The organism is Mesorhizobium sp. NZP2234 (assembly GCF_013170765.1).
In the GTDB taxonomy this organism is placed as follows: domain Bacteria; phylum Pseudomonadota; class Alphaproteobacteria; order Rhizobiales; family Rhizobiaceae; genus Mesorhizobium; species Mesorhizobium loti_D.
Map to the genome: position 1 here is coordinate 6234232 of NZ_CP033364.1, position 230686 is coordinate 6464917.

The 230686-nt window shown below is 59.6% G+C and carries 175 protein-coding genes, 1 tRNA gene, 32 pseudogenes and 1 riboswitch (2 of these 209 running past the window's edge); of the genes and pseudogenes, 61 read left to right on the forward strand and 147 right to left on the reverse strand.

All coding sequences use genetic code 11. The features are described 5' to 3' along the window. From trbL to hemN, 10 genes are all read right to left on the reverse strand, one after another. Positions 1–710: the 5' portion of a P-type conjugative transfer protein TrbL gene (gene trbL / locus EB230_RS30140; protein WP_006329225.1), read on the reverse strand. Its footprint begins 613 nt before the window's first position; 710 of the gene's 1323 nt are visible here — the first part of the coding sequence; its start codon is at positions 708–710; the stop codon falls past the left edge of the window. A 30-nt stretch (positions 711–740) separates the two neighbouring features. Continuing rightward, a complete protein-coding gene (gene trbJ / locus EB230_RS30145) occupies positions 741–1466 on the reverse strand; it encodes a P-type conjugative transfer protein TrbJ (RefSeq protein WP_143977244.1) in 726 nt (241 codons plus the stop codon). After that, positions 1463–3913 (reverse strand): conjugal transfer protein TrbE, encoded by a 2451-nt coding sequence (trbE, locus tag EB230_RS30150; RefSeq protein WP_172374510.1) that lies wholly within the window; start codon positions 3911–3913, stop codon positions 1463–1465. Before trbE ends, trbJ begins: the two co-directional genes overlap by 4 nt. Further along, positions 3907–4179: a VirB3 family type IV secretion system protein gene (locus EB230_RS30155; protein WP_006329217.1), complete on the reverse strand. Its 273-nt coding sequence runs from the start codon at positions 4177–4179 to the stop codon at positions 3907–3909. The genes trbE and EB230_RS30155 overlap by 7 nt, the downstream gene beginning before the upstream one ends. Next, a complete protein-coding gene (locus EB230_RS30160) occupies positions 4179–4487 on the reverse strand; it encodes a TrbC/VirB2 family protein (RefSeq protein WP_010914020.1) in 309 nt (102 codons plus the stop codon). Before EB230_RS30160 ends, EB230_RS30155 begins: the two co-directional genes overlap by 1 nt. A gap of 11 nt (positions 4488–4498) precedes the next feature. After that, a complete protein-coding gene (gene trbB, locus EB230_RS30165; protein WP_069091251.1) occupies positions 4499–5467 on the reverse strand; it encodes a P-type conjugative transfer ATPase TrbB in 969 nt (322 codons plus the stop codon). After that, the gene (locus tag EB230_RS30170) at positions 5464–5877 is read right to left on the reverse strand and encodes a CopG family transcriptional regulator (protein WP_027033450.1); all 414 of its coding nucleotides are present in this window, start codon (positions 5875–5877) and stop codon (positions 5464–5466) included. Before EB230_RS30170 ends, trbB begins: the two co-directional genes overlap by 4 nt. A gap of 118 nt (positions 5878–5995) precedes the next feature. After that, positions 5996–8026 carry a conjugal transfer protein TraG gene (locus tag EB230_RS30175; RefSeq protein ID WP_097572446.1) on the reverse strand — a complete coding sequence of 677 codons (2031 nt, stop codon included), beginning with the start codon at positions 8024–8026 and terminating at the stop codon, positions 5996–5998. Between the two features lie 691 nt (positions 8027–8717). Next, the gene (locus tag EB230_RS30180) at positions 8718–9107 is read right to left on the reverse strand and encodes a hypothetical protein (protein ID WP_027056303.1); all 390 of its coding nucleotides are present in this window, start codon (positions 9105–9107) and stop codon (positions 8718–8720) included. Positions 9108–9329: 222 nt separating this feature from the next. Further along, on the reverse strand, positions 9330–10655 hold the full coding sequence (hemN, locus tag EB230_RS30185; RefSeq protein ID WP_172374512.1) for an oxygen-independent coproporphyrinogen III oxidase: 1326 nt from the start codon (positions 10653–10655) through the stop codon (positions 9330–9332). 1345 nt (positions 10656–12000) lie between these two features. Between hemN and EB230_RS30190 the strand changes: the two genes are divergently transcribed. Together EB230_RS30190 and EB230_RS32800 are read left to right on the forward strand one after the other, a co-directional pair. After that, positions 12001–13164: a porin gene (locus tag EB230_RS30190; RefSeq protein ID WP_167514784.1), complete on the forward strand. Its 1164-nt coding sequence runs from the start codon at positions 12001–12003 to the stop codon at positions 13162–13164. Positions 13165–13199: 35 nt separating this feature from the next. After that, positions 13200–13394, forward strand: a pseudogene (locus EB230_RS32800) (dihydrodipicolinate synthase family protein); the annotation flags it as partial. A 743-nt stretch (positions 13395–14137) separates the two neighbouring features. On the opposite strand, the gene glmS reads toward EB230_RS32800, so the two are convergent. Together glmS and EB230_RS30200 are read right to left on the reverse strand one after the other, a co-directional pair. Further along, positions 14138–15961, reverse strand: a complete 1824-nt coding sequence (glmS, locus tag EB230_RS30195; protein WP_143977247.1) for a glutamine--fructose-6-phosphate transaminase (isomerizing) — start codon at positions 15959–15961, stop codon at positions 14138–14140. Positions 15962–16417: 456 nt separating this feature from the next. Continuing rightward, complete coding sequence (locus EB230_RS30200; RefSeq protein ID WP_172374514.1) at positions 16418–17062, reverse strand: acyl-homoserine-lactone synthase; 645 nt, start codon at positions 17060–17062, stop codon at positions 16418–16420. A 681-nt stretch (positions 17063–17743) separates the two neighbouring features. On the opposite strand from EB230_RS30200, the gene EB230_RS30205 reads away from it, so the two are divergent. The 7 genes and pseudogenes from EB230_RS30205 (at position 17744) to EB230_RS30235 (ending at position 25600) form a co-directional block, all read left to right on the forward strand. Beyond that, the gene (locus EB230_RS30205; protein ID WP_172374516.1) at positions 17744–18496 is read left to right on the forward strand and encodes a carbonic anhydrase; all 753 of its coding nucleotides are present in this window, start codon (positions 17744–17746) and stop codon (positions 18494–18496) included. A gap of 397 nt (positions 18497–18893) precedes the next feature. After that, a complete protein-coding gene (locus tag EB230_RS30210; RefSeq protein WP_097572440.1) occupies positions 18894–19583 on the forward strand; it encodes a B3/4 domain-containing protein in 690 nt (229 codons plus the stop codon). Positions 19584–19667: 84 nt separating this feature from the next. After that, entirely contained in the window at positions 19668–20306 is a 639-nt protein-coding gene (locus EB230_RS30215; RefSeq protein WP_027056312.1) for a LysE family translocator, read from the forward strand. Between the two features lie 18 nt (positions 20307–20324). Further along, positions 20325–21212 carry a dihydrodipicolinate synthase family protein gene (locus EB230_RS30220; protein WP_027056313.1) on the forward strand — a complete coding sequence of 296 codons (888 nt, stop codon included), beginning with the start codon at positions 20325–20327 and terminating at the stop codon, positions 21210–21212. A 112-nt stretch (positions 21213–21324) separates the two neighbouring features. Beyond that, positions 21325–21452: pseudogene (locus EB230_RS30225) on the forward strand (IS630 family transposase); the annotation flags it as partial. Next, positions 21452–22078, forward strand: a pseudogene (locus tag EB230_RS30230) (ISKra4 family transposase); the annotation flags it as partial. The pseudogenes EB230_RS30225 and EB230_RS30230, both read left to right, overlap by 1 nt. Before the next feature lie 978 nt (positions 22079–23056). Next, entirely contained in the window at positions 23057–25600 is a 2544-nt protein-coding gene (locus EB230_RS30235; protein WP_172374517.1) for a two-component system VirA-like sensor kinase, read from the forward strand. 119 nt (positions 25601–25719) lie between these two features. Here EB230_RS30235 and virB11 read toward each other — a convergent pair whose 3' ends face one another. The 12 genes from virB11 to EB230_RS30295 all read right to left on the reverse strand — a co-directional run bounded on the left by virB11 (position 25720) and on the right by EB230_RS30295 (position 35466). Continuing rightward, on the reverse strand, positions 25720–26760 hold the full coding sequence (gene virB11 / locus EB230_RS30240; RefSeq protein ID WP_027056317.1) for a P-type DNA transfer ATPase VirB11: 1041 nt from the start codon (positions 26758–26760) through the stop codon (positions 25720–25722). Then, positions 26744–27883 carry a type IV secretion system protein VirB10 gene (gene virB10 / locus EB230_RS30245; RefSeq protein WP_027056318.1) on the reverse strand — a complete coding sequence of 380 codons (1140 nt, stop codon included), beginning with the start codon at positions 27881–27883 and terminating at the stop codon, positions 26744–26746. Before virB10 ends, virB11 begins: the two co-directional genes overlap by 17 nt. Further along, entirely contained in the window at positions 27880–28761 is an 882-nt protein-coding gene (locus tag EB230_RS30250; RefSeq protein WP_027056319.1) for a TrbG/VirB9 family P-type conjugative transfer protein, read from the reverse strand. The genes virB10 and EB230_RS30250 overlap by 4 nt, the downstream gene beginning before the upstream one ends. Next, positions 28758–29471: a type IV secretion system protein VirB8 gene (locus EB230_RS30255; RefSeq protein ID WP_027033433.1), complete on the reverse strand. Its 714-nt coding sequence runs from the start codon at positions 29469–29471 to the stop codon at positions 28758–28760. Before EB230_RS30255 ends, EB230_RS30250 begins: the two co-directional genes overlap by 4 nt. Next, the gene (locus tag EB230_RS30260) at positions 29468–29626 is read right to left on the reverse strand and encodes a type IV secretion system lipoprotein VirB7 (protein WP_080680416.1); all 159 of its coding nucleotides are present in this window, start codon (positions 29624–29626) and stop codon (positions 29468–29470) included. The genes EB230_RS30255 and EB230_RS30260 overlap by 4 nt, the downstream gene beginning before the upstream one ends. A 26-nt stretch (positions 29627–29652) precedes the next feature. Further along, positions 29653–30540 (reverse strand): type IV secretion system protein, encoded by an 888-nt coding sequence (locus EB230_RS30265; RefSeq protein WP_027056320.1) that lies wholly within the window; start codon positions 30538–30540, stop codon positions 29653–29655. A gap of 57 nt (positions 30541–30597) precedes the next feature. After that, positions 30598–31272 (reverse strand): type IV secretion system protein VirB5, encoded by a 675-nt coding sequence (locus EB230_RS30270; RefSeq protein WP_172374518.1) that lies wholly within the window; start codon positions 31270–31272, stop codon positions 30598–30600. A 13-nt stretch (positions 31273–31285) separates the two neighbouring features. Beyond that, positions 31286–33655 carry a VirB4 family type IV secretion/conjugal transfer ATPase gene (locus EB230_RS30275; protein WP_027056322.1) on the reverse strand — a complete coding sequence of 790 codons (2370 nt, stop codon included), beginning with the start codon at positions 33653–33655 and terminating at the stop codon, positions 31286–31288. Then, positions 33655–33981: a type IV secretion system protein VirB3 gene (locus EB230_RS30280; RefSeq protein ID WP_019856520.1), complete on the reverse strand. Its 327-nt coding sequence runs from the start codon at positions 33979–33981 to the stop codon at positions 33655–33657. The genes EB230_RS30275 and EB230_RS30280 overlap by 1 nt, the downstream gene beginning before the upstream one ends. Then, positions 33981–34286, reverse strand: a complete 306-nt coding sequence (virB2, locus tag EB230_RS30285) for a pilin major subunit VirB2 (protein WP_245436993.1) — start codon at positions 34284–34286, stop codon at positions 33981–33983. Before virB2 ends, EB230_RS30280 begins: the two co-directional genes overlap by 1 nt. Positions 34287–34360: 74 nt before the next feature. Continuing rightward, a complete protein-coding gene (locus tag EB230_RS30290; RefSeq protein ID WP_027056324.1) occupies positions 34361–35143 on the reverse strand; it encodes a type IV secretion system lytic transglycosylase VirB1 in 783 nt (260 codons plus the stop codon). A gap of 107 nt (positions 35144–35250) precedes the next feature. Next, positions 35251–35466, reverse strand: coding sequence for a hypothetical protein (locus tag EB230_RS30295; RefSeq protein WP_133117143.1), 216 nt, complete (start codon positions 35464–35466; stop codon positions 35251–35253). A gap of 978 nt (positions 35467–36444) precedes the next feature. Here EB230_RS30295 and EB230_RS30300 point away from each other — a divergent pair. Further along, entirely contained in the window at positions 36445–37170 is a 726-nt protein-coding gene (locus tag EB230_RS30300; protein WP_027033428.1) for a response regulator, read from the forward strand. Between the two features lie 80 nt (positions 37171–37250). Here EB230_RS30300 and EB230_RS30305 read toward each other — a convergent pair. The 16 genes and pseudogenes from EB230_RS30305 to EB230_RS30375 all read right to left on the reverse strand — a co-directional run. After that, positions 37251–37713: pseudogene (locus EB230_RS30305) on the reverse strand (transposase); the annotation flags it as partial. A 121-nt stretch (positions 37714–37834) separates the two neighbouring features. Further along, positions 37835–43027: a Ulp1 family isopeptidase gene (locus EB230_RS30310; RefSeq protein ID WP_246738873.1), complete on the reverse strand. Its 5193-nt coding sequence runs from the start codon at positions 43025–43027 to the stop codon at positions 37835–37837. Positions 43028–43190: 163 nt separating this feature from the next. Next, positions 43191–43409, reverse strand: a pseudogene (locus EB230_RS30315) (type IV secretory system conjugative DNA transfer family protein); the annotation flags it as partial. Between the two features lie 55 nt (positions 43410–43464). Continuing rightward, positions 43465–44505, reverse strand: coding sequence for a type III secretion protein (locus tag EB230_RS32495; protein ID WP_245440737.1), 1041 nt, complete (start codon positions 44503–44505; stop codon positions 43465–43467). Positions 44506–44858: 353 nt separating this feature from the next. Next, the gene (gene virD4 / locus EB230_RS30325; protein ID WP_027056329.1) at positions 44859–46550 is read right to left on the reverse strand and encodes a type IV secretion system ATPase VirD4; all 1692 of its coding nucleotides are present in this window, start codon (positions 46548–46550) and stop codon (positions 44859–44861) included. A gap of 1412 nt (positions 46551–47962) precedes the next feature. Next, a pseudogene (locus EB230_RS30330) lies at positions 47963–48173 on the reverse strand (cold-shock protein). Positions 48174–48529: 356 nt separating this feature from the next. After that, a complete protein-coding gene (locus EB230_RS30335) occupies positions 48530–50182 on the reverse strand; it encodes an MFS transporter (protein WP_027033423.1) in 1653 nt (550 codons plus the stop codon). Positions 50183–50587: 405 nt separating this feature from the next. After that, positions 50588–51643: a type 2 isopentenyl-diphosphate Delta-isomerase gene (gene fni / locus EB230_RS30340; RefSeq protein WP_006329110.1), complete on the reverse strand. Its 1056-nt coding sequence runs from the start codon at positions 51641–51643 to the stop codon at positions 50588–50590. A gap of 84 nt (positions 51644–51727) precedes the next feature. Beyond that, a complete protein-coding gene (locus tag EB230_RS30345; protein WP_097572436.1) occupies positions 51728–52630 on the reverse strand; it encodes a hypothetical protein in 903 nt (300 codons plus the stop codon). Further along, the gene (locus EB230_RS30350) at positions 52627–54177 is read right to left on the reverse strand and encodes a hypothetical protein (RefSeq protein ID WP_097572435.1); all 1551 of its coding nucleotides are present in this window, start codon (positions 54175–54177) and stop codon (positions 52627–52629) included. Before EB230_RS30350 ends, EB230_RS30345 begins: the two co-directional genes overlap by 4 nt. 309 nt (positions 54178–54486) lie before the next feature. Continuing rightward, on the reverse strand, positions 54487–55452 hold the full coding sequence (locus EB230_RS30355) for a polyprenyl synthetase family protein (protein WP_097572437.1): 966 nt from the start codon (positions 55450–55452) through the stop codon (positions 54487–54489). A gap of 150 nt (positions 55453–55602) precedes the next feature. After that, positions 55603–56946, reverse strand: coding sequence for a cytochrome P450 (locus EB230_RS30360; protein ID WP_097572434.1), 1344 nt, complete (start codon positions 56944–56946; stop codon positions 55603–55605). Next, entirely contained in the window at positions 56946–57791 is an 846-nt protein-coding gene (locus tag EB230_RS30365; protein ID WP_246707487.1) for an SDR family oxidoreductase, read from the reverse strand. Before EB230_RS30365 ends, EB230_RS30360 begins: the two co-directional genes overlap by 1 nt. A 6-nt stretch (positions 57792–57797) precedes the next feature. Next, positions 57798–58085, reverse strand: a pseudogene (locus EB230_RS32805) (ferredoxin); the annotation flags it as partial. A 1-nt stretch (position 58086) separates the two neighbouring features. Beyond that, on the reverse strand, positions 58087–59376 hold the full coding sequence (locus EB230_RS30370; RefSeq protein ID WP_097572432.1) for a cytochrome P450: 1290 nt from the start codon (positions 59374–59376) through the stop codon (positions 58087–58089). Between the two features lie 94 nt (positions 59377–59470). Beyond that, entirely contained in the window at positions 59471–60673 is a 1203-nt protein-coding gene (locus EB230_RS30375) for a cytochrome P450 (RefSeq protein WP_172234066.1), read from the reverse strand. Between the two features lie 693 nt (positions 60674–61366). On the opposite strand from EB230_RS30375, the pseudogene EB230_RS30380 reads away from it, so the two are divergent. Further along, positions 61367–61799: pseudogene (locus EB230_RS30380) on the forward strand (Tn3 family transposase); the annotation flags it as partial. Between the two features lie 277 nt (positions 61800–62076). Here the strand turns inward: EB230_RS30380 and EB230_RS30385 are convergent. The 4 genes from EB230_RS30385 to EB230_RS30395 all read right to left on the reverse strand — a co-directional run bounded on the left by EB230_RS30385 (position 62077) and on the right by EB230_RS30395 (position 64200). Then, on the reverse strand, positions 62077–62553 hold the full coding sequence (locus EB230_RS30385) for a ProQ/FinO family protein (RefSeq protein ID WP_172374520.1): 477 nt from the start codon (positions 62551–62553) through the stop codon (positions 62077–62079). Between the two features lie 394 nt (positions 62554–62947). Next, complete coding sequence (locus tag EB230_RS30390) at positions 62948–63100, reverse strand: hypothetical protein (protein WP_172374521.1); 153 nt, start codon at positions 63098–63100, stop codon at positions 62948–62950. A gap of 165 nt (positions 63101–63265) precedes the next feature. Then, positions 63266–63457, reverse strand: coding sequence for a hypothetical protein (locus tag EB230_RS32810; RefSeq protein WP_006329072.1), 192 nt, complete (start codon positions 63455–63457; stop codon positions 63266–63268). A 428-nt stretch (positions 63458–63885) separates the two neighbouring features. Then, positions 63886–64200, reverse strand: coding sequence for a hypothetical protein (locus EB230_RS30395; RefSeq protein ID WP_097572427.1), 315 nt, complete (start codon positions 64198–64200; stop codon positions 63886–63888). A 1477-nt stretch (positions 64201–65677) separates the two neighbouring features. Between EB230_RS30395 and EB230_RS30400 the strand changes: the two genes are divergently transcribed. Together EB230_RS30400 and EB230_RS30405 are read left to right on the forward strand one after the other, a co-directional pair. Further along, positions 65678–65932, forward strand: a complete 255-nt coding sequence (locus tag EB230_RS30400) for a hypothetical protein (protein ID WP_127214541.1) — start codon at positions 65678–65680, stop codon at positions 65930–65932. 21 nt (positions 65933–65953) lie between these two features. Next, positions 65954–67036, forward strand: coding sequence for a hypothetical protein (locus EB230_RS30405; protein ID WP_172374522.1), 1083 nt, complete (start codon positions 65954–65956; stop codon positions 67034–67036). 240 nt (positions 67037–67276) lie between these two features. Here the strand turns inward: EB230_RS30405 and EB230_RS30410 are convergent, their stop codons facing one another. The 6 genes from EB230_RS30410 to EB230_RS30435 all read right to left on the reverse strand — a co-directional run bounded on the left by EB230_RS30410 (position 67277) and on the right by EB230_RS30435 (position 79821). After that, positions 67277–72802: a DEAD/DEAH box helicase gene (locus EB230_RS30410; protein ID WP_172374523.1), complete on the reverse strand. Its 5526-nt coding sequence runs from the start codon at positions 72800–72802 to the stop codon at positions 67277–67279. Continuing rightward, positions 72799–73818 carry a hypothetical protein gene (locus EB230_RS30415; protein ID WP_172374525.1) on the reverse strand — a complete coding sequence of 340 codons (1020 nt, stop codon included), beginning with the start codon at positions 73816–73818 and terminating at the stop codon, positions 72799–72801. Before EB230_RS30415 ends, EB230_RS30410 begins: the two co-directional genes overlap by 4 nt. A 7-nt stretch (positions 73819–73825) precedes the next feature. Then, a complete protein-coding gene (locus EB230_RS30420) occupies positions 73826–75730 on the reverse strand; it encodes a hypothetical protein (RefSeq protein WP_172374527.1) in 1905 nt (634 codons plus the stop codon). Beyond that, positions 75727–77025, reverse strand: coding sequence for a hypothetical protein (locus tag EB230_RS30425; protein ID WP_172374529.1), 1299 nt, complete (start codon positions 77023–77025; stop codon positions 75727–75729). Before EB230_RS30425 ends, EB230_RS30420 begins: the two co-directional genes overlap by 4 nt. Positions 77026–77350: 325 nt before the next feature. Next, positions 77351–78574, reverse strand: a complete 1224-nt coding sequence (locus tag EB230_RS30430; RefSeq protein WP_172374531.1) for a Druantia anti-phage system protein DruA — start codon at positions 78572–78574, stop codon at positions 77351–77353. 344 nt (positions 78575–78918) lie between these two features. Then, positions 78919–79821: a WYL domain-containing protein gene (locus EB230_RS30435; RefSeq protein WP_172374533.1), complete on the reverse strand. Its 903-nt coding sequence runs from the start codon at positions 79819–79821 to the stop codon at positions 78919–78921. Positions 79822–79920: 99 nt separating this feature from the next. On the opposite strand from EB230_RS30435, the gene EB230_RS30440 reads away from it, so the two are divergent. From EB230_RS30440 to EB230_RS30460, 5 genes are all read left to right on the forward strand, one after another. Then, the gene (locus EB230_RS30440; protein ID WP_172374535.1) at positions 79921–80277 is read left to right on the forward strand and encodes a hypothetical protein; all 357 of its coding nucleotides are present in this window, start codon (positions 79921–79923) and stop codon (positions 80275–80277) included. Continuing rightward, positions 80274–80654 carry a hypothetical protein gene (locus EB230_RS30445; RefSeq protein ID WP_172374537.1) on the forward strand — a complete coding sequence of 127 codons (381 nt, stop codon included), beginning with the start codon at positions 80274–80276 and terminating at the stop codon, positions 80652–80654. The genes EB230_RS30440 and EB230_RS30445 overlap by 4 nt, the downstream gene beginning before the upstream one ends. A 2-nt stretch (positions 80655–80656) precedes the next feature. Beyond that, the gene (locus tag EB230_RS30450; protein WP_172374539.1) at positions 80657–81283 is read left to right on the forward strand and encodes a hypothetical protein; all 627 of its coding nucleotides are present in this window, start codon (positions 80657–80659) and stop codon (positions 81281–81283) included. Further along, positions 81280–82113, forward strand: coding sequence for a ThiF family adenylyltransferase (locus tag EB230_RS30455; RefSeq protein WP_172374541.1), 834 nt, complete (start codon positions 81280–81282; stop codon positions 82111–82113). Before EB230_RS30450 ends, EB230_RS30455 begins: the two co-directional genes overlap by 4 nt. Positions 82114–82345: 232 nt before the next feature. Next, complete coding sequence (locus tag EB230_RS30460) at positions 82346–82912, forward strand: hypothetical protein (protein WP_172374543.1); 567 nt, start codon at positions 82346–82348, stop codon at positions 82910–82912. A gap of 27 nt (positions 82913–82939) precedes the next feature. Here the strand turns inward: EB230_RS30460 and EB230_RS30465 are convergent, their stop codons facing one another. Further along, on the reverse strand, positions 82940–83122 hold the full coding sequence (locus EB230_RS30465) for a hypothetical protein (RefSeq protein ID WP_172374545.1): 183 nt from the start codon (positions 83120–83122) through the stop codon (positions 82940–82942). Positions 83123–83509: 387 nt separating this feature from the next. Between EB230_RS30465 and EB230_RS30470 the strand changes: the two genes are divergently transcribed. Both EB230_RS30470 and EB230_RS30475 read left to right on the forward strand, forming a co-directional pair. Next, positions 83510–83992 carry a helix-turn-helix domain-containing protein gene (locus EB230_RS30470; RefSeq protein ID WP_172374547.1) on the forward strand — a complete coding sequence of 161 codons (483 nt, stop codon included), beginning with the start codon at positions 83510–83512 and terminating at the stop codon, positions 83990–83992. Positions 83993–83998: 6 nt separating this feature from the next. After that, positions 83999–84105 (forward strand) — tRNA-OTHER (locus tag EB230_RS30475). A gap of 4 nt (positions 84106–84109) precedes the next feature. Here EB230_RS30475 and EB230_RS30480 read toward each other — a convergent pair. The 10 genes and pseudogenes from EB230_RS30480 to EB230_RS30525 form a co-directional block, all read right to left on the reverse strand. Continuing rightward, a complete protein-coding gene (locus tag EB230_RS30480; protein WP_172374549.1) occupies positions 84110–84811 on the reverse strand; it encodes a hypothetical protein in 702 nt (233 codons plus the stop codon). An 84-nt stretch (positions 84812–84895) separates the two neighbouring features. Then, on the reverse strand, positions 84896–85372 hold the full coding sequence (locus tag EB230_RS30485; RefSeq protein ID WP_172374551.1) for a hypothetical protein: 477 nt from the start codon (positions 85370–85372) through the stop codon (positions 84896–84898). 12 nt (positions 85373–85384) lie between these two features. After that, complete coding sequence (locus tag EB230_RS30490; protein WP_172374553.1) at positions 85385–86095, reverse strand: hypothetical protein; 711 nt, start codon at positions 86093–86095, stop codon at positions 85385–85387. 231 nt (positions 86096–86326) lie between these two features. Further along, on the reverse strand, positions 86327–87022 hold the full coding sequence (locus tag EB230_RS30495) for an SMC-Scp complex subunit ScpB (protein WP_172374555.1): 696 nt from the start codon (positions 87020–87022) through the stop codon (positions 86327–86329). A 2-nt stretch (positions 87023–87024) separates the two neighbouring features. Beyond that, positions 87025–87980 (reverse strand): annotated as a pseudogene (locus EB230_RS30500) (DUF1403 family protein). Positions 87981–88189: 209 nt separating this feature from the next. After that, positions 88190–90160, reverse strand: coding sequence for a relaxase/mobilization nuclease RlxS (gene rlxS / locus EB230_RS30505; RefSeq protein ID WP_172374557.1), 1971 nt, complete (start codon positions 90158–90160; stop codon positions 88190–88192). 190 nt (positions 90161–90350) lie between these two features. Next, a complete protein-coding gene (locus EB230_RS30510) occupies positions 90351–91034 on the reverse strand; it encodes a lytic transglycosylase domain-containing protein (protein ID WP_172374559.1) in 684 nt (227 codons plus the stop codon). Beyond that, positions 91022–91570 (reverse strand): S26 family signal peptidase, encoded by a 549-nt coding sequence (locus EB230_RS30515; RefSeq protein WP_006328934.1) that lies wholly within the window; start codon positions 91568–91570, stop codon positions 91022–91024. The genes EB230_RS30510 and EB230_RS30515 overlap by 13 nt, the downstream gene beginning before the upstream one ends. Further along, on the reverse strand, positions 91567–91836 hold the full coding sequence (locus tag EB230_RS30520; RefSeq protein WP_006328932.1) for a helix-turn-helix domain-containing protein: 270 nt from the start codon (positions 91834–91836) through the stop codon (positions 91567–91569). Before EB230_RS30520 ends, EB230_RS30515 begins: the two co-directional genes overlap by 4 nt. 163 nt (positions 91837–91999) lie before the next feature. Further along, positions 92000–92323 carry a DUF736 domain-containing protein gene (locus EB230_RS30525; RefSeq protein ID WP_006328923.1) on the reverse strand — a complete coding sequence of 108 codons (324 nt, stop codon included), beginning with the start codon at positions 92321–92323 and terminating at the stop codon, positions 92000–92002. A 1646-nt stretch (positions 92324–93969) separates the two neighbouring features. On the opposite strand from EB230_RS30525, the pseudogene EB230_RS32815 reads away from it, so the two are divergent. Continuing rightward, positions 93970–94155 (forward strand): annotated as a pseudogene (locus tag EB230_RS32815) (RNA polymerase sigma-54 factor); the annotation flags it as partial. A gap of 255 nt (positions 94156–94410) precedes the next feature. Beyond that, complete coding sequence (locus EB230_RS30535; protein WP_172374561.1) at positions 94411–95637, forward strand: MFS transporter; 1227 nt, start codon at positions 94411–94413, stop codon at positions 95635–95637. Between the two features lie 535 nt (positions 95638–96172). Here EB230_RS30535 and EB230_RS30540 read toward each other — a convergent pair. Next, positions 96173–96372 (reverse strand): annotated as a pseudogene (locus EB230_RS30540) (nitrogen fixation protein NifQ); the annotation flags it as partial. A gap of 110 nt (positions 96373–96482) precedes the next feature. After that, positions 96483–97388, reverse strand: a complete 906-nt coding sequence (locus EB230_RS30545; protein ID WP_107652890.1) for a LysR family transcriptional regulator — start codon at positions 97386–97388, stop codon at positions 96483–96485. 43 nt (positions 97389–97431) lie between these two features. Here EB230_RS30545 and EB230_RS32820 point away from each other — a divergent pair, with 43 nt between their 5' ends. Further along, positions 97432–97587 carry a hypothetical protein gene (locus EB230_RS32820; protein ID WP_281410926.1) on the forward strand — a complete coding sequence of 52 codons (156 nt, stop codon included), beginning with the start codon at positions 97432–97434 and terminating at the stop codon, positions 97585–97587. Positions 97588–97622: 35 nt separating this feature from the next. Here the strand turns inward: EB230_RS32820 and nolL are convergent, their stop codons facing one another. Next, entirely contained in the window at positions 97623–98744 is a 1122-nt protein-coding gene (gene nolL, locus EB230_RS30555; protein WP_172374565.1) for a nodulation factor fucose acetyltransferase NolL, read from the reverse strand. Between the two features lie 108 nt (positions 98745–98852). Here nolL and EB230_RS32825 point away from each other — a divergent pair, with 108 nt between their 5' ends. Beyond that, complete coding sequence (locus EB230_RS32825) at positions 98853–99251, forward strand: hypothetical protein (RefSeq protein WP_246738874.1); 399 nt, start codon at positions 98853–98855, stop codon at positions 99249–99251. Positions 99252–99454: 203 nt separating this feature from the next. Further along, positions 99455–100399 carry a LysR family transcriptional regulator gene (locus tag EB230_RS30570; protein ID WP_172374569.1) on the forward strand — a complete coding sequence of 315 codons (945 nt, stop codon included), beginning with the start codon at positions 99455–99457 and terminating at the stop codon, positions 100397–100399. Positions 100400–100413: 14 nt separating this feature from the next. On the opposite strand, the gene EB230_RS30575 is transcribed toward EB230_RS30570, so the two are convergent. The 4 genes from EB230_RS30575 to nodB form a co-directional block, all read right to left on the reverse strand. Beyond that, positions 100414–101226, reverse strand: a complete 813-nt coding sequence (locus EB230_RS30575; protein WP_161633554.1) for a TIM barrel protein — start codon at positions 101224–101226, stop codon at positions 100414–100416. A gap of 295 nt (positions 101227–101521) precedes the next feature. Then, on the reverse strand, positions 101522–102172 hold the full coding sequence (locus EB230_RS30580) for a LysE family translocator (protein ID WP_172374571.1): 651 nt from the start codon (positions 102170–102172) through the stop codon (positions 101522–101524). Positions 102173–102193: 21 nt separating this feature from the next. Continuing rightward, positions 102194–102817 (reverse strand): FMN-binding negative transcriptional regulator, encoded by a 624-nt coding sequence (locus EB230_RS30585; protein WP_006328898.1) that lies wholly within the window; start codon positions 102815–102817, stop codon positions 102194–102196. A gap of 487 nt (positions 102818–103304) precedes the next feature. Next, complete coding sequence (gene nodB, locus EB230_RS30590; RefSeq protein ID WP_107652895.1) at positions 103305–103964, reverse strand: chitooligosaccharide deacetylase NodB; 660 nt, start codon at positions 103962–103964, stop codon at positions 103305–103307. 379 nt (positions 103965–104343) lie between these two features. Between nodB and EB230_RS30595 the strand changes: the two are divergent. Then, a pseudogene (locus EB230_RS30595) lies at positions 104344–104450 on the forward strand (LysR family transcriptional regulator); the annotation flags it as partial. 22 nt (positions 104451–104472) lie between these two features. Here EB230_RS30595 and EB230_RS30600 read toward each other — a convergent pair. Further along, positions 104473–105942, reverse strand: a complete 1470-nt coding sequence (locus tag EB230_RS30600; protein ID WP_109672003.1) for a PLP-dependent aminotransferase family protein — start codon at positions 105940–105942, stop codon at positions 104473–104475. A 320-nt stretch (positions 105943–106262) separates the two neighbouring features. On the opposite strand from EB230_RS30600, the gene EB230_RS30605 reads away from it, so the two are divergent. Further along, the gene (locus EB230_RS30605; protein WP_244846079.1) at positions 106263–106415 is read left to right on the forward strand and encodes a PLP-dependent transferase; all 153 of its coding nucleotides are present in this window, start codon (positions 106263–106265) and stop codon (positions 106413–106415) included. Positions 106416–106645: 230 nt separating this feature from the next. Here EB230_RS30605 and EB230_RS30610 read toward each other — a convergent pair. The 6 genes and pseudogenes from EB230_RS30610 to EB230_RS30635 form a co-directional block, all read right to left on the reverse strand. Beyond that, positions 106646–106753, reverse strand: a pseudogene (locus EB230_RS30610) (nodulation protein NodZ); the annotation flags it as partial. A gap of 117 nt (positions 106754–106870) precedes the next feature. Next, a complete protein-coding gene (locus EB230_RS30615) occupies positions 106871–108892 on the reverse strand; it encodes a carbamoyltransferase (RefSeq protein ID WP_172374573.1) in 2022 nt (673 codons plus the stop codon). 301 nt (positions 108893–109193) lie between these two features. Next, complete coding sequence (locus EB230_RS30620; protein WP_109672010.1) at positions 109194–109982, reverse strand: ABC transporter permease; 789 nt, start codon at positions 109980–109982, stop codon at positions 109194–109196. Between the two features lie 3 nt (positions 109983–109985). Continuing rightward, entirely contained in the window at positions 109986–111008 is a 1023-nt protein-coding gene (gene nodI, locus EB230_RS30625; protein ID WP_172375208.1) for a nodulation factor ABC transporter ATP-binding protein NodI, read from the reverse strand. A gap of 49 nt (positions 111009–111057) precedes the next feature. Next, positions 111058–112332 carry a chitooligosaccharide synthase NodC gene (gene nodC / locus EB230_RS30630; RefSeq protein WP_172374575.1) on the reverse strand — a complete coding sequence of 425 codons (1275 nt, stop codon included), beginning with the start codon at positions 112330–112332 and terminating at the stop codon, positions 111058–111060. Positions 112333–112387: 55 nt separating this feature from the next. Beyond that, a complete protein-coding gene (locus EB230_RS30635; RefSeq protein ID WP_172374577.1) occupies positions 112388–112984 on the reverse strand; it encodes a NodA family N-acyltransferase in 597 nt (198 codons plus the stop codon). Positions 112985–114002: 1018 nt separating this feature from the next. Between EB230_RS30635 and EB230_RS32830 the strand changes: the two genes are divergently transcribed. Both EB230_RS32830 and EB230_RS30640 read left to right on the forward strand, forming a co-directional pair. Further along, positions 114003–114140, forward strand: coding sequence for a hypothetical protein (locus EB230_RS32830; RefSeq protein WP_246738875.1), 138 nt, complete (start codon positions 114003–114005; stop codon positions 114138–114140). Beyond that, positions 114137–114514 carry a Fic family protein gene (locus tag EB230_RS30640; protein WP_246738876.1) on the forward strand — a complete coding sequence of 126 codons (378 nt, stop codon included), beginning with the start codon at positions 114137–114139 and terminating at the stop codon, positions 114512–114514. The genes EB230_RS32830 and EB230_RS30640 overlap by 4 nt, the downstream gene beginning before the upstream one ends. On the opposite strand, the gene nodS is transcribed toward EB230_RS30640, so the two are convergent. From nodS to EB230_RS30670, 6 genes are all read right to left on the reverse strand, one after another. Continuing rightward, entirely contained in the window at positions 114462–115031 is a 570-nt protein-coding gene (gene nodS, locus EB230_RS30645; RefSeq protein WP_081709737.1) for a nodulation methyltransferase NodS, read from the reverse strand. The two genes, EB230_RS30640 and nodS, sit on opposite strands and share 53 nt — an antisense overlap. Before the next feature lie 386 nt (positions 115032–115417). Then, positions 115418–116599 carry a 5-demethoxyubiquinol-8 5-hydroxylase UbiM gene (ubiM, locus tag EB230_RS30650; protein ID WP_172374578.1) on the reverse strand — a complete coding sequence of 394 codons (1182 nt, stop codon included), beginning with the start codon at positions 116597–116599 and terminating at the stop codon, positions 115418–115420. A 419-nt stretch (positions 116600–117018) separates the two neighbouring features. Then, on the reverse strand, positions 117019–117993 hold the full coding sequence (locus EB230_RS30655; RefSeq protein WP_172374579.1) for a hypothetical protein: 975 nt from the start codon (positions 117991–117993) through the stop codon (positions 117019–117021). Positions 117994–118229: 236 nt separating this feature from the next. Next, positions 118230–119960 carry a ParB/RepB/Spo0J family partition protein gene (locus EB230_RS30660; protein WP_172374580.1) on the reverse strand — a complete coding sequence of 577 codons (1731 nt, stop codon included), beginning with the start codon at positions 119958–119960 and terminating at the stop codon, positions 118230–118232. Positions 119961–120039: 79 nt separating this feature from the next. Beyond that, positions 120040–120459 (reverse strand): DUF2958 domain-containing protein, encoded by a 420-nt coding sequence (locus EB230_RS30665; protein ID WP_172374581.1) that lies wholly within the window; start codon positions 120457–120459, stop codon positions 120040–120042. A gap of 211 nt (positions 120460–120670) precedes the next feature. Further along, complete coding sequence (locus EB230_RS30670) at positions 120671–121633, reverse strand: ArdC family protein (protein WP_172374582.1); 963 nt, start codon at positions 121631–121633, stop codon at positions 120671–120673. A 648-nt stretch (positions 121634–122281) separates the two neighbouring features. Here EB230_RS30670 and EB230_RS30675 point away from each other — a divergent pair. The 4 genes and pseudogenes from EB230_RS30675 to EB230_RS30690 form a co-directional block, all read left to right on the forward strand. Then, positions 122282–122957, forward strand: a pseudogene (locus tag EB230_RS30675) (aldehyde dehydrogenase family protein); the annotation flags it as partial. Positions 122958–123101: 144 nt separating this feature from the next. Continuing rightward, positions 123102–123429, forward strand: a pseudogene (locus EB230_RS30680) (transposase); the annotation flags it as partial. Positions 123430–123825: 396 nt separating this feature from the next. Next, a complete protein-coding gene (locus EB230_RS30685) occupies positions 123826–124782 on the forward strand; it encodes a glycosyltransferase family 10 (protein ID WP_143974873.1) in 957 nt (318 codons plus the stop codon). Between the two features lie 161 nt (positions 124783–124943). Beyond that, positions 124944–125845 (forward strand): annotated as a pseudogene (locus EB230_RS30690) (IS630 family transposase). A gap of 118 nt (positions 125846–125963) precedes the next feature. On the opposite strand, the gene EB230_RS30695 reads toward EB230_RS30690, so the two are convergent. The 3 genes and pseudogenes from EB230_RS30695 to EB230_RS30705 all read right to left on the reverse strand — a co-directional run. After that, positions 125964–126335, reverse strand: a complete 372-nt coding sequence (locus tag EB230_RS30695; protein ID WP_172374583.1) for a hypothetical protein — start codon at positions 126333–126335, stop codon at positions 125964–125966. 79 nt (positions 126336–126414) lie between these two features. Continuing rightward, positions 126415–127701 (reverse strand): acyltransferase, encoded by a 1287-nt coding sequence (locus EB230_RS30700; RefSeq protein ID WP_210261332.1) that lies wholly within the window; start codon positions 127699–127701, stop codon positions 126415–126417. A gap of 103 nt (positions 127702–127804) precedes the next feature. Next, a pseudogene (locus EB230_RS30705) lies at positions 127805–127918 on the reverse strand (transposase); the annotation flags it as partial. Positions 127919–128192: 274 nt separating this feature from the next. On the opposite strand from EB230_RS30705, the pseudogene EB230_RS30710 reads away from it, so the two are divergent. Beyond that, a pseudogene (locus tag EB230_RS30710) lies at positions 128193–128816 on the forward strand (aldehyde dehydrogenase family protein); the annotation flags it as partial. A 197-nt stretch (positions 128817–129013) separates the two neighbouring features. On the opposite strand, the gene EB230_RS30715 reads toward EB230_RS30710, so the two are convergent. The 5 genes from EB230_RS30715 to EB230_RS30735 all read right to left on the reverse strand — a co-directional run bounded on the left by EB230_RS30715 (position 129014) and on the right by EB230_RS30735 (position 135436). Further along, entirely contained in the window at positions 129014–130009 is a 996-nt protein-coding gene (locus tag EB230_RS30715; protein ID WP_172374586.1) for a class I SAM-dependent DNA methyltransferase, read from the reverse strand. Positions 130010–130819: 810 nt separating this feature from the next. Next, the gene (locus EB230_RS30720; protein WP_027056392.1) at positions 130820–131845 is read right to left on the reverse strand and encodes an OmpA family protein; all 1026 of its coding nucleotides are present in this window, start codon (positions 131843–131845) and stop codon (positions 130820–130822) included. Further along, positions 131833–133095, reverse strand: a complete 1263-nt coding sequence (locus EB230_RS30725; RefSeq protein ID WP_097574693.1) for a hypothetical protein — start codon at positions 133093–133095, stop codon at positions 131833–131835. The genes EB230_RS30720 and EB230_RS30725 overlap by 13 nt, the downstream gene beginning before the upstream one ends. A 3-nt stretch (positions 133096–133098) precedes the next feature. Then, positions 133099–133833 carry a hypothetical protein gene (locus EB230_RS30730; RefSeq protein ID WP_051355517.1) on the reverse strand — a complete coding sequence of 245 codons (735 nt, stop codon included), beginning with the start codon at positions 133831–133833 and terminating at the stop codon, positions 133099–133101. A gap of 85 nt (positions 133834–133918) precedes the next feature. Then, positions 133919–135436: a hypothetical protein gene (locus EB230_RS30735; RefSeq protein ID WP_245440837.1), complete on the reverse strand. Its 1518-nt coding sequence runs from the start codon at positions 135434–135436 to the stop codon at positions 133919–133921. A gap of 340 nt (positions 135437–135776) precedes the next feature. On the opposite strand from EB230_RS30735, the gene EB230_RS30740 reads away from it, so the two are divergent. Both EB230_RS30740 and EB230_RS30745 read left to right on the forward strand, forming a co-directional pair. Then, the gene (locus EB230_RS30740) at positions 135777–136604 is read left to right on the forward strand and encodes an excalibur calcium-binding domain-containing protein (protein WP_208866503.1); all 828 of its coding nucleotides are present in this window, start codon (positions 135777–135779) and stop codon (positions 136602–136604) included. A gap of 60 nt (positions 136605–136664) precedes the next feature. Next, positions 136665–136973: a hypothetical protein gene (locus EB230_RS30745; protein WP_172374588.1), complete on the forward strand. Its 309-nt coding sequence runs from the start codon at positions 136665–136667 to the stop codon at positions 136971–136973. A gap of 20 nt (positions 136974–136993) precedes the next feature. On the opposite strand, the gene EB230_RS30750 is transcribed toward EB230_RS30745, so the two are convergent. Both EB230_RS30750 and EB230_RS30755 read right to left on the reverse strand, forming a co-directional pair. Then, the gene (locus tag EB230_RS30750) at positions 136994–137644 is read right to left on the reverse strand and encodes a hypothetical protein (protein ID WP_172374590.1); all 651 of its coding nucleotides are present in this window, start codon (positions 137642–137644) and stop codon (positions 136994–136996) included. Between the two features lie 50 nt (positions 137645–137694). Continuing rightward, positions 137695–139362 carry a DUF4403 family protein gene (locus EB230_RS30755; protein ID WP_172374592.1) on the reverse strand — a complete coding sequence of 556 codons (1668 nt, stop codon included), beginning with the start codon at positions 139360–139362 and terminating at the stop codon, positions 137695–137697. Between the two features lie 436 nt (positions 139363–139798). Here EB230_RS30755 and EB230_RS30760 point away from each other — a divergent pair, with 436 nt between their 5' ends. After that, positions 139799–141883 carry a DNA/RNA non-specific endonuclease gene (locus EB230_RS30760; protein WP_172374594.1) on the forward strand — a complete coding sequence of 695 codons (2085 nt, stop codon included), beginning with the start codon at positions 139799–139801 and terminating at the stop codon, positions 141881–141883. Positions 141884–141954: 71 nt separating this feature from the next. On the opposite strand, the gene EB230_RS30765 is transcribed toward EB230_RS30760, so the two are convergent. Next, complete coding sequence (locus EB230_RS30765) at positions 141955–142095, reverse strand: hypothetical protein (protein WP_246738877.1); 141 nt, start codon at positions 142093–142095, stop codon at positions 141955–141957. On the opposite strand from EB230_RS30765, the pseudogene EB230_RS30770 reads away from it, so the two are divergent. Continuing rightward, positions 142061–142645 (forward strand): annotated as a pseudogene (locus EB230_RS30770) (hypothetical protein); the annotation flags it as partial. The gene EB230_RS30765 and the pseudogene EB230_RS30770 overlap by 35 nt on opposite strands. Here the strand turns inward: EB230_RS30770 and EB230_RS30775 are convergent. From EB230_RS30775 to EB230_RS30800, 6 genes are all read right to left on the reverse strand, one after another. After that, the gene (locus EB230_RS30775; protein WP_172374596.1) at positions 142642–143358 is read right to left on the reverse strand and encodes a hypothetical protein; all 717 of its coding nucleotides are present in this window, start codon (positions 143356–143358) and stop codon (positions 142642–142644) included. The pseudogene EB230_RS30770 and the gene EB230_RS30775 overlap by 4 nt on opposite strands. A 155-nt stretch (positions 143359–143513) precedes the next feature. Further along, positions 143514–144854 (reverse strand): Shedu immune nuclease family protein, encoded by a 1341-nt coding sequence (locus EB230_RS30780; RefSeq protein ID WP_246738878.1) that lies wholly within the window; start codon positions 144852–144854, stop codon positions 143514–143516. A 5-nt stretch (positions 144855–144859) separates the two neighbouring features. Further along, positions 144860–145558 (reverse strand): hypothetical protein, encoded by a 699-nt coding sequence (locus tag EB230_RS30785; protein WP_097574684.1) that lies wholly within the window; start codon positions 145556–145558, stop codon positions 144860–144862. Continuing rightward, a complete protein-coding gene (locus EB230_RS30790; protein ID WP_172375212.1) occupies positions 145555–146124 on the reverse strand; it encodes a hypothetical protein in 570 nt (189 codons plus the stop codon). The genes EB230_RS30785 and EB230_RS30790 overlap by 4 nt, the downstream gene beginning before the upstream one ends. A 452-nt stretch (positions 146125–146576) precedes the next feature. Beyond that, on the reverse strand, positions 146577–147545 hold the full coding sequence (locus EB230_RS30795; protein ID WP_027056402.1) for an omptin family outer membrane protease: 969 nt from the start codon (positions 147543–147545) through the stop codon (positions 146577–146579). A gap of 335 nt (positions 147546–147880) precedes the next feature. After that, positions 147881–148336 (reverse strand): GNAT family N-acetyltransferase, encoded by a 456-nt coding sequence (locus tag EB230_RS30800; RefSeq protein ID WP_172374598.1) that lies wholly within the window; start codon positions 148334–148336, stop codon positions 147881–147883. Between the two features lie 379 nt (positions 148337–148715). Between EB230_RS30800 and EB230_RS30805 the strand changes: the two are divergent. Then, positions 148716–149116 (forward strand): annotated as a pseudogene (locus EB230_RS30805) (transposase); the annotation flags it as partial. Positions 149117–149473: 357 nt separating this feature from the next. On the opposite strand, the gene EB230_RS30810 reads toward EB230_RS30805, so the two are convergent. Together EB230_RS30810 and EB230_RS30815 are read right to left on the reverse strand one after the other, a co-directional pair. Next, positions 149474–150637 (reverse strand): porin, encoded by a 1164-nt coding sequence (locus EB230_RS30810; protein ID WP_172374602.1) that lies wholly within the window; start codon positions 150635–150637, stop codon positions 149474–149476. 320 nt (positions 150638–150957) lie between these two features. Next, on the reverse strand, positions 150958–151614 hold the full coding sequence (locus EB230_RS30815; RefSeq protein ID WP_172374604.1) for a hypothetical protein: 657 nt from the start codon (positions 151612–151614) through the stop codon (positions 150958–150960). A gap of 1111 nt (positions 151615–152725) precedes the next feature. On the opposite strand from EB230_RS30815, the gene EB230_RS30820 reads away from it, so the two are divergent. From EB230_RS30820 to metE, 4 genes and pseudogenes are all read left to right on the forward strand, one after another. Further along, positions 152726–153418, forward strand: coding sequence for an OmpW family protein (locus EB230_RS30820; protein WP_172374606.1), 693 nt, complete (start codon positions 152726–152728; stop codon positions 153416–153418). Between the two features lie 97 nt (positions 153419–153515). Further along, complete coding sequence (locus EB230_RS30825; RefSeq protein ID WP_172374608.1) at positions 153516–154748, forward strand: cytochrome P450; 1233 nt, start codon at positions 153516–153518, stop codon at positions 154746–154748. 5 nt (positions 154749–154753) lie between these two features. Next, positions 154754–155008: pseudogene (locus tag EB230_RS30830) on the forward strand (cytochrome); the annotation flags it as partial. Positions 155009–155283: 275 nt separating this feature from the next. After that, positions 155284–155484, forward strand: a riboswitch (cobalamin riboswitch). A 91-nt stretch (positions 155485–155575) separates the two neighbouring features. Continuing rightward, positions 155576–157928 (forward strand): annotated as a pseudogene (metE, locus tag EB230_RS30835) (5-methyltetrahydropteroyltriglutamate--homocysteine S-methyltransferase). A 518-nt stretch (positions 157929–158446) separates the two neighbouring features. On the opposite strand, the gene EB230_RS30840 reads toward metE, so the two are convergent. The 3 genes from EB230_RS30840 to EB230_RS30850 form a co-directional block, all read right to left on the reverse strand. Further along, on the reverse strand, positions 158447–158641 hold the full coding sequence (locus EB230_RS30840; RefSeq protein WP_172374610.1) for a hypothetical protein: 195 nt from the start codon (positions 158639–158641) through the stop codon (positions 158447–158449). 8 nt (positions 158642–158649) lie between these two features. Then, the gene (locus EB230_RS30845) at positions 158650–158898 is read right to left on the reverse strand and encodes a DUF982 domain-containing protein (RefSeq protein WP_172374612.1); all 249 of its coding nucleotides are present in this window, start codon (positions 158896–158898) and stop codon (positions 158650–158652) included. A 274-nt stretch (positions 158899–159172) separates the two neighbouring features. Next, positions 159173–159475, reverse strand: a complete 303-nt coding sequence (locus EB230_RS30850) for a DUF982 domain-containing protein (RefSeq protein ID WP_172374614.1) — start codon at positions 159473–159475, stop codon at positions 159173–159175. A gap of 242 nt (positions 159476–159717) precedes the next feature. Here EB230_RS30850 and EB230_RS30855 point away from each other — a divergent pair, with 242 nt between their 5' ends. Beyond that, positions 159718–160182, forward strand: a complete 465-nt coding sequence (locus tag EB230_RS30855; protein WP_172374616.1) for a MucR family transcriptional regulator — start codon at positions 159718–159720, stop codon at positions 160180–160182. 450 nt (positions 160183–160632) lie between these two features. On the opposite strand, the pseudogene EB230_RS30860 reads toward EB230_RS30855, so the two are convergent. From EB230_RS30860 to EB230_RS30885, 5 genes and pseudogenes are all read right to left on the reverse strand, one after another. Further along, positions 160633–160830 (reverse strand): annotated as a pseudogene (locus EB230_RS30860) (S-adenosylmethionine synthetase N-terminal domain-containing protein); the annotation flags it as partial. Positions 160831–160888: 58 nt separating this feature from the next. Beyond that, positions 160889–162226, reverse strand: coding sequence for a serine hydroxymethyltransferase (glyA, locus tag EB230_RS30865; RefSeq protein ID WP_172374617.1), 1338 nt, complete (start codon positions 162224–162226; stop codon positions 160889–160891). Positions 162227–163231: 1005 nt separating this feature from the next. Beyond that, a pseudogene (locus EB230_RS30875) lies at positions 163232–163407 on the reverse strand (helix-turn-helix transcriptional regulator). A 137-nt stretch (positions 163408–163544) separates the two neighbouring features. Further along, entirely contained in the window at positions 163545–163790 is a 246-nt protein-coding gene (locus tag EB230_RS30880) for a helix-turn-helix transcriptional regulator (protein WP_080680407.1), read from the reverse strand. A gap of 214 nt (positions 163791–164004) precedes the next feature. After that, on the reverse strand, positions 164005–164217 hold the full coding sequence (locus EB230_RS30885; protein WP_097571932.1) for a helix-turn-helix transcriptional regulator: 213 nt from the start codon (positions 164215–164217) through the stop codon (positions 164005–164007). A 125-nt stretch (positions 164218–164342) separates the two neighbouring features. Here EB230_RS30885 and EB230_RS30890 point away from each other — a divergent pair, with 125 nt between their 5' ends. Beyond that, on the forward strand, positions 164343–164594 hold the full coding sequence (locus tag EB230_RS30890) for a DUF2285 domain-containing protein (RefSeq protein WP_027033327.1): 252 nt from the start codon (positions 164343–164345) through the stop codon (positions 164592–164594). 29 nt (positions 164595–164623) lie between these two features. Here the strand turns inward: EB230_RS30890 and EB230_RS30895 are convergent, their stop codons facing one another. From EB230_RS30895 to EB230_RS30915, 5 genes are all read right to left on the reverse strand, one after another. Continuing rightward, the gene (locus EB230_RS30895; RefSeq protein ID WP_246738880.1) at positions 164624–165052 is read right to left on the reverse strand and encodes a DUF2285 domain-containing protein; all 429 of its coding nucleotides are present in this window, start codon (positions 165050–165052) and stop codon (positions 164624–164626) included. Between the two features lie 121 nt (positions 165053–165173). Further along, entirely contained in the window at positions 165174–165425 is a 252-nt protein-coding gene (locus EB230_RS30900) for a DUF6499 domain-containing protein (protein WP_172374623.1), read from the reverse strand. A 1-nt stretch (position 165426) separates the two neighbouring features. Next, positions 165427–166059: an acyl-homoserine-lactone synthase gene (locus EB230_RS30905; RefSeq protein ID WP_172374625.1), complete on the reverse strand. Its 633-nt coding sequence runs from the start codon at positions 166057–166059 to the stop codon at positions 165427–165429. 100 nt (positions 166060–166159) lie between these two features. Continuing rightward, complete coding sequence (locus EB230_RS30910; protein ID WP_172374627.1) at positions 166160–166885, reverse strand: LuxR family transcriptional regulator; 726 nt, start codon at positions 166883–166885, stop codon at positions 166160–166162. A 662-nt stretch (positions 166886–167547) separates the two neighbouring features. Beyond that, positions 167548–168954: an aminotransferase gene (locus EB230_RS30915; protein ID WP_172374629.1), complete on the reverse strand. Its 1407-nt coding sequence runs from the start codon at positions 168952–168954 to the stop codon at positions 167548–167550. A gap of 187 nt (positions 168955–169141) precedes the next feature. Between EB230_RS30915 and EB230_RS30920 the strand changes: the two genes are divergently transcribed. Next, on the forward strand, positions 169142–169330 hold the full coding sequence (locus tag EB230_RS30920) for a hypothetical protein (RefSeq protein WP_172374630.1): 189 nt from the start codon (positions 169142–169144) through the stop codon (positions 169328–169330). A 596-nt stretch (positions 169331–169926) separates the two neighbouring features. Here EB230_RS30920 and EB230_RS32835 read toward each other — a convergent pair. The 10 genes and pseudogenes from EB230_RS32835 to EB230_RS30970 all read right to left on the reverse strand — a co-directional run bounded on the left by EB230_RS32835 (position 169927) and on the right by EB230_RS30970 (position 180047). Then, positions 169927–170247 carry a TIR domain-containing protein gene (locus tag EB230_RS32835; protein ID WP_246738881.1) on the reverse strand — a complete coding sequence of 107 codons (321 nt, stop codon included), beginning with the start codon at positions 170245–170247 and terminating at the stop codon, positions 169927–169929. 194 nt (positions 170248–170441) lie between these two features. Then, complete coding sequence (locus EB230_RS32500) at positions 170442–170828, reverse strand: SLATT domain-containing protein (protein ID WP_348646679.1); 387 nt, start codon at positions 170826–170828, stop codon at positions 170442–170444. Positions 170829–170874: 46 nt separating this feature from the next. After that, a pseudogene (locus EB230_RS32840) lies at positions 170875–171300 on the reverse strand (DUF4231 domain-containing protein); the annotation flags it as partial. A gap of 114 nt (positions 171301–171414) precedes the next feature. Beyond that, the gene (locus EB230_RS30940) at positions 171415–171912 is read right to left on the reverse strand and encodes an Lrp/AsnC family transcriptional regulator (RefSeq protein WP_172374633.1); all 498 of its coding nucleotides are present in this window, start codon (positions 171910–171912) and stop codon (positions 171415–171417) included. 464 nt (positions 171913–172376) lie between these two features. Then, entirely contained in the window at positions 172377–173930 is a 1554-nt protein-coding gene (locus tag EB230_RS30945; RefSeq protein ID WP_172374634.1) for a fumarate hydratase, read from the reverse strand. After that, the gene (locus EB230_RS30950; protein ID WP_172375216.1) at positions 173927–175360 is read right to left on the reverse strand and encodes an NAD-dependent succinate-semialdehyde dehydrogenase; all 1434 of its coding nucleotides are present in this window, start codon (positions 175358–175360) and stop codon (positions 173927–173929) included. Before EB230_RS30950 ends, EB230_RS30945 begins: the two co-directional genes overlap by 4 nt. A gap of 196 nt (positions 175361–175556) precedes the next feature. Continuing rightward, positions 175557–176483, reverse strand: a complete 927-nt coding sequence (locus EB230_RS30955; RefSeq protein ID WP_172374635.1) for a LysR family transcriptional regulator — start codon at positions 176481–176483, stop codon at positions 175557–175559. Positions 176484–176607: 124 nt separating this feature from the next. Continuing rightward, positions 176608–177522 carry a CoA ester lyase gene (locus EB230_RS30960; RefSeq protein ID WP_172374637.1) on the reverse strand — a complete coding sequence of 305 codons (915 nt, stop codon included), beginning with the start codon at positions 177520–177522 and terminating at the stop codon, positions 176608–176610. Positions 177523–177632: 110 nt separating this feature from the next. Then, positions 177633–178780 (reverse strand): annotated as a pseudogene (locus EB230_RS30965) (CaiB/BaiF CoA-transferase family protein). Then, a complete protein-coding gene (locus EB230_RS30970; RefSeq protein ID WP_172374639.1) occupies positions 178764–180047 on the reverse strand; it encodes a methylaspartate ammonia-lyase in 1284 nt (427 codons plus the stop codon). Before EB230_RS30970 ends, EB230_RS30965 begins: the two are co-directional and overlap by 17 nt. Positions 180048–181107: 1060 nt before the next feature. Between EB230_RS30970 and EB230_RS30975 the strand changes: the two genes are divergently transcribed. From EB230_RS30975 to EB230_RS31005, 7 genes and pseudogenes are all read left to right on the forward strand, one after another. After that, positions 181108–181908, forward strand: a complete 801-nt coding sequence (locus tag EB230_RS30975; RefSeq protein ID WP_172374641.1) for a formyltransferase family protein — start codon at positions 181108–181110, stop codon at positions 181906–181908. Between the two features lie 928 nt (positions 181909–182836). Beyond that, positions 182837–184063: an acetyl-CoA carboxylase biotin carboxylase subunit family protein gene (locus EB230_RS30980; protein WP_172375218.1), complete on the forward strand. Its 1227-nt coding sequence runs from the start codon at positions 182837–182839 to the stop codon at positions 184061–184063. 556 nt (positions 184064–184619) lie between these two features. Next, positions 184620–184781: pseudogene (locus tag EB230_RS30990) on the forward strand (transposase); the annotation flags it as partial. Positions 184782–185089: 308 nt separating this feature from the next. Beyond that, positions 185090–185275, forward strand: coding sequence for a hypothetical protein (locus tag EB230_RS30995; RefSeq protein WP_172370970.1), 186 nt, complete (start codon positions 185090–185092; stop codon positions 185273–185275). Between the two features lies 1 nt (position 185276). Then, positions 185277–185450: pseudogene (locus tag EB230_RS32845) on the forward strand (resolvase); the annotation flags it as partial. A gap of 56 nt (positions 185451–185506) precedes the next feature. Next, on the forward strand, positions 185507–185671 hold the full coding sequence (locus EB230_RS31000) for a hypothetical protein (RefSeq protein WP_246738882.1): 165 nt from the start codon (positions 185507–185509) through the stop codon (positions 185669–185671). A 529-nt stretch (positions 185672–186200) separates the two neighbouring features. Further along, a pseudogene (locus EB230_RS31005) lies at positions 186201–187035 on the forward strand (IS481 family transposase). A gap of 101 nt (positions 187036–187136) precedes the next feature. Here EB230_RS31005 and EB230_RS31010 read toward each other — a convergent pair. The 12 genes and pseudogenes from EB230_RS31010 to EB230_RS31065 all read right to left on the reverse strand — a co-directional run bounded on the left by EB230_RS31010 (position 187137) and on the right by EB230_RS31065 (position 204381). Continuing rightward, positions 187137–189347 carry a N,N-dimethylformamidase beta subunit family domain-containing protein gene (locus EB230_RS31010; RefSeq protein WP_172374643.1) on the reverse strand — a complete coding sequence of 737 codons (2211 nt, stop codon included), beginning with the start codon at positions 189345–189347 and terminating at the stop codon, positions 187137–187139. A 72-nt stretch (positions 189348–189419) separates the two neighbouring features. After that, a complete protein-coding gene (locus EB230_RS31015; protein ID WP_172374645.1) occupies positions 189420–190784 on the reverse strand; it encodes a CapA family protein in 1365 nt (454 codons plus the stop codon). Positions 190785–190884: 100 nt separating this feature from the next. Continuing rightward, positions 190885–191913 (reverse strand): dipeptide ABC transporter ATP-binding protein, encoded by a 1029-nt coding sequence (locus EB230_RS31020; RefSeq protein WP_172374647.1) that lies wholly within the window; start codon positions 191911–191913, stop codon positions 190885–190887. Beyond that, positions 191910–192917 (reverse strand): ABC transporter ATP-binding protein, encoded by a 1008-nt coding sequence (locus EB230_RS31025; protein ID WP_172374649.1) that lies wholly within the window; start codon positions 192915–192917, stop codon positions 191910–191912. The genes EB230_RS31020 and EB230_RS31025 overlap by 4 nt, the downstream gene beginning before the upstream one ends. 1 nt (position 192918) lies before the next feature. Then, on the reverse strand, positions 192919–193800 hold the full coding sequence (locus tag EB230_RS31030) for an ABC transporter permease (RefSeq protein ID WP_172374651.1): 882 nt from the start codon (positions 193798–193800) through the stop codon (positions 192919–192921). 1 nt (position 193801) lies between these two features. Further along, positions 193802–194743 carry an ABC transporter permease gene (locus EB230_RS31035; RefSeq protein ID WP_172374653.1) on the reverse strand — a complete coding sequence of 314 codons (942 nt, stop codon included), beginning with the start codon at positions 194741–194743 and terminating at the stop codon, positions 193802–193804. Beyond that, complete coding sequence (locus EB230_RS31040) at positions 194743–196323, reverse strand: ABC transporter substrate-binding protein (protein ID WP_172374655.1); 1581 nt, start codon at positions 196321–196323, stop codon at positions 194743–194745. Before EB230_RS31040 ends, EB230_RS31035 begins: the two co-directional genes overlap by 1 nt. A 797-nt stretch (positions 196324–197120) precedes the next feature. Beyond that, a complete protein-coding gene (locus EB230_RS31045; protein ID WP_172374657.1) occupies positions 197121–198569 on the reverse strand; it encodes an amidase in 1449 nt (482 codons plus the stop codon). Between the two features lie 405 nt (positions 198570–198974). After that, on the reverse strand, positions 198975–200714 hold the full coding sequence (locus tag EB230_RS31050) for a CocE/NonD family hydrolase (RefSeq protein WP_172374659.1): 1740 nt from the start codon (positions 200712–200714) through the stop codon (positions 198975–198977). An 83-nt stretch (positions 200715–200797) separates the two neighbouring features. After that, positions 200798–201427, reverse strand: a complete 630-nt coding sequence (locus EB230_RS32850; protein ID WP_246738883.1) for a hypothetical protein — start codon at positions 201425–201427, stop codon at positions 200798–200800. 317 nt (positions 201428–201744) lie between these two features. Then, complete coding sequence (locus tag EB230_RS31060; protein ID WP_172374661.1) at positions 201745–202743, reverse strand: succinylglutamate desuccinylase/aspartoacylase family protein; 999 nt, start codon at positions 202741–202743, stop codon at positions 201745–201747. 527 nt (positions 202744–203270) lie between these two features. Continuing rightward, positions 203271–204381: pseudogene (locus EB230_RS31065) on the reverse strand (IS110 family transposase). A 429-nt stretch (positions 204382–204810) separates the two neighbouring features. On the opposite strand from EB230_RS31065, the gene EB230_RS31070 reads away from it, so the two are divergent. From EB230_RS31070 to EB230_RS32855, 3 genes and pseudogenes are all read left to right on the forward strand, one after another. Continuing rightward, entirely contained in the window at positions 204811–206466 is a 1656-nt protein-coding gene (locus tag EB230_RS31070; protein ID WP_172374663.1) for an MFS transporter, read from the forward strand. Between the two features lie 259 nt (positions 206467–206725). After that, positions 206726–206890 (forward strand): annotated as a pseudogene (locus tag EB230_RS31075) (electron transfer flavoprotein subunit beta/FixA family protein); the annotation flags it as partial. An 83-nt stretch (positions 206891–206973) separates the two neighbouring features. Further along, positions 206974–207109, forward strand: a pseudogene (locus EB230_RS32855) (electron transfer flavoprotein subunit alpha/FixB family protein); the annotation flags it as partial. A gap of 451 nt (positions 207110–207560) precedes the next feature. Here EB230_RS32855 and EB230_RS31080 read toward each other — a convergent pair. The 4 genes from EB230_RS31080 to EB230_RS31090 form a co-directional block, all read right to left on the reverse strand. Beyond that, positions 207561–208448 (reverse strand): IS110 family transposase, encoded by an 888-nt coding sequence (locus tag EB230_RS31080; protein ID WP_172374667.1) that lies wholly within the window; start codon positions 208446–208448, stop codon positions 207561–207563. A gap of 463 nt (positions 208449–208911) precedes the next feature. Further along, positions 208912–209034, reverse strand: a complete 123-nt coding sequence (locus tag EB230_RS33040) for a hypothetical protein (RefSeq protein WP_281410917.1) — start codon at positions 209032–209034, stop codon at positions 208912–208914. Positions 209035–209513: 479 nt separating this feature from the next. After that, entirely contained in the window at positions 209514–210830 is a 1317-nt protein-coding gene (locus tag EB230_RS31085; protein ID WP_172374669.1) for a serine hydrolase, read from the reverse strand. Positions 210831–211172: 342 nt separating this feature from the next. Further along, positions 211173–212351 carry a Xaa-Pro peptidase family protein gene (locus tag EB230_RS31090; protein ID WP_172374671.1) on the reverse strand — a complete coding sequence of 393 codons (1179 nt, stop codon included), beginning with the start codon at positions 212349–212351 and terminating at the stop codon, positions 211173–211175. Positions 212352–213025: 674 nt separating this feature from the next. Here EB230_RS31090 and EB230_RS31095 point away from each other — a divergent pair. The 3 genes from EB230_RS31095 (at position 213026) to EB230_RS31105 (ending at position 216268) form a co-directional block, all read left to right on the forward strand. Continuing rightward, positions 213026–214216, forward strand: a complete 1191-nt coding sequence (locus tag EB230_RS31095; protein WP_246738884.1) for an aminotransferase class V-fold PLP-dependent enzyme — start codon at positions 213026–213028, stop codon at positions 214214–214216. Between the two features lie 33 nt (positions 214217–214249). After that, a complete protein-coding gene (locus tag EB230_RS31100; protein ID WP_172374673.1) occupies positions 214250–215392 on the forward strand; it encodes a M20 family metallopeptidase in 1143 nt (380 codons plus the stop codon). An 84-nt stretch (positions 215393–215476) separates the two neighbouring features. Next, positions 215477–216268: an SDR family oxidoreductase gene (locus EB230_RS31105; RefSeq protein ID WP_172374675.1), complete on the forward strand. Its 792-nt coding sequence runs from the start codon at positions 215477–215479 to the stop codon at positions 216266–216268. Positions 216269–216330: 62 nt separating this feature from the next. On the opposite strand, the gene EB230_RS31110 is transcribed toward EB230_RS31105, so the two are convergent. The 7 genes from EB230_RS31110 to EB230_RS31140 form a co-directional block, all read right to left on the reverse strand. Then, positions 216331–217998, reverse strand: a complete 1668-nt coding sequence (locus tag EB230_RS31110; RefSeq protein ID WP_172374677.1) for an ABC transporter ATP-binding protein — start codon at positions 217996–217998, stop codon at positions 216331–216333. Beyond that, complete coding sequence (locus tag EB230_RS31115; protein WP_172374679.1) at positions 217991–218845, reverse strand: ABC transporter permease; 855 nt, start codon at positions 218843–218845, stop codon at positions 217991–217993. Before EB230_RS31115 ends, EB230_RS31110 begins: the two co-directional genes overlap by 8 nt. After that, positions 218842–219798 (reverse strand): ABC transporter permease, encoded by a 957-nt coding sequence (locus tag EB230_RS31120; RefSeq protein WP_172374681.1) that lies wholly within the window; start codon positions 219796–219798, stop codon positions 218842–218844. The genes EB230_RS31115 and EB230_RS31120 overlap by 4 nt, the downstream gene beginning before the upstream one ends. A gap of 408 nt (positions 219799–220206) precedes the next feature. Further along, a complete protein-coding gene (locus EB230_RS31125) occupies positions 220207–221790 on the reverse strand; it encodes an ABC transporter substrate-binding protein (RefSeq protein ID WP_172374683.1) in 1584 nt (527 codons plus the stop codon). A gap of 690 nt (positions 221791–222480) precedes the next feature. Continuing rightward, entirely contained in the window at positions 222481–224070 is a 1590-nt protein-coding gene (locus EB230_RS31130) for an ABC transporter substrate-binding protein (protein ID WP_172374685.1), read from the reverse strand. A 582-nt stretch (positions 224071–224652) separates the two neighbouring features. Further along, positions 224653–226050 (reverse strand): MmgE/PrpD family protein, encoded by a 1398-nt coding sequence (locus EB230_RS31135; RefSeq protein WP_172374687.1) that lies wholly within the window; start codon positions 226048–226050, stop codon positions 224653–224655. Between the two features lie 209 nt (positions 226051–226259). After that, the gene (locus EB230_RS31140; RefSeq protein WP_172374689.1) at positions 226260–227132 is read right to left on the reverse strand and encodes an alpha/beta hydrolase; all 873 of its coding nucleotides are present in this window, start codon (positions 227130–227132) and stop codon (positions 226260–226262) included. Between the two features lie 734 nt (positions 227133–227866). Here EB230_RS31140 and EB230_RS31145 point away from each other — a divergent pair. Continuing rightward, positions 227867–228349: an Lrp/AsnC family transcriptional regulator gene (locus tag EB230_RS31145; RefSeq protein WP_095489421.1), complete on the forward strand. Its 483-nt coding sequence runs from the start codon at positions 227867–227869 to the stop codon at positions 228347–228349. 118 nt (positions 228350–228467) lie between these two features. Here the strand turns inward: EB230_RS31145 and EB230_RS31150 are convergent, their stop codons facing one another. After that, positions 228468–229667, reverse strand: coding sequence for a LysR family transcriptional regulator (locus tag EB230_RS31150; protein WP_281410918.1), 1200 nt, complete (start codon positions 229665–229667; stop codon positions 228468–228470). Between EB230_RS31150 and EB230_RS31155 the strand changes: the two genes are divergently transcribed. Next, positions 229648–230686: the 5' portion of an acetyl-CoA carboxylase biotin carboxylase subunit family protein gene (locus EB230_RS31155; RefSeq protein WP_172374693.1), read on the forward strand. It continues 209 nt past the right edge of the window; the window shows 1039 of its 1248 coding nt (coding positions 1–1039); it begins with the start codon at positions 229648–229650; the stop codon falls past the right edge of the window. The genes EB230_RS31150 and EB230_RS31155 overlap by 20 nt on opposite strands.

Here is a 230686-nt window from a genome sequence, read left to right on the forward strand (position 1 = left end):
GCGGCCAGATCCGGCTCCTTGCCTTGCAGCGCGGAAGCGAACTCGCCAAAGAGCGTGGAGCCGATGCCGATGATGACGGCCAACACCATCACCTTGATGCCCGACGAGATGACATTGCCGAGCACGCGCTCGGCGAGAAACGCGGACCGGTTCCAAAGCGCGAAGGGCACAAGAATGAATCCGGCCAGAGTGGTGAGTTTGAATTCGAGGATGGTGATGAAGAGTTGGATGGAGAGGATGAAGAAGGCGATGATGACCAGGAACCAGGCCACGAGCAGCACGAAGATGGTGAGCGCGTTGCCGAAGATTTCTGGGAAGCCGAGAAGCTGGCTTGCCTGATCGAGAAGCGGCCAGGCGCCCTCGAAACCGGTTGCGGCAATGCGGCCCGGATGCAGGAGATTGTCGGCAGATAGGTTGCCGGATGACGCATTGATGCCGAGACCGGCAAAGGACCGATAAATGATGTCGGCGAGGTTCTTGAAGTTATTCAAGATGAAGGCAAAGACGCCGACATAGAGCACTTTGCGGATGAGCCGGCCGAATATGTTGGGTTCGCCGCCGAATGCCCAGGCGAGGCCGGCAAGTGTGACGTCGATGCCGATCAGGGTCGTGGTAAGGAAGGCGACATCGCCCGAGAGCAGACCGAACCCGCTATCGATGTAGCGGATGAAGGTCTCCATGAAGCGATCAATGACCCCAAGGTCGTTCATGCCGCCTTCCTCGTCGTCAGAGATTGGTGATCAGTTGCCGGGATAGGCCCTGCCTGTGCCGAGGAAGCGCTTTGTTGTCTCGCGCGCGGCCTCCTCGGACTGCGCCTTGCGCGCCGCATCCTCGGCCTCAGCGCGGAACTGCGTTGCGAGCAGCGTCTGGATCTGCATCTGCTGCTTGGTCGAAAGCGCAAGGAGCTGGTTAGTGGCCTGACTTGCCTGAAGCGCACCGGCCGCGCCTTGGCTGCGGTTGACGAGATCGGCAAGCAGGTCACCATCACCGCGAACATTCTCGACGATCTGCGACTGGACACCCATGGTCTGACGGAATGCCTGCATTGCGCTTTGCCAGCGGTCACGTGCGGCGCTCGCCACATCGCTGACCTTGATCGTGGCGTCGTAGCTTTCCGGATATTGATTACGCCACTGGTCCTGAAGCTTGTTGAGATCAAAGCTCAGGCCACTCGCCTGGTCCATCAGACCGTCGATCCGTTGGAGCGAGCCGGTAAGCTGACCCACGGAAGAAAAATCCAGACTCTGAAGATTGCGTGCCATGTTCTGCAGCACGGTCGCCTGGTTCTGGAGCGACTGGATCTGGTTGTTGATCTGCTCCAGCGAGCGCGCCGCCGTGAGCACGTTCTGTGCGTAGTTCGACGGATCGAACACGATGAGCGCGTAGGCCGGCTGCACGTAGTCGGCCATCGGCTTGGCGATCAACGAAAGGGTGATCAGGCCCGAGAGAAAGCGGCGCCGCATCATGACGATTGCTCCTTGGTTGGTTGAGGGAATTGCTGGAGAAGCTCGGCCGCCCAATCCAGGCCGCGGGCGCCGAGGAAGCGAAAGACAAAGCTGTCCTGCCCGTGCTTGGACAGGACCCTGTCGATCAGGCTTTGCGCGGCTGGACCCGAGGCGCCGCAAAGTGCAAGCGCGATGGGGCCGAGCCCGAGCTCGAAGAGACGGTTGCCGCAGCGCGACTGCAAATAGTAGTGCCGCTTCGGCGTGGCCCGGGCGATCAGTTCAATCTGCCGGTCGTTGAGACCGAAGCGCTCATAGGCAGTCCGTGCCTGCGGTTCCACGGCACGATCATTGGGGAGAAAAATGCGCTGTGGGCAGCTCTCGATGATCGCCGGCGCTATTGCAGAGCCGGCGATGTCGGCAAGCGACTGCGTGGCGAAGATCACCGATACGTTCTTCTTTCGCAGCACCTTCAGCCATTCGCGGATGCGGGCAGCAAAAAGCGGATTGTCGAGATAGACCCAGGCCTCATCGAGCATGAGCAGCGTCGGTCGCCCGTCGAACCGCTCCTCAAGGCGATGGAAGAGATAGGTGAGCACAGGCAGCACAGCGCTTTGGCTATGCATCAGCTCCTCGGTCTCGAAGCACTGCACATCCGACAAGGCCAGCCGATCGTCGTCGGCATCGAGCAATCGGCCGAAGGGACCGTCGAGCGTGTAGGGCATTAAGGCGGACTTCAGTGCATTGGACTGAAGCAGGACCGACAGACCGGTCAGCGTGCGCTCCTGCGCCGGCGCGGTGGCGAGGCTGTTGAGCGCCGACCAGATCGCCTCCTTCACCTCCGGCGTGAGGGTGACGTTCTCATGGGCAATCAGGCCGGCGATCCATTCAGCTGCCCAGCTGCGCCTACCCTGATCACCGATATTGCGCAGTGGCTGGAAGGCAAGCGCACCGTCCGAACCCAATACATGATGCTCTCCACCCATGGCGAGCGTTGCCGCGCGCGCCGAATTGCCTTTGTCGAAGACATAGACCTGCGCGCCGGCATAGCGACGAAACTGCAGGGCGATCAGGGCAAGCAGCACCGATTTTCCGGCGCCGGTCGGTCCAACGATCAGCATGTGGCCGACATCTTCGACATGGGAAGAAAGCCGGAACGGAGTCGACCCGCTGGTTTCGGCGATGAGGAGCGGCGGGGCCTCTCGTCCAGTGAATTCAGCCAGATGCTCGTTCGCCGCAGGACCGGCCCACACCGAGGAAAGCGGCATGAGATGGGCAAGGTTCAGCGTGTGAACGAGCGGCTGACGAACGTTGGCATAGACATGACCCGGCAGCGAGCCGAGCCAGGCTTCGACCGCATTGACGCTTTCGCGGATGGTGGTGAACCCGAGCCCATTGATGATGCGCTCGACCGCGCGAAGTTTCTCAGCGGCGGCTTGGCGATCCTCGTCCCATACCGTCACCGTTGCAGTGAGATACCCGAAGCCGACATGATCGCCGCCCAACGCCTGAAGTGCTTCATCGGCGTCGAGCGCCTTATTGTCGGCGTCGCTGTCGATGAGCGGAACGGGTTCGTTGCTTACAACCTCGCGCAGGATTGCGACGATCGATTTGCGCTTGGCAAACCACTGCCGGCGCAAGCGGGTCAGCGTCTTGGTGGCCTCGGTCTTGCCGAGCGGAATGAAGCGCGTCATCCAGCGATAGGCGAAATCCTGATGATTGAGGGCATCGAGGATTCCGGGCCGGGTGAGGTTCGGAAAGCCGAGGATGGTAAGTGTGCGAAGATGTTGCTCACCCAGCATCGGCTCCAAGCCGCCGGTAAGCGGCACATCGACCAGGATGCCGTCCAGATACATTGGCGTTTCCGGCACGGCGACCGGATGGCGGCGGGTCGAGATCGTGTCGTGCAGGTATGTCAGCGTCTCGGCGTCATCGAGCGGACGCACTTCGGGCATGAAGCCCGACAGAAGATCCAGCACACGGTCGGTCTCGTCACGGAACCGCGCCATCTCCTGGCGCCAGTCTCTTTCGCCTTCTGAATGATGCTTGTCGACGAGCGCGCTTTCCGCCCGCGCCTGGGCGTCCGGTGGCGGCATGGACAGCAAGGTCAGGTGATAGCGGCTCTCGAAATGCGCGACCTTGCCTTCGAAGGCAGCACGCCGTTCTTCATCAACCAGCCATGACGCCGCGTCCGGGAAACGCGAGGACGGATAGCCCAGCGCTTCGATGCGCTCGGCCTCGAAAAACAATGTCCAGCCGGAGCCAAGGCGTCTAAGCGCATCGTTGGCCCGGGCGCAGATGCCGATGAGTTCGGCTTCGGTCGAGCTTTCCAGATCGGGCCCGCGAAACCGAAGAGTCCGCTGAACGCTGCCGTCCTTGTTGAGCACGATGCCGGGCGCCACCAGTGCTGCCCAGGGCAGATGGTCGGCAAGCCGGTCGGCCTTGCCGCGATATTCCGAAAGGTTCAGCATGCGAGCCATCCCCTCAGGCGAAGGTGACGGACAAGCACGCTGGCAAAGTCGGGATCGCGCCTTGCGGCAAAGACCGCGAGCGTGTGGCCGCCAAGCCAGAGCACTAGCCCGGCAATCCATTGCTGCAAGCCTAGTCCGATGGCCGCAGCCACCGTGCCGTTGAGGATCGCCACCGCCCGCGGCGCGCCGCCAAGCAGGATCGGTTCAGTCAATGCCCGGTGAACGGGAACCTCGAAGCCCTCGATATGTTGCACTCCGGCGGCCATCAGACGAGCGCCCCGCCGCCAAAGGAGAAGAACGAGAGGAAGAAGCTCGATGCGGCGAAGGCGATCGACAGGCCGAAGACGATCTGAATCAGCCGGCGGAAACCGCCTGCAGTATCGCCGAAGGCAAGGGTCAGGCCGGTGGTGATGATGATGATCACCGCGACGATTTTGGCGACCGGTCCCTGCACCGATTCCAGGATCTGCTGCAGCGGCTGTTCCCAAGGCATGCCGGAGCCGGCAGCGTGCGCCGGAACTGTGAGAAGAAACGCGAGCGCGGCAAACGAAAGAAAGCGGAGCTTCTTGCGCATAAGGGGGCCTTTCAGAGTTGCTGGAGTTGCGGAGGCGTGAGTGGGGTGACGGCGTAGTCGCCGCTGCCGTCGAGACCTGTGACCTCAGCGATTGCATCGATGCGGCGCGACGAGCCGCGCCCCGCGATGAAGACGATGAGATCGATGGCATCGGCGATGAGGCGGCGCGGCACGGTGACGACAGCTTCCTGTGCAAGCTGCTCGATGCGATAGAGGGCAGAGCGCGCCGAATTGGCATGAACCGTGGCGATGCCGCCGGGGTGCCCGGTGTTCCATGCCTTGAGCATGTCCAGCGCTTCCGCGCCCCTGACTTCACCGACGATGATGCGGTCGGGGCGGAGCCGGAGCGTCGAGCGCACGAGATCGGCGAGTGTGACCGAGCCCCGCCTGGTTCTCAGGGCAACGCAGTCCTTTGCTGCGCATTGCAGTTCGCGGGTGTCCTCGATGAGGATCACTCGCTCGTCGCATTCGGCGACTTCGGCCAGCAGCGCATTGGCAAGCGTCGTCTTACCCGACGACGTGCCTCCGGCGACAAGGATGTTGCGCCGTTCTCGGACTGCCTTTATCAACGCATCGGCCTGCAGCGGCAACATGATGCGATCCGCAACATAGTTGGCCAGCGTGTAGAGCTTTGCGGCTGGTTTGCGGATGGCAAAGCAAGGCGCCAGCACGACAGGCGGCAGCAGTCCCTCGAAGCGTTCGCCCGATGGCAATTCGGCGCTGACAATCGGATTGTCCGCATGCGCCTCGGCACGCACGTGGGAAGCGACTAGGCGGATGATGCGTTCCGCCTCGGAAGGATGCATATGCACGGCCGTATCGATTCGGCCTTCTCCCAGCCGGTCGAGCCGCAGCGCGCCATCGGGATTGACCATCACCTCGATGACCAATGGATCGGCCAGCGCCTCAGTGATCGTCGGACCCATGGCGGTGCGCAGCATGGCGCGGCGTCGGTGGTCGGCCTCTGGATGAGCGCTCATCCTTCCCCTCCTCCGCCATTGTCTTTGCCAAGCGAGCGTTTCCCCGATGCGATCTGGCGACCGACCTGCTCGACGAATTTGTCGAAACGCTCCTGAGCAATCGCCTGTGTCGCCTTGTCCGGAACAGGCGTGTGGGCATGAAGCGTGATCGAAAAGCGGATGAAGAGCGCCAAGCTTTCCAATGTCATGTCGACATCGCGCCTGACGTGACTGAGGTCGCGGGAAAGACGGTCCAGCCTCATGCCATAGCGCCGATCGAGTTCATTCTCGCCACGCCGCTCGATGAAAGCTTCTACGGCCTTCGCGACGACCGCGGATTTTGTGGTCGAGGGATCGCGGCTGAGGTTGTCCAGCTTCTCGCTCAATTCCGGTTCGAGCAGAAACTGGTGACGAATGCGGTGGGGCTTCATGCGCTTGTTCCAACTGGCCGGCGCTGGCGGGCCGGCGGCGGAACAAGCATTATCGAGATGCCCAAAATTGCTTACGGCCGTTATCTACGCTGAGATACGCTCGAGCTGCGGAAAGCGTTCAGAAGCCGGGGACGATATCCTTATCATCGCCCCTTCCCTCGTTGATGCCATAGGCACCTGCGACGGTGGAGATCCGGTCCATGACGCGCTTGTCCGCCATCGCCTCGCTATCATCGTCTGCGGGTCTGGACAGATCGTCCTGGTCCGGTTCCTGCGTGACGGCGGTATGTTCTTCGGGTAGGCCAGGATGGCGCTGCTGCTGAACACCTCCCTCGTCCGCATGCGCGGCGCCAGCGCTTTCATCGTCGGACGCAAGACGACGGTCGACGCCGCGTACTTGCCCAGTCCAATCGTCCGGCCGCGACATCGGGCAGTCCGCGTAGGGTCCGTCGCGCAACACCGGCGAAGGCAGCACCCGCTCGGTGAAATTGTGATCCTCATAGTATCGCAGCTTTTTGGCCCGGATGGGGGGCAATCCCGAAACCAGCACCAGTTCGTCCGCGGGCGGCAATTGCATCACCTCGCCCGGTGTCAGCAGCGGGCGGGCGGTTTCCTGGCGGCTCACCATGACATGCGAGAGCCAAGGTGCCAGCCGGTGGCCCGCATAGTTGCGCATGGATCTGAGTTCCGTGGCCGTGCCAAGCGCGTCCGAGATTCGCTTGGCCGTGCGCTCATCATTGGAGGAAAAGGCAATTCGCAAATGGCAGTTGTCCAGAATAGCGTTGTTGTCGCCATACGCTTTGGAGATCTGGTTCAACGATTGCGCGATCAAGTAGGCACGAATTCCGTAACCGGCCATAAACGCGAGCGCGGTCTCAAAGAAGTCGAGGCGACCGAGCGCCGGAAACTCATCCAGCATCATCAGCAGTTGATGCTTGCGGCTCTTCTTTGGGTCACCCTCGAGGCGCTCCGTCAGCCGCCTGCCGATCTGGTTCAGGATCAGTCGCACCAAGGGCTTGGTGCGCGAGATGTCCGATGGCGGCACGACCAGATAGAGCGACATCGGCCACTCCGCATCCATCAGATCGGCAATGCGCCAGTCGCAGTCCGATGTTACCGCCGCCACGGTCGGATCACGGTAGAGGCCGAGAAAAGACATGGCGGTCGAGAGGACGCCTGAACGTTCGTTCTCCGATTTGTTCAACACCTCTCGTGCCGCCGAGGCCACGACGGGATGGACCTGAGGCTTATTGGCCGCGCCGAGATGGTTGGTCGTCATCATTCGCCGCAAAGTCGCGGCAAACGAGCGTTGCGGGTCCGAGAGAAAGGTGGCGACGCGGGCAAGAGTCTTTTCCTCTTCGGCGTAGAGCACGTGCAAGATAGCGCCCACCAGGAGTGAATGACTGGTCTTCTCCCAATGATTCCGCCGCTCCAGCGCGCCTTCCGGATCGACTAGAATGTCGGCGATGTTTTGGACATCGCGAATCTCGTCCGAACCTTTGCGTACCTCCAGCAGCGGGTTGTAGCGGGCCGATCGCGGATCAGTCGGATTGAACAAAAGGCAATGCGAGAACCTCGACCGCCAGCCGGAGCTCAGCTGCCAGTTCTCGCCTTTGATGTCGTGAATGACGGCCGAGCCGGACCAGGAGAGAAGGGTTGGGACAACCAGTCCGACGCCCTTGCCGGAACGTGTCGGCGCAAAGGCCATGACGTGCTCAGGCCCGTCATGACGCAGATACCGGTCCTTCAGTTTGCCGAGGAAGACGCCTGCCGGCTGAAACAGCCCTGCTTTCTCGATCTCCCGCGTCGCCGCCCATCGAGAGGAGCCATAGGTGGTGACCAAGCCGCGCTGGCGCGCGCGCCAGAGGGAACCAGCGATCGCAGCGGCACAGCCCATGAATCCACTGGTGCCCGCAAGCATGCCCGCCTTGTCGAATACCTCGGGCGCATAGGCATCGAATTGGAACCACCATTCCAACAGTTTCCACGGCTCGTAGATCGGCCAGCCAGCCGCGACAAACCATGGCGCGCCGAGTTGTTCCTGAAAGGCTAGCATATGAGCGCACCATTGCGTGGCAGCCCACACGCCGAGGAGAACGATGGCGAACACAATGGCGATCTGCCCAATCAGAAGCTTCGTGGGCGTCACTGGCTTGCTCCGCTGTTCTGGAGAGATGGATCGAGCATCGCCCGGGACGGCCGGAACAGGAATGCGCCCTATGTACGACTTGGTGCGATGAGAGGCTGTTTGGCGCGCCGTTGCTCTCCTTCGAGGTGTATCAATATTCGCGCATTCCCGAGGACTGCTAAGTCGGAGGGGACTATCGGTCGTGCCTATCGTGAGCACGTGGTCGGGGAGCGGCGGTGGCGTGCGGGCAAGCCGCTGAGGAAATTCTGAACATCGAGTCCGGTCTGAGGTACAACAAGCCTATCGAGTCCGGTCTGAGGTACAACAAGCCTATCGAGATCGGATCGCGAGGTAGCCCTGCCCGCCATGGGAATTCCTCAGGCGAGTACCGACATATTGGGCGCTGCCTTATAAGTGGAAGGCGCCTTCCCGTTGCCTCTATCGCAGATAAGTTACCTTCCGGCCTTCGCGCTGGGTTTCCCAGCTGGACTGCGTTTCAGTCTCAATTCGCTGTGCTTCTTGTGAGCCAGACACCATTTCTCGGACGGTGAATTGACGACATTCATTGTCCGACAAGCCCTCGCCGGCGATCTGTTGGGCAGAGGCGGCTATCACCCCGGCCGTGGCACATCCGCGCGCTGCAGAACCTCGATGAGCCGCCGGCTCAAACGCCCAGGCGGATGCAAAGATCCACAGATGCGTTCCGCCAGCCCTAGTTGCCAAGCATATGACCGGCATTTCGCAACGCGCCTAGGAAGAGGCCGGCATGGTGAGTGACATCGATTTTGGCCTGCATTGACACCGGCATGCTGGTCCAATTCTCCAACGGTGCAATGAAGCGGGAGAAGGTATCGTCGACGACGCAGTAGCGGCTAATAAGGCCTTGTCTGTCCAACGCCAGCACACCAATCTGCCCGCCTCGATATCGGATGGCTGCGAGCCGTTGGACCTCGGCGTCATCATCGATCCGCACATCGAAAAGCAGGTTTCCGCGGCTCCTCGCGGCTATCTCCGCCGCTTTGTCATTAAAGCTCAAGCAGAGTGAGCGGACGCTTTCCACTGCCATCTGGAAAACCAACAAATCCAGTTCATTCACGGCCATGTGGGCAGTTGAGCCAATAAATGGATGATTGCAATGTCGCACACGGCTTGTTCACAGGTGTCGGCGACTGATCGTTCGTGGCTTTCTTCGAGGGCGGGAAGCCGCTTGAGGCCTGCTACGCCGGCGAAGGCTGTGAAATCGTGACCTCGAAGAAAGGAAACCGCATGGGCGTCAAATTTCGCTTCGGCGTCGCCTTGGCCTCCTCACACTTATTTGGCTGACTCAGCGGGCAACCCGGTCGAGAAAAGCGTCGAATGCGGCAGCGACAACGCGCATCGCAAAGCGATGCTGCCGCCGTACGCGGACAAAACCCTTTTCGATGTCCACAATCCCGTCCTTGGCAAGCATCGCCAAGCGTTCGGCTGAATCGAGAAAATGGATCGGATCAGATCCGTGGGCGGCACAGATTGCCGGCACATCGGCCTCGAGATCGCACATTAGTCGCTCGATGATTGCGGCTCGCGCGCGGTCTTCCTCGGTGAGACGGTAGCCCTTTGACGTCGCCAGACGGCCAGCTGCGATGTGCCGGCAGTAGGAATCCCGTGTAACCTCGTTCTGGACGTAGCCCTCGCCGACACGCCCGATAGCCGACGCGCCGAAACCGATCAGGGTTTTGCAGGTGTCGGCCGAGTAGCCCAGCGAGTTGCGCCGCAGGCGACCGGTTTTCTGTGCCAGCGCGAGATCGTCGTCCGGCAAGGCGAAATGGTCGAGCCCGATCTCTCGGTAGCCGGCGGCAATCAGCGTCACGGCAATGGCCGCATCCTGTTCGGCGCGGGCAGCGCTGCCCGGAAGCGATGCCTCCTGGATGAGGCGCTGATTCTTAATAAAGGACGGAATGTGCGAGTAGCCGAACACCGCAAGCCGGTTGGGGCGCATGGCGACCGCCGCCCTCGTGGTCTCGACGCAAGACTGCACCGTTTGATGCGGGAGACCAAAGATGAGGTCGAAGTTGATGCTTGTCACTCCATGCCGACGCAGCATTTCGACGGCAGCCGCCGTCTGCGCCTCACTCTGGACCCGGTTGATCGCTTTTTGAACAATGGGATCGAAGCTCTGCACGCCGAGGCTCGCGCGGTTCACGCCGGCTGCTTGCAAGGCTTCGGCCATATCGGCCGTGAACGTGCGTGGATCGATCTCGACGGCGATCTTAGCTGTTTCCGCAAGCGCAAAGTGGCGGCGCAGGAATTCCGTCAGGGCGAGGAACTCAACTGGCCCCATGAGAGTTGGCGTTCCGCCGCCGAAATGCACATCGCTCACGGGCAGCGCCTGCGGCGCGTGCTCCGAGACCAAACGTATCTCGTCACGCAGCGCCGCCAGATAATTAACGATCGGCGCATCATGGCGGGTGATGGTGGTGGGGAAGCCGCAATACCAGCACTTTGATCGGCAGAACGGAACGTGCAAGTAGAGTGACGCCGGATCGTTAGCCGGTAGGTTCCTGAGCCATTCCTCATAAGCGTCGGCGCCGACCGCCCCAGAGAACTCCGCGACAGTCGGATAGATGGTGTACCAAGGCAGGCGGGCTTCGCGATGTTTTGTGGTCTGCAACAGTTACCGTCCCATGTTGTTGCCTTCCATCCTTACCACTGCGCTCTCCTGTGTCTTTGCGCTATATCAGTCCGGTCCGCTTTGGGCCCGATTATTTCGCAGCGATAGCTCCATTCAGCCTTGGCTGGACAGCGATGGTATGAGCACGCGCTGGTCAGCGACAAGCGCCATGGGTTTCCCGTCGAGACTTTCCCGCACACCGTTTGGTGCTACTATCCTATCCTATCCCCTCCCTTCAGCGTCCGATGGAACGCAGCATGCCCCATCCGACCAGTCGATTCGGCGTTGGGACCAGACTTTTGCTCGCCGGCTGGTGCGTAAGACGGCGTCACGTAGCGATACCTGGCATCTCGATGAGTTCGTCGTATTAATTGCCGGCACGAGGCTTTGCCTGTGGCGCACCGTCTGTCAGAGCGGGAATTGTGCTCGAGGAGACCGTCCAGGTCCGCCCCTGCCAAGGCTGCAAGCCTGATGAACCAATTTAGAAAGTAGCGCTACGCCAGGCGCATGATCACCGACAAATCGCGCTCCTGTGGCCCGGCAAAGCGCCGGAGTGAAGCGCAACTCAAGCATCGCTCGCAACTGACAATCGAGCGAATTCGCATGTGCTTCCGTAAAAACAAAAATGGCCCATGCACGGCTTCCGATTCAGAGAGGGGCTTACAACGGCTCGTCTCGACCTTCCCGCCTTTCCGAACCACTTTGTCCGGACTAGCTGGAAAGCTGGTGCACCTCGCCACCGCCGAGGTTGGCCCTTCGCCCTAACGAGGACGCTTACGCCTAGGCATGTCGGCATCAGTGGGGCATCTCGGCTGACGTACCGAGCGGTGCACTCGCATGATGTCAACAATGTCGAGGCTCAAAACAAACAAAAGATATCGCCATTGAACGATACTGTCGCGAAGCGAACAGACGAACCATGTCCGAACATTTGCTTTTCGTGCTCAGCTTGACCCTCAGAGCAAAAAAGGAAACGCAAACCAAGGTCCGACGGCAAACTTGAGTGTCAATCGTAGCTTGGTCGTGAGGTTGGCACGTCACTTGCGGGGTGATTTTCGAAGCCGTTGTGACGGTACGCCCGCAGCTATCGGAGATAATCATGGCGATCGAATCGGAAGTGTTTGATTCCTCCCCGGGCATTTCAAGCAGGTGATATGAGAACAACAACTTATCGTGTGGAAGTATGATTTCAGCTTCATCGCCCCTGTTGTTGAATAATTATTATGATCCGCGTGTCACACTGCGATAGGCGCAGCGCGATGTGAATCGTTTTCGATTCTGGGGACAGGAAGGGCTGGCTCGTTCGTTGACGTCCCCTTCTTCAATATTTGAACGGAGATCAAGAATGAACATCAGGAGCCTCCTGCTCGGCTCAGCTGCGGCCCTGATCGCCGTTTCCTGTGCCCGAGCCGCCGACGCCATCGTCCTGGCCGAGCCTGAGCCCGTTGAATACGTCAAGATCTGCGACGTTTACGGCGCTGGTTACTACTACATCCCCGGCACCGAGACCTGCCTGCGCATCGGCGGCTATGTCCGTTACGACATCGGCCTCGGCGATGTCGTATCGTATGACCAAGCCAGAACCACGGATGTGAAGACTGGCGAGGCCCAGGGCATATGGCAAAACCACACGCGCTTCACATTCAAAACTTGGACAGGGCAAGAGACCGAACTCGGTACATTGCAGACCTACATCGAGACCCGCATGACCTACGGCAAGCACACCGCCTATTCCGGTTCGGACAGTCCTCGATACTATGCCTTCAGCCAAGGCATCACGTTGACTTTCGCCTGGGTTCAGCTTGGTGGCCTCCGAGTTGGCAAGGACTGGTCCGCCTTCGACATGTTTATTGGCTACGCGGGCGACGTGCTCAATCAGATGCTTATCCCGTACGGCGCCTTCGATACTAATGTGGTTCAGTACTACTTTGACGCCGGTAACGGCTTTTCGGCTGTGGTTTCACTCGAAGAAGGCTCGGGCCTGGTCGGCACCATCGACAGCTACGTTCCGCACCTAGTCGGCGGAGTGAAATACACACAACACTGGGGCGCGATCACCGGCGTTGTCGCTTATGATAGCAACTACGAATCGGTCGCCGGCAAGGTCCGCATCGACGTCGATGTTACCGACCAACTCTCGCTATTCGGAATGTTCGGCTACGGCTCCAGCGGCAAGCTCAACGATGACGTCACTAACGCAATCGACGCTCATGGTCGCGGGTTCTACAAAAGTTGGGGCGGTAACTGGGCTTTCTGGGCCGGCGCCACTTACAAGCTCAATGAGACAACTTCGTTGAATCTTCAGCTCTCAGGTGATCATCTCAGGAACTATGGTGTCGCTGCAAACGTTGCCTATGCGTTTCTTGCAGATTTCACAATTACAGCCGAACTCGACTACGACCGCTACGGCGACTTCGCCGTCGGCAAGGTCGACCCTTCCATTAGCTGGGCTAATGCCAACAAAAAGAGCAGTGTCGGCGGCATCCTCCGTTTCGAACGTTCATTCTAACGGGAGGAAGAGCTTCATCTCGGTGGCCTCAGGCGGCGAATGACGATTATGCGGGGGACCTGCCACGCCTGCGGCAGATAAGCCCTGACACGTTTGCAATCGGATACAGCTGCGATTAGGGCGCCGCCGATGCCCCGCTTGCCGGGAGTGACAGCTGGTAAAGCGTTGCGGCAGGTTTGCTGGCGGTCCCGGCGCTTGCGCTGACGCGTGCGGCGCAGTCCGGCGACACGGTGGAGGCCGCCGGCAGATTGGTGGGCGCGTGATCGCCGAAGCAATCGCCGAACTCGCCCAGTATCCCAGCTTCGATAACGACTGAATCGGCGGCGACTCAATGCAACCTTGGCTTCCGGAGACCGCGCTGACCGCCGCCGGCCTGACCGCGCTCGCCGCGCAGGATGCTTCGGACAAGCAAATCACCTGCGTCAAGGCGCCCTTCAAGTCGCTGATCGACCATGTCTTTATCTCGCCCAATCTATTTCATGATCCTCGCGCTCGACCGAACCATCGAGCGGTTCCTGGAAGTGTCCGATCATCGCCCGGTCCTCTTGCGACTGGCCGGGCCTATCGGTGAGCGTTAGATCTAGAACGAGGTTACACGGGATTCCTACAGCCCGCACATCGCAGCTGGCCGCCTGGCAAAGTCAAAGGGCAACCGTCTCACCGACGAAGACCGCGGCGAGCCGCAATCATCGAGCGAGGACGAAGTAGTGGACAGCGAAGGGTTTTATCCGCATGCGGCAGGAGGATCGCTTTGTGGTTAGCGCTATTGCTGCGTATTCGATGCTTTTCTCGACCGGGTTTGCCCGTAGGCACAGCCAAGCAGTGTGAGGGGAGCCAAAGGGATAACCAATCGTCGCTAAACGGCATGCTCCAGCAAATAACGGCAAGGCGGTAGCGGCGCGCTTGAGCGCCGGTTGAAGTGCTTGGAGTTTTTTCCGAATGGGCGAGCGTTGCGACTAATGAAGGCGTAACATCATTCGACGGTGACTGATTTTGCCAGGTTGCGTGGCTGGTCGAGATCTGTGCCCATGAAGAGCGCCGTGTGGTACGCAAGAAGCTGTATCGGCAGCGAGAAGATCATCGGCGCGATAATCTCGTCGGTGGCCGGCAGCACGATCGTGTGCATCGTATCGAGTTTCGATGCGGATGCCCCTTTTCCATCGGTGATAAGGATAATGCGCCCTCCGCGGGCGGCCACTTCCTGCATGTTGGAGACGGTCTTGTCGAAAAAGCGATCATATGGCGCGATGACGATCACTGGCATGTTCTCGTCTATCAATGCGATAGGACCGTGCTTCAATTCACCCGCCGCATAGCCTTCGGCGTGGATGTAGGAGATCTCCTTGAGCTTCAGCGCACCCTCCATCGCCAGTGGGAAATTTGTGCCACGGCCGAGATAAAGGACATGATGACACTTTGACAGTTCGCGCGACAGAAGCTCAATCTCCGGCTGGATGCTGTCCAGTACCTGCCTCATGAGGCGCGGCATTTCGGTGAGGCTCTCGACGAGCGCCTGCACCTCATCTTCGGTCACGGTTCCGCGGGCCTTGGCTGCGTGGATGGCGAGTGCGGCAAGAGCGGCTAGCTGGCAGGTGAAGGCCTTGGTGGAGGCGACGCCGATCTCTGGGCCGGCAAGGATCGGAAAGACCACATCGGCCTCCCGAGCGATGGTCGATTCGCGCGCATTGACGACAGCGCCAATTTTCAGCCCAAGCTGCTTGCAGTACCTCAGCGATGCCAGCGTATCGGCGGTTTCGCCCGACTGTGAAATGAACAGAGCCGCAGACTGCGGCGACAACGGAATCTCGCGATAGCGGAATTCGGATGCAACATCTATTTCGACCGGCAGGCGCGCATAGCGCTCGAACCAGTATTTTCCGATCAGCCCGGCGAGATATGCGGTGCCGCAGGCAGAGATCGCCAAGCTCGGGATCTTGGCGAAGTCGATGCCAAAAACCGCATCGGCACCATTTTCGATGAAATTGATATAATGACCGAGCGCATCGGCGATGACCTCGGGCTGCTCGAGGATTTCCTTCTCCATGAAGTGGCGATGGCTGCCCTTGTTGGCCAGAGTGGCCACGGCCACGGAGGTCTGGCGCGGACGCGCGACGGGGTGGCCGTCGTAATCAAAGATATCAGCGCCCGTCCTGCCGACAACGGCCCAGTCACCGTCAATGAGATAGGTGATTTCATTCGTGAATGGAGCAAGCGCGATCGCGTCGGAGCCCAGGAACATCTCGCCGTCGCCGTGACCGATCGCCAGCGGTGGTCCATTGCGCGCCGCAATGATGGTCGACGGATCATCCTCAAAGAGGATGGCAAGCGCGTAGGCACCCCTGACGCTTTTCAGCATGGCATGCACCGCCTCACCACGCCTCATGCCCTCCCGGCGGTGCCTTGCCAAGAGATGCGCAAGGACCTCAGTGTCGGTGTCGGTCTGGAACTCGGCTCCCGTCGCCGCCAATTCGTCCTTCAGTTCGGCGAAATTCTCGATGATGCCGTTATGGACGACGGCCACACCATCCGTGAAGTGCGGGTGTGCATTGCGTTCCGTCGGTGGCCCATGGGTTGCCCAGCGGGTGTGGGCGATGCCGATGGTACCACCCAGCGGCTCTTCCTTGAGCCTCCTCTCGAGATTGACGAGCTTGCCCTCCGCGCGCCGGCGGTGCAAGGTGCCCTCGGTGATCGTCGCAATGCCGGCCGAGTCATAGCCGCGGTATTCCAGACGCTTCAATGCGTCGACCAGGCGTTCCGACACCGGCTGTTGCCCAACGATGCCAACAATTCCGCACATGTTCTTCTCCGAATTCTTCCCGGCAGCCTTAGCCGACGCAGACGAGGGACGCCGCCCGGCATGCGCTCAGTTAGATTCTTCTAATGGAATCCAGTCAGTTCGGTAAAATTGATTGTTGGGATAGCCATCATCCACGCCATGGATGAACTAAACCTCAGTCCAATGCGGGTGATGTGAACCGGGGCGTACGCTTCCGCCTTCAACGGGCTGCGCATATCATGGCCGGCGCCCTCACCTGCGTTAATAGCATGCAAGCCGGCCGGAGGAGACGGGGAATACTTGGGCCGAGTGCGAATGGGTAGTCCCAGCGCACTCTTTGATCTCGCCGTTCAATTGTGCGGACGCTGCTTCATGCATCATTCCTCGGTTTGCTTCTCCAGGCCGGACGCAATGACTCCTTTCGGCGACGAGAAGCAAACCCTCTTCCGATCCCTGGGGCCACGCACCACGTCTTAGCTATCCGCATGGGCCGTGCGGCAGGCCGAGAATCGGTCGCCACAGTACCGGCCCATTCAGACGTCCCCTCCAGCGGATGCGCAACAGGCTGGCGTGAGAGATCTCGAGAAACCCGGCCACCGCCTCCGTTTTGCCGACGGGCTGCGGCTTTCCGATACGCGACAATGGCCACGTTGCGAGGCGAAGGATCCGTTCCATACGCGTATCGGTCACCGTCACGATCCGGGTGAGATTGTTAGCCAAGCCGAATTCGATCATGCCGGCGAAGAGCTCGTAGGTTGCTTGGGCAAGGCCGCCTGCCGCCTTGGGCGTTGATGGGGGCAAATCGAGCGCGAAACGGCTGCTTTCCCATATGTCGGGACTCGCGGGCGCCACAGCTTCACCCAGCAGCGCCGGGAATGTGTCGCGCAACATGGTCGGCCCAGTGGTTGGCAAGAGGCGCACGCAGCCACGAATTCGCCAATCGGATCCCTTGAGCAGCAGATAGACAGGCTTCAAGTCGTCAAAGGTGTCTGTTTCCATTTCGCCTCCGGTCTGAACTTCCCAATCGAGCCTCTCCTTGAAAACCCGATGTCTGAGCCCGTGCATCTCTTTGAGCTCGCCTGCGAATTCGCTGTAGAGGCCAGGTGTGATCAGCTGAATCATTCGTCGCCTCCGTGCGGGTTGTGTTCCCGCCATCGAAGGGCAAAGCGCACAGCGATGCAGCCTGTGGACGTTTACAGCTATCCTCGCGGAAGGATCCGGATCTCGCCTGACCGGAGGCAGCCAGCCTGGCAACCGCATGGATCGTCCGAACGCGAGCTTTGCTTGGCATTTTCCAGATGGAAGGCCCCCTTGCCCTTTGAGACCTGCTTTCCAAGGCGTATTCGCGCGTTTTATCCATGCCTTTATGGTCTTGGAGAGCGTGGCGGGCAGGCTACACAGTGGGTGGCCGAGAGGTCGGGAATCAGTTGGAATGGAGGAATTCGTCTCGCCAAAGAGGGGATCCTTTGCAATGCACTGCCTGCCCGACATTCCCGCTTCAACGTTACGCGCCACATACCGCCGAGTAACAGCCGGACCGGCGACGCCGGCTGTGCTGGTTGTTGGCCTGATCAGCGGCGGCACGGTGAATCTGAGCCACGTCGCCAGCCATTTCCACGGACCGGCGAGCGTAGCCTCCAACGATCGCCGGCGGCGACGCTTCTTCCAGTTTACCAGTTCGACGAGGACTGGCTGGCGTGTACGCTGGTGGCGCGGCTCAACCTACGCCCGCCCTTGCGGCTGTGCCTTGACTGCACCAATTGGAAGCAAGGACATAAGGTTCGCATCAAGGAGCGAGGCAATATGCATCGTCGTAACCTGATTAGAGCATTCATCGCGCTGGGCGTGTGCCCGATCTGCGCCCAGACCGCGCGTGCGGCCAGCGCCCATTGGGGATATGGCGGCTCGGTCGGGCCGGAGCATTGGGCCGATCTGGACACGAGAAATTTCGCCTGTTCGGCGGGCAGGCAGCAGTCACCCATCGACATCGCCGGCACGGTAAAGGCGGATATACCGCGCATCGACATCAGTTGGCTCAAGGGCGGCGGCAGGATGGTGAACAACGGCCACACCATTCAAATCAACATGCCGGAAGGCAGCACCTTGACCCGCGGGGATCGCGTCTACCAACTGGCACAGTTGCATTTCCACGCGCCGAGCGAGCATCACGTGGCGGGCAGGAGCTTCCCGATGGAAGCGCATTTTGTCCATAAAGACACAAAGAGCGATACTCTGGGTGTGCTGAGCGCCCTTCTTACGCCTGGCGCGACAAATATCAGCTTTGCCGGTCTCGCCAAGGTCTTTCCGGCCCGGCCCGGCGAGGAGATGGCAGTTGACGAGTTCGATCCCAACGGGCTTTTGCCAGCCTCGCTCGGCTACTGGACCTATGAGGGATCATTAACGACTCCGCCCTGCACCGAAAACGTGGAGTGGATGGTTGCAATGGAACCGGTCGAGGTCGACACCGCAGACATCAAGCGGTTTACGACGCTTTACGCATCTAACGCGCGGTCGATCCGTCCCTCCAATCGGCGCTTCATCCTAGGCCTCAGCTAAGGTCATCGCGCGCGTCAAGCAAAACCGCGGTAACAATCGGGGGGTTTCAAACAGTACGACGCCACCATGGTGGCGCTGGCATCACGATAATGCCCTAGGGTTCACAACAGCATGACCGGATCATGGGAACTTGTGGGCCGCTTGCTTGCGGAGAACTGGGTGGCGTCACCGACACCCGTACACTCCGGCCTGGATCTGCTTGATCAGGGATTGATAAATTCGACGCGTCGCTCCCGTGCTGCGAGAACCCTCCTTATACTGGACCAATTAAAATCTCCAAAAGTGGCAGTTTAGTTTGGACCAGTGAACTGCAATATTGGCTTGCAGTCAGGGAAGCGATCGTGACTGGTCGCGCCGGTCATGGATTGCTTGCGCTCGAACTGATGGAGTTGCCTGGATGTTTGAGGGTCCCATCATCGACGGTCGAATTAAGAATATTGCATCGGGATTTAGAGCCGTGAGCGTCTACGTCGATGCCACTTCAGCTGGAGAAGGACGTTTCGATCCCCGATTGCTTGGTGAAGCCTGCGATTGCGCGTTGGCGGATGGCCCGGCTTGGGCAGAAGCTCATCTGGCGAGTTGGTCCGACGCCTACGTCGTCTTTGGCGCGAAGCCTAACCGTACGCCGTGCTCAGCCCAGGCCCTCAGAAAGCGGGTTCTGAAAGACGGCACTCTTTCGACGATCAACCCGATCGTCGATCTCTACAACGCCATCAGCCTGAAATACGCAGTCCCGGTGGGTGGAGAGAATTTTGACGCCTATGTCGGAAGACCCCACCTGACGATCGCTGACGGGAGTGAGACGTTCGACACCATGATGAATGGAGAGGCGGTCAACGATCCTCCCTTGCCCGGTGAGGTCATCTGGCGCGACGACATTGGCGTCACCTGCCGACGCTGGAACTGGCGACAGGGCACTCGAACCCGCCTGAAGACCCTAACAGGCCGGATGTGGTTCGTACTGGAGGCGTTGGAGACCATGCCGGACGATGCATTGGCAGAGGCGACGGATGCCATGGTCGGAGGGCTGAATGCCTTGATGCCTGGCTGCAAAATCGCGAGCCAAGAAATTGCCATCGCCGGATGAGGTTTCCGGTCGAGCGAGCGGATCGCTGGCCGCCCGGGGCATCCGGCGCGATCGATCCGATCGAGATTATCAAGGGCTGAGAGAATGAATGTCGATCTCCATCAGTTGCTCATCGTCTTTGCTGCATATGTCATTGCCGCGGGGAGCCCCGGCCCGAGCAACATGCGCATTATGGGGGTTGCGATGGCGCGCGGCAGAGGTGCTGCGCTCATGCTTGCCTCCGGCGTCGTCAGCGGCTCGATCTTTTGGGGTTTTATGGCCTCCACCGGCATCTCCGCCCTGTTGGCCAGGTACGCCCAGGCACTGCTCGTTCTGCAGGTTTTCGGGGGGCTTTACCTGCTATTCCTCGCCTTCAGGGCGGGACGGTCGGCGCTTACGTCGGACGAGAAGCTGGCGGTGCGCGCATCGACCGACCAAGTCGCTCTTTCGCGGGGTGAGCTCTATAGGAAGGGCCTCTTGATGCATTTGGCGAACCCAAAATCCGTGCTGGCATGGATCGCGCTCGTCACGCTGGGGATCGGCCCGAATTCATCGTGGCAAAGCATCGCGGCGATATTGGGTGGCTGCGCCATCCTAAGTGTCACGATATTCTGCGGCTACGCCATTGTCTTCTCCACACCGCCTATGGTGGCTCTATATCGCCGCTGCCGCCGCTGGATCGAAAGTCTGTTGGCGATGTTCTTCGCGTTCGCCGGGCTGCGTATGCTGCTTTCCCGTATGTAGTTTCGAAAGGAATGGATGATGACTTTGTTTCGCGGCCTGTCGGCGTTCCCCCTTACGCCAACCGATGCGGAAGGGCATGTCGACACCGAGGGTCTGGCTCGTTTTCTCGAGCGTATTCAACGCGCCGGAGCGGACTCCATCGGCCTTCTGGGGAGCACGGGCGGTTATGCTTACCTCACCAGGGAAGAACGCAAGCGTGCCGTTCAGGCTGCCGTGGAATGCATCGGCGGCAAAACGCCTCTTGTCGTGGGTGTGGGTGCATTGCGTACCGATGAAGCTCAGGCTTTGGCGCGCGATGCCAAATCCGCTGGCGCTGACGGCCTGCTCCTGGCACCCATGTCCTACGTTCCCCTGAACGAGGACGAAGTCTTCCAGCACTTCGTCGCGGTGGCCGAGGCGGGGGAATTGCCTTTGTGCATATATAACAATCCAAGCACCACGCGCTTCACATTCAGCGACGCATTGATCGCCCGGCTGTCGGAGGTGTCCAACATCGTCGCGGTGAAAATGCCTCTGGCGGCAAATGACGATTACGCGGGGGAACTGGCACGTTTGCGGTCGATGACGCCTGACACGTTCACAATCGGATACAGCGGCGATTGGGGCGCGGCGGATGCCCTGCTTGCCGGATGTGACACCTGGTACAGCGTTGCGGCAGGTCTGCTGCCGGTCCCGGCGCTTGCGCTGACGCGTGCAGCGCAGTCCGGCGACGCGGTGGAGTCCAGTCGGTTGAACCGCGCTTTCGGGCCGCTCTGGACCTTGTTCAAACACTACGGCAGCTTCCGCGTTATGTTCGTCATCGCCGACTACCTCGGTCTGGCGCACGTCCAGCCACCGCGCCCTATTTTGCCGTTGCCGGAGGACGCCGGAGATGACATTAGGCAGGCATTGGAGAAGCTCGAATAGCCGAGCACAGGGCATGCCCAGTGCCACTGCTAGTTAGGCACCCGGCGCGCGGGCGTTCCGCGCACCGTTCGAGATGGAAGTTAGGCGGCGCAGAATTGGATCGGGTTGGTCGCGCTTTGGCTTTGCGGTCTCTTCGGTGGTGAAATGGTCGCAACGTTATCGTGCTCCGGTAGCGCCGGGAAGATGGGCGGCCATCGCAAACGCGTTCTGCAGCCGCATCGAACTTTCATCCGCGACCAAACGACCGGAAGTAGAATTTCGAGCTGATCGTAGGCCGCTCGCTGCCTGAAGAGGGTGCTCCGCGCTACATCGGTTTCGTCTATGGCTATGATCGCGAGCCGCAACGGCGCATTCTCGACCATCTCAAGAAGCAGCCCGTCCAAGCCAATCAGGATATCACCCTCATCACCGACGGTGGGGAAGAATCGCCGACTGGTTCCATATCACCGTGCGCATCAGGGTCCTTCGGCAGTTCGTGCAAGGGCTCGAAAACCAGGACGAGCAGACCGGACAGGACCTGCTCGAAACTCTGCGCAGGATCAAATGGCATCTCTGGCATGTTGACGTCTATCGGGCCCGTCACGAAATCGCCGACCTGCAATTCGACGCGGAAGGTCTCGAAACAGGCTAGCCGAACATGCGCAAGTTCCTGACCGCCATCGGCGAGTTCACCAGGCCTACATCGCCTCCGACAGTGCCAGCCTGATTAATTACGGCGAGCGTTAGCGGTCCGGAGATCGCATCTCTTCGGCCCTCGTCAAGGCCACCGTCAACGCCGTTCCAAGCGGGTCGCCAACAAGCGGCAGATGCAGTGGAGCAGGATCGGCGCACATCTTCTGCTGCAAACCCGCACGCAGATCCTCGATGACCCTCCCGACGCGCTTGGCGTGCAGCCCCTCACCTCGCCCGCGCCCCGCGGTGGTTCTTGCCAAGAGACGCTCGCTCGCATCTAACGAAAACCGCCGCTGCATTTAGCTGCATCCATTGTTCGGATGCGTGCGATCCAAACAATCAATTTGTTCAATCAGCTTCTTGAAAGCTAACCCTTGTTTGGTGGAACATGGGCTCTGGTCGTCGACGCTGGCTTAATGCAGGGGCTGCACGCAGGAGATACAATGCACAGAGATCGCAAGCGGGTTAGCGGCATAATGGCTGGCCGACCGGTGTCATCCCCAGGCTGCTGCAGCGTGCGGCTTGTCTGTCCCTCCATGATCTCTCGGAAGACAGTTCCGAATACTGCGACCGGTTGCCCGCCTTGTGTGTCGCCTCGATCTCATAACCGATGGTGAGCTGCTCAATGGGCTATCCTTCACCGGATAAGAGATGAAGTGCGAACGCTCCTCGGGGATCATGCCGATCGTACGTACGTCCTGCTTACTCTGGTCAGGCATAGAGCGCAATTTGTTGGCCCAGCTATGAAACTCTTGCCGGAAGTTAGCTCTGCCGCGTGCGTGATGGCTTGAGCGGACTGACGCAACGAAGGCTCACGAGTATTCGGTTCCTGCCGTCATTATGACGAGACTCAACGGTACCTTCAACATCGGCGTGGTTCGACTCGCCGCGCGAAAACAGGCAAATCTCGATTGAATCCGTCACGCGGTGTCAGCCTGGCATTGGTGCCTTCCCTTCTCAACAACTATCAAATCAGCATTCACGGATAGCCCAGTTTCTCACGTGCCGTAACGCCGTGCCTTCAGTTTCCACGTTCGCGTCGAGCTCGCGAGTGGCCAGAGTTCGGAGAACGGTCGAAGTCTAATCGCCGCGAAATTCAACGGAGGGTCAGCGGGGCCACGGGGGCAAAGTGCGACGGTGTCTAAGCCGTCTTTATGAGGGGAGAGGTACACATGGTTTTCCTGTTCCAGCAGCATCCGGCCGCACACCGAAGCAATGAGGAGCTAGAATTCAGATCGGACTTTCGCAAGGCGCGCACCGCGCATCAAACGCCGTTTCGTTGTGAAAAAAGGCTCAGTACCGACAACGTTTTTGTAATCGCCCTGGCGGCCTCGTTTGCGCTCTTGTTCGGGATACAGAGGCAGGACCCACAGGTCGACGAGGCGGTCCTAAGTGAACTGCGAACGATTCAGATCAACTACGCATTGCTCCAGCGCGATGTCGCCCGCGCTCGAACCGACATGGTATTGGACTTCCGCCCCGTTGATTCTACCCTCCAAGCATTGCAAAGGAACGTTACAAACTTGCAACGCCTTGCCGAGATTTCGCCCGATGAGAGCTCCGGAGCGCACTCCAGGTTGCTTGCACAGCTCAAAAAGTCCGTCGAGAACACGGAGGCTGCCATCTCGGCAGCGGCTGCGCAAAATGAGCTTCTGCAAAGCTCTCTCGTACGGTTTGCTCGCTCGGTTAATCGCCTTGAGGGGGCGCCGTCCAACAGGCTTGAACTCTCCAATTTGATCCTTCAGTTTTCGGCCAGACTACCGGGATTCAGCCTCGCATCACAGATCGATCAGTCTCTCAGCCGACTTCCTCCGAGCCAGGACCAAGCCACCCACGATGTTGTCCGCAACGGCCGCGCTATCCTGTCCGCGTTGTCGAGAGTGGACCGCGCAGCCGATCGGATCGCATCCTTTAACACGTTCGCCAAGGCCGCCGAACTGGAGCGCGAATATCTGAAAGACTACAGCTTGGCCAGCGCGCAAGCGCAGCGCACACGACTTTTCTTTGGCTCGGTGTCCATATGCCTCTGCTTGTTTGCGATCATTCGGGCCTTAAGGCTGCATGTGCGGACGAACCGGTTGGAAAGGCGGCTGGAGCTTGAAGAGGCAATGCGTGAGATCGAAGCTCGCTTCAACGAAAGTAAAGCAAAGAACGCGTCGCCGCGCTTTTCAACGGAAGCAGCGCTTAGACTTGTTCAACGCGCTTTCGACGCGGATCACTGCGCGCTTGCTCAGGTGGATCCGAGTCTCAGCAGGCATACCGAGTGCTTTGTGACGAACACGTGCATGCGTGTCTGGAACGTCGCGCTTCTTGATGAAGTCGTTTCACTTGTCCGCGCCGGACGGCCAGTGTTTCGCGTCGTTCCGGCGGCGGAAATGGTTCGCACCGCCCTAGACACTTCCGGTGTTTGTCAAATTGTTGCTTGCAGGGCCTCCGATCAGCAGGCTGTGGTTTGCATCCTTGTTTTTGAACGAGATCGCTCACTCCCCTCAGCAGGCGACCTGTGGGTTCTTGCCAGTGCCATTGTGCGTTTGAGCAACCATCTTGAAATGCAACGTGTAAATGCCGAACGCGACCTTCTGGTGAGTCGATGGGAGCAGGTGGAAAGGCTGAGGACCGTCGGCACGATCGCAAGCGGCGCCACACATGAGTTCAACAATATTTTAGGCGCAATAATCGGATATTCAGAAATTGCCCAAGGTCTGGTGCGTCGCCCCTCCAGAATACGGAACCACATCGACCAAATCATCTTAGCTGGACACCGCGCCAAGCTGATCGTTGACCAGATCTTGTCACTCAGCCGAAACCGCAAGCGCGTTGCAGTGCCTTTCAACGTCTCCGAAATTGTCATGGATCTTGCGCCATTGCTGCGGGTTACAGTTCGTGCGGGTGTTCAGTTGAACTTCAAGATCAACGAGTGGCAAACGGTGGTCGAGGGCAGCCCAACCGAGATGCAGCAGATTCTCATGAACCTGTGCAAGAACGCGTCGGAGGCTGTCTTGAACGAGGGCCGCGTCGAGGTTAGCGTTTCTCGCGCCCAGGTGTGCCAAACCAAGCCGCTGGCTCAGGGCACCTTGAGACCTGGAGATTACGTTCTCCTCTCCATCAGCGACGATGGCCCAGGAATCGCAAGTTCGATACTTCCGCATGTCTTTGAGCCCTTTTTTACCACGCGCTCTCTCGTCGGCGGGACCGGGCTAGGTCTTGCTGCAGTTGACAGGCACGTGAGCGCGCTCGCAGGATACCTAGACGTCACCTCGGTTGTTGGCCGAGGTACGCGCTTTGATATCTACTTGCCAGCCTCCGAGGAGGAGCCAGTCAGCGCTGACGTCACTTTCGGCCCATACAGCGGATCACCGGCCAACGGCGGAATCATTGCAGTCGTGGAGCCCGATCCAGCAGAGTTGGAGATTCACAAGGACAATATCGCCGCGCTGGGTTATGAGCCGATCGGCTTCGCGACCTTCGAAAGTCTTTGCGGCTGGATCGAGAGCGGGAAGGCAGCTGACCTGCTGATTTTGGCGAAGACGCCTTTCCTCGAGCGAGGACGGGCAGAGTCCGTATGCCCGGCCATCATGACGGTGCCTTTCATAGTCATCGGTGACATCGACCCCACGCCGGTCACATCTGACAATCAGGCCTTCGTCCTTCGGCTAGCGAGACCGGTCTCGTCCAGGACAATAGAGCATGCGATTCGTATAATGATGATGGCGTGATGCCGCCGACTCGCTCATTCTATGCAAGTGTGAGAAGGCCTGGCAAAAGACATCGAAGCAGAACAAAACGACGCGTCGCATCACAATGGACTTATCGATCCCGAGACGTTGTTCTAGCCTTAGTGCTTGTTAAGGAGGTCGGCTACTGTCTCTCCCCGTCGCCGGGCATCGGCGGCGAGCCATACCTCTCCCACCTCGTACAGGTCACCTTGGGTGTGGAACGGCACAATGACGTCAACGGCAGCCGACAGCATGTCAAGAAGCGTTCGATCTTCCACAGCGGCTCCTTGCGGGCTGCTCTTGACGAGGGAAAAGAGCTTTTTGAAGCCCTGGACCGGATCAGCCCCATGGATCGTTGATATTGATCCCGCATGGCCGGAGACGACTTCGCTAAGGTAGGCCCATGCAGCATCATCGCGCATCTCGCCGAGCAATATTCGGTCAGGGCGCATGCGCAAGCTCGCTTGCAGCAGTTGCTCGGCTGTCACCGCACCTACGCCGGCTCGGTCCTTCGGATAGAGTAACCGGACATGGTTCTCGTGCGGGATTACAAGCTCCAGCGTGTCCTCGATACTTATCAGTCTCTCTTGCGGGGGTATAGCGTTGATCAAAGTCTTGCTCATTGTCGTTTTGCCGCTTCCAGTAGGTCCGCAAAGCAGCATCGTGAGCCGTCCCGAAACACACGCTTGCAAAAACTTCTCCAAGTCACCATCGTCGTATTGCTGAAGAATAGTTTGGTCCTGCCGCTCTTGGCGCTGTTTTCGTGACCGCCATTGATTCCAGCGTGAGTATTCGTAGCGAGAAGAAACTTCCTTCAGTTCGGTCACACGACTTGAAGGACGCCGTATCGTCAGGCTTACTGTTCCTGAGGGAACAGCGGGCGGCAAACAGATCTGCAGCCGCTCTCCGTTCGGCAGCTCAGTCGCACAGAGGGGGCTTTGCGGTCCGACATCTTGCTTGCGCAGCGCTCCAGCGAGAATCGCGATGTCCTCCAGATCGTTATAACCTAGTGGTAGCGGATGTTTCGTGAAGACGCCGGCTTGTCGCACAAACGCTTCCCCAGGCCGGTTGATAGCGACCTCTTCGGTCCTCGGCTCCTCAAGCCATTTCAGAACGGGGTCGAGAAGCAAACGCAATTGAGGGTCAGCCTCCGATCGCATTGTTGTCTCTCCGGCGTTGGCGATGTTGGGGGGCTGGCGCCACGACGGTTGCCGTGAGACCGTATACATCCGAGAAATCGAGGTCGCGAGCCACAAAGATGGATACAGCATCTCCCTGGTTTTTCTTCAGGGTTGGCGGGATGTTGACCGTCGCTCTCAGTGTCGTCTCGACGGCTTGTCCGCCATTGCTCTGGAAGCTGTTGATGCCGCTTCCTCCGCCAGAGCTCGCCGCGTATTGACCGGCCGCCTGGAACGCGCCTTGAAGGACGCTCATCAGCATTGCTCCGCCAAAGCGTTCCCGGAAGTGATTATCCACCGTGCCAGGCACTCCGGAGCGGCCGAGCTCGTCAGCGCCCGGCGATGCTATCGAAACGAGGGCATGGTCAGGTGTTTCGATGCGCGTCCACAGCACGAAGACACGCGCATCCCCCTGTTCGAGACCATGCTGGATCTCGCCAATCACGGTCGTCCCACGATCCAAGAGCACGACATTGTTGGTGGCGCCGCGGACGTCTTTAGGTAAGACGCACTTCACATAACCGGGTAAATTTGTGTCGACTGCCGTTTGCAAAAGGCAAGGAATGATCGTTCCCTGAGTAATCACGAGATCAGGGTGCGGCAAAAGTGTGGCCCGGCTCGGCTCCTGTATGTCTGGCTTCAATCGGCCCGACAGGTCGCCACCGATCGAAATCTCATCCGCGGTCGCGGGAGCATCCTTGTGGTCGTCTTCGCTCCGCTGAGCCACGTCGGGCTTTTGACTGCTGCTGCTGTAGGCGAAAATTGGTGACTCCTCGGGCGGCGGTTCAGCTGCCGCGGGTTGCGGCGTGGATGGCGCAGGATCTGCCGCCTGCGCCGCCTTTGCGGGTGCTGGAGGTTCGGGAGCAAGCTCAATAGGCACGGGGCGGAACGGCTCGGCGTTCGGGGAAATTGGCGGGTTTGGCTGAGATGGTTCGTCTTGTGTGCTGGGACGACTTCCGAGCCAGATGAGCGACAGAGATGAGATGAGAACAAGACCGGCGACGGCCAATTTCTGTGATCCCGAAACATGCCGGCGGGCCGGCTCCGAGACCAACGATCCGGATGCATTTACATCGTGTCCCGACTGTGGGCCGGTTTCATTCATCGGCCCGAGCCTTTCAAAACGCGCCACACGTCGGGTCTCACTGTACCGGTCCCCGGCGCTTGTCCAACAGGATCATATGCCCTGTTGAAAATCGACAATACCGTATTGCCATCTCTCAGACGCCATTCCCGGGCGACTGCGGATACTTCAACATAGTCGCCTTTGACTGTGAAGTTGGCAGCGGCTTCCTTGCCGTCGGGATTGATAATGTAGAGGGAGGGTATACGGGAATTGCTTGCGAAGCCAAATACGGTGGTAAAGCCATTGTCGAAAACCTGCAGCGGCGCCAGCGATCGATCGCCCTTTGCGACGTAGTGAAAATTGCTTTCGTCGGAACTGGCAGTTGTACCGGGCCGATTCAACAAATCCTGAACCCTCTGTTCCTGCAGCACCTTTGCCCGGGCCTGACCAAGAATCGAGCGCTTTTCTGCTGCCTGTCTCAAAGCAGCGGCCTCATCACCGGGATAAGTGAACTGCACACTGTAGTATAAGTCAGGTTGCTGCTCATCTAGTTTTGGCATCGCTCTCGTTGAAATGCTGAAGACATATCTGCGGGTACCGGACTCACTGTCGGCCAGAACGACGACCGGCTGCGGCGGCAGGATCCGGCTGGCCTTAAAGAACAGGTAGTTGGCGCGTGGGAGCGCAGCCAAGTCTTTGCTATTGGAAACGGCCACGGCTGCGACGGTCTCGTTGGCCGCGAATGTGACGACCAGCGTTGCCCCCACCGCGGTCGACAGGCGCACCACTTCGTCGGGACGGTAAGCCAAGTAGCGCATCCGCGCATCATGCTTGCCGGCAAGCGGGGTGTCTTCCGCGGAAGCCTCCAGCGTTAAGAGTAGTGAACAGGCCAGGGCGAGAAACGCTCTTTTTGTCATGGCTGCACGTCACCCAGGTTCGACACGCTATCTTCCGAGGTTTGATAGGAAGTGACGAGTAGACCTCCCGGATTGGTGAGCCTTGATTGGGCAGGCAGATCTGTCAGGCGCTCGTAGCGGATGGTTGCTGTCCAGGTGGTCACCAGCGGCATCTGCCCATCGATGGAAAGGGTGCGTTTGTATCGGATCTGTTGAACGTCCGGACTGATGTCGTTTGAGGAAATATGCCCGACTTCGAGCTTGCCGAGCTTGCCGACTGTGACTTGCGGCGAGGTGGGATTCGGATAATTGAAGAAATCTTGATATTGCTGCCGCACAGCCGGTGCGCTGAAACTGGATACGAGGTCATAGCCGTATTGGGCGGAATCGGCTGTGTAGCTCTCGCGCAGGCGTACATATTCCCACAGCGAAGCATTTATGACGGCTCGCTCTTGGGTTGCCGGCAGTCGAGAGACTGACACTTCGCTGTCAACTGTTCCATCCGGGCGTACCCAGAGGAACACAGGTACGAGCTTGGCCAACGGGACCATGGCAGCGATGGTAAATGCCTGCGCAACATTTCCTAGGACCGCCGCTGCCGCAAAGGCTATGAGGGCCTTTGACAGGCGCCGCGCAGACTTCGCTCGTGAAGTTTGAAACGCTTCCACCTTCTTATAGTGGGCGGCTAGCGTTTCTCTCTCCACCAGAAGGGCATGTTCAGGAAATTTCACTTGGGCTCTTTCGCACATTCGACTTGAAGATCTTCAGGGGAGGTTTCCCATTGTCCCACGTTCAGTTGGAATGGCGAACCCGTGCAGGTCGCAAGCTTATCGGTTGTCTTGCAGGCCGCCAAAGCCAGTATTGACAAAAGTAGATAGTATTTCATGTTGAGGTACCGCGCTTGTCGATTGATTAACCACCTGCCGTTTTGGCAATGCGGCGATTGAGGCTGCTAAGAGATTGGTTCGCACCTGCCCAAGAACCGCCGGCTATGCTGCTGGCGATCGTCGGAAGCGCGACGATCAAAGCGTCACCAGCTAGGAAAAGCATATCGAGCTCGTAAAGCCCGATGATCTTGGCTGCTGTCGTACCCTTGTATTTGATCACCGCAAGCATGACTCCCAGCGCGACTGATTCGGCCGCGATAACTATCGTTGCAACGATGTTGAGGAGGACAAGCAGCAGCCCGTATGAGAGCAGTTGGCCGATCCATCTGGTAGCCATGTCTCGAGTGTGATCAAAAAGATAGCCTACAAGAACGAGGGGGCCGATCGCCAGGAGCACCTTCGTCAGAATTCCAACGGCATCATAGATCTCGAACGCTGTCCAGAGCGAGCCGTACAAAATCCATTGCGCTCCCTGGAAGGCAAGTATGTCCTGCTGATTCATTGGCCCAATTTCGGAAGCAATCCGCTGAAAGGCACTCTGACTTGCAGCGAACATTACGTCGAGCTTCTGGGGGATACCGATGAAGGGCAAGGTGCTTCCGCTGATCTGGTGGGCAAGCTTTGGAATCGTGTCGTCGAAGACCGATTCAATGTACAGCTGATAGTTGGCCTGCCCTAAGATGAGGGCGACGACAATCGATACCGTGACTACGCGCGAGATACCTCCGCGCGCGTCGACTTGACCGCGCATGACCAGAAAGCCTTGGATTATGATCCAGAGCGTGACGCACGCAACCAGAGGCGCACTGACCGCCTCTTGGACGTTTCCAATCACTTTGTGCAGCCCCACCGTAAAGGCCCCATGAAAGATCGCGTGTATGGCCGTGAATGGCGCAGGAATTCTGAAAACCATTGCGTGAACCTTATTTGCCCCTGATCAGCGCAGATGAGCCGGATGAACTAAGCGTCGCTACTCAAACATTCTGGCGGTGTCCTGGCGTTCGCGACGCTGCATCGCGGCCTCCTCTGCGGCGTGAAGGCTCGCTTGTGCAGTGGCCATCGTCAGCAGACTCGTGGCCTGGACATTTTGGATAATCGCATCATGAATCTGCTTGAGGACCAGACCGTTGGTGACGGTGGCCTGCACAATATTTCCCGAGCGGGAAAGCTGACCAAGCGTGTTGTCATTGGCCTTAAGGCGCTTGTCCATTACGCCCAGAGTGTCGGCTGCAAGAGCTGCGGCATTGATGGCACCAGCGATTTGTCCCTGTAACAGTTTCGCTTCCGAATCCGTGCCGTCGACTTTCCGGTTTGGGTTGTCCGCAATTGCACGCGCTTTAATCGAAGTTGGCGCCTGACCCTCAAACATCTGCCTCTCAAGCTGATTGCCCGACGGGTAGTGATTTCCTTGGTTCAGTGAACTTAGCAGCCCCGTGACACCGAATGACGAACCTAGTATCTCCACCATTTCCATCGTGGAAGCGAGCGTCTGGGCTGACTTTATCAGGATCTGCGCGGTGGAAACCGCTGTTAAGCCCGCTTGTGTTACTACCGCCGGGTCGATGACGACAAATTGCGACCGGGCCTGTCCGCTAAGTAGAAAGGAAGCGGCAAGCGTCGTTGCTGCAAGCGTGGGAAATCTCATGAATATTCCTCCGTCAGTCTTGAATTTCGTGGTAACGAGTCATGAACTTGTTGAGCCACGCACTTGGGGCATCTCCGTGCTGGTCACGAAGCTGGTCGACAAAGCGCACGGTGTTGGCCCGCCCCGAGAGTACGGCTACATACTCGCGCATCTGGCCAAGATCGAATTCGCAAACAACACTCCCGCTCTCGCGCTTGAGCAAAAACTTGCGGCTGCCAATTGCCATTCCCTGGCGGATTGCCTCGAACTCCTGCGTGGTGCACTTCAAGCCATCGACATACGCGGCCCGGTCGGCCGTCGGTGATGGGTAGAAGATCTTGGTCATGCATTGTGCAACGAGACTGGCTCCGAGGGGCGATTCAAGCACGTGTTCAGGCTGCTGCGTTGCGAGTATCAACATGCCGTTGTTCTTGCGGACGGTGAGCAGGAACTTGTCGATAACAGCCGAGAACTGCGGGTTGAGCAGATAGAAGCGAAATTCGTCGCAGCTCATGACGAACCGACGGCCATCGACAACAGCGCCCACGCGGTGAAGAAGATATGCGGCGGCCGGCGCACAAACCTCCTCAAATTCCAGGAGCTGCGTCATGTCGAAGCCGGTAATGGAGGCATCCAGCCTGACTTCGTCCTCATCGCCGTCAAAGGCCCATCCAAGCGCATTCCCTCTACACCACCGCTGCAGCCGTGCTCCCGCGCCCTCCGAGGGGCTGTGCAGCAGGAATTCGCGCAGGCCCGCAAGTGAGCGCATGGCGGGTTCGAACGAAAGTTGACGAAGAATGCCACGTTCCAGTCGACGGCTTTCCTCCGGCGAGATCGGACCACGGCCGTCACTCTCGATGAGGGCCATCAGCCATTCGCGCAGAAAGTCCAACGAGGCGGAGGTGTTGTCCAGTCCGCGCAGAGGGGCCAAGCCGCTCGGAGCGCCTCTGCGCAACGCAAGGTATGTCCCTCCCGTGGCTCGCACCAGCAGTTCACCACCCCGGTCTTTATCGAAAAAGACGATGGCACCATTGCGATCGACCACGCTTTGCTCAAGCATCGCGAGGATAAAGGTCATCAGCGTCGTCTTGCCTTTGCCGACGGGTCCGAATATCGCCGTCATGCCGACGTCATTCTCATGGGGGATGTAGTCGAAAGACGTTCCACCGTTTGTGCGAAAGCGCGCAACAGCTTTGCCCCAGTGGCCGGAGCTGGAACCGCTGGGGAAGTTCTCAAATGAGACAAGCCCGGCAAAATTGTACGAGGTGATCGCCCCGGGGCGCGTGCGCCACCTGTTGTTCCCCGGGAGTTGGGACCAGTACGCGGCCTCCATGCCGATACCCTCTTGGACGATAACGGCGCCTGTGTCGGCCAGCCTTGCGCGCGCATTTGCTGCGCGATCTGCAAGGCTATTGAGGCTGTCGCCATAGACGCACAGGCTCAGATGATGCGAACCCATGACGAACTCGTTGCTTGCCAGTGCGTCCTCTGCCTCGGCAAGTTCATTGATCTGGGTGAGAGCCTTGTCGCCGGCGCTCGTCATCTGGCTGGATTTAAGGCTAAGCTTCGCATGAGCTTGTGGCCGAGTGAGGAAGGAAAAGCTCTGGCTCAGGACAAGCGGGAAGTTGGCGGACAGTAAGGGATTTAGCATGCCTGGCCGCGTCGTCGCCGGATATTCACGGAACGAAAACAATGATCCCACGGAGCTATCCCCGGGTCTTCGAATCTCAAGCGCCCGCTTCCCGCAGATGACCCGATCAGTGTAGATCGAGGCGCCAAGCGAGCCGGTAACCATCGGAACCGGAAGAAACCGGCAAGTCATTATCAACCGAAGCGCCTCACCAATTTCCGTGAAGAGCACGTTGCCTTTCTCGCGAATACCCAACCGGCGCAGACCGTAACCGCCGAGTGAGCCAGCAATGATCTGCCAGAGGTCCTCCAGGCTTCGCATTTGTGTGGCCAGATCGTTGTCATTCCGTCTGGGGGATTTGGCAATGCGCCAGCCTATCTTGCCGATTGCGGTGCGGGGGGACACGACGATAGTGAGGAAGTGATCGTTGCGAAAGAGCTTGCCCGACAGCACATGGCGCTCATAGGCCTCGCTCAGACTGCCAGCAAATGCACTTTGAAACTGGCGCGATGCCGGCTCCGGCACATCGTTATTGCGCACAAGATGAGCGTATAGCGTGACATTGTCATCCGCGATGTTGCGCAAGAGAGTGTTGAACGCGCGGCAGCGCGAATTGCGCATCTCTGCGTCTTCCAAATCAAAGGGCAGGCCGTTCACGTGTGCCATGGCCATGATCGATCCGTCTTCCAGCAGGACAACCTGATCGCTGAGATGACCGACATACGGAAGATAGATCTCGCCAGATCTCTCGGTCCGGCCACTGGCGCCAAACATTACACCATTCCTCTTCCGCGTTTCGGCACTCTGATCGGATTGGCGCTGACGCTCGCGCCACCCCAGACCGGCCCGTCCACGCTTCTGCCGGCAGTCTGCAAATAGAGGAGCGCGACGCTTGCGGCGTTATAGTCACGCTCAACCACCAGCCGTGCCCCGAACCAGAGTGGCACGAGCACGATTTCATAAAGTGGGTTTTGAAGGACAATGATGACGAGACCAGCCAACATCATCAGCAATCCGGCCAGCGTCAGCGGCACCCCCAGAAACAGTGCGGGGCGTGTCGCCGCCACATAGAGGGTGCTCACTTCCAACCGGTCGCTCATCAGCCACCGCCTATGAGCGCCTTGCCCAGGAAGCTGGCGCCGAACATGATGACGATCCCTCCAACGACACCCGCAACCAAGCCAAGTGAAGCACGACCGAACATCCAAGAGATGCCGATGGCCACGAGTCCGAGCACGGCCAGTGATTGTCCGAAGGGGCCAAGTATGAAGGTGCAGATATTCTGGACCATCTTGGCGGGATCCGTCCCTCCGGTCACCTGAGCCGAGGCTGGCCCGATGGAGAAGACCGTCCACGCGGCGCCTGCAGCAGCGGCCGGTACATATTCAGCCGCCGTGCGCAGCATGGAAAAAGGCGAAGGAACACGCGTTTTAAGCGCACGAAGTATTTTGAGTGGCGTCATCATTGTATCTCCATGGTTCAATCGAATACGAGTTTGTTCGGGTTCGAGGATTCCCGCTCTTCCGCAGCCTGGCTGCCTGTCGGACCGGAGGGATCGGCCCCGGAGCGGTTTGACTCATACGAGCCCCAGATGTCCCAAGAATTTCGTTTGGGCTGCTTTCCATTGGCCTGTTGGCTCTGTTGGAGCAGAGGCGGCACGGCTTTCCGACCGGGTGCCTCAAGGTGTGGCGCATCTTGAGCGGTCGGCTCCAGGGTTGGCTCGGGGTGACTCGAGATGTCCTTTGCGGCTGACTCGACCTTGCGTACATAACCGTTGGTGAAGCCACGCGTGACGTCGCCCGTGTTGTAGGCCGAGATGGCACGGCGAAGCGCCAGTTGCTGCGCCGGAGCAGTCGTGCCGCCGGCATACCGGCTTTCAAGCAAGTGGGCGGCGGCCGATAGCGAGGCGCAGGGCTCGAAAGCCTTTTCCGGCGTGAGATTGAGGAAGGAAAAGTTCTTGCTGTTTATCTGCATCAATCCGACATCGACAGAATGTTGTGCTTCGAGGCGGTTCTTGATGCCCCGCGTCGCTTCCAGGCGGTCTATCCAGCGAAGCTGCTCACCTGTGGTGTTGTCATGAGCCACCAGCGTTTCAAAGCCACTTTCAATTTTGGCAATCGCGGCGAGCGTGGACGGCGCAACCCAGGGAGCGCATTTGCGCGACAGGCGGTGGAATTCACGGGGCGAAAGTGGCGCGGGCTCGGCGGGGAATGACATGGATGTCAACAGGGCGATGGCCAGCGGCCAAGCTGCAATAAACATTCCTATCCCCTACCTTTCCAAGCGTCCGGACCGGTTCTGGCCCTGTCCGGCACGCGCTTATCGGGCAGGTTTGTTACTGCGTGATGTTCAAGTTCAGCTTTTCGGTTTCAACTGAAGCAAAGAGCTTGTTCATGTCCGGGTGCATGGGCACCTTGCGCATGCGCGGGTTGCGCGGGCGCGATCAGCCGGCACATCTCGACCATCGTGGTGGACCATTCCTGCGCGGGATTGCCCGCCCCGGCCGTCCGTTGCTCCTGCAGCGTCAACTGCGACTTGGCATGGGCGGTGATGGAATCTTGTGTCAGCGCCTGGCCGAAGGACAAAATGGGGAGCTTGGCGGGTTCATCTCAGGCTGCGGAAGCTTGGGTCGATCGAACGCGAGAACCGACTAGGGCGCCGAGCTGCCCAATGTTGCGGCATGCTGCCGTTGTTGCAAGAGACAGCCATGCGCCCTGCATACTCAGGCATTGGTTGAAACCGCGAGTTCGTCCGCGAAGCTCGTCGGAGGCGCAAAATACGCGGGGACGAGGGTCAACTGGGAAGACGTGGCGGCGCAGCCGGCCTGGTGCGAGACCTGGTTCAGCTGTTCGGCCGCGCCGCGAACTGGTGGGTCACGCACAGTCCCATCGGCAGAAACCGCAGGCGGATTGACGCAGTCCGACAGCGCTCTCGACAAGTACAGTGACAGGCTCAAAAGGAAGGTATTGCATCAACTGAGAAATGTTAGCTCGCAAGGTAACCGTAACCGGACCTGCCGATCGCCGGGAACAGGATTGGCGCCGCCGGCCACCTCCCAATGACCTGCCTTGGGCAGGAGACATACCGGTGGCACAAGGCCACTATAGCGAATCACGGCCGTTCTTCGGCCAACCGCCTCTGCGATCAGTCAACCGCCGCGGTGCTCCACCGCGTCGGAGCCGCACGCACGAGCGGGAGGATTTCGAGGTGATCCAGGTCCGCAAGCGCCAGAAACGCGAAGAAGATGCAAGGACATGGCAAGCGACCGGGCGTCCGTGCCGTCGTAATCAAGTGGTGTTGGCAGGCCTACACCAACGGCGGAGCTCGCGAATAAGCGAAGGACCACTCGGCAGGGTCATACCGGCGCTTGCAGCTGTGTGGTGGCCACCGGCTGCCTGGATGCGGTCAATTCGCTGTGGATGAAAAGACCAGGCCGAGCAACGGCCTCACATTGGCCGCACGCACCGGCGAGTGGTAGCAAGGGGCAGCTGTCCTGCGTCGGTGCCCCAAGGGTTGCTCGGCAACAGCTTTAGACAAGGGGATTCAAGATTGAAGGTGAGCCGTTGAAACATGTTCTTGTCATTGACGATGATGCCGCAATGCGACGCCTCATCTCCCAGTATCTCATGATGCATGCCTTGAAGGTGACCGCAGTCAACGATAGCAAGCAGTTTAACTACGTTCTATCGCATGAGCCAGTCGATCTCGTGGTTGTTGACCTCAACCTCGGCCGGGAGGATGGGCTTGCCATCGTCCGCAACCTCGCGACGAAATCGGATTTACCCATCATAGTGATCAGCGGCGACCGGCTTGATGAGGCGGAAAAAGTCGTTGCGCTGGAGCTCGGCGCAACCGATTTCATTCCCAAGCCTTTCGGGCTGCGCGAGTTCTTGGCCCGCATTCGAGTAGGGCTACGCCAGCGCATTTCCAGTCCGCGAACGAAAGATCATCGCTCATTTCGGTTCGGAGCCTGGAAGCTCAGCGTCAAGCAGCGGCGACTGATCTGTGCGGAGCGTGGCGAAGTCAAGCTTACCGCATGTGAGTTCAACCTGCTGATCGCGTTCCTGGAGAACCCCCGCAATGTCCTATCCAGAGAACGGCTTTTGCTCGCGAGCCGTGTGCGTGGAGAAGAGGTCTACGATCGAAGTATCGATGTCCTAATCTTGCGCTTGCGCCGAAAGCTGGAGGCTGATGCGGCCAATCCAAGGCTAGTCAAGACATGCCGTGGTGCAGGGTATTTCTTCAACGCTGACGTAGACGTTAGCTACGGAGGCACCTTGGCCGCGTGACAGGAGCTATTCTGGAGATTGGCTGATGAAGCGTGGCGGTGTTTTCTGGCGGCCCTTAGCTCGGCGCCTGGATGTCTGACCCAAGGCAGCATCTCGTCGATCTGGCTGGGATGGCTGTTGACGATCCTGGTGGTGAGGACGTCGGCGAGATAACCGAGTGACTCGACACCATCGAGCCTGCAGCTTTCGATCAACGACGCAATGACCGCCCAGTGTTCGGCACCGCCGTTCGAGCCGGCGAAGAGCGCGTTCTTGCGGACGGATTGAGCGCTCGACGGTGTTGTTGTCGATCTCGGTGCGACCGTCGTCAACGAAGCGCGAGAGGCCTTCGCAGCGTGAGAGCGTGTAGCGGATTGCCTTGGCGACCTTGGTCTTCTGACCGATCAGGCCGAGCTTTCACGCAGCCAAGGTTCAAGATGGCGACAATAGCGCGGCTATTTTCCCGACGCGTCGCACGGCGTTCATCGGCCGGTCGGCCGCGGATATCGTCCTCGATCTTATTGAGGTGGGCGATCGTCTCAGCGCCTCGCTGGCGATCGGCGAGTTCCAGGCCTACATCGCCTTCCAACAGTGCCAGTCTGATCAATTGCGGCGAGAGCTACCGGTCCGGAGATCGCATCAGCCTCTCCGTCGCCAAAAGAGCTGTTCTGCTTAGCCGTCGAGCTCAACGCCCAGCGTCGGAGCGCTCTCTGCTCCTGAAGGAAGCCATGAGGTCCGCTCGGGCTTGATCGGAGGCTTGGCCGATGGACGTTGTGTTTGCGTCGCTCGGCTGCCGCCCGATGGCGAGGCTTTGCGAATTGTCAGTCCTCTGCCTTTTCGCCGGTCTCAACGGCGCTGTGTAACGTTCAGTGTTGATGATGACGCCCCCGCTGTTCACGCGGTTGCTCCTGTGCAGTGTACTCGTCAGCTTGTCCTCGGCCTCGCGCGTCTGGCCCAAGTGCCGTTCCAACGGCGCTGGCGCGACCTGTCTGGCTTGCTGCTCTTGCAACGCGGCGTGTTGCACCTGCGACCCGGCTGCTGCCAAAGCTTCGGCGGGGCTTGCGGCAAGCTCGTGCGGCAAGCGGCCCTCTCTCAGTCGGTTTTGCAGCGCCTGCCGATCGGCGACGAGGTAGTTGAGGTGCAGCGGCAGCTGCTGGTCTGGCCGCTCTTCGTTCGCCAATCGACGAACCAGCTCGCGCGTGCCGTCCACCACGAAGACGCCGCAGTCAACAGCGTTTTTCTGCTGCGCCATGTCGGGTGTTACCAGGGTCGCGTCCAGTCTTGTAGCGAGCTTTCGTGCAGGCGCGTCGTTGTATCGCTGTTCATTTTGCTGGATGGAGTCGTAGTGATAGGCGACCGCTCTTTCCGGATCGCGGCGATCTACGAGGAGCAGCGACCAATGGGTGCCGCGGTCAATACCCACCCCATCGTTCACTGGCACGAACAGGAAGTCGGATGGGCCGGCGTTTCGATTATAAATCGACTGCAATGTGCCTCGCGCGTCTTGCTGCTCCATGTGGCGCAGCAGATGGGAGACCGACGGATCGACCAGCCGCGTCCGGGCGGCGAGCGCTGGATCGGCCTGCTGCAGCTGCTGCTCGAGGAATTCGTAATCCCTCTGGATATGTTCGTCGCCCAGCAGTTGGGTGGCCCCGAGCACCGCCCCCCGGGGGAGATTGGACGAGCCTGACGGAAGGGCTTCGATGTGTGCATCGGAGGAGGTGGTCAGATCGACCAACGGAACCCCGAGATGGGTGTCTGAGAGCCTGGCGGTCGCTGGCAAGGCGGGTCCCGGAGCCCTTGCCGGTACTGCTGCCGCTCCAGCTTCCCTTATCGCTCCGCGATGGAGGAGCCAAACGTCGTTGCCCCCCTCCGGCCTCCGGGCGGTGTAGCCGTGACCATTAATATCGAAGTGCCATTCCGGCTTTTCCGCATCTGGCAAGAGGCCATGGCGGTCCAAGAAAGAGAGCATTGCGTCTGGGACGCGTTGAGTCCCATGGGAGAAGTCTTTGGGGACGGCGAACGAAACGTTTATGGAGTCCTCGATCGCAGCCGGGGGCGCCTCGGACCTTGCTGAGGGCGCGGCTCCCGCATGCAGGCTTCCAATGTGTTCGGACCCTGTCCCTTGAACCGGTACCCCTTGCAATGGCAATTCACCCAACTGCCGCATGGGGGGCTGCATCGGCACGCGGCCGCCTTCGCTCGGCGGCTGCTGAATGGCGATGCTTTGCGGATTATCAGTCCCCTGCCTCTCCGCCGGCCGCAACGGCGCCGTCGAATGTTCATTGTTGATGATGAACCGCTCGGGTGGCAGGAGGTTGCCCTGGTCAAGCGCATCCGGCCAGGGCCGGATCTGCTGTTGGCTGGCAGCCAAGACTGGCGGGGCGGCGGCCTCAACTCCGGCGTGCCCAGAGCCGGCCGCTGCCAAAGCGTCCGCCACGATCCTGTCTGACGCAGGCTTCGCATCGCGAACCCGTTCAAGCGCCAAGCGGAGAAAATCGTTGCCTGGAAACAACGCCTCGGCGAATTTGATCCGTGAATCATGATCCAGCCCAGAGATCGTCTGGCCCCGCCTCTCAAGCGCCTCAGAAAATCTGCGAAGACTACGACCATAGGCAACACGGGTGCTTGGGGCCAAGCTGCTGTCACTGGTCACTTGTTCTAAGACATGCGCATCTGCCTTTGAAGGCACCGCCACTGGCCACCGGCCAGTCGCTGAATAGCCCGGCTCATGATACGCACGCAGGACGTTCAACGCCGGCCTTATATCCTTTATGTCAGTGTTTTTTGGAAAGAAGGTATCGAGGTGATCGACCAGGGATTGGTGATTTTTTAGATCAGTCGCTTGGCCACGAGCGCCGAGATCATTCGCCAATCGGCGAAGCGCATACGAGTATATTCGGAGCGTCGGCGCGCTATGGTGTTGCTGAGCCTCAGCATGGGCGATCGCCTTATCAATCACGTCCCGGTGTTCGTCGGACAAGTGGGGATAGCGGTTAGCCCGGGCACCAACAGACGCTGAATAGCCCGGCTCATGATACGCACGCAGGACGTGCAACGCGCTCTTCATATCATCGCTTTTCGGAAAGAAAGCATCGAGGTGATCGACCAGGGATTGGTGATTTTTTAGATCGGTCGCTTGGCCACGAGCGCCGAGATCATTTGCCAACCGGCGAAGTGCATACCTGTATTTTAGGACCGTGCTCTCGCTATATTTTTGCTGAGCCGCAGCGTGGGCGATCGCCTTATCGATAAGGTCCCGGTGTTCGTCGGACAAATGGGGATAGCCGGTGGCACGGGCGCCACTCGCGACAGGTTCGGCTCGGCGCGGCTCGGCCACGTGCTGCTCAAAACCCGCTTGCCGCGCTTGGCCAGCATCCGGCAAGGGGCCAGGGCGGTTCAAGGAAGAGAGCATCGCGTCTGGGACGCGTTGGGTCCCATGGGAGAAGCCTTGGGGGACGGCGAATGAGACGTTTATGGAGTTCTCGATGGCAGCGGGGGGTGCCTCAGCCCTTGCGGAGGGCGCGGCCTCCGCATGCAGCCTTCCGATGTGTTCGGACCCTGTCCCTTGAACCGGTACCCCTTGCAATGGCAATTCACCCAATTGCCGCATGGGGGGCTGCATCGGCACGCGGCCGCCTGAATTGCCGATTTCGCGCGGCTGCTGCTGAATGGCGGCGGCTTGCGGCGTATTCAGGGCCCTCTGCCTCTTCGCTGGCCGGAACAGCGCTGTGGAATGTTCGTTGTTGATGATGCCCCCCTGGGGTGGCAGGTGGTTGCCCTGGTCAAGCGCATCCGGCGAGGGCCGGATCTGCTGTTGGCTGGCAGCCAAGACTGGCGGAGCGGCGGCCTGAACTCCGGCGTGCCCAGATGTTGCGAAAGCGTCCGACACGCTTCTATTGGGGTCCTCCGGTCCAGCACGCATCCCCGGGTTGCTGAGCGAAGACGAGGCGGCTTGATCATCCTGCCGCTGCTGAAGCACTTCGCGGAACTCCTGTTCCAGTCGCAGAAGCTCCTCTGGATTGGTTGGCGGCTTGTGAGCTCGATTATCGAACAGCGGCCGCAAGGCCTCGGGAATCTCCGCATTGTGAACCCGCTGCAGCGCCAAGCGGAGTTTCTTGTTGCCTGGAAACAACGCCTCGGCGAGTTCGGTCCGCGAATTGTGATCCAGCCCAGAGATCGTCTGGCCCCGACTCTCAAGCTGCTCAGAAAATCTGCGAAGAAGACGACCATAGACGACACGGGTGCTTAAGGCCAACTCGCTGTCACTGCTTAATTTTTCCAAGATACGCGCATCTGGCTTTGAAGGCACCGCCGCTGGCCACCAGCCAGTCGCTGCATAGCCCGGATCATGATACGCACGTAGGACGTTCAACGCCGTTTTAATGCTCTGGTCATTCGGAAAGAAAGTATCGAGGTGATCGACCAGGGATTGGTGATTTTTTAGATCAGTCGCTTGGCCACGAGCGCCGAGATCATTCGCCAATCGGCGAAGCGCATTCGAGTATATTCGCAGCGTGTCCGCGCTCTGGTTTTGCTGAGCCGCAGCGCGTTCGATCGCCTTATCAATAACATCCCGGTGTTCGGCGGACAGATGGGGATAGCTGGCAGCAGGGCCGCCAGCAGTCGCTGAATAGCCCGGCTCATGATACGCACGCAGGGCCTTCAACGCGCTCTTCATATCAACGTCTTTCGGAAAGAAGGCACCGACGTGATCGACCAGGGATTTGTGATTTCTTAGATCGGTCGCTTGGCCACGAGCGCTGAGATCATTCGCCAACCGGCGAAGTGCAAACGTGTATTTTCGGGCCGTGGTCTCGCCATATTTTTCCTGGGAGTGGGCGATCGCTCTATCAATAAGGTCCCGGTGTTCGTCGGACAGATGGTGATAGCGGGAAGCACGGGCGCCACTCGCAAAAGGGTCGGCTCGGCGCGGCTCGGCCACGTGCTGCTCAAAGCCCGCTTGCCGCGCTTGGCTAGCATCCGGCAAGGGGCCAGGGCGGTCCAAGAAAGAGAGCATTGCGTCTGGGACGCGTTGAGTCCCATGGGAGAAGTCTTTGGGGACGGCGAACGAAACGTTTATGGAGTCCTCGATCGCAGCCGGGGGCGCCTCGGACCTTGCTGAGGGCGCGGCTCCCGCATGCAGCCTTCCGATGTGTTCGGACCCTGTCCCTTGAACCGGTACCCCTTGCAATGGCAATTCACCCAATTGCTGCATGGGGGGCTGCATCGGCATGCGGCCGCCTGAATTGCCGATTTCGCTCGGCTGCTGCTGAATGGCGACGGCTTGCGGCCTATCCACGGCCCTCTGCCTCTCCGCTGGCCGCAACAGCGGTGTGGAATGTTCATTGTTGATGATGCCCCCCTGGGGTGGCAGGTGGTTGCCCTGGTCGAGCGCATCCGGCGAGGGCCGGATCTGCTGTTGGCTGGCAGCCAAGACTGGCGGGGCGGCGGCCTGAACTCCGGCGTGCCCAGATGTTGCGAAAGCCTCCGACACGCTTCTATTGGGGTCCTCCGGTCCAGCACGCATCCCTGGGTTGCTGAGCGAAGACGAGGCGGCTTGATCATCCTGCCGCTGCTGAAGCACTTCGCGGAACCCCTGTTCCAGTCGCAGAAGCTCCTCTGCATTGGTTGGCGGCTGGTGAGCTCGATCATCGAAGAGCGGCCGGAGCGCCTCGGGAACCTCAGCGCTGAAAGAAGGCGAGGCGGCTTGCTCATCCTGCCATTGCTGAAGCACTTCGCGGAGCCCCTGGTCCAGTCGCTGAAGCTCCTCTGGATTGGTTGGCGACTCGTCAGCTTGATCGAACAGCCTCCGGGCCTCGGCAAGGTGCTGCTCAACGCCCACTTGCCTGGCCTGGACCGCTTGATCCTCTTCCAAGCCGGCGTCCTGCACCTGCGGCAAAGCTGTTACACGGGATGGATTACTATTTCGCGGGTCCACACTAGCCTCACATCAAACTGTATCGTCAAAAATCCTGCGCCAATTCACGCAGCGGGTCATCGAGTTGAGATTCTGCCGAGAGCCCCTCGTCCGCTATCGTCTAGGGTACCGGCTCCGGGAGGGCGCCTGTCTGGCTTTCGAAGATGCGTTTAAGGATGCGGTCCGAAAAATATCGCACCTTCCTCAATTGCAATGGTGGCAGGCCTTTGATGAGAACAATCTCGTAGTCTTCATCGAGCAGCCGAACCTGTTCGGGACGCAGCAGCGGTGCACCTTGATGCGAATTCTGAATGTTCCAATCGAACGTTCGCGCCTGGCTGGCAAGGCCGTGAACGGGATTCGAGGAGAAACCGTCACTTACCATGGCCGAGACCTCAACGGCCGGAGCGATCTCTGCTTCTGGAGGCAGCCATTAGATCCTCGCGGGCGTGATTATAGGGGTGACTTAGGGACTGCCCGATTTCACCACCCCGCCGCAGCTGTTGACGGGAGGTTTGCGGGCCTACTGTATCACGGACTGAAGCCGCAATACCTGCTATGTGGTCGTCCAAATTCGCATTCCGTTCCTCTACTGCATGCTGCGGCGGAGGCATGTGCGGCAAGATATCTTGCATGCCGGGAACTGCGTGAGCTTGGGCCTGTTGATTTGCGTCGAACTGGTGATACACCGCCAATTCCGGCGGCTCGACAGGAGGCCGGGGCAGCGAGTCCAGTTGGTTGGCGGCCACCAGAACTGATTCCACTGCGTCTTGGTGCGTGCGCGAGGAAGGATCCATTCCGTAGGCTCCCTGAATCATCAGTGATGCGATTTCCTTTTGTTGGTCTTCAGGAATACGGGACAATGCGTTGCGTACACTATCAGCGAACTCGAGTGAGATCACTTGTACTTCTGCATATTTTTTCCACGATACGGGTGCGTTTTGCTTCCGGCGCAAATCGTTGGCAGTCTGTTCATTTGTGTCCGGATGCACGAACGGAATCAACCCCTCAACACGGTTTTTCAGGAATTCGGCGGTGCTTTTGTCCATCGACCAATGACCTTCCTTGACCGGCACTCCGCTCCATGCGCTGTCTTTCAACCGAACAGCGGGACCGTTGGCCCAGGCATCCATAACCACGGTCGACCTCGGGTCGCGGCTTCCGCGCCGCAGTTCGTTCCAAATGTGACCCGTCTTGACTGGGATCTCATCACTTTCGTCGGTTATCTCTTTCATTGACACGGAAGCACTAGAGGTCGTACTCCGCTCGTCGGCCGCCATGTGTGGGGCGTGGACGATAGCGGAAAGGGGAGCGGTCTGATTGCAGCACGCCGCTCCCATGACTACGGCCACTGCAACCTTAATGTTGTCGTCTGCTCCCATCATTGCAACCGACGATCCGATGCTGTTGTGGCCGTGAGAGGGAATGTCGTCCACCTTAACGTTTCCCCGGCCATGCTTGAGCAGCAGGCGAACGTCGTGAACTGTTTGCCCCGCTGTCGCGAGTCTTATCGGGCTGGTGACGTCGTCACCGACGACACACGCTCCCATATGATAGGCGGCCTGCTGGATCTGATGTGGCTCCAGAGGCGCATCTCCGCCCCGTCGCAACCTGTCGGCAGGCGTGCCCACGGAGACCCTCAGCGCTGCCGTGGATTCTCGCGGCGACTCTTCCGTGTCATATGTGGCATGTCGAGTCGATCCGGAGGATTTGGAGATGCAAATTCCCATAGCCGTTCACCTGTAGTGGAGTTTCTGATCGCCGAGGGACGGATACGCGAGACGGGCGCTTAACCGTCAGTGTCATCTGGATGAGCTTCCATCAAGGGTGCCGGCTCCGGGAGGGCGCCTGTCTGGCTTTCAAAGATGCGTTTAAGGATGCGGTCCGAAAAATATCGCACCTTCCTCAGTTGCAATGGCGGCAGACCTTTGATGAGAACAATCTCGTACTCGTCATTGAGCAGCCGAACCTGTTCGGGACGCAGCAGCGGCGCACCTTGAAACGAATTCTGAATGTTCCGGTCGAACGCTCGCGACTGGCTGTAGGAAATCGATTTGGCTTCAAACGTGTATTCACCGATGGCTTTGGAAATGTAGGTTGGAGTCTCGTCATCGGCCGTGGCCATGAACACTTGCAGTCCGGTATTGCTGAGAAAATTCTGCTTACCAGCCTCTCCATAAGCCCCCGTTAGTGCCGAAAGGCTTTGGATGATGAGCATGAAACGCCCCTTGTAGCCCGCGATAGTCGTAATTGCGGTCTCGATCGCCTCCAGCTTCCCCAAGTGCTTGAACTCATCGAGCAGAAAGAGAACCTCGTGCTTTTCGTCCTGGCGGGGCAGCGACCGCTGTAGAATTGAAACGGTTTGCTGAAAAAATAAGCGTATCAAAGGCGCGATCACCTCAAGGTCGTTCGGACCAACGCAAAGATAGATGCACGTTCTGCGACGGCGAAGATCATAGACCGAAAAGTCCGAGCGACTTGTAGCCGCCTTGACAGCCGGATCCGCCCACAAGTTGAGCCCGCCATCGCCGAGCACGGACGTGTAGGAGGTTAGGATTTTTGTATCGTTCCCCGCCATGTCGTCGAAGATGCGTTGTGCCTCTTTGTTCCGGGTCTCCATGGCGAGCTGCGCGAAGAGCTTAAACTTCTCCCCCGGCTGAGCGAACAGATCATAGACGGCGCCGATTGTTGGCGTGCCCCGCTCGATGCAGGCAAGGATCCCCGCGACAAAGATATCTCGCGCGCCGCTGACGAAACCTTCCGCCCCCTCCCCCTTGGCCGTGATCAGGTTTGCGGCCAAGCGGCGGGCTTCGGTGAATTGCAGCTGCGGAGGCAGCGCTATAAGGTCCAACAGCGGATTGTAGCAGTTGGTGCGCCGCTCCGAATCCAGCGGCGCGAATTTGAACACTTCGTGGCCTGCGGCTTTGCGCGCCCTAGAGGTGAGCTCAAAGAGCTCCCCCTTGACGTCCAGAGCTATCACTGAGCCTTTGAATGTAAGGAGCGTTGGAATGACTATGCCGACGCCCTTGCCAGCGCGGGTCGGCGCAACGATGAGGCTGTGAGGCTGCTCGCCATTGGTCAGGTAATAGCCAGGCCAGAAAGGACCACTCGTCTTCCCGAAGACCGGCCCTGTCACGCCACGGTATCGTCGCAGATATCCCGTGCGTCGCATTTCATCCACTCGAGCCCAACGAGCGGTCCCGTGGTGTTCGAGCTTGCGGCGCAATACGAACTGCTGAATCAGCAAGACAACCGCGGATGTCGAGAGCACGATAGCCGCGCCCTGATAGAAAACGGGGGTTGCGAAACCCAAATAGAAGGGCGTCTCAAACCAAAAGGCACGGACATCAAACGCCATCAGAGCCTCGCCGCTACCCCCGTGGCGGAAGGTTGCGTACAGACTCGCCGCACAGAACCCCAAGGCGAGTGAGCACGCGATGCTAATGGCTATGTTGGGGGACGTCGTTTTTGTAGAAGACATTGTTCCATGGCCGAATTAGCCGTGCTGATGCTGCGCTTGCTTTTGACACCGAACCGAGGTCGCGATGCCGACGCTCGACAGATCGATGCCGCAGCGGGTGGTGCGATGCTTGCATCGCGCCACCCGGCAGACGTGGATTTTGAAAGTTTCACTAAGCAGATACGTCGACGGCCAGGGAATTGGAAACAGCAAGGCCGTGAACGGAATTCGGGAGAGGAAGCGTTACTGCCATGGCCGAGACCTCAACGGCCGGTGCGATCTCTGCTTCTCCTAGCCTCCATTAGATCCTCTCGGGCGTGATTGTAGGAGTGGCTTATGTCCCGGCCGACTTGACCACCCCGCTGCAGCTGTTCGTGGGAGGTTTGAGGGCCAACTGTATCACGGACTGCAGCCCCAATACCTGCTATGTGGGCGTCCAGATCCGCACTGCGTTCCTCTGCTGCATGCCGCGGAGGAGGCATCTGCGGCAAGATGTCTTGCATGCCGGGAATTGAGTGAGCTTGGGCCTGTTGATTTGGATCTAACTGGTGATACATCGCGTACATAGCATTGGATGCTGTCGACCTGACGTGGCCATCCGGATCGGTAGCCAATTCAGCGGCCTGATCAAAAATGCGAGCTTTATTTTCAGCGTTAAACTTGCTGAAGTTTTGCGCGGCGTAAAGCGCTCCGATAGCTTGCGAAGGTGGGTCCATGTTGCCAATGCGATTAACAATACTATCTTGTGTCTCTGGCCGAAGGTAATGAGACACATTACTGACTGCTCTGAATTGCTCCAATGCTACTTCATCCGAGGTGTGTCCCAACCCGGCAGTCAATTTATCCCCCAGATCGACGGCTGATCGTCCAAGCTGATTGGTCCGCGTTTCAAATCTCGCGAGGTCAGTTTCTGGCTCGGTTCGAGTGCCCCGAACGGCTATGCGCTCTCGCCTCCCGAGTTCTTTGAAGGTCCCAAGATTTCGCGCTGTATCGCGCGGGTTAGCGCTTACCAGCCGTTCTGCAACATCGGTCAATGGTCCGTATGGAAGGTCACGGAGGGTACTGCGATTCCCCACGTCTTGGGATGAACTTGCAGCTGCGCGTGCCCGTTTGTTATCGCGATCCATTGCTCGGCCTCCAAAGTGGTTAAGTTACCCAATCAGGGTACCACCGACGCTTGACCTGCTAAACCGATATGAGGTTACAGTTGTAGTCTGGCAGAAGCTTCTCCCAACTCTGGGATACGCCGAGAGCCGTAACCGGGGCAGATTTCCGGGCGGAAGGGGTTTGCGGCGAGAGCGTTCGTGATTCACCGTTTGCGTGACGCATCAGGATCGTCTCGTATAAGAGAGTCCGTCGCGATACGCCCCGCGAATGACGATGGTACCTTCGGCTTGACTTATCCTTCGCGCTCTGCGGGTCCGACGAGAAAATCAGCCTACCTTGCTGAGACTACCTGCGGAGGACTTGCCGCTACGGCGGTCCTGCTCGATCTCGTACTTGATCTTCTGCCCGTCAACGAGGTTTGAAAGTCCAGCCCGTTCTACAGCTGAAATATGGACGAAAACGTCCTGACCGCCGTCATCGGGCTGGATGAAGCCAAAACCTTTGGTGCTGTAACCACTTCACTGTTCCGGTCGCCATATCTGTGTATTCCTTTGTGGCCAGTGCGAACCAGACGGGCCGTGAAGCCGATCCTGTTCATATTTCGTAGAGTTAAACCCAGCAAAAACCAGAATTACCCACCTCGGGGTTGCGGCGCGAAAAGCCATTGCTCTGTTTGGGAACGCACCGAACAGGTGCCGGTGAGCTTGAGCGCAACGCGCTGCAAGACGCTCGAGTGCCGAGGAATCTCTCCGACAAGGATACGTCTGAGCCGCCCAGTATGCCGGCTCGGCAACCACCCGAATGGATCGAAGCCGATCTGCAAAACGGATGGTGAGAGCGTTGGCTCGTTTCCAACCCATCCTGTCTCACCAGCGCGGACGCCTGGACGGATGTCAACGCCGGAAAAAGAACCGCATCGATTGGTCCCGCTTGCGGCCAGCTCCAGTCGGCCGCTCGATCGCAAGCGTGGTTCGAGGAGGAAGCTCTCCCAGGTGCAATGCGAGGAGACGCTGGTCCAACTCCTTGTCGGCTGCCGTAAGGCGGTGGTTCAGGCGAAGGTAGTCCATCCAGGTCGGGGTGCGGAAGGTTTCTGTCCAACGCGAAGGCTGCTGGAGGTCGCGCTGGAGATTCCAGTGTCGCGCACCAACGCCGCTTTGTACTCGCCGCCGTTCCCGCATCTGCTCCAGGAACGCTTCGACATTTGCTTCGGGTATTGAATATTCGATCTTGGCGACGATCGGCCCGCTTCGGGGCTTCAAATCCAGGGCAACCTGAGGCGTTTCGAAGCCAAGAGGAGCCTGATCGGAATCTTTCCATTGACGGATGGGCAGCAGGAAGCCGGTGCCAGCGACCAGCAGCAGCGCGCCACCTGAAAGCTCCAGAGCCGAGCTCAGCGAATAGCTCTCGGCCACCGTACCCCACAGCCAGCTGCCAGCCGCGATGCCGCCGGATGAAAGGGCATAATAGATCGAGAGCGTGCGACCAACGACCCACCTTGGACTCGCCAACTGGACGCTTACGTCCAGCCCGGTCCAGGTCACGACCCAGCCCGCGCCGCCGAGCGCCAGCGCGATAGCCGCCACCGCCACCGAGGGGGTGAAAGCAAGCGATAGACAACAAGCCGCACAGGCGATGCACGACAGTGTCGTCAAACGTTCCTGGGACAGCCTCCGTCTCAGAATGTTGTTGCAGATGCCGGCGAACAAGGCGCCGGTCCCGAAGCCGGCCATCAGGATGCCGTAAACGACTGGCCCTCCCCCCAGCTGATCGCGGGCGACGAGAGGCAAGAGCGCTAGTATAGAGATGCTCGTCAGCCCAAAGAGGGCACCGCGGGCAATTGCTGCCTTGATTTCGGATGACAGGGCAGTGAAGCGCGCTCCGTCATGGATCGCCGTGGTCAATGGTTCACTCGGCAGCGGTGACGAGCGAACATGCCATTTGCAGCGCCCTATGGTCCACAGCAGCATCAGATATGTAAGTGTCGCCACTGCGAAAGCCGTCAAAGGGCCAAAGGAAGCAACGACGACGCCACCGAGAGCGGGGCCGATGCTTCGGACGGCGTTATATCCGACCGAGATAAGCGTGACGGCGGCCGGAACATCGCGCTTTCGCAGGATATCGCCAACCGACGCGTGCCAGGCGGGGTCGGTGAAAGCGGCGCCTACTCCGGCCAAACAGCTGAATGCAAGAACCATCCATGGATTGAAAATTCCGAGACCTGCAAGAACAGTCAGCATCGTCGAGGACAATGCTATCACGCACCAGCCAGCGAACATGAGATTGCGGCGGCTGTAATTGTCCGCTAGGGCGCCGGCGATAATTGACAGGAGGAATGTGGGCAAGGTTGTCGAAGCCTGCACCAAGGCGACCATCACATCCGATGTCGAAATGGTCGCCATCAGCCAACTGATGGCAACCATTTGAATCAGCCACCCTAGACTGGATACCTGTGTGGCAATCCAGATCGGACGGAAAGTTGAATTCTCGAGCGGCGCGAACGTTGCCGATGACACCGGATTAACTTCTTCACGCGCCACCCCGCTCATTGGGCCGAGCCTCCCTTCGCTGCCAGTTGTATGAGATTTCTCCCCGCCCACGTGCCCATGGAGGAATGGCAGGATCAGGGCATTTTATCTGCGCAACGCAAGTTATTTTTGCCTGGCCGAAGCTGTGGCAGAACCGAATGCTTCCGGTGGAGCTATCGTTCCGCTATGCGGGACGAGACCGGTTCGATCCTGTCGTTGTCGATCCCCGACCACGTTACAATTTCGTCAGTTTGACGTTCCTTAGCGTCTCCAACCAAGCCACGTCCTGGGCATCGACTTCCCTTCTGGTGATCACGAGCTCCCGCGCATTGAACCGCCTCGCCAAGGTGGATCAGTAGTCTATCTTTGGCGTAGGTATTCAGCAGCCTGCTAGGCGCCCGCCGCCACGTGCGGGCGACGCCGGCATCAACCGGCGGGCAGATGCGCCGAGGGCAACAACCGCGCCTGACGCAACGCCGCCAGATCAGCCGAGCCGGTGCAGAAGCAGGCAACGGCCAACTGGCGGATGACGATCTCGAAATGCGCGACAACCGCCTCGGTGGACACCGTCGCCGCGCGCAGCACGCCGGCCGCCTGCCCGGCGATGTCCGCGCCCAGGCGGATGGCCTTGGCCACGTCGACGCCGTCGCGGATCCCGCCCGACGCGATCAGCTTCACAGTTGGCAGCGCCCGACGTACCGCCTGCACGCTGGCCGGGGTCGGAATCCCCCAGTCGGCGAACGCCATCGCCACTGCACGGTCGGCGGCATCGCGGGCGCGCTCGCCCTCCACCGCGGCCCAACTGGTGCCGCCGGCGCCGGCGACATCGATGACCGCCACGCCCGCCTTGACGAGCGCGCAGGCCACCGAGGCGGACAGGCCCGACCCCACTTCCTTGGCCACAATCGGCACGTCCACGCTGCGCGCGGCGCGAGCGATCTGCGCCAGGACGCCGCGCCAGTCGCGGTCGCCCTCCGGCTGTACCGCTTCCTGCAGCGCATTGAGATGGACGATGAGTCCATCGGCCTCCAGCGCATCCACCGCCCGGCGCGCCAGGTCCAGGCCGTCGGCCTCGCGCAGTTGCGCGGCGCCGATATTAGCCAGCAAGGGAATGTCTGGGGCCATGCGGCGCAGCGCGCGCGTCAGCCCCTGGGAGTTGCGGGATTGCAGGCTCACGCGCTGCGAACCGACGCACATGGCGATCCCCAAGGCTTGTGCTGCCTCGCTCAGATGCCGGTTGATGGCCTCGGCGCGTGGCACGCCGCCGGTCATGGAGCTGATCAGCAGCGGCGCGCGCATGGTCTTGCCCAGCAGCGAGGCGCGCAGGTCGATCTGCGTCAGGTCCAACTCGGGCAATGCGCAGTGTTCGAAACGGATGTACTCCCAGCCGGCGGCGACCGTGGCCGGCGCCGTTCGCCGATCCAGCACGATGTCCAGATGGTCGTCCTTGCGCCGGCTCGGGATGTTGTCGCTATCGCTCATGCTCGCTCCATCCGTCGCATCGGGGGACGGCGTTGCATCGGATCGGACCGACGGCAGCGCACGCACGCAGCCGCATCCCGCCGTTCAGGCGGGCGCACGCTGGCCTCCCCCCGCAGCGTCGCTGCGGTAGCGGCTGGTCGAGGTCTGGTAGTACTGCGCGCGGATGGCCGCCATTGCCTCGATCAACGCTCCCCACGGCGCGGGAAAGCGTTCTTCCGCCATCACCCGGTGCAGCATTCGCGTATGGCCGGCCAACTCGTCGTTGAGGAACTCCACCACAGGCATAGCCGGATAGCGCTGCCGCAGCAGGATCGCCGCGTTGTCGGCCTCGCCCGCCGACCTGTCCTTGTCGCGTCCATGCAGATCGTTCTGCAGGCGCCCTATCGCGGAGATGAGCCGCAGGACCTGGCGAAACGCCGGACGCGCGCGCAAGGTCGCCATGTCCAGCCCCCACAGCAACGACAGGCAACAGAACACGTTCGTGTAGGCGATCGAATCGATGCCGTTGTGCAGGTACTCGGCGTAAGACCAGCGTTCCGCCCCTACCGCCTGCGCGTGTCCGGCGCGCAGCGCCGCGCAGTAGCACCGGGTGTCGTCGAGCAGCCGAGCATAGTCGCGACGATCGTAGGCGAGCGCGGCCAGCGAAGCGCGCAGCACAGCGCAGCCCTCGAATCCGGGGAGCGCGCACGGCACGCCCTGCCCCAGCGCCTGCTCCACCGCGGCGAGCTCCTCCGGCGCGATCAGGCCAAGGTCGTTGCAATCGTCGAGCCAGAACAGCAGCGCCAGTTCGCGATAGAACGCCACGATCAGCGTTTCGGCCTGCGGATCGCGGCCAGTGCGGGCGCTGGTGTCGCGCAGGCTCGGGTGGATGCGCTGCAGGATGTACTGGCCGCCCCTGACCGCTTCCACGGCATGCTCGTCGGCGAACCCTGTCAGGGAACGCCCCCACTCCAGCACCTGCTGCAGCGCGCGTTCGGTCTGGATCATGGCGCCGCTCCTGCTCCCTCGGCCAGGACGCGCCGCCCCCAACGAAGCGCCAGCCACAACCCGGCGAGTTCGGCCACGCGCACGACCCGGGTGGGGCAATACAGTTCCTTGCCGATCCACAGCGCCGTCTGCGGCAATGCATGCGCCACATGGCGAGCGAGCATCCACTCCAGCGCACGCGCCACCGCCTGCGCGATGCGCCGGCGCCCTGTCGGCTCTTCGCTCCCGTCCATCACGTGCAACGCGAACAGCGCATAGGCGGTTTCCTCAAATGAGGATGCGCGACCGGCGCCCCAGCCGCCGTCATCGCGCTGCGCCTGCAGCAGCGCCGCCAGCGCGCGCTCGTCGCGCCACTGGGGCTTGCCTTGCGCCAGCGCAGCGACCGCATGCGCGGTGGGATACAGCCACGAAACGTGCCATTTTTCGTTGTCCCATAGACCGTGCGGGTTGCGATTGGCCTCGACGTAGTAGCTGGTGCCGGCGGCGGGCTTTCCCAACAGTCGCAACGCATGCAGGGCATGGATGTTGGTCGACACCGAGGCATTGCGCTCGCCGGGGAAGGTGACGAATAGCTCGCCGATTTCGAAATCGCGCAACGCATCGACCGGCGGGTCGCGACCTGCAAGGCGCAGGACGCACAACGCAACGGAGGTGTCGTCGGCATCGGCTGCGAAGTGCAAGGCCGGGCCCAGACCGCGCACGCCCATGCGGGCGTCGAGCTGCGCGACGATCACGCGCACGGCATCGGCGAACGCGGGATGCGCGAACAGCCCGGCCAGATGCAGGGTGTACAGCGACCAGCATGGCTCGAATATATTGATCGGCCAGACGTTGGGAACGACACCTTCGATGCCGCTGCGCGTCGCCCGCGATGCCGCCTGCAGATACGCGTCGGTGCGCCCGACCTGCGGCGTGCTCCCATGTGTTACGGCTTGCGCACGCCACGCGGCGGTGGCCGCCGGACTGATGCCAATGCTGCCGTCGTCGTCCGGGCATGCGGTGGTCGGCGACGTTCCCCAGGCTTCCCAGGAGTGCAGCAACGGATGGCCGCTCGGCAACGTCGCCACCGCCCCCAACTTGACAAGGCACGCCTGCCGCAACGGCAACAGCGCCGGGTGGCGCGGAAACCCCACGCCGCCCAGCAAGGATGCGGCCTCGCCGCACAACTGCGGCAGGATCAGCTCCGCGCCGATCGGCGCGTCTTCCGGCACCGAATGCGCGTAGGGATCGGGCTGGCGCTCGAGGAACCGGGTTGCAGCCTGGACTGCGTCGGCAGCGCCGGGAAGAGGATCGGCACGCTGCAATGTCAGCAACGCCGCCCAGGTGGGCGCATGGCGGAACAGCGGGAAGTCCGCGCTTCCCCATCCGCCATCGGCCTGTTGTTGCGCGATGAGCCACGCGTATGCGTCCTGCCGACCGGCGACGTTGCCGTGGAACTGCAGAGCTCGCGCCGTGTCGTAGACGGACGGACCGACGCTGCCGCCGTCGCTCATCTCGATCAGCAGGTGGCGCAATTCGGAAAGGATCTGTTGGGACAGCGCGTTCACGCGGTATGTTCCTTCTGCAGACAGTTGACGGGAACCAGGATCGGGCAGACGCCGCGCACGTCGCCGCAGGCCCGTCGCGGCCCGGCGCACGGGCAGCGCCGGACGGCGCCCTGCTCCGGCGCGGCGACGCGCCCCATGCTGGGGCCGGTCCACCGCATAGGCTTGGGCGCAGCGCGCCGCGTGCGCCGCGGCTGTGCTGGGCAACCGCTGCGATCGCCGCCGCCGACTTGGACACAGTGCAGCATGCACCGCTCACGCCGGCCGATCGATCGCAGCGGCACAGGGGCGACTCCATGCGGACGGGCGCGCTCATGCGCATGGCGCGTGCTTGAACAGATACGCGTTGGCCCGCTGCAGCATCTGCGCCAACCGTTCCGCACGCGTTCCCAGCGGGGCGATGGCCTCCCCGGCGTCGCGCAACAGATCCAGCGCCAACTGGCGCGCTGCCTGCAGCCCCATGATCGACGCACAGGTCGGTTTCTGCGCCGCCGCGTCCTTGCCGGGGGTCTTGCCCAACGTCGCGGTATCCGCTGTCGCGTCGAGAATGTCGTCGACCACCTGCAACGCCAGGCCGAAACAGGCGGAGTAGCGATCGAGCGCACAGTACAGCGCAGCGTGGGCGGCATCTTCCGCGATGGCGCATAGCGCGCCCATGCGAACGGACGCGCGCACTAGTGCTCCGCTCTTCATCCGGTGCATCGCCACGATCCTGTCCAGCTCGACGTGCTTTCCGACCAGCGACAGATCCATGGCCTGCCCGCCTGCGGCACCCTCGGCGGACACCGCCTGCGCCAGTTCGCGCACGAGCGCGATACGGTTGTCGCCCGGCGCATCCAGGCTCGCCAGGGTCAGGAAGGCGTGCGCCTGCAGCGCATCGCCGACCAGGATCGCAGTGGCTTCGCCGAACTTGACGTGCACGGTCGGAAGGCCGCGGCGAAGCACGTCATCGTCCATTGCGGGCAGGTCGTCGTGGACCAGGGTACAGGCGTGCATCATCTCGATGGCGGCGCCGACATCGTCGAGCATGTGCGCCGGCGTGTCGGCCAGTGCGCCGGTAGCCAGACAGAGCAAGGCGCGGGTGCGCTTTCCGCCATGCAAGGTGGCGTAGCGCATCGCCGCCATCAGCTCGGTCTCACCGTCGTCTTCGGCGCAGAGAAGACGCGCCAGCGCCTGTTCGACCCGCCTTGCGCCGTCCTGCATCCAGATCTCCGGCGGCAGCCTGCCGGATGCGCCGCGCGCCTGCGCGTCGTCGTGTAGCGTAGAAGCGGTCTGCATGTCGTTCATGTCCTTGTACCTGGCACGGCCACGGCGAGCGTCCGAGCCGCCGCGGTGTTGGCGGCGTCGCACCGAGCGCGCGCGCCGAGTGCAGCATTGCCGCGCGTCGCCGGCGCAGTTGCCTCGCCACACGGGGCATGCGATGCCAGCTCATGAGAATCCGATGCGGATTTTCATGGACGGATGTGCGGTCGGGAAATAGCGCCGACCTTTTTCGACGGCGCTCAGCAACCGCGGCCGCACCCCGGCCTTGTGCATGGTCAGTGCCAAGGCGATGCAGAACTGCACCATTTCCAGCCATACCAGGTGGTAACCGATGCAGACGTGTGGGCCGGTACCGAACTGCAGCATGTCCACCGGCCGGATCGGCTCCGTGCGTTGCAGCCACCGTGCCAGGCGGAACTGATCAGGCGCCTCGTGCAGCAGCGCAGAGGTCGACAAATGCAGCAGCGGGATGCACAGAGGGGTGCCCGCAGGAATGCGCCGTTGGCCGAGTTGCAATTCCTGCAGCGCGCGACGCGGCAGGAGCGTGGTCGCCGGATGCACGCGCAGCGTCTCGCGGAACAGCGCCTCGGCGACCGGACACTGCGCCAGGTCCGCGTGCCGGGTCGGCACCGCGCCCACGCGTTGCGCCTCCTCGACCAGGGCGTCCCACAGCCCAGGCTGCCGCGCCAGCTCGATCACCATCCAGGCCATCGTCGAGGCGGTGGTGTCGTGACCGGCAAGCAGCAGCAAGCGGATATTGGCGACCAGGACGTCGTCGGAGAGCGCATCGTCGCCGCGATCGAAGGCGCTCACCATGTCATTGATCAACCCAGTGCGCGCGGCCTGCGCGCGCGCGTCGCGGACGAACTGGCGCAACTGCGCGTCGATCCAGTCGCGGGCGGCGCGGCCGCGCCGCAAGGGCAGTCCGGGCAGGTCGACCGGGGGCGCGACGATCAACTGCAGCAGTTGCCGGTATTTGCGATGCCATCCCGGCAGGTCCTGCGCTGGGATACCCATGAGGCTGAAGATGAGCTTGAGCATCAGGTCGCCGGTTTCGCGCAGGATGGTTACGTCGCCGCGGTCGCGCCACGCCTGCACCCGCGCCTGGATGACGGGCGCGAACAGGTTGCCGATGCCGGCCTGGGTCAGCCCCTTGGGCAGGAACGCCGCCTTGATCGCGTCGCGCGCCTGCCGGTGCGCGCCGCCGTCCTGGGCGACCAACGTTCCGCCAAGCAATTCGGGCGCGATCTCTTCGATCAGAGCCGAGGACACGTCCTTGTGCCGGAGCAGTGCGAACGCATCTGGATCCACGCAGGTCATCAGGTGTCCGGCAGGGCCGAAATCCAGCCAGAAGTGGCTGCCCAGCGTCCGTTCCGCGCGCCGCAGCAGGCGCGGCAGGTCGCATACGATGGCGGGAAGATGTCCGACCAGGGGGAAAGCGCCGGGCACGACCGGGATGTCGTCCCGCAGCCGGTGCCGACGGTCCAGCGGGTTGAGCAGCATGTCCATCAGCAGCGCGGCGCCGCGGCCGCTTCGGTGGTGTCGCCAGCAGGCCGCGCGGCGCGGCTGTTGCCACCGTCGGCGTATGTCGGCACATGCGCCAGCATGCCACCGTCGATGCACAGGACCTGGCCGGTGATGAACGCAGCATCGTCGGAGAGCAGGAACGCCACCAGCGCGGCCACGTCCTCGGGGCGGCCGACGCGCTGCAGGAGCTGGTGCCGGCTCAGATGCCGTTGCATGCACTCGTCCAGCTTGGCGAGGAGACGCTCGGTCATGATGAGACCCGGCGCAACCGCGTTGCAGCGGATCTGTGCATGACCGTACTGGGTGGCGAGCGAGGCCGACAGCATGTTCATCGCCGCCTTCGACGCGGCGTAGGACGTCTGCGCGGTGTCACCGCTGAGCCCCTGGCACGACGACATGTTGACGATCGCGCCACCCCCGCGGGCGATCATTCGTGGGATGGCCTCCCGGCAGCAGAGCAGCGTGCCGCGCAGATTGGTCGCCATTGTCTGATCCCAGACCGCCAGGTCCAGCTCGAGGATCGCGCGGTCGCGCGGGGTCAGATGCATGGCGCTCGCGTTGTTCACCAGCAGGTCGACCCCACCGAAGTGCCGCTCCGCCGTCTCGAACAGCGCTGCCACCGCCTGCGCATCGGCGATGTCCATGGCCAGGGCCAGCGCGTGGCCCGCTTCGGCCGCGATCTGCGCGCTGCAGGCGATGGCCGCCGAGCCATCAATGTCGGCCACCACCACTCTGCCGCCCTCGCGCGCGATGGCGAGGGCGCATGCCTTGCCGATGCCGGCGCCGGCGCCCGTCACCACGGCCACCTTGCCTTCAAACCGTCCCACGTGTCCTCCTGGGTTGCGTTGGTCTTTCGCGGCATGCCGCTCAGCCTCCGCCGGAGAAGGCGCAAGGTCGGCGCTGGCGCGCTCGTCATCGCCAGCCTCGCTTTCGATGACCCGAATAGCGGCGACCGGGCACTGGCTGGCCGCGAGCCGCACGGCGGCGTGCAGCGCCTGCGAGACCGTCGCCACGCACACTTCCGCCACGCCGTCCGGTTCGCGCTGGCGAAAGGTGCCCGGCAGCGTCAGCACGCACTGCCCGGTGGTTCCGCACAGATCCTGATCGATCACGACGCGCATCTCAGCCCCCCTGCGCATGCAGCCGCACCGGCAGCGCGCGGAACGTCCTAAGGAACGCGGAGGGTTCCCGGGTCGGCTGCTCGGCCAATGCCAGCGTGGGGAAGCGCGCCTGGATCCGCGGCAGGCTCTCGGCCAACTGCACCCGGGCCAGTTGCGCACCGAGGCAGAAGTGGATGCCGTGGCCGAAGCTCAGCATGATCTTCCCGTCGGTCGACATGCCAGGAGTGGTGCCGTAGAACCGCGCGGGATTGAAGCGGTCGGGGTCGGCGAAGGCGTCCGGGTCGCGATTGCCGGCCGCGATCAGCACGCGCACGTCCGCGTTCTTCGGGATCACCACGCCGCCCAGTTCGATGTCGCGCTGGGCGATACGCGGAATGGAGCTGAACATGGCAGGCGCGTCGCAGCGCAGGACTTCTTCGACGAATGCCTTCACCCCCACGGCGTCTCCCTGCAGCCAGTGCCGCTGTTCGGGATACGCCAGCATCGCCAGGACCGCATGGTCGATGGTTGCAGCAGTGGTGGCGAAGCCGCCCAGCAGCATGCCCCACAGCATGCTGATCAACTCCGCATCCGACAGCGTGTCGGCATCGTCGTCGTGTACGCCGACCACCATCGACACGATGTCGTTGCAGGGACCGGTGCGCTTGCGCTGTATGAGGTCGCTAAAGTAGGCCTGCACCCTGGCGCTGGCCGCGTCCGCCGCGGCGAGCTGAGGATCGCTGGCGTGTGGGCTCAGGCCTTCCAGAATGGCGCCGATGCCGGCGGCAAGCCCGAACATGTCGTCCTGGGGCATGCCGAACAGTTCGGCGAAGACCAGCATGGGCAAGGCCAGCGCGAATTCCCAATGCAGGTCCACCGCCTCCCCGCGCTCCAGCGCGGGCGCCATGCCGTCCAGGCGCGCTGCGACGATGCGCGCGATGCTCGGCCGCAGGTTGTCGATCTGGCGCATGGTGAAATCGCGCGAGATCAGCCGGCGCAGACGCGTATGCGTCGGTGGGTCCTTCATCGCTAGCGTGGACGCCAGCAGTTTGAGTGACAGGCTGGTCGCCGCACGCGGGAAATAGCGCGCCAGTTCGCCCGGCGCCGGTCCCCGAAACGCATCGCCCGTGGCCTTGAGTGCCCAGTAGATGTCGGCGTGGCGGCTCAACAGAAAGAGGCCCGACGCCGCGCGATGCACCGGATCGTGCTCGCGCAACCACCGCATGAACGGATACGGGTCGTGGATGCACGCTGGCGACGCCAGTTCGGCGAAGGCGTCCCGGCATGCTGCCGTGGTTTCTTGCACGTCCATCTTGGTTACCTGTTGGCTGGCTGATCTGACCGGCGCGCGCTAGGCGCGCCGGCAAATTGCGGAGAAGATCACGATTCCCGGCGGCGTCCGTGCATCACCAGAGCACCGGCAACTCCTCGAACCCGCCAGTGATGATCTCCTTGCGCAACTTCAGTTCTTCGGGCGCCACGGCCAGGCGCAGCGCGGGAAAGCGCTGGAAGATCGAACCGACCACCACCTTGAGTTCCAGCCTGGCCAGCGCCATGCCGATGCAGTAGTGCGGCCCGTGCGAGAACGTCAGGTGCGGATTTTCGTCGCGTCCGATGTCGAAGGTTTCCGGGTCGTCGAAATAGCGCGGATCGAACGACGTCGCCGGCAGGCCGACGAGCACCTTGCTCTCCGCGGGAATATGCACGCCCGCGATAGTCACGTCGGTCCTCGGATAGCGCATGATGCCGTCCCAGCCCGCGCCCGGCGGGTACATGCGCAGGATTTCCTCCACCGCCTTGTCCACCAGGGATGGATCGCCGACTAGGCGTTCGCGCTGTTGCGGATGGCGGAACATGGCCAGCAGGCCGAATTCGATCTGCGCGACGGTGCTCTCGTGCCCCGCCACCAGCATGCCCGCCGCCAGGCCGATCGCCTCTTCCTCGGTCGCATTGCCCTGCTCGACCGCCGCGAGCAGATCTGTCAGCAGGTTGTCGCCCGGATCCTGGCGCTTGTCCCACATCTTGCCACGAATGTAGGCGCGCAGTTCTTCCCAGGCCAGGCGCGACGCGCTGCGAGGGCCGCTTTCATGCTGATGCGTCATCACCTCGTCGGACAGCCCGGCGAAAAAGGCGTGATCCTCGTAAGGCACGCCCATCAGCGCGCTGATGAGCATGGCCGGCAGCGGAAAGGAGAGGTGGCGCTTCAGGTCGGCGGGCTGGGGCTGGGCCGCCAGCGTCTCGAACAACTGCGCGGCGATCGCCTCGACCTGCTGCGCGAGCAGCTTCACCCTGCGGTTGCTGAAGGCAGGCGCCACGATCGTGCGTAACCGGGCATGCTCGCCCCCCTCATGCGAGACCAGCCACCCCGGCGAACCGAGAATCACCGAATCCGGGGTGAATGCCGCCGGCGGCATTCCCGCGGGCCGGAACGCCGCGTCGGACAGCGCCGCCTTGGCCTCGTCGTAGCCTGTCACCCACCAGCCTTCGTGCCCGGAGGGGAAGCGCACGCGGTGGATCGGACCGTTGGCGCGTAGCGCCAACATCTCGGGCGAGGGCTCGATGTGGTCGACGCGCCACATCGGCAGCGTCGGCAAGGGCTGTTCGGACATGGTGGCACTTCACTCTCTAGCGATGGAAGGGCGGAAGGCGCTGCGGGCAGCGAATGACGTAGGACGGCAATTGAACGTCCTGCGCGGCGTAGCCCGACTCGATTATCAAGATCGGCCAACGTGTAACTGCCTAGGCATACCGCGCGGCGAGATGCAGAACTTTATCCTGCGCCTTCGAGTTCAGGATAAGACGAGTGGTGGGCCTTTGAGTCGCAGCCGGCCATCAAGATTTCCTGCGCAAGGGTCGACAAGGGCGGCAGCCTGTTTGGGTACGGGGCGGTTTCGCCGAGGCCCCCTTGCATAGAATGCTATCTGATGCGGATTTGACATTTTGCTTTTCTTTCTCCGTTTCATCGATCGCGGTGTCATCCACGAAATGAAGGTCGGTCGGCGGCTCCCGGCTCCCAACGAAGCAGTCTCAAAACTCGTGCCAATTTGACCGACCCAGCAGAAGAAAAACATTGTGATTACTTTTCAGCGGATTAGCCTGAGGCCAGACAAGAGCTTGGCGAAATAGGCCGGTGTCGCGGACCCAACAAAGACGACAGAAGAGTGTCGGATAGGCGACACCTTCTTTGTCAGTTGTCCTGTCCTGGAATGATGGCAGGCCACCTGACCCTATTGACCCATAGGAGGTTGGCTCAGGGGTTCACCTGCTTGCTAAGGGGCGCGCTCTAGGCGGCTTGCGGGCGCGTTGCCAATGCAACACTGGCTATCCGCAACACCGCCATCTGGGGCGAAGCCGGCACGGCCTGCGCGTCGGAGTCCAAGAAGTTCGGCGCTTGTGAAATGACGGAATGGCATGTCCGCTATGGCGGTCGCGGCGTGATGACCTACTGGCATGTCGAAAAGGGCTCGACCTGCATTTTCTCGCAACTCAAGCGCTGTTCGTCTTCGGAGGTCGCCGCGATGATCAAGGGCGTGCTGCGACACTGCACCAACGTGGAGATTCAGGGCCAATATTCGACAGCGGCCATGGCCAGAGCGCCGTCGGCGCCGCTTTTTGCCGCCTGCTCGGGTTCACCTGCCGCCACGCCTGAAGGCGATCGCCCGGCAGAAGCTGGCGCCATCAGGCCTGCGCGCTGAATTGCCCAATCTGCTTCCCATTCTTTCCAACGTCATCAACTGAGAGGAGGTTGAGCAGCAGTATGGCCACAGTCAATCTGGGCCGGCATCGATCTGACTGCCATCCCGAAATATCACAGTCGCAGCGGTGGCCAGAACGACCATCGGAATAGCGTCTGGCCTTCGTTCATCCCGAAGAAGGGATGACCGACCAGTCCGTTTTTCTCGCGCGAATGCGGCAGCTCCATTGCGATCGCGGCAATTCGGATTGGCGCGGGCGCCATGTGCTCCGACCCTGAGGGCTGTCCCGGTCGGCGCGAGCTATCGCTCAGCGGCGATCAAGTCATCGGCTTTCGGAATGACCGGCGACGCTTCGTCTCAACGATTAGGCCGGTCGGGCTGTCGGCCGTATTCTTCGCCTTGAACACGGCGGTTCGCTTCGGTTTTGGTTTGGGTGGCGATTGAGGCTCTATCCTTGGCTCTGGCGTTTGCTTGCCCTTTTGTTTGTCCTTGCGGGCGCAAAGCAAAGCCTTGGCGGTCGCCGCGTCCGCATCCGAGACCACGCCGGCCGGCTTGCCATCGAGATTGACCCGTGCAGCGCCGGCATCCAGTCTCTCCAAGTATTTGGCCATCTTGGTATACGCCAGCAGGGCTCTCCTCAATTCATCATCGGACAGTTCGCCGTCGAGCACCCGAATGTCATGATGGATGCCGATCTTGAGCGGCCTGGGCGCTTTCGGATTGAACGCCGCAGGCCACTTGGCCGATAGATAGCGGAAAAGCTGTGCAGGCGATTTGCCTCGGCTACAGCTCATAAGCCTCGCCCCATTGTTTTCGTTTCCAATTCGGACCTTCCTAGCACTGATATATGCAATGATTTGGAAAAATGAGAATTCGCCCCGCAGGGCAAAGCAGCGGGCGCCTCCTCATTCGGACAGGCGAAGTGCCTGGTGGGCCGAGCAGGATCGGCGCCAATCACGCCGAGCCGTCCCGATAGAGTTCACAGCCATACATTAGGGTCGGTGGAATGCTGTTCCCCCATATCTCCGCAAGCTCATTGACCCTTGGCAGTGCATCTCAAACGCCGGCAGCGAAAAAGACTCGACGGCCCTCCGCGGAGGGCCGTCAGCGAGTAGGACCCGAAACCGTCGCGGCTCCTCTCACCCGTTCGGCCGTTCCGTCGTACCAGGGCGTCGCGTAGCGCGAAAGCTACTCAGGCGACCGTTCCGTGATCTCGGCCGGATCGACGCCGCCCTTGGACAGGAAGGCAGGCGAATGGCTGGCAAAAAGCGTTCCGCCGCAACCCGGCGTCGATCCCCAGAACCTGGCGCGGGCGCGGCGGAACTGCCGGGCGGCGGCCATTCCGGAATAGCTGCCGCCGATGACAATAGGCGCAGCGAAATTCAGAAGGTTGTGGGCGACAGGCTTCGGACTCCCATTCGATTGCCGACTCGGCTCATGCCTTGACGGGCAATATTCTGAGGATGTTTGCACATCACGTTCATGGTTGCCACCATGGAGATCGCCTCAGAAGCGGCGCCCAATCGGAAACATTAGCACCTCCGCGTTTTGGCTCGGCTGCCTGAACTCCTCGACGGCAACTGCCTCAATTAGCAGATCCAAGGCTTCGCGCCCCCTCTGGCTCATCGGGTCATCGCCTCGCAGGTAATGATACGCTCGATCTAGATGCACTCGCGCGGCGGAAAAATCGCTTGTCATATGACCCTCTCAGTTGCCGCCCGCGTTAGCCGTCTACGAGGTGAGGGTCACGCAATCGTCAATATCCACAGACGGATTTGATTTAAATCGCAGATGATCCGGGAGAAACCAAACACCGGCTTGTCCTATGCGAGAGCTCCTTGATTATGTCGCCGGCGGGTCCGGTGGACTCTGCAATAGGGTTGCCAAGCGAGCCCTGCACTGTCCGGGCCATATTGTTTATTTTCGGCGCCAAGAGACCTATCGGGACGCTCTTGTCGCCGAGTAGAGGCTGAGGAATGACCCACAGTTAGCGGCTCGTAATCATGCGGGGCGTAGCCAAGAAGCATCACAGCACCTGCCCAATCACATTTGACCTTAAAGACCCGGCACCCAGATTGTGCCGAGTCTTTTTCTGTCGTTAGGGCGGCGTGATCCAATTGAGCGGGTCAGGAATAATGTCCCAGCACGGCGATCAGGAACCTTCTTAAGCCCGTCACCGACTTCAGAAAGCCGACGGGAGCTGCAACGACTTGACTAGGGGTGCCCTGCGAGCTTGACGGTGTCAGCCCCGAACGCGCCTTGTTGGCTGTGTGCCAGTCCCTGACCGACAGCGGATTGCGACATGACAACTTCTCCACATCGGAGGTAATCGTGGCGAAGTGCCTGCGCGCGAAGCGCCAGGAAAGGCCCGTTAAAGAGCCGGCCCGCTTGCAGGAATCGAACTCATGGATGACTGAGGCGTCGGCATCCTCGATGCCCATTGCTTGGCAGGACGCCATTATGGCTTTTCTGCGTTCTGTCTTATCGCTGTGACATTTCCCGCACAGGATGACGTTAACGACACTCTTTCCGCGTGAGGTGAGGCGATGAGAGCAGGTTAGAGTGACGCGCGGCAGGGAGGGCAGGAGGCGATGGCAAAGGCTGAAACTCGGTAAGACGGCGCAGACCGTCACGCTTGCTACAAAGAGAATGTTCTTCGAAGAGTATCGTTATTCCGGCGTCGCGAGGCTCGGCGGGCTGAAGGAGGACGCTGGCAATGATGCGGTCAGGGGATGGTTGGCACGATCCACGCCAGGCACCTGCATGGATCACCCCGCAAAAGTGGCGGACGGGACCTGGAATCGAGCCGACATTGCGAGATTTTCGCGGCCGTGGCGGCTTCGCTGTCTGCTGTCCGCAGGGCGAAGCGCGCATCAGATGAGGGCCAGCGGCGGGTGCACCGGCGCCCGAACCGCGGGGATGACGAACACGATCTTCGCCGGCTAGGACAGCGCCACCGCGAACTTAATGTTGGAGGCGCTACGCCGCTCGATCTAGCGGAGGCGTGGCGAGTCGATGCGGCCGGCCGGCAAAACCCGCGCTGCAGCTCGATTTCGGGAAGGATCCCTTGCCGCTTAAATATGATTCACCGATGAAGGTTAGGGTGTCGACCATCTCGAGGTGTTCGTCGCCAATGATTATCCGGGCGGCTACTGGACAATGCCAATTATTCGACATCACTCCGAATTCCAGTCTGCCTTTTTATGCGACTTTCGAAGCACAAAAGGCGAACGTTGAGAGGACGTTGTGTGTTTTCGACGTAAATGGCCCTGCACATTTCCGCGGCTCCGGCGAGCATTAGCAATGGCTGGAACGGGCCGAGAGCGGACCAGCAGCTTACAGTATGATGATGCGGCCGTTCCGCTGTTGGCCCATGAGCTGATGCCAAAAACCCATTGGCATGTCCGATAGAGTGAAAAATGGTATTTCACATTGACGGGAAGATTCAACCGACAGAGAGCGCACCCTTTCACACTGGTGAGGGCGGCGGTTCAACCATTTAGAACCAGGCACTTAGCTTCTGCTCAGCTCTCCCGCCAGACGTCTTTCATATCGCCACCATCTCGCCACTAAACCGATAATTATTTTTTCGACTTTGGACGTCTCGAGCTGAGCGGCGGCCTCCGCCTCTTCACGGCGGAACAATGCTCTGCTCGAAAGATCGAGGCAGGATTGTGAACCCATGAGGCTTTTGCGCCCGACGCATTTTTCGGGGGGTTGAAGGCTCCAGCCTCGAAAAGCGTTGCAGAGAAAGGACGAGGGGCACAAAGCTAGCCTTCTTGGAGGACAAAGACCTAGTCACGAGAACATCAGGTCCGAGCGATAGAAACCAGTACGGACCGCCACCTCAGAATGAAGCTGCGCGTAAGACCAAATCACTGTATGAAATTTGGAAAAGAGACAGGACGGAACCGCATCATGGCCTCTGCGACGGCGTCGGAATTCAAGAACGAAAGCGATCTCGTTTTCAGCGACATCTCCAGCGAAGCGTGGCGGGAATACCATTTTGAATCGGGTGCAAAAGTCCGGATCGATAACCCGCAGAGGCTCAACGTCAGCGACAGCGGAGGCCACCGCATCTTCGACAGTCAAGGCTTATCCCACTACATTCCTAAGGGTTGGATCCACCTTATTTGGGAAACGAAGCCGGGGCAGCCGAATTTCGTGCGTTAGACAGGCCAAAAGGCGGGCGCTATGATCGTGTTTCTGTCTTCATCGGCCCGAGCCCGCTACGCTGATGATATTATCCGGATGCTGGCGCTTCCACGTGGCGGCCAGATGCAGTTCCGCTACGACGGTAAGTGGCTCGCGGGCGATGTTCGTAGCAGAGTCCCCCACGAGCAACTCGCCGACGAGTACGCCTTAGTGTGTTTTGTAGCCGGCAGCGGTGATCCAATCCCCTATGAACTCATACCCATTCGCATTGCTCGCGTTATTCGGGCTGAGAGCGTCGGAACGTCTTACATTTTTACTCTTGCTGCCGATGCTTATGTCGGTGAAGCGACAACAGGTGAATTGCGCGCAGCGATCAGTGCCTGTCGCGAGCGCTTGCCTAGCGCAGCCCAAGCGCCGAGTGAGATCTATTGCTTCTCCCTCGACTTTGAGTGGCGAGCGCACCAGCGTTTGACATTCGAAGCCTTTGAGGAGACTGCAAAGCAATTGAGCCGTCATAAATCGTTCGCGGCCGAGCAAAGCGCGTTCTTCGCTGTACGTCAGATCAGCAAGATCTCGGGCCGAAGCTGGTTTGGAACTTGGCCTCGGTCAAGTGCTGTCGAGCAGGGCGCTTTTCGACTTTCGACTGGCAAGCGCTACGAATGCGAGGTGTACTGCCTTAGGTTGTTCGAGCATTCCATTGACGCTGATGGTGCCCGGCCGACGCCAAAGGAACTTGCCTTGGTCGCTGAGGCAAATGACGATTCGATCCAGTTTGCATCTGCCAAACGCAGCGTCATCGATTCACGTTATGACTTGAAGCGCTACGTTTTTGCAGCCGAACCGGAGGTGATGAGGCGCGTAAGCGGTATCAGACTATTCCTGTCGGCAGAGGGCGACGGAGAAGATCGTGTACGCCAAGACATCTCGCTCCAGATGATCTTCGGCGGCTCGCTTGTCCTAGCTTCTATTCGAGCTGTAGCGATCGGCATCGCGACTGCCGGCCCAGGAATGATCGCCGCAAATGCTGTCGGGAAGCTTAGCTCCGGAGCTGCGGTCCTGATGATCGCGCTGGGCGCGTTGGCTGGCATATCCGCAATTTTTCCCTCCTTTCGAAAGCCCTGATCGAAAAGTCTTGGTCTGGCGCCTTCGACGAAAATGGCGCGAGCTCCCTCGAGGAGCCCAGATCCGTCAAGATGCCGAACTCAAACAGCGTCCACGTGCACCGTCGGCCCGATGCCCTATCCGGACCTTCGTTCCACGGGCATGTCCCGAGTTCCGCGGGCTCGAAGGCTGCAATGACGGCGATCACCTTCCTCCGACCAACTTCCAGCCGCCGTCGCGAGCCTGCGATTACTCGCTGGCCTATTTCTCATATAGGACTGCGTTGCGCACCATCTGATGTTCATCTGGCAGATTACGACCCAGGACGAATTCGTTTAGGACGACTGAGGCCGTTGTTCGGGACAGGTTACTGAACGAGTGCCCTTGCCATTCCGGCGTAAGCAAAGCAGGGCGAAGCCCAACAGCGACTTGCTGGTTGGAGCTCGCAACGCCAAGTGGGACAGTGACTCCTTGTATTTCGACAGGCCCCGTACACGCAAAGCCCTCCAGTTCAAGCAGCCGTTGGAGATTTCGCAGCAGATTGGCCTGCGCCGCAGGCGCCTTCTCCTTAGGCAGCGTGCCGTCGAGCGCGTAGCGAAGCAGTTCGGCACCCAGGTTCCGATCAAGACGTTCCTTGAGGTACTGGTTGTGATAGTGCCGCAGGCAACTCTCGCATGATTGCTCGCAGTGGGCGGGACACTGCACCAATAGCGCGAGGGTCTGTTGGAGGATTTCCTCAATGTTCCTTGCCGCGAGATCGGCGTAGCCGGCCCCACCGGACAAGGTGTCGTAAAGGTAGACGTCGAGCAGCAACGTGTCATCCTCCCGGTTCGGGACGATACGGAACCCGGCACCGAACTCGGAAGGATCGAGATCGATTTGTGGATGCCGGCTGGCTGCCAGGCGCAAGCCTTCGGCAACCGAGTACAGGGCGTCTTCGAGTATCCTCAATTGCAAGGGGTCGCCCGTCTCGGTGACAAGCGGCTGCCGTAGGCTGATACGCAGCAACAGCAAATCGGTGGAGAAGACGTGGCCTAGGAACACGTTTTCATAAGTGCCAGCACACTGATGGCCCGGCCTCGGCTTCCCGTACGAGAACTCAATCTTGTAGGGTCGGCTGTGTGACACGTGCGGCTGCTCGTCGACCGAGGCGCGTCCGCACTGGCTGCAGATCCAGAATCCGCTGCGACCGTCGGACGTCTCCTGTCCCTTGTTGACGGTCACCAGCTGGCGGTCAGTGGTGACCACGTACATGAGGTTGCGGCCGACGGGTCGCAGGCTGGGCAGATCATCCTTGCCCACAGGGACGGGAAACTGCGCGGCCGTCGCGTAGGTAATGTCCTGATCGCGATCGTCGTCCTTGAGCGCCCTGCCTTCCTCCGGCAGGAAGACCTGCGGCACCACCATTTGGGTGTGTTTCAGGTCGCTCTCACACACCGGGCAACGCGCCCCGCCCTGTGTCACTTCATTCAAATCCGCGACAAAGCTGCAGTTCTCACAGTGCACCAACGTGTGGCGTTCCTCAAAGATAGCCTCTGCGCGATTCTCGACGTCGGGCAATGTGTTCGCGACCACCCCGCCGGAGCGATAGGTTTCCTTATTGATGACGATCAGACGGCCGGGAGCATATTCGCTCAATGCCTTCCCAATGGACTGCTGCGGCCGTTCGACGACCTCCATCTTCCACTCGTTGTTGCGCTGAATCAGGCGCTCCACAAGGAAACTCGATAGGTCCGTGGGGAAAGCATAGCTGGGCAGCAGACCCTTGGAGAATAGGAACTCCAGCAGTTCTTGATCAGCGATGGCCTCGCGCTCCGAACGCCGGTCCTCCTCCTCGCCGCCTGCGGCAACCTCACCTTCGCCTGCGGCGGTTGCTGCTACCAGTTCAGCCCGGAAACGGGCGAGAGTCGCCAGCAAGGCTGCGGCCTCATCGCCGATCCAGGCGTCGATCGTTCGGGGGGCGACGCGGAGGTTGTCCGGCAGCCAGTTGCGAATCAAAGGGCGCAGTTGGCCGGTTGGCGCAAGAAGCTCCTTTCGCACCCACATGTCGAAGCTTGCGATATCGAGCCCCGACATCGGCTCGCCGAGGAAAAAGTCCGTAGCCTTGCCAAGTGCCCGGAACAGGGCAGACGATCCCGCCCCGACAGATACATCGTGAGTGTCCATGTAGTTGTGGAAAAACGTTTGGAAGAGGTAGGCGACGATGTGGCGCCGCGCGATCTTCGGGTTGTCGACCTTGACGTCGGGGTTGCGGGGATCGCCCGCGACGATCTGTTCTGGGTTGTTGTAGTAGTAGCCGTCGTGAGGGCCATTCTGCGCGTAGGTCAGCACAGTTGAAAGCGACGAGCCGCGGCGTCCCGCCCGGCCGGCTCGCTGCTGGTAGTTCTCCCGCTGCGGCGGCACGTTGCGCAGGCCTACCGCAACCAGGGAGCCGATATCGACACCCACTTCCATGGTCGTGGTGCAGCTCAGCACGTCAATCGGCTTGTCGGACTTCGCGATACGGACGTCCTTGAAACGCAGTTCAAATTGTTCGGTGGTCGCGTGCACCCGTGCATTGTCGCGGTTTGACAACTGGGCGGTATGTTCCTCCACCGAAATGCTGCGTAGTTGCGCACCGCCGGTCAGCACACGTTCCACCGGGGCACGCCAAAAGCCCTTGCGCGCCCTGATATACTCGCTCTGGGAAGGCGTGACCGACTCCAGGGATCCTGAACCACAAGCCGCGCAATGACCATGAACGGTCATCGGCAATAGCGCGGTACAGTCGTCGCAGTGATGCCAAGTCATGTCCAGGTCGATGTGAACGATGACCTTGGCGGGATCGATGAAGATCGCGCCGGTGGAGTCAGCCAGCCCCAGTTCGTTCGCGAGTTCCTTCTCGACCAAACCGAGGGTAGTCAGGTCGATCTGCAGGGCGGCGGCCAGCGCGGGCCGGATTGCCTTCGGAAAATTGCCGTTGCTGCCCCACGCGTTCCTCCAGCGGCCTGCCGCCGACCCACGGACGTTGCCTTCGATGGTATGGTCAAAGGCGTAGCCGTCCGCCACATGCATCAGCCACGCGGCGGCCAGGCCTGCCATGTCTGCGGCGGGGAGTGTTGGAACCAACGGTGCAACCGCGCCAACAAGCTTGGAAAGCGCGCGCCGGGCCGGAAAGAGGCAACCCACCGTCGTGCCGGCCAGCGAGTAATATCGGCCACATAGCTGCTTGAGGAGAGCCATCCTGTAGCGGCTGGGCGGCGGTCCAGGGTCGAAATCGGCCAGCAATTCCTCGATAGGTTGGTCTGCATGGTCCTTTTGGAGGCGCCTCACCTGATCCTCGATTGTTTGCGCGTCCTCCCGGTCAAAGATTGGCAAATTGCTGTCGCTCAGAACCTTGAGCACCGCGATGTAAAGACTGCGGTCAGGCCGCGGTTCGCGGCCCGCTAGGAGCAGTTCCCGTGTGGCCAGCGCCAACACTTGTCGAAAAATGTCTTGTTCTACCTCCCTCGGAATATCACGAGCCAACCGGGCCGCCTTCTGCCGGCCGTCCGAAAAGAGAAGCACCTTGCGACCACCATTAGGATACTCGCGGGTTTCGGTCCGCGAAGCCGGTTGGCTGTCCAACTGCGTCTTCACCAAGTTGGCGAACGGCGCCTCGCCCTTGGTGGCGTGGTCCATGATCGTGGATGTCTCACTGCGCAGAGTTGGTTCGCCGCAGACACAGCAATTACCAAACCTTACGCCGTTCTTGACCCAGTCCTGGTTCTGGGTGGGCAGATAGACGCGGGTAAAGCCTTCTGCCGGCCGCTCGGCGCTGTAATCAAGACGGCCACTCCGGATGTCGAGCCAGGCGGAAACGCAGTCGAGAAAGCTCGGGTTGGGCGGTTCCATCAGCACTTCCACTTCAACGAGCGGCGGCTGGCGGCCTTCACGGAACGGCCCGGACGGTGTGCTCCAGAGGAAATCAGGTTGCGGTCCATCGGCGTAACCCCGCAAGTAGGCGGTACCGCACTCACGGTGCGTCAGGAGTTCGAAGACCCGTCCACCGCACTGGCACTGCCGGCGGTGGTGGGTATGGAGCCTGCCGAGAATCCGGCCAGGTCCCTGATGACGTGCATGGGCACAGTTCGGATCGACGCAGGCGAATAGCCCCGGCAGGCCGCGAAAGAACATGTGCAGGCGTGTAGGCAACAGTACGCGGTCGTCCGCTTTGCGGCGCGCAAAGGGGGCCAGCGCAAGCAAGGCCGCTAGAGCGCGAGTACCGTCGGGATGGCGCTCAAACAGTTGCTCCTGCAGGGCATCCAGCGCCAGAGCCTTGCCGGATACAAGCTCGATGAGCCTTTCGAGCACAGGAAAGCCAGTAAGGTTGGTAAACACGTAGTCGGGCAAGTCTTCCGCCGACGTCGGTTCCGACCAGCCCATCCCAGCAGCCAATGCGGCCACCGCGTCTCGCGCAGTCTCCGGATGGGTGGCGTATTGTTCGAAAGCTGCCAAATCAAAAACCGCGAGCAAGTCGGTCACGCGGTCGCTAGGCTGGCCGCTGCCGTGGCGCTGTTCGCGCGTACCGGTGATAACCGCGAACCCACGCCGCGATTGGCGCGGCAATCCAGTGAGATTGCGCGCGAACTCGTCGATCGCTGCCTCGGCGGCTGTACCCTGCCCCAAGCTGGCGCTGGTCAGGATGAAGCGCACGCGCTCACGCGGCACGTCAAGACGTGCGAGCAGGCGTCTGATCAGCAGAGCAACCTCCGCACCGCCAGCGCCCCGATACATGTGCGCCTCGTCGAGCACCAGAATCAGCTCATTGGCGCTGTCGGCGTGCAGCCACTCCTTCGTCTGCTGGAAGATGGACCGCTCGATTGGCCGCATCAGCATGTATTCGAGCATCGAGTAGTTGGTGATAAGGATATCCGGGCATGCCCGTTGGGTTTCATCGCGAGTCATCATCTCGCGGTCGCCAGGCTGGGTGATGAGGCGGCGATCCCAGTGACGATAGCGCCGTGGTGCACCGCCTTTTGGATTGGGCTTCAGTTCCTCGTGTTGCTTGCCATAGAACGCGGTCAGGTCCTTTGACGGCCATTGCCCAATCTTGGTAAGGCCTGACACAGTCTCGGGTGTTGCCATCAGGGGCAGGTAGAAGCTCTCGAACAGCGGTTCGATTCGCTCGCCGTCGCGCTTGGCCGAGCGGAGCCCTGGATAGGGCGATCGGCCGGTATAACTGCCAAAGCGCACCGGCCGGGCGCGACCCGCCGAAACAATGGCCGATGCAACCTCGTCGCCGAACAGCCGACGAATGCGGCCCAGTTGATCATTGACCAGAGCGTTCATCGGATAGAGCAGCAAGGCACGGCAGCCCGGCAGCGCCGCCGTGGCTGGCCGGTCGCGTGCCTCTTGGGTCAGTTGGCCGATGATCGGCATCAGAAAGCTCTCGGTCTTTCCCGAGCCCGTACCGGTGGCGACGATCAGATCGGAGCCCGCAAAATACCTCTCAAGGGCTTGTGCCTGATGGACGTAGGGTCGGGGAAACAAGCCGACTTTTGCCGCTGCGAGCTCCGCCAACACACTTGCCACCGCTTGGGGTAGATCAAGTTGGTCATAGGGAGCCCCCAGTTCATAAACCGGAGTAGACTCAACAAATGGAGCCTGCGCGACCGCGCCGTCCTCCTGCAGCAGCAGCCGCCGCTCTTGGATGAGTGCCTGGTTGCGCACGTGGTACTGCGCCTCAATGTAGCCGCGCAGGCTTGAGCCCAGCCGCCCAACCGTGGCGTGTACGCCGTGCTCGCTCTGCTCGACCCCGTTGCTCACAGCGCTCCCCCTCTCAGTTTTATCCCAAGCCGCCCAAGCGCATGTGTCACGAACGGCATGGCGCGGACCGGGAAGGCCATGGAACGGACTGACCGGGGAGTTGTGCCGTCACATTCCCAGCCAAGCGCGAGAACGCGGGCCTCCTCCATGGGCAGATCCTTGGCCAGCGTAACCTGCACCAGATCATTGTCCCGCCTCGCATTTAATGTGCGTGTAGCGCGAAGCGCGTCATCGTAGGCAAAGCGGAACCGACGCGCGTGTCCATGGTCGACCGTTGCTGCACGCCGAAGTAGTAGCCCATCGGCCGTAGGCTCGAACTCTCCGAGATAGTACGGTCGGTTGTAGAGTAACGTTGGCTTTGCCTGCGCGCGGCACAGCCGCAAAGCGACACCGGCGAGTTCAACCTCACGGGCATTTATCCAGCGTGATCGCGACTGCTGCACAGCTTGGTCCGGAGCGTATACTTCGAGGTGGTCGGCTGGCATTGTCGCCTGCTGGAGACGTGGGCGATAGATCTTGAGCGCCTTGCCCATCCAGACGCCGATGGGTTCGGTGCGACCGAGCCAATCATCGAAGCTCTGCACGACCATCTGCGTGACGCCGGCATTCGCATAGCGCATGACCCCTGCCGCGACAAAGCCGCCTGGCGGGAGAGCGCCAAGCAAGAAGGACACGCTATCCGATAGTGCAACGGCGCGCGGAGGTGTTGACTTCCAGTAGCCTCCAGGTGACCGCCAAAGGTCGCCGGTTTCCTCGAGCGCCTCCAGCACCTTGTTAGCCAGCGGACGCGCCTCGGCAGGCGCGATCAAGCCTCCAAGATTCGTTTCGATCATGTCGGTGAGGCGCCCTGTGAACACGCCGTGACCATCCCGCGCTCCGTCTGCATCGCACGCAGCGTGCAGGTGCGCCGCAATCAACGCGCGCCGAACCGCCTCCGGGGAGCCTTGGATCGACAAGCCGACCGTCACGCTCGCCAGCGCCTCGGAGGCGGAAAGGACACGCAGTGACAGGGCCATCTTGGTGCTACTCCCTCCTGATACCAGCAAGGTCGAGCAGGAGTTGGAGCCGTGTGTCTACATGGTCCTCGCTATCGATCCGCCCGCCATCGAGTTCGTCCTCGATGTCCTCCGGTGCCAAGCCCGTCATGCGCCAAAACGGCCACAGCCAGCCATAGGAGGTGGATTGGAGCGAGGTAGGCGCATTTGAAGTACGGAAACTCTCAAGCGTGGACATGAAGGCTGTTGCAGTCCGCTCGATGCGCGGGTTGCGCAACGAACGATCCTTCCGCAAAAGCCTCAGCAATTCTTCCGTTTGGGCTTTGCCTTTGGAGAGTTGCATCGACAAGACCTTGGGATCGAGCGACGCCAGCGCGCCCGCGGAGACAGTGGCGTTGGCCTTCGGAAAGATGCTCCAGTCCAGCACATCCGCGTCGAACACCGGCCCCAGTTGGAGATAGAGCGGCTGCTCTGGAAACGTCGAAACTCCGTCCGCCAGTGTTGCCACCACCACGACGCTTGCGTCGCGGATCAGGTCCGCGATCGCATCGGCCAGCAGTTCGAAGGGTGCATTGTTGACCCGCTCCAGCACCAGCGCCCCGATCATGCCATCCTGTTTGCCAAGTGCCGCCACCACATCGGTGTCGAGCGTCGCTGCATCGACAAAACCGACCGGCACTCGCGCCCGCACCACATGCTTGCCGGCGAGCGCCAATGCCGTCGCACGGGCCAGCTCGGTCGAGAATGATCCCTTGAGAAACAGCACCCTGCCAGTGACTACAGCGGCGAGCACTTCCTCTGCAAAGACCGCAGCGCCCGGCGACTTAAGGCCAAGCGCAGCGTAGTTCGATGTCAGCAGGGCCGCAGCCTCTGTACCCGTCTCCAGGGCCTTGATCGGATCCGGTCGTCGCTCCAGCGGCACAACCCGTAGCGATGGGGTGGAGGCCACGGATGGTGCCTCGGTCTGCACCGGAGCCGGGCTGGCGTTCTGCCCCAGTTGCCCAACCCTCTCGGCGATGTCGGCAAGCTGTTGTTGCAGTTCCGCGGTGTGCTTGCCTGCCCGGTCCTCGGTGTCGCTCCAGAGCGCCTCGAGATCGGCCACGCTGCGTTCAACGGCCTTCAGGCGCCCGTCTGCCGCGTCGCTGACGCGCGCAACGGCCTGGCCATGGGTTTCGAACTCCTTCCGCACAGCCGCCAGTTCGGCAAGCACCGCTTCTAGTGCGCGCCTAGGGACGCCCTCTTCGACCACCGGGGCTGGCCGGGCCACGAGACCGGTCACGGTCTCCGCCAATCGCGCCACCTCGCCTGACAACCTCTCAACGTCGCCCTGCAGGCTTTTCAACAGTTCCTCGTGGCCCTCCAAACGTTTCGGCAGGACGGACAATGCCCGGTCTCTCTCCACCGCCACCTGCGGTTTGGCGCTGCTTACCAGCCGCTCAAGCGTATCGGTGGTTTCGAAGGGGCTAAACTGGAGAAGGCGCGCGATCGTCTCTGCAGCACAATTGTTGAGAAACGACTGTTCATGCAGACTGCGGAACAGTGCTTCAATCTCCGCTTGCGGCTGGTCCGCGACCACCTGTGGATGGTCTTTTGTTGTTGCATTCTCAATCGCGTCGAGCATCACGGCGAGACCCTCGACATCCTTCAAATGCTGTTCCGCCCACGCCCGCCACAGATAATAGTAGGCGAGGTCGGCGTGCTCCTTGTTGGCCTTGGGAGCACCGCCCTTCTTGAGAAAGTGATGGAGCAGCGCCTGCTTGCGCTTCGGGAGGCTGGCGGCACTATCCTTGCGAAAGCCGTCAACGCTAGGCAGCACCTTCAACAGTTCCCGGCTTGTCTTGCTGGTCACTTCGTTGAAGAAGGCCAGCAGTTCGCGGTCACCGAGCGCGCGTAGCCGTTTGACAGCCTGTGGCGTGGGCGACGGCTGGGTCATGTTGCGTCTCTGTTTCCGCGAATCCGGGTCAAGGCAAGACGGTGGTGAGCCTCAAGCCAACGCGGCGCAATCATGGCGCGCAATGCGGTCGAAAGCGCCTCGTCGGACTGCGACCTTGAAGCGACGCCCGCCTGCCCAGCGGCGGCGAGAACCCAACGGGCATGCGCACGCGTGGCTGGCGGCAGGTGCCGGGTCGGCCCGTCCGGGGCCTCCCGCATTTCGAACCACCATGCGCCGAACGGACCCAAGTCCAATACCACGTCGCGTTTGGTGTCACGCAGCACGACTTGGAGTTCAGCGAGGGCTTCCGTCGTCACTGCCTCGGCAGCCGAATGGAGATCCGCGGCGGTGGTCGCGAAGACGTGCTGGGCCCAATCGACAGCCCCCGCCGGCCGTGACCGAAGACTTGGAACAAGTCCACGGGGAACATTGAGGCCAGAAAGGTCGAGCGAGCCGGCCCGCACCTGCTCAAGTAGGGGCCGTGCATCGGCCGAGCTCGCCGAAACTGAGCGTGAACCGAAGGTCAGGAGAGCTCCCCTTGCAGCTCGCACAACAGGTCTGACCAGTACCTCTGGCAATAGCCGCCCCTCGGCCTCCAGAACAGGCGGCTCGGTCCCCGGAAAGCCGCTGACCCGTATGAATTGCCATTGTCCCCGTACGAGGGGTACGGAGGCACTGTCTTCACCGCTGCGTGCGAGGAGGTTTGCCTCACCATGGCCATCGCCTGCGTGGACCGCCAAGGTGAGTTCGCCCTTGGTGTCCAGGACGAGGCGCGCCGATGCGTCAATGAAGTGCATGGGCGGTGACACCACGCCCCACCGACGTTTGGCCTGCTGCACCGCCAAACCAGTAGCCCGCCTGATCCACTCGGCCAGCCCTTCGTCGGCCACCTGCGGAAGCGTGACCAGCAGGCAGCTCCACTGCTTCAGGTCGGCCAGACGGCTGACTGCGAGTTGCGGCGGCACACCTGTGACGAGCTCGGCACGCTGCACGAAATAATAGGTGGCGCCCCAGTCCAGGCCGGTTGCCAACGCCTGTCGGCTGCCTCTTCCGGCCGAAAAGACCGTGCTCCGCACGGTATCCAAACCGGGTATGCGCTCCTGCACGGCGACGCCAAAGGCGTTGTCCACGTCCGTGCTGACCCAAGCCACGCGGAACGTCGGGGAGTCAGGGTTGACGGCGTAGGCCTGCGCCCCAGCGTGCAGCCGGGCACAGGCTACCTCGACCCGGAACCCGTCGCCACCGCCGTCGAAGGTTAACCTGCCCCTCGGGGTGGGCGCGCGCGGAATCTGCACCTCAAGGCCCCAACGGGCCGATACCCTGCCGACCGGCGGCTGCACATGCAGAGTAAGGGCAAGGGGCAACTGAGGTGTCGCTGGCTCTGGCCGCGTTTGCACCGCCGGCTCCGCTCCTGGTCCCTGCCATCCCTCGGACGCGTGATAAAGGTAGCACTCCGGTCGCGCGGCACCCGAGACGTGGGCAAAGTGCGCATCGCGGTAGGTGCCTTGCCGGGGGCTGACACGCGCATCGCACACAGGACAGGAGTAACGGCGGTACCGCTGCGCCAGCGAGGCCTCTACCCGCTGTCCGCTCGCAACGTCGATGGCGAAATACATCCCCTCAGCCCGTTCGACTGGCAGGTTGCGCAGACTGTTGCTTCAACTCGACAAGGCTACCGGCAACGGCGCCGCTCACAAGCTCTGGCACGCGGTCTTTGCGCCAATTGCGATAAGCCGGCTCGCGGATGCCGCGCGGCGCCATCCAGCGGCTTACGGCCAGCGCCGATACCTCGGCGACGCTCAAAAGGTTGCCGTAGTCGGGATCGGCCCCGCTCCCACGGAGGATGTCGACCGTGTTGGCTGCCAGGCTGCACAGGAATACTTGCCGCTGAATGCCGTGTTTTAGCAGCGAGTCTTTGAAGCCCAGCCGCGTCAGCGCCGCCTTGATAGTGCGCAGCCGCCAGTTCGGTCCCTTGCCGTACGCGTGGTGATCGGCATAGTCGTGGCTGAGTTCCCGGAGATAGGCCCGTAGTTTCTCGAACAGGGCGTCTGTAATATGGAAGTGCCCCCAGCCCATGGTATAGCCCACCGGCTGGAAGTACCGCGTGCCGCCAAGGGCCAATCGGTTATAGACCGATGAACGCCCCATCGATGAGCTGGTTGTGACCATCAGCAGGCTGGCGTGCTTGGCGGCTCCCGAAATGATGCCGACGGACTCGCCGTAGGTGTCCTTGAAGTCCCGCACCACTTCCTGCGTCCGCACGAGTGCAGCCACAGCCTTGCCGCCGAGCAGGAACGAGTACGGCGGCACAGCACCCAGCACATAAGCATCTAGCAGGTGCACCAGCCGCAGCGAACGGTCAGCGGAGTTCCAACCGATCAACTTGTCGCGTACCGACAGATTGAAAACAGGGTCGCCCAAAGCGATGATCCCCGCCAGACGGTCGTGACCCTCGTCCCACACCAGGTAGCGCAGGCGGCGGCCAAACCCCGCCGATACAGGTACGGACCAGGTTAGCGCGGCTAGCCGGAACAGGTCGGCATCCTTGGTATCGCTGCGCACTCGCCGAAGCGCCAACCTGATGTTGGCAGGTTCAATCTCGTCGCCGTCTGCAAAATGCGGCAGGAGTTCCTCGGCACATCGGGCAAGGAACGCTGTGTTCGCCTCAAGCTTGTCGCTACGCTGCTCCCCATGGAGCTGTCGCACCGCCTCTTTGTCTTGCCCCGGCGGCAACAGCAAGCCGTTCTTACCCTTTTTGAACCCAAGGCGCTTGAGATGCTGGCGGACCGCGCGTTTCAGCTGCGCTTCCGGCGTCGGAAACTTAACTAGTACGCCCCTGGCCATCGGCACATTTCCCCCAATCCCTCTGGTTGTTCCAGATTGTTGTTTGCATTCGACAATCAATCAACAGTCTAAACCCAACAGCTGCCTAGAAGTCAGGCAGTCGCATAAGGCTGGGATTCGCGCGCGCTGTCGATCCTTCAATTCCAATCGCCCACGACAACACCCCGGATTCTTCACGAGGCCCACGCGCCTGCGAACCTCCGCGCCTTTTGCCAGCGCTGCCACATGCTGCACGACAAGCCGGAGCACCTGCGGTAGCGCGACATGACCTACAAGAAGCGGAGGGCAGTCGTTCGCCGGCCGCGCTATGAATGGCGGGGCAGCCTAGTTCGCTCTTGCTGATATCACCGCGCCGGCGCCCGGCCCGCAATGAGCCGCTTGGAGCGTTCTTTCGCAGACGCGATCTCCCTGTTCAGTTCTTCCAGGTTCTCCAGCCATAGCTGGATACGTGCTGGCGGCACGTCCGGATGAGACTGCAGGTCGAGGTTGTGGCGCTTGACGAAATAGAACGCCACCGCTAGCCGCATCTTTAGCTTGCGCTCACCGCCCTCAATGCGGAAATCGTGCTCGATGGCGGCTCGCTGCTCTGCATCAAGGCCTGGATGGGCTTTAATCTTAAGGACGAAATCCGTCGACCACTCTAAGTCATCGGCGGGATCAATGTCACAGGGCTCGGGCGGCCAGAACGAAAGGATACGCCCGAGCACGTAGTCCCTAAATTCTTGGCGGTCGACCGAGAACGCTCGGCAATGCCAACGCGACCCGTCGTGAACCAGAGCATGAGGGCATATCGTTCTGCGGCCTGTCCGACTCAGCGACTGATAAAAGACGTCGATCTGGGAGCGCGTCTCGATCGCGTCGACCACCGCCCGAAGGACGTAAGCCTCGGGGCCTCGGGATATTTCAGGGATGATCTCCACCGGGGGTGTCTTTTCGAACCAGGTATCGGCCAGACGCGCGGCGCCTGACTCGATGGCGCGCAACTGTGCGAGATAACGTTCCGGCGACAACGTCAGGAAAACCGGGCGGAAATTCCGAGTCTTCACATACGACTTTTCCGATGCGTCGTATTCGATGTTGCCGGGGGCAATCTCCTGATAGGTCCGGAAGTCGACCGAGGCTTGAGGCGACGAGATCTGAAACCTCGTCTCGAGGTCTCTCCTGTTGACCGAACCTGTCCAGTAAATACGCCATTCCATGAATTCGTAGCGCTGGGCCACCGTCCAGCGCACATCCGGATCATTCATATGCACCACCCCATTGACACTTATAAAAACTATGTATATATCGGCTGATTAGTTGAGAAACTGTATATCGTATAGGCCTCTGGATCAAGGAGAACTAACATGAGCGATCAGGACGAAGAGAAGGGTAAAGGCCATCCCGACGCCGGAGACGACTCCGGCCTCGGCAATGGTGGCAACCCAGGCCACGGCGGCGGTGACGGCAATCCCGGTCACGGCGGCGGCAACCCTGGCCACGGCGACGATAAGGTCACTATCCTCGTCGATAATGTGCAGAAGCGCGTCCGCGGCGGCCAGTGGATCGTCCGCGAATTGAAGGCCCAGGTCGGCGTTGACCCCGCCAAGATCCTTGCCGAAATCACGCCGAACGGCCTCAAGGACCTCGATGATGCTAGCACTGTCGCCGTGCGCGACGGATCGCGCTTCATGAGCCATGCTCGCACCGGAGGTTCGTCATGATCATCGCCGGCGTCGAGGAGGGAGGCGACCCTCCTGATGGATTGGATCAAATCCGTGAACTCTGCTCCGGTGAAGTCAACTTCAAAACCGAAGGGTGGCGAAATTTGATTTTTATGGAGCAGTTGCGCCTGTGGGTGGGCAACCAGGTGCGTGTCACGGATGCGGTTCTCTGCCTAAACCATAACAATCCGACTTATCCGACGAAATTGTACATGGCGGAGAACGTGGGCGGGCCGGTTAATTGGAACGAAGCAAACGTGCCGTTACTCGGACGCTACTGGCACTCGTTCTCATGGCGGGACGTCAGCCCTGCCCTGCCATATCATGAAATCCTGGCGGCGCACCTGGCGCCGCTGGCCAGCGATAAGGCGGCCTGATCATGAACAGGTTCCTGCGCTGGCTCTATCAGACAGTTTTCGGGAAGCTAGGGGCTGTCGATAAGCCGCTGACCTCCTCCCCGCCCCCGGCCGTTCCCGCCTTGAGGGTCACTTTCCGCGCAACCGAAGCCTTCCTGTCTCGCGTCCGCGCGGACCTCGAGCGCCGTCACGCCTTTGCCCATGAACGCGTCGGGTTCATTACGGTTCGCGCTGCCGAAGGCGCGGAGGGAGTCACCTTGATTGCCGAGGACTATTACCCAGTCGCTGACGACGACTATGTAAGAGATCCGTCGGTAGGGGCCATGATCGGGTCGGAAGCAATCCGCAAGGCGCTCGAACTGGCCCTCCTGAAGGGTGTCGGCGTGTTCCACACCCATATGCACGGGCTTTCCAAGCACCTCTGGTTTAGCGGAATCGACCTGCGTGAGCAGGTTAAGTTCTTACCGGACTTCTTCACGGTCTGTCCGCAAATGCCGCATGGAGCGATCGTCCTGAACCCGAAAACTGCGGCGGGTCGCGTCTGGCTATCGCCCGAGCAGGTAGTGAAGATCGATGAGTTCAGCACCATCGGTCCGCGCCTAGTCATTGATCGGGCCGCCCGCGACGGCAGCACGGAGTTTTACATATGACGGTCGATAGGGATTTCTCACGCCAAAGCTTCCTCGGGCCCGAAGCTGAACACCTCCTCGCCAACGTGCGCGTGGCGGTCGCCGGACTCGGCGGCGGCGGATCTCATATCGCCCAACAATTGGCGCATGCGGGCGTCGGCCATTTCCGACTTATCGATCCGGACGCCATGGAGGCCAGCAACTTGAACCGGCTTGTCGGTGGAACCGAGAGCGACATTGTCGCCGGGACCAAGAAAATTGACATCGCCACGCGTCTGATCAGGGGCATACGTCCCTGGGCTGAGGTCCTCTCGGCGGACACGACGTGGCAAGAATCCGATCACCTAATCCGCGACGCCCATGTGATTTTCGGCTGCGTGGATGGTTACCAGCAGCGGGATTATCTCGAACGCGCGGCGCGCCGCTTCGCGGTGCCTTTAATCGATATCGGAATGGACATCACCCAGGTCGCCGACGGGCATTTCGCGGTCGCCGGGCAGATGATCGTAAGCCTTCCAGGGCAGCCTTGCATGCACTGCCTCGGGTTCTTGACACCGGAAAATCTTGCCATCGAGGAGAACAGATATGGCGCCGCCGGCATCAATCCTCAAGTCGTGTGGACCAACGGAACCTTGGCAAGCCTTGCTGTCGGCGCTTTCATGAAAATGCTCACACCTTGGCTGCCTGCCCGGGAGTCCTACACCTGGCTCGAACTGGATGGTAATCAGCAGACGGTGGCCCTAAGCGAGCGGCCGCATTACATGAACATCCCCAATGTCTGCCCCCATTATGGCGGCCAGGACGCGCTAGGCGACCCGCAGTTCGACATCAGGAAAGTGATCGGGACGTGACGCTCGAGCCGGAATTGACGGCCATGCTTCGGCACGACAGGTCGCGACGAAAACTGCGTTGAAACGCAGAAGCTGGCGCAGTCACCGTTTGCGGATAAAATATCTAGAATCGTCCCTTCGCATCTGACGCCTTAGGAGGGGCTTGCCCTTGACACGAGCACGCCCGGCCGCCTGATGTTGACCGAGCGGGCTCTGGGAAGGCCCGCGAAGAACGGACAGGACTACGATTTGCATGTATCACGCACTCAGCACCAATCTCCTACTGGGCTATCATGGCTGCGACGAAGCGGTCGGTGAGAAGATTCTTGCCGGAAACAAGTTCGAGCCAAGCGAGAACGATTACGATTGGCTGGGTCACGGTATCTACTTCTGGGAGGCGAACCCGGAGCGCGCATTGAGCTTTGCTCAGCAGCAAGTGAAATGGGGCCGCGTAAAGAAACCGATGGTCGTGGGGGCGGCGCTGACCTTGGGGAACTGCATCGATACCCTGAATGAGCAAAGCCTTCAGGCGCTAAGCCAAGCGTATGACAAATTGGTGTCTTTGTCCGCCTCCAGCGGCAACCCCGTGCCGATAAACGAGGGCGGGACGGATGCGCTGCTGAGGCGACGGGATTGCGCTGTGGTCATGACCTTGCATAAAATGATCAAAGACATCAACCACCCGCCCGCCGACAGCTTGCGTGGTCTCTACCAAGAGGGCGGCGCACTTTATGAGGGCTCAGGCTTCTTCAAAAAAAGCCACATCCAAATCTGCATTCGCAACCCCGACTGCATAAAAGGGGTTTTCCGCCTACTGTAAGCTGAAAAAACGCCGAGAGGGGCGTTTCTAAGCCACTTTCGCCTTCGGGCGGGCTTTAGGCTTTTCATTGCGGTAGGGCGATGCCAACTTACCCTTAGGGGTTAGTATTCCGATTTTTTTCAGCTCTTTGTCGGCGGCCTTTTTCGAAACGCCGGCTGCCGCCTTCGCGTTCTTTTCGAGGCGATGAAGCACGTCAGCTGTAAAATCCATAAGTCACCTCGCCTCAACGGTAACGGGATCGGTTGCCAGGCGTCTAACGCCGCTGCATCCAATCTCGAATTGATGATCATAGAAACTATCTGTGTGCATAAACCACATGTCAATACCCCGGGTGAGCCTCTGGACGGGGGGCCTATCTTATCGGTTGCATATCGACAGCTTCGTCTGATCGACAATTCGTATTATCAATCGACAATTCGTATTATCAAGTCTCTTCTTTGGGCGAAGTGCGCGTCACCAGCCCCTGTCTGGGAGTTCGAGCGTCGGGTGAATTCTGGATCGCCCACCCCCCGAACCAAAATTCGCCCCCTGCCCACTTGTGCTCGAGATAGGAAGCGCCGATATTTGATCGCAGAATTGAACACCAGGAGCCCTTCCATGGCGCAGCCAGTGACAGCCAAAGCCGATGTCGACAAGCTTCGCACCAACGAGAAGAAATGGACCAGGGCGTTGATGGCCACCGGCTGGAGCGCGTTCCCGAACATCATCATCGAGAAGCAGCAGGCCCTCGGCCTGGACGCCTTGGATATGAACATCATCATCCACCTGGTCCAATACTGGTGGCTGCCCGAGAATCTCCCCCATCCTTCAGTCGAAACCATCGCCAAAGCAATCGGAGTGACACCGCGCACGATCCAGAAGAGGATTACCGCGCTGGAGGCCCACGGCCTGCTCGGCCGGGAAGAGCGGCGCCACACGCCAAACGGCAGCATGACCAATAAATACCGCTTCGACGGTCTAATCGATGCCGCCAGGCCGTTTGCGCTGGAGAAGGCCGCCGAAATGAAACGGGCAGCCCAAGAGCGGTCAGACCGATTGCGGCGCAAGAAGCCGAAACTGGTCGTGGATAACGAAAAATAGGCAGATCGTGACGTAGCTCAGAGGAAGAGTGCCTCGCTTTCGACCTGGGTGGTGCGTGACACCGCTATCTAGGGGCGGGGAGGTCGCAGGTTCAAGTCCTGCCGTCACGCCCATCCTTCATGCGATCGGCATTGTTGCCAGGTTTCCGGCATAAGTTCGCCGCTGGTGGCGCCGGTCCTGGTATTTGCCTCGATAGTTGAACAGTGCCAGCAACTGCACTTCCAGAAGCCACTGGGATGCGTCCCATGCATCGTAGATGTCCAGATCATATTTGAACGGCGTCGAGTGGGTGACACCGTTGCGAAAGTCGGTCAGCAGAGAAAATCCGTCCCGGGCCGGCTGCCCCTTCTTGGCTTTCAGGCGCTTTCGCAGGAGCTCTGACTGGTCGGTCGGATCGCCCTCGATCTTGAGCAAGCGGGTACAGGCCCGGATTTGCTCCGCCAGGCTGACGTTCCTGAGCATCGACTGAGTCCAGCCTCCCTTCGTCCCCAGGACGTAAGCGGCTAATGTTTCCAACGCGGCTGCAGACATGATGACCGCAGTTTCCGCAGCGTCGGCGCGGGAGAGGTTCGCAATCTTGTAGTAGGCGAGCGCCCGCCCGATGCCACGATGGGCTTCTGACAGCTGGAAGGCCGCCATATAGCCGGAAAAGAGTGCCGGCAAGTTGTCCAGGATTGCCCAATGGTACCAATTTTTTTGGCGCGTCCAGCCGATCGGCTCGGCTGAAGCCAAGGGAGCAGAAACCGTCCCTGGCTGCGTTCCGGACTTCGCCGTATCCGACCCTGGTGCCTTTGATGAACCCAAGAAAATCACAGACATGGCCGAGGAAATCGTATGCTTTCTTGGCCCTTAGGGGCCGCCCGTCCAGCGAACGCAGCTCAATACGATGGGACGTGGTGCGCATCAGCGGCGGACGCCTGCGCCTATTATAGCATGGAAGTGATCAAAAGGCCGCACGATTGCTGCCAGATTGTCGGCCTGCAGCTCGATCTCGACGGCTTTAGGGTGAATCGATGGACCGTTCAAAATGACGGCCCCCGCGCAGGCCCTCGATTTGCCCGTCAACTCCAAGGGCGAAAATCGGGATGTCGCGACAAAATCTTCACGTCCTACAACATGATACCGATGCCTCATGATCAGAAACTCGGCCGTCGTGCCTCCCTCGAAAGTGACTTTGAGATCCTGATCGATCCTTCTGAATCCGCCCCCGAGACTTCCTGTCCATGTCAGTTGAAGGTCGAGGTGCTCATCGAGCCGCAGCGAAGCATCCCGGAACTCAAACGGCTTGCCGTCTAGAGTGATGGCGACAGCCTTGACGGGCTGCTCGATAGGCCCGTGCGGCTTGCCCTCATAGAACGATGCGTCCTGTTCCGCGGTCAACCGCCCCTCCCCTTACGAACCAATCGACTGCGCGATGTCTGCCTGGAGCCGTGCGAGCTCGCCTGCGGCTTCCAGCCGCCGTTTCGCTTCGGCGCTTTCGAAGACGAGACCGATGAACATCGTCCGTTCGTAGAACCGCAACAGCCATCCAGATTCCAGTCCGGCGCTGTCCTCGATCCGCCCGTAGCGGTAGGTGAGAATGTCAGGCTCGGCGTCCGTGGCTTGCAGGCTTAAGACGATCTCGTCAGGCACGTTGGCCTTCAGGACATCCGCGAAGACCTCGTCGTCACCCACCGCGGACCGAAAGCCATGGTGGTGGCTCAAGCCCCTGACGATCTTGCGCAGCGTGCACAGGATCCTCGGGTCACGCCCCGGATAAACCTGGTACCGGTTGCTGGGGTCCCGCAGCACCGGCTGCATCAAGGCATACATGTCCAATGCCCGCCTTCGGCCATCGACTTGCCCGAAACTGCGCCTAATCGGCCCGTCCCATAACTCCTTGACCGCAGCGTTCGCGTCGCCGGCAATGCTGACGACGTTCCTGAAATGCGCATCATCGTCCGAGGTCCCGTTGTTGCAGGTCCCGCAAGTCGGGATCACGATGCGCTGGAAGCGGCTACTGGCCTTTGAATCCGGATAGAGCCCGCGAGGCACCACGTGCTCCCGCGTGACCAGTCGCAGTTCTCCGCACAGTGCACAGTGAGCCGGGCGCCGCTTGGCCATTGTCAGATCCTTGAACCAGATCCACTCACTCTGCCATGGCTGGCGATCGCCGCGGTAGGTGCTGGAGGCCCTCGACCGCAAGCTCCCCACAGTTTTAGTTGGCTGCGGGTAGGCCCCCTCCGAGATCGCCGACCAGATTGAGCGCCTCTGTCAGGAACTGCCCCTTGTCCGAAAAACGCCAATATATTTCGGACACGCAACTGCCAGCGGCTGCTTCGTGCCAGCGGACGGTCAATCCTCGATCTCTGGATCGGCGTTTTGATGATTGGAAGGAAAGTCGGGCATGATGTCGCGGGCCAGGAGCTTCTCCTTCGACAGCAGTCCGGCATCCTCAAGCGCCTCGAAATCCGGCAGCTGGCGCAGCGTGTCGAGCCCGAACTGCGACAGAAAATTTTTGGTCGTTACATAGGTATAAGGCGCCCCCGGCTGCGGGCTGCGCGGGCCCGAGGCGATCAGTTCCTTCGCGCGCAGCACGCCGATCAGATCGCGCGACACCTCCTTGCCGAAGAAGGTCGACAGCTCTGCGCGGGTGATCGGCTGGAAATAGGCAATGCACATCAACACCAGCGCCTCGGATTGCGACAATTCCTTCGCACCCTGCCCCGCAGGTGTACCGAATGCGGCGTGGATGATGTCTCCGAAGGCTTTCTTGGTCCGGTGCTGCCAGCCGCCGGCGACCGCGACCAGCTCGTAGGGGCGGCCGGCGAGCTCGGCGCGGATGTCGTCGATGACCAGGTCGAGATTGCAGTTTTTGCCGACTACGCGCGCCAGCACCTCGCGCGGCACCGGTTCGCTCGCCGCAAAGACCACTGCTTCGACGCGGCCCATCCATTCGCGCCAGCGCAGTTCTGGCGGCAGGTGCTCCAGCTCGGTATCCAGCAAAGCTGGCTGACCGTTTGGCTTGCGGCGGGCGGACGCTTCGCTCATCGCTACAACCCAAACAGCCGAAAGGTGGTGCGGCCGGAGAGCTCGCGCACGGCATCGAGTTTTTGCAGCCGCTCGAACAGTCGTCGCGCCGCAAAACGCGACAGGCTTTTCGTCGTCAGCGAGCCGGAGACGGCGTCGTCGTCGAGCAGTCTTTGGATCACATCGCCTGCTCCCTTTGCCCTGAGCTTCGGTGCGACAGCGATGAGCCGCTCCGCGCGCCGCGACAGCTCGGCAGCCAGCCGGCAGGCGTCCGCCGCCGCCTGCGCCAGCGCCAGGCACACCGCCCGCTCAAACCCTTTTTCGCCAGGCCGGATCCGCTTGCCGCCGCCAAGCTCGGACCGAAACGTCGGGCCTAAAGAGTGTGCCATCAGCAGCGGCAGCGGGCGCGGCCAGCCCAGGTTTTGCGCCAACACCAGGTCGGCGAGCCACCAGGCTAAAAGCTCGGAGTCGGGTCGCATGGCAACGACGTAAGCGGCGATTGCCGCGGCGGCGAACGGTGCCGGCCGCCCCGAGCGCGCCTGGTCGTCGATGTGCTCACCAAGCTCGGCCAGCGCCTCGCCGTCCCAGTGCAGCCCGAGCTTCTCGGTGACCCGTGCCAGGCGATCGACGGCGGCGGTTGGCGGCACGAGCGGGAGCTGCCGCCAGGTGCCGAAGATGGCGCCGGCAGGACCAGGATCGGCTCCGGCAGGGCACAAGTGCCAGGCATCGCGCAAGGCGGCCTCGCTCTCGGCGCGGCCGGCCAGCCGCATGCCGGCGGCGGCACAGCGAAGCGCCAGCCGCTGGCGCCAGGCGCCGGCCCAGGAAGGCTGCGCCCGTGCGAGGCTGTCGAGCGCGCCCAAGGCAGCGCCGGCCTGGAAAGCGGCGTCAGCGTCGCTCGGCCCGCCGCCGGCGGCAAGCGCCCAGGCTGGAACAGTCGGCTGCGCGGCGGGCTGGCGGTCGCGGGATCGAGGCGAATCATGGTTTGGAGGGTAAAGTGCCGGTGCGCATTGTGCTATTATTTTCATGTCAAAACGCACAGCCTGTCGGCGTGATAAAACGAATGATAATCTTGCATTATCAGCCGTTTAAATCGTCACGATATCCATACCTCTAAGTAAGCCGGCTAACCATGCAGCTCTCGACGGAGCGCGCTTTCTGCTGCGCGGACGAAGATTCCGTGCAGCCATGTCACGAAACACTCGGCCCGCTCCTCTGCCGCCCGATGGTCCATGAAACCCCCTCCCCGCGCATGATCCCGGACACCTCCTTTCCGATGTACCGATCAAGCACCGGCCTCCATGGCACGAGCGTGAACTCGCGCGACTTATCGATCACGGCATATTTGCCGCTGGCAAGCTCGACCGATCGGCGCAGCGTGCCTTCTATTCGTTCTCCAGGCTGCGCTTCGGCATACGAGAGACCGAGCTGATCCGACAGCTGGCCGGCGACACGGTTCAGCTCGCGCTGGCGCAGGATCGAAATCATGTTGGCACGATAGACGACCCGGTCCTGTTCTTCGTGCGCGAGGCCTTGCGCGATCAGCCACTGCCGCCGACGGGCATGCGCCTCCCGCACCTCATGCCCGAAGCCTGAGTTGCGCAACGGCTCCGGTCTCTCGGCAACCAGGTTCCGGTCGAGCCAGGTGGCGCCTTCGAAGCTGACTTGGCGTTCCAGCGGCATTGATGAGAGCTTCTCGACTATCACAGGCTCGACCCTGGCCCGCAGGCGCTCGTATTCCGCGACACGATCGAGATGATCCGGCGCGATGATCCAGGTGCCATTCGGCTCGCGCTCCACGCCGCCGGTGGAGCGCCGGATCGCCTCCAGCCGGCGGATATGCGTCTCGGCAAAGCTTTCGGTGGCGAACGCATCATGCTTGAGGTGCATATCGACGCTGTAACGGCCGCCGTGTGCGGTAGCGATGTCGGCGATTGTACGGTCGACTTGCCTGGGCTTGGTATCCCTCGACGTGACACGCACGATGCAGCCGTCGGGCGTCGGTTCTGTCAACTCGCCTTTGCCGATGTCTATCCAATGGCTTTTGCCGTCAACGCCGTCGACGATGAGGTAATGCCGATCGTTGATTTCGTCGGCGAGCCCGCGCGCGACGAGGCGGCCGACGACCGGTGGGGAGGGCTCTTCACGTCGATCGTGGACAAGGTAATCGGCGGCACTGCGAGCGAGCCCCTTGCCAGTCAGTTCGCGGTGCATGGTCTTGATGATGTCGCCGCGTTCGCCGGTGCGGCGCAGCGTGGCTTCCAGCTCATCATCCAGGCGCCAGCGGACCGGGTCGACCTCCTCGGCTAAGCCCATCCGCTCGAGCTTGCGCAGACGGCCTTGATGCAGCGTCTGGCGAAAGGCGTCGCGGCCGTCCGTAGAAACAAGTCGGTCCTCATCGCGCATGCGCAGCAGCTGCCGGTCGATGCTGGTGAAGCGTTCCTGCTCCATTTCCTGGCGCAAGCGCTGTTCAATCTCGCGGTCGGTGCGGGGACCGAGGTCGAGGCTCACCAGTTCGGCCGCCCGTTCGCGGATGCCGCTCGAAATATACTCCCGCGCGATGACGAGGTTTTCGCCGCGATCATCCTTGCCGCGGACAATGATATGGGTGTGCGGATGGCCGGTGTTGAAATGGTCGACGGCAACCCAGTCGAGCCTGGTGCCGAGATCCTCCTCCATCTGCGCCATGAGCCGCCGCGTCAGCGGCTTGAGGTCGTCATACTCAATGCCGTCTTCCGGTGCGACGATAAAGCGGAATTGATGCCGGTCGCTATCCGCGCGATCGACGAAGGCCTTACTGTCGATGCGATCACTGCCGGGGCCATAGAGTTTGCCGGGTTCGCCTTCCCTGGTGACGCCATCGCGCTGGATGTAGCGCAGATGCGCACGCGCTCCGTCCGCACCCTTGCCGGCCAGCTTCACAATCCGCGCCTTGACCATCACCCGCCGCTGCCGGAAGGCGGCATACCGGTCGCGTGACTTGAGCAGCGCGGCCGCCGCCCCGCCGCGGCCAGTCCGGCTCCCCGTGAAGCGACCGCCGCGCTGGAGGCGGCCGCCGGCTCGGTTGATCGCTGCCTTGACCTGGCCGGCATAGCGCTTGCCTGCTTTCGAGCCGCGCGAGCCGATCTTGCCGAGCTTCGGCCTGAACTCATCGTCCTGCATACCAGCCTCCGGGCAAATTCAAGCGAAACCTGAGTCTCGCTGGCCCACCCTCCTGGCGCCGCCGGCAGCCTCCGGCAAAAACGATGTGCAGACAAAGGCTTCGCCGCCTCATGGAGGCGGTGCCTTTATCTTGCCTTACGCGCCCCTCGCCTTAAGCGTCCCTGGCCCCTCCCGGATGCCCTCAACATCGCTAGCCATTGTGCTTCTTTGGCCGCGGGCGATCCCTGCCGAGCGGCACGAAAAGGCCGCCATTCGTTTCACCGGCGCGAACACCGCCGCGAAGGAAGAACAAAGAGCGTCCGGAGGGAGCGTTCCGCCCCTTTGAAGTTGTGGATTGGCCTTTGAATTCGTTCATGTCGGCCGCCGAAATCCCCGTCGCCTCAAGCTGTTTCAGATAGGCAACGGTCTCTTTCGGCAGCGGCCTTCGAAGCTTCAAATGGCCTTCATAGCGCTCGGGTCCAGCGTTGTAGGCGGCAAACAGGCCGGGGAATCCGAAACGCTTATACATGGCGCTGAGATAGGCGGTTCCGGCCAAGATGTTGTCGCGCGGATCGTGCGGGTCGGCTCCCAGACCGTGCTCGACGCGCATCTCCTGATAGGTGCCGGGCATCACCTGCATAAGGCCCATGGCGCCGGCGCGGGAGGTGATGGGACGGCCATCGAGGACGGTCTTGCCGCGGCTTTCGGCATCGATGACGGCGCAAATCCAGGCCTGGGGAATGTGGAAGCGTGCGCTTGCTTCCGATACGAAGTGCTGCCATCGTTGCAGCTGCGGACTTTGGGAGATGACGGCTGGCTCAGCGCCGGCCGAGGCGGAACAGGCGCATGGCGCGACGGCGATCATGCCGAGCATCAGGAGGGTCACTCGGTCCATAGCGGCACCAGCCTCCCGATGATGTTTTCGGCCGGCACCGGCCCGAAATAGCGACTGTCGAAGGAGTGATTTTTTTCGTTGCCGAGCAGGAAAACCTCGTCATGGGCGAGCGCTCGGCAGCCGTTCCACCAGGGCAGCGGACGGCCTTGCGTGTCGATTTTGAGCCGACGGGCGACGATCTCGCCGCCTATGATGATGGCATTACTAAAGGCGCAGACATGCTCGTCCGGCAGCGCGGCGAGACGCTTCACCAGCGGTATATTGCGAGGCAGATAACCGCGTTGGTCGGCGAGATAGGCAACGAAGCCAGGCGGGCGGGCGAGCACAAGATCGCCGCGCGCAGGCGTGCCAGACCCAACGCGATAGAGACCGACCGGCGCGCTAGCCGAGGCGTTCCAGACCAGCAAGGGAGACGGCTTTGGGAGCGCCGTGAAGCCTGTCAGGCTCAGGCCAATGGCGGCGATGGCGATTGCCTTGCGCGCCCGAACGCGCCGCAAACGGCTGCCGATCAGATGGATGGAAGGCCGCTGGCTCATGAGCGGGCTCCCTCGTCGGCTGAGCCGGACCCGCCCTTGTCATCGTCGGAGCCGGGTTCTGGCGGGCGGCCTTTCGACCAGTCGTCGAGTTCGTCGATGTGGTAGCGGACATAGCGGCCATGCTTGCGGTATTTCGGGCCGCCGCCGGTCAGCCGCATCTTTTCCAGGGTGCGCTGGGACAGGCCGATATAGAAGGCAGCCTGCGCGGTGTTCAGAAACGGACTGCCCTTCTTGGCGCGGGCCGCGCGGTCGTTTTCGTCGTCCATGATGGTCCTCGTTTCGGTTCGGACAAGCGACCGCGAGGATCGGCGAGCGAGGTCGTCGTGGGGACGGGCGAAGAGTCGGGTGGGAGTTTTCGCCGCCCCTTCGGGCGAGCGTCGGCGGGAAACCCCCGCGCCGAGTTGCGGCGCGAGGGCTTGAGCCGGCCGGTCAGTCGGCCGGGTTCCAGATGACGGCGTAGGTGTCTTGATCGTCTTGGCCGGCGGCGCGGCCGAGATTGGCATAGAGCTTGCGCGGACCGAACTCCGGTGCGGCGATGGACAAGCTCACATAGTCGTTGCCGGAAGTCTCCCCGGTTCGGATCCAGCCCGCGCCGACCTCGACCCCCTGCGTCAGCACCCGGAAGTCGGGATGGTTGTCGGCGGACTTGCTCCGATTGGGCACGATGTCGATGTCGGCGCGGACGCTGAGTGTCCTGAGCTGGCCTTTGTAGCTGCCGTTTTCCTGCTTGTTGACGTAACCGATCGCGGTCATTTTCCTGTCTCCTTTTGCTGTCGCCGGGGACCATTCCCCTGCGATGGCGGACCGTGATGGGCGCGTCCGGACCGCGCGAACCCGGCAGGGCCGCAGCGGCAGCGAAGGACCCGAGCGGGCAGCTTTTTTGAAGCGAAGCGGCGCGAGGAAGCCGCGTCATGCGGCGGGGAAAAAAGCTGGTGGCGAGGGTTTCGGGCGGGCTGGAACCGCCCATAGGTCAATGAGCCAGCCGCAGGGGAATGGCCCTCAAGACGTGTGGGGACAGGTCGCGTGATCGGGTGAGCACAACAAACGATCGGAACGCGTGCGGCGGGTTCCGCACGCTCAACACCGTGCCGGATCGATAAATGTGCCCGTGCACCGGAAGCTCCAGCAGGCATCTCGGCGTGGTAATCGAGCACTGACAAGGGCGAGCTTTGGCGGCCGGATGTTGTTGCCGGAGGCGGGGTCCAAGGGGCGGAACGTGCAGCCAACGCGCCCCGGAGAGGCGCCAACCCGCGGCTATCGACGAGCCGCCTCGGCATGGCGGACTCATTCGAGGGTAAGCAGCGACCGGGCCTTGGTCGAAATCCGCGTCAGCAGGTTCCCGTGGAGCGAAACCGATCGTCTCGGCGTGATCGAGGAACTCGACCACATTGATACCGATTGCCTTCGCGAGGTCCCCCTGGCTGAGACCAGACGCTTTCCTTTGATCGACGCGGACATGCCCGGGGTGATCGGCCAGCCGCCATCCGCTAAGGTTAGGTCGTTCCTAGCGGCGCGGCGGGCACAGCTGAGCCCGCGTCCGAAGTGACGAGGAAAGGGTATTGCTCCCCCGATTTCCGAAGAAGGCCACGGGTTGCAATTGCCCCCGTACCGGCAGACCGGCCGTCGCGATGTTGTGGTCGCGCTTGCGACATTCTTGTCCGCCTTCGGAACACAACAATGTTTTCGGATAGGCGCGCACGAGGCAGCAAATCAAGGAATCTCAATCATGCAAAACGCCGTGACGCCCAGCCGGACTCGATCCTCACCGCGTGGAGACCGGCGCGCCGTGATGAAGAGCTCAAGGGTGTCAAAGACCTTCCTCGACAGGGGGAACAGCAACAGCGCGATGGTAGAGGCGCGACGGCCGCGTCTTCGCAAGTTGCCAGCCTGCGCACGCAATTACACGCTAGAGACAAAGCCTTACGCGGTCGATGCAGTGCCCGCCGGCGTGCGGCAATGCATCGGCTCGGCCCGTCGGGAACGGTTTTCGTCTTCCCTAGCCGGTGCGGTAGTTCTGACTACTCCGACAGTACAGCACCTTTGCTCGGTCCGGATGACCAAGCGATTGTGCGGCGCGCGCGGTCTCGGTCAAGGCACGGCGCCCTGCTCAAGCCGACAGGGCTTCGGCAAAAGATAGTCCGATTCGGTGCCCCCAAATGCAATGGCATAGCGCTTGCTGTTATCCGTTAGAGCCCATCAAAGCACGTAGAAAGCTATGAACAGAACCATGGCAAAAACGCGAAGTTCCATACAAGCGCCCAAGGAGACCGTGCACATTTGCGCCGAACGCCCCCTCCAGACGTCCCTGCTCCGGTATCTGATTTGCAATGGCTGGTTCGAGACTGACGGAGCCGTGGCGCTCGCCCAATTGTCGCTTACCCGCCTCCGCCGCCAGGAGGATGCCTTTTGGAACACGGCTCGACCAAGTGCGGCCTCTCGGTCTCAGGACTGTCGCCGACGCGATCAACGTGCATCAGGCGACGGTAAGCCGGGTGACGTCGAACACATACATGCAGCCCCCGCGCGAAGTGTTCGAACTGAAGTATTTTTTCACCGTCGCGAGCGCGTCCTCCCAAGGTGGCGACGCGCGGCCCCCCGAAGCTGTCCGCCATCGGATCAAGGCGACAATCGCCGACGAATCGCAATGCTTTCCGACGACGACATCGTCGTCCGGCCCAAGGAAAGGGCCATCGATTTGCGCGCCGCACCGTCACAAAATAGCGCGAAGCGATGAACATCCCCTCGTCCGTGCAATGCCGCAGGGAATGGCGCTTCTGGCGTTAATGCGGGTCAACGCAGCCACCCGAGTTTGCAGCACATCCAAACTGGAGACCCTGTTGATGACCGAATCCGCTACGGGCTTCATGGACGGAGTTCTGCATGACCCAGAACAGCCAGATCAACGGTCTGGTCCCGCATGGGGTGCAGTCATTTCGCTTGCCTTAGGCACCTTCGGGCTTGTGACGGCAGAGTTTCTGCCTGCCAGCGTGCTGACGCCGCTCGCGCATGATCTCTCTATCACCGAGGGTGCAGTTGGACAGGCGCTGACAACGACCGCCATTGTGGGGGCGATCTCGGCGCCGACGATGGCCGTCATCACAAGGCCCCTGGACCGCAGGATCGTCATATGGGCGATGACGCTGCTGCTGATCCTGTCGAACGTTCTATCGGCCGTCGCGGGGTCGCTGCCGGTTCTCCTGGCCGCCCGCGTCGTGCTCGGCATAGCACTCGGAGGGTTCTGGTCGATTTCGGCAGCGCTGGCGATGCGGCTCGTTCCAAGTCACCTCCTGCGGCGCGCCATGTCGATCATCCTCACCGGCGTTACCTGCGCTACCGTTTGCGCGGCTCCAATCGGCGCCTATGTCGGCGATATCTGGGGATGGCGAACCGCCTTCATGATCGCTGCGGTCGTCGGCGCCGTTACGCTGGTAGTGCAACTCATAACCATTCCGAGGCTGGCTCCGATTGGAGTGACGAGCTTCCGCAGTCTGCTGGATGTGGCCAAGAATCCGATGATCAAAGTCGCGATGTTGGTCGTCCTGCTGGTCGCTTCCGGGCACTTCGCCGGCTTCACCTATATCCGCGCCTTCCTTGAGAAGTTTCCCGCGCTTGATATCGAGACGATCTCGCTCGTGTTGCTCGCCTTTGGCATCGGCGGCTTCTTCGGCAATTTGGCCGGCGGATTCCTGGCCGAGCACAGCCTCAAGGCAGCCGCGGCCCTGCCGCCCCTGCTCATAGCGATGGCCACTGTCTCGCTGCTGACGCTGGGAGCATCGGCTTGGGCCACGGCGATTGCGGTTACCGTATGGGGCTTTGCCTTCGGCGCGGTGCCGGTGGGACTGCAGACATGGATGGTACTGCACGCCGCTCCCGAGCAGGCCGAAAGCGCCGGTGGGCTGATGGCCGCAACGTTCCAGGTGGCCATCGCAGCGGGCGCGATTTTCGGCGGACTGCTGATGGACAATGCCGGCGTCGCCAGTGCCCTTGCCTACAGCGCCGTTGCCTCGTTCCTCGCCGCCCTGACAGTGTTCTTGCTCGGCCCGAAGCGCGAACCCCAGACCACCTGACAGAGAGGCCATCAGTGCAGCGCGGGAAAGATGCAATCATCAGCCGCGCGGTGCGATCCTACACACGATTTTTGGCGGTTGCAGGCCTCGTCTCCGGGTGATCGGACGTTGTTGTCCGGTCGATTTCGACCGGCGGGGGCGTTTCGAATGATGGTGCCGACGAGAGAAACTAAGAGAGTGCCGAACCGGACCGCCTCGCCGTCGACCGCTCTGGCACGGCGACAATGTCGCTGCAGTGTGGGTATAACCACCTGAATTTTGAAAGATCCTCCAACAGGCGAGAACACGCTACGTGGCCACACGGCCGCTGCTAACCGTCAGAGCGTGCGGTCTAGGCGGCTTTGTCTTGCGGCGAGCATCGGGCGGATCGCGCGCCTGATCTCTTACATGAAGCTCGGGGCCGAATATGCCCCGCAGCTTCTGATTCGGCCCGAAATAGTAGGATCGTTCGGCGATGTCGTAGTTGTATTCACCAACTGTGATCCAGCCGCGATTGAACGTCGACAGACCCGCGCGGCTTTCCAGCGGCGGAATCTCAAGCGCCGCCTGCCCTTTGGTAAGGCGGCTTACCGGAATTCGGCAGGATGACGCGACGAGTTATCTCACGCTCAGGATCCCGGCAATTCGGTGCAGTGCATTGCGAAAACCTTCAGCCTCGCACAGCTTGCGGTAAAAGTACTTCTTCCACTTCACGTTTTTGGTGTTGCCGGCTGCCAGCGTGGGGAAACACGTGGCACGCGTCATGCAAAATCATCGAATTTGCGTCAGACCCAATTTTGCACGCCGGTTCGCACCCGTATGAGGCGCTGAGTAAATCGAGACTGAGACCAGGAGTGCCCGCGACTTCACATGCGGGATGCCTCCTGCAACATTATCTCCCGCATCCAGATGCTTGCCGGATCACTGTTGTGAAGGGTGGGCCATTGGACGGCCTCGGTGAACGTGGGTAGTGGCCGCGGAAGTTCGATGATCCGCAGGGGAAAGGTTTTTTTGAAATGCTGAACCAGCCGGAAGGGCATGGTCGCTATACGAGCTGTGCCTGAGACCATCGGCGGGATCATGCTAAAGGCCTGCACGACGATCTCGACACGTCTCTTGAGACCATGCTCAAGCAAAAACTGTTCCTCGATGGAGGGCATCTGGGCACCGCCGACCCTGAACGCAATGTGCTTCATCGATACGTATCTCTCGAATGTAAGCTGCCGTGGCAACTGCTTGTTCGTGGGGCAGCCCACGCACACGAATGTCTCGTCGAACAGCGCCGCTCTTGGATGGGCGCTTGACATGAAAAATTCCGGAAGAATCAGAAAATCGACGTCACCGCGCCGGAGAAGCTCATCGGGGTCGTGGTCGAGCGGCCGCAATTCGAAGCTGACGGCGGGTGCTTCGCGTGCAACCCGCTCCACGACCTTTTCAAAAAACACGAGTGTGGCGAAATCGGAAAGAATGATCCTGAAGCGGCGATTGGATTGAGCCGGATTAAACGGATCCCAAGAAATAATCGAGCATTGGATGTGCAAGAGTGCGCCACGAACTGCGGGGGCGAGTGTTTCCGCACGCGGGGTTAGAACGCGTTCGCGGCCGCTCATCGTAAACAGTTCATCGTTGAAATAGTTGCGCAGCCGGGCGACGGCCGCGCTCATGGCCGGCTGACTAAGGTTGATGCTGCTTGCTGCGGCCGTGAGGTTGCGCGCGGTCAGCAGTGCGTCGAGCACGACGAGAAGGTTCAGATCAAGGCCTTTGAAACGCATGCCTCATCTGTCCGTAACGTGGTTGTTTGTCATCGTGACCATTATGGGCGCTCGTTTACGGTCCCACTCAGAGGCGTTGTGTCCCGACCTGCCGCCCGCGCGCGTGGAGGACGTGCTCGTCGTAGTTATGGGGATAGCGCGGCCTATGAGCGAATGGCCGACCGGTACAACAGTCGATCGGATAGGTCCGGAGCTATGAAACATGTCGATTACAGATGCGAATTTTTCACGTGGCTAATTGATTACAGATTGAGATTTGAGCAGACTTGGGCGTGGCGGCGCTCCGACAACGATCCGCGACACATATCCGAGGTTGCGCGCAATACTGCGAATTGCCATCGCTATGACGACAATCGCCACTCCAAGCACAGTTGCGAAGGCGATTCTGGTCGTGAGATTCCAGACTTCTCCAAACTGTATCAAATCCATGAGGCGAAACACGGCACCCTGGACCAGGTAAAGCAGCAGCGTGCTCTGACCAAGCTGCACCGCGACAAAGCGAGCTACTCTAGTCGAATAGACAAGTCTCCAGCATTGTAACATAGACTGCATTGCTACCGCAGAAGCCGCCAAAGAGCCAGAGAACATCAGAAAAACTTGTTTAGCTGACTGTTCATCATGAATTAAAACGAGATTGTTGTAGGCATAAGTCTCCTTGCCCCACCAGAGGAAGCATATGAAAGCCGATATCGAAAATAAGACAACAAAAATCGATTTGTAACGCCAGATGACGCGATTCTGCCATCCGATCGGCCGGGCAAACAGGAACCCTAAACAATAAAATGGGTAAGTGTATTTTAACAACGGGGTTATTGATAACGTGATGGGTGCGAATGCGACCGCAATTGCAGATGCGCTTATGATCCACATCGATAGACGGTTGAACGTTGTAAGAACTCTAATCAGAATGAACGAAATAAATGCGGCCCATATGAACCAGTAAGTTCCAATAACTTCCGTCAACAAATATAACAGAGTATCAGTCAAACTCTTCGTAGGAAAAATAACTGCGGACTTTAACGTCCAAATCAACGTACACCAAAATAGCATTGGCAGTAGTAGCTGCATTGCCCGCTCACCGACACCCTGGGTGAACGATTTTCGCAAAATTGCCCCAGAAGAAAGGTATCCGCTTATCGCCATAAAGAGAGGCATATGAAACATGTAGATCGACTTGAAATACGGCGACAGCCAGAAAGCGTCGGTGCCCTGGTAGATTAAATATTGTAACAAGTGCCCAATTATCACCAAAGTAATGAGTATGCCTTTGGCGAAATCAAAGCTTAGGTCTCGGTTGTTTGTCCCTGCTGGGCACGAGCCGCGTCCCTTCGCTCCGGCTCTTATGTGATCAAGCATCAGACTCCAGCCTATCTGTTGCAGTTGCTACTTGCCGTTTCTGGGCACGGCGAGCGCGGTGCAAAGGATCGAAAATCACGCGGATCGCGGCGTGGTATGGAGGGCCGATTGGCTGCAACCGAGCGGACAAAATCCCAGTGCCTGATCGCAAACCTCGAGCGCATTGGCGGTCGCATGTGTGGCGATGCGAACGCCCGGCACTATGGTCGTCTGGCCGTCTCTGCAGAACCTCTCAAGATGGTTTCGCAACGGGTGCCGAACCATGCCAAAAGCGAATGGAATGCCACGCTGCTGCAGCACCGGCCGCATGATGCGGATAGAATGACTCATTCCGAGTCTCTCAAGATCCAGATGCATCCTGTACGATCCGAGCTCGCCTACCAAGAAATCAACCTCGCCAAACGTGAAGAAATGGCGCAGCAGGTCCTAGTGAGCTGCTACGCCGTGCACCTCAGAGCCGATTGCGCGAACCTTCGGCCCTGCACCGGCCCAGCTACAACCGCCTGAAAGCCCCTGTCGCCCATAGGCCTTTTGGAAGAAGGCGGAGAGTTCGACATGATCGGCTACTTACAAGTCATTTCCCAGCACACGCTGCAGAGGCAGTGGCGTGATCGGGCGCATGTCAAGTGCGGTCATCTATGCAGCGCCCTGGAAGTTTGGTAAAATCGATTGTTTAGATCGCGAGCATCCACGCTATGGATAAGTGAAAGATGCGCTTCAAGGGCCTTGATCTGAACCTTCTCGTCGTGCTCGACGCACTGCTGACCGCGCGCAACCTCACGGCGGCGGCAAGCAGCATCAACCTTAGTCAGCCGGCCATGAGCGCGGCCGTCGCCCGGCTGCGCGACTATTTCAACGATGAACTGTTTACGACGAGCGGCCGCGAACGTGTTCTAACCCCGCGTGCGGAAACACTCGCCCCCGCAGTTCGCAGCGCACTGCTGAACATCCAGTGCTCGATTATCTCTTGGGATCCGTTTAATCCGGCTCAATCCGATCGCCGCTTCAGGATCATTCTTTCCGATTTCGCCACACTCGTGTTTTTTGAAAAGGTCGTGGAGCGGGTTGCACGCGAAGCACCCGCCGTCAGCTTCGAATTGTTGCCTATCGACGACGACCCCGATGAGCTTCTCCGGCGCGGTGACGTCGATTTTCTGATTTTTCCAGAATTGTTCATGTCAAGCGCCCATCCAAGGGCGGCGCTGTTCGACGAGACGCTCGTGTGCGTGGGCTGCTCCACGAACAAGCAGCTGCCACGGCAGCTTACATTCGAGAGATACATGTCGATGAGGCACGTTGCGGTCAAGTTCGGGCGGACGCTGAAGCCCTCAATCGAGGAACGGTTTTTTCTTGAGCATGGTCTCAAGAGACGTGTCGAGATCGTTGTGCAGGCCTTTAGCATGATCCCGCCGATGGTCTCAGGCACAGCTCGTATAGCGACCATGCCCTTCCGGCTGGTTCAGCATTTCAAAAAAACCTTCCCCCTGCGGATCATCGACCTTCCGCTGCCACTACCCACGTTCACCGAGGCCCTTCAATGGCCCGCCCTTCACAACAGTGATCCGGCAAGCATCTGGCTGCGAGAGATATTGCTACAGGAGGCGTCTCGAATGACTTCTCCGGGGGACGCCAAAAGGCGCCCCAGGCAGCCCTAATTTACTCCCGCGTCTCACGCCGGCACTCGCGTCAATAGCCCGTGTCGGAAGAGAGCGATGCTCGCGGCAAGTGCGCCTGCGAGGTCGTCCAGCGGGTGGGCTGCGTCGACAAACGGTGCGAATGAGAAGGGCCCCCCATAGCCGCCATCAAGCAGCGCCCGGATCTGGCTGCCATTGTCGGAACCGACTAGGACGCGATCCGGGTAAATCCAGTGGATCGGATCGTTCACGCTTGAAATGTGGACGAGACCGGTCAGCTCGGAGGAGAAGAACGTCTCCCCGGCAAGCGTGTGGTGGAACGTGTCGTGCACGAGGCGGAAGACGGATTGGCCATCAATGGCGGCAATGGCCTTAGCCGCTTCGTTCTTCGATCGAAGCGAGCAGGTCCGGAAGCCCAGCGGCTCGATGAGACCGATCAGACCGCGCGACTGGAGGATCGGCTTGAGCGCCTTCAAGGCGACGCGGAGATCGCCGCGGCGCTCGACATTGGCGGGCCAGGAGCCGTCGTTGACCGGCACCAGCATGAGCGTCTTGGCTCCGCAGGCCGCTGCATAATCGGCGAGCTTGCTCGCCTCGGCCCTGCGGGCGGGGGTCCACTCATTGAAGCGCTGGAGGGCATTGACGGAAATAATCCCAACGCCTGTGTCGGCGGCCGCAGACCGGACGTCCGCCGCCGGCATGCCGCGTGCAATGGCATTGCTGCCCGGTTGGCTGCGGATCTGGACATCGGTTAGGCCCTGGTCGCGGGCAAAAGCGAAAAGTGCCCTGACGTCAAGTCCGGGCGTCGCCAAATAATCGAGTGCAAAGCGGGGCGATGCTTGGCGCATGGCTTGGCTTTCCTTCCATGAAACGGGCGTCATTCTCGGCTGACTGGCTTCTACCGTGCGTTGATTCGCGAGGGCCGAAATGATGGGCATGAGCGAGGCGAGGCAGTCGTACTCACGTTTCTCTCACGCTATGTTTTTCTCTCATTTATGAGCCGACGTTCACCCAAACGGCGGTGCCGCGCCTCCTGAGACATGGCTTGAATAGGTGCAATGACCGAACTGGCTCGCAGCCATCCAACTGCTTCCGCAAGGTACCCGCCAACCCTGAAAGATGCCCAACCGATCAGATTCAAACTCAAGCAGCAGGGTGTTTCGCCAGAGCGAGGCAGACGCCCAGCGCGATCATCGCGCCGCCTGACGCCTCCCTCAGGCGGCGGATCAACCCGGGACGCGCTGCCGCGCCGTCTTGAATGCCGCTGGCCACGACGGCAACCACGATGTCGGCGAGCGTGTTGAGCGCAATGGACACGGAGCCAAGCACCACGAATTGCAGAGCTATGAGCCCTGCGCTCGGATTCACGAACTGCGGAATGAAGGCGAGGAAGAAGATTGCCGTCTTCGGGTTGAGCGCCTCGACCAGTACCCCTTCACGAAACGCCCGCCGGGGTCCGACTGGACCCACTGCGGCGCCGTCATCGCCGCCAGTCGCTCCCTTGAGGCGGGCGGCTTGAAAGGTGCGAAAGCCGAGCCAGACGAGGTAGACCGCGCCGAACAGCTTTAATGCGGAGAACAGTTCCGAGCTTTCGAGCACGATCGCGGAAACACCTAAGCTTGCGGCGAGGACGTGGATCATGCCCCCCAACCCCGTGCCGAAGCTAGAAGCGATACCTTCCCGACGACCACCGGCGAGCGTGCGCGCGGCAACGTAGAAGATGCCCGGACCGGGGGTGATGGCGAGCACGGAGGCCGCGGCGAGGTACAGGGCGAATGGGGTCAGTTCTGGCATGATGGTCGATTCCGACGAAGATTATTTTGGGATGAGAGCGGCGACGTCGCGGTCAGATGCCCGCTCGCTCGCCGCAAGGCCCGCCGCCACGCCAGCGCGGTCGGCCGCGTTCCGGTTCTGGCTCATTTTGCGCTTGCCCTCCAGCCTCGTGATTGGCATGCGCAGGCCGACGATTCCCCGGAGTTGCGCCTGTACAAAATCCGGCGGCGCGTCCGACACGGCCCAAGGCGAGGCGCGCTCGCCCTCGTGGTGGTCGGTCAGCCGATTCACGACGTCCAGCAGTCTTCCCGCATCCTCGAAGAACTCGACCGGGCCATAGGCGTGGACGGCGACGTAATTCCAGGTCGGGACGACCTTCCCGGTTTCCCGCTTGGTCGCATACCATGCCGGCGTCACGTAAGCGTCCGGCCCCATGAAGATGGCCAAGCCGTCGCCCAGCGGCGGAACACGGCACTGGGGATTGGCCTTCGCCAGGTGCCCGTAGATCACGCCGTGCTCGCCCTCGCTTTCGTCAAGGAAGAGGGGCAGTGGCGTTGCGAGCGGCCCTTCCGCCGTGACGGTAACGAAGTTCGCCAGCAGCGCCGCGCGAATGGTCGCGCGCAGGCATTCCTTGTCGTCGTCGCGGAAAGCGGGAGGGATGTACATCGCGAAACTCCTTGCGTTACCAAGTCAGGTATCGGCAAGCTGGCCCGTTGGAAACAGCCAGTCAGAAGCTATTTAGGTAGTCCAGTTGGTGAAAGATGGCATCGCGCGCCGGATCAGAGCACCGGAATCCCCGGTGCCGGTCACGGTATGCGAATTGCTTGCCAAACCTTTTGGACGCAGCCAGCGATCCCGCAGGGTCGCGCTATGTGAGCCTGCGGCAAGCCCAATGAAATCGATCCAACGCGAAGTGGACCATACATTCAAACAATCGTCGAAGAGTGAACCTACCGGCGGTGCTGGGCCATGCCGAGAGCGTGCGCGGGTCCTCATCGTAGCAGGTGACAACAGACGTCTAGGCTTAGCCAACTGTCGGAGCCGACCAGTTCGTCCGATGTGCTTGTTCGCAGGGCGTAAACGGCCTGTAAGCCTTCATAAGCGAGACCACACAGGTACTGGCTGGGAAAGCAGGTCCATGCGATCTCGCATTTCAGTGATGTTCTGGAAGCGAGCGAATTTCATATCCGCAGGCATCTAATGCAGGAATCAGATTGGACAGCGCCATAACGGTCTGGTTGCGCAGACTGGCTTGAGTGCTCCGTGTCGACTCGTCGGGAGGGCATCCGTCGTGCAAGAGCACGATTGCGCCGGGGCGTACCGAGGCGAGCACTGCATCGACGATCGCGTCGGTGCCGGGGCGCGACCAGTCTCTTGGGTCGATCGACCAATGAAGGGCCGCGAGCCCCGCGATCTCTGAGGCAGTGAACACTTCTTCGCTCCAGGCGCCGTATGGCGCGCGAATGTAGCGGATCGAGGCCTGCGGGCATGCCAGCATGATGGCCTGGTTCGCCTCAAATACCTCACGTTGCACTTCGCCCAAACCGCATTTGGACAGGTCCGGATGAGACATCGTGTGGTTGCCTACCTCATGCCCTTCTGCGATCATTCGTTGGATGAGATCCGGATGCTCTGCGGCGTAAGCACCAATGACGAAGAATGTCGCTGGCACCCGATTTTGCGCCAGCACATCGAGTATCTGTGGTGTGAAACATGGATTGGGACCGTCGTCAAACGTCAGATAAACGCTTCGACGCCCGGTGCCGTCAGCGCATTCACTCTGCGCCTCCCATCTGTCATCGAGACGTCTCATAGCTGCGAACCCTTGCGGTCAATTGTTGTACCGGTCGGCCGTTCGCAATCGGCATAACCCCGATCCTTGAGGTAGGGGCCTACGCTATCGGGGGGAGCTTGTCGCGAAGAGCCGACGCGATGCAGCTTGCGCCGATCACCGATGTACCTGGTCGAAAAGGGGATCGGCTCGCTCGATGTTCGGTGCAGACCAGGAGGGACACACCAGAAAATGCTCCTCGGAGCCAACGCATGCATCGACAATCTCCTTAGGGCTGCATCCTTGAATTCTTCCTATGGGACGTTCTGTCGAATCGGCAAAATCGATTGTTTCGATGACAAGCATCCACGTTGCGGATAGATGAGACAAAGGCTTGGATCGCGCGCAACCTCACGGCGGCAGCAGCATCAACCTTAGTCAGCCGGCCATGAGCGCGGCAGTCGCCCGGCCGCGCGACTATTCAACGATGAACTGTTTATGATGAGCGGCCGCGAATGCGTTCTAACCCGCGTGCGGAACCGTCAGCGTCTCAGAGTCGAGCGACGACGTCCCGCAGCATCTCGACGCCTTTTTCGATCTGCCGGATGCTCAGGGCGGAATAGCCCATGACAAGCCCGACGCGGTCGGCTTCGCCTGCTCCCGACTGCCTATGATAAAGCGGCGAAATCGGGTGCAGACCGAGACCGGCGTATTGGGCAGCTTCGACCAACGCCGTTTCACGCGATCGCGGCAGGTCGTTGAACCATATGACGACGTGCAGTCCAGCCTCTGCCCCCTGGACGGCGATCCGACCTTGAAAACTCCGCTTCAGGGCGGTCAGCAATGCCTCCCGGCGCTCGCCGTTGATGCGGCGCACGCGGCGCACATGGCTTTCATAGCCACCGCTCTCGATCAGAGAGGCCAATGACTCCTGCCCCGCCATCGGAGAATGCCGGTCGGCAAGCTGCTTGGCGGTTTCGAAAACCTGCAGGAATTCCGCCGGGACGACGAGATAACCGATCCGCAGCATCGGCGAGAGCGTCTTGGAGATGGTGCCGAGGTAGATGACGGCCCCATGATCCTCGAGGGTATGCAGCGGGGGAACGGGGCTGATATCGTAGCGATATTCGCTGTCGTAGTCGTCTTCGATGACATAGGCGCCCTGCTCCCGCGCCCATTCCAGAAGCTGATGCCGCCGCGGGATCGGCATGACGCCGCCGAGCGGAAACTGATGCGAGGGCGTCACATAGGCCAGCCGGGCCGCGACCCCCGCCAGTTGCTCCGTTTGCATGCCGTGATCGTCAACCTCGACGGGAACGGGCGTGGCACCTGTACTGGCAAAGACCTGGCGCGCCATCCTGTAGCAGGGGTCCTCGATGACGAAGCTGTCCCCGGGGTCGAGCAGCAGGCGCGCGCAGAGATCGAGGCCCTGCTGCGAACCATTGACGATGACGATCTGCTCGGGGTCGCAGCGCACAGTACGGGCGCGCCAGAGATAGCCCTGAAGCGCTTGGCGGAGCCGGCTCGAACCGCACGGATCGTCATAGGCGAGCCGTGCCGGCCGCTGCGCCATCGCCGCGTTCATCGCGCGCTTCCAAACCGATGCGGGGAAATCTGAGGGCGCCAGGACGCCATAGCGGAAATCAACCTTCAGCGTGTTCGGCAGGTAATCCGGCCAGCGCGGAGTACCACGCAGCCGTTCGCCATAGCTTGACAAGTGAACCGGGCCGAACCGTTTTGGGGGATTGGCGGTCAGCTCATGTCCCAGCAGTGAGGATGCGACACGAGGGCGCGCGCCTTGACGGATGTCGATGAAACCTTCCGCGGCCAGCTGCTCGTAGGCGACGGTGACGGTCGTTCGCGAGACTCCAAGTTCCTCGGCGAGACCACGGGAGGACGGCAGCTGGCTGCCGGTGCCGTAAACGCCTCTGAGGATCTGCTCGCGAAGCGCTTCGTAGATCTGGCGCGCGCCCATGCCATGCGAGCGGGTTGAAGCACCGGGACCTGGAGACTGGACCATTTCTTTTCCTGCCAACTGGACATTCCATATCAACCAGTTTGCAGCCACTCCTTCCGAAAGCCAAGAGCACGTCTGAAGCCGATGCCCGAGACCGCAATCCAAGACCGGAAAGTGGCACATCTGCGAACGATGCCAAATTCGGCTTCGCTACCCGCGCCATCCATCACGGCTACGATCCGGCTGGTTTTCCCAATGCCGGTCAACCACGCGTCTTCCTGAGCTCGACCTACGATCGAAAGTGTTGCGGCGAATGAGGCCGCCGCCTTTGCGGCGCAATCCTCGGCGACGCGGAAGCCCTCCACACGCTGTACGAAACGGGCTTGCGCTACATCACCGGCGCGGCGCTCTCGACCATGTCCTCCTTCCTGGTTCTGCGCGGGCTGAAAAGGACTCTCACGCTTCGCATGGAATGGCACAGCACCACGGCGCTTGCGATCGCGCAGGTGCGCGACGGGCATTCGGCCGTGGGTTAGGTGAGCTCCCCTTCCTCGACTCGCATCCCGATCAGGCGATTGCCCGAAAGGAGATGTCGGGCATCGCCAACGAGGGGGCCGAAGGGTCAAGGCGCGCTAAGACATGATCGTCGCCCCACCAACGCATTTTGCCAAAAGCATCTCAACGACGAATATGCCGGCTTGGCGCGCCGTAGGGCCGCCGCCTTATCCCGCGAGCCGCGCAGCCCGCTCGCACGTCCCGTCCGCTATGCGTAACACCAGGCTGATGCCGGAGACCATAGGCAGTCACCGAACCGGGTCCGCCGTCGAGAAACGACGAATTGGTGCTGTCTTGAGCCACCGGCAAGCAAATCCATTACTGATCCTCGACTGCCATAGGCGTTATGCATGCTCGCAGCCTGGGCACAGTCATATGAAGATGCTTGGACAGACCGGTGTTTCGGCAACTGCTATCTTTCGTCCAGCGATTGGCATCAGTTTTGATGGACGCGAGCAGCTTGCGAGGGACGCATGCGAACGCGGCGCTGCTCCCACAATCGTCGCAGTTCTCCTGTGAGAGTCTCGCGCTGGGCCTGATCCAGCGTAATTGTATCGAGGAGATCCGCGAGCACGGCTTCGCCTTCGATCCGCGTCAGCATATCGAACAAGTCATGTGAAATACGCGCACAGTCACGGCTGGAGTGATCCGTTCGGATTTCGCAGACGGTCTCCTGGCGATCCTGCGCCGTGTATGCGCGGACTTTATGCAGGGATACATAAGGCGGCAATGAAACCGCGAGCGCAGTCCAATCCTGCAGCGTTGCGGCCCGTTTTTTGACGAGGAACGGCCCGACCACAAGTCCATCCAGCTCTGTCGTCAGGAATGTGGCAATCGAGTCTGCAACGGAATCAACGATTGGCTCGGCATTGTTGTTGAAGGACGTATTGAGCAGAATTGGGATGCCAGTGCGCTGCTTGAAGGCATTGATGACGTCCCAGTAGGCCGGACTGGCCTTGCGCGATACTGTTTGCAGCCGAGCCGTACCGTCGACGTGGGTGATGGCGCCGAGCAAACCACGCTTGGAGTCGCGCACACGGACCACGAAATTCATGAAGGGAAATTCGCACGCACTGCCTGGGAGGTCGAAAAATTCGCGCGCATCCTCCTCCAGCACTGACGGGGCGAACGGGCGATACCCTTCCCGCTTCTTGACCATGGCGTTGATCCGGTCCTTGTTTGTGGCGGGCCTGGGGTCGGCAAGAATGCTGCGATTTCCGAGCGCGCGCGGCCCGAACTCCGAACGACCTTGCACCCAGCCGATCACGGCGCCACCGGCCATCCACTCGGCTGCCCTATCCGCCACCTCCTCAGTGCGTTCAAACTCCAGGTGCCCCGCCCATGCTTTTAGTTCCTCTTCGACAGCATGATCGCTCGCGAGATCCGGCCCCCAATAAACCTCCTGCAATCGCGCACGCGGCGCGGGGCGGCCCAGCTCACCAGACACGATTAGTGCGGCGCCTAATGCGCAGCCAGCGTCATGCGACGCGGGCTGCACGAAGATGTCTTCGAAAAGTCCTGAATAGAGCAGCTTGCCGTTCATGGAGCAATTGTGCGCAACGCCGCCGGCCAGGCACAACCGCGTCATCCCGGTAGCCTCACGATGATGCCGAAGAATGTGAAACACGATGCGTTCGAGTGCTTCCTGTAGCGACGCACTCACATCTTTGTGCTGCTGAGTGAATGGCATTCCCTTTTGCCGGACCTGAATGCTGCGAAGCAAAGTCGGACCGATGCGGTCCAGGTGGACGCGATACTCGCCGTTTGCAGACAGTTCATAGAACTGCTCGAAAAGCTCGCGATAGGGAACGGGATCGCCGTAGGGGGCAAGCCCCATTACCTTATATTCATCGAACAAGCCGTAGCCGAGATACCGGATCACCTCGAGATAAAATAGCCCAAGGGAATTGTTCTCTGGGAAAGTCGCGAGTTGCGAAATTTCAGCACCAGATCCTACCGCCACAAGACCCGACTGGAAATCACCAGAGCCATCAATCGCGAAAATCAGACTTTGCTCGAAGCCCGACATTGCAAAAGCACTCACGGCGTGCGCCTGATGATGACTTACGAATGAGATACGCGAAGGGTCGAGCTCGCTACCGAACTCCTGCGCCAACAGCTGCTGCACCAAAAATTTGGCATCCAACGGAATGGAGGCGTCCGGCTCGGAAGCAAGCATGTTTTCGAGCATGGCGTTGCAATAGGCTTCGGTAGCGTAGTACGCCACATGATCGATTTCGCTGAGCTGAACCCCAGCGGCTGAAAGACAGTATTGAACCGAACTGATTGGGAGCTTGTTGGAGTGTTTGATCCGATTGAGGCGTTCCTCTTCTACGGCCGCAATGACCTGTCCGTCTCGGACGAGTACCGCAGCGCCATCGTGCATGAATGAGTTCGGAACCTGGAATCTGTTTTCATAGACTTTGTCTAATCCGCCGCTCAATCCTAGACACAGCATCTCGCTCTCCATTTGTCGTATAGGAAGACTGAATTGGCCTGTCTCAAGGCCGTTTGATCAAAAACACAGGCTGCGTTGTCGTTCGCCGGCGCGAACGCCAGTCAGACATCGCCAACCTCAAAGAAATTCTCTTCCGCCGGGGATCAACATGAGATCCTGTGATCGAGGTGTCGGGCGGCCCAGTTGATAGATTGAGTGGATGCCACCGAAGACCCTGGGTGGCATGCCGATTTCTGTTGGCGATGTCGCTTATTGGCAGCACGAAGTCCGTTGCGCATTGCTTATCTCCCTCTCTTTCGCGTCAGCGCATGAGTCGGCGGCGCAACAGCGCCATCGAGAGGAAGAATGGCAACAGCGCGTACAGGCCGAGCACACCGACATGCAGGGCAATGCCGCCGATCGGGCGATCAAGCATAACCGGACGAATGAGGTCGATCGCATGTGACAGCGGCATGCATCGCGCTATCTGCTGAAACGCGTGAGGCAGCTGATCCGATGGGAAAACGGCGCCCGACAGGAACATCATAGGTGTGAGGACAAGCGTCTGGTAAAACACGAAGTAATCGTAGCTGGGCGAAAGCGCGGTGACGACCATCGCGAGGCTCGCAAACACGCACCCAGTGAGAGCAATGATTGGCAGCGCATAGAGGACGGACGGCCAGGCTGCATAACCCAACGTTGCGGAGACAATGGTGATTGCCGTACCGGCCAAGAAGGCCTTGGTGGCTGCCCACGCCAGTTCACCCAGAACGATGTCGCCGAGGGTAACGTGCGTATACAACATTGCTTCCCAAGTGCGCTGAGAGTGCATGCGAGCGAAAGCCGCGTACAATGTTTCCATGGTAGAGGCGGTCATCGCACTTACCGCGACCATGCCGGCCGCCAAAAAGGCAATATAGGACGCACCGTCGACGCGGCCGACCATTATGCCGAGGCCGGTGCCTAGGCCGAAAAGATAGATCATAGGATCGGCAAGGTTTCCGAGAATCGTCACGAGTGAGACTTTCTTCCATGCCAGATAGTTGCGGCGCCACACCGCAACCCAGTTCCACGCATTGGCCGGCAGCGCCGCCGCAAAACCTTCAATCATCGTTCACTCCTCCATCTCGCGCCCGGTCAGCCGCAAGAAAACATCCTCGAGATTGGCTGGACGCAGAAGAAGACGCAGACCTGCTCGCCCCTGCAGTTGCGTGCGCACCTGGTCAGGGTCTGGCGCATAGCAATAAAGGGTTTCGCCGCTGACCTCGATGCGCTGGGAATGTGGCTTGACCAGCGACAGCAACTCGTGCGGATCGCCGCCATAAATCTCCATGACCTGGCATCCGATATGCTCGTCGATCAGCGCCTGCGGGCCGCCTTCGGCGATGTTGCGGCCCTTTTCGAGCACGCACAGCCGATCGCATAATCGCTCAGCCTCTTCCATGAAATGCGTCGTCAGGATAATCGTCTTGCCACGTGCCAACAGGGCGCGCAGCCGCTCCCAGATCAGGTGGCGCGCGTGCGGATCGAGGCCGGTGGTCGGCTCGTCCATCACAATGAGCTGGGGGTCGTTGATCAACGCCCGCGCCATTGTCAGGCATCGCTTCATGCCGCCGGACAGTTCCGAGACGCGCGCATTCGCCTTGCGCTCGAGGCGAGCGAACTCGAGAAGCGACGGGATGACCGCTTCGCTCTGACGAGTGCTCATGCCGAAGTAGCGTCCGAACACCAGCAAGTTCTCGCGTACGGTCAATTCCTGGTCAAGATTGTCGAATTGCGGGACCACGCCAATGCCCCTGCGTGCCAGCCGAGCGCGCGCCGGCACCGGGACGCCGAGCACCGTGATCGCGCCCGCGTCAGGGCATGTCATGCCGAGGAGCATACGCGCAATCGTGCTTTTGCCCGCCCCGTTTGGTCCGAGGAGGCCGAAACACTCTCCCGACGCAACGGAGAACGACAGTTCGTCGACAACGATCTTGTTCCCATACGACTTGGTTACGCCGGCAAAATCGACTGCCACGGTTGACGCAGAGTCAGGCACGGAGCTTTTCGCGCTTGTTTGCCCGTGAGACTCCCGTTCGATCGCAGGAGTCTCGAGCCGCCGCAATTCCTCTGGGCCCAACTTCCGACTCAACACTTGATGTTTCTGGTCCTGGCTCAAAACTCTTCCACCTAAGGTCACGTGACTATTGCTGTTCGCTGTAAGCTGCGTCAGATCCAACCAAGTCGGGCTTTGGAATGCTGCCGCCGGTGTCTGGCACGTTGGCCGCAGAGCTTCGCGACAACCAATCGCTATTGCTCAAAGTACACAGCGCGTATGCTTTCAAAGGGAGCAGGAGAAAGATGTTGATGAGTGTGTGGAGCGAGAACCCGAGAAATCGAAGTTGGCGCGCACGAAACGCTGCCACGCTGCAGCGAACCATCGTCATGACCGCAATCGTCAGGCATGCCGTCCAGGGCACAGTACCTGTCGTTACGAATTGCGCGAGCCCAGCCAGGAGCGACAAAGAGAGCAATAATGGGCCAATATTCTGCCCAATCACGTCCAATGTGAGATAAATATTAAGGCCGCGCAGCAGTTGGAACGCCAGCAACGTGTCACGGAACGTGCTTCGGGCCCAGCGGAGCTGTTGGCGCAGATAGGGACCCATCCTGTTGGGAACGACTGTTGCCGCGACGGCCTCCGGGACATACTCTGTTCGAAAGCCTGCTTTCAGCATTAGGATCGTAAGGTGGCGGTCCTCACCGAAGTCGCTCGGCTTCCCTCGAAAGCGCTGCGTCTCGTACTGGTCCAGCAGCGAAACAAGCGCGGATCGCCGGTACATGGCACACGGACCGCAGCAACACATGACGGCACCGAACCGAGCCTGCGCTGCCCGCTCTTCGTTGCAGGCGAGCCAGTATTCCATGTCGATCAACCGCGTCAGCCAAGTTTCACTGCGATTGCTAGCCGCCAACTGGCCCATGGCGGCGCCGACCGCTTGATCTTGCATCTTTAGCGCAAGCCTTGTGATGACGTCCGGGGCGAGTATCGTGTCCGAATCTACATTCAGCACCAAATCTCCGCACGAGCGGCGAATGGCGGCAATCTGCGCCTTGCGCTTTCCGACATTCTTTGGGAGCGCAATGAAGTTGAACCTCGGGTCGCCCGTGTATTCCTCGTGTACACCCACGAGGGCATCGCGGTTTGCAGAACCGTCATCAACAACATAGACCTGCAGTTTGCCGGCGTAGTCCTGACTTGCAATGGAAGCCAGGCAGTCCGAGAGGGTGCGAGGCACCTCGTTGTAGCACGGGATAATGACATCGACGCTCGGCCAAGGCTCACCGCTGGGCGGGTCGCCCGAGGTCGGCGGTACGTTTGTAGGCAGGGTATAAAACACCTGCGCGGTTTTGTAGACGGTCGACAGCAGCGCATAAGAGCAGATGGCAACAGTACTGGCTGTGGCAAACAGGGTCATGAGATGTCAGATTTTTCTGTGAATTTGAGGAAGCGAGCGGACAACAGATCCGCGGTCATAGCTCTGGACCGTTCCGATCGATCAAAGTGCCGGCCGGCCACTCGCTCATCGAGCGTCCAATTGGGAGCACCATGAGGAGTACGTCGTCGTCGACTCGCGTCGTGGAAGGCAGATCGGGGTACACGTCCGGGAGGGTTGAACGCACGCGAACGCCCGTCAGAATGTTCGCCAAGCCTTTGCGGCAGAACCTCCCAACATGGTTCCGGAGCGCTTGCCGAACCGTGCCGAAAGCGAATGGAACGCCAAGCTGCTGCAGCACTGGATACATGACGCTAATCGAATGGGCGATTCCCAGCCCCTCAAGATCCGGACGCACCCCGTATAGACCGAGTTCAGCGACCAGCAGATCAACGTCGCCAACTTTGATGTATCGGCGCAGCACGCCCATGTGAGCCGCTACCCCGTGCACATCATAGCCGATTGCGCGGACCTCCGGCCTTGCACCGGCCCAACTTCGACCGCCTTCGAATTGCTTCCCATTAAAGGCTCCGGTCGGCTCATAGGTCTTCCGGAAGAACTCAGAGAGTTCGAGGTGATCGGGAAGCTGCAACTCATTTTCCCAGCATAACCTCCACTGCACGTCAGGGCGCATGCGAAGACTTCCTCTTTTTCGGGTTCTTTTGTGCACCTCACGCGGTAGAGCAATGGCGGTGCATGTCATGGGTCTATGAACGACCCTCCCGGATTGGTAAAATTGATTGTTTAGATCGCGAGCATCCACGCTATGGATGTTAAAACCATGCCTTTCAAAGGCCCTGATCTGAACGTTCTGGTCGTGCTCGATTGGCCCGATAAGCGGCGGCACCGATGGCAGCTGTCGGTGACACAACCTGCCCCAAGAGCGGCCGCCAGCGGCGTGGCTGCGCCTCGTCGCGAAGCAGCGATCAAGTGGAGGATGGGCCCGATAGGCGTCAGCAAACGCGGCGACCGTTGACGCACGATCGCGCAGCTCTGGATCGCCCTCGGCAAACAGGTTTCGCGAAGCCTCTGGCTCGACAAGTGCGGCAAGGCGGCATGCCAATGACGCGATGGTCGCGCTCGCCAACAGGAATCGTCTGGTCAATGCTCTCGAGTGTCGCCTGTCAACCGGACTGTCGGCGAAAGCACCTGGAGCGGGAAGGAGGGCGCGCCCGGATGGCGCTACTTCGAACGAATTATTTGAGGTTTTGGCCGACTGAAGTGCGCGAAGGGGCTGGCCCCAAACTCTTCAATCCCGCGCCCCATCAAAGATCGCCGCACACAGAAAAGGCAGCCTAAGGAGCGTCAGCAGCCGGCCGGAGGGCCGGGACGCGGGACTGACTGCAACGACGAGATCGGTCAAAAGGGCAGCCGTAGGAGTGTCAGCATAGCGCCGCCGAAGGCGGGATTCGAAACATTTGATATCGAGTGGCGAGCAGCCGCTCGACTTCAACGTCGGTGAGCTTACTTCTTTCGATACGGATAGAAGAGCCAATGGTCTCGATGGTGGCAACACGGCGCAAAGCGGATAGGCGCTCTGGCGCGAGCGTGCCAAGTGCCCGCAAAGCCCCTTTGAATTCGTCAATCTAAAAACCCCAAAAAATCAAGAAACGGGTTTACCCAAGCAGGAGGTCGCCGGATATGCGCAGGTCATGGAAACGGTCTTCGCGCATTTCGATGCGATTGATCTGACCGAAAACCACGTCACGCAGTTACACCGTGACCTGCTGGCGTTCAGCAACAAGGATGAGCTCATCGCGGCGCCTACAAGACATTCGCAAACAATGTGAGTGCGTTCGATGCCGACGGGAACGAGATCGGCGTCATCTTCGAAACGGCGACGCCTTTCGATACGCCGAAGCGGATGAAGGAACTTATCGAGTGGACGCGTGCTACACTCAACGAGCAAAGCCTGCATCCCTTGCTCGTGGTGGCGATTTTCATCGTGGTTTTTTTGGAAATCCACCCATTCCAGGACGGCAATGGAAGGCTGTCGCGCGTTCTGACGCCGCTCCTGCTGATGCGCAGCGGCTATGCATATGTACCCTACTCTTCACTCGAAAGCGTGATTGAGAACAGCAAGGAGGGTTATTATCTGGCGCTTCGTTTCATCAGGAAGCGGAAATCGGCTTTTGGAAGCGGGCCAGCAGGCAGTCTTCATTGATCGACGCGCCCCGGCACTCGATGCACTCGATCTCGGTCAACGATTCGTTCAGCATGGCGATAGTGGTCTCTGCACCAGCAGCGTGCCCCCAGCGTTGGCAATTGGCGTCACGTGCCGACCCGAAGACCAGCTGCCCACCTGGCGCAAGCAGGCCTACCAGGTTGCGGACTGCCGCGCCGATCTGAACGAGGCCTCCGACGTAGTAAAGAACTTCCGCCACGACGATCAGGTCGAACAGTTCATCACTCGAAAATTGTTGAACATCGGAGATTATCCAGCTGATGTGCGGCGGCTCCTTCACGCGTAAACGTGCTCGCGTAATCGCTGGCTCGACGACATCGATCACAGTGAGCCGCTGGCAAATGGGGGCTAGCCGTTCCGTAAAAGCGCCAGCAGCGCACCCGACTTCGAGCGCATTTGCGACTCGACCTTGCGCAAGTGACAAAAGGAGAATTTGCGTGTGGCGCTCCCGCTCGAACGGGTTGCCATCGAGCCGCCATGGATCGTCTGCGGCCATTTCTCGATTCAGCAGTTCATGATCGATTTTATGGGTCAAATTCCCACCTCGCTAAGGCAGCAATCACCGGCGCTGCAAATGCCGTCAGATGTCGCTAGCGTCGGGACCCGGGCACACCAATTCTGAGAAGCGGGGCCGCTTCCTGCACCGGGCAGACCTGCGGGCCGAGGCACTTGATTTCGGTCACGCTCCTAACAGGGTCCGCAGGATTGGCAAATTGATTGTTTGGATGTAACCATCCACGCCGTAAACACATTGAGGGCCGAATTGGGCGTGGCTGGGTCCACGTCTGGGTGGCGCCGGCCGACACACTGCTCACATCGCACCACACTCGCCCGCCTGCTACGACGCCAGCACGCTGACGATGATCCTATGATGACTGCGGTTCACCGTCTCAACATGGCCGCAATGCCATGACGGACAAAGGGAAGATGTTGGCCGAGGCGCAGCCCCAGATGCCTTGCAAGCCGTGCCGCCGGATGCTCGCTTGAGTAGAGTCCGACGAGGATATTCGTAGCATGGTAGAGCGGCGCCGCCGACAGGCGCAGTCGGCTTTCATATCTGTGGAGCATGTCGGGATCGGCAATGTCGCGACGGTCGCGCCATGCTGTCTGGATACCACGGGCGAGCTGCTTCTGGCCGCCGAGGCCGATGTTGAAGCCATGCGCGGTCACCGGGTGCATGCCGATGGCAGCGTCGCCGATCAATGCGGCGCTCGGCGCCCGGAACCTGTGCGCCCAGGTCGTGGCCAACGGATAGATATAACGTTGGCTTGCCAGGCTCATGGTGCCGAGGCGCCCTCGACAGCGCTTTGTCAACTCCCTCAGGAACAACTCGTCGTCGAGGGCAAGCAGTCCGTCGGCCTGGTTTGAGGGCAAAGTCAAAAGCAGCGACGACACGCCTGGCGCGAGGGGCAACATCGCTATCGTCTGATGGTGATCGAACCATTCGATCGCGATCTGGTGGTGGGGGCGCTCGTGCCTCACCCGGCAAATCAGCATCGAGTTGCCAAGCCGATTGATATCGGCGCCGATGCCGAGCAGATTGCGGGTGGCGGAAAAACGCGAGTCGGCTGCAACGAGAAGCCGAGCGCTCAGTTGCCTGCCATTGGAGAGCGTTATCACTGCTCCTTGACGGCTGTTTGTTGCACGCACGACCGAGTGGCCGCACAGCAGCCGGGCGTGGCCCTGCAAGCGGATGATCTTGAACAGGGCATCGCGGATCTGGCAATTCGGGACCAGAACGCCCAGTGGTTCCGCGGATCCGCCGGGGGAATCGAAACGCAACGCAAAAGGGCTCGATCCGTTGAGGACGCGTGCGCCTTGAAGCGGTGACTTGTCCGAAGCGGAGATAACATCCCAGGCGCCGAGCTCGCGAAGGATTCCAATCGAGGCGTGGGTGAGCGCGATCTCGCGGCCGTCGAAAGCCGGACTTGCCAGTCTTTCCAGGGCCTGCCCTTCCACAACCGCCAGTTTGAGCTGGCTATGGGCAAGCGATGCGGCGAAGGAAAGTCCGACCGGCCCGGCGCCCACGACAATAATGTCGAAGCTGTCGTCACAGCCGGCCATCAGCGTGCCGCCAGCGCGTCGGTTCTGTTCGTGAGATGTTGGGGGAGTCGAGCCGCATGTCGTGCATCGATTGCGCTGTGATCTATTGCCCGCCTCGCCTCAAGCGCGTTTCTCACGTCGGTTCCTGGCTGGTGAAGCGTCATTTGCCTGCTGTATGATCTGGATTGTCAAGACGTTGGGAGCGACGGCAGACTGTCGGTCAGCCCATGCGTTTTTCCCGTGAAGGACTGGGCGATCAAACCACGCCGACAAGGGCGTGGCCTTGATCTGGGTCAGTCGAGGCCCAACCGGCGTCAGATGACATCGATCCAATCCAGTCATGTGCCAGCTGATCGCATGACGACGCCATGGCACCAGCCAGCCCAAGGAAGAACCAGGCGTCTGATCTGGGGAAGGCTGTTTTAAGGACTTTTGCGAGATCAGCGAATAACCGGCTCGCCATGGAAGCGCCGGCGCGAGGGCGGCGAGACGCCGAAGCCGACTTCCATCATCAGCCGTGGCGTGCGCGACGGTACGGTGCCCATATGGAAGCCGAACGGATCCTCGACGAAACCGAGACCGGCTTCGCCGGTCAGCGTGACGGGGCTGTCATCGCCATAGACCTTGAGAACCTCCTGCGCCGGATGGCCGACGAGCAGCGTCAGCTGATGCTTGATGGCGCGGCGGTTATGACTGCCCCGCACATAAACATGCGGGCCGGTGCCCTCGTCGACCGGCGTCAGATAGAAGAAGAATTTCAGCATCCTCCAGTCATCGAGATCGAAATGATACTTGCCAAGCGACGCACGGTTCTTGTCGGCGTCGGAAGCCTCGCTGGTCGGGAAGCTCCACCACACGCGTGTGGTGATCAGTTTCGCCTGAGCGCCCAGATAATGCGCGGCGATGTCGAGCAGCAGCGGATCGTTCTGGATGGCGACCGCTGCCTTGCAGCCGAGGATGTGTTCGAAAAAGTGGCCGCTGAGCAAGGAGCGGCCGAAACGCTTCTCGGCCTCGGCATGGTCCTCAGCCATGAATTCGAGACGGCGATCGAAATTGCCGAAACAAGGCGTGTACCGGGCGAAGGCGGCGATCTCCTCATGGATGGAAGTCGGCAGGACGAGCCCGCAAAACAGCCCGTCCGACCGCAGCGCCTCGATAATGTCCTGGGGATCGACGCCGGCAAACATGGTGTCGTGGGCTTTTTGCGACACGCGAACCGGCTTTGCCCCACGCCAGTGCATCCGGCGCGCCGGCATGGTGCGGGCGAGCACAAACATCGGCAGCCATGCCGGGTTCTCGCGAATGTCCGACAGATAGGTCGGAATGCGCACGGCGATGCGGCGCAGCACGCCGCCGTTTCGCGCGATGGCCTCGAGACTGGCGGCGCCAGATTTGTCAGGGCTCGAAAGGGTCATGAAGGTCCTCAGCTAAATGCGATATCGACGAAGCATCGATTCTCACTGCCTCGCCGCTGGTCCAAGCCCGATTCCCGCTGCGGAAGGACGTTTAGGCGCGCGTCGGATTTTGTGCAATGCACAATAGCCTTGCGCATGGCAAATGCTGTTCGGACCGCCGTGCGCATCAGCCAATATTCCAGCGGCAGGCAAACGGGGCGGCGGCACTTGGAAAGAGCCGCCGCCCGGCTTGGCACCTATTCGCGGACGAACAGCGGCTGCACCCTCGCCCATTGATCGGCGGTGCGGAAGCCGCCGCGTTTCGTGTAGCTTTCGACCGGGAATTTCATCCAGTTGGGCAGCCAGTTGACGATTTTCTCGCGGCCGTTCTCGCCCGCGAGGCAATCGCGGATGATCTTCTTTTGCGTCTTGACCTTCTCGGCGACATTGCCGTCGGCGACAGACTTGCCTGCGAGGTCGGCCAGCATCGCATTGGCGATCTCCCTGTCGCGCAGCAGGTCGAAGAAGGCGTCGTCCGCTTGCCACCACACGCCCATGTCGATGCCCAGATGGTTGCCGAGGGCCTCGACGACGGCGCTGCCGGCTTCGAGCGTCTCGGCCATGACAAGGCAGAGAACGCGCACGACGTCGTCGTCGCAAAGTGCCAGCAAACGGGCGAAGACGGCGGCAAGCGCAAAGGCGTCGCCATTGCCGCCGGCTATCGCACCCTCCTCGTCGGCCTGCCCAAGCAGCGCGAGCACCGCGCGCCGTTTTTCGGCGAATGCAGCTTCGGCCTTGCAGGCTGCGAGGCTTGCCGCCACCGCTTCATTGGCGGTGCGCTGCGGCTCGCGGCGAACCTGCCACAGGCCCGACCCGGTGATGGCATGCGCCACCATCAGGCGCAGCGCGACACAAGGATGGTCGAGCATGGCGGTACGCACGGCACCGTGGCGGTGCAGATCGAGATAGTTTTGCATCGGCCCGGTGAGTTCCGGCCGCGACGGCTTGGCGGGGGTTTCTTCGGGCTCGCCGCCCTCGCCTAGCGCGCGGGCGCGGCGGGCCTCCTTGCGCGACAGCCAGCCCTCGTGGCATTCGACCGCGCCGCGATGCGAGACCGATATGAAGACCTTGCCGCCCTTCTTCCTCGGCGTCTTCTCGTGGTCCCATGACTGGAAATGCTGCCCCGGTTCGAGCACGGCCACCTCGGGCCAGCCGGCTTCCAGATAGGCATCGCGTTTGGCGGCGATCGCCTCGTTCTGCTTTTGCCAGAACAGGTCGGCATCGGCGAAATAGCTGTCCTCGCCGAACAGGTCGCAGACGATCAGGCCGGGATAATCCTCGACGGCAAACAGCGCCACCTTGGTGGAAATCGACTGGCCGCCGAACAGCCATTGCTTCAACTGGAGGCCGCGCGGGGCGTATTGCTCGGGATCGGCATAAAGCGCCAGCCAATCCTTCTGCTGCGCCTTGGAGGCCATGGTCAGATGGCGCGCCGTCTCGGCGTCGATGTCCTCGCGGCGATAGGCCTCGCGGATCTTGGGCAGAAGATCGCCGAGCGCCAGAATGCGTTTGACCAGAAGCTCGGTGATGCCGAAGGTTGCGGCGATGTCGGCAACGCTGCGGCCTTCCCTGATCAGCCGCGAAAACGTCTCCCACTGCGACACCTCGTCGGGATCGAGCCGGGCGAAGTTTTCGATCAGCGAGGCCTCGAGCGCGTCGGCGTCGTCGCCGTCTTCCATGATGGCGCAGGGCAAGGCATCGCCCTCGCCGCGCTCGTCGGCGAGCGACTTCGCGGCGAAATAGCGGCGCCGGCCGGCGACGATCTCGAAGCTTTCCGGCGTGCCGTTGGGCCGCACCAGAAGCGGCACCAGGACGCCGCGCGCGCGAACCGACGGCAGGATGTCCGACACGTCGGGCGCGCGTTTGGAATGGCGCATGTTGAGCGTGGAAATGTTGAGCTTATCAAGCGGAATGTGGGCAAGCTGCATGGTTTGTCTCCTTGGTTGAGGGGTGGGATTCCCCCGCCGCAGAGGCTGCAAGCCGGCGCGGCGGGACGGTTTTCGCGCCTTACCGGCGCGTCTGTTCCGCCGTGTCGGGCGGAAGCCTAGAATGGGCGTTGCCAAGGGCCTCTGCTGCCTGCTGCAGAAGCCGCACGTCCTCGGTGATGCGGCCGGCGTTCCGCACGGCCTCGGCATAGACGGAGAGCGGAAAGCGCGCCTTGAAGCAGAGGTCGCGCTCGATGCCGAGGCCAAGCCGCCCCTTGACGCTTGCAAGCTCGGCAAGGCTGACGCTGCCGAGTTCGGGGAAGCCGAAGCCGAGGTCGCAAAGGCCGAACAGTGTGTCGCCGTCGGCGTCGAGTTCGGTGAGAAGCCAGGTGGCTGGCCCGGTCGGATCGAACAGTTTTACCACCGGAAAATGGTCGGTTTCGGTGTCGGTTGCGCCATTGGCGAGCAGCCGGGCGCAAAGGTCGTCGGTGATCAGGATCATGGGAAAACTCCTCTCAAAACAAGTCGCGTTGATTTCTGGCGTTCGGCGGGAGAAAGATTCACTGGATCTTTCTCTGATCCGCCTCACCATCGAGCAGCCGATATCGAGCGGCTTTTGCGCCGCGGGCGGGCGCATCGGCGCGTCGGCCAAAAGGGCGAGGCGGTCGCGCTTGGTGAGCGGCCGGACACCGGGGTGTCGCGATCGCGCGCGCTCATGCCGCGATCTCGTCTTGTTGCGCGCCTTGGGCCTCGGCGTTGAAGCCGAGAAGAAAATCGGCGGCCTTGGAGGCAAGGCTGGCGGCGCGGAAGATGGCGCGATTGTCCTCGCGCAGCACCTTCAGCCATGTGCCGATATAGTCGGCATGGCGCACGGTCGGCTCGATGCCGAGTGTCGAGCAGACAAAGGCAGCAGTGATTTCGGCAACCAATTCCTCGCGCGCATAGGTCTTGGAACCGAAGGCGCCGGAGAGGTCGCGCGCCAGCCGCGCCGGGTGGCCGGTCCAGTGGCCAAGCTCGTGGAAGCAGGTGCGGTAATAGTCGATCTGCTGAAAGAATGCCGGCTGCGGCGGCACCTGAATGGTGTCGGTGCCCGGCATGTAGAAAGCGCGATCGCCGCCGATGCGGAAATCCGCGCCGCTTCCTCGAATAAGCGCCTCGGCCTGCGGGATGATCTCGCGTTCGGGCAGCGGTTCGGCGTTGCGGTAAAGGTGCTCGGGCAGGTTCTCGCACTGCGCCACGTTGAAGACGGTGAAGCGCTTCAGGAAAGGGACCGCCTGCGGTTCGTCGCCATCGGCCTTGGCGCGTTCCTTTTCGTCCTTGGGAACAAAGCGGTCGGCATGCACGATTGTTGTGCCGCGCTCGCCCTTCCTGACATTGCCGCCAAGGACAAGCGCCTGCCGGAAGGTCAGCCAGTTCTGGCCGGGATAGCTGCGCTCGATGACGGCGCCCCACAGGATGAGGATGTTGATGCCGGAATAGCGGCGCCCGGTGACCGCGTTGCTGGGCAGGCCGAGGTTGGCCCTTGCGCTGCCCCATGGCTTGACCCATGGCACGGTCCCGCGCTCCAGTTCGGCAATGATGCGGTCCGTGATTTCCTGATAAAGGCTGGCGCCCGTGTGCCCGCCCCTGCCCGCGCCAGCCTCTCGGCTGCCGGAACGCTGGTATTTTGCAGACATTGTCTGGTCCTCCGCTCTTCTATCCCGCGCCTTTCCCCGGAAGCGGGGTGGGCGGCGAGACGCGACCGGAAAGGCCCGCCGTCGGAGGCGGACCGCATCCGAAGGACCGGAACGAAGAGGAGGACCCGAAGCGAAGCGAAGGGTTGCGGGATGCCGCGGCGGGCCTAGAAGGGAGTGCCGCCCACCCCGCGCCGCCGGGAACGGCCAACGAACAAACCGCGCCGGCCGACAGGGCGGCGACCGTCAGCAGCCGACAGGCTGCCCGCGCCAGGGGGCGAAGCCGGATGGCCGAGATCGCCTGAGCCTGGCGAAGAAAAAGCGGGCTCGGTTCACGAGCACCCGGCACGCGCCGTCAGGCGCGCGGGCGCCATCAAGCTTTGGCCAAATTGCCGCTTCCCGCGGAGGCCTGGACGCCATGCCTTGCGCTGCGGTTATCAGGTCGCAGGGCTCAACGCTCGGTGCCCCCGCCAGGCGTGCGGGCGAGAAAGGCGCTGAACAGGAATTCTCGTTCCTGGAACGGTGGTTCCTGTTCCATAACGCGGTCGGCAGGTCGCCAGGGCCCCGTCGCTCGAGGTCCTATGCGAAGTGCGGTTACACATCCTGACGCAGCCAATAGAAAACATCCGCCGTTTTGAAGAGAAAGCCGGGATCCCTCCGTGCCAGCCGCTGATGCGAATCTGAAACTCCCCGACCTGTTCGGCGCTATCGACCGCATGCCGACGCCTGGCACGTTGTGGGGTGTGCGAAAGTTCGAGGGTCTTTAATCGATCCACTGGCGAAGTGTTGGCAGAGCTACCCGACATGGGCGCTGAGACGCGCACGGCGATCGACAAGGCTTATACGGCGCAGGTTGGATGGGCGGCGTTTACCGCCCGGGATCGCGGGGACATGCTCTGGCGCTGGCATCAGCTGATCATCGACCATACCGACGACCTTGCTGCCATTCTTACGGCAGAGATTGGCAAGCCGCTTGCCGAAGCCAAAGTCGGAGGTCTCGCATGCGGCGGCATATCTGCAATGGTAAGCCAAAGAGGCCAACCGCATCCATGGCGAGACGATCTCCCCGCCCTCGACTGACCGGGGCATGCTGGGTGAACAAGCAGCCAGTCGGCGTTGTTGGCACGATCACGCTATGGAATTTCCGGCTTCAATGGTGGCGCGCAAGATCTCACCGGCACTGGCGGCGGGCTGCACCGTGATCTTGAAACCTGCCGAACAGACGCCGCTTGTTGCAGGCGCAATGCGCGCGGCCGGCTTTCCCGAAGGCGTCGTCAACCTGATCCATGCTTGCAAAGGCGATGCCGTCGGCCGCACACTGATCAGCCGAAGAACTTGATCCACAGGCGCTTGAACCATGCGACGATGGCCTTGAGCCCCTTCGGCTGGGCGCCGCGCTTGAGAAGGCGGTCATAGGCACGGGCCGGCTTCGATCTGCTCGCGAGACATCTTGCCGGTCCAATGGATCGATGATGACTGCCTGCAGGAACTGGGCTGGATTTTCCAAAGTGCGGCGCGACCTCGCCCAATGGCTGGCCAAGTGGGAGACGCGCTGCCCCAAGCTGTGCCAGTGGGTGGAGGACAACATCGAGGAGACGCTCACTTCAACCGGCTGCCACGCCAGCATCACAAGCGCCTGAAGAGCACCAACATCCTGGAGCGGCTCAATCAGGAGATCAAGCGGCGCACCCATGTGTTGCGCATCTTTCCCAGCGCCGAGCGCTGCCTGCGGCTCGTCCGCGCGCTCGCCGTCGAAACAACACGAAAACTGGCTGGAGGCCATGCGTCTCAACATGTAGCGCTTGGCCGAGCACAAGAAGGAGATGCTGCGCAAGCTGGAGCAGCCCAAGGCCGCGGTTACTTGAAGACGCCGCGCCTGACCCGCCAACACCGGCGACCGTGATCGCAAATTTGCAGAAGACTCTGGACAGAACTCCCAAACTGCATCAAAAAATAGTCAGAGCTAAATTATGGAAGCCGATTGAGATGGAGGAGGAGGGCTTAGAAGCCTTTGTACAGCTCTCCCAAACTTTTCGATATCGATGGGTTTACCTGCGGACCGTTTGGCCATCGATTCCGATCGTTTTAGCTTCATCTCACGACGGGAATAGGCGCAGAGAGGTCTGGCCCTCGTGCAGAAATTACTGCCGGTACCACCGAAGTGAAGGAGTCGAACTGCTTTGTGTAGCGCCAAATTGCTGACGGAACGTCCGGCGCCCATTGTTGCTGCATGCCTCGATTCTTGGGGCGGTCTGGAAGACGCAATCCACCATCTCACTCCAAAGGGCAGTGGAATCTGGAACAATGTCGCTTTTGTACGCAAGACGTCCTTCACGCCGGATTGGCATATAATCTTTAACTCTCCTTCTGTTTTTGGACTTCCTGTTGATATCGAGGCGAGCCCGAACAGGACCATTTTTGCAATCGGCGAACCGCCGACGAAAGCGCATCGCGCCCTCCATCTTGGGCAGGGGGAAAATACCATCGTTCTGACGTCTGACGCTGAGCTGGTAGCTCGGCAGAATGCAGGGCGTCGATTCGTCTTGTCTCCACCTATCACTCGGTCTTGGTCTGTAAGAAAGACGTATGACCAACTTCTGCTCAGCGAAGTCGTTGACAAGCCGCGTCGGCTCTCATGGATTACCAGCAACATCGCCATGCTTAAAGGACATCGATATCGGCTGGCGTTTTTGGAACGGCTGAGAGGGGAGCTCGAGTTCGACCTGTTCGGCCGAGGTTTTCAACTGATTGGAGATAAATGGGACGCACTTGCACCTTACCGCTACAGTATAGCTTTCGAGAATACGTGCGCTGATTACTATTTTACAGAGAAGCTTATGGACTGCTTCGTTGCTGAAACAATGCCGATCTATTACGGCAGCCCGGCAATCACGCGGTTCTTTCCGCCGGACTCAATGGTTCTGATTGACCCAGAGGACAAGAACGTAATTCAAAAGATCCGAGAAATCATCGACTCGGACCTCTGGAAGGAACGTCGCGATGCAATACGAGAGGCGAAGCGGTTGGTACTTGAGAAGTACAATACATTTGCTTATCTCGCGGGCTTCATCGAAAGCGTTCAGGATAAGCCTTTGCCGCCTAAAGTTATGCACATCGGTACGCCTGCAGTCGATTTTGGGGTAGACGAATGAACTCCAAAGTTCATTCGCTTTGCGCGCCCGGCGGTTGGTGGTCTGGCAGGGTCCGTACGGAACACTCGGCGGAGAATGCCTCGAGCATCTTTGATGAACACAAGAATCGGCCGATAGGTCCTGTCTGATTCACTGTCCCGGTGATTTGCGAGGAGGTGATGATGACGAGGAGCCTAAGGGCGGACCTTCGTGGGCGCGTGATTGCGGCCACTTAAGGCGGGGTTTCGACGCGGGAGGCGACGCGTCGCTTCCCGATCGGTATTTCGACGGCCGGGAGTTGGTATCGCCGCTATCACGAGACCGGCCAGATGGAAGCGCGCAAGCAGGGCCAGCCGTCGCGTTCGAAGCTCGATGCGCATGCGGCCTTCATTCTTGGTCTCATCGAGGACGCGCCGGACATCACGCTTGCTGAGATCGGGGAGCGCCTTGCCGCCGAGCGTGGCGTGCGGGCAGCGTCGTCCACGGTCCGGCTGTACCTCGACCGGCGCGGCATCACGTTTCAAAAGAAGACGGCGCACGCCGCCGAACAGCAGCGCCCCAATGTCCTGCGCCGCCGCAGAAGCTGGTTCGATGGCCAGCTCGATCTCGACCCCGAGAGGCTGATTTTCATCGATGAGACCGCAGCATCCATAAAGATGGCGCGGTTGCGTGGCCGCAGCCTGCGCGGCGAACGATTGTCGGGCGGCCGTTCCTCACGGCCATTGGAAGACCACCACATTCACGGCCGGCCTGCGGCTGGGCGGCTTGGCGGCGCCAATGTTGCTCGACGGCCCTACGAATGGTTCTGGCTTCCTCGCCTATGCGCAGCAGGTCCGCGCACCCGAGCTTCGCCCCGGCGACATCGTGGTCATGGACAACCTGCCCGCCCACAAGATCAGCGGCGGACGCGAGGTGATCGAGAAGGTTGGCGCGGCTCCTGTTCCTGCCGCCATACTCGCCCGACTTCAACCCGATCGAGATGGCTTTCTCGAAGCTCAAGGCTCTCCTGAGAAAGGCTGCAACCCGAACCATCGACGAACTCTGGTCGGTCGTGGCCAACTGCCTCGCAGCTTTCACAGCCTAGGAATGCAGGCACTATTTCGAGGCAGACGGCAATGACCCGGAATAAGTCGAATCTGCTCTAGCTGCGCAAACGGGCCGAGACGGGCGCACGACATCGTACGCCACCCGGCTGCTGCTGATCAGGCGAACTGGGGAAGGCCGGGAATGGAATTGAGGACCTCGTCCACGAGTTCGTCGCCGGCATGTTCCTTGGCGAAGGCGATCGTCTCGTTAGCAAGGCCGGCGATATTTCCCAGGCTGAGACCCTCGTTCATCAATTGCTGGCCGAAACCCACCACGCCGCCTCCGGCGAGGACGCTGCCGCCCTCTGCGTCCTCACCATCATGCTTCGCCACTAATTCCGAAGCTCCGGGAATGGCCTCGATCATGCGCGTAGCGGGACCGTCGGCTGCCTCGCGTTGCAGGAAACCCAACATCATGCCAACGGCCTTGTCTGCGAGAGCCGGGTCGACGCCAACATTGGTGGCGATGCGTGATACGAATTCTTCCAAGGAAGGGCACCTTTCGTTTATTGAGGTCAGAATGATTAGCTATGTTTGTCCCGCTCAAATGGTTGAGCGCAGCGCCAGTCTACGCCTCCGCAGTCTTACGCAAAAAACCTCTCAGGTATTGGTCCACCCTCTTGGCTATTTCCATGGACTTCACGTCTACAAGGCGCTGAAAAGGCACCGCAGCAATGATGGTGGTTACAAGTACAATGAGGACAGTGCTACTGGCCGCAATGGCATGCCCCCATTGGATAGTCCAGAGATAGACAAAGCACCCGAGGGAGCAAAGGATAGGGAAATGAAGAAGGTAGACCGAGAACGACAATCGACCCAGGAGTGGGAAAAAGTATGACGAGAAGGCTCGCTGAAGCGATGGAAGCGCGAGAACGCTAGCGACAAGGAAGGTTGCACCGACGCAGTGCATTGCGTCCTTCAGGGGATTAAAGTCGATTGGGGAGAGTTTGATGATCGGCTCATACAAGATGTCGTTTGAGAAGCCGCCAAGATAGATGGCAGCAAGAAAGATTGCGATCTTGGCTTTGTGAGGCCATTTCGCTGGAGAAACGCGAGTCAGGAGGACGCCGACCCCGAACGACAAGGCGAAGGGCAGGTAAGCTATATGGACCGCAAAAGAGAGAGCCGCGGCAAAAACTGTGACGAGGGCGAAGGTGAACCACCTCGCAGCGAAGGCGAACATGAAGGCTAAGTATGAACCGACGAGCTCAATGGACATCGTCCAGAGTGGTGAATTGAGCTTGTTCTTTCCGAGAAATAAGGACTCATATAGGGCCTCCTTGGCGATGGTCGCGGCCGTAATTGAGCTAGGGTAATACCAGGTCAGCCAGATCGAGCCCGTGAGTGGAGCAACTTCAAGATTTCTCATGAGCCCCATGGCAAAAATGGTACCGGCAAAAACGATTGAAGCCGCGATTGGAATGCCGAGGCGGGGTATCCGTCGGATTGCCCTGGATACAAGCACCGACGCATTTCCAGTGTCAGCAAAAGACTTGGTAAGGACGAAGCCGCTTAGAACGAAGAATACACAAACCGCAAAGCTTCCGTTGATAAGCATGCTGAATGGGGGGAGAGTTAGAAGCTGAGCAGGCCATCCGATTTCTGGCCACGCTGCTTGCGCCAACGGGTACATGGTTTTGAATATACCTGGCTCGACAGCAAAGATGGCGTGAGACAAGAGGACGCCAACTGCAGCCAGCCCCCTCAACCCCTCTAAAGCAATAAAACGCCCAGATCCGGCCTGCCCTGCCGCCATTGCGTTCATGGATACTCTGCCCCTTATGATGCGCCGGTTTCGACTTGGTCTTCCTACAAAGTCCACGCTCGTGAACGTGAGTTGGAAAGCACGGGACATTGGCGTTCCTGTACGGCGCTATGCAGCATCATGACGGATGGGTAAACTTGATTGTTTGGATATAATGCATCCATGGGATGGATATGGGGGCCATGCCCACCGGCGACAGCCGGTCCTGGATCTGAAACTCGGCCTGATCGTGCGAGAGACCGTAGAGCGCCTGAAGCACCATGATCTTCAACATCATCACCGTATCAAAGGGCGGCCGTCCGCCCTTGGCGCTATCGGAGGCGGCGAAGCCGGTTGGCCGAGGCCGCCTGAGCCTGTCGAAGAAAAAACGGGCTCGGTTCACGAGCACCCGGCACGCGCCGTCAGGCGCGCGGGCGTCATCAAGTGCCGGCAGACTGCCGCTTGCCGGATGCCTGGACGCCATGCCTTGCGCTGCGGTTTTATCAGCTCGCAGGACTTAACGCCGGTGTCCCCGCGAGGCGTGCCTCTGTGCCAACCGCTTGCACCTGAAATCTGCTTAGCTGTTCGGCGCTATCGACCGCATGCCGCCACTCGGCACGCCGTCTGGCGAGCGAATTTTCGAGGTCTTGATCCATCCACTGGCGAAAGTGCTGGCGGAAAAGTCCCGACATGGGATCGAGGAGACGCGCGCAGCGATCGACAAGGCATATATGGCGCAGGCTGGATGGGCGGCCATGACCGCCCGGGAGCGCAGCGACATGCTGTGGCGCTGGCATCAGCTGATCATCGACCATGCGGACGACCTTGCTGCCATTCTCACCGCTGAGATGGGCAAGCCGCTTGCCGAAGCCGGACCGGAAGTCCCTCACGCTGCTTGCGATCTGCAATGGGACGCCCGAAGAGGCCAAAGCCATCTATAGCGAGACGATCTCCCTGCCCTCGACGGGCCAGCGCATGCTGGCGGTCAAGCAGCCGATCGGCGTTGTTGGCACCATCACGCCGTGGAATTTTCTCGGCCTCGAGGGTTGCGCAAGAGCTCGCCGGCGCTGGCGGCCCGCTGCGCGGTCATCCTCAAACCTGCCGAACAGACGCCGCTTGTTGCAGGCGCAATGGTTGCACTCGGCGCGGAGGCCGGCTTTCCCGAAGGCGTCGGCAACCTGATCTGTGCCTGCAAAGGCGATGCCGTCGGCCGCACGCTGATTAGCCGATGAACTTGATCCACAGGCGCTTGAACCATGCGACGATGGCCTTGAGCCCCTTCGGCCGGGTGCCGCGCTTGAGAAGGCGGTCATAGGCGCGGCCGGCTTCGATCTGCTTTTGATGAGGTGTAACGGAAATGACTGGAATGGGTCTATCATCGGTCTTGGAGCAAGGGCGTCTCGCACAATTTGGCTGACCTGGGTCAGCTTGTTCGGCGTTTGGTGTTTCGCGGACGCTCTGCTGACGTCGGCTGGTTTTCGCGATCCTCGGTGGTCAATTGCTGCGGACCGACAACGGACTTGCGGCCACCTGCAATGGGCAACTTCATCTGCGGGGCACGTCGAACCTCTTCCGGCGTTGGACGACGACGTGGCTTTCTTGTCTTCAGACCGGATTTGGCGTGCTCGTTGAATGCCTCACGCGCCAGATTGAGTTCTAGGAGATTCGCCAGAGCTTGATCTTCAGAAATATCTGTAGGCCACCCGTAGGCTCCGGCAACGGCGGCATCCAGGTCCGAGTGAGCGTCGACCAACCACTGCGGACGCCGGTTGTAGAGGTTGGTCAGGGCACGCTCGCGGAGGATCGCGTGCGACACGATGTCCTTCGGAAGGATTTGATCCGGATAGCCGGGCACGACCTCGGGCTTGATCTGGACAAGGTCGCTCGGGTTGAGCCACGCGTTTCGTAAGTCATCAAGCCTCTTGGCCACCTGTGATATGGCGATGGCTCGTGAATCCTTTTCATATCGGACTGCTGGGATATCCGGCGTGAGGCCCTCGGGGAACGGGAAGGTCTCGAATACCCCCGCACTATTGTAGGTTGGATCATTGCCGACGCCGTGCCACGAGCAAGTTCCGAAGCTCCAAGCCTCATGAAATCGGGAGTGAAGAATCCCGAAAAAGACATCGTCTGACCGAGAAAACGCGAAGATGCGGGAGTCGGGCACTATCGCTTGATCAAGCCGCACGAATGTCCGATGCTTTGCGACGCGAGGTGTTGCCATGTAACGCGAGTGGCCCTGCAAGGAAGCGTGAAAAGCCGGTCTCGGCTCCACGTGTCGCCACCAACGCTCGCGGTAGGCATCACGCCTGTTCTTTGAGCGCTCCGGAAACACATGCTCTCTAATGTGCTGGAACGGCGCCTCGTAGAGGGCAGCCTCCTGCTCGGACATCTCCCAGCCGAAATCCACAATCCACATGTCGCGGCCGCGGCGAGTGAAGGTTCCGCCAGGTCATCTAGGGTGATCACGTATGTGGACGGAACGGTGTTCGTCCAAGCGGTATGGATGCGAAGGCGTTCGATGTCGCAAACGATGAGTAGCGGCGGGCTCAAAAGCGCCGGCGCGTATCGCATCAACTGGAGGAGGGCCTCGTCGATGTTTCCCTTCTTACGCTTGTACTCCCATGCGAAGTGACCCTTCTTCCAGACGTCAGCAAAACCTTTACCCCCTCCGAGCTTGTTCGCACCTTTCTCGAACGCGAAGAACGCGCCGGTCGGGTCCTCATCGCTCGGAGACGGATGGCCGACCAGCGAGCAGATATCGAGGAAGTGTTCTTGAGCTGCCTGCCGCTCGCCAAGTTCCGACTTCCTCCACTTCTTGATGAAAGCAGCAGGCGTTATGGGCGTGAGCCCTGCGGCACCCAGACTCATTACACATCCCCTCCGACACAGTCATCGGACCCGGCAGAAGAGGTTGCCAATAAAACTCTGATTATTGGTTAATATTAGTCACCGATGCATCAATAATTGCCTCGCCCTGACCTATTATTGTGTAGCATCAGAAATAGGGGACACCATGCATTGTGGCAGCGGTGATCACACGACTGGAATGCATTTCGTGGTTTCCTGAAGCGCTTTCCATTCGACTTCCGGCGCGGAAAAAACGCGTCAGCGAGCGCCCGACTAATTAAAGCGCGGCGCGCTGGCACTGGACCGCGGCAGTTTGCGGGCTTTCTACTCGTGTTCCGGTGGATGGCAACCCACGCTTTGGCTCAACATGGTTTGCCTATTAATTGCCTTCGTGATGCCCCTCGGCGGCCAGCTTCTGCTTGCTCTTGCGTACTCGGATCTCGATACGACGCCTTTCTGGAGCGTCGCCTGACTGAGCTCCATCCGTGAGGCGATCATCCGGCAGGATCAGTTGGCCGCCTGACATGGGTAGGATGTTCAAATGATCAAACGCCGGTATCTTTTTCAGAACGGACGCGACGGATATCGCTCGCGCGAGGCCTAGCCCGGCATTATCACCCGGCTCCATTTCGCTGACGCTCTCATCCCCAGAGAGTACGCGCCCCAGAACGAAGTCCATGTTCGACTGCCTCGACAATCGCTGCTCGTCAGTGTGGCCAATGACCTCGACGACATCGACATCGTATTTTGCGACGATATCGGCAATCTGCTCGGCAATAGCGCCCTCAAGCTTGGCCTTAAAGGCCGGTTTGAGTTCGGCACTGCTGACTTCGAAGGAATAGCCCTTGGCTTCGCTCAGATTGATGATCGGTGGCAGATCCTTAGGCTGCCGTGTCGTTTCAGCGAGTTCCTTTTCGGCTTCAGCCAGCTTCCGTTCGGCTTCGGTCGCACGCTGATCTGCTGAGACTAGCTTGCGTACGTCGTCGGCTGAGAGATTGTTGTCTCGGACCGCGACTGTGGCTTCCGCCAGCTGAACTGCTTCGTCGGCCGACAGTCCCTTTTGCTCGATCTGCTCGATCGCTTTTTTGGCGAGGACGAGCTTTCGCCATTCCTCATCAGGCACTTTGTGCCCAGTGAAGCGCTCCATGAGCTCGGCAACCTGGGCCAGCAGGTTCTTGTTCTCCTGCTTGAGTTGCTGAATCACTGCTTCGCTGCGGGATACCCTTTCAAGGGCAGTTTCCAATTCGGCCTTCTTCTTTGCGACAATGGCGCCTGCAACCAACAGCAGGCAGAAGACGAGCAGGAGCATCGTTTCGGCCATGGTGAGCCCGAGGATCAAGCCGCGGGCATAGCCTTTCTTTTCGTAGCCGACCGAAGCTCCGCCGGGTTCGTTCAGCGCCACCATCTCGGCCTCGGCTGGACTTTCTCCACGATCGGCTGGGAGGCCTGCTGCCCGGCATCAGCGCCGTTGGCTGTTGCCGTTGCGCCTGGCTTCTCACCCTGCGCAGTTGCCGCCGAAATGGGGATGAAGATGGGAGGTTCAACAGACGGTTCATTGGCGTGCACAGGTGCAACCGGAGGAATTTCGTGCGGGACGGACACACGATCGCGATCGAGGATGCGGGATAGCAGGTTCGTCGTACTGGCGTTTTGCTCAGCCTGCTTCTCAAGCCTCTCCAGGAGGAGCTTCTGATGCGCCGCCATCCTCAAGACGGTATCCGAAAGCTTGTCGGTCCTTTCCCCCTGCTCTTTGGAAAGCGCCTCAGCCCGCTCGGTGAACCTTCCGACAGACGCTGCAAGCACCTTGAGAACTGTGACGACATCCGTCTTGAGGACCTCGTCCGGAATAACCACGTTGGCGAGCTTCCCGGCAACTATGTCGGCCTGCGCCTCGAACTTCGAGATCGTGCCAGCCATGGAGGCATTCGCCGTGTCGAGCGACGCTGCGACTGTGTCGACCTTTTCAGCGACACCTGAAAACCTGCTTTCGATACGGCCGAACGTGTCATCGAGGCTTTTGGCTATCTTCTCCGAAGTCTCCTGGACGGGCTTTATCGCTTTGGCGGCCATACCCTCGAAGGCCTGTCGGACCTGATCGCCGTTCTTCTCCGCCTGTCGGGCTATTTCGTCGAAGCCTTCTTCCAACATCTGATTGCAAACCCGGCGGAAGTCGGCGAACTCACGCGCTACGCTTTCCATCTCGGTGCGCACGCGACGTGTCATGTCCGCGAGCTCGTGACGGGCAGCCCGTTCCACGTCGGCGGGGTCGCGTCGGACCTGATTGTGGAAGATGCGCAGCGCGATGCCTGTGATGGTCGACGTCACGGCAATGCCGAAATTCCTGACGATTTCGTCGGTCGATGCGTCTGTGCCGAACTGGTAAAGCGAGGTGCCCAGGCTGGAGAGCGTGAACAGGAAGCCCATGTAATAGAGGTTGTCACCTGTCTGCTCGTCGTGAACGCGCAACTTCCCGACGTACCAGGAAAACGCGAAGTAGCCGATCATGATGCCGATCGGCACCGTTGACGAGATAACGGGACTTATGCCGGCGGTCTTTGTGACGGCGATGAAAACGCACCCGCCTACCGTCAGCGCGATATAGAAAGCCTGCGGGAAGATCCACGTATCGAGGAAGGATTGTCTACGCGCGGCCATGGGTTACATCCCTTCCAGCTTTGTAAAGTCGCTGAGATTGCCCCCGTTCTCCGAAAACCACTGCGTCCAAAAATTGGCGTGGTCGACGGACGGGAACTTCCTTTCCGGCCTGTTGAAATAGAGAATGGTTACGTCGGCGCCGAGAAGATCGGTCCTGAAGCGCGAATTCGCTGGGCTTTTCTTGAAGGCGTTGTAGTCGGCGCCCGCTTTGTATTGGGAATAGGCGGGCGTGTTCTCCATCATGTCCGACACGAGGACCAACCGTTTTGGAACATTGTCGAACATGCCGTTGTCGAACAGGCTGAGCTTCAGTTTCTGGATGCCAGCCATGATCGGCGACTGATCAGCCTGGCTATCCGCCGGCAAGTGCTCCGGCAGTTCCTTGAGGGGCTTGTCGAAGGCCTCTTCCCAGATTCTCTGATGCTTTCCGGGATTGCTGGTCCAGACGTCAACCGTTGAGCCGTCTCCCGGATTGCAACGCGCGTACAGCTCTTTCAGGTCGCCAGGTACCGCTGTCAAGGTGCCAACCCAGAGGTAGCCGCCTTGCTTGATTGAGCCGGCAATCTGCCTGAATTTGTTGGCAAGATCCTCCATGGTCGCCTGCGGGACGGGATCAGAGGTGTCAAAAAGAACAGCGGTGACGCTGTTCGGTCCCGCCTTTGTCGGGCAGCCCGTCTTTGCGTCTGTTTCCACCACGTCCCGGGCCTTTACGTTGAGCCAGACGTAGCCGGAAAACATTGCGAGCGAGGCAAGTCCAAGCAGGATTGTTCCGACAATCGCTCCAACGCCTTTCCCGCGCGAGCTCCCTGCCCTGCGACGGCTTCTAGGCCTGGCCATCGAGCGTCTCCGGATACAGCTTGTCGAGGTCGCGATACTTTTCGATCCCGGACTCGCATTCCTTGCCCACCTGCAGCATCTGCTCGTTCAGCGCCTGCTGGGCCGCGGCAATTGATGAAGCAAGATCGCTATCCTTGATCTCACCATCGTTTTGGACAATGGGCTTGGTCTTTTGGAGTTTAAAGGGCTGGGAGAAGTGTTTTGGAGCGGGAGTTTTGCGCGCCCGAATGTTTGCTTCGCGGTATTTTGAAAGCAGCTGGTTGCAACTCCTCTCGAGCTGCTCTTGATGTTCATTGAACAGAGCCAAAAGCCGCGCACGGCTGGATAGGATTGCAGCGTGTTCTCTCCTACGGCTGCTTAGCCCCTTCAAGATGTCTTCGACCTTGGTATTGTGGTCGTCGCGCAATTCGATGAGGCGGTCTATGAGGTCGGCTTTGGTATCGGTGTAATCCTGCCGCCTCTCCCGGCGCCTTTTTTCCACGCCGGCATAACCTGGATATGGATCGAGAACGAACCAGCCGTCGATGAAGGCGATGATAGAAAAGAGCAGACCGACCAGGAAGAGCATCCACGATCTCACCTCCTCAAGCCCGAGCGGGTTATGGAGCATTCTCTGGACCGCAATGTTGCCAGCTCCGTCGGCGAGCGTTCCGCTGACCTCACGATAGTGCGCAAGCAGCAAGTTGATCCCGAGTGCAATAGCGGCATAGAGCAGGATGAAAACGGTTCCGACAAGCTTCCCTCCCCAAGACCGATGGGTCACCCAGCGCACGCAGAAGATGGCGAAAATCAACGCGGACACGATATTCACGAAGGAAAAGGCGAATGCTTCCGTGGCACCACCGAGGAAGCCTTGGTCGTTGCCCTTGGCCAGAAAGGATCCGTTGAGATACGTCTCGACCAGCAGGAGGAAAATAAGGAGCGCCACCCTGAAAAGATGGGCTGTTCCTTGCTGCAGCCTGGCAACGCGTTCCAAGCGGTGGTTCTTGCGGAAGCTGGAAAGCTCCGTGGTTGCCTCGTGAAGGTCGGTTCGCTTGGCGTGAAGGGTATCCAAACCGATCGCTATTTCTCCCTTGAAGTCGGACAGGCTTGAAGTATTGGCTTGCTGAAGGAGGCCGAACTGCTCCTCAAGGCCCAGGTTCGCAACGCGGCCGGAGAAGAGGTGAAGCTGATCCTCAAGGATCTGGTGGGCCGCCTTTTTCTCGTCCTGCACCCTTTCGACGATGGAGTGTTCGACCTCGTCGAGGGCCTTGGACGAGGACGATGGCTGGTCTTTTTCGCCATGCGCCGTTCCCTGATCGTCGAGGTCCATGTCCCGGGCAATCTTGTCGACGTTGAGACTCGGGAAAATGTCTGCCCCCACCCTATAGTCGTGGTTCGCTTCCATTATCCGATTGCGCAGCTTCTCGAGCGCTTCAAACCTCGCAACCAACGTCTTTACCCCTACGATCGAACCCTGGAAAACACATGCTTGCGGCACGCCGCGCGCTTCATCGCGCAGCAATCCCGCAATCGGCGTCGGTCATATCCGGCTTGCCCCACCCAGCAGAATGCAAAAAACCCATTCTGAATGTGCTCGATAGTACATCGACGCGCTGCGTGCAAACTAAAGAAGTGGTTCGGCCTCCGGAGCGATTCCTTGCAACCAGCGCGGCCGGCCATGGTCTTTCTCATCGCGTACTTTGAGGCCGCTACCTTTTGCTCCAGTTCGCAAGAGTTATTGACACACTGTGTTGACGCGATCGATCAGCTCCCGGCCATACAGAAAGATTCTCAACCCTTGTCACCCGCCAAACCTAGACCAGCGCCAAATTTGATAGCATTCTAGTGATGGGGAGAATAGCTTGGACAAATCTCGCTACAAAAATCGCTCGGGTCAGGGGCGCAAGGGCAATGGCGTGGGTCGATCACGCGCATGGCGTCGCGCAAGCGTGCCGTTGGGCCTGGTCTTTCTGACAGTGGCTGCCGCTGCCGCCTTAGCCACGCAATCAGCCATGCAGCACACCGACCGAATACCAGACATTGGCGTTTCGAACTGGTTCGGATCGAGGCCGGAGCCGATCGCCGGCGTCGCGTCCGTTATCGACGGGGACACGATCGAAGTCCATGGCCAGCGGATCCGCTTTAACGGCATCGACGCGCCGGAGAGCAAGCAGTACTGCAGCGACGCCAAGGGATTCGACTATCCCTGCGGGCGCCGCTCAGCCGACGCACTGGACGCATTTCTAGCGGCCTCCAGGCCGGTGCACTGCACCTTCGTAACTTGGGACCGATATCACCGGTTTGTCGGTGATTGCCAGCGCGCGGATGGCGTCAGCGTCGCCTCCTGGATGGTCGAGCACGGCCAGGCTCTGGATTGGCCCCGCTTCAGCCACGGGGCCTATTCAGCGCAGCAGGCGAAGGCGGAGGCCGCGAAACTCGGTCTTTGGGTCGGAACGTTTCAGGCACCCTGGGAATGGCGGGCTTTGCACGCCGGCGATGCGAGGCCGTCGAGCCAGCCGCTTGGCATCATCAGCCGCTCACAGGTAGCGCAAAGCTTTTCATGCCAACCGCGGCGGACATGCTCGCAAATCAGCTCTTGCAACGAAGCCCAATGGTATCTCAACAACTGTCCATGGGGTGGCAAGCTGGATCGCGATGGCGACGGAATTGCTTGCGAGACACTCTGTTGATGGCGCTGGATAAGAAGCGGCCACAGATGCAAACGCCGTAAAGGCGGAGGGATGAGAGAGATGGTGTTCTTTGCAACAATCGGACTTCTTATCATCGCTGTGAGCATCCCCATTGCCGCCATGTACGCCTGCGGACAGTTTGTCGGACAGAAAGCGCCACACGCGCTGTTTAAGATGGCCGTGATGTTGGCGGTGGGGTTAGGCCTGTTCTCAGCCGTGGTAGGCGCAATGCTCTACGCGCGCGCCGGCGGCATGACTGTTTCCGAGTGGGTGATGCTGGCGTGGGTTGCCGGATCTGCCGTTACCGGCCAGGTCGCCTTGCAGGAATTGCTTGGCCGCAAGCCTCTTTCGTCGCCCGCAACTGACTGACAGTTTCAATCCGCTGACTCCTACTTGCCGTGGGTCGTGATCGGTGAGGCCTGATGCCGTTGACCCATCGCCACAGCACGCCAGTGCATCGCGAGCGCAATAAAGCCCGCGAGGGTTAGCGCGCCAAAGATTGTTGGCTCAAGGCCCGGCAGCACCGTCGCGCTGCCGATACACGGCTTGTCGAGCCCCTTGTCAAATTCAGTGCAGATACGAGCGGGATCGTTCAGCGTCCGGAGTTCCGACCAATCCCAAAGGCTCGCGCCTGGGTCCTTCTTGCCGTCGTTCAGCATTACCGTCGCGGAGAGAAACGTACACCAGAAATAGACCAGCGCGATCGCGGGCAGCACAGAGAAGACCACAATCATCGCGCCTTGATAGACGCGGCCTTCTCGCGAGCCCGTCTCGATCGCGTCGAAGCCGACAACCGGTATCCGCGCATGCCAGTGCGAGCCGCTGCGTAGGGCATAGACCCGTCCAATGAGTGAGGTTAGGGCGAGCAAAATCGAACATATCGGGATTGCGATCATTACTGCAGGCACCCTCGCCTTCATGACCAGCTTTGGACCGAAAATCTCTTCCCCGCCTTGCGCGACCACCCAAGAATTCAGGGCGTAATAGAAAAGGAGCGCACTGACCACAAACCAAACCTTGCTAAGCTGGGATTGGGTCATTGGCACCCTCTTGTTCGTTATGAATGGCCGCGGCTCGTTTGGCAGATGGGCTACTGACCTACCAAATCAGCTGATAGCGCCATATCGAAATTCATTTTAAGGCGGGCACTGGCAATCAGATTTTCCGGCCCGACAGTGATATCCAGAAGTTCAATCGACGGAGTGTCAGCGGAAATCTTCAACCCCGGAACGTTGGTATTGTGAACGGCCTTCAAGATCTCATCGGACGCGTCGTTGATCTGCTTGTTGAGATCGACTTTCGAATGAGCCTCTAAATCTGCCAGGATCTGGGTTTCGAACAGGGATTGTGCAGCCTTCCAGAAGGCGTTGTCCAGGACGGTCGCGAAATGCAATTCATTGATCGAGATCGCTGTGCCAGTTTTCTCGACGCGGGGTACCCCTGAGAGGTAAACCCAGCCGGTCGTATTCAGGAACTCGCCCGGCAGCTTTGCCTGTACCTTCAAGCCAACCACGACAGAGCCAGCGCTCGGATAGAGGTCAACATCCTCGACCTTCACATCGACGGCGCCTGCCGGCGTCTGCTGCTGGAAGTCGTGACCCTTAAGGTTCTTTGACAGCTCGTCCAACAGCAATCCATAGGGAGCAGCTGCTTGCACGGTGATGTCGGCCTGACTTCGATCAGCTGATGTTTTGCCCAATGGCGGCAGAGACAGGGACTGTGTGGCAACTGGCTCTGCGGCAAGACTGGTCTTTGCCGCGACACGCACGGTCATCTTCATGCCTTGCGCTTCACCGACCAGGCCCGAAAAGCTCGCCGCTGTGGGGACGATGTTGAGATAGACGGGCGTGTTGTCCGGGCGGTCGATCTTGATCGCAATGGCGTGCCATTGGGCCTCAACTTTTGACCGAAGCGCATCACAAGGCAGAGCTTTGGCGATGGCATCCTGTATCTTGGCGCGGTGGTCATTGATCTGGCCGTTCAACACGTCAGCCAGTCCCAGATTGATTGGCCCTGCGCAGACTTGGGGGTGCCCCAGGTTTCCAAAATCAAAGCCGAGACAGTTTTTGCCCACGACTTCCACCGAAGCACTGCTCACCCATCTGCCGGTCGGGGTTCCTGAGAGGACGGGGCACCACTTATCGTTCATGTCGAACTGCAGATCGACGCCGGGGACCAGCCGAGCTTCGAAGTTCTTTCCGGAAAGCGAAAGCAGTTTGGCAAGGTCGCCACCTACGCCGGCCTGACCGCTGACAAACAGCGGCTGTTCGACGTGAACGCCATTGCCCGCCTGGGCCACAACAAGAGGGCCATCTCTTGCGATGTCAGCATGCCAATGAAAGTCGGCGCATTGGTTCGTAGTGCCAAGGCTCGGAGCGGTAATATCCGGCACCTCAGCGCAAACACGGACACCGATCCAACGGCACTCAGTATGATGTCCCACGTGTCCGGGATTAATATGAGGAATACCGACACATCCGATTTGACCATCTCCTTGCACTGGAACGGATTGCGGTATCTTCGATTGGGCTGCTTGCACTAGCGTCTCATACGGGATTTGCGCCACCAGCGTGAGAACGCTGTCCGACACGGGTGCCGGCGGCACATCGGCAGTGCCACCATGGATTGGCGCCTGGAAGAGATTTTTTTCGCAGCCCGAAACGCCAACCAAAATGAGAAGGACCGGAACGAACCGACGAGCGGCGGCAGCAAAGTGAGCGACACGCAACTTCGTGTCCGGTCTGGTACGCGCTGTCATGGACGTCTCCCCCAAGAATGCTCTGCAGCCGTTGAAGCGGCGGCACTGAAAATCACCGCTTTGTGATCTCTACGTGATCGAATGACCTTCAGGTGCCCCTATGCGCAGGCAGGCGCCGAAGCTCCTGCCGCTAAAGACAACCGAACAAGCGATCCCGCCCTAGGAACTTCGTTGAGAACTCTATTCTTCACATTGACCGCACATTACTCTTTGTTGCATAGTGACGTAAGAGGCTGTTTGGATTCTTTTTAGAAATTGATAGAGGAATAGCGGGTCAGAATGGACTGCGTTTGCAAATATGTTAGCCGCTTAAATATGACGCATTTGAACTATTCACTCTCCTGGAGATTAAATCGTTTAATGTCAAATCTTTCAATCCCTATCGTCAAATAGAATCTCATAGACTGTCTCTATTCCTTGGAGGGAGGAATCTACCATGGTTGCGACTAATTTGTTCGACGAGCGCCGCCGCGCGGTAATGATTGCGGCTGCAAAACGATGGAAAGCGCAGCCGCCAACGCCTGCGACGACGCAAGTGACGCCATCGGAACAGGCGCGCTACGACGCTCGCCGTTCGAGCTTTGATCAGGCGAGCGAACTGAAGGCACAAGGCCGTCTTCCGGTGTTCGTCGAGCGGAAGATGGGGCCTACCCTTGACTGGTACACCTTGCCGCCAGACGATGCTGCCCGAGCCGCTGGCCGGCCGGTCGCCCGCATCGTGGCCAACGTCGATCCGAAGGTCGACCCGGTCGGGTTTGCGACCGGGTTCATGGTTTCACCTAACGTTCTTCTGACAAACTGGCATGTGTTTCCGGATCCCGGCTCGGTACGAGGAACCGGCGCAAATTTTCTTCATGATGAGACGGCATCAGGTGTCGCCCGCGGCATCATTTTCGAGTTTGATCCGGACGCCCTTTTCTTCTCGGCGGAGGATCTCGATTTCGCGCTCGTCGCGGTGAAGCCGAAGGCAATCACCGGCGAGCTTCTCTCCTCTGTCAACTTCCTGGCGATCAATGGATCGCGGTCAAAGATCCTGCCCGGAATGCCTATCCGGATGATCGAATATCCTGATGGCGGGCCAAAACGCTATGCGATGGAGAATTGCCGGCTGCTCGAGCTGCGGGAGGACGGTTTCCTCCGGTACGAGACCGACACCGAGGAAGGATCGTCGGGCTCGGCCTGCTATTCGGAAATGTGGGAGGTCGTCGGTTTGCACCACGCCTCCATTCCAAAAATGCGTGGCAATACTATTCTCAATAAGGACGGTTCGGCATGGTCACCTGGCCAGCCGGATGACGGGATAGACTGGATCGCGAATGAGGGTGTGCGCATAAGTGCGTTGGTAAGGGCCTTCGGCGGGCTTGTACCGACCACGCCCGCCTCCAAGCATCTTTTGGACGAATTGCTGGCCAACACGACCGATCCTACCGATGAGGTCGCGAAGCTAGCGACGCCTCGCGCGCCAGAAGCCCTTAGTCCTGTGTTACCTGATCCCTCCAAAATTTTCGCAAACACGAAAGGAAACGTGATGGGCGGCGTTACCATGAATTTTTCCGGACCAGTGACGATTTTCGTTGGTAGCGGTGTGCCGGCATCACAGCTTCCACAGGCGACGGCCGCGGTCGCGGCAGACGAGGCGCTCGAGAAAGCACTGCGCTTCGACCCCAATTACGACGATCGAGAAGGCTACAACCCTGACTTTCTCGAAAACGATATCACCGTGCCGCTGCCTCGCATTTCGCAGGAGCGGGACCAGGAGATGTATAAGGAGAATGGCCAGATCGTCGTGCTCAAGTACCATCACTTCAGCCTGGCGATGAACGCTTCCCGGCGCATGCAGATGTGGTCGGCGGTGAATGTCGATTACGATGCATCGAAAAGGACCTCCAGCGGCCGCGCCTTCTTCGGTCAAGATCGTTGGGTGGTTGACCCGCGAATTCCCCAGAAATACCAGTTGGGCGATCCCGACATCTACGCGCCCGCCAAACAGATCGACCGGGGTCATATCGTGCGTAGGGAAGACAATGCCTGGGGTGATACGCCGACGGAAATCGAGTTTGCCAATTCCGACACGTTTCACTTCTCAAATTGCACGCCGCAGCACGCGGCCTTCAACCGCTCCCAACCGGGAAAGCAATGGCCGGGAGTTCAAGGCTTGTGGGGCGGTTTCGAAAACCACATTCAACGCGACTTGCAATCAGGTGACACGCGCGCCTGCATCATAGCGGGTCCGATCTTGAACCCGAACGATCCATCCGAAGATTTCGGGACCGGCCCGGTGCAGTATCCTCTTGTCTTTTGGAAAGTGGTTGCGGTCACGACGCGCGATACCAATGGGCGCCGGTCGCTACGCACCTACGGCTTCAGGCTTTCCCAAAAGGATGTCGTCGACCGGTTCGGAGTGGAATTCGCGCCCGGCGAGTATGCACGCTATCAAGTCGCCCTGTCAGCCATAAGCGATGAGGCCGGCGTTATTTTTGACGATGTTCTCTTGCGCGCCGATACCCACGCCGACGCGTAACGTGACACTCGGCGTGGCAGCGACGGCCAGCCGTCGCATGCTGTAGACGCTTCGGTCCAGAAGGCCGCCGCTCACGCGGCGGCTGCTTCGGAGGCGCTGAAGCGCAACAGATAGTCTACGGCGCGTTGCGCGTGCGCGGCGGCGGCGAAGATCGCCCGTTTATCGTCCTTCAGCGCGGCCGACTTCGACGCCCTCGCCTTCGAGCTCGACATCGGCAAATGGGAGATGAATCGCACGCACTGGGCGATCAAGGACGTCAACCTGCCGAAAGAACTGCACGCTGCGCGGGGCATTGCCTTGCCCTCGTGGACGCGGCAGGCCAGCCGCGCCGTCGACATTACCCAGCACCATTTCGATGCTGGTCTCTCGTTTCCCGACGAAGCCCGCGGGCTGGTCGAGCAGGTGGCCGGCGAGCTCGAAGCGAGTCTCGGCCCCAACGCCTATTTCTATGACAACAACTACGTCTCCCAGCTTGCCCGGCCATCGCTCGACACCCTGCTGCAGGACATCTATCGCAACCGCTCCAAGCTCATCGTAGCCTTCATCGGCGCCGACTATCAGCGCAAGGACTGGTGCGGCGTCGAGTTCCGCGCGATCCGCGAAGTCACCATGGCTTGGGACGAGCAGCGCGTCATGTACGTGCGCGTCGACGACGGCGCCGTCGATGGCGTGTTCCGCACCGACGGCTACGTCGACGCGCGACGCTTCAATCCCGCCGAGATCGCCCAGTTCATCACCGAGCGCCTCGCCCTCATCCCCTAATCGTCGGTGAGCCAGCCCGGCGTCACGGCGACCGTCCGGCAGTCGACCATGACGTGACGACGCCTCGGCGCGCCGGGATCGGTGAGGCGCGGCGTCACCGAGACAATGGCGACCTTCCAGTCCGGCATGCCCGGCTGAGGCGCGGCCATGACACCGGACAGGACCGTCAGCCCGCGGCGCTCCAGCTCGGACACCGCGGCAAGAATGTCATTGTAGAGCTGGCGCCGCCCTCGCCCCGACGACAATGGCTCCTCGACGATGTCGGAGAGGATGAACGAGGCGAGATCGAGCCATTCGCCGAGATTAGCGATGTGGTCGTCATGGGTGTCGGGCACGCCGGGACGGTGGATGAGATAGGCGTCGCACTTCGCGGCATCGCGGATGGCCTTGTGCGTCTTCATCGGCGACACCGCCACCGGTTCGAGATGGCCATACGCCTCGACGAGGTGTTCGGCCGCCTTGTCCGGACCGATCGGCAGGCGCGGCGTGGTGAACGCGCCCGGCGCGTGGCCGAGCGCTTGGCCGATGCGGTCGAGCGCCTCGTCGCTCACCTTCTCCGCGCGTTCGACGCGCTCGACCGTCGACAGCGAGACACGCGCGAAGTCGGCGAGCGTGGTGGCTTTCCACTGCTTGAGATGGCGACCCCAGCGCACCACCATGGCGACGAGCTCGATCGCCGGCGGCGTGGGCACATCGACCGGCTTGTTGGGCAATCCTTAATCTTGTCGAGAAGTTCCTGGGCATTCATGGACGAGGTCTCCTTTCGTGCCCGCGAACATGCCTCAACTCCGCTGAGCAAAAGAGGTCGAAACGCCCTTCAGCACGCATCAGCTCCCGACGCATCCCCGCCGCCCGCGCACCTGTCGGTTCAATCCCGCCGTTCTGTGCCCCGCTTGTCAGCGCGTTGCCCCATTCCGGCCGAGCCCGCGCGCTCCGTCAGCGAGACGATGATTCTGTCGAGGCGGCGGAGCAGATCGTCGTAGGTGACGATGTCCATCATATTCACATATTTCCGCTTGATCACCTCCAGGTCGAACGATTGGTTCTCGGTGAGCCCGCCAGTGCCGTCCGTTCGGCGATCGCGGCCGAGCAGAAGCAGCGCCTTGGGATTGGTCACCCGGATCTGGAGGCCGGCGGGAAGTGCTGACCCGTATCGCTTCGACAGTTCGCGCTCCCCCTCAACGCCCCATTTGGAGAGGTGGAACAGGTATTTCTCGGCCTGCATGATGGTGCCTGACAGCTCCTTGGTCGGAACGCTGTTGCCACGATAAATTCCTCTGCTCAGCAGAATGTCGTCAAAAGGCTTCTTGATCTCGATGACGTCGATGTTGCCGTTGGCGTCGACCACGCAAAGGTCGACGTATCGGTTCTTTCGCTTGCCCGGCCTCGAATAGAAGTCGGCGATCCGAACATTCTCCAACACCGCCACATATTTCGGGAACAGCAGTAGGATGACGCCGACGACCATCTTCTGCCACTCCTTCTCGGAGTAGCTTGCCGCCCTGGCGAGCCAGGAGGAGAGGGTCTCGCGCAGATAGACGAACTTGTCGATCTCGGCACGAAGCAGCTCATCCCGTCGCAAGGCCCGGCCGCGCGCACCGGCGTTCCGGCGATTCAGGTAGCTTTCGTAGTGATCGCGCGCGCTGGTCGCGCCGTCGAAGAATTCGCCGAGGATGGTCTCCACGCGCGCCGCGGCATAGCGGTCGACCTCGATGCTGTTCGGGAACCTCTCGAGCAGCTCGCCGAAGGCCTCGACGGCGATGCTGTCGACCCGGTCGCCGCCAACGACGATTTCGCTGCCGGGCTTCAGCTTTGCAATGCGCCGAAAGATGCTGATATTGCGCTCGGCGACAAAGACCTTCCGGTCCAGCGCGATCCCCTCCGCGACGATCAGCACATCGTTGTCGATCCCCAGGATCCGCCCGGGAATGCGGTGATATCCGTCTTTTGTGGTCGCGAACCGAAACCGATAGAGCGGTCGATCGTCCTCGTCCGCCTCGTCGTCGTGCGCGGCACCGTGCGCCGTCTCCGCCACGAGGTCGGAACTGCGGAAGAAGAAGACCCGGCTCAGCGTCACCTTGCCCGCCGCCTTGAGCTCCCGCGTCACCCAGGCATTGCCACCGAAGTGCGGTTCGTATTCGAGCGTCACGCCCTTGCTGCCGACCTCAAACGAAATCATCACACGTGCTCCTGCACTGGCTGCCACCATCCTCTTCACCCGGCGCCACGACTAATGGCGACAAACCGGTCTCGCACTATGTCGGTCCGCCCTGCCGGGCCGCGGACATTTCCCTCAAGGAAATATTCGAAGTCGCCGTTCTGAAGCAGGACTGTGAACTGTTCGGCGATGAACCGGTGGACTTCGGCCTCTGCAGCAAGAATCTCGTCCACGATCTCCGGCCGCCCGTCGACGATGAGGAGGATATCTTCCATGTCACGGCTCATGAACAGATCACCTGCGCCGCGCCCGAGATAAGCTTCCAGCTTTGTCGCGACAAATAGCTCCGGGGAAAGCTTTTTGATCCTGAGCGTATCGGTCAATTCATGGGTTACTGCCGTTTCGATCCCAGCTGCGTACCAGTGGTTAGTGAAGCCGAGTATGCCGGCATCGTCCGGCATAAAGTCGACCTTGAGGTCCCGCAGCCGCATCCGGCAGATGACGTTGTCCTCGGGGGACTCAGCGAAACCTCGCTGCCTCAATTCTTCCCGCAACTGCGCCCACTCTCCATAACCGGCAAGATCGACGATGAGGTCGACGTCATCAGTCGCCCTCACATCCTCAAGGGTCACTTCGTCTGTTATAAAAAGAGCGGTTGTGCACCCGCCGACAAAGACCAGCCGTTCCCGGAAGTCTTCCCCCAAAGCTTCCGCCACCGTCTGCAGCATCAGGAGCAATTGGCCTCGGACCGTCATTTTTTCAGGAACCTCTCCGAAAGCCGCTGTCCAGCCAGGCCCGCTTCGCGCTGATTGCCGAGCCGGATGGCATCAACGAGAGCAAGATATTCGTAGAGCCGTTCATCTTTCTGGACTGCTTCAGGCACACTCTTGAACAAAGGTTCAACCGACTGCCCCATGTCCCGCCCTTGGGCATAGGGCCATATGTGTATGTACTCGCCTCCGCTGACCAATAGCCCCTTCAGCATCGGCGCGGCGAACGCCGTCGGAATACCGCGCGTCATCGCGCCTGCCTTCGCGGGAAACACGAACTTCAGGCCGTGGACGATAAATTCATAGAGATTGCGGCGGTGAGGATTGGCCCGTCCCGTATCCCGGTCTTTAATGGCCAACCCCGATGAGAGACTGCGCTTTAAGGAGGCGTTGATCTCCGTCTTGCTGATACCTGTTAGGGATTCCAGCCCGCGAACAGAGAAGGCGTCCTCGCCCGCAAAGCCCCTACGCTGTTCCCCATGGCCCGCGAACTCTCCTTGCTCCTGCAAGCTCACGAGCTTCAGAAGCACCACGATATCCTGACTTTTCATTCCAATCATTGCAGCTTGTCCTCTGTCCTAGGACCAAGGACATTCCATCATTCGATGTCTCTCCTGTCAATGAGAACGCCAGGAGGGCGCCGCGGAAAGTCCAAAATACGTCGTTTTGAGCCGCCGGTAGGTGGTTCGCCGGCAGCATGATGATTGGCTCAGGGCGCTCACCCTAGCTAAAGAGCATTCAAACCTCATCGTACGACTGGCGAGCGCCGCCGGCAGCATTGAAGCGGTCAATATCGTCGGCAGAAGAGCGTCCGAAAAGGGCTGTCGGTTGCTTCATGGTGGGAACGAAAAAGCGAGAGAAGCAGAACTTTCGTGTGCGATCTTTGCACCAGGCCCGTAACTGGCTGATTTTCCTTAAGTATCTGTCCAATCCAGTCGCGCGGGCGCGTCAGATTTCTGCGCGGTGCGGACATCGGTTTGGCGTTCCGGTCGAACTCGTTCAATCAGAACGAGGTCTTGATGCCGACCATCACCGTCGCCGCGGCAAAATCGCCGCCGATCCAGTCGTCTTCGCCGCCAGTCTCTGCGCCGGTCGCAATGTCATAGGTGTTGTAGTCGCCGCGAGCGGTGAACACCTTTTCGTAGGAACCGGAGACGAAGAAGCTGGTCCGCTCGTTGTACTGGTAGCCGACGCTGCCGCCGACCATCAGAACCGGCGCCAATTCGAAATCATCCTCGAAGCGCAGGTCACGCATCCAGTGATGATCGGTATCGCCGGCCGAGAAGGTCGTGCCGCCCTTCAGCGCAAAGCCGAAGTTCCAGCGATCCTGGACATAGGTCGCATCGATGCCGGCGAAGGCGACCGGCAATTTCTGCTGGTAGCTGATGGCCTTTGCGTCTCCTGGGAAGTCGCCAACCGAATCCCGGAAGCCGGCAACGCTGTAGACATAGGAGCCGCCATAGGCAGTCCACTTGACCGAGGTGTACTTGAAACCACCGTTGACGTTGATCAGCAGCTGGTCGCTGAACTGGAAATCGTGGCCGAGCGCGACGGTTGCCGAATAGAAGTAATCAAGATCGGTGTCGGAATGGCGCGAACGGTTGCTCCAGTCGTTCCAGCCATCATTGGTCGAGAATGACGGGTTCCAGTCATAGTCTTCCATGTAGCTGTCGCCGCTGAAGGCGATCTGGCCGGAAAGCTTGGCGGTCCAGCCGGCCTCGCTGCGCGCCGTCATCTCGGCTGAAATGACCGCAGAGGTGTTTTCCCAGATAAGGTGGCTCAGCTTCGAGCCGCTGCCGGGAGCCTGATAGACCAGCTCGTTGGCCTGGATGTCGATGACGCCGACGCCGCCAACGAAAGAGAAATTGGGATTGTAGGGCGCCGGTTCGCTCGCCACCGCGTCGCTGGCCATCGCCGGCCAGGCAGCGAGCAACGCTGCCGCTCCACCAAAGACTTTCGCGTGCAATTTCATAGGACTACCCCCATCATCCGCCATTCGGCTATACGCAGCGTAACCGGGTGCAAGTCAGGTGCGGTCGTCTATGCAGCGCCCCTGTAGGTTGGCAAAATTGCCGCCCTCGGCTCTGTTCCTCAACACTCAAGGAAACGCCGCTAGCGTGACCCGATTGACGTCGGTTTGCCGATGCGTTCCGGGCGGCCGGGGTGACGGGAACCGTGCATTATCTGAGGCACACATTTGCGATGACGATGCTGGTACGATTGCAGCGTCAGGCAGCGACCACGCCGGACTTCAACCCGCTGAGGTCGTGCAGGTTGCTTTGAGCAGCCCATAGCAAACTCTCTAGTCTACATAATCCGAAAGAGCCGAGGGCCGAGTTCCTCGAAGCCGTTGCGCAGATAGAAATCGAGCGTGCGCTTCCATTTTGGTTGCCTGGGCGCTGCAAGCTCAAGTCGCTTCCAACCACGCGCACGGCCTTCCCGCGAGGCGACCTCAAGCAGATGACGGGCAATCCCTTTGGAGCGCTTTTCGGGTCGAACATACAGCTCCGAAATATAGCCGAACTTGCCTCCTGCATAGATCGCCGTGCATTCATTCAGCACCATGATGCCGACCGGCTCGTCATCTGCACTTGCGATCACTGCGACCACGCCAGCGTCGGCAAGCATTATCTCCGCGCTTTGTCTGACGTCGTCGGGCGCGGGCGCTTTCCCGCCAGTGAGTTCATCGAGTAGCGCGTGAATAAAACGGACGACCGTCCCTGCGTCCGTTGCGTTGGCGCGGCGCGTAGATATGGAAGGCATATTTTCTCCTGCTAGTGCTCAAATCCCGATTCATGCTGCTATCCGCGCAGATCCGACTCACTCTTTTAAGTAACTCGGACGAGTGAACAGCATTTTTCATCAAAAATATGATAAAAAATGCAAAATAAATATTACAAGCATGCAGTATTCCGGGATGACTTGAGGTCAATTGCGCAGATAGGGGACCTTCTTACAGAAAATCAACCCGGTCACATCGCAACTGCACGGTGAAGCCGCCTTGCCGAGGTAAAAAGCGGGCTCGGTTCACGAGCACCCGGCACGCGCCGTCAGGCGCGCGGGCGCCCCTAGGAGCCGGTTGGATTTCGCGAATGCCCGCCCTTGCGCGGCGGTTTTACGAGCTCGCACGAATCGACGCTCAATGCTTGGCGGGATGGCCAAGATCGCCAGGAAACCCAAGCGCTACCCCGCCGATCTGACGGACGAGGAGGTGGAGCGGATCGCGCCGCTATGCCCAAGCCTGGGCGTTGAGCCGTCCGCAAGAGGTTGATTTCCGTGAGGTGATCAATGCGGTGCGCTACCTTGTGTGCTCAGGTTGCGGCTGGCGAATGCAGCCGGTCGGTTTCGGCGCCTGCGACACGGTCTACGGCTGGTTCCGCGAGTTGGCGCGGCATACAGTTCGCCTGGCGCCAGGCCGACCCACAACGGGCATATCGGCAACCAGTCGGTCAAGGCTCCGCAAGCCGAAACAAGTGGGTGCCCCACCGTCAAGACGATTATCGGCGGAAGCGCCACATCGCCGTCGATTCAGTTGGCCGGCTGTGATGGTCAACATCACCCTGCCGATATTTGACAGTGTGGAGCTCAGCGGTTCTGGATGACATTCCGCAAGCGCTGGCCCCGGCGTCGCGACCTCCTTGCCGGGGCATCGGGGAAGCGCCGTTTTGCGGATCATGCCGTTCTGGCATGAAGAGAGCGGTCGACCTCACAGTTGCCCGGTATCCACCTCGCTTGCGCGAGTCTCGTGACAATGCGCAAAAAAGGGCGCCCCGGGAACAGGGCGCCCTTCTCATCGACGAAATGCTGGGATTGGAGGTCCGTGATCAAGCAATGCGCCGACAGCCAAATTGAAGGCTCGCTGTTACCCGCTTCGAACGCGGGATTCGAGCCGTTCATTCCTTAGAATGAGCGCTGGAACCGAACGAAACCGCCTACGCTGTTCTTCTTGTCAGCACCGGTCCAGTCCAAGGCCGGAGCAGGAGAACCAGCACCGAATTCGTCGAAGCGACCCGCATGCAGGTAATCGACTTCGGTCGTGATCGTGAAGCCGGGAACGATATCGTAAACGATATTCGCCGCAATACCGAGGTTCTTCCACTCGTCGTAGGAAACCTGGGCATTGAACGAGGTCTTCTCATTGAATTTGTAGGTGCCGCCGCCCCACACAGCCCAGTTACCGCCCCACTGCTTGTAAATGCCGCGACCGCGGCCCGGGATCGCCCAGGTCGGATCCGACAGGTTGTCGTCCGTCCCATAGCCGCCCATTACGAACAGCGAAACTGCCTCACTGACATTGACGTCCAAGCGGACCTTGCCGGCGACTTCTTCATAGTTGCTGTCGTAAGCGACGACGCCGGTGATGGCGCCCCAGCCCTGCGTGTACTTCACGCCGCCGACGACGTGCGGCACGTAGCTGTCGATGGTGCCCTTGACGCCCGAACCTTCTTCGAGCGAGACGACGGCCGAGAAGCCGTTGCCAGCGTCGAAGTAGTACTGGATGACATTGGTGTTGTGGTCGCCATAGGGCACGAGCGTATCGTTGAGAACGTTACCGGCATAATCAATGAAGCTTTCGAAAGCCGTGTCGGTCTTGCCAATACGCAGACCGCCGAGCTGAATCCAGGCGTGCTTCAGATTGACGGCCTGGTTGTGCGCGGGATTGGGAGCGGTACCAAAGTCGCCTTGATCATTGCCGAAATCGAAGCGGGTCTCGGTGTAGGTCTTCAAGGTGCCGAGTTCGGTTTCCTGGCCGCTCCAGGTCCTCAGCGAGAAGCGGGCGTTCTTGTAATAAGTGTGGTTTCGGCTACCGTCCTTATGATCCTCATTGGTCGCACCGTCGTACGAGCCGACGTCGCCGAAGCCGATGTCGTAACGGACATAGCCGCCGATGCGCAGGCAGGTTTCGGTGCCGGGGATGTAGAAGTAGCCCGAGCCGTAAACGTCGCAAATCTTGACGTATTCAGCCGGTTCCGGCTCGGCGACGACGACGGCGTCGGCGGCGCGCGCACCGGAAACTGCGATCAGGGCCGCAGCGGAGCCGAGAAGAAGGCTCTTGATGTTCATACTTGATCTCCATTCAAAGATTTGAAAAGGGCGAGGACGTCGATGGACGAACCGCTCCTTGTCCCCACAATCGAAAAAGATGCGCATCGCGATGCATCCTTCCCGGCTCGAACGCTATTCACCGGGCGGAATAGTGCAAGTTCAAATTCCGTTTGTCAGCCACGTGTAGCAGTATCAGTTGTATTTTTATCACTAAATCTTCGATATTACTTGTACAAATTGAACAACTATACATTTGCACAAATAGCACGGTTGGTACATTGACTGTTTGCGTACGCATCTAATGTACGCAAACGGTCTCGAACGCCTGACCCCAATCGTCAGACAGATCCAATCAGAGAAATAACCTGGGCGGCCGATGCAACAGCTTCTGTGTTCATGCCTTCCCTAAGCAATTCGATAGGAACGCGATCTTTGAGAAGAGGCGAGGGCCTGATCAGCCATAGCCAAGCCAATCTAGGATCGGAGATCGAGGAAAGGACCTGCCGGATTCCGGACATAGGCCTGCCGTCGACGAACTGAGCCAGGGGAAATACATGCTTGCGGGAGCCTCTGCGAAAGGCAACCACATCATTGTGCCGCTGCCACCAATGCAGCGTCGACCGCGGTATTCCAAATCGTCTCTCGAGATGCGTCGACCCCGCAACTGGACCGGCCCACTCCGCAATGCGCGCGCTTTCCCTCGGAAAATCTTTCAGAACCGGATGTCCGAGCGGATGATCGGCTGGCCGCGGTCGCGAAGCGATCTCCAACGCCTGAGCGTTTAGCCGTCGCGATGCTTCGGCCTCGAGCCTGCCAAGCAATTCGGCGGCCACGGCGGTGGAATCGTCGGGAGCAGGACCCGAAGGCGCAACAGCAGCCTTGTCACCCTGCCTCGCCGCATCGCATTGGGCGAGAATGCGCTGCACCTCCCTCATGACAAAGCTTGAAAGCTCGGTCTGGCGTTTGTCATCCCCAAGATCACTCGACCAGGACATATGTGGCTTTCTCAATAACATCCCCTCAGCAAGCCGCCGAAAGAGCGTTGAAGACATGAGGTTTGGAGGACGGCGAAATGTTGCGTCTTCGTTTGCTCGCGATCTAGCAGCCGTCTTGCGGTTTCAACCTGTGCCTCTCAATAAAAGATGGGGAGAACGTCGATGGACGACTGACTTGCTCCCAACCAACGATCGAAACAGAAGCACATCTCAGCGCATTCTTCACATTGTGAAGCTATCCGAGACGCCAATTTTGGCAAGTTAAAAGTTTATCGTGGCATCACGTCTTCGTATTTTACTTTTACATATTGAACACCATTGCACATTTATAGCACAGACTTTGATTACCGCCCTTAACGCAGATACATGCTTCACTGTTGCCGCATTGTATTGGCCAGATGCGCGGCGCCTCTTTCATGAAAAAGGCTGAAATCCCGCCCTTGGGCGTTTTATTTCCAAGATCATCTGGATCCACTCCTAAGGGCTTCCCGGCAGGGAGAGCAGATTTTATCAGGTGCCTCAGCGAGCTATCTGCGGCCGAAGGACCAGGCGCCGCGTCCGCATCACTACCGACCAGCAGGCCCCGTGCTCACGCCAGTCGTATCGAGAATCGAAGGTAAGGTGTGGTACTTCGCTCATTGTAGGCACCCGAGAGGCCGCATGGGCGTTTGTCCCGCTAGCTGCAAGTATGCGCGACGTGGTGTTGAGTTCGCCAATATAATATTCCGGACGATACTATCGCGTTTGCAGATGGCCGCGTCCCAGCAAGCCGATCTGGGGGTGTCCAGGGTTCCCATTCTGCGATATGTGCGTGAAATCTCCGAGAGTTTTGACATCGTGCAGCCCATTGCCGTCCCAGAAAAGAGGCGACTGGGGACTGCATTCGGCTACCCGGCGGCGGCTACGGCTGCACTCATTGTCGGATCTTCGACGAAGGCGGACATGTGACACAGCGCTATCGGAATGATCGCATTGTTCTGCAACGATTTTCTCATTTGGCACGACACATGCGGGGGCTAACCCGCATGAGCGCTCCGTCAATCTCGATTGATGTGAGCAGGATTCAATCAAGGCGCAGTGCGTCGCTTCTGAAGATCAAGGAGAGAATAGTATGTCGAGAGCGCGAATTGGCGTGGCGCGGGCAATGACAGCGGCTGTCGTCCTCATCGTTGCGGGACAAGCCGGCGCGGCAGATGTTCATCAAGCCGCGAGCGTCCCGCAGGCAGAAGCCTGGGTCGCGGAAGCGCCAAGCCCCTGGCAGATCCGCCTGCGTGCGTTGGGGGTGATCACCGAGGATTCGGGCTATGTCAATGCGGTGCCCGGCTCCGGTCTTTCGTATTCGAACACCGTGACGCCGGAACTCGATATCTCATATTTCTTCACGGACAACATCGCCGCCGAACTCATACTCGGCACCACCTATGCCAACATCGATGGCCAAGGTGCGATCGGCGGGCTGGGCAAGGTCGGCAAGGTTTGGCTGCTGCCGCCCACGCTCACATTGCAGTATCATTTTACCGATTTCGGCGCCTTCGAGCCCTATATCGGCGCCGGCGTGAACTATACGATCTTCTATCATCAGCAAGTTGGCAGCGCCGATGATCTCAAGGTCAAGAATACATTCGGCGCCGCGCTGCAGGTCGGATTCGACTACATGGTGGACCAGCACTGGGGCGTCAACTTCGACGTGAAGAAGCTTTTCCTTAAGCCCGACTTCGACGTCACTGTCGCCGGCGCCAAGCTCACAGGCAAGGCCACGCTCGATCCCTGGTTGATAGGCGCAGGTGTCACCTACCGCTTCTAATGTCGAAAGGACCCTGAAGGGGCACTTTTCGAAGTCCGCGCGCGGATCATCCGTGCCGAGAAGTGGACCCGCGATGGGTCTTAAAGGAGTTGTTGGCATGCGCGTAGAAAACGATCATTGCGACGTGATCGGTGTGCCGGCCGCTCCCACGCAACTTGATCGTCTTTCTTCTGCGATTCTGCAGCAGGGGGGGATGGTGCGAGTGTCGCTGCCAGGCGATGTGGTGACCTGGGCGGCAGGCCGTCACCAGACGCTCAGGCAGATGCTTTCCGACAAGCGTTTCAACAAGGACTGGCGACAGTGGCGGGCGCTGCAGGACGGCGAGATTCCCGAGGATCATCCGCTGATCGGGATATGCAAAGTGGACAACATGACCACGGCGCACGGCGCCGATCACCGGCGCCTGCGCGGTCTGCTGTCCAGCAGCTTCGCGCCCAGTCGTATCGCCTTGCTGGCGCCACGGGTCGAACAATGCGTCGATCGACTCCTGGCCGAGATAGCGCAGCGCGGCGGCAGTGCCGATCTGATGTGCGAGTTCGCCGCTCCGCTGCCCACCAACGTGATCGCCGAACTGTTCGGTTTGCCGGACGAACAGCGCGAAGAGATCGTCGCGCTCACCTACAGCCTGGCCAACACCTCCGCCACAGCCGAAGAGGTGCGACAGACGCGGCAGCGCATCCCGGAGTTCTTCCGTCGCCTGATCGCGCTCAAGCGGGGCCAGCTCGGCGATGATCTGGCTTCGGCCCTGATCGTCGCGCGTGACAATGGCGAGCTCGTTTCCGACACCGAGCTGATCGACATGCTGTTCATGGTGCTCTCTGCGGGCTTCGTGACCACCGCCGGCGTCATCGGAAATGGCGTGCTGGCATTGCTGACGCATCCGCAGCAACTGCACCTGGTGCGCAGCGGCCAAGTTCCGTGGTCACAGGCGATCGAGGAGATCCTGCGCTGGGGCAGCTCAGCGGCCAATCTGCCGTTCCGCTATGCCACCCAGGACGTGGAGATCGACGGATGCATGGTCCGCCGCGGCGATGCCGTCCTGATGGCGTTCCATGCGGCGAACCGGGACGAAAAGGCCTTCGGTCCCGGCGCCGACAGGTTCGATGTCACCCGGCGGCACAACCCGCACCTGTCGTTCGGCGAGGGGCCGCATTCCTGCCTGGGCGCTGCGCTGGCGCGCCTGGAATTGCGCTGCGCCTTCCCCGCGCTGTTCGGGCGGCTGGAGGATCTGGCGCTGACCATCGCCGCGGAGGACGTCGTCTACATGCCGTCTTACATCATTCGCTGCCCGCAACGCCTGCCGGTCACCTTCCGCGCTTCCGTCGCTTAGCGAGTGCGGCATTCACCCCGGATTCGGTGATTCTCGGTTCGCCGGGATGGCTGGTCTCGCACGAGGGGGGCGAGCATGCCCGGTTACGCACGCTCGTGGCGCCGGCCTTCAGCAACCGCAGCGCGAAGCTGCTCGCGCAGCAGGTCGAGGCGATCGCCGCGCAATCGTTCGACACGCTGGCGGCCCAGCCCCAGCCCGCCGACCTGAGGCGCCACCTCTCCTTTCCGCTTCCGGCCATGGTCATCAGCGCGCTGATGGGCGAATGCGCAAGCACGCTGAGCGAAGCCGAGCGGGGAACAACTACCGGGATTCCGGGCGGACCGTGAAGACCTGGCCCGACTTTACGCCCTTGAGCCCGGCGACCTCGATCTGATCCGGCGTCGCCGATGGGGACCAGGACCTCTCCGAGCCTGCACTGATGAGAGGCCGGATCGTACGCGGCTTTGGGCGAAAGAGACCGATCAGCGCAAGGGCATCATTCGCATCATCACATAAACATCTCGTTATATGGTATTGACAAGGAGCGAAGCGGCTGTGATTGTGCGCATGTCGTGGTTCTCCGCGCGGCACTGCCGTAGCGGAGCTAAGAGGGAAGCCGGTGCGATGCCGGCGCTGCCCCCGCAACTGTTAGCGGCGAGCCAAGCCCATTGATGTCACTGAGGCGAACGGCCTCGGGAAGACGGGCAGAGGCTTTGACCCGCGAGCCAGGAGACCAGCCACGACGAACAACGTCCACGGGCGGGGTGTCTCGGTGGTCGCGGTAGCCCGGCTTCGTGCCGCCTACTCGCGCGTTCCTTGTCCCCACGCCCCAACCATCGGGGTATGGCATGACTGTCTCTCAACAAATTCCTGTGGCAACGCTCGGCGTGCCGCGTATCGGTCGACGGCGGGAACTGAAATTCGCGCTTGAAAGCTACTGGTCCGGAAAATCTCCCGCTGAGGACCTGCTCGCGACGGCGAAGGCCTACGCGAGGCTAGCTGGAGGGAGCAGCACGATCACGGCGTGTCGAAAATCCCGTCCAACGATTTCTCGCTTTACGACCATGTGCTCGACACCGTCACCATGGTCGGCGCCGTGCCGGCACGATACGCTTGGACTGACGGCGAGGTCCCACTCGATACCTATTTCGCCATGGCGCGCGGCAACCAAGGTCAGGCCGCGGATTGTGGACATGCCGGTGACAAGCATGCGGCCAACGGGCATGGCCTTGCCGCAATGGAAATGACCAAATGGCTCGACACCAACTATCACTACATTGTGCCGGAACTCACGGACGAGCAGACCTTTGCCCTCTCGTCGGCGAAACCGGTCGATCATTTCCTCGAGGCCAAGGTGCTCGGCATCCACACGCGCCCGGTCCTGCTTGGACCGGTTACGTTTCTCAAGTTGGCGAAGTCACCTGAGGAAGGTTTCAACCCTATCGCGCTCCTGCCACGGCTGCTGGCCGTCTACGAGGAGCTCCTGCGGAGGCTGAAGCTCGCGGGAGCCGATTGGGTACAGATCGATGAGCCGGCGCTCGTGCTGGATCTGATTCCCAACGAACGGGATGCGCTCCAATTCGCCTACTGCCGGCTGGCGAAAGCAGCACCCGAGTTGAAGATCATGGTCGCTACCTATTTCGGATCGCTGGGAGACAACCTCGAGACCGCGATTTCTCTGCCCGTGGCGGGACTGCACGTCGATCTCGTGCGCGCTCCAGAGCAGTTGGAGACCGTCGGCCGGCTCGCGCGGAAGGACCTTGTGCTCTCGCTCGGGTGATCGACGGCCGCAACGTCTGGCGCGCGAACCTGCCTGCCATACTTGACCGCATCAAGCCGATCGTCGCCGGCCGGCCGCTGGACCGCGTGGAGATCGCCCCGTCCTGCTCGATGCTGCATGTGCCGATCGACCTGGACATGGAGACGGCACTCGATGCGGATGTGAAATCGTGGCTCGCCTTCGCGGCGCAAAAGACCGACGAGCTCTTCGTGCTCGCCCGTGCCCTGGCCGAAGGCCGGGACGCGGTCGCGGCCGAACTGGAGGCGTCGGCTGAGGCTGCCGCCGTTCGCGCGACATCCGCGAAGGTGCATGATCCGCTCGTCGAAGGACGGGTCGCCAGCATCAAGGTCGCCATGCCGCGCCGGAAGAGCGCATTCGCCGTGCGCTCCAAGCTTCAGGCCGACACGTTTGGCCTGCCTTCCTTCCCCACCACGACGATTGGCTCCTTCCCGCAAACAGCCGAGGTTCGCAAGGCGCGGGCAGCCCATGCCAAGGGCGAGCTGAGTTACATCGACTACGAGGCGTTCCTGAAGAAAGAGATAGAAGCCGCCGTTCGCTGGCAAGAAGAGATCGGGCTCGACGTGCTGGTCCACGGCGAATTCGAGCGCAACGATATGGTGCAGTATTTCGCCGAGCAGCTCCGCGGCTTCGCCTTCACGCAACATGGGTGGGTGCAGAGCTATGGCTCGCGCTTCGTGCGACCCCCGATCGTCATTGGCGATGTGTCGCGACAAAATCCGATGACACTAGACTGGTGGCGATATGCCCAGTCGCTGACGCCGAAGCCGGTGAAGGGCATGCTTACCGGCCCGGTGACGATCCTCAACTGGTCCTTCGTCCGGGACGACCTTCCGCGCTCAGCCGTCTGCCGCCAGGTCGCGCTCGCCATTCGCGATGAAGTGAGCGACCTCGAAAAGGCCGGCGCCAGGATGATCCAGATCGACGAAGCCGCACTGCGCGAGGGCTTGCCGCTGCGCGAGGCCGACTGGCAGGCCTATCTCGACTGGGCCGTCGAATGCTTCCGGCTGGCTTCAACGGCGGTCGGCGATGCGACCCAGATCCACACCCATATGTGCTACTCCGAGTTCGGCGATATCGTGGACGCGATTGCCGCAATGGATGCCGATGTGATCTCCATTGAAACCTCGCGCTCGCAGATGGAACTGCTCGATACGCTCCGAAGCTTCAAGTATCCGAACGGGATCGGTCCTGGTGTCTATGACATTCACTCGCCGCGGGTCCCGGAAGTGGGCGAGATTTCCAACCTCATCATGCTTGCGCGCGAGCGATTGCTGGATGGCCAACTGTGGGTGAATCCCGACTGCGGTCTCAAGACGCGCAGATGGGAGGAGGTCCGCCCTGCCCTGATGAACATGGTGGCTGCGGCACGCGCAATTCGGGAAAAAGCGCAGACCGCGTAGGGCTCGGTGACACTCGCCGGCGGTGAGCGGCAACGCCACACACCGGGCAATCTTGGGGTGAGTCCATCCGGCGCACCCAAGGCAATCGAGCTGCCAGTGACGAAGCGCCTCAGCAGCCTTGGCCTGGCTGAGGCGCTTGTCATGGCGCGTCGAAGTCAGCTGTTCGAGAGGCTGCCGTTGGCGGGCGATCGAAGGAGGCTTGGGCCTCAAATGAGCCGACCAGAAACGAGAAGGCTCTCCGCCAGCCCGTTTCGGATTATTTCGTATTGGGATCATCCAGTATCACTATTTTCCCCGATCTTGATCGCCGAAACCCGCTCGCGACCATCGGGAGAGGCATCGGCGATCACGCGGCGCCGGTCCCCGGAGCGTGTTCCGGGAAATCCGGATGCAGGGCCAAGCTGGGGGAAGGTTCAAACAGCACTTCTGGAGACTTTTGAGGCGGCATCGACGCTCCGCCATCTGCAGCGGGCCAATTCCCACTCAATGGCTCCGTCTGCCTCTGTCTCCAATGACGATCACCCGCCAAGGCGAAGCCGAGCGGCCGCAGCTGGCAGGCGGACCCCTTGTGTTTTGATGGTCAAGATCCGGCGCCGGACCAGGAAAGCCGTCGCGGAAATTGCGGGGTTGGCTTGCTCCTGGCCGATGCCGGCAGGGGTGTTCGGAGCCCGCTCAATACCGATGCGCCGATGGCCGAAATTCACGAGCGGCATCCCAAATCTCAATCGCTGCGCAGAATGCGTGCTTCGAGTGCCGCTGCGACGAAAGCTCGTCGAGCGGCTGGGGGATGGGTCTTACCGCGTAACACCTTCAGACAGGTGTCCATCGCTATTCTGCGTTTATCGGTCTCATGATGCAGATCCCGGAGCAAGATAGCGGCCGCGTCGTTGACGTCGAACACGATACGCTCCGAGCTGCGGCGGCTAAGCTGAACAACGACTGGCCTCTCAAATCTGATCAAGCCGGCCATCTCTCCCCTTCTCCACAGCCACTATGCGGCAAACAGCCCGGGTCGCATTTCTTTACTCAGCCGAACGGGACCGCTGCATCTGCGCCACTGAGCCTGGCCATTGGCGAGCAAGCCATCGCCATGAGGCGCGTCTGGCCATGGTCAGCTTGCGTGCGATCTGCGGTTTTGCAGTCGGTGGTGAGGAACTGCTTCTCATTCGCGTGGTCTAGCTGTGAACCATGGACATAATGCACTGTTTGACGCGCCTCGCCAGTCTCAAACATGTGGTTGATGTCTACATCTGCACTTTTCCACTGCCCGATCTGCAGGCGGCGATCCACTGCATGGCGGAGGTTGGATCTTCCAATATGGCGACCCGCTTCGCAAAGCCGAAAAAGGCATTGCGCGCCGTGCTTATCGGCTTGCGCCCATCGTATGCATCGTAGCATGCCCTCAGGGCGGCTTCGTGGATCAGGTCTCTGCGATCTTCCGGCCATTCGTTGAGAAAATCGATTGCATCCGCAAGGCCGGCAATCTCTTGGATGATGTGCGTTGCGCGCCTCACGAAAAGCGGGCTGCTGAAAGCCTCAGCGTTCATTGGTTTCTCCCAACTTTCTAAATAGCCAATCTGCGGTGAAGAGGCGCCGCATCGACACGGCGACCATGGCGCAATGTGTTGTCAGGGTGATGACGGTTCAAGAGGAAATCCGCGACCGCGGCCTGGGCGACCAGCGATCCGCCAACACATCATGCAATGGCTTGGTTGCTATCAAAGGCGGTCGTCACTATTAAGCTCGAAGTGATTCTCACCGCCTAGTCTAAGCCCGCAGGAGCGTTTTTATGACCGAAGAAACCGAGAGCAAAGCTGACAGCCTCATCGAACTCACCGCCCATGTCGTCTCAGCCTATGTTTCGAACAATCCGGTTCCCGTCGGTGAACTGCCTGGGCTTATCGGTCAGATCCACATCGCATTGAAAGGCACGGCTGGTGGCGCCGCACCAGAAAAGCCGGAAGCTCTCAAGCCTGCCGTACCGATCAGGAAATCGGTTATGCCCGATTACATCGTCAGCCTTGAGGACGGTAAGAAGTTCAAGTCGCTCAAGCGTCACCTGGCCACCCACTATGGCCTCACGCCCGACGAATATCGCGCGAAATGGGGGCTGCCGGCGGACTATCCCATGGTGGCGCCGAACTACGCTGCGGCGCGCTCGGCATTGGCCAAGACCATGGGTCTGGGCCGCAAGCCGAAGGAACCGGAAGCGACGGCACCTGCCAAGCGTGCCCGCAAGAAAGCCGCAGCCTGACCGCACTTTTTCACGATGGGCTAAGCGGATAAGGCATCATTTCGCAGTCGCGAGATAAAATTTGTGCGTTGCAATTTCGGGCGATCGGTATGATCAGGGTGTCGGCCATCTACTCCTCGCAGATGTGGTGCCGACGCTGAATGGGGCGCACCTCCTCCCGCGTCTCATTCTAAATCGAGCCCGCTGCCACCTCCTCCCGGTAGCGGGCTTTTTCTTTGTCTGAGGCGCGATTTCGGTAGGGCCAACGCATTTGGCTCGATGCGAGGCGAATGCTCCGAACTTCCGGGCCTTTCTTGGCAACGCGTATGTAGCTGAGTTCTCGCGGTCTGATCGCCGACCTCCAGGACTTGCGCGACCTGATGACCTCTTGGACTTTCTTCCGTTGTGACCTTGAGACGCGTTCCCTCGGAAACACCGCGGCTCCCGGCCGCCTCCAGCACCCGGATGAGTGTAATCGATCTCCGCGTGGCTGGTGATCTCTCCAGCCAGAACGACCATCCCTGTCTTCACCAACGTTTCACAGGCGACGCGCGCCGTCGGGTCGGTGCGGAGGATGGCATCGAGGATGGCATCGGAGATGTTGTCTGCCATCTTGTCGGGGTGTCCCGCGCCGACGGATTCGGAAGAGAACATGAACTGCCTGGTCATGGAATGTCCTCGCTTCAAGTGTTGGAGTTGGGTGGGGAGGTTCTGAATTGGGGCGGCCTTACCGGTCGCTGATGCCGGGAACGTCGAACGCAGTGCAGAAGTCGGCAACGTCTCTTCGCACGTTCGCATGAACATCTGCGTCGTCGGGCTTGCGGCAGACCAAATCAATGAACGCGGCGATCTGCACCATTTCCCCCTCACGCATGCCCATGGAGGTCACCGCTGGTGTGCCTAAGCGGATGCCGCTTGTGAGCGCCGGATGCCGCCGGTCGCCCGGGACCATATTGAAATTCGCAAAGATGCCTGCCTTGGCCAGGCGCTCGGCATAGGCTTTGCCTGATAGCGGCCGGTCCCGCAGATCAAGGATCAGCATGTGATTGTCAGTCCCGCCGGTGACCAGGTCATAACCCCGATTCAGAAGCGCCTCGGCCAGAGCCTTGGCATTCCTGACGATCTGGTGACCGTAGGTACGGAAAGAGGGGGTCGCGGCTTCGTGCAAAGCAACAGCTAGCGCGGCGATGATATTCACGTGCGGCCCACCTTGCAGTTGAGGAAATACCGCGCGATCAATCCGTCTGGCGAGATTGTATTTACTCGTGGAATGATAGAGCGCCTGATAGCGATCCTCATTCTGCGACAAAATAAAGCCTCCACGGGGGCCGCGGATCGACTTGTGAGACGTGCTGGTGACAACGTCGCAATGGGCCACGGGATTCGGATGCGCTCCAGCGACAATCAGGCCGCTGATATGCGCAATGTCGGCCACGAGATAGGACTTCGCCTCCAGAGCGATTTCTGCCATTGCCGCGTAGTCAAAGACACGCGGATAGGCAGTTGCGCCTACCCAAATCAGTTTCGGCCGTTCCCGCCTGGCGGTCTCGCGCAAGCGGTCATAGTCAATTTGCTGAGTCTGTTCGTGCAGCCCATAGGGGACGTGTTGGTAATCGCTGCCGGAGAAGTTGCCGGCCCAACCATGGGTCGGATGGCCGCCCTCGGCGAGAGACAAGCCCATCACTTTGTCTCCCGGACTCAACAGCGCTCGATAGATGGCCTGATTGGCTGGTGAGCCGGAATAAGGCTGGACGTTAGCGTGCTCACTGCCAAACAGCGATTTCAAGCGGCCAATCGCGAGCGTCTCAAGCTCATCGATGATCTCGTTTCCCGCGTAGTCGCGCTCACCCAGGTACCCCTGGGCGTATTTGTTCGTGAAGATCGAGCCGGTCGCTTCCAGCACGGCTGAGGAGGCAAAGTTCTCAGATGCGATGAGTTTGAGCGTCGTCCGCTCCTGCCGCTCCTGTCTCAGAAGCAGTTCGTGAACATGGCAATCGACGTGGACCAACGAAGACCATCCAGATGTGCCGGGCTCTGCGATGGCTAGGTCAGCGGAGTTCTTCATGGTAGTTTCGCGCTCCCATATGGGCACATCTTTTCACGATCACGCAGCAGTCTCCTTCGACCACGCGTCTTGTACCGCCTCGAGCCGCTCCAGGTCCCGCTTATGACACCCATCGTCGTGGGGCAGGAGATCGACCAGGAATTGAACCAACCCTCCGTCCTTGCCCCCTGCATAGAGATGATATGAGGACCAAGGACGTTGTCCGTTGCCGCAAAGAATGTCGGCTCTGGCCAGCATCCGGACGGGTCGCGCAACGCGCTCCCGACGAAGATCGAGAATTTCCGCTAGCTCGCAGACAGTCAGGTCGGCATGCGCGCAAAGGCCCAGGATCCGAAGGCGATCAAGATGTGCTGCTGCCATTAGGCGATCGACAAGTATCATCATTGGTCAGCACGACGCCAAATAGGAGAATCGAACACCCTCGTCCTGCCGGCTTTGTCATTTCGCGCTCTTCGCAAATGCTGTTCGGCGGCGAAACATAAAAACGACACCAGATTTTCGCCGCACTGAACCTGAAAGTTGTGGTGAGCGTACCATTGACAACGATTTGCGGTCGCAAAGATTCCATGAATTTGCTTGAAGGTTCTGTTGCAGTGCCTAAACAAGAACGCAACGAGATTGGAGAGGTGCTGGTAAGACGGCAACTGGCGAACTGCTTCGCCGAGAGGGAGGTGATCGGCGCCACCTCTACCTAGGCGACAGTGCTAACCTGCATCGTGCACCTGATCCGCTATCTGCTTGAGTTCGTGTCGCGAAAGGTCGCGAAGCCGTTGTGCCGACGCTCAGCGCCATCTGCCGGGGCGCGGACGCTAAGCCGGCATGAAGGCTCTGGAAGACTTCGAGGTCGGCGATACCCGGCGATCACCCAGAGCTGGCGGCGCGGCCGGCAGCAGGTCGTGCCGTTCTTCCCTATCCGAGTGTGCACAGCATCATCTACACGACGGATACGGCTGTCGAAATGTCCGCGGCGCGTCGGCGCCATCTCCAATAGCGCTTAACCCCTGGTCAGTCAGGTCGCACCAGATCGATATGGCTGACGCGGAGGGCGTGACGATAGTGGGGTTCCTTTTGCCCTTCTTCAGCCCGCTAATGTACTGCTGGCTGAAGCCGGAGATCTCGGCTAGCTGCTTCTGCGTAAAGCCGGCCTTCTTCCTGATCCTGCGTGCATTTCGTCCGACCAGTTTGCGCGCTCCATGCGAAGGTCAGCAAGTCAAAGCCAGTGGGTTTATGCCATCGATGTGCCCGAACCATCTGCCGCCGGGGGCAGCAAATCCAGGGCTACGATTTTGGTGACTTGTCGCTTGCCAAGTAGCACAAGCTATCGGTCACGCAAGCGACGCACACGTGCGAGAACCTCGCAAGGGTCGATCTCGAGCGCTTCCGCTACATCGAGGAACTCAATGACGTCCATGCGACGTTCACCGCCCTCATACTTGGCCACGAAAGACTGCGGGCGGCGAAGTGCTTCGGCAACCTTGGCCTGTGTTAAGCCCTTGTTCTTGCGCGCCGCTATCAGCTGTTCCAGCAGCCGGCGTTGGCGGGGCGATCGAAGGGATTTCGGCATCAGATGAACCGGCCAGAAGGGAACCGGCTCATCGACTAATCCCAGTTTCGGATTATCCCATTTTAGGATATATTTGCAATCCACAAGGCAAGCCGCGCCATGGAGCAAACTGTATGGTCGAGACCATGTCGAAGAAAGCGGGCTCAGTTCATGGGCGGCGGTTGCGCGCCATCCAGTTCGATTTCGGCAATCCGGGATGGACTGATCGCCTTTGTTACTGCGGCGGCCTAATCAACTCACAAGGATCAACGTCAAGCGCTTTTGCGAGCCGGCCAAGCACACTGACACTTGCGGAAACCCGAGCACGCTCGATCGAGCCCACATAGCGCATGCTCAGCTCTGCGCGGGCAGCCAATTCTTCCTGCGTCAGGTCCTGATCATGGCGCAAACGACGCATGTTGATCGCCATGACTTCCGTGAGGTCCATGGCGAGATAGGGACCAGAACCGGAACTATCGTTCTAGGAATGATCGTTCCTATTCGCTATGGTGAGCCAACCGAGGAGAAGCCGTGCCCGATTACAACGAACCCCAAACCGGCAAGAGGGTCGCGATGAAACGCAAAGTCCAAGACGAAGTCCCCTGGTCGGACAGCCTGACCGCTTACGACAATGAGCACTTCACCATCTATATGAGGCTCCTGGACGCGTCCGCCGACGATGCCAGCGAAGACGAGATGGCGCAGCTCGTCCTCGGCATCGATCCGATGAGAGAACCTGAGCGCGCCCGAATGGCGGTTCGCAGCCATCTCGATCGGGCAAACTGGATGGTTACGACTGGATACAAAGAACTGTTCGCGCGCTGACCGGTTCCAGTTGAGCTATTCCAATCATCTTAGTCGAGGAAATCCCGATAGCCACGATCCATGAGCATGTGACCGCGCCGGACGGCACGGCGGATTCGATCGCGAAGGTGGTTGCGCGGATCCGTCCAGTCGGCCTGGACGCGTTGTCGAGCCAACAGGGCCATTGCGATTTGGCGATGCGATGCCCCGCCTAGCGAGCCGTCGAGCGCCTGAAGAACAAAGCGCAGACGGCTAGCGCGCGCTTCCGGGGGAAACAGCCTGTCGGGAAATTGTCCAGTCGCGTGAAAAGCATTGAGGCATTCGAGCGCATTTAGGTGCTGCCTCATCCGATCGGCGGGCCAGATCGCGTCGACGGAAAGCCGAACGGGGCGCAAAACGTCCGCGCCCTCCACGACAAGTTGGAGGTCCCGGTGAGCATTTCGCAGCATGATGTGCTGTCGACAGTCCGACGTGATCATGAGTGCCGCCCGACATGGCAATGTAGCGAGATCAAACGAAAGCGTTTCGGGCGACAGTGCCTTTTTCGCAATGACCGGCAGGACATGCGGGCATTGGCGGGAGCACCAGAACACAGCCGCATCAGGCCTCAACGAGCTTGCGAAACAGGAGCCCCCACTGCGTGAGATCGAGCGACGATCTCACCAGTTCTACCTCGAACCACCTTTCTGCAAATTCTGCGTGCTCAAGCGCGTGCCTGCAGTCACGCTGGAAGGCCGGATTGCGCCGCAGGAATTCCCAGGCCCAGCCGCGTCGCGTCAGGTGCCGCGTATAGCGATAAGATTTCTCATCCTGCCAGTTCGGCCAGTCGGCGTCATTAGCTATCATAGCCATGTCAGGCGCCCCTGCAGAGCGCCGGCGCCCACAGTACGGGACCGCCAAGACTGCCACTGTGGCGGACCGCAGCAAGGCTCGCCTCTGAGACATCCAAACAGCCGGCAACGGCGCGCGTGGTGCCGATTGTCGGGGGCGGACCGATCCGGGCCAGCGGCCATCCGGCGCGACGCAGGATTCGCTCCATGCGCAAATCCGTAACCGTGACGATATGGGTGAGCTGCCGCGACAGACCGAACTCGATCATGCCAGCGAGGAGTTCATAGGTCGCGACAGCAATACTCCTACTGCCCTTCGGTGCAGACGGTGGGAGATCAAGGGCGAATCGGTTGCTTTCCCAGACACTGGGTTCCTCGGGTGCCGTTCTCCCCTCCAACAGCCTCGAAAAGACATCTCGCAGCATCGTCGGCCCTGTCGAGGGCAGGAGGCGTACGCGGCCCCCGACGCGACCGGCGGAATCGCGCAACACAAGATAGGGCGGTTTTAGGGAATCGAATGAATCGATCTCGAAGCCGCCCGTCGTGCGCACGTTCCATTCGAGCCGCTCCTTGAAGATAGGGTAGCGCAGGCGGTGCATTTCGTGAAGTTCGTCGGCAAAGGCGCCGTACCAGCCCGGCGCAATAAGCTCAATCATGATGGTCTCCTCGCAGGTATGACCCTGCCATTGGAGACGAACCTTCATGCCGCGACTGCCTGTGCATTTGCACAGGCAGATCAAAGAGGGATTCTGTCCCTCAGAGAATTGATGATCGTGAGGAGGCCAGCAGTGTCACTGCCTGATTTTTGGTGCGTACGCCGAGCTTCTTCTTAGCATTGTCCAAATGGAAAGCGGCCGTGCGCTCCTTGATCCCCAAGATACAGCCGATCTCCCAGGCGGATTTGCCCTTCGCCGTCCACTCCAGGCATTCGTACTCACGGGGCGTCAACGAAACACCATCCACTGCCAGACCACCCGAAAGCTTGCGGCGAACGCCAATGTGAAAGCACATCGCCATAATCTCGAGCGCCTGCTCATACTTCTCGGCGACGCGCAGGAAGGTCGGATCGAGCCTGTCTGCCGCGAAGGTCATCGCAGCGACACCGCCGCGGCGATCAATAAGTGGTATCGTCAGTCCGCAGCAGATGCCGAATTCGGCAGCCTCATCGAAAAGCTGTTGCTGTCGCGTTGAAATGCCGGCATGGCCGAAATCCGGTCCCCACTGAAAGGGATATTCGCTGCATCTTGCCCATTCTATGACCGGGTCGATCCTTTCATATTGGTGGCGCAAGTAGTGCGACGTCCAGCCAGAATGATAGTTCGATATCAGCCTGGGTTTTGTGACGCGATCAGACACCAGAGACAGATAGGCGAATGCGGGGATGTCGAAGGCGCCGGCGGCGCTGGCCAGTGCGTTATGGAAGTCGACTTCATCAACGCTCAAAGACAACTGTTCCAGCAAAGTTTCGAAGACGAGCTGCATTTTCTCCTGCGGCTGTTTTCAATTAAACCTGGGACTTTCTGGCTTCTTGGCAGCTAGGGCGAGGAGACTCGCCCCCGAGATATTCGACGCTGGAGAAAATTCACCGCGGTGACTATCCCCGGACCTTCGATCATAGGAAAGGAGGTGCATGCGACCTCGACGCCGGCTGCCGTAAGCCGCGGGTCCGAAGCTGCGATTGTGGGGGTTGCCATGGTGTAGTAGAAATATCGAAGCTCGATGTGCCATCCGGATATGCAGATGACCTTCTTCTCGAACTATCGATTCATGCAGGTCCAGCGGGGCACCCAGATCCAGCGGATCAAAAAAGGCGCCCCGCCGGCGGGGAGGTACACCAGCAGGGCGCGCCGCACAAACACCCTGGTCGTTGGGCAACAGGACAGCGGCGGCAGAACTGATTTGGTTATCTCTTGCGATCGAAGTTATCCCGAAGCATGCTTAGAATCTGACGGCTCAAGTTTAGCAGTTTCGGTCGGCTCTGCGCGAAATGCGCCGTCAACCCCTCGTCACCAATGGGACCCCAATGGGCGACCTAACGCCAGCCTGACGTCAAAGCGTCTGGTCCGTGGGAAAGTTCCTCCCAGGGACCACTTTACCCGGGACGGCGTCGAACCCTGGGCTCGCTTCCGTCGGCAGTCGCACGTTCATATCGCATCCTCGGCCTTCAGCGCGCGATAGGTCGTCTCGACTGATTTCGCGGTTGCGTCGACGATTATGTCGATCTCCTTACGGGTGATGATCAAAGGCGGGGCAAAGCCGAGGATATCGCCGTGTGGCATGGCACGGCCGATGACACCATTCTCGAACAGAGCAGCGGCGGCGCGAACGCCGACCAGAAGATCGGATTCAAATGGTATTCTCTGCTTTGGATCTCGCATCAGCTCTACCGCGGCAAGGATTCCGACACCACGAACCTCTCCGACGATGGGGTGTCCCGCCAGTTCGGCATTCATGCGGGCATGCCAATACGGTCCGACATCGCGGACATGCTCCAGAATATTTCTTTCCTTTAGGAGTCGAATATTGGCAAGCGCGGCCGCAGCGCAAAGCGTGTGACCTGAATATGTCCAGCCGTGGCCGAGAGCGCCGTGCTTCTCTGTTCCTTGTTCCAAGACCGACCAGACCCGGTCGCCAATGATTGACCCCGAGATGGGCAGGTAGGCGGAACTCAAACCCTTGGCGATGGTCACGAAGTCCGGCCGCATGCCATAGAGGTGGGAACCGAATTGCTCACCGGTTCGTCCAAACCCGCAGACCACCTCGTCGGCGATCAGAAGGATATCGTACTTGTCGAGCACGCCTTGGATCGCGGTCCAGTATCCTTTTGGGGGTGGAACGATACCGCCTGTCCCAAGCACCGGCTCGCCAATAAAAGCTGCGACGGTCTCCGGGCCTTCAGCGAGGACAAGGGCTTCAAGTTCATCCGCGCAGCGTGTCGAGAACGCTTGCTCACTTTCGCCGTCATGCGCCTGGCGATAGTGGTGCGGCGTCGTGGTATGGCGCACTAAATCCAGCGGCAGGTCGAAGAAATTATGGAAGAAGGCAAGGCCTGTCAGGCTCCCGGTGACCAACCCAGACCCGTGATAGCCGCGATTTCGCGAGATGATTTTTTTCTTTTCGGGGCGGCCCAGAATGTTGTTGTAGTACCAGACCAGCTTGATGTTGGTTTCGTTGGCGTCGGAGCCGGAAAGGCCGAAAAAGACCCTTCGCATGTTCTGACCAAAATACTCGACCACGGCCTCTGCCAAGAGGGCGACTGGCTCTGTTCCTTGACTTGCGTAGACATGGGCGAACGGCAATTCGTGTGCTTGCTTGGCAATGGCCTCGGCAATTTCCGTGCAGCCATATCCCATGTTGACGCAGTAGAGCCCACCGAAACCGTCGAGGCTCTTTCGGCCTTCAGTATCCCAGATGTACACGCCTTCTGCACCGGCCATGATCCGATTTGGGGTCTCGCCTCGGCTGTGCTTGGCCAGATGCGTAGACGGATGAAAGACGAAGCTTCGATCCTTCTCTCTGAGTTGCTCGGTTCCCAGATTGCTCAACCGCATAGTCCTCTCCTCGCGATGGATTGGCGGAGGGCACTCGGCCAGCCACCTGTTTAGCGAATAGCATACCGGAAGCGTCTCCTCGAGTTTCTCGGGAATGCAGGTTATTCGCCGCGGAATTCGCGGGATCGGCCTCAATTGCCGTGAAAACTAAGGCGAACCTTCGCTTGGCCGATTGGAGATCGCTGAAATGGATCTCACTGATTTTGCTACGCCAGAGCGTGTCCTGCAAAGACGAACAGCTTTCGACGCGCATGCGCCCATCGCCGCGGTGGTAACGCAGGTGATCAGGGCAAGCAATTCGCCCGATGAGCGCATGCACCCGCTTCAGTGCCGCGGCACAGGCTCCAACCTGGTCGGCCAGGGCCGAGACGGCTGAGGGTCTCGCGCACATAGCCATCGCTTTAGCGGTGCAGCGGCTGGTGCTCGGCAAACTTGTCAAAAGAATAAAAGCCAGGAGGTCGGCCCAGCAAAGACGCGCGGCCAGAGCGCCCCGCTATCGACATCTTGATTCGCAGCCGGCCAGCCCCGTCAAAGTTCTGTCGTCACTGTGCTGCTCTTCTTACGATCGCATATTCGTGGTTGCTGCGCAGGACGGCTGCGGAGCCGAGCTGTGGCTCGCGCGACGGGGCGAACCGACAGAACTCTTGCGCTGCCGGAAAAGCTGCCTCCATCAATGCTGGCCATCGTGCAGTCCAAGAAACGCTGGCTCCAGCCTGAAACGCCACTGCGACCAGCCGCCCCTTTTCCTCTCGACACCAGCTTCCTCGGCCATGTGATCACTGGATCTGATGCTTCGAGCGGGGCGCCTCCTAATGCTTGCACTCATATCCGGCAGGCTTCAGCCAAACTTCGCAAATCGGACCTCTCTGTGGGTTATTTATCAGCGGCGGCAAGCTTGGAAGACGCCGGCAGAGGATGCGAAGGTTAATCGGTCGCAAGCGGATTGCGAGGCATTCAGGCGTGGGCAGGCGATTATAATCCAAGATCCCGATAAGTGCTTTCGCCATAGCTCCTGGCGCCATCGGCACGCTGAGCGTTTGAAAGCCGATGAAATTCGCTCGGCCAATTGGCAAGCGCGTGCTTGATAGCCTTCATCTTGAACGGGACGTGAACAACACATTCGTCCCTGATGATAGGCGGGCAGCTCGCATCTTGTTGTCGCGAACCGTTGAGGTTTGCTGCAATTATCGGCAGACCTAGATCAAGTGCCAATTCCATTTCCCAGCGCACGAAGCAATAAAGATTTTTCGTTTTCTCACCGATCAGGACCAGTACCTGGCTCGATCCGTTCATTCTGTTACGAAGATTGCTTTTTACATATAGTCTTCGTCCCGTGCGCTCGTTATATTGTCCAGATCGTGAGCGTTCGCGAATTCAAAACTCACATTCTCGCTCGAATTCCATCCTTTCATGAAACGGTATGCCCAAGCGTCTTCATCGCCATCAAATATTACATAGGTCGGATCGCTGTATGCCATTTTTGTCTCTTAGTTGTTTTGACGAGCAACCCACTGGGTGCGCTCCCTTGAGAAAGCCAATTCGGCCTCGTTCACCGCCGAAGAGAACGCCTCATCGGAGTTGGCGTCCGTAATGAGGTCGGCAGTCAATCCGATCTCGTGAGCCGTCAAAGTGTATGCCGATGCCAATTCGTTAAATTTCTTGATCTGGGTCCACCCGATAAGCGAAGCTGCGATCACGATTAGCGGCTCTGTCGGCCAGCCTGGCATCGCAGGGTCAGCGATGCGTACTACGATGAATGAGAACCCCACAGCGTAAGCAATGACGCCAAGGCCCATCCAAATTTTCGCGGATCTCTTGTTCGAGCGCGCTTTCTTCTCGTACCACTTGCGTTGATCGCAAATTCGTTTCTGCAGATATAGCTCTTTTCGTTCTTTTAGCGGGGAACATTATCGACATCATCTCGTCTGTTGTTTGGGGTGATGCTGAATCGGTGCCGCTCAACGCGCTGCCAAGGTGACGATTGCTGTCAAGAATGCCTTCCATGAGCTTGCGAAAATCAGCTCTAGCGTCGACCGCACGAGCGTCATTGAACGGCTGTGCTCGCATCGCAAAGCGCCAGGTCAATGTCTTTACTGATTCTGCCAAAGCTCTAGCTTGATACCAGACCTGCTCGGGCTTTGTGACCGACCGGAAAACGAGTATCCCCATTGAGCAAAGAAACACCGCAGCATACACACCGAAATAGGGTTTTGATGGCGACAAGTCCAAAGAGAGAACCGACGCTAAAAAAAGAAGAACGTACTCTGCCCGAATCAGGCGAAGAAATGTCGCCTGCTGCTCGTTAGATGCCACGTCAGCGCTATTGTAGAGTCCTGGATATTTCATTGTAGGAGAAAACCATTTTATCCGGGGGCAGCAAATTCTTTATGCCATGATTTGGCAAACGCCGACGAATCCCCGGGATCCGTACCAGAGGCCGTGGAAACTAACTTTCGAGGTTTACCGTTGCCTCGGGGCGGTCAAGGGTATCGGTGAATTGGACTTCACCGGTTTTGTAACAACCAGGCTATAGTATTGATCGATTCCTAAGCCTGCCTGCAGCAGCCCCTCCATAAAATCTTGATAGGCAGCCATAGAACGAGATGCGACCCGCATCAGATAATCCACGCGCCCCCCAATTGCCCAGCAGTCCAGGATTTCTGGAATTTCTTGGATTGCATTTTCGAAGTGTCGTTGGTCCTCAAGACGATGCCGATCCAGCACGACCTCCACCAGTACAAAGACCATGCCGCCGATGAGGGCAGGACTCAGTCGCGCGTAGAACCCCTCAATAATTCCTGCGGCCTTGAGTGCTCGAAGCCGCTCCGAACAGGCCGACGCTGAAAGGTGAATGCGCTTTGCAAGCTCGCTTTTTGAAATTCGACCGTCTGCCTGAATTTCGGAGAGAATCCGGACGTCCCAACTGTCGAGCTGTACGGGATCGGGTTTCGACTTCATAACCTTTTGCTCTTAACAGTGATCGACAGAGCGATGGGCCGACCAATTCTATCATCAAAATTGAACCGACCGAATGTAGCAGAAGGCATCTCGGCAAAATTGGTTGTGAAAATCAAACGAGGGAAGCGATCAGCTGAGACAGGCTCCAGAAGCGATTTGCTTACCCTCCGATTCCTGGAGCAATGACGCACCTTGCGAGTATATTCGTGTTCGGCGGGGCTCCTGATCAGATAACCCATCTTGAATCTCCGAGCCGTACCGATCGACACCGCGACTGCATTCGCAGTCTCGATCGCGCGACGGCATACACGATGCAGTAATCAGTTAGGCACATACAGCTTCCTGCTGGAGACCTTTCCTGTCCGGCTCGCCGAGAGCAGGCACCCCAAATGCCCCTCGTCAGACGGGTTACCCAAAAAGTAGGCGGTGGAGTCTGGCAGCGAAATCGCCCAGCCGGGGAAGACTCAAACGCCGATGTTGCGTGCGATGCTGTCGGCCGTCATGCGCTTGCGCCACTCAAGAGGCCCTGAACTGTGAATAGAATTTCCCTCAACATCGACAGCCATGATGACAGGCATGTCCTGCACATCGAATTCATAGATGGCTTCCATGCCCAGGTCTTCAAAGGCAACAATCCGCGCTGCCTTAATCGATTTTGAAATCAGGTATGCAGCGCCACCCACTGCAGCAAGATAGGGGGTTTTATGTCTTACAATCGCCTCGATGGCTAACGGTCCTCTCTCCGCTTTGCCCACCATTGCATATAGTCCGGTCTCGGCGAGCACCTTGTCCGTAAATTCATCCAACCGGCTGGAGGTTGTTGGACCAGCGGGTCCAACGATCTCATTCCTGACTGCCCGGACAGGGCCGACGTAGTAGATCACGCGTCCCCGCAGATCGACCGGAAGCGGCTTGCCGGCATTGATCAGCTCGACCATTCGTTTGTGGGCGGAGTCACGGCCCGTCAGCATCTTTCCAGATAGAAGGAGCGTTTCACCGCAGCGCCACGATGCCGTCTCCTCCTTCGTAAGCGTATCAAGATTAATCCTGCGCACGCCGGCTGGACTCAATTCGTCTGTTCCGATTTCTGGCCATTCGCTCAGATCGGGGGGGGCAAGCCTGACGGGTCCAGTGCCGTCCAAGGTAAACTTCAGGTGCCGGTTTGCCGCGCATTGCGGGATGAGCGCCACGGGTTTTGAAGCCGCATGAGTAGGATAGGTCGCAACCTTGACGTCAACGACCGTGGTCAGACCACCAAGCCCTTGGGCGCCGATGCCAAGCGCGTTGATCCGCTCATAAAGCTCAATCCGCAGTTCCTCCTCCGGGCTTAACGCCCCCCTAGCGATCAGTTCCGCCATATCGATTGGCTCGTTCATGGCCTCCTTGGCCAGCAGCATCGCCTTTTCAGCGCTACCACCGATGCCAACAGAGATTAGGCCGGGCGGGCACCAACCGCTGCCGAGGGTCGCTACCGTGTCGATCACCCAATCGGCAACGGATGCGCTGGGGTTCAGAGTGGTGAAACGCGCCTTGTTCTCCGAACCGCCGCCTTTTGCCGCAATGGTGATCTCAACCTGATTGCCTTGCACAAGGTCAACGTGGACGACTGCCGGCGTGTTGTCACGGGTGTTCATCCGTCGGGCAAGCGGATCGGCAACGATCGACGCCCTAAGCGGGTTGTCCGGGTCGAGATATGCCTGACGGACGCCTTCATTCACGAGGTCTGCGAAGCTGGCCGCTGAGTTGATGCGGAGGTCCATGCCGACCTTGGCGAAGACCACCACAAGACCGGTGTCCTGGCACATCGGCCGCCGTCCGAAGGCCGCCATGCGGGAATTAGCCAGGATCTGCCCGATGGCATTCTTCGCCGCTGGACTCTGTTCACGCACGTAGGCCTGCGAAAGAGACCGGATGTAATCTGGAGGATGGTAATACGAGATGTACTGAAGGGCGTCGGCAACGCTCCTTGTGATATCCTTGCCGGCGATGGTCCGTGTTCTATTTCCCACCGATTTCATCCAAATGAGCTGAGACCGTTGACCATTTTGAGGATTTGGAAGCTTCGCACCCCCTGTTCGCCGCCTTCATATCCGTAGCCACTATGCTTGACACCGCCATAAGGCGCGTCCGCGGCAACCCCTTTCAGGTAATTCACACTGACAGCGCCTGTCGAAAGACTATTAATCAGCTTTCGTTGCGCATTGGCAGCGTCCGTGAAGAAGTAAGCTGCCAAGCCATAATCGGTGGCGTTGGCCTCCTCGATGGCGTCATCTAGCTTGTCGAAGGGCGCAATCGTAAGGATCGGTCCGAACGGCTCTTCATGCAGCACTCTGGCTTCTTTCGGTACGCCCGTCAGGATGGTTGGCGGCCAGTAGAAGCCCGGCCGGTCGAGCCGAGAGCCACCGGTCTCGATGCGGGCGCCGCGTTCGACCGCATCCTTGGTCAGGCGCTGCATGGCCTCGATTCGCCGCGCGTTCGCCATAGGACCCATGTCAGTTGAAGGGTCGTCTGGTAGCCCGATTTTGATCTTGCGAGCCGCATCCGTCATCCGGGACAAGAATTCCTCATAGCGAGATCGGGCAACAAGAATCCTGCTGGGGGCATTGCAACTCTGGCCAGCGCACTCGAATTTGTATTCCGAAATGGCCGGTACGGCCTTTGCCAGGTCGGCATCCTGGCACACAATGACCGGGGAGTGCCCACCGAGTTCAAGGATACAGCGCTGCAAATTGTTAGCTGCGAGCGTGGCCAGCTGTTTTCCAACAGCCGTTGAGCCAGTGAAAGTCAAGACCTTCACGATTGGCGAACTAAGCAGATGCCGCGAGATATGCACCGGCACACCGAAGACCAGATTGACCACGCCGTCCGGAATGCCTGCTTGGCGCAACGATTCCACGATGTGGACAGCTACGCTCGGTGTCTCTTCAGCCCCTTTGAGGATCACCGGGCAGCCCGCCGCGAGGGCGGGGGCGAGCTTGCGGGCTATGAGAACGGCGGGATAGTTCCATGGCGTGAAGGCAGCAACGACACCGAGCGACTCAGGGACGATCATCCTGTTCGGGCCTAACGGAATGGGGACCGACAGTTCATCGGCATGCCGGCCGTTCCATTCCAGTGTGTCGACCGCGCGCGCATATTCCCCTGTCGCTTCACCAACCGTTTTTCCCTGTTCGGACGACAGGTCCCTGGCTGCGACTCCGGCCTTCTCTGCAAGACAGCGGGCGGCAGATACGAGGATCTCGCCACGCTCTTTGGCGGGTCGTGAGGACCACGCCTTGCGGCTGCGTTCTGCCGAAGCAAGAGCTTCATCCAAGTCTGAAACCGTAGCCGAGGCCACCGAGGCAAATACCTTCTCCGTCGCAGGGTTGATCACCGGCAAAGTGGCTCGACTACCACCGGCTCGCCATTTGCCGTTAATGAAGAGCTCGTAGCTGTTGGCCTCGGACATCGCGGTCTCCACTTGACTGATTTCTTGCCGAATGAGTGCTGTTTCGATAACGAAACAGCGCCTATCTGGACCAGTTTCATCGCGATGGTCGCGGCGGGTCAAATATCGAATATTGCCGAAATCCATCTGGATTCCAGATTGCTCAGATCCTTATGGCAGCAAGCGGTCACGCCCCAGCTTTTCGGTTGAATAGTCGTCAGGTCGCCTCAGGCGCCACCGCTACCCAGCCCCGGATTTCAATCAATTCTCTGGCGACCTTCGGAATGAGCTTGCGGACCGCAGAAACGGCCGCAGAACGCTCGTCTTTGGGATTTATGGCAAGCACCACGGAGCGGGTAATCACCGGATCCACGATCTTGACAGTCCGGACCAGCCCTTGAGAGGCTTCTTTCTGAACGGCAGAGGGGGCGAGGATAGAATACGCTTTTCCCTCCATGACCATGTTGATGATCGTTGAGAGCGAGTCCACTTCAAACTTGACGTCCAGCGCGCAACCGTGTTGTGCGACGACGTCAGCCACCGAACGCCTCACATTGTTATTGCGCATGGGAACCGCCAGGGGGAATGCATGCAGGTCGGCCAGAGATATCGCATCTTCAAACGGTGGCTCGCCGGACGGCACCACAAGAGATAGGTCTTCGCGCGCTAGCACCGTCATTCGCCCCACACTGTCGGCGGTGCGGTAGAGAACCGCCAAATTGAAGCGTCCAGCCGCCATCCACTCCTCAAGCGGTCCGGTCATACCCTCGACCATCTTGAGGGACACCTTGGGCAGTTCGTTTCTCACCGCCTCAAGGAGCGGACCGCTCAGGACGCGAGCAGCTCCAGACGGAATGCCAATAGTCACCTCCCCAGCAGGGGAAGCAGCTGTGTTGGTCAACTCCACCTCGGTAAGTCGAATTTCTTTGAGAATTGACCGCGCCCGCTCGAGCAGTTTGGCTCCTGACGCCGTCACGCTCACGCCGGTCCTGTCGCGTATCAGCAGTTGAGTGCCGAAGCCTTCCTCCAGTTGACGGACATGCAGGCTCAGCGCACTCTGGGCAACATTAAGGAAACCAGCGGCCTTCGTGAAACTGCCTGCTTCGACCACGCCGACGAAGTATCTTAACTGCCTGATTTCCACGGGTGCTCATCCGAGGGCGGACTGCAATTGATGTAATCTATCTCGAAATGTGATGGCGCGATAGCAATAATTGTGCCGAGTTGCATGACGCCCTATTGTCGTGTAGTTCCAGTCTGGTGACCCCTCAAACGGCTAACTCGGCGCCCGGATCCGCGGCGATGATTTCTCGGGCCCTTCGGAGAACCGGTGGGTCGACCATCTTTCCGTCCATAGCGAACGCGCCTCTGCCCTGCGCCGTCGCATCTTTTTCCGCCGCGAGGACACGACGGGCCCACTCGAGTTCCTGTGGGCTTGGTGAGAAAGCCTCATTGAATATGGCCACCTGGGCTGGATGGATCGCCAAAGCTCCGGCAAAGCCAAGTCGCCGCGCATGCGCCGCGGATTCACGAAGTTTATGGGTGTCTGAGAACTCGGCAATGCTTCCAATAAAGCCCAAAGGGAGCAATCCGGCCGTGCGTGCAGCGAACAGCACGGCAAGGTTCGGGGCCAGGAGCAGATCAAATTCCGGTGAGCCGCCTACAGCTGCACTGAAGTCTTCAGGACCGAGCGCCAATGCGGCCATCCTGGGATGCGCCGACGCAATGGTCGCGAGCCTTGGCAAGGCGCCAGGTGTCTCGATCTGGGCGAGGAACCGTATGCGTCCGACCGGAAGATTTCTTTCCCGTTCAAGTTCCGACACCGCACTCGCGATCTCTGCTACCCACTCTGCCGATTCCGTCTTTGGAAGAACAAGTGCATCAACACCCACCATCACGGCTGCATTGAGGTCGGCCGCCAAGGCACGCAAACCGCGATTCACGCGAACTAAAACGAATGCGCCCGTGCGCGTCACCTTTGCCACGGATTGAGGAAGCTGTCGCCGGGCCCCGTCCTTTTCATCCTGAGGAACGGAATCTTCGAGATCTAGAATGAGGCCATCCGCACCCCTCTGACGGGCCGTCTCCACAAAACGCGGAACGTGAGCTGGAACGAAGAGTAGTGACCTCCAGCGCTGTACAGGAAGCGCGCTTACGGCGGCTGGAAAGGTGTCCTTGATCATAAAACGCCTCGGTCGATATCAGCGACGGCGGCCGCAGTGAGGTTGCCGGGCGGCTGCTGATGCTCTGGGAGGGCGGAGCAAGCATGCGTCCCTTCCGACAAGCAGCGCACTCATGCTGACGCAGCTCTTTCGTGCAAACGCGCCGAAACTTCCTGGCGGACACTTTCCGTGTGGGCGCCAAGAGCCGGAACTGGACGCAGCGAGGGGTGCTCCGAGTTGAAGATCGCCGCCGGAGCTATCGTCTCTACAGTTCCTTTAGGTGTGCCAACCCCAACCCTGCGAACATGGGGATGCTTTGAAATATCGGCGACTTCATTCAGTCGCCCATATGCCAACCCGGCCGCTTCAAGCTCCTGCATTGCTTCCTGGCAGGACAATTCGAAAAAACGCCGTTCAATGATCTCGTCAAGTTGGGCGCGGTGACCGAGACGCTCCATGTTGTCTGCGAAACCAGGTGCGCGTGTAAGCCTCGGCTGCTTCAGGAATTTCTCGCAGAAATTCACCCATTCACGGTCATTTTGAACCGAAAAGATGACTTCCTTGCCATCGGCACACCTATAGGCGCCATAAGGAGCCAGCGACGGGTGCTTTACGCCGGCGCGTACCGTGTGATAGCCGCTGTAGTCGTGTTGCAAAACCGGCACGTTCATCCAGTCGGCGACGGCATCGAACAGTGACACTTGGATGCTTGCCCCTTCGCCGGTAACCTCGCGGTGGTAGAGCGCCTGAAGAATGGCGCTATGCGCGGCCATGCCCGCCGAGATGTCGCAAACCGAGACTCCTACACGCGCTGGCCCCTGTTGGTTGCCGGTGATTGCGCATAAACCCGTTTCGGCCTGGACAATGAGATCGTAAGCCTTCAAGTGGGAATAAGGCCGCCCCCCCCAGACGAAATTTCGCAGGTGATCAGCCGCGGAAATCGGCGACGCAGATCAGCACTCCCGAAACCCAGTTTTTCGATGCTGCCCGGCTTCAAATTCTGGATAAAAATGTCAGCAGCGGCAATGAGCGTGTCGAGGATCTCGCGGTCTGCCTTCAATCTGAGGTCCAGACATACCGATTCCTTACCACGGTTGAGCCAGACGAAGTAAGCGCTCTGCCCCCGGACCAGTTTGTCGTAGTTTCGGGCAAAATCGCCTTCAGGCCTCTCGATCTTGATCACCCGTGCGCCGGCGTCTGCAAGGCGCGACGATGCGTAGGGCGCAGCCACGGCTTGTTCGACGGCTACGACGGTGATCCCCTCAAGAGCGTTCTGCATGCCACACCGCTTTTTCATCCAATTTTTCGTTTTGAAACCGACGATGGTTCAGCATCGCCAGCACCCGGTTTTGTTCGTTCCCAACGATTGAGAATGCCTCGTCGACACCCATTCCGGGCTTCGCAAGCATCATGTCGGCCTGGGTTGCCACCGAGACGTGGACAGAAGCCTGGGCCGAGAGATCTGTCTCGGTACAGCTGCCTCCGACATAAGCCCCTACCTTGTTTTCTTTGCAGATGAGAACTGCGCGCGCCGTGTCGGCAAGCGAGCCGACATCGGGCGTCTTGATTTGTACGAGATGCGCGGCCTTCGCTTCGGCAAAAAGCCTAATATCCTCAAGCGTATTGCATCTCTCATCCACGACAATGCGGGCGCTGGAACCCCGGTTATCCAAAATCGATACGATCTTGGCATAGTTCTCAATTTGAGCTTCTGTGGAACCAAAGTCAGCAGGGCATTCGACGTTGAGCGTGAAACCCGGAACCCTGTCGGCAACCCTGCAGATGAAGTCGGCAATCCTTTGCGATTCCAAGCCAATTTCCTGGCCGATCCAGCCGTACACATCGAAATGCAGCACTGGATTGTAGCCGGGGCGGCCGATTTCACGTGTCCGCGTGGCAACCCACTTTACGAACTCCATGAAAGTCTGGCCATCGACGCCGAATTTCTGCCGTGAGTTGATCAGGCCGTGGGGAAGCACATCCACGGCCTTTAGAATCATCTTGTCAACGTTGATTTCGCGAGTATCGCCGCTCTGGCAGTAGATCGGAACCTTGTTCGTCGGCAGCGGTAGGTTAAATTCGGAGCATATGACCTCTGCCATGGTGGAGCGCTGCTGGTGGGCCGCAACTCGAAGCAGTGCCTGGCTGACCCCGTACTCAAGCGCGAGCGGTAGCCGTTCGTGTTCGAAGGGCTCGAAAACCTTCGAGCACGCGCTAAGGTATCGAGACGTATCGACATCAAGAAGCCGAGGTTCCACGACACGCGACGTCAAATCCCAGATCTGGGTGGCGTCGAACAAAGGATCGCGTCCGCCAGCACCAGAATACTGAACGCTCATCATGTCGCCCCAAACGACGGTGCCGTCGGTAAGGACAAGCCCGACGCTCAACGAAGATGCCGGGACGCGAATGGATTCGAAATTGGGCGTCACGGGTTCGCCCACATAGACAAAGCCGTCCTGCGAGACGCCGGCTCTTATGGCAGCTTGATCGTCGTAGAAAAATGCGCCATTTCCCGGCGCGAGGAGCACGTCTTTGATTTGCACTTCAGTTCGCTCGATTTTCGGACGGTGTTGACGGGATTCAGTTCAACACAGTTTCCCGCCAAGTATGTGCCATTTGGCGGTTGGGTTCGCCAATATAATGTCCCGGACCATGCCATCGCGTTTTGAGATGGCCGCTACCCTGCCTAAAGAAACTGCCTTGCCGTCACCTTTATGCGGAGACTGGTCTGAACTGAGATGGGTTCTACCCGAAACGAAGCGTCCGTCTCGGGAACGAACACGTTGAGCCCCCTGTGGGGAGCTTCGGCGACAGGTTCGCACGCTCGAGGCCTAGGCGAAAACCATCATAGCAAATCACACCGATCGGACGCGATCGCGTTTGGTTTGGCTTGGTTTGGTTTGGTTTGGTTTGGAGAAAGCAAGAGGCAGCGGCTTCTAGGAAAGCCAACTCTTTCTACCGGCTTTCGCTCCAAACAGCTCGCGCCTTAACCTTACAGTCTCCTCGGCGAGACACAAATGCAAATGCGAGTGGACGTGGGACGAACCCAAGCTCGCACATGCTCGGCAAGCGGCGGCTGAGTATCTTCAATTCACTATTTCTCCCGCTGAGCATGCGTGGCCATGCCAGTGACGCCTATGAGCACGATGGCGAAATTCACGCGCGAGCAATCATGCGACGCCCACTAGGTCTGGACATAGCCACCGGAATCGATGCCTCGGCGCGGGGAGCGTTCTACGAGCAGCACTTCCTCACCTTGGCTGCCTTCAGGCGCTCGGCGTGGGTTCGAGTGCCCGGGGGCACGATTCGCACTCGCCTCATGGTCCACAGAACCGCGATGACTCCCATAAGCCCCTTTCTCTTCATCAGTCCGTCCGTCGATCAAGGCCCGGACTGCAACCCTCCTAGAACTGATAGTTTACGACACTGCCGAATGCTCTCAATTTAGGCTCTGTCCAGAGCTTCTTGGACAGCTGGCTTTTTCGTTATCCGACGCGAACGAAGCATCACGCATCTGGCACCCGAACTCGGCGAGCTCACCGCCCTATTCGGTGAGCATCTCAACAAGAGTGCCTGATGCGTGAGAATGTGCGAGGCTGAGAAATGTCGAATTTCACTGACGGACTCGTTTTTGCTGGCACTCGGGGACTCGCAACTCGTTGCATCCTGTTTATCATCGAGAGTTGCGGCAAAGGGTTAGTCTCGGCCATCCTTGGGGCGCGCCGGCACGAGAAAACGTGGTGGAGCGGCGAAACCACTGAAGAGCTTTGGGAAATCGCAGATCGATACGGAATACCGTATTGCGAGACAATGGAAGAAATTTCCCAATACGGAGGCTTTCTCGTAAGCGTGATTTGGCCCAATATTTTTCCCGCTCATATTCTTGCTCAGTTCAATCGAGGAGGAATCAATCTGCATCCGGCCCCCCTGCCCCAATATCGTGGCAGTAGCGCGAGGACGCACGCCATACTTAACGGTGATAAGACCTTCGGAGTGACCGTCCACCACCTTTCGGAGCAGCTGGATGGCGGAGATATTATCGGTGAGTTGCGGTTTCCTATCCTGGCTTCGGAAACAGCTTTCTCCCTAGACACCAGAGCACAGCTTTATGGATACGCGCTCTTCTGCGAGGTTTGGCTCCGTCTTTTGGACGGATCCGCCACCCCGCTATCTCAGGCTGCGCTCATAGCTGAGGGTAAGCGCGAAGCTCGCCTCTATACCACAAGGATGATAACCGAACTCTTGGGATCGGCGGACGTTCCGCGCAGCGCGGAGCAACTCGAGCGGCTTTATTGCGCTTTATACCGTCCGCCGCTCTACACCCCTCCGAAATGGCTCGTTAAGAGGGTTCCACATCACGAACGACTCGTGAGTGTCGGCGATCTTATCGGCTTGACGAGCTGAATGTCCGTACGCATCCGGACTGCGGATCTAGTGGCGATGAGGACCTGAGCACCGCGGTGCTTGGGTCAAGCTTTCGACGGGAGAAGCGATGATATACTTCGACGACGAGTTTGACCATCGGCGAAGGCCAAGTCATCTTTTGGCCCATACACCCAGATGACGCCGTCCTCGGCTCGAGACCGAGGGCAGTTCCTGGATGGAGCGATTCGCTGACGCCGAGGTCTCTGGCGACACGTTCGAAGGAAAGGACGTCCCATCAAAATCTGGAATGAACATCTAGTCCGGCCGCATCAACGTGACTGTGGCGACGGCCCGCCGCGAGACGTGCGTCACACCGAAAAAGCGTGAGACGCTTCTCATGGGTACCGAGCAAGAGGGAACGCGCTTCCTGGCGATTGACACCACGCTTGATAATCAACAGGCTCAACAATTTAACACGTCGTCCGGGATGGCGCGACCCGTCCTGCGAGCCTGCGGCGGCAGGAGCACCGGTGGTCGCAGGCAATCTAGTCTAATATCGCACGCATTGGCCCGAGGCGAGGGTCATAACTGCGGAGCGCAGTTAATGGCGTGGCGGGAGGACAACGACAGCGACTACATCTCCGGTCTTTACGTCGCCAGTCGTCCGACCGTTCGTCTACGAGATCGCCGACGACATCTGCGCGGCGCGCCGTGTGCGGCGCATGCTCGGCTACACATCACTCGTCAGCCTCGCCGCCCGACCAGCAGCTAACCAATCCTTCTGCGTCTTGGATCAGCCATGCAACAAAACCTCCAACCAAATTTGCACATCTTCGCAACCACAATCCCTGAAATTGGGTAAGGTGAAATGACAGTTCAGTCCAAGTCTGAGGTCAGGCACGGTCGAAAACTGGTGTCGATTGCGCTCGGACTGCCGCAGAGCATGCAAGATCGGAGTAAACAATCAATGGCGATACGAGTACTTATCCTAATTGAAGGCCACAATAGCAATGGCCCACCATACGTCCAGGCAGCCCAGCGCCTTGGTCTTCATCCAATTACCATTTCGGCTGACCCAACCCAATACGAATATATTTCCGCTGGAAGAATTGAGTCGCTCCGTGTCGATACTGATGATTTGAATGCACTGATTCGCGAATGCTCCCGGCTTTGTACGACTTACGACGTTGTTGGTATTACGTGCCCCACAGAGACGTTCTGTGTGACAGTTGGCAAGCTCTGCCGGTATTTCGATCTACCGGGACCGATTCCCGAATACATTGAACGATGCTGCGACAAATTTGCTCAACGTCAGCTCCTCGCCGCGGCCGGCGTTCCAATACCTGCCTATCGGTTGGTAGCGAGTGGGACGGACGTACAAAGCTCTGCCGCGGAGATCGGATTGCCGGTGATTGTGAAGCCAGCCGTAGGGAGGGGCAGCAGGGGTGTCCGATTGTGCCGCACCGTTGACGAAGTGGCCGAACATACGACATATCTGCTGGGCGGGAAGCACATATGGCCGTCCTCGCCGAGGATACTGGTGGAAGAATTTGCACGAGGTCCGCTTTATAGCGCTCACATATTGGGAAGTGAGGTCATTGGAATTTGTGCCGCTGACTTCGGGCCGCTACCGCATTTTGTCTACCGTCAGTTCACCTTTCCGGCTGTGCTTAGTGATGACGAGCATGAGCGTATCGCCGATGTTTCGCTGAAGTCTTTAAGGGCTCTCGGCCTAAGCTGGGGCCCAACAAACATTGAACTTCGGTGGACGAAGCTTGGCCCAGTGGTCATTGAAGTCAATCCGCGCCTTGCGGGTGCGCTTGATTCTAACCTGGTTCAATTGGCTTACGGAGTCGATCTCGCCGCGGAGCATGTCAAGCTTGTCATCGGCGAGGAATCAGATCTACGCAGAAGCCATTCGCTCAGTGCGGCCACGCGGATATTGATTGCTGATCGCGACGGCACCGTCGATTCGATTGACGGCGAGAGTCGTGCGGCTGCTGTACCAGGTGTCGTCGATGTCAAATTTGAGATTGAACCCAAGACCTCGATAGTCATGAAAGGCGATCACCGAGATTGTATCGGATATGTCATGGCCGTTTCTCCTAGTCATGCTGAGACCGAAGTCGCACTTCAGCGTGCCGTCGACTTGATGAGTTGGTCGATCACACCATTCCCAAAACTGGGCGGTTAAAAATCCGCACACCCACGGAGGTTGAGGAGCTGATCGTCACCTAACATGGTGCAATTGCCATCACGCTCCGAATACTAGCTGACAATTAGTTTCGATATGACCGCGATTGATCGATTTGAGCGTCATCAGGATGTGCAGAAGGATTGGCTTACCGGAACTCGACGGGTCGACAAGCGCCTGTCTCTCTCGCCCGGCTTACTCTGGAGCGGCCGGTCGAGGCTCCAGTTCTGGTGGGTATCTATCCCCATGGTGCCGGCCGCCTTGCTGAGGTAGGCTGAAGGCTGAAAGCCTAGTGGTAGCCCTAGGAACAGCCCTATGACGAAGCAGCTTCTGGAGGTGATCACGTCCGTCGAGCGCCGCCGACGGTGGTCTCGTGAAGAGAAGGAACGGCTGGTTGCAGCGTGTCTGGAGTCGAACGTCAGCGTATCGGAGATCGCCCGCTCGGCGGGCATCCATGCCGGTCAGTTGTTCCGTTTGCGCAAAGAGCTGTGCCAGATCTCCGCGCCATCGGTGCCGCAGTTCATGCCGGTGAAGGTTGTACACCGAACTTGGGGCCTGGCTGCGAACCGAGCCGGCCAGACTGTCACGCAGTTCTCCGGTTGCCGAGCCTATCGACTACATGCTGAAGCGCTGGGGACGGCTTCACGTCCTTCCTCAGCGACGGCCGGGTCTGCCTCACCAACAACCCGCCGAACGTGCTCTGCGTGGTTTTGCAATCTCGGGGTCATTCTGCCCATGTTGGACAGGAGGTCGAAGTCCATTATAGCTGGCATCTGTATTTCGGACGCCGGCTTCGCTGCGACAACAGCGAAGAACGCGTCAACGGTCGGATCATTCATTTCGTCATCGTGCCGGGGCATGTCATTGCCGCTCCGGCCTGGATGATAGACCCCGTGGCGTGCGCAGCAATGGATCTGGGCTCCCCGCGCGCATCGCTTACTGCACTGCTTGAACTGAACAAGCTCTTGATCCAGCGCCGTTTCCGGCGAGGCTCTCCGGATGGTTTCATCATCGGGGAGACGCAAAATGAGGACCTTGCCGCCACCGACACGATCTCTTATGATCATTCGCCAGCTCAGCACGCAGTTCGACTCGCACAAGCTGGTCGGGCTGAGCGCAGCGCAACGAACGATCGTGATCACCCGGCTCGCCAATGTGCTGATGGCCGCTGCCGGCATCGTGACGGAGGAGAGCCGCTACGACGAACAGTAATCTGATTCCGGCTACCATCCTCAGGCGCAAGGCCGTCGTCTATGTACCTCAGTCCACGCAGGCGCAAGTGCAGCTCAATCTCGAGAGCCAGCGTCGGCAATGTGAGCTGGTCGACGTCGCGCGGCGCTGGGGATTCCGCAAGATTGAGGTGATCGACGAGGACTTGGGACGCACCGTGTGTTTGGCGTGGAACCTTTTGCGCGCCGATCCAGGGTCCCAATTCCGAGCCGATTGACAACGCTCGCCGCTTACCTGCTGAAAATCGCCATGCTTGGCGGCTATCTCGCCCGCAACCATGATCCGCCTCCCGGCAACATGGTCGCCGGGCGCGGCATGACCCGCTTGCACGACATCGCCTTCGGCATCTCCATTAGATCAAGCCGACGATGTGGGTAATCGGAAGCCAGACCGGAGGGATACAGTAGTTCTGGCGCTGCGCCTCGACCTCCTCACGCTGATGCGTGTCCACCAAGCAGAAGCGGAGGCATTGTGGGCTATGCTCACCCGTGCCGCGACCTATCGCCACCCTGCCAGCGCGGCAGTGGCATAACCGAGTTGGGCGCCGTCGGACGGCGCTAGCTTGCGAGGGTAAACAAATGTGATGGCGAACCGGTCGGACCGGGTTCGGTAAAGGTCTCTTGAACGATGCGAGCGAACGGAGCTCGTCCATTTGTCACATCTCCAGGCCGGATACACGTGCCGGAGAGCACAGTGACCAATGCCGCCAGCTCCACCACGCGGCGACGGCCATAGAAACCGGCCCTTCTCGATCCGTTTTCCTGGCGTGGCAAATGGGTTGATCGGGGCGCGAAAATCCCGCCGAACCCGCACGACGGTGATCGCTGCGTGTGGGCCGCACGTTCTCTAGATGTTTGATCCCATGCTTTGATGGTGCATCCTTATCGTCCGAATCAAGGGATGCACTATGGGCCAGGTTCTTCATGGGAGCGCCACGACGACAGAGACTGTCCGTCGAGCGATACAGCATAGTGCCGACCGGTCCGAGAGAGCCGAGATCGACGGTTCTGTCTGTCGAGGAAGAGGCCGTCATCGTCGCCTTCCGCCGGTACACGCTGCTGCCGCTGGACGATACCTCTATGCCTTGCAGCCGACGATCCGAACCTGACGCGTTCATCATTGCATCGTTGCCTGCAACGCCATGGCATCGGCCGGCTGCCGGATGTCGAGGGCGACAAACCGACGAAGAGGAAATTTAAGAGCTACCCGATCGGCTAATTTCACATCGAAGCGGAGGTCAGGACCGAGCAGGGCAAGCTGCACATGTTCGTCGCCATCGACCGCACCTCGAAGTTCGCCTTCGTCGAGTTGCACGAGAAGGCCCCCACCGCCGTATCGAGAGACTTTCTACTGCGGCTGATCGCGGCCGTCCCCTACAAGATCCACACCGTGCTTACCGACAACGGCATCCAGTTCCCCCCGGCGCCGGCGGTTCGGCCGTGCCGCTGATCAAGGAGGCCATCACAAAGGGCTAACTCTTCCGCGCCCACGCCTTCGAATACGCCTGCGCCAGGAACGACATCGAACACCGGACGACCAAGGCAAGGCACCCGTGGGGACCAACGGCCAGGTCGAGAGAATGAACCGGACCATCAAGGATGCCACCGTCAAGCGCTTCTAACTATGGGACCCACGACCAGTTCCGCCAGCACCTTGCCGACTTCGTCTCGGCCTACAATTTCGGCCGCAGGCTCAAAACCCTCAAAGGCCTCACGCCCTGCGAGTTCATTTGTAAGGCGTAGGTGTCACACACGGAACGCTTCAAACTCAATCCGCTCCAGCAAATGCCGGGACCAAACATCTATCAGGGCAGATCCGATTCCTGTTTCCTCTTGAGAGCCCCTCATGCGTCAGCCGGAGCGCTGAACCTGCTCACGACATTTTCGAGGATGCGCGAAACCGGTCCGTCGAAGCCGTTCTGCCACAGACTGCCGCAGAAAGTGATTGATCCGACCGAAAAAACTGCGCCGCCCTCGGGCCTATCGAAATAGACTATCTCAGCTGCAATCTGCGGCTCCTGCGGCTGAACCCTCTGAGGGGGATCGCCATCAAGTGTGCAGCGACGCACAATTAGTTCTTCGGGTACCAATTCGACGGAAGCCGGCTCGTCTTCCGATCGAGCGAGAATCACGGCATTCTGCGGTGTCCCGAGCGCCGGATCTGAGCGGTCGAACTCGTAGCCCGCAGCGCCACCGCCTGAGAGCCCGTAATCGCCGAAAACGTCTTCCTCCACCCCTTCGAAGATCCAGGCATGTGCCGGATCGCGCGATGTCGGCAGGCGGCGAAAATGAGTGCCCTCAAATTCACCTTGCCCGACGAAACCGACACCGACGAGCATCTGCGGCGGGCGCCGGTTGCGCCTCCATAGCCCGCCTAACTGACCGTCGAGCGCGTGAAAATATTCGCCCGGCTCCGCAGCCCACAAGCGAATGCCGCCCTCGGCGCGCCTGAGCTCGAGGAGATGCGGTATGTTTTTGTCGCGCGCAAGGCGCCAATAGAAGCCGTTGCCGCCGAGATAAGCCAGCCTCCCGCCGTTCTCCGTGTACGCTTGCAAAGCATCGAGCGTCCCGAGTGTGTGATATTCGGGATGCGAGCCCGTCAGCACAGCGCGATAAGGTGTGAGAAGAGCGGTCCCCTCGTCGTCGAGATCCTCATCCGTTACAACATCAAAAGGAAAGCCTTTAGCCTCGAGCCAAGCGAGGATGTGTGTATCGGCCGGATAATGCCGTAGACCCGAGCCACGCTTATCGTTGATGGAGAGGAAGCCCGGCCGCATGGTTAGGATAGGACGACGGCGCGAAGTGAAGGCGATGCCACTCCCGTCCCGATGTAAGTTGTAGGTCGAGCCGCCATACTCCCAATGCTGATCAGGATTGTGCGGATAGGCGCCCCAATCGCGAACCCGCTGGTGGTAAGCGGCGTCAGCCCCGCTCCGCCGGTCGTTGGCATAGGCCTGATAAGTGAACGTCGGAGCAAGAAACGCGATTGGCGCGAAAGGTCCCTCTCGCTTTGGGAGGATGTAAAATGGTAACCAATCCTCACCGGCACGGCACGTAAGCTGGAAGGCATACGCGCCGCTGGGCATGTCCTCCGGAACGGTCCAGGTGAAACTAGGCTGCCATTGGCTGTCTTCGAGATCGTCGTCGTGGAAATGGATGGCGGCGTAATCGCGGGGTGCGTGACGCCAGCACACCTCTCGCCCACTCCATTTCGCGCCGACGACCGCGCGCATCGGTTGATTGACTAGCAACCCATGATGTTTCCCCGGTCCCACATCAACGACTCTTGAACTGTCGATACCTTGCGAGAAGTCCCATGCGGCTAGCAATTCGCTACCCAGCTGGTCCACATCCGCCAGGGGATTGGAAAAGGCTTCTACGCAGCCGCGCAAAATCGCAGGATCCTCGAGCTTGCCCGTGAAGTGGCGTTGCGGCGCGATCGCGCGCTCGGCCGCGAAAAGTACTGTGCCCGAAGAAGGTAGGCTCACACCTGCGGCATGCCCATCGACTGCAACAGGCTCGCCGTTGTCCAGCGGCTGCTGCCCGAGCATCACGCGTCCGGAGGTTGGGTCAATGGTGAGCCAGAGGCGATACCAAGCTTTCGGTTTGAGTGGCATCTTCGTTACAAGCTTAAGCGACCCGTCCGGCCACGCGATTGAGGCCTCAGCGCCAGATTGGCCTATGGAAAGAATAATGGCGTGGTCACCTGCCTCCTCGGCCAATACGGCAGCCGAGGGATCGAGCACCCCCGGCTGGACCAGCAGCGTCCAAGTGTAGGCCACTCTCGGCTCCCTTGCGGGCCCGGTCTCGATGATGCCATAAGAGCCGAGCCTGACTTCTTGCCGGCGCCCCTCATGGCTCTGGTCGAAAAGATGCGACAAGTCCTGGAAGCGCATTCCTGGGCCCCGAGGATTCGGATCAGCGCTGATAACGCGCATGAGACGGGTGCGATACGAACCGGGCTCCCGCGCGCTCACGTGCGCGACGAACGTTTCCCCCGGGCGATGCGAGAATCGATCGAGATAGCCGGTGATGGGGATTTCGGTTGCGCGCATGTTATCCTGCCTGCTGCTATGTAGGGCAGCCTGTGGTTCGGGCATCTTCAACAGTTCAACGAGTCATTGCGATCATCGGAGCGAGCTAGATCGCAGTCTTATCACGCCGATATCTTTCTCAATGGCGATCTCGGTTCCAAATGGTTTCGAGAGTGTCTGTAGCCGTTCAAGAATTGCTTTTGCTTGCCGCGTGGGTGCGAGACTTGGAACGCCGCGGTTTGCAAACCTCTTCGAGTGACCGAGTTCGATCGGATATAGCCGCAGTTCGGCAAGCTGGTTTAGCTGGAATCGGCTAACGGTGACAATGCTCTCATAGAAGAGTGGGTGCGTGAATGTTTGCGCCATTTCGGCGACCTTCACCTCGGCATCCGTGTCGACCCGTGGATCCTTAGCATATTCGTCAAACATATCGGCGCCCGACGGAGTCCCGAGGTCGTCCTCGAAGAAGTTACCAAGGCCATAGAAGATCGGACGGCCCCTGTAGATCTCTATGCCCCGTAACTGATGCGATCCATGCCCAATATATGCATCGGCCCCGGCATCGATCATGCGATGTGCAAAGGACGGTTCGTAATCAGGAATTACCTGGCGGCAATTATCAGGCTCGTGCCCGTGGTTGGTGACGATGCAGAAGTCGGAGAACTGCTTGCCTCGACGAACATTTCGAAGAATATCGGCAATATCGCGCGGATTGGGTTCGTAGCTGACTCGGGCCGTGTCGCCGGCTATGTATGTCGTTCCCTCCATCACGACCACGCTGGGATCTTCACCCCCAGGCCAGTGGCAGGGCAACACAGCACGTATCTGCCTTAAACTCTCGAGCATCTCGGGAGGAACCACGATGCTTTTCGTCAAACGAAGGGCATTTAGTCCTGGTCTGCCTGGCGCTTCCCCAGCGGGATCGCCGGCACGAGCCATGGGCATGAAGGTTGTAGCACATGAAACCATCGCCACGCGGCCGCGTGCGGTCTCTAAGAACCGAGCGGCGCCGGCTTGTGCACGATTTTCGCCCACGCCGGCATGGATGATCCCACTCTGATCGAGCACGCGGCTCGTTTCGCGCATGCCTTCCACGCCCCAATCAAGCGAATGGTTGTTGGCGCGACCTACCATGTTGAACCCCATCGCCTTCAAATCAGGACCAACCTCCGGCAGGCTGAGGTGATACGCACCGCCGTATTCAGCCTGCGGGTATCCATTGAACGAACGGATATCGGCGATGTTGACTTCCAGGTTGCCAAACGTGACATCAGCATCACCAAGAATTTGCGCGACGGCACCGAACCCAGGCTCTTGCGATTTGGTCACCGCTCGAGACACGATGAGGTCACCAACTGCTACCATCTTGAAGCCATCGGCCACGTTCGTTGCTATCGAACCGACCACATCAAAGCCAGAACCCCAGTCGGCCTGCTGACCATCGTTCCCGTTTTCCATAGACTTTCCTTGATTTCTTCTTTTGCGGTACCGGCATCGTTGCTCAGTGTTCGTCAGCACCGCCCCGGCGATCTTCGATGTGAGGTGAAAGGCTCCGCTGCTAAGTCCCAACGAAAGAAGCATTGGCCGCCGCAGGCAGCTGGGCCGGCATCTCCGTGACGGGAGCGCGCACATGGCATGCCACGACCCGGCCATCTGCCATTGGCACTAGAGACGGTACGTCGATCCTGCAACGCTCGATGGCGAGCGGGCAGCGCGGGTGGAATGCGCACCCGCTGGGCGGGTTGATGGGGCTCGGCACCTCGCCCTCGACGGGCGCCTCAATCCGAACGCGGATTGGGTCCGGCACAGGTGCAGCCGCGATCAGCGCCTCTGTGTAGGGGTGGACTGGTTTCGCGAAGAGCGCCTCGCAAGGCGCAAGCTCCACGATTCGGCCCAGATACATGACGGCAACGCGATGGGCGATATGTTCGACCACACCGAGGTCATGCGAGATGAAAACGAAGGCGATGCCCATCTCTTGCTGAAGGTCCAGAAGCAGATTCAAGATCTGTGCCTGCACGGATACGTCGAGGGCAGACACTGCTTCGTCCGCGATGATTAGCGAGGGGTTAAGGGACAGGGCGCGCGCAATGCCGAGCCGCTGGCGCTGGCCGCCCGACAATTCGGACGGGAGCCTATGCATCATGTCCGGCGACATTCCGACCTTTCGGAGAAGGTCCGTTGCAAGCGCCTGGCGCTGCCTTCGGCCGAGACGCTCAAAATTCTCGACGGGTTCGGTGATAATCTGTCCGGCGGTAAGGCGTGGGTTGAGCGACGAGTAAGGATCCTGAAAGACCATCTGCATCCGACGGCGCCAGGCGCGAAGCGCGTCCTTCCTGAGGCCCGCAATATCGGTCCCGTCGATCAGCACGCGCCCGCCCGTCGGCTCTACGAGCCGCATCAGGAGCCGCGCCACGGTGGACTTGCCACAACCGGATTCACCGACGATGCAAAGCGTCTCGCCCGCCTCGACGCAAAAGGATACATCCTCCACCGCCCGGATCACCGGAATGGTTTTCTTGAAGAGGCCCGAGCCAAGCCGATAATGCTTGGTCAGATTCTCGACTTTAAGCAAGGGACCGTTCATGCGCCCATCACCTCTTCGGCGCGCCAGCAAGCTGCGGCGTGGCTCGGCCCGACATCACGCAGGATGGGTGTCTTTTCCCGGCAAATATCGATCGCGAACGGGCAGCGTGGTGCAAAGCTGCAACCGACAACGGGCTCGCGCAGGTTTGGGACTATCCCAGCAATTTCCGGAAGACGGCGCTGGCGGCCGCGTCGCCGATCAGGCACCGATCGCATGAGGCCCTGGGTGTAGGGGTGCGCGGGACACGCAAACAGATCTATCACGCTCGCTTGTTCTACGATTCGGCCGGCATACATCACGATCACTCGCTGGCAGGTCTCGGCTACAACGCCCAGATCATGCGTGATGAACATGACAGCCGTTCCCGTGCGCTCTTTCAGATCGACGATCAGCCGCAGAATCTGCGCCTGGATGGTGACGTCGAGCGCCGTAGTCGGCTCATCGGCGATCAACAGCTCCGGTGAGCAGGCAAGGGCCATGGCGATCATGGCGCGCTGACGCATGCCGCCCGACATTTCGTGGGGATAATTGTTGACGCGACGCTCCGGATCCGCGATGCGGACGAGCCGGAGCATCTCTTCGGCCTTTGCCATGGCCACCGAGTGGGACGCATTTGTGTGGATCTGCACCGCCTCGGCGATCTGATGGCCGACTGTATAAACGGGGTTCAGGCTCGTCATCGGCTCCTGGAAGATCATGGCGATCTGGTCGCCGCGGACCTTTCGCATCTCCCGATCGGACAGCTCAAGCAGGTCGCGTCCGTGAAAGCGCACCTCGCCACCGACGGTCTTGGCGGTCAGCTTCGGCAGCAGGCGAAGAATGGAGAGGGCGGTGACGCTCTTTCCGCATCCCGATTCGCCGACGACGCCGAGCGTCTCGCCTTTCATCACCTGAAAGCTGACGCCGCCAAGGGCACGGGTGACGCTTTCCTCGCCGTAAAAGTGCGTCTCAAGGTCTCGGACATCAAGCAGGACGTCATCGCCTGCCGATTCTCGCATCAGCATGTCAGCGTCTCCGCTTTGAGCGGGGATCGAACATGTCGCGCAGGCCATCGCCAAGCAGGTTGACGGCAAGAACTGTGACGGCAAGGCAGATACCGGGGGCGAAGATCGTCAATGGGGCGATGGCGAGATACAGCCGCGAACTGGCAATCATGTTGCCCCAGCTCGGAATCTCGGGCGGTACGCCTACGCCGAGGAAACTCAGGCCGGCCTCCGTCAGGATCGCACTGGCGCAGACAGTAGCGCCCTGGACCATCAGCGCAGGAATGGTGCTCGGCAGGATATGCCGCCACAGCACCTTGGGCAGGCGCGCACCGCCGCAGAGCGCGGCCTCCACGTAGGGACGCTCTCGAACACCCAGAACCACCGAACGAACCAGCCGCGCCACGGCTGGCGTCTCGGGGATCGCGATGGCGACGATGAGAATGCCGATGCCGGGGCCGGTCAGAGAAATGAGCGCAATCGCCAGCAGAATCGTCGGGATCGACATCAGGCCGTCCATGACCCGCATGATCACGTTGTCAAAGCTGCGGCTGTAGCCGGCGATGACACCGATCAGAAGCCCCGTAAGAGCCGCGCACGCCGCCGACAGCAACCCGACCATGAGGGAGATTCGGGCGCCGAAGATCGTTCGCGCAAACACGTTCCGGCCCAGATTGTCGCTCCCGAACCACATCACGGCGGACGGCGGCTGGAGGCGCTTGAATGGATCCATGTTCACCGGATCGCCGGCATAAAGCGGGGCAGCGAGCGCCAGAAAGATCAACAGCGCCAACAAACCGCCGCCTAACAGGACCAGCGGGTGTCGCCTTGCCAGACGGGGAAGGCCGGATAGTCGATGCCGCCCCGTCGGCACGGCTTCAACTGGTGCGAAGAGGAGGGTCATATCAGTACCGGATACGGGGATCGATCAGCGTGTAAGCCAAATCGACAATGAGGTTGATGAGAACGTACAGACCCGAAGTCAGGATGAGCACGCCTTGAATGATGGGGTAATCGCGGTTGTTGACCGCATCGACGACCAGACGACCGATACCGGGTATGTTGAACACCGTTTCCGTGAGGACGACGCCAGAGATTAGATAGGCGAAGCTTATGCCGATCACGGTCAGGATCGGGACCCCGGCATTCTTCAAGGCATGGTGAAAAAGCATGGCATAGGACGAAGCGCCCTTGGCGGCCGCCGTTCGCATATAGTCTTCCGACAAGACCTCGAGCATGCTCGCACGGGTAACCCGGGCGATGAATGCAATGTAGGCAAGACTTAAAGCCAACGTGGGCAGGACCAGGTGCACGAACCATGGCCTCGGGCTTTCCTCGATCGGCACGTATCCTTGGACCGGTAGCCAATGTGGTCTGATCGCGAAGAAATAGATGAGAAAATAGCCGATGACGAAGACCGGAACGGAAAAGCCGAGCGCGGAGAAAGCGGTGAGGATGCGGTCGACGAGGCCGCCCGCGCGCGATGCCGCAAGGATGCCGAAGGAGACCCCGACCGTGACCGAAAGGATCATCGTCAGGATGGAAAGGGAAATGGTCGGTTCAAGCCGTTGCAAGATGAGATTGAGAACCGGTCGTCCTGCAAAAATTGACGTGCCGAAATCGCCGCCAAGCATATCCCGCACCCAATGGACGAACTGAACCGGCAGAGAAGCGTTTAGTCCCAGCTTTTCGCGGATGCCGGCGATCATCTCTGCGGAGGCTGACTCGCCGGCCATCATGGCCGCCGGATCACCCGGAGCCAGCCTTAGCAGCAGAAAGACGAAGACCCCGACCATCGCCATGACGGCAATGGTCGAAATCAATCTGCGAACAATAAATACTGCCATCAGGATGCCTTCTCAAGGTTCCACAATGGGACTAGCGTCGGCGTGGCAATAAGACCGGTGAGCGTCTTTCGGCGTGCGACCGGCAAAACAGTATGACCCAACAAAACATGAGGAACATAGTCCCACCAGACTTTTTGCAACTTGCGGGCTAGCATCTTGCGTCCCTCAAGGGTTTCGATATTCGCCCACTTGGCCCGAAGAGCCTCATACTCGTCGCTCTTCGGCCAGCCGGTCCAACCTTTCTCGCCGGGCATGGTTAGGTAAGGTGCGCTGAGCGGATCACTAAATTCAAAATCCGTAGCGCTTGTGATGAAGATGCTCCAACCGCCTTCCTCAACCGAGCCCTTGTTCTCGCGCCGGGCGCGCACAGCCCCTCCGTCGCCCGGGACAAGCTCCGCATTAACGCCAATTTTTCGTAGCGTGGTCGCCAACAACTGCGCCATATTGCCGGGCCCAGCTTCGTCCGTGCGCTGCAGGATGACGACTTTCTCGCTCGCATAACCCGCCTCGTTGAAGAGTTGCTTTGCTTTTTCGGGATCGCCACCTTTCTTGAACCATGTCGTGTTTTCGTCGTTCGAATAGGGCATTCCAAACGCGGATGTGACGGTGGAAATGTATTCTGGAGGGAAGGATGTGCGCATGAATGCTTCCTGATCAATCAGGTGAAGCATAGCTTGACGCGCTTTGGCGTTGTCGAACGGCGGCTGGAGGCAATTCATCCGCATGAAATATGTCTCACCCGCTGTATTCAGTACTTGCAGTGCAAGGTCAGGATCGCTTTCGATGGAAGAATAAAGATCCGCGGATGGCAGATTTAGGAAATCGACCTCGCCCGACTGCAGGGCGGCGAAAGCAGTCTGCTCGTCGGCAATGATCTCCCAGATGACGCGCTCGACTTTGACAACCTTTCCGCCGGCGTAAGCATCGGGCACCTCCTTGCGCGGCATATATTTTTCGTTTTTATCGTAAGTGAAGCTCGCGCCAGGTTTGGCAAGCGCGTGATTGAACTTGAATGGACCTGATCCAATGTTCGCAGTCACCTGCTCGGTTGCGGGACGATCCGCATCCTGCTCGCGCATCATAGGAAAGCCATCGGAGTTCCCGAGCAGATCGAGCAGGATCCCCAAGGGCTCTTTGAGAGCGATGGTGAAGGTCTTGTCGTCCTTCTTTGAGATATCCTTGGCATGCGCCATGATTAGCTGCCCGCCGGGGCTCACTTGCCCCCACCGACGAATAGATGCCACACAGTCCGCTGCTGTGACCGCGCTGCCGTCGTGCCAGCCCAGCCCATCGCGGAGCTCAAACGTGTAGGTCATCTTATCATCGGAAATGCCCCATTTTTCGACCATCTGCGGCTGAGATACAAACTTGGAGTCGTATGCAAAAAGCGAGTCGTAGATCGCAAGGGCATGGGTGAAGGTAGGGGTCATCGTCGTCACGATCGGGTCGAACACAGCGAGGTCACCCATCACCATCCGCGCCACGCCTGGCGAGGCCTGCGCCCGCAGGACCGAAGGAATCGAGATAGCCGTTCCGGCGGCCAAACCTACTTTAAACAAGTCGCGTCGAGAGATCGTCATGCCTTGGTTCCCCTTTGCCAATCGAAGCGTTAATCCGAGTTTATTTTGGATTGAACAGCATCGTGTCCATGCAATCTATGTTCCGTGGCTCCGCGACCTACGTCAAATTCAGTTTGTGTATCGTCGCCATCTCATTTAGAGATAGATTCAGAGTGGTCTAAGACCGTGATATCCTTGGGCCTCGCGTCGATCATCAGTTGCCGATTGACGACCTTCGCGCGAGCGCGGCGTCTGCCCGTGGTCACATTGTCGCTCACCATCTTGCGGATCGCCTGCCGAGAGCTTTGATGCCCTCCCAGCCAAGGGACGTTTACCACGGAAACTCCACTTTCGAACGAGCCAGTTTTCAGAGATCAGAACTCTTGAGCGGGAGGCCACTATGCGCCGCCGAAGCGTTTCGAAGCCCGCGCCAGAGCTGCAAGGCTCCGCCACGATGCGCAGATCGAGAATGCCGACATCGCGCCGCACGCGGCCTCGACCGCAACCTGTTCATCGAACTCGCAGGCTAGGACGGGGATCCGGAACCACCATAGCTTGCTTATCACGGAACCTGCGGACGGTCGGAAAAGGTTGGATTGCCGATGCCCTTGGCCACAAGGCTGCCGGGAAGATTTCTCTGTCACCTGTTACCGCATGCCACAACAGTTTGCGACGCTCGCACTTGCAAGGAGTGAGGGAAGATAGGTCCGGCTGCACAAGCAACTTGCCAAAACCGACCTCGTCATTCCTCTCCCCTTTGGTGCCTTTCGCGTGCAGAGTCCGGAAGCTCGGGTACGCCTCGGACTCGGCTGACGTTCCTAGGTCGCCGTCAGGTGTTTTCCGGCCAAAATACCTGGACGGCGGGCGCCCCACGGTCTGGCTTCCTCTAGATCTCGAGCAACACGGAGTAGTGTGGACTCGTTGCCAAAGCGGCCAACGATCTGAAGTCCGATAGGCAGCCCGCTGGCACTTTGCGCCAAAGGCAACGACATGGACGGTTGTCCAGTGACATTGAATACCGCCAACTGACTACCTTCCCGATAGTCCGCTTCCATGAATTCTTCCACGGAAGTTGCCGCGTTGGTCAGAGTGTAGACGCCGCCATGCCGTCGAGCCGCAGTTGCCATACTCGCAGTCAAAATAATGTCAAAGGCATCGACTGCCTCGCCCACATCGTGTCGCATGCGCCGGATAGCCTCATGTGTTTCTGCGTAAACCGATAGAGGTCGATTCCGCCCTCGTTCATAAAGCTTCAGATTGATCGGCTCCAAAGTATCCGCGCAGATGGTGCGCCCGATCGCGCGCGCTGCGGAGTCTAATGAACACGCCCCGAGATCTGACAGCCCAAGCATTATGTTCGTTAACTCGTCGAAGTTAAAGGGCGGTTCAATGTCCGTAACAGAATGTCCCATTTCCTCTAGAAGTGAGGCGGTCGACTCTATCGCTTGCAGGACTTCCGGATCAAGATTGACGGGGCCCCACTTCGTCCTCGCAACCCCGACCCGGAGATGACCAGTGGATTGCGAAAGCTCATCCAAATAAGGGCGATACGGCTGGACGATGATGAATGGGTCGCCAGGGTGGGGGCCGGAAAAGACATCCAACGCGGCGGCCATATCGCGCACAGTCCGGCAAACAACAAACTCTCGGGAGAGGCCAAACGATGAGTCCTGTTGGTGCGGACCACCAGAAATGCGTCCTCGGGAGGGGTTCAGCCCTACAACGCCGCACCAGGCTGCCGGTTGCCGTATAGAGCCGCCACCGTCGCTGCCATGTGCGATTGGAGTGATGCCAGCAGCGACCGCCGCCGCCGCTCCGCCCGAAGAACCCCCTGTGGAGCGGTTCAAGTCCCATGGATTACAGGTGATGCCATTCAGAATCGTTTCGGTCACACCGGACATTGCAAACTCCGGTGTTGCGGTCCTTCCGACAGTTCGGAGCCCGGCCTGCCGCGCCCGGCGGAAAAAATAGCTTTCGATACTGGGACGATAGCCTTTGAATAGCCGGCTTCCCTGTTCCTGGAGACGACCGGCTTCCGTAGCCCCGATGTCCTTCCGAAGAAATGGAACGCCAGCAAACAGACCGTCGTCCGCTCCGCCAACGGTTTCAGCATCTTCGTAAAATTCAATAACAGCATTGATGCGCGGATTGACTTGGTCATGCCCTTCTCGTGCTAGACATGCTAGTTCAGCGGGTGTCATGTCGCCCGCTCTCACAAGAGAGGCCAGACCCGTTGCGTCGAATTCTACATACTCACTGATCTTCATCGCATTTCTCCTCAATCTAGACAACATGGGCAAGCTTTGGATGCTGTAGCATCCTCATCAAGGGATTCACCGGCTCCATCGTGATCGCGTCATCGCTTGGAAAAGGTACCGGTCACGCACACGGGTGAGATAGGGGACGGTGCGCCCGACCGGTGCAACAAAACTCCAGCGCGCGGTCTGAGTGTTTCCGAACCAGTTGGGTTCACCAACGGGACGCGCTTGCTACGCATCAACCCCGAGTCGGCAGTCGTTTCGGGGACTGATCTCCGTATTGTTCTGCACAGCGCCCAACCTCTCGCGAACGATTGATAGAGCGGCGGTTGAAAGCGGAGGTTTTGGGCGAAACGAGAATGACGGCATCGGAAACCAGTTTAATCCCGGGAAATTAACCCTATCTCCATGAGCTTACGGAATCGCCAGTAGTCCTCCCGGCACGAAACTCGTTTCCTTGCGACAAGGCTGGCCTCGTAACGTGCCGCATTCCGGTGCTGGCGCTTTGGCAACAGCACCGGGAAGAACGGGGAGCAGAATCTTCGATGGGTACTTCGCTGAGTGGTAGACTCTATTAATAGAAATTGCGCCAGCCGGAAGGCCGATCTCAGCGCTCGGAGCGCCGATGGTCAGCTCGAGACTGTGTCCTATCCTCACCACATGCGCGATCGGTCCGTGCAAGGACATCCGTATTTCATAGATCTTCTCCGGTTCGAGTTTCTCGCTCTTACGGAAAGTAGGCACCACCTCGTCAACGCGAGATTGCACTTCATCAATCTCGCGAAATGAGGCGCGTCGAAGGCCCGACTGCAGAAAGAGCACATTTCCGTCGGGATCAATGTCTTTCAGGGTTAAAGCCAGGTCAGCGTCATCTCCCCTATCGATACTTAGATATAGCGTGATTTCGGGGGCTCCAAGCAATGTCATATCCGACGCCGCAGGTGCCGTTCTATAATTCAGAACACCCTCGGAACGCGGTTCGACCGCGAATTGCCGATTATCAAAGATCTGCTCTACACCGGCCGGATACAGATAGAGACGCGCACCGTCGTCTGGACCAGGGGGCGGATGGTGGGGGGACATCTTAGCATCGGCCGTCAGATACAAGAGACGACGCTCGACAACGGGATCCGGCCAAGTTAAATGGTGAGTTACCCACCCAGCGACTGACTTCTTAGCATCTCCCTCGGGCACCTGAACTTCAAAATACACAGTCACCGGCGGCTCGTTTTCTGGTCCATTCTTCGCGCTCTTCACCCAACGGTTCAGGAATCTCATCCGCTCTTCATCTACAATGCTATAGCCGCATGGTCCAAGTCTGGCGCTTCCATGATCACCGTTTATCATGACGAGTTTCTTATTCTCCACCTTGGCCATTTGCTGTGTGAATATTTTTATGCTTTCGGTTGTCGCGCCGGGATCTTGAAACATGGCAACAATCAAGGTCGGGACATTAATCCTACCTGCGACGTCAGGGCGGACCGGAGATACCAGATCCCACCATTCGTCCTTGACTGGATGCTTTCGAAGCTCGTCAAAAAATGGCTGCTTGATTATCTGTCTTCCGCTCCCATGAATTTGAGCGCAGTGAGCATCACCCTCCTTGATGCGCCACTCCATCCCGGACAACGGAGTCTTGAACTGCGTCGTAAAGGCCCATCGCACATACCCGACTTGCAGCATCCCACCTAAATAGAACGCATGTATGTAATCATCCATGATGCCGGTCGGCACGATAGCCCTCAAATGGGGAGGGCGTTCTGCTGCGACCCAGAGCTGACTCGACCCCGCCGACGAGTTGCCAACCATCCCCACGTTGCCGTCGCTCCAGGATTGCTTAGCGATCCACTCGACTACTTCGGCACCATGCACTCCTTCCTTTCGCGTGAACCAATGGTCGAGGATACCATCTGAGCAGCCTGTCGCGGTCATGCTGGCGCCCACAAAAGCATAGCCAGCGTCGAGAAAATCTTTCGCCAGCGCGAAGGGTGCGGCACTCGCATTATATGGGTCATAGAGGAAGATTGTCGGATGGCGGCCGGACTTCGGACGGTATGAAATATAGGCGATGCGCGCACCATCTTGCGTGGATACATAGCCGATGTCGCGAACTACGTCAGCTTCTGTAACGTCCGCAGCCTGATCACTTTTCATAATAGATTGACCTTTCGATATTTACTATGCGTATATAAAAATATATATGCCTATTTTTTAACTACCTCGGCGAATAAAAATTGTTACTTGATCGAGGCGATCATCATCCGGCACAGACTTGTGATATCGTAGACTGGCAGGTTCGTTAGTCGGCGGACTCCCGGAGCGACCACTGGGAACCCCGCACACTCGAAAAGGATGACTGCAATCTCCGGATGCGCGGCTCTCAGCCTGGTGATGCAAGCGCCGACACCCGCTTCCATCGCGGCGACATCGGTCGGGGGCGCAGGAATCTTCAACTCATCATGCCAGTACTTACTGCCTTCAATGCCGCCTACCACAACTCTAGACCGCTCTGTCGGATCGTTGACCTCGAGCATATCGTCGTCGAAAGCGTTAGAATCATAAGTCAGAACGGCAATCTTGGCGGATGGCGGCACTTGACGGATTAGCGTCGGCAAAAGGAGCATGCTCGACATTGCCACGGGTACCTCTACAGAAGCGGCTACAACCGCCTGGTATCGGATCAAGAAGCCGCAGTTTGAACTGATCGCGACGGCTCCTCGCTGGACCAACCGCTGCGCCGCTTCAACATAGCCGCGCTCAAGCACCGGATCGCCGCGTGGCGTTCTTCTACCCAGTGTTCCCTCTGCGATTTCTGTTATGACAGGAAAACCAAGGGTCTCAGGGTTTTCGATCGCGCCCGGTTCCATACCCCTCGCAGAGTTGGGCAACTGCCCTTGGTCGGAAGTTAGTATCCCGAGAGATGCTTGGGGTCGAAATGTCATGATGTAATGTCCTCAAACAGTTGGAAAGCAGCCAACCATGCAGCGGCCCGCTCACCGGTTCACTATGGATGGGTCTGCCGCATCTCTTCTCGCGACTTGAAACAAGAGAAGCGCGTGACCCGCGGACGATACCATCCGGAAAAACAACAGGAGCAGCTTGACCTCGAAGACCCAGTCAGAGAGGACACTTGAACGCCTTCTCATCTTAATGTCGCCTTATTGCGATCGAGGGGAACGTGATTTCAACGATTTAGCGGTCTCGCAAGGAGCGCCAGCCATTCGTCGACTTCGACATAGCCCCCGGATCGAATGCCGCAGACGATGGAAGGGCCAGGCGACCGGACATCATTGGAATCGGCCGACGAAGAATCCATCGGATGCAGAATGCCGATGAGATCTCCCTGCTTCACTTCATCCAACATCGAGCAACGAGGTTCGAAAATGCCCCGCGCAGGCGATTTCAGTTCATCGGCCGGGCGCCGCGTTTGAAGTGTCTGGCTGGACTTCCGTTGACGGAACATCGGATACTCGGCTTTTCCCTCGATGAGTCCGAGCGAGATAAGTGCGTTGCGTACTCCGGCTTCGTAGATCGCGAGACTTTCCGCACCAACGGTGCCCCCGCCAAGTTCAGCACAAACGAATACCTTACCCTTATTATGAGCCGAGATATCGAACATTCCAGGCGTATCTGGATGATCCCAAACCAACGTCATGGGCAATTTGAACGCCTCTGCCATTCCGATCGTCTTAGCCATGAGAGCGGGATCTGAAATGGGATGCGTCGTGGTCGATGGTGGAAAATCCCACGTTGGTCCGAAGCTGTGCAGATCAAACACAGTGTCGGCCGTCGGCAACAACAGGCGCGAAACGGCATCCGCGATTCGTTCGGTTACTGACCCGTTGGCACGGCCCGGAAACACTCGGTTGAGGTTCAATCCGTCGATCGGCGTATTGCGGGTGAATGCCTGGACGGCCGGGGGATTGAGCACGGGGACGATGATAACCCGTCCACAGGTTTGCGCTTCGGGCAGCCACTCAACAAGCCGTCGCGCAACAAGAGGCCCTTCCAATTCATTGCCATGACATCCGCCAGTTATAAGGAGCCGCGGCCCATCGCCTTTGTTGAGGCTGAAGACCGGGAGCGAAAGAGCTTCGCAATCGGCGCCTTTTGGAACAACAAGATGCCCTTTGCTGATGCCGGGCTTGTCGAGATCAAACGTAAGATGTGGTGCTTCGCTCATTGTTCAGCCTAGTGTGAGTTTTCAGGCGAATTAGCGCCGGGTGTGCGTTTCTCCGCTCTGCGAATGTGCGCCAAGCTGTCTTCAATTCGCCAATATAATGTCCCGGACGGTACCATCGCGTTTTCAGATGGCCAGCGCCTGCGGAACCGCCGCTGCTCCGACGTTCACAACGAAGAACTGGAATGGCGAGGGCAGGTTCAAGATCTGTGCATGAAGGAAGACGCCAGGCCCTAGTCTCTCATGTTCCCTGTCAAGGTTGAAGGCAAGAAGGCTCACCTGCTTGGCAGGTTTGCGAAGCAGTCGGATCGGCCGAAGCTGCACAGGGCTGGGGGTGGAGCTCAGAGACGACGGTTGATCAGACTCTCATCCGCGGGTTGGGTACCGGCCTTCCGTGTCTTCGTCTCGGGGCTGTCCTCGGTCTAGAGGGCGGGCGTCGGGCGCATCGGCTCGGCCACATAACTAGCGACGGGAGTTCCCCACCGTGGCCCCACCCCCAGCACTGTGCAGCGGGTTGGGTCGAGACTCGTCTAAGACGGCGCGACCTCCCGGCCGATGGCCCACAAGAAGGCGGCCATCTCGCGTGCGATCGCAGCCACGACCACCGGCGGCTTCTTGCCGGCGGCGCTGAGGCGGCGATAGCGGGCGCAGAGCCGGACCTGCCCCTTCCAGGCAATATCGCGGACAGCCTTGGGCACCCCCTCGAGCCGGGCCCTCAGGGCCTCGCTGATCCTGGCAGGATAGCGGTAAGTCCATGCCGCTTCGACCAGGGCGCGGCGGGCGCGTCGATTGCCGGCGAGCGTAAGGCTCGACCGGCGAACCGTGTCACCGGTCGAGCGCTCCCCCGGGACAAGGCCGAGAAAGGCCCATCAACTGCGGCGGCGTATCGAAGCGACGCACATCCCCAATCTCGGCCGCAAATATCACTGCGACCAGGAACGAGGCGCCGCGCATGGCCTGATAGGCCTCGACGACCCGCGCCATGGACCAGGTTGGCACGACGGCGCGCAACTGCTCGTCCAGGCGATGTAGTCGCTGAGCCGCGTCCTCGATCGCGTCGATCTTCTCCTGGAACACGATCTGCTGCGCGGTATGCTCGAAGCTCTGGCGGGCAAGCCAGCGCCGGTGCGCCAATGTCCAATGACCGCCGTTCTCGTAGATCCGCCCATGGCGCAGGAGGAAGGAAAGTAGCTGCTGGCGTTTGCGGCGCAGGTCGTCGGCTGCGGCTTCCCGGGCCCGGACCAGATCGCGGACAGCTTCGTGGACCACGTCCGGCACCCATACCCCGGTCAGCTCGCCCGCCCGATGCAGCCGCGCCAGCGTGACCGCGTCCCGCCGGTTGGTCTTGACGCGCTCGCCCGGCCGCTTCGGGATCAGGGCCGGCGCAACCACCATGCAGTCGTGTCCAAGATCGCGGACCTGCCGGCACAACCCATAACCGGTCGGCCCGGCCTCGAAGCAGACGTGCAGTCGATCATACTTTTTTCCCAGCTTCTTGATCGTCCGCTCTATCGCCGCAGGACTATTCTCGACCTCGCCGACAAACCGGACCTCGCCAGTGCGACCGCCCTCCGCGATCGCAACCGCGTGCTTCTTCTTGGCTACATCAAACGCAACAAATGCTTCGCTATACTCTCCCATGGCTCGCCCTCCGTGCGTGAGGATCGGCTCGGCCCATCCGAGCAACCCTAGTCTTTTAATCGCACGAAAGGGCGGGCCACCGATCTCCGCCTCGGAACATGACGTCTAGACCGTCTTGTCGGCGATGACATCCCAAGGCTTGAGGGGCAGCTTCCGCGCGATGTGCCGAGTGGCTGGCGCTGGCCACCCAACAGCGCGGACGGGACTCTGGCAACGATGAGGGTGTTGGTTGTCGCGCAGTAGAGCCGGCCAGCTCAGGGCCATCTCGGCGCTGGATGGCCAGAATATGGATCCTGTATTTGACGCAAGTCAGCAGGTGATCAATCTTGGACTGGAACGAAATTACAGAACGTGACTGTCTGCGCCTGCACATTCTTCTCCACAGGCGAGGGTATACGAACCGTCAAACGGGAGGCCACGCTCCGGAATATGAGCAAGGCCGTGCGCGCAGATGCAGATCCAATTTCGCCCACGACGTTTGCGCCGCTCAAAAACCCGGCCTTTCGTTCGATCTGGCTCGCCACGCAGGTTTCCAGCCTTGGTTGGCTGATGCAGACTGTTGCCATCAGCTGGCTGATGGCAACAATCTCGACTTCAGATCTAATGGTTGCGCTGGTACAGACTTCATCATACTTGCCGGCGTTCATTCTGTCTGTCTTTGCGGGGGCCATCGCCGACAATTTCAACCGTCGCAGGGTGATGTTCGCCGGCCGGTGCATCATGGCTACAACATCTGCAATGCTGACCGCATATGTGGCGCTGGGCTTTGTCGACCCTTGGATGATCCTCGGCTTCAGCTTCTTGATCGCTTGCGGCAGTGCTCTCAACGATCCCGCCTGGCAGGCCTCGGTTGGCGATATGGTGGACCGACGCGATGTTCCCGCTGCCGTTACCCTGCTCTCCGTCGGCTTCAACACTGTCCGGACCGTGGGCCCGGCGCTCGGCGGCATGGTGGTTGCCTCGTTCGGGCTTGTGACGGCTCTCGCCGTGACCATGCTCAGCTATCTGGTCCCTCTGGGCACTATATGGCGCTGCAAGTGGAAGGTTCGCTCCTCCCCTCTTCCGCGCGAGTCGATGAGGACGGCAATCTATGACGGGCTGCGCTTCACGGCGATGTCGTCGGAAATCAAGACGGCGATCGCCCGCGGAACCGTCTTTGGCCTGGCGAGTATCGCCATTCTCGCGCTGCTGCCCCTGGTTGTCCGCGATCAGTTGGGGGGTGGACCGCTCGCCTACGGCACGCTCATGGCCGGCTTCGGGACTGGCGCCGTCTTCGCCGGTGTCTCCAATGGCAGATTCAGACGGAGCTTGTCTCAAGAACGGCTGATGACGCTTGCCTGCGTCGCCTGCGCAGCCTGCTCCCTTTCCCTGGCGCTGACCTCTTCGATCGCAGTGGCGGCAATTACGCTCGCCTTGGGGGGCGCGGGATGGGTCACCGCCTGGTCCGGGCTTGGCGTGAGCGTGCAGCTGGCGAGCCCGCGCTGGGTCGTGGGGCGCACGATCTCGATCTACTATGCCTTGATAGACGGCGGCATAGCGGCCGGTAGTTGGGTGTGGGGCACTGTCGCTGAGAACCATTCCTTGACCTGGGCGCTTGAGGGTTCGGCGGGTGCGATATTGCTCGTCGCTGTCGCCGGCGTTCTGTTTCCCCTGCGCGAACGCCACGATTCCGAACCCGATCCCTTGGAGGCATTCGACGCTCCCGCTGTCGCTTTTAATCTGCAGCCGAGAAGCGGCCCGATCATGGTCAAGGTCGAATATCTGATAGCCGAGAAAAATGTCGAGGTCTTCCTCGACCTCATGCGGCAGCGCAGGCATGTCCACAGCCGCGTCGGTGCTCGGAATTGGACCCTTCAGCGCAACCTTCAGAAGCCTATGCAATGGACGGAGACATTCCGCACGCCGACCTGGACGGACTACCTTCGCCTAAACCATCGTCTCACGACGGAAGATAAGGAATTGGACGAAAGGGCCCTCGTCCTGCACCAAGGGGAGCTTCCACCGCCAATCACGCTTTTGATCGAGCGGCCAACGAGCCTCGCTCGCAAACCCGAGCAGTGGGCCCATTTTTTTCTCCACCGTTGACCTCCTTAGCGGCTGTACAGGCTGTGAAGCGCTTGGGCCAGTTCACGACTGATCGCGAGGTACTTTGCACAGAGTGTGACGGCGAGCCGAGCAAGGCAACCACTCACGCTTCCCATAGGCTGCGGGATAGGAGCGATCTGAGGCCATCGACGGCGGCGACAGGTTTCCCGCTTAGGATCCCATCTACAAGAGCATGCTCGATGTTCCGTTTGACATGAGGGCAGCGAGCAAGCGCAGATGCTAAGGCCAGCGCCCGGCGGTGAAGATCGTCGTTGGTCCGCGGTAGGCGCAGAAGACCTTGCCCACCGAGCTTGCCATCGGCGGCGACCGCGCCTTTCTGATCGAAACCGACGAGCAGACCGAGCCGCTAGGCATCGCCAAGGTGCTGAAGTGCGTGGCCGAGGCGGAAAAGCCCGGTCTCGTCAGCCGAACACGACAATGCGATGCTTTCCGACCGGACGGCCAAGGCGCTGTCGGCCGCCCTGATTGACTCGGTCGGCCGTCGGCATCGCCGGCATGAAGCATTTGAAGGTCCACGTTGCCATCAACAAGGACGAAGGTGCGCCGATCTTCCAAGTGGTCGATTTCCGGCCTCGTCTGTTGTCTATGCAAGATCCTGCCCGAACTCCAGAACCGGCTCTAATGGCATCTCGCTTTTTCTCTTGGTGGAGACGCAGCAACTTTGTACCGGACAGCCGGCCCCAGACAGCACCGTAATGGCGCGGCGGGAGAATGGCGGCTCACGCGCTAGGCGGTGTGGACTCTCCAGATTCCCTTTTTGCCCGTAGCGTGATTCATGTGTGGACGTATATGGACCCCGCCCGATTGCAACAGGTCGGCTGGATCAGGATCGTTGGTCACAACTGCTGACGTAATCCGGCTTCCTGATGCGGCTGGACAACGTCTTCGCCGCGAGCCCCGATGGATTTTCGCGCGCTTCCACCTCATCGGCCCCTAGCCATTGGCCGAAACCAAGCCGGTCCACACACCAGGTTCGGGAAGCGACGGAATGATCGTTTCACCATCTCCTACCATTTTGCTGCAATTGCCGGGGTGAGACCTCCTTCTGTTATTCCTTCGTTTGCCGCTTCGCCTCAAGCTGCTTTCACCGACGGTGCGGGCTCGTAGAATGTGTTGCCCGAGAGCATGGCCCACACGATCCTCGCATTCTTGTTGGCGAGCGCGACAGCCGCGACATTGGGATGCCGCCTTTGCCGCAGCTTACCGAGCCAGAGGCTTCGGGGATCCTGCTTGCCGCCTGCTTTACCGAGCGCAGCGCGAGCGCCATGGATCATCAATGTGCGCAGATAGCGATCGCCGCGTTTGCTGATACCAAATAGGCGGGCTCGCCCTCCACTGGATCGTTGTTTCGGCACCAGGCCGAGCCAAGCCGCGAACTGACGGCCGTTCTTGAAGCAGGTTCTATTGCCCACGGCAGCGATCAAGGCGGTTGCCGTTACGGGGCCGATGCCTTCGATCTTTCCATGCCGCTGGCACTGCTCGCTGGTGCGGAAGATCTCTCGTATCCGCCGGTCATAGGTTGCAATGCGATCATCGAGTTCGGCCATTTCCGCCCGCAACTCCCTCATGAGCGAACGGACCATGTCGCTGAGGCCGTCATCGTCGTTCCCGACGATGACGGCAAGGCTGCGGGGGCGGCACAAAAGCATTGATGGCCGGCCGACCGCCTCGCAGATGGCTTCCGCATCGTTCCGGTCGTTCTTGTTCGACTTGACGTATGGTGTCACGAACTGAGGGCTGATCAGCCGAACCTCGTGGCCGAGATCGGAAAGCACCCTTGCCCAATAATGCGCTCCGTTCGAGGCTTCCATGCCGACCAGACATCGCGGCAGATCGGCGAAGAAGCGGGCTACCGCATCGCGACGCAGCGTCTTTCGCACGACGACTTTTCCGTGGCTGTCGACGCCGTGAACCTCGAAGACATACTTCGCAAGATCCAGACCTATTCGAACGACCTGCATGACATCCTCCTTCGTTGCAGTTGGCGTTCGAGATTTCACCGCGCCTAGAGGGCGGGGTCCATACCGCATCGCCGGTGCCGAGGTCCTTCTCAACGGGCGCGACATTTCTAGTCCAGTTCTTCTCCTGCGGCTCTGACCCAGTCCCACAGAGCCTTGATGATTCAGTCGGCCTTTGCTCGCACCAAAGTGGTGAGTTCTTCGCGCCGCCGGCGGCCATGTGGGCGGACAGATTGCTCATCGACGACCACGTCGTCCTCCGACATTGTTAGAGCAAGCATTTCTGGGTTCGGCGGGTCCCCGCCATAATCGGGTATCTGCGCATAATTTCCGCTGCGGGGAGTAATTGCTCTACGGCACGCCGCCTAGATCATAATCCATCGAGCCCAGACCGATCGGTTTTGCCGGCGCCGGGGCTCGCCGATGAGGCCAAGACGCGGCCCTCTCCAGCTTCAGTGAAACGTCGTCAAACGATGTCGGCATTCTGCGGGTTGTCCCCCGGCGAGTAGGAGGTTGCTTCAATCCGCATCCTGATGTCGAGCAATGGATTGCTTCCGCCATGATCTCGTTTGATTACCGCCTCAGGCATTCCCGCGCCCTCCCCCTGAGAAAGGGTGGTCTGGTTAAGGATTCCAATCCGCAACGAGATTGATTGCGGGTGCTGCGATGGCGCCGGCTAGCCTGCTCGTATAGGGGCAGTGGAAATACTGAAACAATGCCATCTTTGTTCTCTTTCACCATGCTGCCGCAGCCGGCCTGTGGCACTGCACACCAAGGTCGGAAGCGATGCAGCACTGCCAGAGGGGCAGGGTTCCGCACGAAGGTAAGCGAATTATAGCGATCGAGATTTGGCGTACGTTGCAGCGGATTCCAGACTAGCGCGTGTACCGCTGTCACGCCCCGTCGCCGCCGACATCAACGCGATGGGCTTCGTCGAGGCGATCAAATGCGGAGGAAAGGCAGCGCCTGGATCATCTCGTGCGAGGTTCTGCCCGATGCGCTGTCGCCGCTAGTTCTCCGCACTCGGCCTGCCGCCCGACCGCTACGATTGTGCACCGGTAACAAATCCTAATTTTCCAGTGCATCTCGGATGGCGCGAATCGCCCCGAACGCATCAAAGGGAAGGGCTTTGGGAGGCTGGTAAACTTGGTCAGGCCACTGTGCCCGCTTCACCGGTGATTGGCCAGGCTGATGCGAGAGTTTCACCGCCGCGAAGTCCGCTTGAGGATCAATATAGATCACCTGGCCACCATACCCCCACGCGATGTAGGCGCCTCTCTCTTGGTCTTCAATCCAGAATGTATTGTGATAAGCGCCATTGGGCAAGTCTGAAGTGGCATCGGCATAAGAACCGTTCGGTGCGAATAAGTGGAATAGTTGAGAATTAGGGCGTCTTATCGCCTCGATCCATTCAGATGGAACGATCTGCCTGCCGTTGAGTCTGCCGCCGCGCAGATGCAGCAGCGCGAAGCGCGCGAAATCACGGAGTGTGGCTTGGAATCCGCCGGACGACATCGAAAAACGAGACTTGTCTACGATTTGGCGGGCGTCTTCCTCCGCCCCCATCGGACTCCATAATTCGCTGCTGTACAGTTCCGGGAGAAACTTGCCGGATACGCGCTGCATGATTAGCCCCAGCACGTCGATGTTGGGGTCAAAGTACTTGAACCGCGCGCCGTGCGGCGCCTCCTGCTCGGTTATCCGCAGAATGGCGTGCCATATATCGGCAGGAGCGTCAGGATGTCCCTCCGGGGGGCCGAAGTATCCTGTGGCTACAACGTAATTAAAGTAATCGTTGTTTGGCACGTACCACAGTCCCTTGAGAGTGGCGCCCGCGGTCATGTCCAGCAAGTGCTGCACCGTGGCGCCGCGATACGCGGTCGCCTGCAGTTCCGGCAGATACCGTGTTACCAGACTTTCAGGGTCGATAAGCCCGCGGTGCGCAAGAATCCCGAACACCGTCCCGGTGATGGACTTGGAACCCGATCTGGCGATGTGCTGAGAATGCGGTTCCATGCCATTCATGTATGTTTCGAACACGATCTCGCCGTGGTGCAGAACCAGAAACCCGTCAGTATAGTCCCTCTCGAGGTATTCGCGGACAGTGGCGCGCTGGCCGTCGCTGGACGCAACTTCGATGTCACCGATATCCCCCCTGGGCCGGCTTGGAAGCGGCAGGACCGGTCCTGCCCCTCGCCAGACCCGGGCGGTTCGCGTCGATTCGCTTACGTGCGAGTATGTCCATCTGCTATAAGGCCAAAAGGACCACTCGTCGGGCGGGATCATAGGCGCGCCTAGCGTCGGATCGAGCTGCCATAACTCGGGATTGGACTGCGATGACTTGCCGGCAACGCGGCGATTGAGATCATCGAATTCCTGAGACATCAAAACGCTCCTTTGACTTCGGCTAATGCCATCACGACATGGCAGCAGATCGCTAATTTTATGAAATCCAGCCCTCATCAGGCCTATAATTTGATCAACGCGACACCGCCCGTGAAAAAAACGTTTCATTTGGGCGATGGAGAACGGACCGAGATAAGCACTTATCGGGATCACGCACATGTTCGCCAGCTGCTGCTGTGTTGGACGAAGCGACGTTTGGAGGTGCGTTAACATTGCGCGTCTACTGGCCTGGCAGCGAACCGAGCCGCAATCAGAACACACCGATGTTGTTCTCGATTGGCCCGGCCTGGTAACATGAAAGTCAGAAGTCTGCGTCTGGTTTTAGCGGACGTAAAGCTGACGTTTGTAGTTCGTCAAAATCTCGCAGCCAGTTTCGGTCACGCGAACAGTCTCGCTGGTGCCGACGTCCGCAAAGCCGAAAGCCTTGACCATCGAGGGGATATGGAAGACCATATTGGGCTTGAGGATCCGCGTTTCCCCTCGCTTAAACGACAGGATGTGCCCTTCGCCCCAATCCGGCGGGTAGCTAATGCCGATGGAATACCCCGTACGCTTGAAGCGGCCTTCATAGCCTCCATCGTTGACGGTCTGAGACCAGATACTCCACACCTCACCGAGGGGGCGATCAGGACGTATGCCGTCGAGCATGTTTTCCAGCGCCCTGCGTGACACGTCCTCCATTTTCTCGAGTTCACGGTTGGATGGACTGACCACGGAAGCCCGCATAATCGCGGCGCTATAGCGGCGAACGGTGCCGGACAGTTCGAGGAAGACAGGATCACCCGGCTGAATCTGCCGGCCCGACCACGTGCCGTGCGCGTAGCTCGTGCGCACGCCCGAAGTCACAAACGGCGGGTAGCCGGGGTATTCACTTCCCTTGAGCGTGACCACGCGCTGGATTTCGGCGGCGATTTCATTCTCGTTCACTCCAGCCCTTATCTGGTCGATGCCCGCTTCGATGCCGGCCTCGGCAATCCGGGCTGCCTGCCTGATATAGTCTACTTCGGCATCCGATTTGACGACGCGGACCGCCTCGACAATCATCGAGCCATCTTCGAAACGGACATCGGGGAGAAGGGTCTTGAGGGCTTCATAATCGGCGATCGAGAAGAACCAAGACTTTTTCTCGAATCCTACCTTCGCCTTTGCAAACCCCATGTTACGCAGCGTTTCCGCGAGCAGCTCGAGCGGGGCCTCGTGGTCCATGTAGCTGGTACTGTTGTCTATCCACGAATACGCCCGGACATTCACCTCTTCGATGCCACGCGTGATATGGAGGGGCTCCCCTTGCGGCGGGATAAGCAGATACTGGGCGGAGGCATAACCGAGCGTGTTGTAACCGCTTAGGTAAAGCATGTTCTCGGGGACGGTCACCACGAGGATGTCCAGATCCCGGGCTGCAATGCCTTCGCGGACCGCCTTGAGCCTTCTTTGATACTCCTGGATAGTAAAAGCCAGGTCTTTTTCTACCTTTATGGTGTCTATGCCGGAAACTTTCATCGGAGCCCTTCAAAAACAAAGAGGCGCGCCACGCGCTGGACGGCGTATCTTAGCATCTGACCTGCGCATAACGTTGCCGTCGTTTCCGAGTTCGCGCAGGAAACCTGCGTTGAGCTGCCTTTGATTGCTCAAAATCCTCCGTCTTCGGAGACATTGCTATTTCATCGGCAACCACCCTCCAACAATCCTAATGTCTGGCCAACGTGCGGCGGGCCGGGCGAAATCTGCGCGAAGCTTGTGCCCGCGTCCGGAACCTGGCCCCTCGCCGGCTTAGATCGCTTCACGTCGGGCAGCCTCGGCGCGCGGGTGCGGGCCGTCGGAGTGTTCTGGCAGTTGAGATGGCAAGCTTGTTATCGGGTAAGAATGCGGCTGCCGTCACGGCTGGAGTCGCGTTCACTGTCTCGAGGCGCTGACGGCGCGGGCCTCCCGATGCCAAAGTGCCTGTTCGCACGATTGGCGACCCCCTCCCGTCTCGAAAGTCTGCACGCAATCCGCATCTATGCAGAAAATCCTCAACATGGGTGAGAAATAGGGGGAATTTCCCATGGTCTGACGGATATGATCAATTCGGTACAGACGAAGCTAGTTCCCCGCTGCCGCCAGCCGCGTTCGCGCTTGGAGTCTGTGCGCGGCGTTTGGACCAAGGTAAACCGCAATTGACGAGCTCCATGATTATGAACGGCAGTATCCTTCCATTAAACAGCATCCGGGACGATTTCCCAGCGACGCAAGACTTTATTTACATGGATGTCGCCAACCAAGGATTGATATCTCGTACCACAAAAATATCGTTCGAGGATCATCTAAATAACAGATTGCACGGGATAAACGATGAGCTTAGCCAATTGGCGGACATCGAGAAGACACGCGCTAGGTTTGCTCGATTTGTTGGCGCGGATAAAGATGAAATTGCCATCACTAAGAACGCATCAGAGAGCATTAACATAATCGCCAACGCGATTGACTGGCGAGCCGGCGACAGCGTTATCTTATGCCCTCAACTTGAACATGCTAACAACATCCTGCCATGGCTCCAAGTGAAAGCTCTACATAATGTTGAACTCAAATTGATGGAGCCGGATAATGGTGCCATTCCCGTAGATGCGATTGTCAATGCGCTTGATTCCAGGACTCGCGTGGTGGCGCTTTCGACCGCAACAATGGTTCCTGGTTTCCGGACAGTCACGCAACCCGTCGCGGAGGCGTGCAGGCGTCATGGCGCCTTCCTTTTGGCGGACGGGACTCAGTCGGTCGGAATCCTGCATACCGATGTCAACCGGCTGGGAGTAGATGGTTTGGCCGTCTCGACTGTCAAGGGATTGATGGGCCTCTACGGATCGGGGTTTCTCTACTGCCGCCGGGAGTGGGCAGATCAGCTAAAGCCAGCTTACCTCGCTCGCTTTAGCGTCGATCTCGGGAACGCACCCGAATCGGCTCCCATTCTCAACGCCGCCAAGCTGCGGGCTGGAGCGCCTCGTTTTGACATCGGGCATTACAATTTCCCAGGCATGATTGCCGCCCACGCATCCTTGGGGCAACTACTGGAGATCGGAACAGAAGCAATCGACAGGCACGTGACATCTTTGGCAACTCGACTGGCTTCAGGGCTGCTAGAAGCCGGACTGCCTGTCTGTGGCGGGCCTCCTGGCGACCACACTGGGAGTATTGTGGCGATTGGGGACATGGCTGCACTCGGCGGAACGCGAGAAGTCGCCGCCTACATACCGTCGCTGCACAGCTATCTTGCGGAAAACAAGGTCGTTGCATCTACGCGACGAGGGCTCCTTCGGTTCTCGCTGCATCTTTACAACAGCGAAGAGGAAGTCGACCAAGTTATTGATATAGTTAAGAAATGGTCGAATTAGCTGCGCCGGATCGCAACCGGATAGGAGAAATTTATGTCATCGCAAAGCGCGGATACCGTGGCGCTTCTTCAAGACCTTGTCAAAATTGAAAGCGTCAACCCTTCGCTTTCACCCAGCGGCAGCGGAGAACAGCGGGTCGCCGAATATCTTGAGAGGTTTTGCCGGGACCGAAACCTGCCTTATGAACTCCAGCAAGTTGTCGACGGGCGCTCGAATTTCTTGACCTGGATCTCGGGCAAAGACCCTAGTCGGCGCCTTCTTTTCGTGGCCCATATGGACACGGTGCCCACTGATAATTGGGCTTCCGATCCATTTTCTCCCGAATTGAAGGATAATCGACTCTACGGCAGGGGGAGTTGCGACACAAAAGGTTCCCTCTCTGCAATGATGATCGCTCTGAGTACCTTGGGGGACCGTCAGCCGAATGCTACGATTGTCGTTGCCGCCAGCATTGATGAAGAGTACCGCAAGATCGGCGCTCGCGCCATCGCTCTCTCCGGCAAGTCGTATGATGCCGCGGTTGTTGGCGAACCAACCGAGCTTGAGCTTGTAGTCGCCCACAAAGGGTCGGTCCGCTGGCAAATCGAGGTTCAGGGTGTCCCTGCTCACACTTCGAAGCCGCACCTCGGAGTCAACGCAATCTCAGGCATGGCAAAGGTGATATTGGCGCTCAACGAACACGGCGAGAATCTCGCTTCGCGCACCCAACCTTTGGTCAGTCCTCCCACTTTGACGGTAAGTCTGATTGAGGGTGGCCTGGAATTGACGACGGTTCCTCCATCGTGCCGCATCTGGGTGGATCGGCGCCTCGTTCCAGGGGAGCGACCGGAGCAGGCGCTGGCAGAAGTGGAGAACATACTGCAAGGTTTGCGTGATCGCGAAGACATCAAGGTCCGATCATTACTGCCCGCGCTTGAAGATCCAGCTCCCGACAGTGCCGAGTCAAGCAAGATAGCTTCCGTGGCAGCACAGGCGTGTGCCGAAGTTGCCGGGACGGGAGAGTACATTGGAGTGCCGTACGGCACGGATGCTAGTCAGCTATCATTGGCCGGCATCCCTTGCATCGTTCTTGGACCAGGAAGCATCGATCGCGCTCACACGAACAATGAGTTCATTGAATTGGATCAACTTGAAATGTCCGTTGAGATATATAGACGAATAATGCTCAGTTATTAACTTCGAAATCGCGCTGAGGCGATACGTCTTGAGAGAGAGCCATGGTCCGGCTCGTCCACTCTCAATCGGGAAGGGATCATCGCGATGAATGATCATGGTCGAAAAGTTCTGGTGATGGCCAGTAGCAAGGGTCTTGGCTTCGCCATCGCCAAACAACTAGCTAAAAACCGCTCGGAGGTTGTTATTTGCGGTCGTAACAAGGCTACACTAGACAAAGCCGTAGGTAATCTACAGAGAATTGAGGGATGCGCTGGCGCTTATGGCGTAGTTGCAGACTTAGCCCGGCGAGCAGATGCCGACATGTTGTTGCAACGCACTTTGGAGCTCCTCGGGAGCATTGATTGCCTCATCGTGAATTCCGGTCACATGCCGTACGGAACCATCGAAGACCTAAGCGACGATGATTGGGACCATTCCTACGAGACGCTTCTCATGAGTGCAGTAAGGGTGACTCGAGTAGCAGCCGCTGCGATGAAAGCGTCTGGTCGTGGGGGTGATATCGTCTATGTTACCTCGGCGGGCGTGCAGGAGGTGACAGGTCACCTACTCCTCTCGAACGTCATGCGTGCCGGAATAGCAGTATTAGCTAAGCACCTCGCAGACACACTTTCGGGAAGTGGCGTTCGCGTGAACGTTGTCGCGCCTGGTTATTTCGACACGGGCAGAGTTCACAAGAGAATTGAGGCGTTGATGGTCGACGAAGGCCTCAATCGAGATGCCGCCATCGAACGTGTGGCCAAAACCAATCCCGTGGGGCGAATAGGAACTGCCGACGAACTCGCGGAGCTAGTGGGATTCATCGTCGGTGACCGAGCAAGGTACATCAATGGCACGACAATAGTGATTGATGGAGGGGGCAGCCGCCTTGTAACGTAGCTGCAGGTGGACGTTGGTGCATCTCTGGCCGCATTCGAACTCGGCGCTCAAGCTGCTGGCGTTCAGTTCCCGGCGCTTTCCATGCGGCGTTCCTTTATGGCGTTTTCCAACCAGCCAACCTTCATCTCGGGAACTGAGGAGAGCAGAAGGTCAGTGTAGGCGTCGAAGGGCGGGGTGAGCACTTCAGTCTTGGAGCCATAGCGCACGACCCTTCCTTGATACATCACTGCGATGGAATCGGCGATCGCCTTTACCGTCGCGAGATCGTGGGTAATGAACAGATAAGCCACGTCCTCAATCTTCTGCAGACGCAGCAGTAGCTTGAGGATGCCATCAGCCACAAGCGGGTCGAGAGCGCTGGTCACCTCGTCGCAGATGATAAGTTTCGGCCCGGCGGCGAGCGCTCGAGCGATACAGACGCGCTGTTTCTGGCCGCCCGAGAGTTCGGCAGGATAGCGATCAACGAACCCCTCGCCCATCTCGATCTCGTCGAGCAGTTCCGCCACGCGATCATCGCGCTCACGACCCCGCATCCCGAAATAAAATTCGAGCGGACGGCCGACGATGGTGCCAACTGTCTGGCGCGGATTCATCGCCACGTCAGCCATTTGGTAAATCATTTGCAATTCGCGCAGATCGTCCGTCGAGCGCTCCGCCAACCTCGGCGTAAGCGTGCGGCCGGCAAAGGTGATCATGCCGGATGTGGGCGGCAGCAGACCTGTGATAGCGCGCGCGAGCGTGGACTTACCCGAGCCGGACTCGCCTACCACGGCCAGCGTCTGACCGGGATGGACCTCTATTGAAACGTCCTGCAGCACCTTTACATGACCGCCATAAGCCGCGGTGATATTCCTCACCTCGAGCACCGGACAGGCTGCCGGCCTCTTTTCCTGATGCTCGATCGAACGTACCGATACCAGCGCCTTGGTGTACTCCGTCCGCGGTGCCTCGATGATCTGCCGCGTCTCGCCATGCTCGACCATTTTGCCGTGACGAAGCACCATGATCTCGTCCGAGACTTGGGCAACGACCGAAAGGTCATGCGTAATATAAAGGGCCGCGACGCCAGTATCACGGATCGCATCCTTTATTGCGGCGAGCACATCGATCTGTGTCGTCACGTCGAGCGCCGTGGTGGGCTCGTCAAAGACGATAAGGTCGGGCTCGGAGCATAGCGCCATGGCTGTCATGACGCGCTGCAATTGACCGCCAGAAACCTGGTGCGGATAACGACGGCCGATGGTTTCCGGGTTGGGCAGGCCGAGCTTTTTGAACAGCGCCATGGCGCGCCTCTCCGCCTCGGCTCGGGTCGCAACACGGTGCAGCAACGCGGACTCTATGACTTGCTCCATTAGACGAAGCGCCGGATTAAACGCTGCGGCAGCCGACTGCGCGACATAACAGACTTTGTTGCCGCGCACTTTGCGCAATCCCGAGACGCCGCCTGCTAGAATGTTGCGCCCGTTGAGGAGAACTTCGCCCCTTGTGATGCGCACACCGCCTCGCCCATATCCCAACGAGGCCAGACCGATGGTCGATTTGCCGGCGCCGGACTCGCCGATCAGGCCCAAGACGCGGCCTTTCTCCAGCTTTAGCGAAACATCGTCGACGATCACGGTATTCTGCGGATCGCCGCCCGGCGAGTAGGAGGTTGCTTCGATCCGCAGTCTCCTGATTTCGAGCAACGGACCACTTTCGTCATGAGGTTGTTTTATTACCGCCTTAGGCATTGCCGCGCCCTCCCCTGAGTGAGGTGGTCCGATTAAGGATCCAATCTGCGACCAGATTGACTGAGATGGCGAGTGCTGCGATTGCCCCCGCTGGGATGAGGGCAGCGGAAATACCGAAAACAATGCCATCTTTGTTCTCTTTCACCATTCCGCCCCAATCGGCTTGTGGCGGCTGGACACCGAGGCCAAGGAAGGACAAGGCAGACAGGAAGAGCACGGCGAAGATGAAGCGCAGGCCGAGTTCGGAGACTAGCGGCGACAGCGCATTGGGAAGAATTTCGCGGAAGATGATCCAGGCGCGGCCTTCGCCCCGCAATTTGGCCGCCTCGACGAAGTCCATCGCATTGACGTCGGCGGCCACGGCGCGGGACAGCCGGTAAACGCGGGTAGAGTCCAGTGTACCCATGACTAATATCAGCGTCACCACGTTGGATGGGAGCACCGACAGCACGACAAGACTGAAGATCAACGTCGGGATCGACATCAACAGATCCACGAACCGCGACATTGTCATGTCGAACCAGCCACCGACGACGGCTGCGGTGAAGCCGAGTATAGACCCCAGCGTAAAGGAAAGCGCGGTAGCGGCGGCAGCTATCAAGATCGTAGTGCGGGCGCCATAAATCATGCGCGAGAGCAGATCCCGTCCGAGATTGTCGGTGCCCAACCAGTGCTCGCCCGACATGGGCATCCAAACGTCGCCGACGATCTCGCCCAGCGGATGCGGTGCGATCAGTGGCGCGAAAATCGCTGCAAAGAGGAACAATCCGGTGAAGAACAGGCCGATCGCGGCACCGAGGGGTATGCGAGGCCGGGGTTTGGCGAGTGGAGCTGACGAAACGCTCATTTAGGATGCCTGAGCCGCGGATTGGCGATGACTGAGGCGACGTCAGCGATGATGTTCAGGCCGATATAAACGGCCGCGAAGATGAGGCCGACGGCCTGCACGACCGGCACGTCGCGCTTTGAGACATGGTCGACAAGATATTGCCCCATGCCGGGGTAAACGAAGATCACCTCGACGACGACAACGCCTACGATCAGGAAGGCCAGGTTGAGCATCACCACATTGATTACCGGCGCGATGGCGTTCGGGAATGCATGGCGGCGGATAATCTCGATCTGCCGCAGCCCCTTGAGCTCGGCCGTCTCTATATAGGCCGACTGCATCACGTTCAGGATCGCAGCGCGCGTCATACGCATCATATGTGCGAGCACGACGAGCGTTAGTACCGTCGCCGGGAGGGCGATGGCCTTCATGCGCTCCAGAAACGGCATGCCAACGTAGACAGTGGAGATACCTGGAAGCCACTGCAGCTTCACGGCAAAGAAATAGACCAGGAGGTAACCGATGAAGAATTCGGGAAGCGAGGTTGAGGTAAGCGCGAATCCGGAGATCAGCTTGTCGATTGCGCCGTTGCGATAGCGCACCGCCAGCAGCCCGAGGATGATGGCGAGCGGGACAGCCACAGTCGCCGCGCAGAAGGCCAGGAAGAGTGTATTCCACAGTCGGGGCAGCAACGTCGCGGTAATCTCCTGTCGCGAAGTGAGCGCAGTGCCGAGATCGCCAGTCAGCACACCGCCCAACCAGCGGAAATAGCGGATATACGCCGGGTCGTTAAGGCCCAGCTCGGCGCGCAGATTGGCGAGTGCTTCCGGGGTTGCAGACTGTCCGAGAATGGCTTGCGAAACGTCACCTGGCAGGATTTGCGTGCCGGCAAAGATTAGGATCGAGACAAGGAAAAGGAGCAGGATTCCAAGCGCGACGCGCTGGGTGATTAGTCTTACAATGGGGGACATCGCCGAAAACCGCATTACGCCGCCAGCCAGCACTTGGCCAGCGCGCAGTCATTCATCGGATTGGTATAGTCGCCGCCAAAGGCGCGCCGGTTGAAATAGTCGAGTTTAAGTGACATGAGACGTTCCTCAATACTGTTAAGGCCGACAAGGCGGCCAACCAAATGAGCGCAACCCGGCCAGGCCAGGCTGGTAGGCGCCCGTCACGTTGCATTCGCACCCAGGACGCGTAGGCCAGCGACCCTCGAGCGTGAGGGTAATTGGCGCGCTTATCTCGGGCGCAGCCAGGGGACCTACATCGCGCCACTAACAAGATCTGATAAGCTGTCCCTGTCGGATAATGCGACCTATGCCTAACAACCAGAGAGTGGCCGGGTAGCGTCCGAGCTGAAGGTTAACGGCGCCGACGAACTAGGCCTTCAGCCAGCATTTGGCAAAAGCCAAGCTGTTCATCAGAGCGTCGTGCCAAGCGACATAGCCGCCAACCTTGTCGGAAATAGCGTCGATAGCCTGGTTGAACATTGGCACGATCACGCCTCCCTCATCGCGAACAATGATGGCAATCTCGCGATAGAGATTTTTCCGCTTGTCCTGATCGAGTTCAGCGCGCGCTTCTATGAGAAGCTTATCGAACTTCTCGTTAGAGAAATGGGTGTCGTTCCATACCGCCGTTGAAAGATACGTGGTCGAGTACATCTGGTCCTGTGTCGCTCGGCCTGACCAGTATGTATTGCAGAAGGGTTGCTTGTTCCAGACCTCCGACCAGAAGCCGTCGTCCGGCACGCGCTGGATCTCAAGTGTAATGCCGGCTTTGGCACAGCTCTGCTGGTAGAGCTGTGCAGCATCGACCGCTCCAGGGAAGCCGGCGTTCGCGACCCGAAGGAGGATCGGGCCGCTGTGACCGGATTTTTTGTAATAATGCTTGGCTTGGTCGGCATCGAACTCGCGCTGGGGAATGTCTTCGGGAAACAGGCGGTATGCGTTGTTGATCGGGAAGTCGTTGCCGAGCGTGCCGTAGCCGCGTAGGATCTTGTCGAGCATCTCCTGACGGTCGATAGCAAGCTTGAGTGCCATCCTCAGATCGTTGTTGTCGAAGGGCGGGGCGTCACAAAACATATTGAAGCAATAGTAGCCAGGACCCGAGACGGCCTCCACCTTCAAGTTGGGCGCCCGCTTGACTAGATCGACGACCTTGGGCTCGACCTTGTCGATTATATGCACTTGGCCGGCCTGCAGCGCGGAGATACGAGCCGTCGCGTCATTGATGGCGAGGAGCTCAATCTGGTCGGCAAAACCCATTTTATCCGGCTGCCAGAAATTGGCGAAACGCTCGCCGCCGTACCGAACGCCGGGCTCGTTGACGCTGGCCTTATACGGCCCAGCGCTGATGCCTTCGGCTGGATTGTCCTTCCCCCCATTCGGCTGAATGATTAGGTGATAGTCGGTCATAAGGTAAGGGAAGTCAGCATTGGCATCCTTCAAGGTTACGACCACTTCGTCACCATTCGCTTTTATGGTGTCGATGCTCTTCAGCACACCTAGCGCGCCGGACTTCGATTTCGGGTCAGAGTGACGCTCGAGAGTCGCCGCCACATCCTTCGCCGTCACCGCCTTGCCGTTGTGGAACTCGAGCCCCTTGCGGATCTTCATCGTCCAGGTTTTGGCGTCCTTGCTGGCCTCAATGCTCTCAGCGATGCGGTTTTCAAGTCCGCCGTCTGGCACCATCGCTACCAGATACTCGCCCCAGCAGGCGCCGAAAATTGACGACAAAGTCGAGAACGTCGCCGGATCGAGACTATCGGTTGCGCTACCTCCAGAAAGACCGCCCTTAAGGATACCGCCGCGTACTGGCTCCTCCGCTCGCGCAACGCTAGTGAGGAGCGAATTCGCAAACGTCGCCGAGACGCCGAGCGCCGCTGCGCGGCCGAGAAATTCACGCCGGCTCAGCCGGCCCGCAGCGAAGCGAAGGCTGAGATAATCGAGTTCCTGCGACATTTTGGATGCTCCTCGGTTAAGATGCGTTCCCTTGGGCCCGGATGATGCGGCCTCTATTTAGAGCACCATTGGTACCAGCACCAATGTGCCGCTTTGCATGTATCGCCCATCTATCCGAGCACGAAATCGGCGTTTTGGCCGCCATTCGCGCAGGATCCCTCCCGTGGCCTTGCCGCTCAGAATAGGGGGTGTTCAGCTGGGCACCAGGTGATCACGATCAAACTGGATGACCCTCTCGTCACATTCAAACGCCCCTCCAATTAAGCCCATCGTCCTGTATAGGCAGATTTTTTCTCTGCGCTCCTGCCAGTCAGAGGGGGGTCAGGAGGGCGGTGGTTATTGCCGGTGAAGGCAGTCGCTAGTGACTTGCCTTCCCTTTGAGATGAAGGAATGACAGCCAAACCCGGTAGGCTCGCAGGAAACGCAGCTTCGCGCGTCGTGGTGCCGGCCACTTGAGCCGCGCCACTGCGCAGGAGCGGCTGGTCGGTTAAAGTACGGACTGCTGAGCTCATGCGGAATCGAGGCCATCCGCGGCCAATGGATGAGGCCCACGTCCTCAACCGCGTAAAGCCGGCGCGGGCAGCGACGACGAGAGCGTCTACACGTTTTGTGCGCTCTTGACGTCGAACATCCTTATGCCGGTTGCCCAGCGCACGTTAGGCAACCAGGATCGAGCCGTAAGTCCCGCCGTCAGGATTCGAGCCAGCATACGGCTAAGGCGGAGGCGTTGCTCATATCGCGCGCTGGATGCTTTACGAACCCTTTAACACCAGGCCCCGTCGCATCGATGAACTGGTTAAAGAACGGCGCGATTAAGCCGCCCTCGTCGCGAACGATGATTGCCATCTCGCGATAGAGGTTTTTGCGCTTGCCCTGATCGAGTTCGGCCCTCGCCTCGATGAGAAGCTTGTCAAACTTCTCGTTGACGAAGCGCGTGTCGTTCCATGCGGCCGTCGACAAATACGCGACGGAGTACGCCTGGTCCTGCGTCGCGCGACCAGTCCAGAAGGTGGCGGCGAATGGCTGCTTTAACCAGACTTCCGACCAGTAGCCGTCGCTCGGCTCGCGCTTGACCTCGATGGCAATTCCGGCCTTGGCGCAGCTCTGCTGATAGAGTTGGGCGGCATCAACGGCACCGGGGAAGGCGACATCAGAGGTGCGCAGCAGGAGCGGCCCGCTATGGCCCGACTTCCGATAGTGAAACTTTGCTTTGTCCGGATCAAAGGTGCGCTGCTCGACATCGTCAGAAAACAGCGGGTACGAAGCGTTGATTGGAAAATCGTTGGCCACTGAGCCATAGCCGCGCAGGATTTGGGTGAGCATCTGCTCGCGATCGATGGCGAGCTTGAAGGCCATCCGGAGATCGTTGTTGTCGAAGGGAGGCGTGTCGCAGAACATGTTGAAGCAATAGTAGCCGCGTCCCGAAACGTTCTGGACGGTCACGCCAGGGATACGCTTGACCAGGTCCACAACCTTCGGCTCCACGCGGTCGATCATGTGGACCTGGTTGCTTCGCAGGGCCGAAATACGCGCCGTGGCGTCGTTGATGACGATGATCTCGATCTGATCGGCATGGCCACGCTTTTCGCCCTGCCAGAAATTCTTGAATCGTTCGCCGCCGTGCCGTACGCCCGGCTCATTAACGGTAATTTTGTAGGGCCCCGCTCCGATGCCGGCAGCCGGATTGTCCTTGCCCCCGTTCGGTTGGATGACGAGATGATAATCAGTCATCAGATAAGGGAAGTCAGCGTTGCCGCCCTTCAGGGTGACGACGACCTCGTCGCCATTTGCCTTGAGCGTGTCAATGCTCCCCAGCACGCCCAGAGCGCCCGATTTTGACTTGGAATCCGAGTGCCGCTCGAGCGTCGCCACCACATCATCCGCGGTCACGGTCTTGCCGTTGTGGAACTCGACCCCCTTGCGGATCTTCATCGTCCAAGTCTTGGCGTCCTTGGATGAGCCGATTTGCTCGGCGAGGCGGTTCTCAACGCCGCCGTCCGGGGTCAGTTCCATCAGCAGCTCGCCCCAGCATTTGCTGAAGGCGATCGGGACCGCGCCGGGGAAGAAAGCCGGGTCGAGAGTGTCAGTCGCTTGACCGCCCTGAAGGCCGGCCTTCAGAATGCCGCCCTTGTGCGGGACCTGCGCCTTCACCGCGCCGGCAAGAAGCGAGTTGGCGAAGATGGCGCTCACGCCGAGCGCCGTAGCACGACCGAGAAATTCACGCCGGCTCAGTCGGCCGGCAGCGACGCGGCGGCTGAGATAGTCAAGTTGCTGCGACATTGGTTGCTCCTCGTTCAGACATGTTCCCATGGGGCCAGACAATGCGGCCTCTATTTTGAGTATCAGTACCAGCACCAATGTGCCGCGTTGAGCGAATTGCCCTTCTGACGGCGCAGGAAATCGGCGTTTTAGCCGTCATATGCGCAGGATCGCCAAGATGACCGTTTTGAGGTCTGGAACGGGAATTGCGGCGGAGTCATCTTGAACGTAAGCGGCTGTCCACGTGAGCCTACGTGATCGGGCAGCGGGGAAGGCGTCAACCAACTTTGCAGGCCGACCGGCGGCATGTCTTCCTGAGCCGTCGCTTTGGACACGCGAATTCTTGGTGGCATCCCCAGGAGCAGGCGACTGGGGCCAGACTTCAACACGCGACCCTCGCTCCAAATACGTCGATTTGAATCTCTTCAACCCCTTACAAGTCCGTCCGATCGACCTTCGGTAAGCGGCTTCTGAATACGAGATGCTTTTCTAGGGAGAACCACGCCGTGCCGACGCCGCCAGCGGTTGCGGCTGGCTTCGTCGGCGAGCAACTCGATTATCGCAAGCGCGCTGCTGCCGCGGTCGAGATCAGCGTTGTTTTCGCTACTTCCCGCCAACAAGCAGCTCGAATAACGGTGCCAACGAGGGCTGCTTATCAAGGTCCTCGACGAATTCCCCAATCAACTCGAGCTGTGTATCGGAGAACGGCAACATGGACGTTTCGGCGCAAGCTTTGAGTTTACGCATGCCATCGGCGAGCGAAGCTGGATTGTCCGGATGGCCGAATGGCTTGTCAATCCGAATGAAATGTTCTGCGCCGCCCCTTAGCTTCACGGTAACTGCTGTCGGCGAATTTTGATGCAGGCCGTGAGTACGATCGATCTCTGGATCAACTTCAATCTTCGTGACAGCCATGATCCGGCGAACGGCCGGATCCTCAAATGCTTCCGGACGGAAATCGCTAATTCCTACTGTGCCGTGTTGCGCCGCGACAGAGATGACGTAAGGTAGGCTGAAGCGCGCGACGACCGGGTCCTTTGGGTTCCACTTTTGGTCGCGCGGCTGTACCACATAACTCTCAGCGACGAGACGGTTCACCCCGAGCTCAAGTGTGACAATATCCTCCCCCTTGAAGCCGTACTTATCGCGTAATTGCTTAAGTCCATCGATCCCGGGATGCATAGCCCTGCAAGCCGGCCAAGCTTTGAAGCTGATCTCAGTGTTCACGTAGTCCTGACCAAGTTTCTCCATAAGCAAATCGACGTCGTAGCTAGGTTCGAAGGCCCTGTAGAAGCCATACTTACCAAAGAAGGGCTCCCGAGGACCGTTGAAACCCACCATAGCTGACAGGGCCGATTCCACCCCCGAACGCGCCCGCAATCCTTGTTGCAGCGACACAGTGTGCGCGCCTTCCTCATACATCTGTACTTCCCCGGCGGCGTGGGCGTAAGCAATGCCGAATGCATTTCGGGTTTTCTCTTCATCGAGCCGCAGCAATTTTGCGCTAACCGCAGTGGTGCCCCACACCGCAACAATATTGTCGCGGCCGGTTTTCAATGAGTGGGTCGTCACGCTCCGCGCAAGTCGCATGTGCAAATCCATAGCCGTCGCTAATGCGACCAACAATTCGCTTCCGGTAATAGAAGGATCGCGTTCCGCGAGCGCCAGCGCCGGCGGCACATTGTAAGCGCTGGCGTGGCAGCCGTTGATACAAAGCTCGTAGGTATCATCAAAGTCGATGGCTCTAGCCGTGGTGGCGTTGACAAGGGCTGCCAAGCAGGCCGGAAGCTTTTCTCCAGAAACCCAGACGGTGCATTCCGCCTTGCCACCGGACAAGCTGCCCAGCCTACGTGCGAAGTGCGCGATCGGGTCATCCGATCCCCCGATCGCGCTGGCAAGCGTGTCGAGAACGGAGAGTTTCGCGCGTTCGATCGACTCCTTAGGTATTGTTTCTGCGCGCGAATCAACAATGTGCCTAATGAGTTGCGCCGTCAAATCCATCGCCAAACCTCCCGCAATTAATAAGCTTCTGGCAAAGTGTGGGGACAGCCCCGCCCCTGCGGCTGCTGCTAGATTGCCATGGCATCCCTTGCCCAATCAGCTTTGATTGATCGATCTGCAGGAGTTGTCCTGCATGTCTCTTCCTCAGAAAACAGTTGGGACAGCGTTTCAGTATTTGCCTCGTAGACCACCCAGAGATCGAACGGTTGCTAGTTTCCGCTGGTTGGTGATCTAGCAGTCCAGTACCGAATGAGTCTGTTCACAGCTTCGCTCTGGTCGATCTGGACGTCATGCCCCGCATTGTTCAGCAGGTGGAAATCCGAATTCTTTATCAGCTTGACCAGCTTTACACCGCGGTCAGGCGGCACTGTGGGGTCGTTCTTGGACCAGATAATCAATGTCTCGGCCCGAAGCCGATCAAGGTACGGGAACACATAGGTTTGCTGCAGCACAACGTACAGACGGAGATTGGTTTCTTCTTCGGGCAGGTTCTGGAGAATCTCGTATTGCCCGCGCGCCGCGGCCCGCCGATAGGCCTCTCTTTTAGCCTCTTCCACATCCTGCCCATAGGCGCGCGTGGTCTTTCGCCAGGCGGCGATGTACTCCTCTTCGCTCGGCATCGCGCTGGAATTATCGTAAGCTTCCGTATAGGCCTGCCACCAAGTTTCGTCGCGGTCGTCACCATAGGCCGGAGAAACGGAACTGGCTGTCAGCAACACAAGCCTTGAGACAAGATCGGGACGCAGGATCGCGACCCGCGCGGCGACGAATGACCCTTCTGAATGTCCGACGAGGGTGATCTGCTTCAACCCCATCGCTTCGATGAAGCCGATCACGTGGTCTACACGACCAAGGCGGTTTACGAATTTTTGATCGGCGGGATAATCGGTCCCGCCGCACTGCAGTTGATCTACCGCGATAACCCTGAACTGATCGGATAGCTCGTTGAGCTGCCGCACAAAGGAACTCTTTCCGTCTGCACCAAAGCCGGCACCGTGCAGGAATACGATAGGCTCGCCTATTCCGCTCTCATAGTATGAAGTCCTGATACCACTGACTGTAATGCTGCGTTCAGAGATCATCTTTTTCCTTGACGTAAGACGAGCCGCAGGCCTTGAAGTGCTGTGCGGAAACTGCAGGCTTGCCAGCGAAGCGCCAACCTACCAAGCCCGTGGTCGCCATGCTGAGCAAAGCTGTCTTTATCGCGCAGGAAACCGGCGTTTTTGGTCCCTTGCGTGCCCTGTCCCTCCGCTGGACAGGACCAAAGGAACGGAAAAGACAGGTTCTGCATTGTGGCACCGCCGCTGACAGTATTGCCTAGAGTTCTGCAAATTCGCTGAGCGAGTAGTGCTGGTTGCGAGTACATTCATCATCGCAGCACCGCATCGGATGCGGCGCCGCCAGGACGCGGTGGAAGTCGAAGCGACGGAGCGCAACTGTGAATTGCGGCTCACAAGGTAGCCACCAGGTGTTTGATCCCAGGCTTTGATGGGCATCCTTGTCCTCCGAGTCAAGGGATGCGCTCTGGGCCAGGTTCTTCGTGGGAGCGCCACGACGACGGAGGCGGTCCGATGACCGGCGCACCTTAAGAAGTCGATACAATGCCTCTTCCGATGCACCGAGTGCGATGATGGCCTCACGCGTAGCAGCCGCGCCGCTCTCAGTCACGCGGTTATTGGGCGTCCTCGCCCGTCAGCCGATCCGGAGACAGCCACCGCATACGCATAACAGATATATGGAATCGGTATGAGCGAGATATCGCAGAAGTTGGGCTAATATTGACAAGAAGGTGCAGTTTTCCTGCGAGGAGCCCCCAATGTTGCATACCCCGCCGCCAGATTTGGACCGAATTGACCGGAAACTCCTCATTGCCGTGCAGCGTAACAATCGCCTTACCACAGAGGAATTGGGCGAACTTGCAGGCCTTTCGGCAACCGCATGTCAGCGGCGATTGAAGCGGCTTCGAGATGCGCGTGTGATTCAGGCAGATGTTGCTGTAATCTCGCCAGAAGCGATCGGCAGGCCAATGCTCATGCTAGCCTCTATCACTTTAGAGCGCGATCGCGCTGACATCATCGATCGTTTCAAACAAGCGATCCGGCGCACACCCGAGATTATGAACGGATATTACGTGACAGGCGAGGCCGACTTTGTTCTCGCAATTTCGGTGCGTGATATGGTCGAGTACGAGGCATTTACCCGTCGCTTTTTTCATGAGCACCCCGATATCAAGGGCTTTAAAACCATGGTCGTAATGGATCGAATTAAGGCATCATTGGCTCTGCCAATTGACGAATAGAATGGAAGCACCAGTAGCGCACCGCAGATCGGCAACCACCTCGCGAATAGGTGCTTGCAGGCGATGACAAATAGTCGGTTAGTCGTGAGCCCGCTGTACCGCCGGTGCTCCAGCCTCTTCAGGTATTGGTCGATGAACTCGTGCCGCCAGTGATAAACTCGCCCGACCAGCGCCCGAGTTCGACATAACGTCGAACCATCTGCTCAAGAAATGATATAATGTGCCGTGCGGCGGGCGGCAGTATTGTCCCATATGCGGTTGTTAGGGCCAATTCAAAGCTTAGCGAAGACCGATCAATCGGCGCTACAGCCAGATTCGGGCCTTCGAGATCTTCCCATAAGCACGCACGACTAAAAATCCCGTAGCCTTCGTCCAGTGCAATCATTCGCTTAATGAGAGGTATCGAGTCGATCTCGTACTTGAATGTCAATTCCACCTGCTGCTCGTGGGCGGCTATCTCCAGGCGTCGCCGCGTGTAACTCGGCGGCGCCGGAATAATCAATGGCAGGCCTTCCAATTCAGACAACAAGACCCTCTCACCGAAGGGCCAATTCTTTGTTGATCCGACCAAATAAACCTTTTCTTTGAAGATAAATTCGGGATTCAGATGGCGATAACTATCGACATCGTAAGCGAAGCCTAGATCGATCTGCTTGCTCTGAATCCAGTTCGCGGTTTGGTAAGTGAACCCCTCAAGCAATTTCAGCTTAACACGGGGGAATTGTTGACGGCAGCTTAAAATAAGCTCCGCCATGAAGGTTGGGCCCAGGTTGGGCAGAACTCCCACGCGAATGACACCGGAGGGACTTCCTTCATCGATCCGAGCTTGAAGGTAAGCATTGTCCAGCCGCAGCAAGGCATTCGCAACTTCGTCGCGGAGATTGGCGCCAGTTTCCGTCAACCTCACTCCGCGGCCATCCCGAATGAACAATTGCACCCCGAGCGTTTCCTCCAGGCGGCGCATTTGCCTGGATAGGGCAGGTTGCGCTATGCGCAACTCGACCGCGGCTCGGCTGATGCTGCCAAGTTCGGACACTCGGATGAAATGCCTGAGGACGCGAAGCTCAATTTGACTATCCACGTGTTCGGCTCGCTCACTTGGGACGACTTGGCACCCGGCTCCCCTCAGCGTTTCCGATAGTCCAGCCGTTGCAGATCCTTCGCATAAATATACACAATCTTCGCAACCGCAAATCGTCGGCGATGGTATTTCACTTCTGAGGTCAGGCACAGCCGAACGGGCGGATGCCGATTTTCTGCTCCTGCAGGTCGCAGGGACACAAGGTAGGAAACAGCCAATGGCAAGGAAAGCGCTCATCCTGATCGAAGGTCATAGGGGTAATGGCCCACTCTATGTCCAAGCGGCTCAGCGTCTTGGTCTACATCCGATTACACTGTCGGCTGATCCGACTCAGTACGAATATCTTGTAGCGGAAAACCTTCAGACAATCTGTGTCGATATAGACAATTTCGATGCGCTAATCCATGAATGTTCCCGGTTGCATGCCACTTTTGGCATTGCCGGCATTACCGGCTTTGCGGGCGACGACGAGTCGGTCTCTGCGACAGTTGGTAAGCTCTGCCGGTATTTTGATCTACCGGGTCCCAACCCCGCGTCGATTGAACAATGCTACGACAAATTCGTTCAACGTCAGCTCCTCGCAGAGGCCGGCGTTGCAATGCCTGCTTATCGCCTGGCGGAGAATGCGACGGACATAGAAAGCTCGGCTGCCGAGATCGGCCTGCCGGTAATTGTTAAGCCAGCCGTCGGCAGTGGCAGCATGGGTGTCCGATTGTGCCGCAGCATCGATGAGTTGGCTGAACATACGGCCTATCTGTTGGAGGGGAAGCACATATGGCGGTCTCCGCCAAGAGTGCTGGTCGAAGAATTCGCAGAAGGCCCTGCGTATGTCGCTGCAGTAATGGGACATGAGGTTGTTGGGATTGTCGCCGCAGACTACCATCCGCCACCGCACTTCGTGTATCGGGAGTGCACTGTTCCGGCCCCGCTAACTGATGAGGTGCATGAGCGTATCGCCGATGTTTCGCTGAGCTGTTTGCCAGCTCTCGGCCTTGACTGGGGGCCAAAAAGTATTGAACTCCGGTTGACCAAACGTGGCCCAGTCGTCATTGAAGTCAATCCGCGTCTTAGCGGTGCGCCCACTCCTCTACTGATTATGCTTGCTTACGGTGTCGATGTTATTACCGAGCACATCAAGCTTGTCATCGGCGGTGAACTGAACTTGCGCAAAAGAGAATCACAGATTGCGGTTGGGCGATTTCTTGTTGCCGACAGCGATGGCATCCTCGACTGGACTGACGACGGCAGCCGGGCAG

Bases quoted from the DNA above. Each gene is read 5' to 3' on its own strand.
- EB230_RS30460 (WP_172374543.1), top strand. From the start codon at position 82,346: ATGTATCACGCACTCAGCACCAATCTCCTACTGGGCTATCATGGCTGC.
- EB230_RS30495 (WP_172374555.1), bottom strand. From the start codon at position 87,022: ATGAGCGAAGCGTCCGCCCGCCGCAAGCCAAACGGTCAGCCAGCTTTG.
- trbB (WP_069091251.1), bottom strand. From the start codon at position 5,467: ATGAGCGCTCATCCAGAGGCCGACCACCGACGCCGCGCCATGCTGCGC.
- EB230_RS30360 (WP_097572434.1), bottom strand. From the start codon at position 56,946: ATGGACATGCTGCTCAACCCGCTGGACCGTCGGCACCGGCTGCGGGAC.
- virB2 (WP_245436993.1), bottom strand. From the start codon at position 34,286: ATGCTGCGCACGGCGGCTGAATATGTACCGGCCGCTGCTGCAGGCGCC.
- EB230_RS30205 (WP_172374516.1), top strand. From the start codon at position 17,744: ATGCATCGTCGTAACCTGATTAGAGCATTCATCGCGCTGGGCGTGTGC.
- EB230_RS30660 (WP_172374580.1), bottom strand. From the start codon at position 119,960: ATGCAGCTTGCCCACATTCCGCTTGATAAGCTCAACATTTCCACGCTC.
- EB230_RS30615 (WP_172374573.1), bottom strand. From the start codon at position 108,892: ATGCTGTGTCTAGGATTGAGCGGCGGATTAGACAAAGTCTATGAAAAC.
- EB230_RS30670 (WP_172374582.1), bottom strand. From the start codon at position 121,633: ATGTCTGCAAAATACCAGCGTTCCGGCAGCCGAGAGGCTGGCGCGGGC.
- EB230_RS30885 (WP_097571932.1), bottom strand. From the start codon at position 164,217: ATGGACCTCACGGAAGTCATGGCGATCAACATGCGTCGTTTGCGCCAT.
- EB230_RS30280 (WP_019856520.1), bottom strand. From the start codon at position 33,981: ATGAGCGACCGGTTGGAAGTGAGCACCCTCTATGTGGCGGCGACACGC.
- EB230_RS30840 (WP_172374610.1), bottom strand. From the start codon at position 158,641: ATGCCGCTCGTGAATTTCGGCCATCGGCGCATCGGTATTGAGCGGGCT.
- EB230_RS30810 (WP_172374602.1), bottom strand. From the start codon at position 150,637: ATGAACATCAAGAGCCTTCTTCTCGGCTCCGCTGCGGCCCTGATCGCA.
- EB230_RS31145 (WP_095489421.1), top strand. From the start codon at position 227,867: ATGTTGCATACCCCGCCGCCAGATTTGGACCGAATTGACCGGAAACTC.
- EB230_RS30880 (WP_080680407.1), bottom strand. From the start codon at position 163,790: ATGCCGAAATCCCTTCGATCGCCCCGCCAACGCCGGCTGCTGGAACAG.
- EB230_RS30725 (WP_097574693.1), bottom strand. From the start codon at position 133,095: ATGGCCGCGCGTAGACAATCCTTCCTCGATACGTGGATCTTCCCGCAG.
- EB230_RS30960 (WP_172374637.1), bottom strand. From the start codon at position 177,522: ATGATCAAGGACACCTTTCCAGCCGCCGTAAGCGCGCTTCCTGTACAG.
- EB230_RS30665 (WP_172374581.1), bottom strand. From the start codon at position 120,459: ATGATCCTGATCACCGACGACCTTTGCGCCCGGCTGCTCGCCAATGGC.
- EB230_RS30585 (WP_006328898.1), bottom strand. From the start codon at position 102,817: ATGTACATCCCTCCCGCTTTCCGCGACGACGACAAGGAATGCCTGCGC.
- EB230_RS30995 (WP_172370970.1), top strand. From the start codon at position 185,090: ATGAGGACCTTGCCGCCACCGACACGATCTCTTATGATCATTCGCCAG.
- nodB (WP_107652895.1), bottom strand. From the start codon at position 103,964: ATGAGACGTCTCGATGACAGATGGGAGGCGCAGAGTGAATGCGCTGAC.
- EB230_RS30370 (WP_097572432.1), bottom strand. From the start codon at position 59,376: ATGGACGTGCAAGAAACCACGGCAGCATGCCGGGACGCCTTCGCCGAA.
- EB230_RS30155 (WP_006329217.1), bottom strand. From the start codon at position 4,179: ATGGCCGCCGGAGTGCAACATATCGAGGGCTTCGAGGTTCCCGTTCAC.
- EB230_RS30825 (WP_172374608.1), top strand. From the start codon at position 153,516: ATGCGCGTAGAAAACGATCATTGCGACGTGATCGGTGTGCCGGCCGCT.
- EB230_RS31110 (WP_172374677.1), bottom strand. From the start codon at position 217,998: ATGCCTAAGGCGGTAATAAAACAACCTCATGACGAAAGTGGTCCGTTG.
- EB230_RS30430 (WP_172374531.1), bottom strand. From the start codon at position 78,574: ATGGCCAGGGGCGTACTAGTTAAGTTTCCGACGCCGGAAGCGCAGCTG.
- EB230_RS30395 (WP_097572427.1), bottom strand. From the start codon at position 64,200: ATGGGCATCGAGGATGCCGACGCCTCAGTCATCCATGAGTTCGATTCC.
- EB230_RS30470 (WP_172374547.1), top strand. From the start codon at position 83,510: ATGGCGCAGCCAGTGACAGCCAAAGCCGATGTCGACAAGCTTCGCACC.
- EB230_RS31030 (WP_172374651.1), bottom strand. From the start codon at position 193,800: ATGACCCTCCTCTTCGCACCAGTTGAAGCCGTGCCGACGGGGCGGCAT.
- EB230_RS30375 (WP_172234066.1), bottom strand. From the start codon at position 60,673: ATGTCCGAACAGCCCTTGCCGACGCTGCCGATGTGGCGCGTCGACCAC.
- EB230_RS30405 (WP_172374522.1), top strand. From the start codon at position 65,954: ATGATCGTGTTTCTGTCTTCATCGGCCCGAGCCCGCTACGCTGATGAT.
- EB230_RS30210 (WP_097572440.1), top strand. From the start codon at position 18,894: ATGTTTGAGGGTCCCATCATCGACGGTCGAATTAAGAATATTGCATCG.
- EB230_RS30440 (WP_172374535.1), top strand. From the start codon at position 79,921: ATGAGCGATCAGGACGAAGAGAAGGGTAAAGGCCATCCCGACGCCGGA.
- EB230_RS30785 (WP_097574684.1), bottom strand. From the start codon at position 145,558: ATGACGGTCCGAGGCCAATTGCTCCTGATGCTGCAGACGGTGGCGGAA.
- EB230_RS30265 (WP_027056320.1), bottom strand. From the start codon at position 30,540: ATGGTTTTCAGAATTCCTGCGCCATTCACGGCCATACACGCGATCTTT.
- EB230_RS30400 (WP_127214541.1), top strand. From the start codon at position 65,678: ATGGCCTCTGCGACGGCGTCGGAATTCAAGAACGAAAGCGATCTCGTT.
- EB230_RS30160 (WP_010914020.1), bottom strand. From the start codon at position 4,487: ATGCGCAAGAAGCTCCGCTTTCTTTCGTTTGCCGCGCTCGCGTTTCTT.
- trbJ (WP_143977244.1), bottom strand. From the start codon at position 1,466: ATGATGCGGCGCCGCTTTCTCTCGGGCCTGATCACCCTTTCGTTGATC.
- EB230_RS30220 (WP_027056313.1), top strand. From the start codon at position 20,325: ATGACTTTGTTTCGCGGCCTGTCGGCGTTCCCCCTTACGCCAACCGAT.
- EB230_RS32850 (WP_246738883.1), bottom strand. From the start codon at position 201,427: ATGGAACCGGGCGCGATCGAAAACCCTGAGACCCTTGGTTTTCCTGTC.
- trbE (WP_172374510.1), bottom strand. From the start codon at position 3,913: ATGCTGAACCTTTCGGAATATCGCGGCAAGGCCGACCGGCTTGCCGAC.
- EB230_RS31115 (WP_172374679.1), bottom strand. From the start codon at position 218,845: ATGAGCGTTTCGTCAGCTCCACTCGCCAAACCCCGGCCTCGCATACCC.
- EB230_RS30895 (WP_246738880.1), bottom strand. From the start codon at position 165,052: ATGATCACGTCGGACTGTCGACAGCACATCATGCTGCGAAATGCTCAC.
- EB230_RS30980 (WP_172375218.1), top strand. From the start codon at position 182,837: ATGGCGATACGAGTACTTATCCTAATTGAAGGCCACAATAGCAATGGC.
- EB230_RS30700 (WP_210261332.1), bottom strand. From the start codon at position 127,701: ATGTCCCGTGCTTTCCAACTCACGTTCACGAGCGTGGACTTTGTAGGA.
- EB230_RS30910 (WP_172374627.1), bottom strand. From the start codon at position 166,885: ATGCAGCTCGTCTTCGAAACTTTGCTGGAACAGTTGTCTTTGAGCGTT.
- EB230_RS30975 (WP_172374641.1), top strand. From the start codon at position 181,108: ATGTCGAATTTCACTGACGGACTCGTTTTTGCTGGCACTCGGGGACTC.
- EB230_RS30765 (WP_246738877.1), bottom strand. From the start codon at position 142,095: ATGTCGAGCTCGAAGGCGAGGGCGTCGAAGTCGGCCGCGCTGAAGGAC.
- EB230_RS30510 (WP_172374559.1), bottom strand. From the start codon at position 91,034: ATGGACCGAGTGACCCTCCTGATGCTCGGCATGATCGCCGTCGCGCCA.
- EB230_RS30465 (WP_172374545.1), bottom strand. From the start codon at position 83,122: ATGGATTTTACAGCTGACGTGCTTCATCGCCTCGAAAAGAACGCGAAG.
- rlxS (WP_172374557.1), bottom strand. From the start codon at position 90,160: ATGCAGGACGATGAGTTCAGGCCGAAGCTCGGCAAGATCGGCTCGCGC.
- EB230_RS31045 (WP_172374657.1), bottom strand. From the start codon at position 198,569: ATGAAGATCAGTGAGTATGTAGAATTCGACGCAACGGGTCTGGCCTCT.
- EB230_RS30270 (WP_172374518.1), bottom strand. From the start codon at position 31,272: ATGAGATTTCCCACGCTTGCAGCAACGACGCTTGCCGCTTCCTTTCTA.
- EB230_RS30575 (WP_161633554.1), bottom strand. From the start codon at position 101,226: ATGCGCCAAGCATCGCCCCGCTTTGCACTCGATTATTTGGCGACGCCC.
- EB230_RS30950 (WP_172375216.1), bottom strand. From the start codon at position 175,360: ATGTCCGAGGCCAACAGCTACGAGCTCTTCATTAACGGCAAATGGCGA.
- EB230_RS30715 (WP_172374586.1), bottom strand. From the start codon at position 130,009: ATGTGGATTGTGGATTTCGGCTGGGAGATGTCCGAGCAGGAGGCTGCC.
- EB230_RS31015 (WP_172374645.1), bottom strand. From the start codon at position 190,784: ATGGAAAACGGGAACGATGGTCAGCAGGCCGACTGGGGTTCTGGCTTT.
- EB230_RS31040 (WP_172374655.1), bottom strand. From the start codon at position 196,323: ATGACGATCTCTCGACGCGACTTGTTTAAAGTAGGTTTGGCCGCCGGA.
- EB230_RS31090 (WP_172374671.1), bottom strand. From the start codon at position 212,351: ATGAAAGTTTCCGGCATAGACACCATAAAGGTAGAAAAAGACCTGGCT.
- EB230_RS30520 (WP_006328932.1), bottom strand. From the start codon at position 91,836: ATGGACGACGAAAACGACCGCGCGGCCCGCGCCAAGAAGGGCAGTCCG.
- EB230_RS30755 (WP_172374592.1), bottom strand. From the start codon at position 139,362: ATGACAGCGCGTACCAGACCGGACACGAAGTTGCGTGTCGCTCACTTT.
- EB230_RS30390 (WP_172374521.1), bottom strand. From the start codon at position 63,100: ATGGCCGCCGCCCGGCAGTTCCGCCGCGCCCGCGCCAGGTTCTGGGGA.
- EB230_RS30600 (WP_109672003.1), bottom strand. From the start codon at position 105,942: ATGGTCCAGTCTCCAGGTCCCGGTGCTTCAACCCGCTCGCATGGCATG.
- EB230_RS30855 (WP_172374616.1), top strand. From the start codon at position 159,718: ATGACCGAAGAAACCGAGAGCAAAGCTGACAGCCTCATCGAACTCACC.
- EB230_RS30730 (WP_051355517.1), bottom strand. From the start codon at position 133,833: ATGTTTTCCGGCTACGTCTGGCTCAACGTAAAGGCCCGGGACGTGGTG.
- EB230_RS30420 (WP_172374527.1), bottom strand. From the start codon at position 75,730: ATGACCCAGCCGTCGCCCACGCCACAGGCTGTCAAACGGCTACGCGCG.
- nodS (WP_081709737.1), bottom strand. From the start codon at position 115,031: ATGGCCGCAGACGATCCATGGCGGCTCGATGGCAACCCGTTCGAGCGG.
- EB230_RS30790 (WP_172375212.1), bottom strand. From the start codon at position 146,124: ATGAAAAGTCAGGATATCGTGGTGCTTCTGAAGCTCGTGAGCTTGCAG.
- EB230_RS30250 (WP_027056319.1), bottom strand. From the start codon at position 28,761: ATGACAAAAAGAGCGTTTCTCGCCCTGGCCTGTTCACTACTCTTAACG.
- EB230_RS30490 (WP_172374553.1), bottom strand. From the start codon at position 86,095: ATGGCCAAGCGGCGCCCGGCTCACTGTGCACTGTGCGGAGAACTGCGA.
- EB230_RS30905 (WP_172374625.1), bottom strand. From the start codon at position 166,059: ATGATTGAGCTTATTGCGCCGGGCTGGTACGGCGCCTTTGCCGACGAA.
- EB230_RS30335 (WP_027033423.1), bottom strand. From the start codon at position 50,182: ATGAGCGGGGTGGCGCGTGAAGAAGTTAATCCGGTGTCATCGGCAACG.
- nodC (WP_172374575.1), bottom strand. From the start codon at position 112,332: ATGACCCTGTTTGCCACAGCCAGTACTGTTGCCATCTGCTCTTATGCG.
- EB230_RS33040 (WP_281410917.1), bottom strand. From the start codon at position 209,034: ATGCCTGAGGCGGTAATCAAACGAGATCATGGCGGAAGCAATCCATTG.
- EB230_RS30445 (WP_172374537.1), top strand. From the start codon at position 80,274: ATGATCATCGCCGGCGTCGAGGAGGGAGGCGACCCTCCTGATGGATTG.
- virD4 (WP_027056329.1), bottom strand. From the start codon at position 46,550: ATGTCTTCTACAAAAACGACGTCCCCCAACATAGCCATTAGCATCGCG.
- EB230_RS31020 (WP_172374647.1), bottom strand. From the start codon at position 191,913: ATGAACGGTCCCTTGCTTAAAGTCGAGAATCTGACCAAGCATTATCGG.
- EB230_RS30635 (WP_172374577.1), bottom strand. From the start codon at position 112,984: ATGCGCCCTGACGTGCAGTGGAGGTTATGCTGGGAAAATGAGTTGCAG.
- EB230_RS30450 (WP_172374539.1), top strand. From the start codon at position 80,657: ATGAACAGGTTCCTGCGCTGGCTCTATCAGACAGTTTTCGGGAAGCTA.
- EB230_RS32810 (WP_006329072.1), bottom strand. From the start codon at position 63,457: ATGACAAGCGATTTTTCCGCCGCGCGAGTGCATCTAGATCGAGCGTAT.
- EB230_RS30345 (WP_097572436.1), bottom strand. From the start codon at position 52,630: ATGATCCAGACCGAACGCGCGCTGCAGCAGGTGCTGGAGTGGGGGCGT.
- EB230_RS30355 (WP_097572437.1), bottom strand. From the start codon at position 55,452: ATGCAGACCGCTTCTACGCTACACGACGACGCGCAGGCGCGCGGCGCA.
- EB230_RS31140 (WP_172374689.1), bottom strand. From the start codon at position 227,132: ATGATCTCTGAACGCAGCATTACAGTCAGTGGTATCAGGACTTCATAC.
- EB230_RS31050 (WP_172374659.1), bottom strand. From the start codon at position 200,714: ATGAAAAGTGATCAGGCTGCGGACGTTACAGAAGCTGACGTAGTTCGC.
- EB230_RS31125 (WP_172374683.1), bottom strand. From the start codon at position 221,790: ATGTCGCAGGAACTCGATTATCTCAGCCTTCGCTTCGCTGCGGGCCGG.
- EB230_RS30850 (WP_172374614.1), bottom strand. From the start codon at position 159,475: ATGAACGCTGAGGCTTTCAGCAGCCCGCTTTTCGTGAGGCGCGCAACG.
- EB230_RS31135 (WP_172374687.1), bottom strand. From the start codon at position 226,050: ATGGATTTGACGGCGCAACTCATTAGGCACATTGTTGATTCGCGCGCA.
- EB230_RS31120 (WP_172374681.1), bottom strand. From the start codon at position 219,798: ATGTCCCCCATTGTAAGACTAATCACCCAGCGCGTCGCGCTTGGAATC.
- EB230_RS31095 (WP_246738884.1), top strand. From the start codon at position 213,026: ATGAACGGCAGTATCCTTCCATTAAACAGCATCCGGGACGATTTCCCA.
- EB230_RS30940 (WP_172374633.1), bottom strand. From the start codon at position 171,912: ATGAAGTCGAAACCCGATCCCGTACAGCTCGACAGTTGGGACGTCCGG.
- EB230_RS30900 (WP_172374623.1), bottom strand. From the start codon at position 165,425: ATGGCTATGATAGCTAATGACGCCGACTGGCCGAACTGGCAGGATGAG.
- EB230_RS30920 (WP_172374630.1), top strand. From the start codon at position 169,142: ATGGATCTCACTGATTTTGCTACGCCAGAGCGTGTCCTGCAAAGACGA.
- EB230_RS30580 (WP_172374571.1), bottom strand. From the start codon at position 102,172: ATGCCAGAACTGACCCCATTCGCCCTGTACCTCGCCGCGGCCTCCGTG.
- EB230_RS30795 (WP_027056402.1), bottom strand. From the start codon at position 147,545: ATGAAATTGCACGCGAAAGTCTTTGGTGGAGCGGCAGCGTTGCTCGCT.
- EB230_RS31085 (WP_172374669.1), bottom strand. From the start codon at position 210,830: ATGTCTCAGGAATTCGATGATCTCAATCGCCGCGTTGCCGGCAAGTCA.
- EB230_RS30435 (WP_172374533.1), bottom strand. From the start codon at position 79,821: ATGAATGATCCGGATGTGCGCTGGACGGTGGCCCAGCGCTACGAATTC.
- EB230_RS30570 (WP_172374569.1), top strand. From the start codon at position 99,455: ATGCGCTTCAAGGGCCTTGATCTGAACCTTCTCGTCGTGCTCGACGCA.
- EB230_RS30480 (WP_172374549.1), bottom strand. From the start codon at position 84,811: ATGTCTGTGATTTTCTTGGGTTCATCAAAGGCACCAGGGTCGGATACG.
- EB230_RS30235 (WP_172374517.1), top strand. From the start codon at position 23,057: ATGGTTTTCCTGTTCCAGCAGCATCCGGCCGCACACCGAAGCAATGAG.
- EB230_RS32835 (WP_246738881.1), bottom strand. From the start codon at position 170,247: ATGAACGGATCGAGCCAGGTACTGGTCCTGATCGGTGAGAAAACGAAA.
- EB230_RS30720 (WP_027056392.1), bottom strand. From the start codon at position 131,845: ATGGTGGCGCTGAACGAACCCGGCGGAGCTTCGGTCGGCTACGAAAAG.
- virB10 (WP_027056318.1), bottom strand. From the start codon at position 27,883: ATGAATGAAACCGGCCCACAGTCGGGACACGATGTAAATGCATCCGGA.
- EB230_RS30275 (WP_027056322.1), bottom strand. From the start codon at position 33,655: ATGTTTGGCGCCAGTGGCCGGACCGAGAGATCTGGCGAGATCTATCTT.
- EB230_RS31035 (WP_172374653.1), bottom strand. From the start codon at position 194,743: ATGGCAGTATTTATTGTTCGCAGATTGATTTCGACCATTGCCGTCATG.
- EB230_RS31100 (WP_172374673.1), top strand. From the start codon at position 214,250: ATGTCATCGCAAAGCGCGGATACCGTGGCGCTTCTTCAAGACCTTGTC.
- EB230_RS30260 (WP_080680416.1), bottom strand. From the start codon at position 29,626: ATGAAATACTATCTACTTTTGTCAATACTGGCTTTGGCGGCCTGCAAG.
- EB230_RS31080 (WP_172374667.1), bottom strand. From the start codon at position 208,448: ATGCAGGTCGTTCGAATAGGTCTGGATCTTGCGAAGTATGTCTTCGAG.
- EB230_RS30890 (WP_027033327.1), top strand. From the start codon at position 164,343: ATGAAACGCAAAGTCCAAGACGAAGTCCCCTGGTCGGACAGCCTGACC.
- EB230_RS30815 (WP_172374604.1), bottom strand. From the start codon at position 151,614: ATGTCCTGGTCGAGTGATCTTGGGGATGACAAACGCCAGACCGAGCTT.
- EB230_RS30620 (WP_109672010.1), bottom strand. From the start codon at position 109,982: ATGATTGAAGGTTTTGCGGCGGCGCTGCCGGCCAATGCGTGGAACTGG.
- EB230_RS31025 (WP_172374649.1), bottom strand. From the start codon at position 192,917: ATGCTGATGCGAGAATCGGCAGGCGATGACGTCCTGCTTGATGTCCGA.
- EB230_RS30415 (WP_172374525.1), bottom strand. From the start codon at position 73,818: ATGGCCCTGTCACTGCGTGTCCTTTCCGCCTCCGAGGCGCTGGCGAGC.
- EB230_RS32830 (WP_246738875.1), top strand. From the start codon at position 114,003: ATGGAAACGGTCTTCGCGCATTTCGATGCGATTGATCTGACCGAAAAC.
- glyA (WP_172374617.1), bottom strand. From the start codon at position 162,226: ATGAAGAACTCCGCTGACCTAGCCATCGCAGAGCCCGGCACATCTGGA.
- EB230_RS30820 (WP_172374606.1), top strand. From the start codon at position 152,726: ATGTCGAGAGCGCGAATTGGCGTGGCGCGGGCAATGACAGCGGCTGTC.
- EB230_RS30455 (WP_172374541.1), top strand. From the start codon at position 81,280: ATGACGGTCGATAGGGATTTCTCACGCCAAAGCTTCCTCGGGCCCGAA.
- EB230_RS30170 (WP_027033450.1), bottom strand. From the start codon at position 5,877: ATGAAGCCCCACCGCATTCGTCACCAGTTTCTGCTCGAACCGGAATTG.
- EB230_RS30525 (WP_006328923.1), bottom strand. From the start codon at position 92,323: ATGACCGCGATCGGTTACGTCAACAAGCAGGAAAACGGCAGCTACAAA.
- EB230_RS30190 (WP_167514784.1), top strand. From the start codon at position 12,001: ATGAACATCAGGAGCCTCCTGCTCGGCTCAGCTGCGGCCCTGATCGCC.
- EB230_RS30545 (WP_107652890.1), bottom strand. From the start codon at position 97,388: ATGCGTTTCAAAGGCCTTGATCTGAACCTTCTCGTCGTGCTCGACGCA.
- EB230_RS30215 (WP_027056312.1), top strand. From the start codon at position 19,668: ATGAATGTCGATCTCCATCAGTTGCTCATCGTCTTTGCTGCATATGTC.
- EB230_RS30915 (WP_172374629.1), bottom strand. From the start codon at position 168,954: ATGCGGTTGAGCAATCTGGGAACCGAGCAACTCAGAGAGAAGGATCGA.
- EB230_RS30945 (WP_172374634.1), bottom strand. From the start codon at position 173,930: ATGAAATCGGTGGGAAATAGAACACGGACCATCGCCGGCAAGGATATC.
- EB230_RS30515 (WP_006328934.1), bottom strand. From the start codon at position 91,570: ATGAGCCAGCGGCCTTCCATCCATCTGATCGGCAGCCGTTTGCGGCGC.
- EB230_RS31070 (WP_172374663.1), top strand. From the start codon at position 204,811: ATGAGCAAGGCCGTGCGCGCAGATGCAGATCCAATTTCGCCCACGACG.
- ubiM (WP_172374578.1), bottom strand. From the start codon at position 116,599: ATGGCCGGCTGTGACGACAGCTTCGACATTATTGTCGTGGGCGCCGGG.
- EB230_RS32820 (WP_281410926.1), top strand. From the start codon at position 97,432: ATGGGCGCTCGTTTACGGTCCCACTCAGAGGCGTTGTGTCCCGACCTG.
- EB230_RS30760 (WP_172374594.1), top strand. From the start codon at position 139,799: ATGGTTGCGACTAATTTGTTCGACGAGCGCCGCCGCGCGGTAATGATT.
- fni (WP_006329110.1), bottom strand. From the start codon at position 51,643: ATGAGCGATAGCGACAACATCCCGAGCCGGCGCAAGGACGACCATCTG.
- EB230_RS31150 (WP_281410918.1), bottom strand. From the start codon at position 229,667: ATGAGCGCTTTCCTTGCCATTGGCTGTTTCCTACCTTGTGTCCCTGCG.
- virB11 (WP_027056317.1), bottom strand. From the start codon at position 26,760: ATGCGATCGGAGGCTGACCCTCAATTGCGTTTGCTTCTCGACCCCGTT.
- nolL (WP_172374565.1), bottom strand. From the start codon at position 98,744: ATGCTTGATCACATAAGAGCCGGAGCGAAGGGACGCGGCTCGTGCCCA.
- EB230_RS30655 (WP_172374579.1), bottom strand. From the start codon at position 117,993: ATGACCCTTTCGAGCCCTGACAAATCTGGCGCCGCCAGTCTCGAGGCC.
- EB230_RS30535 (WP_172374561.1), top strand. From the start codon at position 94,411: ATGACCGAATCCGCTACGGGCTTCATGGACGGAGTTCTGCATGACCCA.
- EB230_RS30780 (WP_246738878.1), bottom strand. From the start codon at position 144,854: ATGGTGGCAGCCAGTGCAGGAGCACGTGTGATGATTTCGTTTGAGGTC.
- EB230_RS31130 (WP_172374685.1), bottom strand. From the start codon at position 224,070: ATGTCGCAGCAACTTGACTATCTCAGCCGCCGCGTCGCTGCCGGCCGA.
- EB230_RS31105 (WP_172374675.1), top strand. From the start codon at position 215,477: ATGAATGATCATGGTCGAAAAGTTCTGGTGATGGCCAGTAGCAAGGGT.
- EB230_RS30385 (WP_172374520.1), bottom strand. From the start codon at position 62,553: ATGAGCTGTAGCCGAGGCAAATCGCCTGCACAGCTTTTCCGCTATCTA.
- EB230_RS30800 (WP_172374598.1), bottom strand. From the start codon at position 148,336: ATGCCTTCCATATCTACGCGCCGCGCCAACGCAACGGACGCAGGGACG.
- EB230_RS31060 (WP_172374661.1), bottom strand. From the start codon at position 202,743: ATGAGCGAAGCACCACATCTTACGTTTGATCTCGACAAGCCCGGCATC.
- EB230_RS30750 (WP_172374590.1), bottom strand. From the start codon at position 137,644: ATGACCCAATCCCAGCTTAGCAAGGTTTGGTTTGTGGTCAGTGCGCTC.
- EB230_RS30290 (WP_027056324.1), bottom strand. From the start codon at position 35,143: ATGTTTATTGCAGCTTGGCCGCTGGCCATCGCCCTGTTGACATCCATG.
- EB230_RS30745 (WP_172374588.1), top strand. From the start codon at position 136,665: ATGGTGTTCTTTGCAACAATCGGACTTCTTATCATCGCTGTGAGCATC.
- EB230_RS30200 (WP_172374514.1), bottom strand. From the start codon at position 17,062: ATGATTCAGCTGATCACACCTGGCCTCTACAGCGAATTCGCAGGCGAG.
- EB230_RS31010 (WP_172374643.1), bottom strand. From the start codon at position 189,347: ATGCGCGCAACCGAAATCCCCATCACCGGCTATCTCGATCGATTCTCG.
- EB230_RS30180 (WP_027056303.1), bottom strand. From the start codon at position 9,107: ATGGCCGTGAATGAACTGGATTTGTTGGTTTTCCAGATGGCAGTGGAA.
- EB230_RS30845 (WP_172374612.1), bottom strand. From the start codon at position 158,898: ATGGCCGGCTTGATCAGATTTGAGAGGCCAGTCGTTGTTCAGCTTAGC.
- glmS (WP_143977247.1), bottom strand. From the start codon at position 15,961: ATGTGCGGAATTGTTGGCATCGTTGGGCAACAGCCGGTGTCGGAACGC.